The sequence below is a fragment of the Thalassospira sp. Z349TD_5 genome (genome assembly GCF_056173045.1).
The window spans coordinates 942,231-1,172,916 of the sequence record NZ_CM149654.1 but is presented as its reverse complement, the minus strand read 5'-3'; the positions used below and the strand labels follow the sequence as shown (position 1 = coordinate 1,172,916).

The following is a 230,686-nucleotide window of genomic DNA, read 5'->3' as shown; positions in this document are numbered from 1 at the left end:
CCTACCGCACAGTTGTCGCCAAGTTTGATAGCACGTCACGGGTATGCCCTGAACCGCCGCCCGATGTTGCGGTTGCCATCACATCAAGCCTTCTGGCGCAAATTGATGCTGGTCAGGGGGATATCAAGGCAAACGCAACGGTGGCACGCAGTGTTGCAGAAAAGGTTGCCCCCCTTCTTAAAAGAACGTCAGCCCTTCAATTCTATCGCGATGCCCGGTCTTATAATTGCTTTGCCTATATGAATAATGTCACAAGCCCGGGGGAATATGTCGCGGCCGATCAAGCCGCCATGGATTCAGCGACCATGCTCATGGCGCTTGAAATCATCAAGGGCACGGATCAGGAATTGCCAAGCGAGATTGAAGCCAAAATCAATGATGCGATCGAAAATAAGGTCGCTGAAATAACCAAAGCGACACTTGATAAGGTTTTCCCTACTCCCCCCACAAAACCGGCTGAGGCCCCCAAAAATTAAAGGCCCGTAAAAGCCGCGGTGCTCCGTTAACATACCACAAAAAACGGCCCGCCAATGGCGGGCCGTTTTGCTTTTTCGTGTCAAACCCGTGTTCGTCAGGCGCTCAGGTCTTCGCCCGCCAGCGCCCGGTCGATCAGCGCAACACTTTCCTCAAGACCATAAAGGGCAATGAAGGAGCCCATGCGCGGGCCCTGTTCCTGCCCCAGCAGGATTTCATACAGCGTCTTGAACCATTCGCGCAGGTTTTCATAATTGTGGTTTTTGCCCACGGTGAAAACTTCGGTCTGAATGTCGGATGGCTCCGTACCCTGTTCGATTTTTGACAGTGCGTCGCGCAGGTCTTTCAGTGCGGTCTGCTCGGCCTCGGTCGCAGCGCGGTATTTTTTCGACGGTTTAACGAAGTCGCGATAATAGTTGATCGCATAGCCAACCAGCTTATCCAAATACGGCGAGCTTTCCGGCGTTGCGCCCGTGGCATAACGCGAAATGAACTTCCACAGAAGATCACGATCTTCGGTGTTACAGACCGACACCAGGTTCAGCAGAATGCCAAAGGATAGCGGAATTTCGCGGTCCGGCGCGGTTCCGGCATGGATGTGCCAGGCCGGGTTTTGCAAAATCTTGGTCGGGTCGGTTTCGGATTTGAGCTTTTCGGCGAACGTCAGATATTCATCGACGGTTTTCGGGATGACGTCGAAATACAGGCGCTTTGCGGTTTTCGGTTTCTGGAACATGAACAGCGACAGGCTGTCTTCGGGCGCATATTTCAGCCAGTCTTCCATCGAAATGCCATTGCCCTTGGATTTCGAGATTTTCTGCGCGTTCTCGTCCAAAAACAGTTCGTAGTTAAAGCCTTCTGGCGGGGTGCCGCCCAGTGCCTTGACGATCTTGTTGCCAAGCTCAACCGACGGAATAAGGTCCTTGCCGGCCATTTCATAATCAACACCCAGTGCATACCAACGCATCGCCCAGTCGGGTTTCCACTGCAGTTTGCAATTGCCACCCGTGACGAGCGTTTCAACCAGATCACCGGTTTCAGGATGTTCGTAAACAATGCTGCCGGTTTCAGGTTTAAGCTCGGTCACCTTGGCCATCAGAACCTTGTTGGTGCCCGGTTCAACCGGCATGAACGGGCTGTAGGTCGCCTGACGTTCTTCGCCAAGCGTCGGCAGCATGATTTTCTGGATCGCGTCATAGCGTTCCAGAAGACGCAACAAAGCCGCATCAAACATGCCCGAACGATAACAGTCGGTCGATGATTTGAATTCATATTCAAAGCCAAATCCATCAAGGAAATCGCACAGACGCGCATTGTTATGATGGGCAAAGCTTTCATGGGTGCCAAACGGATCAGGCACGCTTGTCAATGCCTTACCAAGATGCTCGCCAACCATTTCCTTGTTGGGAATGTTGTCAGGCACCTTACGAAGCCCATCCATGTCATCGGAAAAGCAGAAAAGCTTGGTCGGGATATCGCACATGGTTTCGAACGCGCGGCGTACATAGGTCGTGCGCGCAACTTCACCAAACGTCCCGATATGGGGCAAACCCGACGGACCATAACCGGTTTCAAAAAGGACATAGCCCTTTTCAGGCGCCTTCTGTTTATACCGCTTGACCAGCTTGCTGGCTTCCTGAAAGGCCCAGACGTTGCTGTTAAGTGCGGCATCTCGAAGATCGGCTGTCATTTTTGAAACCTTGTTTGTCAGTTGGATCGTTGAATTCTTTGGAAATCTTGACGGCGCAGGGTCACCCGGATCCCGTGCGTGCGCGAAGCTATACCGCACCACACCGCAGATCAAGCATCTGTTGCGCATGGCTGCCACATGACCGGCTAATTCCTGTCAGAATATTTCATAAATCCGTCTTCCCCATCTCGCAAATTTTCAGTGCAAATAGCAGCCAACCACCAAAGAATAGGCTCACGCGCAAAACTGCTTGTGCGTTTCGGCCAAATTATTGAAACTTTGGGATGCATATCCATATTTCTAATATCACCCAAAAGCATAGGCCGAAAAGGATGTGGTTTGATGCGCTTTTCTAACCTGTCGCTGGGCGCGAAATTGACACTTGTCAGTGCGCTTGCCATTGCCGCCTGCCTGATTGTTGGTATTTTTCTTCAAACGCTTGAAACCAGCAACACCACCGAAGAACTCACCGTTGGTGAAGCCAGATCGGTTGCGCTTTACCACGCCGAACAGGCCGGTCACGTTCTGAATGGCGGGATGTCGGTGGCGCAAAACCTTGCCGGAACGTTTCGTGCCATTCGCGAACAGGGTGGCACCGACCGCGCGGCCTATAACGAAATACTCAACCGTACCCTGACCGATAATCCGTCCCTTGCCGGGGCATGGTCGGGGTTTGAGCCCAACGCGCTTGACGGCAAGGATGCCGATTACAAGGGCGAAGGCGAACCGTTTGGCGACGGGACGGGTCAATATGTGACCTATTACTATAACTTCGGGGAAGGCATTACGCCCTATCACCTGACCGGTCTTGATAACCCCGAAGTAAACGAATACTACACCGCCCCCAAGGCCACCAATCTGCCCTATGTCACCGATGCCATCACCTATGACATTCAGGGACGCGACGTGGTTCTGACCTCATTCGTCTATCCGGTGCAGGATCAGGCCGGAAAGTTCCTTGGTGTTCTCGGTGCCGATCTTGAACTCAACGCCCTGTCGGAACGGTTTGCCGAACTGACCCCGTTTGGTACCGGCACGGTCAACCTTGTTTCGGCGCAAGGCACATGGGTTGCACATGAAAATGCAGATATTCGCGGCACCAAACTTGATCCGGCTGACGCGGTTCAGACCGCCATTCTTGATGCCATGAAATCGGGCGAACCGCGCCGGATTGATGACGCCACAACCATGCACATGATTGTGCCCGTCGAAATTGACGGATACCCGAACAAATGGGGCGTGGTTGTCAATGTGCCGCTGGCCACCGTTTTCGCCCCGGCCGATGACCTGCGCAACGCGACCTTGATTGGCGGGATGGTCTTGTTGGTGATTGTGATTGGTGTCATTCTGTTCTTAACCAAAGGCCTTGTCGCCCGTCCGATGACCCGTGTGGCGGGTGTTATTGACCATCTGCAACAGGGTGATTTTTCCGTCCAGATCCCTTATCTGGATCGGTCCGATGAAATCGGTGCAATTGCCAAGGCACTTGAATCGTTCAAGGAAGCATCCGCAGGCATGCAAAAAGCCGAACGGGAAAAGCTTGCCGCCGAAAAACGCGCAAGTGATGAGCGCAACCGGACCCGCCATCAGATGGCTGACGAGTTTGAAAAATCTGTCGGCGGTATTGTTGTCAATGTGTCTGACAGTGCCGAAAACATGGAACAGGTCTCGCGCCGGATGCGCACGGCGGCCGATCAAAGTTCCGAACAGGCCGTTGTCGTTGCCGCTGCCGCCGATGAGGCCAGTGCAAACGTTCAAACCGTCGCATCGGCCACCGAAGAACTGTCTGCCTCCATTCAGGAAATCAGCTCCCAGGTGGCAAAATCATCAGACATCACCAGTACCGCCGTGACCGAGGCATCCAATGCCAACACCATGGTCACCGGCCTTGCCGAGGCGGCCGACCGCATTGGCGAAGTCGTCAGCCTGATCAGTGATATCGCCGCCCAAACCAACCTTTTGGCCCTGAACGCCACGATTGAGGCCGCCCGTGCCGGTGAAGCAGGCAAAGGCTTTGCCGTGGTCGCACAAGAAGTCAAAAACCTTGCCAATCAGACGGCCAAGGCCACCGATGAAATCGCCCAGCAAATCGGCTCGATCCAGTCAGAAACCCACAATACTGTCGGGGCAATTGGCCGGGTCACCGAAACGATTTCAAGCATCAATGAAATTGCCACCGCCATTGCATCGGCCGTTGAACAACAAGGGGCGGCCACGGCGGAAATTTCGGGTAACATTCAACAGGCAGCAGCCGGGACAAACGAAGTCTCCTCCTCCATCGGGATCGTGCGCAATACATCGCGCGAAACCGGGGATGCCGCATCAAATGTGCAGGCCGGGGCAACCCAACTGGCACAAGAAGCCCGCAACCTTGACGAACAGGTCAGAAACTTCCTTGATCGCCTGCGCAATATCTAGGATCAGGACCATGGATTTCATCAGGGCGGCACCATGTGACGGTGCCGCCTTTTTCATTTTGTTGATCCCTGAACCATTCGGTGGTTGAATTGCCGCAACCATTTAGGCCCATTCAAATAAGGACACCGCATCATGTTGCCGCTTCCCGTGACGATCTGCCTGACCGCACTTTTTGCACTGATGCTGACGGCGTTAAGCCTGAATGTTTCCCTGCGCCGCCGCGAACTTCGCGTTGCCCTTGGCGATGGCGATGATCTGGTGTTGCGCCGCCGTATCCGCGCACACGGCAATTTTATTGAAAATGCCCCGATGTGCATCCTGCTTGTTCTGGCGCTTGAGGCGGTGCTTGCAACCTCAACCACCATCTGGCTGGTGGCCGCCATTCTGTTTATCGCCCGCGCCCTTCATGCCATTGGCACCCTTGCGCGGTCCAACAAAAGCCTGATCGCACCGGCGGTTTTGATGCAGCATTTGACCTTTATTGTGGTCGGTGTCTGGTTGCTGGTGCAAACGCTGAGCAACCAGATGGGCAGCATGTAACGTCAGCACGGAAAGAATGGCTATGGTGATGCCCCCTGATTTCGCCACCACCGATGTGGCGGCGAAATTTGCCACATATCCCGACAAACCGCGTCAGATGCTTCTGACCATCCGGCGCTGGATCTTTGAAATCGCCGGGGACGAGGCAAGTGTCAACACGCTGGACGAAAGCCTGAAATGGGGTGAACCGGCATGGCGACCAAAATCTGGATCGGGCATCACCATCCGCGCCGACTGGAAGGAAAAGTCACCAAATCAGGTGATGGTGTTCTTTGATTGCAAAACCGATTTGATTGACCGCACGCGCAGTCTTTTATCGGCCGATCTGACTTGCGAGGGCAACCGGGCGATCATCCTGCCGATTGATACGCCCCTGCCCGAAGCAGCCCTTAAAACCGCCCTTGGCTGGGCACTGACCTATCACCACGACCGTAAGGCAAAGGTGCATTAGGTCCGTTACAGCTTCTTCGCACCACGTTCAAGCTGCGTGCGAAGCTCCTGCAAGTCACGGTTCAACCGTTTGGCGGTTTCAATGTCCAGTCCGGTCGCATCAAGAATGCAGGCTGGGATTTCCTCGGCCTTTTCTCGCAATGCCTTTCCTTCAACGCTTAGGCGTACGCGCACCGAACGTTCGTCTTCCGGATCACGCTTGCGCACGACAAGGCCATTTGCCTCAAGCCGTTTAAGCAAAGGGGTCAGCGTGCTGGACTCAAGAAACATCTTTTGCCCGATGCTGCGCACCGATTGATCGTCTTCCTGCCACAGGCTGACCATCACCAGATATTGCGGATAGGTCAGGCCAAGCTGATCAAGCAGCGGTTTATAGATGCGGTTAAAGGCATGGCTGGCCGCATATACCGAAAAGCACAAAAACTTTTCAAGATCCAGAAAGTCTTCTTTTGACGCGTCATCCATTGGCTTCATCCCGTTTTTGAAATATCCGGCCGATCTGATCTTGGGAATTCCGGACTGTACGGCCCTTTAAAAGCACCCTGACAGTCCCGCACCAGCAATCATCATGCGACTCAAAGCCGATTAATTTAAATCGCACACGATTAAATTACAAACGATTTATTCACATAGCTGACATTCCCATATTTATATCGTACGCGATTAAATCGTATGCGATAAACTAATCACCAAAACGAAACACCGGCCGGTTAAGACGGCCCCTTAAAAGGATCGAAATCATGAGCCCGCTGAAAACCAAAGTTGCTTCTGCTGCGATTGCCTTAACCACTGCACTGTCTGCCACCACCGCACTGGCCGACCCGGTTCTTGAACCCACCACCCAGAAATTCATTGATGCCCTGTCGGCATCTGGTGGCCCGGCGATCTATACCCTGACACCAAATCAAGCCCGTGGCGTTCTGTCGGGTGCCCAGTCTGGCGAGATTGCCAAACCGGCCGTTGACATCACCGACACCACCTTTGCCGTTGGCCCGACGGGTGCGACCAAGGTCCGGATCATCCGCCCACAGGGCAATACTGACCGACTGCCGGTGATTGTCTATTTCCACGGGGCTGGCTGGGTGATGGGCGATACTGGCACGCATGACCGACTGGTGCGTGAACTCTCTGTGCGCGCCAATGCCGCCCTTGTGTTTGTTGATTATGAACGCTCCCCCGAGGCGCGCTATCCGGTTGCCATCGAACAGGATTACGCGGTGACCAAATATGTCGCCGAACACAGTGAGCAGCTTAATGTTGACCCGACCCGTCTGGCGATTGCCGGCGACAGTGTTGGCGGCAATATGACCGCCGTGGTGTCCTTGCTGGCACAGGAACGCGGCGGGCCGGACATCACCGCACAGGTTCTGTTTTACCCGGTCACTGACGCCGATTTTGACAATGGGTCTTATACCAGCTTTGCCAATGGCCCGTGGTTGACCAAACCGGCGATGGACTGGTTCTGGAACCAGTATCTGCCCGAAGGCGCTGATCGCACGGATCCAAAAATCACCCCGATCCATGCTACCGCCGACCAACTGTCGGGTCAGGCACCAGCACTCGTGATCACGGCTGAAAATGATGTTCTGCGTGACGAAGGCGAAGCCTATGCCCGGAAACTGTCACAGGCTGGCGTTGATGTGACCGTGACCCGCTATAACGGTACGATCCACGACTTTGTCATGCTCAATGTTCTGGCTGATACACCTGCGGCCAAAGGCGCAATTGCGCAGGCCGGACAGTATCTGCACACCGCCCTTCACGGGAAGTGATCACGAAAGTTTCACATTATTTCAGGCGGGTGCAGTTGCGCCCGCCGCCGCCCGGCGACATATCATCTGGGAACGAACCTAGACAGCCGGGCGCTCACCACCACCGAACCACTGTTCAAACAAAGGATGAAAACCATGTCTGTTGAAGTCAAATATACCGCGCATGCTTCTGCCACCGGTGGCCGTGATGGCCGTGCGAAAACCGATGATGGCAGTCTCGATGTCAAACTGACCACGCCAAAGGAACTTGGCGGTGCTGGCGGTGAGGGCAACAACCCTGAACAGCTTTTCGCCATGGGCTATTCCGCCTGCTTTATCGGCGCGATGAAAGCAGCCTCCGGCCAGACCAAGATCAAGGTCCCGAATGACGTATCAGTCAATGCAGAAGTTGGCATTGGCCCACGTTCCGCTGGTGGATTTGGCCTTGCGGTAACGCTGAAGGTCTCGCTTCCGGGTCTTGATAAGGCCGATGCAGAAAAACTGGTCGAAACCGCCCACACCATTTGCCCTTACTCCAATGCAACCCGCGGCAATGTTGATGTAACAACCACCATCGCCTAACCTTAAAGTTCCCCCCTGCTGGTCGGCATCCCCCCCAAATCGCCGACCGGCAATTACAGGCCCGGTGTTCCCCTGCACCGGGCCTTTCTTTTGTCGGTTGGCAAATAACAGTTGCCCGATCGGCGATGTCCTTCGATGATCGGCCCCATCAAAAAATACTGTTCAGAATCAGGAAACCCGTATGTCAAACCAGCTTACCCTCGTCGTCTTTTCACGCGCAAAACCGGGCATGGAAGAAGAACTTGGCAAACGCCTTTTGGCCCTTGTCGAACCATCGCGCGCCGAAGAAGGCTGCATCAGTTATGACATGCACCAGTCCAAGGACGATCCTGCGGTCTGGATGGCCTATGAAAACTGGCGGTCCGAAGAAGATCTCGCCCTTCACTTCGAACAACCTTACCTGCGCGCCTTTGCCGACAGCAAAGATGAAATCCTTGCCGAACCGCTTGATGTGCGTAAATTTTCGCTGAAATCATAATTGGCGACATGCGCCGGGCCTTTGTTCGTCCGGCGTAGCGTTGTGACAGCCGCATTAGTGCAGAACAGTTTGCGCCACATCGACCACATTAAATCTATAGTTCTGAGGCGCGAAGTTTTGGGCGGTATGAATCATCGCGTTATTGTACTCATCCTGAGACAGACTGAATAACTTCACACGGTTATCATCTTCACCAAATCCCATGATAAGCCCGTTTCCACATACCGCGAGGTTCTCGGCAAATTGCAAGAACCTTGGATTATTATTATCGTAGATAAGGAAAGCATCTGACATCCGAACGAGCCGTTTGTCATTCTGGGCAATCTCATAGAAAAAGCTGAGATAGAAACATTGCGGATGGAAGATAACATTCCCACCAGCATAAGGGTTTGGCAGTAAATTACCGGCCCATGGCATTATGTGGCCTGGCTGAACGCCATATGCACTAACAACCAAATTCACCAACGAACTGCGTAAGAACTGCCTGTCAAAGCACAAGACAATACGATTTCGGTCATCTGCAGTTACCGCCCCGGCATCAACACCAACAAAGTCGGCAATGAGTTGATCACACATTTCGGGATGGTTTTGCAGTCCCCCCCGTACGGCTTGGGCAAATTGATCGTCGGCACGATATGCATCATAGGCTGCGGTCGCATTTGCGAAATTTCTTCCAAGAGTCTCCAACGCGATATGCGCCACCATCTGAGAAAGGAGCTCCGCATACGCCAGTATACGCCGATGAAAGATTTTGACGTGCCCGACACCTGCCAGACTGTTATTTGCGTTGTTACCAATCATTGGCCCGCTTGATGAAAACATCACGACGGAAAGATCACGCAACATCATTTCATTGATGTAGGTTTGGGTCCGCAGCACCCAATCCCCGGGATTTGGCTCACGCGCTATACAATAAATCCCACCGCGGCAAATCGCATAGCTTGAGAAAACCGTCAGTGGCGAACCGCCTTGCGACAAACCATAAACCGCACCAATGCCCCCGCCATCTTCGAAAAATCCATAGTTTTTCTCGAAATTGGTCGAACGATTGAGCCCGTAAAAGTATCCCTGCCCTAACGTGTAGGCGTTATTCGCAATATCAACATTGAGTTCGTTGATTTTCACAAACAAGCTGCGGTTGCCACCTTCATCCGGCACGATTGGTTGTTGGCGCTCCCCGCGGGTACGGAAGACGTTGACTTCCGGCGCGGGTGCAGCCCAAACAGTTGACGGCTGATAGCGGTGCGAATGTAAATAGTATTGTCCATTCGCATGAAAAATACGGGGATCCTCGAAACCGTCTGTGTCGTCCAGAATGACATCATGCAAAACGTTAATCGCATTCGCCGGATCGTTCTGATTATCCGTGATCCGGACATGGGCAATGCCAACACCGTCGAAATAGCGACCTGTACGGACAGCTGGCACCTGCCCCTCATGCACCGCATCACCAACTGGTGGCGCCCAACCAAAAGCCCATGGCGTTCCATCTTGTCCCGGCAACGTCGGGGCCGGGTTGGCGAATGGGTGATGAACCATCGCCCGATAGACCATGAGGTAATCATGATCATGGCCATTATCTGAAACATGCACCCAGCTGTTGTTAAACTTCACCACCAGATTACGGTTCACCCCATTAATGGTTGCCGGTAACCGGTCAGTAATATCGACATTCCACATCTTGGATCTCCTGATTGCGGTTACTGGTCACCCGATACGCTCAAGGCAGACGCACTGACAAGCTGTTGGTATGTCTGAACATCTTTGAATGTTGGCGTCCCCTTGAACACCTGCCCGCTCTTTGGTGGAGCCATCACGCTCTCTGCCGCGCCGGGTTTTGCTGTTTCAGATGGTTTGGTTGTATCTTTTTGTGGATCGGAAGACGTCTGCGCAGGCTTGTTTGCCGAACTCGGAGAACCCGATGACGTGGAGCTTGACGTACTTGTGGAGGTCGATGCACTTGATGTCTGAGGTGCGCCGATCAGCGCGATCATTGCCTCCAACGCGTTCAGATACTTCTGGAGTATCGCATTTTCAGATTGGAGAACCGATGGCTTAACAAGCCGTTTTGTGTTGAGTTGACCAAGGTTTGCCATTTCGATATTGGCGTCATTCAACTTGTGAATCTCTGGAATAATCTGCCCCGATGCCTGCTTTCTAAGCGCCTGATAACTCTCGGTGGTGCCCGAGGTTTCGTTGTTGAGAACGTCCTGCGAGAACGCCCTTAGCTGACTTGCCAAGGCCTTCAACGTTTGTGATCCGGAGTAATCCGGTCGTGCCTGTACGTCGGTGATCACCGACTTTGTAAGCTTGCCCACCTCGGCAATCGACCCGGTGATTTTTGCGCTGTCTGTCATGATATGCTGCCCGTTGTAACGTTGCATGGCATAGACGCGACCAGTCGGAACTTGTGACGGCAATTCCACTGGACCCACCATGAAATCCGGTCTATCGAACCTCATGATCACAACATTCACAGTGATGGTCGGGCTGTTTCTGTCGGCCTTCACCTCCGCCACCCTCCTGCCCGGCACATCCGAGGCGGCCTTGGCCGCATTGGTGGCATCGGGCGATCATGCTGTGTGGGGGTTGGTGGCGGTTGCAACAGCGGGGAATGTTTTGGGATCAACGGTGAATTGGGCACTCGGCCTTTATGTTGATCGTTTCAAAACCCGCCGCTGGTTTCCGATCACTCCCGATGCGCTGGATCGGGCATCACACTGGTTTGGCAAATACGGGCTTTGGTCATTGCTTTTGGCATGGTTGCCGGTCATTGGCGATCCGTTGACCCTGCTTGCCGGTGTCATGCGTGTGCGCTTTGTACCGTTTCTGATCCTTGTCACCATTGGCAAGGCGGCGCGCTATACTCTGATTGCCGGGGGCGCGACATGGATCGCATCCATTATTTCAAACTGATCAAAAAAATGAAAATAATCGAAAATAAAATTAAGTATTTTTTCTTTTAGTGTAAATAATTTAATGTCAACGACATTGATAATTTGAATATAAAAATATAATTCATTCGCTATTATTTTAAAATAATGTTTCCCTTATATTTCATATCGTGACGTAAAATACTTTATCATCGTTTGAAGTAAGGAATTTTTATTATGCCAGTTACAATCCCCGCATGGGTCAAACCCGGAATATGGGGCGGCATTATCGGTGCAGCCCTGATCACGATTGTCGGCTTTAGCACCGATACAGTCGTATCGGGCAGCACAGCACAAGAGATGGCAGACGACAGCGGCAAACAATCGGCAATCGCAGCCATGGCCCCGATTTGCGTTGCCCAGTTCAAAATGCTCACACCTAACAATCAAACCGAACAGCTTGCCGCCTTAAAAGAGGAAAGCTCATATAAGCGGGATGATTTCGTCATCGCCAAAGGCTGGGCCACCATGCCCGGCAGCGATGCACCAACAGATGAAATTGCCGCCTCGTGCGCAAGCCTGTTGATGGAACTGAGTTAGAACCAATATACGACCGACCTACCAACGAACCTGAACGGGTTCAGACCACTGACGGCCAAAAACTAACGCAACCGAACCCATCGTTCCGTTGCGTTTTTTTTTGACCTGGGGCCTGAATATCTGAATGAAAACAGCAAAAGAGCAATTTCGTTCAATAAACCCGGCACCCGATGCGCCATTCTGACGGCAAAGAATACCACCAAGCCGATCAGAGGAAACGCCCCATGTTTGCCGCCACCAGCACAATCCCCATAAGCCTGTATCTGTCCATGGCGGCCTTCGCCCTTGCCGCCTCCATCACCCCCGGCCCGGTCAATATCATTGCTCTAAGCTCCGGGGTGCAGTTTGGTTTCCGTGCGTCACTGCATCTGGTGTTTGGTGCCACGGCGGGGTTTTGCCTGTTGCTGCTTCTGATCGGGCTGGGCCTGCATGAATTGCTGACCACCTTTCCGCAAATGACCACGATCATTCAATGGGCCGGGGTGGCGTTTTTGCTGTTCATGGCGTGGAAGCTGTTTGTCAGCAGCGGCGAACTTGGTAAACGCGATGCCGGGTCCGGCCCCTCGGCCATCACCGGGGCGCTGATGCAATGGGTTAATCCCAAGGCTTGGCTGGCCTCCATTGCGGGGATGGGCGCTTATGCCGCGTCCGGTGCGCCGACCCTGATCTGGGAATTTACCGCGATTTATTTTGTCGTGTGCTTCGCCTCGGTCGCCTGCTGGGCCTATGCCGGGGCGTTTCTGGGCCGTTTTCTGGGCGAGCCATCGCGCATTCGCCTATTTAACCGGGTGATGGCGGGATTACTGGCGGCCAGTGCAGTGTATTTGATTTTGGGGTAAGCCGTACGGCTGGCAGCACGGGTTATGCCTCAAAAAGATTCCCGCCGTCGCGGGAATGACGGGAACTTGAAACGTCCCTCAAATTTGTCATGCCCGCGAAGGCGGGCATCCATGTACTTTATGTCGGGAAAATCAGGCGGCCATTTCCTGCGCACGTGCATATTGGCGCGGGGTCGCCGCCATCAGGCGTTTAAACATCCGTTGAAAATGGGCCTGATCGGCAAAGCCGGTTTCAAGGGCAACATCGGCGATCTTTTGCCCACGCCGTAACGCATGGCGGGCCCGTTGAACGCGGCAATTGATCAAATAGGCATAGGGCGTCATGCCAAATGTCTTTTTGAACACCCGCACCAAATAAGACCGTGAATAGCCAACCGCCCCACAAATATCATCCAGACTGACATTTTCATGGCATCGGCTGCGGATATAATCACAAACCTCGGCCATCTTGCGCCCGGTATGCAGGCTGACCTGCCGGTCCAGAACGCCCGTACCGTCAAGCTGCACATGCAAATCACCAAAGAACGACACCAGTGCCGTTTCCTTGCCCAGCACATCTGTATCGCGATCACTTAACGTATCGGCAAGCCCCAGCAACCCGGCATAAAGACGCGGATCGTGGCTGAGCGTATCGGAAAACATCGCAAACTTTCCCGCCGCATCGGCATCAATTTCAATCTGGAGATCCAAAAGCCAGTCCGGGTCGACAAACAACATGTCATAACACCAGTCCGCCCCCGGCACCGGGTTGCAGCCATGCACATCTTCGGGGTTCAGGATCACCACCGATCCGGCCTGCGTTTCATGGATTTTACCCCGGTTCCAATAGGTGCTGTAGCCACCCTTTACCGTACCAATCGAAAACGTATCGTGGCTGTGGCGCTCATAACATACCGCCCGCCCATCCGCGACACGGCGCAGTTCAACGAACGGCAAAGCGTTGTCGCGCCAGAAGTGTTGATTGCGGGTATTGGGCGGTGCCATATTCTAATTAACTTTGCTTGCTAACGAGAGCCCTAGCATTCCAAAAGCAAACCCAAGAATGCTTAACGCTATCTCCGCTAAGTCACCTTGCCCCCACAGTCCTAAAGCCGCAATCGCGAAAATTAAAGAAATCAGAACAGCAGCGGGGCCCTTAGCATGCAGATTAATTGCTATATTTTTGAACCAGTCCATATTCTCCCCCGTTCACGAAATATTCTTGCGGTATAAATTCAAACATAGGTCAATTTCCCCTGTGGCGCCACTGCGTCTGTCTGCTTATAGTGCCTCAAATGTTCGATGATCGTTCCGACGAAAACACACCCCGTTTCAATCCGCCCAACGCGCCGGTCATGGTCGTTGGATTGCGCCATGCTGTGTTTTTATCCCCCGATGGCGAGATTGAAGAACTCCCCCATGGCGCGGCGGCCAAACGGGCGCGGTCAACCCGCCCGATTTTGGTGCATACGCCTGCCTGCGCGCGGCGTTTGAAAACCGATCCGTTTCCGGCCCATGATTTGCTCGAACTGTTTGCCTTTGTCCGCCCGGCACAATTTTGTGTGCCGACCCCGCGTGGCATTGCGCTGGCCACCGGGCAAAAACCCTGTGACGATCTGATCGGACAGGCCGAAGCCCTGGCCGAGGCGATGAAACGCCTTTTGCAGGAACTTGCCACCCTTCATCGCAACAAACGCGCCCCCGCCCTTGCCATCGCATGGCCGATGGCGCGCGGACATTGGCCGTGGGGTGTGCCGGTTCTGGCCGCCTTGGGGGCCGATGGCGACGGGCCGCATCGCTATGCGGTCTATGAAGGATTGAAAGTCTGGAAGAAACTTGGTGAATGGGCCGAACATGCCCCGCCCCCGCCGCCGGCCAACAATCCGGTCGATCCCAAGGACGCGCGTAAACGCCTGAAAGAACTTCTGGGCGAGGGTGCCGAAGAACGCCCGCAACAGGCCGATTATGCGTCATCGGTTTGTTCGGCCTTTGGCCCGCGCCTTCATGATGGCGCGCCCAATATTGTTCTGGCCGAGGCCGGAACGGGGACGGGCAAAACGTTGGGGTACGTTGCGCCGGCATCGCTCTGGGCACAGAAAAACGACGGTGCAGTGTGGATTTCAACCTACACCCGAAACTTGCAGCGCCAGATTGATCAGGAACTAGACCGCCTTTATACCGATCCCAAGGACAAACGGCTTAAGGCCGTGGTCCGTAAAGGCCGGGAAAACTATTTCTGCCTTTTGAATTTCGAAGAAGCCCAAAGGCCACTTAATCAGCAACCCCATCAGGCAACGCCACTTGGCCTGATTGCGCGCTGGGCATTGCATACCCGTGATGGCGACATGGTCGGCGGGGATTTCCCGGCATGGCTGACCGAATTGATCGGCAACCGCTTTACCGGCGCGCTTGCCGATCAGCGCGGCGAATGTATTTACGCCGCCTGCCCGCATTATTCGCGCTGCTTTATCGAAAAAACCGTGCGCCGTGCGCGGTCCGCTGAAATCGTTGTCGCCAATCATGCGCTGGTGATGGTGCAGGCCGCCCTCGGTGGGCTGGATGATGCCTCCATGCCATCGCGCTATGTCTTTGACGAAGGCCATCATTTGTTTGATGCCGCTGATAAGGCCTTTTCCGCCCATCTGACCGGGCAGGAAGGCCAGGAACTGCGCCGCTGGCTTTTGGGGGCGGAGCAAAAAGGATCATCGCGCGCACGCGGTTTAAAACAACGGCTTGAAACCCTGATTGTTGATCGCGATGAGCTGCGCGATGCGGTCAATGCGGTGATTGTCGCCGCCCAATGTTTGCCCGAACAGGGGTGGCTGTCGCGCATTCATGATGGATCGGAACATGCCAAAGGCCCGGCTGAGGCCTTTTTGGCCCATGTCCGCGCACAGGTGCTGGCCCGTGCGGCGGATGGCGACCGTGGCTATTCAATTGAAACCGATTGCAAACCGGCCATTGACGGAGTTCTCGCCAGTGCCGCCGATCTGGACCGTGCACTTGCCGCCATGGAAAAACCGGCAAAATTGCTGATTAAAACCATCGCACATATGTTGGACGAAAAGGCCGATGAACTTGAATCGGCCGAACGTCAGCGCCTTGACGCCGCGATCCGGTCGCTCGAACGGCGCGCCATCATGCAGGTTGCTGCATGGCGCGAAATGCTGGCGTCCCTGGTCGAGGAAACGCCCAAAACCTTTGTCGAATGGTTTGCCATTGAACGCCAGTTTGGCCGCGATTTTGATGTTGGCATGCACCGCCATTATCTTGACCCAACCTTGCCCCTGACATCCGCCCTTGCCCCCACCGCACATGGCATGGTGGTGACATCGGCGACACTGCGCGATGGCACCGGCGATGAGGATTTCGACTGGCACGTGGCCGAGGACCGCACCGGGGCGTCACACATGCCCCTTCCGGCCATCCGGGCGGCAATGAAAAGCCCGTATAACTACCGCGAACAAACCCGCGTGTTCATTGTCAATGATCTGGGTCGTGATAACCCGGACCATATTGCCGCGGCGTATCGCGAACTGTTTTTGGCATCAGGCGGCGGCGCACTTGGCCTGTTTACCGCGATCACGCGCCTGCGCGCCATTTACGAACGCCTGACCGGGCCGATGGATGATGCCGGGTTGCAATTGCTGGCCCAGCATATTGACGGCATGGATGTATCCACCCTGATTGATATTTTCCGCGTCGAGCGCGATGCCTGCTTGCTCGGAACCGATGCGGTGCGCGACGGGGTCGATGTGCCCGGTGACAGCCTTCGCCTGATTGTCTTTGACCGCGTCCCATGGCCGCGCCCCGATATCTTGCACCGCGCACGCAAGGCGGCATTCCACGGGGCACGCTACGACGACATGCTGACCCGGCTTCGCATGAAACAGGCGTTTGGTCGTCTTGTGCGGCGCGCCGAAGATCGCGGCGTGTTTGTCCTGCTCGACAACCGCATGCCATCCCGTCTTTTGGGCGCATTCCCCGAGGATGTTGACGTTCAGCGGGTGGGTCTACGCGAGGCGATTGAGCAGACGCGGGCGTTTCTGACCAAAACACCCTCAGATGAAAAACCGTCTTAATCGCCCGACATTTCGCTAAATCCAACACACCATCCGGACCAAAAATCACGGTTTCTTTTGCCGGACCAAAAATCACGGTTTCTTTTGCCGGACCTTTTTGACCAACATCTCGACAAAGGCTGTCACCTTTGGCGGTCGAAACCGCATTGCCGGATAGACAACGTAAATGCCCCCCGAAGGCAAACGCCAATCGGGTAGAACATGCACAAGCTCACCAGACGCAAGTTCTTTCTCGACCAGAAAATCGGGTAAAACAGATACTCCACCCCCTTCACGCGCGACACACAGTGCCGCAGGAGTGGTATTCACACTTAATTTTGCCTTTACCTGCACAGATCGCGTGCCATTTTTATCGTGCGAAAAGTCCCATGCCAGCGGGTTTTTCAGGGCGGTATTGGCGATGTAGGGCAGGCTTTCAATATCTTCTGGCTGTGCGACATTGGGCAGTTCTGCCATGTCTGGTGCTGCGACCAAAAACTGTTCAAACGCGCCAACCCGCCGGGCAAGCAAACTCGAACTGTCAAGCCAGCCAACACGAATGGCCAGATCAATCTGATTGAGAACAGGGTCAACGCGACTGTCGGTCAAAACAAGGTCAATCTGGCATGATGGGTACTTGGCACAAAATGCCGCCGTCAAGGGCGCAATGACCGAGTGCCCGTAATCGTTCGGCGCCGTAATCCGCAACATACCGCGCGGTTCGGTATTGTTTTGCGCCAACTCACCATAAGCATCATCGACTTCACGCAAAATGCGCTGGCACCTTTCATGAAGCGATATCCCCGCCTCGGTCGGTTCGACCCGTCTTGTTGTGCGGACCAACAAACTTGCCCCGATTTCTTCTTCAAGCCGGGCCACCTGTTGGCTGACAACGGTTTTGGACACACCTAGACGATCTGACGCACGGGTGAATGAACCCGTATCAACAACGGCAGAAAAATACACCAGCCGATTAAGATTGAACTGCTTTCCCGCCTTTGTCACCAGACACCTTTGTAAGCTAAAACCATACAGTCTGTTTTATTAACCCATATTTTATCCCAATACAAAAGGGGATATTGTTCGCGAAACAGGAGTTTCACGATGCAGTTAACCTATCTTTATGATCCGCTATGTGGCTGGTGTTATGGTGCACAGCCCGCAATGACACGCCTGAATGAACTGTCTGATATCTCGGTTACGCTTATGCCAACCGGTCTTTTTGCCGGATCTGGCGCACGCAAGATGGATGAAAGTTTCGCATCCTTTGCGTGGCAAAATGATCAACGTATCGCCAAGTTAACCGGTCAGGTTTTCAGCACCGCATATCAAAATAACGTTCTGAAAACGCCGGGCGGATCGTTTGATTCAGGTCCTGCCGGACTTGCGCTCACTGCGGTCCAAATGACCGCGCCAAAACATACATTTACCGCACTCAAAGCGTTCCAGAACGCGCGGTATGTCGATGGGCTGGACAATACAAACAACGACATATTGATCAAAATTTTACGCGATTTTGATCTTGGCTCCGCGGCAGACCTGTTTGCGCATCCGACCAACGAACTACACGCGACCTATCAGGACACCATCCAACAGGCACAACGTCTTATGCAGCGTTTCGGATTAAACGGTGTGCCCTCGCTGCTGATCGAAACCGCAAGCGGACAAAAGCAGGTTGCCAGCAATTTATTGTATGGCGATGTCGATCACCTGTCTCAGGAACTCAAGGCACTTTGCGCCTAACGCCCTTCTCCTTCAAATGCGCCCTCTCAACGCACGACACCACAAGGACATCATCCATGCCAACCAGAAGAGAACTCCTCAAATCGACTTTCGCCGCCGCAACTTTTGCCGCCGTTGCACAGGTTCCGTTTGGGCGCGCAATCGCCGCAACCGGCAACGGCCTAAGCTGGCAACATTTTCCAGCCGGACCAAACGGCTTTTATCGCGCCCCGGTTCTGCTGACGGGTGCGACCGAAGCAGTGTTGATTGATGGCGGATTTTCCTATCCTGACGGGCTCGCCATTGTCGATGCCATCCGCAAAAGCGGCAAAAAACTGACCACCATCTATATCAGTCAGTCCGACCCCGATTACTACTTCAGCTTAAAACCGATCCACGAAGCCTTCCCTGATGCCAAAGTTATTGCCGCATCCGAAACGGTTGCGGCCATCAAAGGCAATGTTGCGAAAAAGCTCTCCGTTTGGGGGCCGAAACTTGGCGAAAATGGGCCTCAAACCATGGATGACATTGTGATGCCTGAGGTGTTTGATGGTGACACCCTTACGGTTGACGGTGAAACAATCGAAATTGTGTCTGTCAAAGGCATGGAAAACCGCCGTTATCTTTGGGTGCCATCGCTTGAGGCTGTATTTGGCGGTGTTTTGATTTTCTCGGGCGTTCACGTATGGACAGCCGACACGCCAACCACAGAAATCCGTCAAAAATGGATTGAAATCCTTGATCAACTTGCACGGCGCAACCCGAAAATTGTTGTCGCGGGCCATATGACCGCCGATAGCACAACCGACACCGCTGGTATTGCGCACACCAAGAACTACCTGGTCGCCTTCGACGAAGAACTGACGAAGGCATCAAATGCAGAAGAGCTCAAAGCGGCCATGGAAACACGCTTCCCCAACCTTGGGATGGGCGTTGCACTCGATATCGGATCAAAAGTAGCAACCGGCGAGATGACATGGGGATAAGACTCTAAGTCAGAACCTAATGCACCAAGGGAGACCATCACGGTCTCCCTTGTGTCATATCAGATATATGGTGTACGGCGCGAAACTGGAAATGCGTCATCCAACGTCACGTCAAACTTTGGAAACCTTACCCATCGCAAACGACACCATCAGGTAACTGAACCCCGATGACAGAAGGTTAATCCCCAAAAGCAACCCAATCGCCCAGGTGGCCGAACTTGGCAATTCGGCAAAGATCAAAACACCGGCCAAAATCGCCACCCCGCCCGAAAACAGCATCCATTTCCAACCGGGAAACTGGCTGAGCCGGGACGCCATCAGGACTTCAAGCAAGCCTTGCAAAATAAAGGCAATCGCCAGCAACACCGTTAACGTCACAATACCGCCAAGCGGGAAGAAGGCCAGCCACACACCGATCAAGCCGAAAATGATGCCCTGCACCACATCGACCCCGCGCCGGGTTGGGGTATCGGCATTCCATGCGCCGTAAAAATGGCCCATCGCGCCAATCAGGAACAACCAGCCAATCACGGTTTTAAAGGCAATTGTCGTGGCAAAAGGAAACGCCACCGCAAGAATGCCAAGAACCAGCAAAATGATCCCGACATTGCGCAACCGCTTGCGTCCTTTTTCCAGCAACCCCTTCATTTCTGGTGTGCCGTCATTTACCACCTGCGTCATGGCCCTGTCCTTTTGGTTGAATTTTACAAACATTTTCTGTGGGTATCAGACACCATAAACGCTGATACCACAATATGGTTCCACCGTGACCATTACGCGGGAGTTACCGGCGGCATGATGGGGGCGTTACTGTCGCTCCCCGACCAGATCCGCATGAATGTTGCGCACAAGCGCCAATCGCAAGGCATTGACGATTGCAATCACATCAATGCCTTCCTGAAGCACCGCCCCCATCACCGGGCTAATGTAGCCCATGGCGGCAAACCCCATGGCGACGATTGATAACACCATGCCACCAACCACACTTTGCAGTAAAATGCGGCGCATGGCGGTGCTGATGTGGAAAAGCTCATCCACGGTTTGAAGCGAGCTTTCCGGGATGACCGCCCCGGCGGCCTCCGCGGTAACCGCGCTATGCTTGCCAAAGGCAATGCCGACCGTTGCCACCGCCAGTGCCGGGGCATCATTGATCCCATCCCCCATAAAAAGGGTCGGTGCAGCAGCGGTTTCGCGGCGCACGATTTCGACCTTTTGTTCGGGCGTTTGCGATGCAAGGCTTTCATCAATGCCCAGCAGTTTGGAAAGATGACTGACCTCGCTTTCGCGATCCCCTGATAGCAGCATGATCTTTTTAAAATGGTGCACCGGCCCCAGATGCCCGACGAAATCACGGCCTTCAACACGCGGACTATCGCGAAACTGCAATGTCGCGCCATAGGCCCCATCAATCATGATCGCACATTCAAGCCCGCTGGCACTGGGCGGCAGGATATCGGCCAGTGCCGGATCGCTTTTGATCAGTTTTTTTCGGTGGGTTACGGCAATATCACGACCATCGACCACCCCGCTCAAACCCTGCCCGGGTTTTTCCGACACCATTCCGACATCGCCAAGTGCCAGATTGCGCGCCTTGGCTGCGGCCAAAACAGCCACCGCCAAGGGATGTTTTGAATATCGTTCAAGGCTGGCCGCCAGTCGCAACACGTCATTTTCCGAATGGCCGCTGGCGGGCAAAACCGCCACCAGCTCAGGACGGCCATAGGTCAATGTGCCGGTTTTATCAAAGATCGCTGTTGTGCAGGTTGGCAAACGTTCAAGTACCGTCGGATCACGGATGACAATGCCGCGCCGTGCCGCCATGGAAATAGCACTCATGATCGTGATCGGAATGGCAATCAGAAGCGGACAGGGCGTCGCCACCACCAGAACCGCCAGAAACCGCACAGAATCACCGCTCAGATACCAAGCCAAAGCCGCCACCAGCAGTGCGAAGGGCGCAAACCATATCCCGATCTGATCGCCGATCCGGCGTATTTTCGGGCGTTTTTGTTCCGCCTCGGCCATGACCTGCATGATTTGGGCGTAGCGGGAATCCTGTGCCCGGCGTTCGGCGCGAATGATCAGGACCGCATCCCCATTAATCGCACCGGAAAGAACGGATGCGCCGGGCGCCTTGGCCACGACATAGGGCTCACCTGTTAAATAGCTTTCATCCATGCTGCCATGACCATCGACCACCACCCCGTCAACCGGGGCGGTGTCATGCGGGAAAATCGCAATCAAGTCATCAATCGCAATATCATCAAGCCCGATATCGGTGATGTTTTCCCCGTCCTTGCGATGAGCCACCACCGGCATACGATCCGCCAGCGCATTAAGGGCAGAGGATGCCTTGCGCATGGCAAATGCCTCAAGCACCTGCCCGCCGCTCAGCATCAGGATAATCAGCGATGCGGTCAGATATTCACCAAGGGCAACGCCGGTGGCAAAGGCCAGGACAGCCAAAAAATCCGCCCCAAAATCACGCTGAAGCACCTTGCTGATAATTTCGACAACCAGTACCCCGCCGCCCAAAATCACAACAACAAACAAAGGTACATCAATCAGATCAAACCCCATCACGGGCTGCAAAGAAAATGCCATCAGAACAAAATGCAGCACCATGCCAACAACAGTCAGAACCAGCACAGCAATATTCAGACCTGCCGCAGACCATCTCGATTGACACTGTGGGGATTTCGCACCGGGCATATCGCATTCTCCGCTGATGACACCACAGAAAGCCTAGGGTCAAACACCTGTTTTCGCGAGATAAATCTAATCTGAACGGCATCAATTGCCGACATTTCCGGCACCATTGGCAACCCTGAAATCATCGCACAAAGATCAAGACCTTATGTTACATGCGGTTATGTCACTTTTAAGAATAATTATAAGAAAAGCACGCGGGTTGGCTTGGATGTCAGCCCGTCAAAGACTGATCAGATATCCGTATTTTACCGATGTCCCCCGCCCCTAGGTCACACGCACCTCGAGCTATGCACAAGAACCCGCCGCACGGATAAGCCATTGGGCAACCTCACGCACGGCCGGACGCTGTTCATAGGCGGGCTGCACTAAAAACGTCGCAAGCGGGCTTTGAACCGGGGCAAACGGCAAGGTCACAAGATCATGTTTGGCAATGGTGGCACGCGCAAACGGCAACCGGGTCAAGGCCACGCCAAGCCCGGCTTCTGCGGCTGACAGAACAACGCTGTAATCTTCAAACCGGCGGTCTGATGGTTTTTGCCGGAATTTAACCCCATGCGCGTCAAGCCAGTGCCGCCATCCGGTCGCGTCGCTGTCATGGAGCAAGGGCATGGTGGCGATCTGAGCCGCGTCCAGCCCCGATGGATCACGCCCATCGAGCATCGCCGGGGCGATCAACGGGATCAACTGATCAGAAAACAACACGGTTGATCGCGTGCCCTGCCACTGCCCCTTACCGCACCGGATGGCAAGATCGGTTTGACCGCCGGTGAAATCCGCCAGCCGTTCGGAAATTTCCAGTTCCAGCCGCACATCAAGGTGCCGTTCAATTTGCGGCACCAGTGCCAGCAACCAGATCCGGGCATAGGACGGCAGCAAACTGACCTTGATGACATCAGGCCCGCGCCGCTGACGCCATGGCTGCGCGCCTTGTGACAACAAATCAATCGCACATTGCGTATCGCGCAAAAACCTCTGCCCATCCGGGGTCGGGCGCACCCCGCGCCCATAGCGTTCAAACAGATCATAGCCCAGCCATTGTTCGACTTGCGACACATGCCGGCTGATCACGCTGTGTGTGACATTCATTTCGGTTGCTGCGGCCGAAAAGGATCCGCTGCGTGCCGCGGCAAGAACTGCCGGCAACAGGGCAAGGGGTGGAAGTGTCTGGTCATTGCTGTGCGCCATATGCACATCTGACCCCTTAGGCGTGCTCTATGTCAACATCATTCATCGCGTTATCACCATACTTAACAGCCCCACAACACGTTACATCAAAGGATATGCGATGTTTTCCCGATCCACGCTTGGCCTCACCGCCGCACTGGTTACGGTCCTGTCATGGGCCGCCTCCTTTCCCCTGATCGGAGTGGCACTTGGTCATTTTGATCCACTGCCACTCGCGGCTACGCGATTTGCCATTGCCGCCTGCCCGGCCGTCATCTGGCTTTTGATCATACGCCCGCCGCTTCCACGCGTGCGCGACTTGGCCCGCCTGTCACTTGGCGGTGCAATTGGCATCAGCATCTATAACTGGCTTCTCAATACCGGACAGCAAACCGTATCGCCCGGGGCCGCCAGCTTTATCATCAATACCCTGCCGATCTGGACCGCCCTTCTGGCAACCCTGTTCTTGCGGGAACGGTTTGGGTATCGCGCATGGATTGCCACGGCCATCAGCTTTTCGGGCGTCTTTTTGATCGCACAGGGTCAACCGGGCGAAATGCGCTTTGGCAATGGCAGTTCGCTGATCCTGTTGGCGTCGATACTGTCGGCAAGTTACTTTGTTCTCGTACGCGGTCTGATTTCGCGTTACGGGGCGGGCACCTGCACTTGCTGGACCCTGATTACTGGCGCCTTCTGGTTATCGCCGTGGTTACCAGACGGACTGGCACAGCTGGGTACCGCCCCCATACCGGTGATCTCTGCGATGGTGTTTCTTGGTTTGGTTTCGGCCTCCCTTGGTTACGCGACCTGGAGTTTCGCCATCGGCCATTTTGGTCCGGCACTTGCGGCCAACTTTCTCTATCTCGTGCCGCCACTTGCCATTGCGCTGGCATGGAGTTCTGAGTGCGATTACCCCCGATATTCTAACCATCGTCGGTGGTGGCGTTGCGATTGGCGGGGTGGTTATCTTCCGTTTCTGGACCAGCCAATCCCCCCGCAAGGCAACCGCGTAACACCAAAGCGCCGGGCATCGCCCGGCGTTTTCAAATCATTATAAAGAAATACTGATAACTGGTTCACACGACGAGGCTTTGACAGGGTGTCTTTCAGGGTTTATTGAAAGTTCGTATCTTTCCAATGTGGATAGAAGCCCGTGTCCGTTACCCGCAAACACATATCGGCTGCTCGACGCACGCTCTCCCTTTTCGTAGGGTGGCTGTTGCTGGTGAATGCCATGATGTTCGGGTTCATGCACGCGCCTGTCGCACTTGCGGCGGTTCCCACCGGCACGGAAAGTGCCCAGACATATGTTCCGCTGATCATCTGTACCGCAAACGGGATCAAAACAATCTCGGTCCCGGCAGACGTCGCTGACGACGGCAGCACATCCCCGCACAGCTCCAACAGCTATGAGGGGTTCCAATGTGCCAGTTGCGGCCTTGGCAATCATGCGGTTGGCTTGCCGGTTCACCCGGAACTGCCGCTGGTTCACCGCGTAAAACTGTCCAATCAGGTTACCGCCCTTCACATTACCGCACGGCTGCATGACTTCTGCCCGATTGCAGCATCGCCGCGCGCACCTCCCAAAGCCGTTTAATCCTGTTTTTGATCGTTGGTGGCCCTTAACGCCACCAGTCCATCGACACGAACGGTTTTTCGATCAGAAACAGCCATATCTGCCCGTCCATACGGGTACGGTCCCGGACATCGTGCCGGGTCCATAGACTGGTGTCGGTACGCGACCCCGCAATCGCCGCGTATCTCCATTTTGCCAATGGGGGGAAACCCATGAACAAAGCAGACGCCTTCATTCTTCTGGAAAAACTTGCCGAACCTTCTGCTCTTACCCTGCCCGCCGATGCCTGCATTGGCCATCACGCCGAAGACGGGACGTTCATTCACGTCATGGTCAGCGGCCTTGCCATGCGCTGCCAATACACCGAGGACGGCGAACGACAGGTGTGTCGCGTCTATCGACCCGGCGAGCTGATCGGGCTTGAAATGCTATCGGTGACCGATCCGTCGCTTGTGATCGAAACCATTGCCCCGTCCGTGATCAAACGCATTTCGATCACGCGGCTGCGCATGGCCCAGAAAAATGATCCACGTACGCAGGCCGCGATCATGTCGCTTCTGGCAAGCGAGGTCATGGACGGTCAGCAGCTTAAAATAAGCTTTGGCACCGGATCGGCCATGCGCCGGATTTGCCGGTTCCTGTTATGGGCGGCCAACAAGGATGAAGTCACCCTGCCCAACCGCGAAAAGCTGGGCAGCATCATCGCCACGACGACCGAAACCGCCAGCCGGATGATTGCCGACTTAAAACGTCAGGGGGCCATCGCCAAAAGTCCGGTTCTGGCATCGATGGTCAACATCAACCGGGAGAAACTCACGGCACGCGCGGGTGAAATTCACGAACAATCCGCCGCGTAAAACCAAAAAAAGGCCCGTCATACACCATGGCGGGCCTGTTTTTTTATCTTGGCATCTGATGCCGTTAAGTAGAACTCAGTGCGGCTTTCCCGAAACATTGACCGGTAATTTGGTCGCACCGCTGATGTTGGCCTTAAGCAAGATTTCCATCTCGCCCGACGGAACCGGCTTGCTGAAATAGAACCCTTGCACCTCGTCAACACCCTCGGATGCGATGTGATCAAGCTGGGTTTCGGTTTCGATCCCTTCAACATTGACCGCCATGCCAAACGACCGGGCAAGGAACACCACCGCACGGACAATCGCTGCATTACCGTCCGAACTGTCGATATCAATGATGAACGACCGGTCGATCTTGATTTTATCGACCGGGAACCGTTTAAGATACGCCAGCGACGAATAGCCGGTACCAAAATCGTCAATCGCAATGCGAATGCCCTGATTGCGCAAAATGCCAAGCGTAATGGCCGCTTCGCGCGGGTTGTCCATCACCGCACCTTCGGTAACCTCGAACTGCAACTGATGGGGATCAAGGCCCGAACGCGCCAACACATCGCCAACACTTTCAATCAGGTCCTCGTGCCGGGCAAGCTCAAGCGGGGATAAATTGACCGATATGGTCAATTCGCCATAACCGTCATCGCGCCATGCCCGGGTTTGCGCGCAGGCCCGGTTCAACACCCATTTGCCGATATCGGCAATAATGCCCATGCGTTCGGCAACCGGAATAAATTCGACCGGGCTGACCAGACCGCGTGACGGGCTAAACCAGCGCACCAATGCTTCCATCCCGATGATCCGATGCCCGCCCATATCAATGATCGGCTGATAAAACAGTTCAAGCTCGTCATTTTCAATCGCATGGCCAAGGTCACGTTCGATGGCCTTGCGTTCCTGTACCTCGACCTGAAGCCTTGGCTCAAAGAAATGATACCGGTTGCGGCCTTCGGCCTTGGAACAATAAAGGGCAAGGTCGGCATTGCGCAGCAGGTCTTTTTCATCGCGCCCATCCTGCGGATACATGCAAATCCCGACCGAGGTCGATGCCTGTACTTCATTGCCCTCAAGCATGAAACGTTCCGACACACGCTCGATCAGGCGCTGCGCGACAAAGGTCACTTCTTCAGCCGTGCCAGGTTCATGGATTAGAACCGCAAATTCATCCCCGCCAAGGCGCGCGACAACATCCTCATTGCGCAGACACACCCGCATGCGTTCCCCCACCCCCTGTAAGAGTAGGTCGCCAATCGGGTGGCCAAGCGTATCATTGATGTCCTTGAAGTTATCAAGATCAAACATCATCAGAACGAAACTGCGGCGTTCGCGTTTGCTGCGCTCGACAGCCGTTGCAAGGCGTTCCTGAAACAGGGTCCGGTTCGGAAGCCCGGTCAATCCGTCATGATGGGCAAGGAATTGAATGCGGGCTTCGCTGCGTTTACGGTCGGTAACATCCGTGATCGATCCTTCAATCACGGTTGGCCGCCCCCGCTCATCGCGCACCAGCCGGGCATTTTCCTCGACCCAGATGATCCGGCCATCCGCACGGCGCAATTCGGTTTCAAAACCCTGAACCATACCGTCGCGCAACAACCGCCCGGTCAGACGCAGGCGGCTTACCGGGTTCAAATAATGCTGCTGCAATTCGTTTTCCTGGGTCAACAATTCATCGACTGTTTCATAGCCCAGAATGGAAACAAACGCCGGGTTGGCCGATAAAACCGGGCCAAGCGGCATACTTTGATAAAGACCCTCGGCGGAGTTTTCGAAAATACCGCGGAATTTTTCTTCGGCGTGGCGTAGGGCCCGTTCAACCGACAGCTTTTCGGTCACGTCCTGCCCGATGCAAATCACCCCGGCCACATCGCCGTCTTCGGCGAAATGCGCGCGCGCATTCCACTGCAACAGGCGTTCTTCACCGTCGCGCCGTTTGAACGAGAAAACCTCGTCCTTGATGATTTCACCTGATAACAGTCGGCGCACCGCCATGCGCACGCGCGCACGGTCTTCCTCCACCAGCAGGAAATCAAAAAAGTTCTGACCCGCAGCTTCCATCCAGGAATACCCAAAGGTCCATTCGCATTCCCGGTTGTATTCCAGAATGCGCCCTTCGGAATCAAGGAACATGATCACGCTGCCTGCGGTCTGCACCAACGCCCGGTAGCGTTCCTGACGGCGGCGCAGGTCATATTCGGCCTGCCGGTTTTTGGTAATGTCAGTAATGGTCACGCTATAGCCCAGCAACCCGCCGCCTTCGCCGCGAATTTCCGTGGCATTGAACCGCACCCAGATTTGGCTGCCATCTGCGCGGCGCATTTCGATATCGCGCGCATGTACGCCAATGCCCGACGCCAGATCGCGGCGCAATTGCACCCGGTCGCTGTCGTGGGCATAAAATGTTTCGGGGCGGCGTAAGTAGGCCTGAACGACGTCGCGCACCGTATCGAAATTAAACAGTGCTGCGGTTTCTTCGTTTACGCTGGTGACCGTCCCGTCGGCATCCAGATCAATGATGCCGTGAACAGCATGTTCAAGCGCACGGCGATAACTTTCTTCGCGCGTGCGTTCCTGCCCGAATAAAACAACATGATCGGCCCCAAGCAACGGCATGCATTGCCATTGGAAGAACCGTTGCCCGTAATGAACCGTACGCGAATTATCGGTACCAAACTGCGGCCCATCGTCCGCAACCAGCGCCTTTTGGTCTTTGGGATGAGCCAGCGAAAGCGGGGTTATGAAACCAACATCAAGGGCAAGCCTCTCGGCCGCCTTATTTGCACAGCGCAGGGCGCCATTACGCTCAAAGATCAAAACCGGCAACGGCGAAATAAGCGATCCGATGCCTGAGGAAATATCGGAATCTATTCCCAGAAAACGCACATATTCACGGCCACTGATCTGCAGCTTCCAGCCAAACAGAACAACGTCCTTGCCATCTTTCGTTTCCGTACGGCTGTAATAGCCGTCAGACATCTGGATTTCAGTGCTGAGGTCAGGAAGGATTTTCGACAGGCCATCAACGTCATCAAGCGCATGCCAGCCCTCTTGCTCGACCGCAGGACCAGTCTCGAAAGACCAGTCTGACCATGCCGAATTGACAAGCAGACGCCTACCGACAGGGTCATAGACACCTGATGGCATGCTCAAATGGCTGATCAATGCCGCGAGCGTACCGGCGGAATTGATTGCGTTGATGTCTCCCATACCTGATTTGATCGTCATTGTGGTTATTGCTGCGCGACCATAACTTCTACCCCATACCGTGCAAAGGCAAATTTTCCCAGAAAGTACAAGCGGTCACTATGTTTACGCTATTCTTTTGTAACCGCTTCATTTTTTATTTTACCGATCTTTACCCTTCTCCACCGCGTGGCGAAAGCCCCCATATGATCTGCACGTGAAGAATGAGGCGATTTCACTACGTAATCATTAAAATCGAGAAAGTTTAATCGGTTAACTGTTGCCCGAACACAATTATCGGCTTACCATTTTTCTGCCCTGAGGTTGTCACAGACATGTGCGACACCCGTCAAATGTCTTGACGGTCCCTGTCAAAAATATGGCTCGCACTGTGTTTCAGACACCCGCTTTGGAAAGGAGCAACCAACGTGATTTCGCATCATGATGCCTTGATCTACACAATGGTTATGGTTTCCGCATCGGACAACGATATTACCGATGCTGAACTTTCTGCGATGGGCCGTCGAGTCCGTTATCTTCCGATTTTCGCCGGGTTTGACAATGACGCGGTGACAAGTGTCGCACGCGACTGCGCAACATTGATGGGCGAGGAAGACGGGCTTGATCGTGCGCTTGAGATGATCCGCGATGCCCTGCCGCGCAAACTGCGCGAAACGGCATATGTTTTTGCCTGCGAAATTGTCCTGTCGGATGGTGAAATCAGTCAGGAAGAATTGCGCATACTCGAACTGCTGCGTCACAAACTTGATATTGATCGCCTTGCTGGTGCGGCAATTGAGCGGGCCATGGCCGCGCGCTATGTCCGACCCGGCGACTTTTAAGCACCCAAAAACAGCACTCCGTTCTTCAGAAAAACGTCCAGGGTCAGGACCATTGACTTGGCACCCCCAAAAAAAGCGCCGCCGGGAATTCCCCGCCATCGCAGCTTTATTTGGGACGATATTCGGGCTGGTAGACAATTGAATACAGCCGCCGCTGCCACAATGTGTTATGGCCTTGCCCACATTACCGACACATCCTTGCGTCATAAGATGCCAAGGTATTTGTGCGCGCATGTAATGTCGCACCTTTTTAAACGCAGTTTGTGTTTAACCACCGCCAATGAGGGACTGCTATCATGACCGCTCTTTCCGGGGAAAATATCGCGTTTATCGGACTTGGCTTGATGGGGCGCCCGATGGCGTTGAACCTTGAAAAGGCCGGCGCGGTTCTGACAGTCAACACCCGCAATCCCGAAACACTCAATGCGTTTGAGGATCTGGGCATTGCCACGTCGGGCACCCCGGCGGATGCTGCCGTGGATGCCGATATCGTCATCATCTGCGTTGCCGATACCAATGCCCTTGAAAACGTCCTTCTGGGCGAAGACGGCATTGTTGATGGCATGGAAGAAGGCACGATTGTCATCGATATGGGCACAACCGCGATTGACGCCACACGTCGTTTTGCCGAGGCCGTCGAAGACGCCGGTGGCAGCTGGATTGATGCCCCGGTATCGGGTGGTACGCATGGGGCGGAAACCGGAACCCTGTCGATCATGGTCGGTGCCGACGCCGAAGATTTCGACCGTGTGCGCCGCGTGTTCGATGTTCTGGGCGCACGGGTGACCCATGTCGGCGATGTTGGCGCAGGGCAAATTGCCAAGGCCGCCAACCAGATGATTGTCGGCATCACCATTGGCGCGGTTGCAGAAGCCTTTTCGATGGCCGACGAAGCCGGGGTCGATATTGCCAAAATGCGCAGTGCGCTGACCGGTGGCTTTGCCGATTTCGCCATCTTGCAAAAGCACGGCGAACGCATGATCGAACGCAATTTCGAACCAGGCGGCAAAGTCGTCACCCAGCGCAAAGACCTCTATCAGGCGCTTGAGTTTTCCGAAGGCGAACTTGGCCTTGAACTGCCGTTCTCACGTCTGGCACTTGAGCTCTATGACGAACTGATTGGCATGGGCGATGGCGATCTTGACCATTCCGCCCTGATCAAGGTGTATGAAGAAGGCTGATCCCCAAACCGTTCAAACCATTTCCGTTCTGACCTGTCCACAGTGCGGGCATCAGGAATGCGAAACCATGCCAACAAATGCCTGTCAGTATTTCTATGATTGCAAGGGATGCGGCGCTGTGCTGCGTCCCTTGGCAGGCGATTGTTGTGTGTTTTGCTCGTTTGGCTCCGTACCCTGCCCGCCTATACAGATTGATGGCAAGAATGCCGGTTGCTGTGGCGGTTAGAAACCAGGGTCAGGCCCCGGCCTTATGTTTCCCAACACGGTAAAGATGCAGCATATCCGATGACGACTTCATCGGCACCTCGCCAAAGGCCTGCCAGCCGGGAATGGCAAAGGCGCGTGAAATCACAATGCCGCCAGCGCGCATTTTTTGATCCAGCACATCGCCAACATCCCCCATCACGCGCGGATCAAGAAAACACACCACCACATCGCCCGGATCACGATCCATTTTGCGAAAATCCGTCCGGATCAACGTCAGGTTCGGCTTGGCTGCCAACACCGCCCGCATCCGGCTGATGGCATAAGGCACGGGCGAAAGCTCAATACCCGTCACCGCAATGTCGGGCCGATGGCGCGCAATATCGATCGCCAGATCCCCCCACCCCGACCCAAAATCAGTGACGGTCTGTGTGTCGGTCGGGATATAGGAAATGATTTCCGCGCGTGCTGCGGCCAGACTTGGCATCGGAACGGCGCGCAACCTGATGGCGTAAACCGCGATCAGGGCCAGAATAACGCCAGCAAAAACAAGCATGGATAAATCGGTCATAAAGCATGTTGCCTTTAATCTCGCGAAATATGTTAGGGTCCGGAATGCATACTCCTGCCACAGGGCAGCAGGTGCGACAAGGTCCCATTGAGCCACATTTCCAGAAGACACCAGCATGAGCCAGCCAGCATGAGCCACAAAGACGCGGAAAGCCGCATTACCGATCTTGAAACCAAGATGGCGCACATGGACACCATGATAAATGACCTGTCCGACATGATAAAATCCCAATGGGACCGCATCGATATTCTGGAGCGCCGCAATAGATTAATGTCAGATGACGTTAAACGGATGGGCGATTTCATGCGTACATCATCAGAAGACGACGTACCACCGCCGCATTATTGATCGCGTGCCATATGTCTAAAGGCCGTCGAAACCGCCTTTACCATGCTCTCTTTCACGTGCCGATATTGCTTTTGACATCATCCAGCGTGGAAGAATGAAGTGACCAATCCCTATCTTGATATTCCGGTATTTGACGATTTCGCCAAGGGTCTTGATCGCTCGGTTTATCATTCCCTTCCCGATGACTGGTGGATTGGCACATCCGATATTGTCGGCTCCACCAAGGCCATCGCGGAGGGCCGGTTCAAGGATGTAAACACCGTTGGTGCGTCGGTGATTTGCGCTGTCAGCAACGCCTTGGGTCATTCCGATTATCCGTTTATTTTTGGGGGCGACGGGGCCAATTTTGCCTGCCCGCCCGATAACATTGATGCGGTGCGCGCAGCTCTTGCCGCCACGGCAACCTGGGCGGCCGAAACCCTTGATTTTGATTTGCGCGTTGCACTGATCTCAATCGCTGCGATCCGTGCGACGGGTCGCGATGTCAGCGTTGCCCGCTATGCGGTGTCTCAACCCGTCGCCTATGCCATGTTCAATGGTCGGGGTCTGAAATGGGCAGAAGACCGTATGAAAGATGGAAAAAACGCGGTTCAACCAGCCCCGCCTGGGACACGCCCGGATCTTACCGGCTTGTCATGCCGTTGGTCGCCCATTACGGCTGAGGGATCAGATAAGATCGTCTCAATTATTGTCCAGCCAAAGGATGATCTGGCCAAGTTCGAAGCTGTGACCACCGGGCTGTTTAAAATCCTTGATGGTGGCCCACGTAACAGCAGCCCGGTTCCAGAAGATGGCCCCGATTTTGCCTTTCCACCGCCCGGCTTGCGCCTCGAAGCACTTGCCACGGCCCATAAGGAAGGCGGATATATCAAGGCTTGGCTCAAAGCACTTTATATTTCGCTGATTGCCCTGATCCTGATGAAGACCGGCTGGAAACTTGGTGATTTTGATCCGAAACGCTACCGCGATTATACCGGCTACAACACCGATTTTCGCAAATTTGGCGACGGACTTTGGATGACGGTCAATTGCAGCAAAGCATTGGCCGATGAAATTGACGCCTATCTGCAAACTGCTGAACAGCGCGGCGACATTCATTTTGGCACCCACCGTCAACGCACCGCCATCATGACCTGTATCGTGCCCTCCATCACCAACGATGCGCACTTCCATTTTCTCGATGGTGGCGAAGGCGGCTATACAGCGGCATCCACGGTCTATAAAGACAAGATCAAACGCGCCCAAGCCAACTAGAAGTCTCATGCGCGAAACACATCAATCTACAATTTCGATAGATTTCTTGCATGACATCGGCTTTTGCCAGACACTCCCCTGATCACTGACGGATCAGGAATGCGCCATGGATACCCGCGAACTTGAAGCCCTGATTGCCGTTGCCAACGCGCAATCCTTTCATGGCGCGGCCAGTCGGCTTGGCCTGACACAGCCCGCCGTCACCCGGCGTATACAGCGCCTTGAACAGCGCATCGGCACATCGCTGTTTGACCGCACGACCAAGCCATTGCAGCCAACATCGGCCGGTCATCGCGCCCTGACAGAGGCCCGCGACCTTTTGCGCCGCCTTGACGGCTTCAATGACACCATCGCAGGGGCCAAAAACCCGCAAGGACCGTTTCGTCTGGGGCTTAGCCACGGGGTCGCCCCCCTTATGGCCGCGTCCGAACTGCGTGAACTGCATCAAACCTTTCCCGACATGTCGCTGACCATCAAAAGTGGCTGGTCAAGTGAACTCCTGCCGCTGTTGCGCCGGGGTGAAATTGACGCGATGCTCTCGCTTGATGGGCCGAACGGCATTGTCGGGGGCATTCAAAGCCGCGATCTGCCAACAAGCTTGCAGCCCCAGACATTGCTTGATGATCAGATCGTTGCGATTGGCCCAAAATCGGCCCGCCACCATCCCACCACCATTGCCGAACTGGCCAAACACCCCATGGTCCTGATGCCCGAAGGCTGCACCTTCCGCGCCCTTGGCAATGCGTGGGCGCACAAGAACGATGTTGAATTCACCTCCGTGCTTGAAGTTTCCGCCCTTGAACTGCAGATCGAAATGGTCGCCGCCGGGGCCGGATACGGCATCATGGCGCGGCGTTTTTGCATGCACAGTCCGGCGCGTGACCGGGTGCGCATTCTTGATATTCCCGGCATGAGCTGGAAGATGGCAATCACCCTGATCCGGCGCGCCTCCAATGGTGATCTTTGCGATATTATCGACAAGGTTGGCGATATCGTGATCAAGGCCGGTGCGATATCAAACCCCGACCATGCACAATTATTATCAGCATCATAAGTCGAATGAATTGGACGCATACTGCGCCCGCCCTCAAAATAAAAACCAAATACGATAACGCCGCCAATAAACGCCCCTCGGAGGAACATCGATGCGCCCCACGCAAAATACCGGCGGCACTGCCGGAACGCCGCCCCATCGCCCCGACAGCCCAGATAATAGCCCCGCCCGCCAGACCATCCTGCGCGCCACCAAATGGTTCCCATGGCTGGTGTTGCTGTGTGGCTGTCTGGTTCTGTCGCTGAACCTTGGGGTGCGCCAGTCGCTGGGCCTGTTCATTCCCGACATGCTGACCGATACCGGCTGGACGGCGACGACCTTTGGTCTGGCCTTTGCCATTCAGAACCTGATGTGGGGGATTTCCGCCCCCATCGCAGGCGCGCTTGCTGATCGGTTTGGCACCACACGCACCCTGATTGCCGGGGCGTTTATTTATGCGCTTGGTCTGTATTTGATGGGCACATCCTCGTCGCCCGGCGAATTGCACATGACGGCGGGTGTTTTGATCGGTACTGGCGTCGGTGCAACCAGTTTCCCGGTGGTGCTTGCCGCCATCAGCCGCGTGTTTAGCCCAGCCAAGCGCAGTTTCGCCCTTGGTCTGGCATCGGCTGGCGGATCGGTCGGACAGTTTATCATGGCCCCGACGTCACAGGCGCTCAACAGCTCGATGGGCTATGTCACGACCCTGACCATTCTCGCCGCCATTTCGATGCTGATCATCCCGGCTGCCTTTGCCATGAACGGCAAGGCCGAAGCAGGCAGCCCGAACGCCACGCCTGACATGGGCCCACAAGGACTGATCGCCGCCTTTCACGAGGCCCGCAAACATCGCGGTTTTGTGCTGCTCAATGCCGGGTTCTTTGTCTGTGGTTTTCACATCGCGGTGATTGCCACCCATCTTCCGACCTTTACCGAGCTTTGCGGTCTGCCGCGTTCCGTTGCCGCCGAAGGACTGGCACTGATTGGCCTGTTTAACATTATCGGCACCCTGACGGCGGGCTGGGCGGGTGGAAAATGGCCGAAAAAATATGCCCTGTCATTTGTCTACGGCATGCGCGCATTGGTCATCGTTATCTTTATCTTTTCGCCAAAAACATCTGAAACCATCTTGCTGTTTTCTGCCTCCATGGGTGCGCTTTGGTTGTTGACCGTGCCGTTGACCAGCGGCCTGATCGCACAGGTCTTCGGGCCGCGCTATATGGCGACCCTGTTTGGCATTGTGATGCTGTCTCATCAGATCGGCGCGTTCTTTGGCGCATGGATGGGCGGCCTTGTCTTTGACCTGACCGGCAGCTTTGATGGTGTGTGGTGGGCATCCGTCGCCCTTGGCGTTTTTGCCGCCCTTGTTCACTTGCCAATTGATGACAAGGAATTGCGCAAGGCGGCAACCGCCTGACCACCCGCTGTCAGACATAATAGGTACTTAAACAAAAAAGCAGTGATCAGCTCCGTGTAAGGTAGCCTGATCACTGCTTTTTTCTGCCGATTTGCAGACAAATCACATGGTCATCTATTTTCAAGCATCTCTTGATCGGGCACTCTCGTTTCTGCTTTTCCTGTTCAAGCCGAAAGAGTTGAATAATGCCTGCCACCGCACCGCGTTCGCCTGCTTTGTCGCACTATCCTGATGTCAGTACACGTGCCAAGGCCAAAGAACTTTCTGCCCTTGATGTCCATTGCAAGAAGTTCATTTCCCTGTCGCCGTTTTGCATTCTTTCAACCGCGACACAGGACAGCGCCCCGGACCTCAGCCCGCGCGGCGGACTTCCGGGTTTTGCCATTGTCCAAGATGATCACACCCTCATCATCCCCGACCGTCCGGGCAACAACCGGCTCGATAATCTTGGAAATCTGGCTGATAACCCAAAAATCGCCCTGCTTTTCATGATCCCGGGGATCAATGAAACGCTACGTGTGCGCGGCACCGCCGACATCATCACCACCGCAGATATCTGTGATCAATTCTCAGAACGTGGCACAGCCCCCCGTTCTGTTCTCAAGGTTTCTGTCAGCTGTGCGTTCCTGCATTGCGCCAAGGCCTTTATGCGGTCCAATCTTTGGTCCGCCGATGCTGTGATTGACCGGGCAGAACTGCCGTCGATGGGACAAATGCTCAAAGATCAGATGCAGTCCGAAGGCCCCCATGAGTCCCAATCAGAAATGGAAGCCCGTTATCGAGACAGCCTGTAATCCAAGCTAACCCAAAAGCTATGATGCGCTGTCCATGCGGCCCCCGATTACATCTTTCGAAAGACGCTCAGTTGGGTTAAAACCCGCCCATGGACAAACCGATTTACATCACACCCGAAGGCCTTGACGCCCTGCGCAAGGAGCTTGACCACCTTTGGAAAAAGGAACGCCCCGAAGTCGTGGCCGTTGTCCATTGGGCCGCAGGCAATGGCGATCGGTCGGAAAATGGCGATTATATCTATGGCAAAAAGCGCCTGCGTGAAATCGACCGCCGGGTACGGTATCTGATCAAGCGGATCGAGGACGCGGTTGTTGTCCGCGCCGATGAACAGCCCGATCATACGCACATTTTCTTTGGCGCAACCGTGACCTATGTGAATGCCCGTGACGAAGAAAAAACCATCCGCATTGTCGGCGAGGACGAAGCTGACAGCCTCAATGGCTGCATCAGTTGGGTCTCCCCCGTCGCCCGCGCCCTGATGAAATCGGGCGTTGGCGATGTGGTCACGGTGCGCACGCCTTCTGGTGAGGATGAGCTCGAAGTGCTCGCGGTGCGTTACCTGTCTTCATCGGACGCAACATCTGGCGCAACATCTGGCGAAATTTGATTAACTCATTGATTTTCGGTATGTTTGATCCTCACTCAAGCAGGAGATCAGATACCGATGGTTCGCGAAAACCCGCTTTTGACACGCGCTTATGCCCTTGCCGGGGATCAAGATGAAATCCGTGCCGTCTATGCTGACTGGGCGGAAACCTATGAAAAAGACACCCTGATCGGCATGGGGTATGTCGCCCCCGCGATTGCGGCCCAAACACTTGCACACCAAGTTGATGCCAACGGGATCGTACTCGATGCGGGCTGCGGTACCGGGCTGGTGGGTCAGGAACTGGGATCGAAGTGCGATGCCACCATCGACGGCATTGATTTGAGCCCGGATATGCTCGATCAGGCCCGTCAAAAAGGCGTCTATCGCAACCTTGATGCTGCGGACCTCACCACACGACTAGATATTGCTGATGACCGCTATGACGGGGTGATCAGTGTTGGCGTCTTTACCAGCGGCCATGTCGGGCCAAGCGCGATCAATGAAATGATCCGCGTGGTTAAACCCGGCGCACCGGCCATCCTCACAGTCCATGAAAATGTCTGGGAAAAGGACGGCTATCAGGCCCATCTTGATCAGATGGAAAAAACCGGGCTGGTCAACGTCCGGAAGATCGTGGATGCCCCCTACCAGCAAAAAGAAGGCAACCGCTGCAAACTGTGCATCCTTCAGGCGGCCTGACCGTGGTACTTTCTCGGCACTACATCTTGCTTTTCACCCGCCGGGTCGGTTCCGCCTGCTGCGGGTCATCGGGCCAGTAATGTTTGGGGTAACGTCCCTTCATCTCGGCTTTGACCTGCGCATAGGACCCGTTCCAGAACCCGATCAAATCGCTTGTCACCTGAATGGGCCGTTGGGCCGGGGACAGCAAATGCAATGTCACCGCCACCTTGCCCCCACCGACCATCGGCGTTTCGGTGGCGCCAAACATTTCCTGCATCCGCACCGGAAGGGCCGGTGTATCCCCACTATAATCAATGCGGATGTTTGATCCGGTGGGGACCTGCCAATGGGTGGGGGCCAGACGATCAAGTTCTTGACGCTGTTGCCAGTCAATCCCCGACAGCAAGGCTTCGCTGATGTTAATCTGCTTAAGCTGCGCGCGTTTGGTGATGCCGGTCAAATAAGGGGCCAGCCACGTTTCAAGTGACGCCAGCAATCCTTCATCACTGACATCGGGCCAGATTTCCCCATCAACACGGTGCAAAAATACCAGCCGTTCGCGCAGGCCATCCGCCGCCTTGTCCCATGGCAGGCAATGCAGGCCAAGCCGCCGGATGCCTTCGATCATTGCGGTTGTGATCGCCTCCGGGTCGGCTGCGTCATGGGTGGCTTTTTCATCCAAAACCAGCGCCCCGATCCGGCGTTGCCAGCGCGCCTGTACGGCACTTGACTGACTATCCCAGAACACCTCTGTGCCTTCGGTAATCTGATCGGCAAAGTGTGTCTCAAGGGTCGCGCGTGATAGCGGTGCGGCAAGGTAAATCTTGGCCTCACGCGCCTGCCCATCCAGTTCCGCCACCGCGATATAGGGTTCTGCGGCCAACCCATCGCCATTGGGCAAAACACCGCCGCGCCCGCCCGACAGACGGTACCGCGCATCCTGTCCCTTACGCCGTTCGCCAATCCGGTCGGGATAGGCAAACGCCAACAACAACCCGACCTGGTCGGCCCGATCCACCGGGCTTTTATCCCCGGTCACACCGGCCTTGCGGCGGGCTTCTTTCAAGCGCCGTGCCAGTTGCTTGGCAGCTTCACCAATCATTTTCGGGGCTTGGCGGTTTAAAATCGCCTCCACCCGCAGGCGCAAATCCGCCCCGCGCCCGCGCATAAAATCGCGATCCGACAACAACGCCGCCAACGCACACGCCTGATCGGCCAAGCCGAGCATATCGCCGCGCAACATCATATGGGCCAAGCGCGGATGTACCGGCAGTCCGGCCATCGCCGTTCCCATGGCGGTAATGCGGTTGGCTTCATCCAGCGCCTCAAGCCTGCGCAAAACATCGCGCGCCTGATCAAGCTTTGCGCCATCAGGCACATCAAGCCACGGCAGGCTGTTCGGATCAGCAACGCCCCAGCGCGCCAGCTCAAGTGTGAGCGGTGCCAGATCGGCCACTGAAATTTCAGCATGGGTAAAGGCCGGGCGCGCGCGATGTTCGGCCTCCGCCCACAGGCGATAACACATGCCCGGCCCCAGCCGCCCGGCCCGGCCCCGGCGTTGCTCGGCACTGGCTTGCGATGATTTCACCGTCACCAGCCGCGTCATGCCCGATGCCGGATCAAATTGCGGCAAACGTTGCAGCCCGCTATCGATCACCACCCGGATACCATCAATGGTCAGCGACGTTTCGGCAATCGCGGTCGCCAAAACCACCTTGCGCATGCCATCCGGGGCCGGTTCAATCGCAATGTCCTGTGCCTGCGCATTCATCGCCCCATAAAGCGGTGCGACAATCACGTCCTTGCCCACCGATGGTTTAAGCGCCGCCTCAACCCGGGTGATTTCCCCCTGTCCGGGTAGAAACGCCAAAATTGATCCGGTTTCTTCGCGCAATGCTGTTCGAATGGCGGAACTCATTTCCGCGTCAATGCGGACATTGCCCCAGTTATCGACACGCGGTGCGATGTATGTGGTTTCCACCGGAAAGGCGCGGCCTTCGCTGGTGATCACCGGGCAATCATTCATAAGACGCGCAATCGGTTCCCCATCAAGGGTTGCCGACATCACAATAATGCGTAAATCATCGCGCAGCGCACCCTGGGTTTCGAGTGCTAGCGCCAGTCCAAGATCAGCATCAAGGGATCGTTCGTGAAATTCATCAAAGATGACGGCGCCAACACCCGATAATTCCGGGTCATCCTGGATCATCCGCACAAGGATGCCTTCGGTGACGACCTCGATCCTGGTTTTAGCACTCACCTTGCTGTCAAACCGCACGCGGTAGCCGACACGCTCCCCAACATTTTCGCCCAGCAAATGCGCCATGCGCCGGGCGGCGGCCCGTGCGGCCAACCGGCGCGGCTCCAACATAATGATCTTTTGATCGCCGCGCCATTTGGCATCAAGCAACGCCAAGGGCACTTTTGTCGTTTTGCCCGCCCCCGGTGGCGCTTGCAGCACCGCATTGGTGCCACCTTCCAGCACAGAACACAGCTCTGGCAGAACACTATCAATCGGAAGGACGGGAAAGGCGTTAGTCATCGGCGGCTTTCGGTTTTAAGGGCCTGTCGCGGTTATTTCGCAAATCACTCAGAAGGGCAAGTCCGGCAAGTATCGCGGTCGCTACGTTGCCTTGGCGGGCGGATGCGGGGTAGGTCGCGTCTGTAAAACAATCCCGCGTTCTCCCGCAATCCGTTGCAGGGTTTTAAGCCCGCGCGTCAGCCCGTAAAGCGCTTCCATCTCGCCGCTCGCCCGTTTTTGCGATGCTGCCGCGCGCGTCAAAGCAAACAACGTCCGAAACCCCTCTTCGGACAGCGCGCGCAGGGCGGCTTCCTTCGCGGCCCGGTCAGGATCGGGATGTTCAAACGATAACGGCATTTGCGGATCAAACGGCTCTGTCATAGCCATATGATCTATCACAATCGACAGCGCCCATGCCATCCAGCTTTGCGTCCAACGCATATAAACCCGCCGATCCGGTCCAAACCGGCCAATCCCGGCATAAAACAGCCCGCGCTTTTCCTCATACAAATGTTTCACGGCCCAATCGGCAATGCGACTTGCCCCCGCACAATCGCCAAACCGGCACAGGCTGGCCATGGCTTGCGCAACGCTGTGGGCATCGATATCGCCATCGCGCCCGGCAAAGCTACGCGGAATGCCGTCCGCATCAAAGCAGGCATCGCGGTAAAACGCCCAGCCGCACGCAATCGCGCCGTCCACCCCCGCCATGCCGCCCCGGCGCAACCGATCCAGCAGATCAAGCACATAAGCGGTGTGAAACCCGTCAACAAACTGGTGATGGCGCAAGGTACCATAAGCCCAACTGCCATCATCGCGTTGGGCATCCAGCACACGCAGAACCGCACGCTTGGTCTTGGCGTTCCCCGGTCGCACCCGGGATAGCGCAAACGCCGCCCACAGACTGGCATTGTGAATTTCAGCAGATGTGTTGGCGACATAGGCGAAATAGCCACCCCGCCAAAGCTGATCTTCGACAAACCCCGCCGCACGCCCCATCACTGGATCATCGCCAGTCACCCCCGCCGCGAAAAGTCCATCCATCACAAAGCTTGTGACAATCGCGTTGCTTTGGTTCTGTGCGGCGTAAAAGGCTCGCGCCTGCCACGCAAACGGGTAGCCCCAGCCGCCATCGGCGTTTTGCATGGCCATCAACCGCGCCTTAAAATCACCAAGCATCACGCCATCAGCAGCCCCGCCGAGCAAGGCCAGTGTTTTCGGATTGACCCTTTTCGGAATGCGGGCGGCGTTACGCAGGATATCCGGCCCGTGTTTGATCGCCTGCACCCAGAACAGCCGGGCCAGCCGAAACCGGTCCAACTGCGCGGCCTGAAACACCGGGCTTTCAAGCCCGTCAAACGGATCGACCCCGGCAAAGTCATTTTCTGCCATCTGGCGCAAAACCCGGTCGCGGATGCTGATCAGATGCGTTTTATCCATGCGCCCTATCCCGGTTCGATGCCATGCCCGCCGCCATCCCGACACAGATCAGGTAATGCCCGTAATTCAAGGCATTATCGGTTATCATAGTGATCGCTACAGAAATCAAAAGACATACCGACAGCCGCGACTTGCGCACCAGCCACACCATCGCCACCCATCCCGACAGCCAAAGCCCAGCGCCGATAATTCCGGTTTCAAACAGGATACGGAAATGATCGTTATGCAGCGCGCCAAAAGACGCAAAGGCATCAAAACCCGATAAAATCTGCTCAACCGCGCCCGCGCCAAACCCCAGCCATTTTTGCCCATCGGATGCCGCCAGCCAGATATCGGCAAATTGGCGCCAAAAGAACAGCCGCCCGCTGTCATGGGTCATCAACAGGCGTGGTAACGCCTGCCACGCAATCATGGCAAATCCGGCAAAAGCAATCGCCCCCACCAGCCATGTTTTCGCCCGTGACAACCGCAGCAGCCCCACCGCATTGACCATCATCGCCAACACCACAATCCGGGTTTGGCTCATCAGTACGGCAATCGCCGCACAGCCGCCAATCCAACGGCCCGCACGCCCCTCAGCGACCGAACACAGGGCAAACAGCCCCAAAAACAGGAACGGATGGTTAAGCCGCAAACCTTCGTGGGTCAGGTAAAACGCACTCGACAGCGGCAGATAAATCACCAATGCGGGCACCATAATGCGCAAACAGTCGCGCCCGATCACCAAGCCTGCGACCAAACCAACCGGCAACATCAAAAGATTGCCGATCAGACGCAGCTTTTCGATCATCACCCCGTTGCCAGACGCCACCAGCATGATCATGCCAACCAGAAGGAAAATCGCACCCAACCCAGCGGGTGATACTAAAATCCGCCGCCCAAACCCGGCCAGAACAACCGTCCAGAATCCCAGCAACAGCAGTTTGGCCGACATCCCGCCAGCCCCCAGCAGCCACAGGGAGACCACCATCACCGCAGTGCCAAGCACAACACACCAGACCGGAAAACCCGGATGGGGCATGGCGGTACAACGCCGCCTGCCGGAGCGAAAACCAACCGTCATGATCGTGCCCACTGAACACCCCGGTGATCAGCAAAAGCGACAGGATGGATTTTTTCCGATACGCTTAGGTCCTTGTTCCCAAACCATATTGACGCAGCACGGTGTTTCCAGTGGTCTTTCGGGTGGCGCAATTTTGTCTTTTGGCCCAAATCATTCTGGCCCCGCTGTTGCTGGGCGGGGCACGGCCATGGGCCATGGGAATTTTGTCGGTTCTGACCGGGATTGGCATCTTGGTATTGTGTGCGAAAATGCCGATCCATATTCCACGTTATCTGCGCGTCATCTGGTTGATGGCGGGGTTGCTGGCGGGCTGGATGATCATGCAATCCCTGCCGATCTGGCCCGTGCAAGCCGCCCCGTTTAACGCCGATCACATCGCCCTTTTCCCCATCGCATGGCACAGCACAGCGGCCGATATCCTGTGGTTTATCGCAACCCTGACGCTGGCATCCTTGCTTGCGCGCAAAGACCCCCAGAGCTTTATCAAACAGGTCTGCATCACAGTGACATGTGCCGCCGCCCTTCAGGTCGGGCTTGCCGCACTGGACCAGATCGCGGGATGGCAAACGACATTCTGGTTTACCAAAACCGCCCATATCGGCGACTGGACCGGCAGCTTTGCCAACCGCAATGCCTTTGCCACAGTGATGATCCTTGGCCTTCTTGCCAGTCTTTATTGCTTTGCCCGAACGCCCGGGTTCTCGGCGGCCAAACGCGTCGATCAAAAAGGCGGCTGGCTTGCCATCGCGGTAATTTGCGGCGTGGCCCTTTTGCAAAGCCATTCGCGCAGCGGGGTCGCCATCGCGCTTGTCAGCATGATTGTCTTTGGCTGGATTTACGTTTTGGCGTCCAATGTTGCCTTGACGCGATGGCGCATTGTTTCTGGTGTTTTGATCACGTCGGGATGGGTCGGGGCATGTGCCCTGCTTGTGATCTTTGCCTTCCCGGAAATCGGACCGCGCTTTGCCGATCTCTCCCGGCTCGATTTGATCCAGCGCGATGATGCGTGGGCAAGCGGGGTTCATGCCATCATGGCCCGTCCGATCACGGGTTATGGTCAGGGCAGTATCGCGCTTGTTCTGGGTCATTTCGCAACACCGGGGCTTAACGCCAACGCCAACTGGTTTAGCAGCCATAACATCTGGCTCGACGGGGCGATCACGCTTGGTCTGCCGATGATGACATGTTTGATTTTGGCCACCCTTTTTGCCGGTTTTAAAATCTGGCGCGGGTTGGGCACCCCACCGCAAAAGGCGCTGTTTGGGGCCATCACAACCATCTTTGTTCTAAGTGCATCGGTTGACTGGATCATCACCTTGCCCGCCCTTATTTTGCCCATCGGGCTTGTCTGGGCGGGCTGTTCTCAAGTTGGTGCAAGGCGCCATCGCGAAAGGCACGGACCATCTGATTTTGCGGCGCAATCTGGTACGCGCGATCAAGCTGTGCGGCTATAGTCCGAAGGTCTTTCGCCCCGATCCGGGCATCAAGTGCCATCAAGACCGGATCAAACGGAGCGTCTTTCATCTGTGCAGATACCTGTTTCACGATCCGCACGCGATCCCCGGAAAGCATGGCCCCGCGCAATGACGTGATATCGGCTTGCGCGCCAAAGCCGTTGGCGTTGCGAAACCCGCTTTGCAGGTTTTCAACCGATGCACCTGCCCCGATTTCCTGATGAACCCGCACCGCCCCCACCCCGACAAGCAATACCGCCAGACACAGCAAACAGCCGCGCGCCACCGACCATACACCCCCGTTTATCGTCATGACATACGCTCCGCCGGGGCGATTGAGGATGGCACAGCCCCATAGGCCGCCCGTGGGCGCGCGCCATTCATCACCACCCCGTTTGGTCGCACGCCAACTGCGCGCAACTGATTGATGGCATCGGCAATGTCGCGCCGTTTGCTATATCCGCATCGCACGGCAAACAGCCCGACATCGGCCTGCCTGAAGGCAACGATCGCATCGGCAACCGCAAGGATCGGCGGCGTATCAATGATGATATGATCATAGGTCTGACGCAGATTTGCGATTACATCGGGGAACCGTGTTTCAATCAAACGGGTGGCCATATTTCCCGGCACGGCAAAGGCCGCACCAAGTTGATCATAACGCCCACCTTGTCCGCTGATAATTGCATCCTCAAGCATGCAATCCCCCGATAACACAGCCGTCAGATCCCGCCCGCCATCCCCACCGGTTTCAAGCGGCCCCGGATCATGAAGATCGGCATTGATCAGCAACACCCGCGCCCCAAACCCGGCCAAAACGCTGGCAAGCGATCTTGCAATATGGCTTTTGCCTTCGCCGGTGACGGCCGATCCCATCGCAATGAGTTGTGCTGTTTTCGCGTGTTCGGCGGGTGTTGCTTTTTCCTGATGCAGTATCCGCATTAAAACCGCCAGATGCCCGATGGCTTCATGCCCGCCATCCGGGCTTTCCATATCGGGTATGCGGGCAAAAAGATGGATGCCAAGCGTGGTTTCGGCGTCAAAACCGTCATCAATGGTCTGATCGAAATAATGACGCAGCAAGGCAGCAATGACAGACCCGAACATCGCAATGAGCACCACCATCAGCATAAGATCGCGCTTATTGGGAAACTCGGCGGTTGTCGCAGCCGTCGCCGGACGCAGGATCTCAACATCCCCGCGAAACGCCACCAAATCACGCTGCAGGCTTTGCGATTTTTGCCCCAACTCCAGAACATCTGCACGGGCCATTTCCACCGCACGCAGCAAGGCCGCCTGTCCCTGCATCCTGTCATGGCGCTCTGTCATGCGGTCATGCCATTGATCGCGCTGTTGTGTGACAAGTTTTAACTTTCCTGATGCCCCCGCCACCTTAAGATCAAGTTGCTGTACAACCCGGTCCGCCGCACTGCGCGCAGCGGTAAACAGCTCGGAATGAAGTGTATCGAGTTCGCGGCTTTTGCTTTGCATGACCGGATGTTTTGGGCCGTAGCGTTGATCCAGTGTGACATATTCGGAGCGCAACTCATCAAACCGTGTCGCCAACTGGCTGACAATCGGATTGCCTGCCACGTCTGGCATCGCCAGAAGGTGGGACAGTTTTTGCAAATCCGCACCGTGATCACGTGCAACACGGGCGGCGATTAATTCATGCCCGATTTCTTCGGCCTGCTCATCCAGTGCATAGATGCGCGCCAGCATCATTTTGCTTTCTTGCTCATCAAGAACCCCGGCATCGCGTTGCCAGCTGGTCAGAGTTTCTTCGCGTTTGGCAAGTTCGGCCTGTACTGTTTGATATTGTGCCTCGACCTCCTGTGCCCGGTGGCGCAGATATTGTTTTTGCCGTCCTTCACGCCACCAGACATGGCTTTCAATAATTGTCTGTAAAACAGTCTGGCCAAGATCGGGGGATATGCTGTGATAACTGACCTCAAGCACCGCCGCATTACCAATACGGTTGGCCTCAAGCCCGGCGCGAAGCGTATCAATCATTGTGGTTTCGAAGGTTATGGATGGCGATTGCCCCGCGTTCCAGACATCATCACCGCGCAAAACCGCAAGGGCGGCTGATAAAACGTCCTGACTTTTCATTTCCGCAATAAGGGTTTCGATTTCCTGTGCCGTTACCTGTCCTGTTTGCGACGGTTGTGCTTGGATCGCACTTGGTTGTGGCACCTCAACCGCGCGGGTGAGGCCAACTTCGGCCACCGCCCTGTATTCTGGCTGCCATTGCCCCACCGCAATCAGCCCGCTCAAAAGGATCACGACAAACGCCAACAGCGTCACACCACGACGCTGCCACATGATCGCAATAAGATCGCCCAGCGACGGGTCAAATCGTGGGGCATATTGATTTGGGTTGTTGGGGGTTCCTGTCATCGCGGACTGGCATCCTCCGAGACGAAATCAAAGATATTTTCTTCGCGCTCCGCCGTCCCCCAGGATGACGTTTCCCCGGCAAAGCCACGATTGACCGGACGAATGAAATAAAGCGATGGCTGCGCGAATTTGAATCTATCGGGCGCGATGGTTTGGCGTGAAACCGGCTCAGTGCCGGGCTGGATGGTCATTCTTGGTCGGGAAACCATTTCACTGTCAAACAGGATCGTATTCCGGTTGCCAAACATCCGGCCACTCAAACCCGGACTGGTCGCATCCACCATTCTGGCAAACCGTTCCGGTTCGGGGTGGATGTCGAACAAATGCCCGATCACCCCGCCTATGACCGCTTCGATCAAAAAGCTGTTTGCGCCCGACATTTTAAGAACGGTTTCAAACACCACCAAAAGCGCCTTGATCGCCTCATCAACGGCATCCCAGTCCGGCGTTGCCAATGTTTTCCCAGTCGCCCCTTGCGTATCTGTATCCTGCCCGATCAGCATGCCCAGAATGTCATTGATCATGGCATCAAGATCATCGGTGGTGGTGATTTCTGATAATCGCCGCTCAATCCATGCCCGGGTGCCTAGTTGATTAAGCGCGGCGGGAATTTGGCTGGTTGATCCCGGCAAAGAGGCTGCAGATGCGGTCGGGTTTTGAACAATTCCGCTCATTGCCATGCCCATAACAGCCAATGCCATAACCATCACACTCGCCCATTTACGCAACCTGTCGGCATGATATCCAAGGACGGCTGGGACGATTAATTTGCCAAATCCCGCCAGCCCCCGCACATAGCGCGGCATCATCAGGCGCGGCTGGCACAAAATGCGCCACAAAAATTCCAACCCGCATTTCTGCCAAGGCACCGGCGCCCGGTGCACCTCGCCCGCCAGCACATCAAATGCCCCGCCAACCCCCATGGCAAACCGACATCCGGTTTTGGGCGCGATGCTATCGACAAACAATTCCTTGCGCGGTGAGGGCAAGGCGACAAAAAGCGCATCCGCACCGCTTTGCCTGATCATCGCCACCAGCTTGTCATCCTCGGGTTCATATCCGTGATGAGCCCCGGCAATCACAAGCCCAGGATACCAAATGGGAAGTTTTCTCTGCAGTGTGTCAACAACATCAGGCTTGGCACCAAGCAGGAAAACACGCACACCAGACTTCGCAAATCGCGGCAGCAACGCCGTCATAAGGTCAATCCCCGTGACACGCTGACCAACAGGAATTCCGATCAAACGCGCCGCCCAGACGATCCCCATACCATCCGGCGACAGGCAATCTGCGCTCTGCAATGCGTGGTAAAGTTCAGCATGTTTTTGGGCCTGTGGCAATTTCACCGCGTTCAGGCATTGATGGCGAAAACATCCATCTTGAGGCCGATTTTTCAACCTGTCACAGATATCGTCACACAGTGTTTCCTGTGCGCGCAGGTCAAGCTTAAGGCCAAAGAACGCCGACGTCGCCAATACCATTCACCACCCCTGTGAAACCCGGATGTGTTTTTATCGTTCTATCCGGACCGCGAACCTGTCCCAAATTCTGCGTTTAAATCATTGATATGGATAATAACTTATGATTGAGTTGTCAGCAACATCAGCATCTTGGGGTAAAGAGTTCGGTGAAGGTGACGCTGCTGACCAACCTTGTTCCCCCTTACCGTCGGGCGGCTTTTGGCCTTGTTGCGGAACATGCCAAATCGGTTGGCGGAACATCCCATGTTATCTGTACGGACCTCGACGAAACCCAACACATTTGGGCGCAACAAAGCGCCCCCTTTAGCTGCTGTTCCCTGTCGGCACTTCGCATCCCGCTTGGTGAAAACCGCAGGCTTTCGTTTACCTTTGGCGTGACGCGCGAACTGACCCGCACCGCCCCGGATGTTCTGATCCTGTCGGGATTTGGCCCGGCCATGTGGCGCGCACAACGCTGGGCAAAAAAGCACGCCATACCAACCGTTGTGTTGTTTGATGGCTGGCTGGGATCCGATGCCGCCTATGACAACAGGGTTCGGCGGGCCTTGCGACAAAATATGATCAAACAAGCCAGCGGTTTTATCACCGCCAGTTCCCGTGGCAAAGACTGGTTCGAAACATTTGGCGTCCCCCCGGACCAGATCACGGTTAGCCCGATCCCAACATCCTTTGCCCCACCAAAAGCCACCCCTGATTTTACCCACCGCCCATTTGACATTCTGTGGTGCGGACGCACGACCGCCGCAAAAGGGTTTGACACATTCCTTCAAATAGCCCGGATACTCAAAGTCAGGAAGGCGATCACGAAGGTCGGGATTGTCGGCGCCCTTAATATCTCAAAGGTCAAACGAAAGGTCGCAGAATACGGATTGTCGGGCATCACCGACATTCACCCGCTTTTACCGCCCGAACACTTGCCGGATTTCCTGACACAGGCAAAAATCTGCCTGTTTCCCAGCCACAATGATGCTTACGGCGTTGGCGTGATCGAGGCGATTTCATGTGGTGCCCTCGTCCTTACCAGCGATGCGGTCGGCTGTGCATCGGATGTTTTGGCATCTGACCAAACCCTTCCACCCCACACCACCTCAGATTGGGCCACCGCCTGCGAGGACTTACTCACCAACCCGGTAAAAGGGGATCACATACGCGCCACACAATCGGCCAAGATTGCCACCAATACAGCCGACCATCACGCGCGCTCGATCTGGCAGGCTGCCCTTGCCGCACGAAGCCGGTCGCGAGATACGGTATGATAAACGCCCCAAAACCGGTTCAACGCCGCCGCCACACCGACCCCGATATCTGGATGATCGGGCGGGTCGATCAGTTTGCCGTTCTTGCCACCCATCTGGCCCAAAACAACCGACTGGCGCGATGGGACAGTTTCTGGCGTCATGACGGACAGGGCATCATACGTCCGCCCGCACGTGAGCTTGACCCGGTTTTATCCGATATTCCCGGACGGCATCTCATCCCCGATCTTTTGGGCACAGCGGCGCGAAAACTGCGTCTGCCGGCTCATAACCTGTATTCCGACATTCCCCTATCCCTGATGGCAGCCGCCCATTTGCCAAAGGCAAAAATTCTGCATGGTCAGGGCAATTACAGCCTGCCCGCCATGCGGCGTGCCAAAAAACACGGCCTGATCACGATTTCCGATGTCACCGGCCAACTGGCCCCGATCCGCCGTAACCAGCTTGCCGATGAATATAAAGCCCATGATCGCAGCTACCGCGAAATTTCCAATATTCTCGCCCGCCGCCGTATCGCAGAAACTCATTTCGCCGATGCGGTTTTTGCCCCGTCCGATGCGGTGATCGACGGGCTTTTGAAGTGTGGCATCCCCCCCGACAATATCTTTCACATCCCCTTTATGTCGCCCCTTTGTCAGACGCTTGTTAATCAGGAACGTCCTACGCCAACGGATGCGACTGTCCGGCTGCTGTATGTTGGCAATATTTCCATCGCCAAAGGCATCGCGGCGTTGCTGGACGCATGGCGGGCATTGCACGCAGAGTTTCGAGGTCGGATCAGTTTGACCCTTATTGGTCCAGTCCAGCCCTGCGCACAGGCGTTGGTCAAAGACCTTCCTGAAGGCTGTGACTGGCTTGGGCGGCGGTCCTCACACGAGGTTGCCCAACATTTGCTCGGTGCGGATATCTTTGTCTTTCCCAGCCTGTCAGAAGGCAGCAGCTTGGCAACCCTTGAAGCCATGGCCACAGGCTGCGCCGTCGTCACCACCTTTGATGCCGGAAGCCCGGTGATCAACCAGCAAAGCGGCCTGATCGTGCCGCCACGTGATCCCGGCGCAATCACCACCGCCGTCTCCACCCTGATCAGCCAGCCGATGGTGCGCCAAAACATGGCGCATGCGGCCCGCAGTCAAATCAAGAACATGCTTGAAACCGGCTATGGCAACCGGGTCGAGATGGCCTATGACACACTGCTGACCCGCCATGGATAGGATCGCGCACAGCCTTTATCCGCTTTTGTATCCGCTGTGGCTGATTGCCGCCAATCTGACCGCACGCGCGGGCGGTATGATCATTCTTTTGATCCTTGGTCATGGGTTTACCGCCCAGATGCTTGGTGATTATTTCGCGATGCTGGCCTTGGTCGGGCTCGGCGTGACCGCCGCACAGGCCGGAACCGGACCACTTTTGATCCGATTACGGCAAGCCGGAAAACTTAGGTGGGCCTTGGCCTGTGTTGTCTTGCGCGGGATAATTGCCCTGGGTGCCATCCTCTGGATCGCCGTTGAAACGGGTACCGATACCCTGACCCAATACTGGCCGCTGTTGATAATGCCCATCACGGCTGCCTTGTCACCAGACTGGATCATCTCCGCCCGAACCGAATTTTCCCGGATCAGTATGATTGCGTTGATGGCCCAGATGGTCGGGATTGCCACGGCGGCATGGGCGGCACATGCCAGTAACCCCGATTTGCTGTTTGCCGTTGCCCCGGCAATATCCATCACAAGCTTTATCGCTGCCACGCTCTTTGCGCTCAATCGCACAACGAATCAACAAACAGCACCACTGTGCATAACTACCCCATCCCGACCCACGGCCTTTGGCATGATCGGCTTTACCCTGCTTGCTGGCGTTTTACCCAATCTCGATTTTGTCTTGCTGGGTTCCGACACCACCCTGTTTCTCGCCCAGCGCATTTTCCTGATCTGTGCCGCATTTTTGGCCGCCATTTCCGGTGCACTCTTTGCCAAACAGCAACCCGGACATCTTCGGGATGTCTGGCTGATCGCACCAATGGTGGCGGCAAGTATGGTCCTGTGGATATGGCCTGACGTCATTGCAGCCATCATCTATGCTGCCCCAAGTCACGAGCTCATAACGCTCCTTCAAACCGGCGCATTCTGGCCAATCCTGCTGGCCTTGCTCAGTCGGCAAATATTGATCATGCAAGAGCAGCCCTCTGCCATGTGGGTCGGCTGGCTGTGCCTGTGCGGCATGATCGTAAGCGCGGCCCTCCTCCCGGCACCGGCAGAACCAAGCGATATCCTTATCTTGATGCAACTCCGTTTGGCTTTGGTCCTTTCACTACTTTATGTCAGTGGGCTGAAATACCTGCGGCGGGTGGCGCCATCATGACCCAACTTCAAACAGATATCCGCAATCACCGTCTGGTATCCGGCCAGTTCGGCGCCATCCGCTTTGCCAACTGGGGGATTGAATTTTCCGACCGGCATTCGTTTGTCACCCTGACCGATACCCCACGTAATGCCACGTTTACCGATGGCATTTGGCACCTATCGCAAGGACGCTGGCAGGCAACTTTGCTGACAGCCCAAACCGACCCCGCAACCATCACCACCCACGCCCAATTCACCGCCCTTGGCGATGCCCCCCTGCAAGACGCCGTTTTGCGCATGGTGTTTGACAAGCACGACATTGCCCACGGCGCAATCGCCGGACAAACCTTTGAGCACCGCGACAGTGACAAGTACCGTCTTTTCCCACCAAGTCAGGCGCCCGACGTCCGCCTCGTTGGCACCGATGGCAGTAAGATCATCATCACGCTCAATACGTTTGACGTTGCGGGACGCTTTGCCCCGTATCTCTATCTGCGTGATCGCGGCGATCACTGGATTGTCCATGCACGATTGTTGCCGATAAACCCCGTCGATCACGTCTGGCTGCGCTGGGCCAACCGGCTCTTTACCTTGTCGGCTCCCGATCCATTGGCCCGTGCGCTGTGGAACATGCCCGGCGGTCAAAAACTGCTCTGGCGGTTGCGCGAACGGTTGGGGCGGCATTGCCCCGAAATTCAGGCCGTCCCGCTCAACACTGTTTCGGCCGGTCAAACGCTGTCGCTGGGGGTGACATGTCGCTTCCTGTAACACGCATCAGCATGGCCGAACGCAGCCACCGCCTTGCAAGGCTGATTGCCGATCAGCTTGCCGAACGCCAACAACCCGATGGCACGTTCGAGCAACACAGCTTTTACGCCCCCGCCTTTGCCGCCGCCCTATGGGCGCAACTGGACCCAGCACTTTACGCCCATCAGATCGAAGCCGCGTTATCCGCGCTTGAGGCCGAACAGCAAACCCCGCACTACCACCGCGAATTTATCGAATATGGCCTCCGGCAAATACCGGGCCTTTGTGCCGAACGTCTTGCCGCCATCCTGCGCAAAGCCCCCACCCAATCGCCAGACGTTGCCAATTGGCAGGTCCTTGGCATGATCAACCGGCGTCTCTCGCTAAAAAAGGGTGCTGGCAAATACCGGAAAGTCATCAACTGGCTACATTGGGCCTTCATCCGCCTGCGCTATTGGCGCACCCCGCTTTTCTGGGATCGACCGACCTGTTTTTCCGGTCAATATCACGCCTTTTGCACCGCCCTTCTGACAGACAGCCCCGAAGCCACCCACCGTATCATTGCCGCCAAGGCAACCGCCCTGATTGCCGAGCTCTCTGGTGATCATGGCTATGCAAACCTTCTGGGACGCGGGGCCGGGCAAAGTTTTGGCGCGGTATGTGCGCTATACGCCCTTACCAAACACGGATTTCAGACCCAAGCCGACGCCATCTTGTTTCGACTTGAAACGGCTGCTTTAATGACAGGAACAATCCCGCTTAACCTGCTTTTCCCCGCTGACCTGCCATCTGATCCGGGTCCTGCCAACCCGGCGACACCGGGCTGGTACAGCTATAACCGCCATGACGATTATCTCGCTTTTGCGGGCTATTGGCTTTTGAAGATTGCGACCAGCCCAACAGAGCCAAGACCTCAGCCAAAACCACCAAACTTAAAAGCGACACCCATCGCAATCTTTTCAAACGCCACCTATCAGGCGCAGATGTGTCTTGGCGGCAAACGCAGTTTCGATCTTACCCCCTGCCCGGTTGTCCTGACTGGCTCAGGCACCACCACGACCTTGCTGTTCGCGCCAACCGGCGGCGAAGAAGATGCACCCAGCCTGTATGGCCCGGCGTCCATCCCGCTCCCGGCGACCTCGGACGGCAAGTATTTTGCGCAAATTCGCAAAGCATCCAGAACCAAAAACACCGTCCGAATTAATTTCAAACTGGCCGGAGTTTCGGGACAACGGACCATCACGTTTGAGGACACCCAAATCACCATCACCGACAAGATCGCCACCAAATGCGATCTGCTTCGACTGTTGGTGCATCACGACGTAAAGCTGGTGCATATCTCACAACAGCAGCTTCACGCCCCGGACCTAGGCATCTCATTCCATGCGGATCGTAACCTCGTCATAGATGAGACAAACCACTTCACCGCTGCAGGCTCGGCCCGCAGGGTTATCGAGCCCCACACCGATCACGCCACATTGCGCATATGCTGGGGGACCGACGATGTCTGATGCCATCACCGTCATCACCACCATCCGCGATGGCAATGCCTTCCTTGATCGGTTCTTTGAAAACCTTGCTGCAACCTTACGCGATCAGGATTTTGCCGTGATCGTTGATGACGGCTCCAAACATCCAGTGCGCTTGCCCGCAAACCTTGCGCAAGACCCACGTTTCACCCTGATCACGCCCGATAAGATCGGACGGGGTGCAGCGCTGAACATCGCCATAAAAGGCGCGCCAACCGATCCGATTGCCATTCAGGATGTTGATGATCTTTCCCAGCCCGGTCGGTTGGCCGCTCAAACAGCATTTCTCATGGCCCATCCCGACTGCTTATTGTTTGGTCGCGCCACATCTGATCGACCTTGGCTCTGGCCGATGCCCCATCGACATATTTCCGCCAAACGCCTTTATCGCGGCAACCCATTGCACCATTCAACACTGGCCTTTCACAAATCAATTTGGGAACAAGCGGGGGGATATGATCCTGATCTTGTCTGTTGCATTGATCTTGATTTTTATCTGCGGGCCGTGACCTCAGCCGGGGCAAAAATGATCCAGTTGCGCACCAAGATCGTTGACCGCAACCTTGCCCCGCAAAACCGCTTCTTTGCCCAAATCAAACCAGAGATCTATCACCAGACCCGTGATCGGGTGCTGGCACGCTATCGTGATAAAATCGACACCCTGCCATTTTCAGAACCGACCGCCAAACCACAATGCATTGCCATGGTGCAATTGCCCCCGCTGATGCATGGTGCCGCGGCGATGAACCTGCATGCGGTTGACGCACTTGCGCGTTGCACGGACTTAACCGTCCTTGAAATGCGATTTGGCACAAAGCTTGGCGACATTGCCAAATTCTCACTGCGCAAAGTCGCCATTGCCCTGTGGTTGCTGATGAAGCTAGGGGTCAGCCTGCCCCGCGCCAAGGCATTTTACATCTGCTTTGCGCCCAACGGGGCCGCCTTTTACCGCGATTGTCTGTATGTCCTGCTGGCCAAGCTGTTTGGCGTTCCGGCGATCTTGCATCTGCACGGACGGGGCTTGGCGACAATGCGTCAAAACCGAGGGGTTGCCCGACTGCAACGGTTGGTTTTCGCCAATCAAACCGCGATTGTGCTCGGCTCAAGATTGATGGATGAAGTTGACAGCCTGCCCTGCACCAAACTCATCATCCCAAACGCCCTACCCACTCGCGCCCTTGCGCCCCAAGGCACAGCAAAGTGGACGGCACACCAACCGGTCAGACTGCTGTATCTCTCTAACCTGTTCCGCGCCAAGGGCATAGAAACCCTGCTCAAAGCAACCGCACGACTGATCAAAGACGGTGTTGCGGTGACACTCGACATTGCCGGTGCGCCGGGCGATATCACCGCACAGAAACTCAAGCACCTTCTGTCCGAACATGGGATTGCGCACATCGCAACCTATCACGGGGCCGTCAATGCGGATCAGCGCATGGGATTGTTTGAAACCACCGACCTGTTTGTCTTTCCCAGCAATTATCCCAACGAAGCCCAGCCGCTTGCTGTGCTGGAGGCCATGGCCGCCGGTGTACCGGTGATCACCAGCAACATCGCCACCCTGCCCGAATTTGTCCGTGATGGTGAAACCGGGCGGTTATGTGTGCCCGATGACCCTGATAAATTAGCACACACCATCAAGCAGGCCATCAACAGCCCCGACCAAACACATGCCATGGCACAGGCCTCGCAGTTGATGTGCCAAACCGATTTCACCATGGATCGTTTTGCACGTGATATCTGCGGCGTTATGGGTAAAGTCTGTAAAATCGAACCTGCCCCGAAAGAAGGACCCGACAAAAATGACCCGTGACGAGTTCAACGATTTTTGCAAATCCCTGCCCCATACAACCCATGTGGTGCAATGGGGTGGTGCGGATGTCTGGAAAGTCGGCGGCAAGGTTTTTGCCATTGGCGGCTGGACCAAAACCGACACGCTGGGCATCACGTTTAAAACGTCCGAAATCGGCTATGAAGTCCTAAAAGATCAACCCGGTTTGCGCCCGGCACCGTATCTGGCGTCGCGGGGGATGAAATGGATTCAGCATTACGACATACCGGGCCTTGCCGATGACGACCTTAAAAGCCACATCGAAAGTTCGCACCGCATTGTTTTCAAAGGACTAACCAAGAAACTGCAGCGCGAGCTTACTCTTCACCAAAAATGAATAATCAGGCCGATTATATCGGTCTACAGACGCCAAAGGTCGATATCAGCGGGCACCGCATCACGCGGCAAAACAGCACGCACATCAGCAACAAATCCCTTGCCGTCTTTCAGCAAGCTTTGCACCAGCGGCCAGCCCTTGGCGACATATTCCTTGTGTGACACGGCCAGCACCAGCGCGTCAGCCGGTTTGAGATCATCGTCGCCATAAAGCTCCAAACCATCAAACTCATGCGCGACTTCCGCCTTGTCGGCATGCATGTCATGGACCTGAACCGTGATCCCGGCATCTTCCAACTCGCGAATGATATCGATCACGCGAGTGTTGCGGATGTCTGGTACATCTTCCTTAAAGGTCAGACCCAGCACAGTCACGGTCGGGTTTTTGGTTGCCCCTTCACGCAGCAACGCGCGGATGACTTTATTGGCAACAACCTCGCCCATGCCGTCATTCACCCGACGCCCGGCCAGAACCACCTGCGGGTAATAGCCAAGTTCTTCTGATTTATGGGTCAGATAATAGGGATCAACCCCAATGCAGTGCCCGCCGACAAGACCCGGCGTGAATTTAAGGAAGTTCCACTTGGTCCCTGCGGCGTCAAGAACGTCACGGGTATCAATGCCCGCCCGGTCAAAGATCAGCGACAATTCATTCATCAGCGCGATATTCAAATCACGCTGGGTATTTTCAATCACCTTGGCAGCCTCGGCGGCCTTGATGGTTGGTGCCTTGTGAATGCCTGCCACAACAACGCTGCCATAGACATCAGCCACGATATCAAGCGTCGCCGTGTCCTGACCCGAGACAACCTTGGTGATCGTGGTAAAGCGATGTTCACGGTCGCCCGGATTGATCCTTTCGGGCGAATAGCCGACCGTAAAATCAGTGCCCGATTTCAGCCCGGAAATCTTTTCAAGGATCGGCACGCATTCGTCTTCGGTCGCACCGGGGTACACCGTGCTTTCATACACAACGATGTCGCCCTTTTTAAGAATGGCACCAACGGTTTTTGAGGCCGAACGCAACGGTGATAAGTCCGGGCGGTTGGAACTGTCAATCGGGGTCGGCACGGTGACGATATGAAAATCGGCCTTCGCCAGATCCTGCGGATCGTCACTGAGCAACAGGTCGGCGGCGGCCAACTCATGCGCGTCAACTTCACCCGTGGCATCATGACCGGCTTTAAGCTGCGCAATACGGGATGTGTTGATGTCAAAGGCAACGGTGCGTCCGATGGCCGTGCCAAAAGCCACCGCAACGGGCAACCCGACATAGCCCAACCCGATAACAGAAATCTTGCGCCCGTGGCCCATTGCTCAACCCTTGAAATGAAGTCTGACTGACTTCTAGCCAGACTGGCCATACCCGTCAATAAAAGAGCAAAGCCCAAACTGCTTTAAGGAACCCCAAAAATATGTGATAGAATAAATCTTTGGAAAATCAATCCGTTGCTCATGCGAAAATTATCTTCCATCATTCTCATGGCTGTTTTTTGCCTTGGCGTCGGCATCCATGATGCCCGCGCAGACAGTACCCCGGTGCGCATTGTCCTGCCCTATATCCCCTTGATGGCCGAAAGCCGGACCCGTGGCGTTTTCATCGAGATGTATCATGAAATTGCCAAGCGCACCGGTCAGGACTTTGTGATTGATGTCTTGCCCGTACGACGTGCGGTTCAGGCCTTTGTTTCGGGGGAATATGATGCCTTTGGCGCATTCCCGTCATTAAGCAAGCTGCCGGTTTCGCTGGCGTCCGTGCCTTATTACCGGCGCGATAATATGATTTTCTATAAATCAGACCGACCTTCTGCCGCCCCCCTCACACATCCGGATGATCTGGCCGGACTGCACGTTGGCCTGTCGGCCTATCATTACCCTTCCGTCATCACCAACCGTCAGGATGTCAATTTTGAACGGGTGCCCAGTGATCAGTCCTTGCTCAACATGCTGGCCTATGACCGGCTTGACGCGGCGATCATTGAAAGATTTTCAGGCTTCCACCTGCGCGATCAGTTGGGCCTTTCCGATGTGATCGATGTCCTGGATGTCGCAGTGGCAACGGAAAATGTCTTCACCCTGTTTCAGGCCAACCGCACGGGCATCGACAATCGGGCGGTGTTTAATCTGGCCGTTTACGACATGCTGTGTGATGGGACTTTGGCGATCCTTTTTGGCCGTCAGGATGTCTTGCCCGAATTGTCGCTTCTGGCGCGCGACCTGCCCGCTGAAAGCAAACGCACCGACTGCACCGGGTCCGAGCCAAACTCCATTCGGTAATAAAACCGGGCCAACAAACAAAACAGGGCGCGTCATATCGACGCGCCCTGCTTGAAAACCGATCACGGCAAGGGGCTTACCCCTTGACCACGATATTAAGCAATTTCGGGGTCGGCTTGGCGATGTAGATCACCTTGACGATCTCCTTGCCCTCCAGATGGCGGGCGATGTTTTCGTCTGATTTGGCCAATGCCTCGACCGTTGCCTGATCGGCGTCTGCTGCGACCATCACAGACGCACGTTTTTTGCCATTGATCTGAACCGGGACTTCGAACGCGTCGTCCTTGGCTTTTTCCGCATCAAATTCCGGCCAGTCAAACTTGATCACCGATTTTTTGCTGCCAAACTCATCGGCGGCCAAGCGGCTCATAAGCTCCTCGCCCAGATGCGGGGCAAACGGGGCGACCATCAATGCCAATGCCTTGGCATGATCATCATGCACCGCGTCCTGTTTGGTCAGGGCATTGGTCAGCTCGATCAAGGCGGCAATGGCGGTATTATGGCGAAGCTCGGCCACGTCCTTGGTCACCTTGGCGATGGTTTTATGCAGGATCGTTTCGATCTTGCCATCAACGCTGTCGGTGCGGTCCATCTGGGTCGTGACTTTCCAGACGTTGGACAGGAACCGCATCATGCCAATGATCGCATCGGACTGCCACGGTTTGGAGCTGTCGAGCGGTCCCATATACATCTCATAGGTCCGGAAGGTATCAATCGTATATTGATCGCAGATTTCCTCGGGCGGAATACCGTTTTTATAGCGCTTGCCCATCTTGCCCGGAACCGTCGTCAGGGCCTCGTTGGTTTTGGCGTTAAACGGCTGCTTTTTGCCATCGACATCGCGCATTTCAACGTCGTGAATATCAACATACACGCCGCGCGCATCGGTATAGGCATCGGCGGTAATCATGCCCTGATTAAACAGTTTCTGGAACGGCTCGGGCGTTCCGACATGGCCAAGGTCAAACAGGACCTTATGCCAGAACCGCGAATACAGCAGATGCAGCACCGCGTGCTCCGCCCCGCCGACATAAAGGTCAACCGCACCCGGCTTGGCATGGCCCGCATCATCGGTGGTGTTGGCCCAATAGGCCGCAGCCGCATCGGATGCAAAGGCGTCCGTGTTGTTGGCATCGAAATAGCGCAGGTAATACCAGCACGACCCCGCCCAGTTGGGCATAGAGTTGGCATCGCGTTTAAACGCGCGGACCTCATAATCCTTGCCATCATGGGCATGGGTCGCACCCACAGCCGCATCAACCGGCAGGACCGAGCCATCGACAAGCACAATCCCGGTGACTTCCATCCAGTCCTTGGCCCGTGCAAGCGGCGGTTCAGGCTCAGAATTGGGGTCTTCGTTCGATTGCGGTTTAAAATCGGTCATTTCGGGCAGAACCACCGGCAGGGCCGCCTCGGCCACGCCATGCACCTGTCCGGTTTTTTCATCAAACAGCACCGGGAACGGTTCGCCCCAGTAACGTTGACGCGAAAACAGCCAGTCGCGCAGTTTGTATTGCACCCGGCCCCGGCCAATGTTTTTGGCTTCCATCCAGTCAATGATTGCGGCCTTGGCATCCGGGGTCGAAAGCCCGTTCAGCGAAACGCCGTCATTGGCGGAATTGATCGTATCGCCGGTATCGGTCTGGGCGACCTTGAACGTGCCCGGCGTGGTTTCATAAAGGGCGAGCAACGCCGCATTATCAAGGTCATCGGTGCCATCGGGCGCATTGGCGCGCAGCCAGGCATCGGACGGCCTGGTGGTGGCCTTGATCGGCAGATCGAATTTATGGGCAAATTCAAAATCGCGCTGATCACCGGCGGGTACGGCCATGATTGCGCCGGTGCCATAGCCCATCAGGACGTAATCGGCAATCCACACCGGGATGTCTTCGCCGGTGACCGGATTGGTCGCATGCGCGCCAATAAACACGCCGGTTTTTTCGCGGTTGGCTTCGTCCTTGGATGATACCGGCCCGGCCAGCTTGACCTGTTCGCGATATGCCGCGACCGCGTCCTTGGCATCGTCCGTGGTCAGTTTATCAACCAACGGATGTTCCGGGGCCAGCACCATATAGGTCGCGCCAAAGATGGTATCAGGGCGCGTGGTATAGACCGCGATTTTATCCTCGATGCCATCGGTGCGGGTGACCGGGAAGTTGACACGCGCGCCAACCGAACGGCCAATCCAGCCCTTTTGCATTTCAACAACGCCGTTGGGCCAATCAAGCCCTTCGAGATCGCCAACCAGACGGTCGGCATAATCGGTAATGCGCAACATCCACTGTTTTAACGGACGTTTATAAACCGGGTAATCACCGCGTTCGGACTTCCCGTCATTGGTGACTTCCTCGTTCGACAGCACCGTGCCCAGCATCGGGCACCAGTTGACCGGCACTTCATCGACATAGGCCAGACGCCCGCGATCAATGGCGCGGTCAATTTCCGATCCCTCGGCCTTCGTACCATCGCCAATCACGGCTTTGGGCTGCGGCACGCCATCTTCATCGAGCAACCAGACGCCAGATTCAAGAAGCGGGCGCAGCTCGGCAATCGGGCGGGCCCGGCCGGAAATGGTCTGGCCTTGCGGGCCTTTCCACTCAATCGTCGGGTCATAGAAGCTGTTGAAAAGTTGCAGGAAAATCCACTGCGTCCATTTGTAATAATCAACATCGGTCGAGGCAAAGCGGCGATGCGGATCATGGCCAAGCCCGATGACCTGCAACTGACGCAGCATGTTTTCGATGTTGGCTTCGGTGGTGATGCGCGGGTGCTGACCTGTTTGAATGGCGAATTGTTCCGCCGGCAGGCCAAAGGCATCAAAGCCCATGGAATGGAGCACATTATAGCCGCGCATGCGTTCGAACCGGGCCTTCACGTCGGTCGCGATATAGCCCAGCGGATGGCCGATATGCAGGCCCACCCCGCTTGGATAGGGGAACATATCAAGGATGACGCTTTTCTTTTTGGTCGCGTCAAAATCGGCATCGCCCGGATTGGGGGTGCGATAGGTATCGTTTTCGCGCCAATACGCCTGCCACCGCTTTTCAAATTCCCGCGCACTGTCCTGATAGTTCGCCACGCTTACTCAACTCCTGCCTATCGGGGCCCGTTTGTTGGCCTCGGGCGCGGATCATAAAAGCGCGCCTGCCATACCAAATTGGGTTACATATAAATCTGAACCTGTGTTCATAAGCGGGCTTTGGCCGCTGTGCAACATCAGATCACATGAAATCGGCGCAAATACTGTCAATTTCACGCCCCGTCCCCGCCGCAAACGCAGATCCACCCGGCACGATGATCAACCCGAAATTTCGCAACACCACTGGATTTTTACCCCCATCCATGCCATATTAGGGGTTGGTATTTACCAAGTCGTTGATTGTGCACGGATTTGGCGTGCGTATCGGTGCTTGGGTCCACGTGCAATTATGTGGCACAGCTTTCAACGCTCTCGTCCAGGGAGGACGAATATGGATATCACCATTGGCGGCCTGACGTCCCAGCAAACCGGCGCTTCTTCGCGCTCGGCGCAATCGTATTTGCCCGGTCAAAGTGACGCGGACAAAACCGGGAACAACGGCACATCGGCCTTTGCGGCCGCGACATCGGTTTCCCTGTCCTCTCAATCGGCCAATCTTTTATCGGCTGATAAGATCGTCGCGGCGATCAATGAAAGCCTGTCGTCAACCGGCATTTCCATTCAGGGTGCTGATCCCAGTGATTACACCCCCGAAGCCGTGGCTGACCGTATTCTGGCCCGTGTCGGTGATTTGATTGCCGCCAATTCCGATACCGAAGGCGAAGCCCGCGAGATTTTCGAAAAGGCCAGCGAAGGCATTAAACGCGGTCTTGATGATGCGCGTGAGTTCCTTGAGGGCCTCGGCGCGCTGAATGAGCAAATCAACGGCAACATCACCGAAACCGAAGATCGCCTGAACGAAGGCCTTAAATCCATCGAGCAGCGCCTGACCGAGCTGTATAACAGCAGCCCGTCAGAAGAAGCCGCCGACATCACCCCGGAACGTGACGAGCAGGTCCTGCAATCGCAGGTCACCCAGACCGCACAGGCCAGCCAAGCCTATGCTGAGTCCGCCACCAACGCCCAGCGCAATGCGCCACGGTATGGGACGAACGGCTGATCCTTCGAAAATTTTGGACTTACAAATGAAAACCCGGCTACCTTGGAGCCGGGTTTTCATTAACCGCATCCCGCGCACTTGTTATTTGCTAAACACTCACTCAGAGAAACCGACAACAGACTTATCAAGATATAGAGTCCTATTAATCAGCTTTGGAGCTCTCCTCATCATCGACTTCAGTGGGTTCCCAAATGACGAGGCCCGATAAACGTTTCATATCGTACGCCCAATCGCCATCTGCGTCGAAAATCCCTTGCATCTCTTCCATCAACCCTTCCTGAGTCTCAGAGGTCGTTGCAGCCAACGCAGACTGCAACCGAGTTTTTTGCCCAACAAGATAGCGCTCTCCGAAATCAGACCTTCTACCTACTATCTGGAAAAATAACTTATTGAAGAAAACGTCTGGATCATTCTCAATCGGCAAATCCATAAGCATATCCTCATATATACTACAGAATACACCAACACCTTCAGCAGTCGGAACAACTCGAGAAAGTTTTTGCAAAATATCTGCTAACAGTGCTTTCTTCGACACTGGTGGTAACGAGGAAGAGACTTTCTGCCATTCGTCTGAGTACTCTTGCGGAGAAACACTCCCTGTCAAAACGCCTTCAATGTGCCCCAACAATGCAGGACGGAAAGCTCCGGCTGGCAATTGGACATTCTCGTGGGAACGAATCGCAATCAGAAGACGCAGATAATCCCCCTCGGCATTTAACTCTTCAAGCCACTCTTCCGAAGTTACTTTCTTTAGTTTCCCTATAATCAGACCAATCAGGTCTCTCACTTTATAGCTAGGTTTGGTACTAAAGATGTCTTCAATAAGTGATGAGGGAACCCCTTTAATGCCCTGTTCTTCAATAACCGGCCCGTAAGAGCCATGCCAACTAGAGAACTTTTCAAGTGACTTACGGGCAACTTCCCCACCAACGATACCTTGAAGTCTTTCATATGATTTAATGTATGTACCAACATGCATTCTCGAATACTTTGCCCTAGCTAAGATTATATTAAGAACAACTGAGCTCAGAGACTTATTCTGATTCTCTGCCAGAGCAAGATTTAGCAAGCTACTAAAATCGTCACTACCTTCTATACATTCTGCTAGCCGATCACGTTCCCCTTCAGATAGCCGCTCTCCATCAGACATGACCCCACTTGCCCAGGTCTTTACTTCTGCGAGAGCCCCAAAAGTTGGATGATTATCAGGTATTTGAATTGAGGATTGCTCACTAACTTTTGCAGCTGAGATTAGGTGAAGCCAAAGGCAAATCCCTACGGCTTCTTGTGAAGCCTTGTTAAGGATCATTCCTTGTCTCAACCAAGATCCATCTTTTCGCGCCAAACTTAAGACAGAGAGCAATTCATCGTCCTGCGGCTGCAACTTTCTTTCGGACCTGAGCGTAGAATAAATCACGCCCGCCACACGCACGGCAGCATTCAGATCCTCAGCACCAGAAATTTTGTTCGTTTGAAGCCTCTCTACAACCACTTTTAAGCAACGAAGAAGCTGCTCTTTGTTAAACAACTTCCGTCCGCCTAACATCATTGCAGGTAATTTCTGTGGCCTCGTATCGAGTGCCAAAGTAAATGCCTGAACAAGCTGCCCTTTAGCAGTTCCCTTCTCCAGTAATTCTTGAACGAGATCTCCATCAACATTTTCAGATGCACCCAGCACCGCATGCGCGTCGGTCAAAACCTTCGCTTTAGCAAGAAACTCAATTCGACCTTTTTTCCCAGCTCTTTTTTCTGCAGCGTTAAGTATTTCTGAGAAAAAGTGCCACCAACTAGCACCAATCTCGAAATGACTTTCAAGATTCTCTTTCTTCGAGAACAGCCACAAACTCACCAGTTCGCCGAGCAAACGAACAACTACAAAATCTGGAATTCTGGACACCGAAGGAAGGAGTTTCAGCACAACCTCAGCGTCCGGCGCAGAAATCCTGTAGTCTGTATTGCTCACAGCCTTCAATATTTCACCCCAAATTGTCTTGCCTATCTGCCCTTCAACGTCCAGTAAGGCTATGTTTTCCAATGCTGTAACGAACTGCTGCCAACCAGATTGAAGCCAGCGATAAGCCTCAATCGGTACAATATCGACGATAATCTCTTGAAAGCCTTCGATACCTGAAAGTCGCAGTAACTCTTGGCCCTCGTCGTCCTTCACCAAGCATCGTGAAATCTCTGGGCCTAGAAGGACTTGATTAGCCATCTCCCGATCTACATTGAAGTAGAGTGCAGCCAACTCTCTCCTCCAATTATCGCACTCAAGAACTGAGAAGAATCTGTGATTAACCAAGTCTTGTGAAAGCAGAGCTGACCTATCATCCTCTATTTTTTCTCGATGCAGCACATAAAGTGCCACGCTGTCGAACGACAACTCTCCACACCACTCACCCCACAAAGTAGAGATATCATTTACATACTTAAGGATTTTTCGTGGCGTCGGATGGACATGCTCCAGTTGGAAATTCAAATCCAACAACTTGAAAAGGCGGAAAGCATCATCTTTACCACAATCCGCTAAATTCGCTCGCTCCACGCAGCTATCGAAGTAACCCTTCCAGTCAGACAACACGGGCGGAGAAACCCTGATTATCCTGACGAATGTCTTCTCGAACACGCCCCTCATTTGGGTAACGGCGGGAGCAGTATCAGCGCACATAGCAGATGTCACGCAACCACGATCATAAGGCACGATAGATATTACATATGAATTTAGATAATTACTTCGACCGTTCGATATAATTGACCTAATATCCGCCCATGCATCAACAATAGAATCCATAGGTAGTCTATCAATATTATCCAAAACGATAATTAATCTACGTTTTTTGGATTGAATCTCATTTAATATATCATCCAAAATATTATGAAACTCTACAGATGTAGGATCTGTCTCTCTAATATTTTGTGTTATGGTATCTTTATCGACCTCGTTTGAAAAAACGACAACCGATCTAGCTATCGCCCATTTTAAACCGGATGTAGCTGCACGAAGGAAAAAAATTACCTTCTTGAAACAACTGAATTCTTCTTTTTTGTCTTTTATAAAAAACTTATTTTTTATATCCGATGAAAAACAATAATAAAAATAAACAACTCTCAATAAGAACATAATATAAATGAAAGACATGAGACCTAAAACAAGCTCCCAAGGACTATACCCCATCACATTTACATTTATCGATTTTGAAAAAGCAAACGGGCTTAGCCAAATGTACGCAATCGGGAGAAGTGGTCCAAATATAACCAATATCAAACCCAGTAAACTGTAGTCCCTAATTCTGTTACTTTTTACTGTCCTCACACGGTCTCGTACTCGATCTAGAGAATCTTCTGAGAACTTTGAACTTACGACACCAGTATCTCCGAGCCATTCGATCAATGACTCAAGAAATGAACGCCTAAACTCTTCAGTTTTATGCCCCCACATATCAAAAGTAAAAAGATAGTATTTCTCATCTTTACTTATTTTTTCTAAGTATTTTTTCGCCAAGTTAATTACAGTTGACTTTCCTGCGCCCCATTCACCCTCGAGACCAATCGAACCATCAGCCTTTTGGTTAGCGATTTGCACAACTGATTGCGCCAATACTTTGGCAGATCTGGAATGCCCTCCCCCAGAGAATCTGTCGTCATCGGCAGGGACATCAAAGACAATTCGGTTTTCTTGATTGCCGCTCAGTTCAATACCTTCACCCCGGCGATCCATGCCTTTGACGCCCCCTCCTAATGCGTTAATATCATGAAGTTATTTAATACCTAAAATTGCGAACAAGCAACTCCCGATGTTGATTTAGCCCGCAGTTTTAGCTGTCTACTCCACTTAAGCAACAAGCTGGGTAAAGCTCTTTGAGAAAACAAAAATCGTCGCTGACATCTTTTCATCAACAGCGCTTTGATCCTACTGTGAGATCCAAGATCGCATGAAAAGAGCCCCACATGACCACACACCAACACCACCTGGCACAACCTTTCCTCTGACTGGATCAACTGGGCGGATCGCCTTGCGTCAGCATCAGCATCCCGACTTCTGAAACCACAAAGATCGCAATCGCGGCGGCGCTCCCCTTGCCGATCAGCGCCGTATCAAATCAGCCTCAAAGCCCCATACTAGACGCGTCGTCATTATCGCGGATTTTGAAAATCTTGTGCCCGGCATCCTGAATTTTGCTAAAGGCGTCCTTGGCCATGAAGCCTGAGACAAACGCCATAAAGGTCACCAGATACGGGCTGATATCGACCTGCCCGCTGCCATTCGGCCCGCCTTGGGTCAGCATCAACATGCCGGCTTCTGAGAACAGGAAGATTGCAATTGCGGCCGCGATCCCCTCCCCGGTCATCATCAGCAGACGGGCCGAGGCCATGAGGCCATATGCGGTGTCATCCGGTGCGGCGTCAGAGGACGTATGGGGCGTATGGGGCGTATAGGGCGTATGGGCTGCATGTGCTGCTGGGTCGGGCTGGACTGAGTTCGGTTGGTCTGAACTAGGTACATCTGAACGGGTTTGAGGGGGGCCGGGGTCTGTGTTTTGCGGCATCTCTTTTGACCTGTGCCCAAAATTCTGGCGGGTAAAGGCAACCACCGCCCCCAATCCCCCGGCAGCGACCGTGACCAGCAGGGTCAGCATGATGGTCGGCAACTGCACCAGAATGGACAGAAACCCGCCAATCGGGTTTTGAAACAGGGCGACAAGGGCGGAAAGATCGATCTCCTTTTTGCCCTTGCTCAGGGCAAGTTCTTCTTCGATCTCGTCAATCTGGGCCTGCATGTTGCGTAAAATCTTGTTGACCTGGCGTTGCTCCGCCCGGATGTTTTCCCACACGACCCGCGACTGGATGTTTTGATCCTCAAAGTGTCGAAACGTTTTGCCAAGCTGATCAACCGTGTCATAGACCCCTTGTTCAAACGGGCTGACAACCGTTAAGCCGATATCGCCGGTCGTGTCTGCAAAGGCCAGTTTGGCCAGCGCAGCGCGAAGGGCGGCGACGATCTGTGCCCCGTCATATGTGTGCAATCGCCCGGATGTCTCCGTGTCGTCCTTGATTTGATCAGAGGGCGGGTTTTGACCCGAAGACGGGTTTTGCTTTTGCGCCTGAAAGCTGGCGACAAAATCATGCGCCATCGTCATGGCGTCAAGGTAGGCGGCAACAAAATCATCCTCAAACGTTGCGCGGTTTTGCGTTACGGTTGTGCTGAGGGCAGCGGCGCCGTCATAGGCCTGCCAGAAGGCCGCCATCGCATCTTTGCGAAGCGTCAGCCCGATGCGGAATTTTTCAAGGGCTGCGGTGTTTGTTTTGCGAATATCGCTTTGTAATTGTTTGATTTCTTCGCGAAGCTCGGCCTCGTAAAAGCTTTGGCGGATCATGCGTTCCAGATCACCGGGCGCGGATGTGGCGATTTCACGGCTGAGCATGTCGCGCTGAATATCGGCGGTGAACCCGGCAAACAGGGTCCCGACAAATCCAAGGTACAGCACGCAGGCCAACACCATGAGAACCCCTGATTTGGCAAGGCGCGCTATTGCGGTTTCTGTGTCATTTTGCTGTGCCATCCATCACCTGTCGCCAAACGTCTGCTTATTGACGCAGACCGCGTTTGGATGTGAGGCAACAGATAATCCAAAACTGCCTTTATTTCGGGCCGTCTTTCCCCCTATTGTCGTCGCATCTTTAAACCGACAGCTCGGATGATCATGACCCATCAGGACCAAACGACGTGGCACAACCTTTCCGCTGACTGGATCAACTGGGCGGATCGCCTTGCCCCGGCGGCGGGAAAAATCAATCGTCATATGATTGAGGCGGTTGATCTTCCCGCCCTTGCCCATGCGCGAGGCGGGGCGGATTTGGCGATACTTGATCTGGCATCCGGGGTGGGTGAACCGGCCTTTACCTTTGCCCGTGCGCTTTCGGGGCAGCGCGATGTTAGCGCTAACACACCCGGTATTACCGGCCATGTCACCGCCACCGATATCGTGCCCGAGATGTGCGACGGATTAAGTGCACGCGCCCAAGAAGACGGCATTGCCAACATCACCGTCATGCCCGCCAATATGGAAAAACTGCCGTTTGACGACCAGTCGTTTGATGTGGTGTCGTGCCGGTTTGGCGTGATGTTTTGTGATGATCCCGATCTGGCGTTGCGCGAAAGTCATCGGGTGTTGCGGGCCGGGGGCCGGGCGGTATTTATGGTCTGGGCGCCGTTGGTCGATAATCCGCTTTTTGCCGCGATGGATGCGGTGCTGGGCAATATCCTTGGCATCGGGTTTGACAAGGCCGGGCTTGATCCGTTTAGCTTTGGCAATGTCGATCAATCGATGATGCGGCTTGAAAGTGCCGGATTTCGGGGCATTCATGCCACCACCCACAGCCCGGCGGGGCGCATTCCCGAAACGGTAGCATTTTGGAAACCGCAAATGGACATGCTGTTTGGCCATATCCTGCGCGAAGCATCGGATATGGAGATGGGCGCACTTAATGCGGCGATGTTTGAAACACTTTCGCCCTATATCGAAGACGGCCATTTTCAGGTTCCGATTTGTTTTCATGTGCTTAGCGGAACGCACGGGTAAGGCTGCGTTTGGCACCCCCGATATTTTGATCAAAAACCAAGCATCCCTGCCAATGTGACATGGTGGAGATACTTGGTTTTTTCTTGCCTTTTTACCGATGGCGTGGCACACCGCGCACCCTTGGAACGATGTAACGTTCCCCTGTCGTAGCACCAGGTTAAAAACACGAAAGACATATGACTATGAAGACGATTGTCGTCTGCTCTGGCGGGCTGGATTCCGTCACGCTGGCCTATAAGGTCGCGGCCGAGCATAAACTCCATTCCCTGATTTCGTTCGATTATGGCCAGCGCCATAAAAAGGAACTCGATTACGCCGCCCGTACCGCGCGTGATCTTGGGGTTAAACATCACATTGTGGATTTGACCTCGGTCGGTGCCCTTTTGGGTGGATCGTCGCTAACCAGTGATGAGATTGATGTGCCCGATGGCCATTACGCGCAAGAAACCATGCGCATTACTGTTGTGCCCAACCGCAATGCCATCATGCTGGCCGTGGCCTTTGGTGCTGCTGCCAGTGCCGGGGCGGACGCGGTGGCCACCGCCGTGCATGGCGGCGACCATTTCATCTATCCCGATTGCCGCCCCGATTTCATCACCGCCTTTGCCGCCATGCAAAACCACGCGCTTGACGGTGTTAAGGACGTTTCGCTCTATACGCCGTTTGTCCATGTATCAAAGGCCGACATCGCCCTTGAGGCCGGGCGCCTTGGCGTGCCGATTGACCTGACATGGTCGTGCTACAAGGGCCATGACACCCATTGCGGGCGGTGTGGTACCTGTGTCGAGCGGCGCGAAGCGCTTGAGCTGGCGTGCGTCAAAGATCCGACGGTTTATGAGGATCGCGATTACTGGAAACAGGCCCACGCCGACCATGTGGCGCGGAAATTTGCCCGCCAGAACGCACCGGGATAACACCACAAATTAATCCTCATACAATTTGATGTGCAGCGACATGGACCATGGATGCCCGCCTTCGCGGGCATGACGGGGCTTCCTTAAATTAAGGGAACACATCGTCATCCCCGCGAAGGCGGGGATCTCGCGCCGCAAGTTCGCCGCACCAAAGAAATACCGAAAGAAAACCGATGTTTACCATCACCAAACAATTCGCCTTTTCCGCCAGCCACCAACTGGCCGGACTTGATGCCGATCACCCCTGTTCACGCCTGCATGGCCATAACTATATTGTCGAGGTGGAGCTTAAGGGGGCGACCCTTGACGCGCGCGGGTTCGTGCGTGATTACCGCGAACTTGGGCCGCTTAAACGCCTGATTGATGATGAGTTTGATCATCGGCACCTCAATGAAGTTCTCGGCCATGATCATCCGACGGCCGAGCAACTGGCCCTGTTTTTCTATGACTGGGCGCATGATCGCTGGCCGGAAGTATCGGCCGTGCGCGTTTCGGAAACCCCGAAAACATGGGCGGAATATCGGCCATGACCGTTCAAGACCCGCACTTGGCGGATATGTCGCAGTCCCGCGATAAAATCCGCATATCGGAAATTTTCGGCCCGACCGTGCAGGGCGAAGGCACCCTGATCGGCATGCCGACGGTGTTTGTGCGCACGGGCGGTTGTGATTTTCGCTGTGCGTGGTGTGATACGCTCTATGCGGTTGATCCGGCCTTTCGTGCCGACTGGAAACCGATGCGTGCGGAGGCTGTGCTTGATGAAGTCAAAAAACTGACCGGTGGTGCGCCGATCCTGATCACGCTGTCGGGCGGCAATCCGGCGATCCAGCCATTGGGCCGGTTGATTGAGCTCGGTCAGAAAGAAGGCTTTAGCTTTGCGATTGAAACACAGGGCAGCATCGCCAAGGACTGGTTTGCCGATCTGAATTACCTGACCATCAGCCCCAAACCGCCCAGTGCCTCGACCAGCTTTGACGCCGATGCGCTTAACGCCTGCATTGATGCGGCCAATGCCAAGGGGATGCTGTGTGGTCCGGCGATCACGTTGAAATTCCCGGTGCGCGATGAGGCCGACCTTCTGTTTGCCGATCATGTCCGCCGTCTTCACACCGGCATTCCGGTCTGTGTGCAGCCGGTCAATGATACCCCCGCCGAACCGCATCCCGATGGCGTGGACGGTGTTGATTTTGACGGGCTGACGGCGCGCTATCGCTGGCTGGTTGATGAGGTGGCCAAACGCAAATGGTTTGATGTGCGCGTGTTGCCACAATGGCACGTGCATGTCTGGGGCAATCTGCGCGGGGTATAGGGATCGGCGGTTGGGCGCACTGGTTTTATTTCATCTGATGATATGAAAATATATTTTATCCCAAATTTCTGATCCTTATCATGGGGATGGCGGTTGCCGATGCCACTGGATCGATCATCGCGATTTGCTATTGCGCCGATCCTCTACATTTCCAACAAGGAAGCACATTTTGTGCTTCACCATGGAAAGTACAGATCATGTCATTTCGCGATTTTTCCAAAACCCATCCCGAGACGGTCAAAAACATCCCCATTCAGCCATTGGACGGCGTCACACGCGATGCGCCCGGATCGCTGCCCGATAAATCGGCCGCAGAACACGCCCCGATGCCCGCCCCGCATCAAGGTGCGAACGACTGATCTTTGATCTTTGCACGGACGGAGGGGCATGCCCCTCCGTCGTTGTTTTACCGTTCGCCAACGTTACAGGGCACCAGAATCATGACCATTTCGCGCACATCCAACCAGACAGTGACGTTCCGCCATCCGTTTCAGCTTAGCGGGTTTAAAGACCTTTTTCCGGCGGGGAAATACGTGGTCGACACCACCGAGGAGCTGATCGAAAGCGTCTCGATCACGGCCTATCGCCGGGTATCGACGGAACTGCACCTGCGGACAAAAATCAACGGCATGATGTCCGAACGGATTTTAAGCGTCACTCCGACGGATCTGGACGCCGCCCTTGCCAAGGATGCAGCCTTTTTGGGTGCCCATCCACCCCGACCGACATTCTAAACCACTAAAAACATGCGTAATTCCAAATACATGGCGGGTATGGAATTGCACATTCGCGGCAACCTTACCATATTATAGATATAAGCTATTTCGCGTCTAACTTGCAAAATAGCACGCATGTTGTTTCAGGGTCCCTGCCCGCAACAGGATGCCCCGAAAGATCGGGATCAAAATCGGGAACACGGGCCCTGTCAAACTGCCGGAACGCTTTGCGGGTCAATAGATCGCATCGCGAAGCGCCGGTTGCTCGAAGGAGCCATGATCATGAGCATTACCCGCACAACCCATCGCACGGTGACGTTCTTTCATCCAACCCACCTGCCCGGTCATGACGGATTGCTGCCCGCAGGTGAATATGAGATCGATACGCTTGAAAAGCTTGATCTTGACGCCCCCATGCGCCGCTACATAGCGCTGGAATGTCATGTCCATATCTGGTCGGACAAAGACAAAAGCGAAGCCACCAACATCCTGACCGTTGATCCGCAGAAGCTTGAGGCGGCACTTGCCCTTGATTCTGATCCGCTGCGCGCTTCTGATCGCAAGCAAATGATCATATCGCATGGTGGTCAGCCAGAGGATGATGCGGCCTGAGAAAGCCTTAGCCAAACCCGATAGAGGCTGCTCACCCCCAACCCCGGAACCTCGCCCCGCCCGTTTATGTTACGGCAACCTGATCTGTGGCATCAACCATCCGTGATCCTGCAAGAACTTCACACCTTCAAACACCGGGATTGCGATTAGAAACCACAAGGCATCGCGTGTGGTGGCAAGATATAATGATGGTTGGCAGATCAGTTTGTTTTCATCCTGCCAGCGGAACCAGGTCGGCCGAAAGCGTGCCACCGTGTTTTGATAGCGCGTGAAGACCACGCCGAACCGTTCAGCCAACATTGCCTCTTCACGCAAAACGACGCTTCGAAGCACCAGCCAGCATCCCAGAGAAAAGATAAAACCCATCGTCACACTGCCGGTCTGTGCCCCACACCCGAAAGCGCCAATAAAGCTGAAAACATAAAGCGGGTTACGACAGATTGAATATGGACCACGCGTCACCAGTTCGGTTCTTTTGCGTCCGCCAATATAAAGCGAACACCACCCGCGACCGAAAATACAGATTGCAATCGCAACAATCCCAATCGTCGTGATCATCTGGTGAAGATAGCCTTCGCGGGCAGCCATCGATTGACTTCCGGCCACCAAAACCAAGAGCATCACGACCCCAATCCGCAGAACCAATTTTCGACGACGCTGTATCTGTCGCAGATCATCGGCCGTCGGCGCGATGATTTTTGTCCCTTTATTGGGGGAATGGGTCTTAGACTGGCGATACATTTTCTTGGGCTCCTGCACTAAAAACTGCAGAAGCTCTATCGGCAAATTACTGTTATGGCGTCCTATGCTGCGTATCTGGTCGTTCGGGTGCTACTTCGGACGCTGCGGGTTGTTGGTTTTCCGCCTGCTTTGCTGCCTCACGCACCGCACTTGGGGTTTCACCGGTCATTTTCTTGAACGCCAGATTGAACGTCGATTTCGAATTGAACCCGACACTGAGCGCCACATCAAGAATGGTGCGATCAGGCTCCAGCAGCAAGACCGATCGGGCTTCCTCGATCCGGGCGCTATTGACGAAATCAAAGAAATTCTGCCCGATATGGTGATTAAGCACATACGACAGCTGATTGGGCGACACGCCAACTGCACGTGCAAGCTTTGGCATCGACACCAGCGGATCGTTCAGGATGTCACCACGCCGCTGAAAATCACCCAGTAAGGCGACCACCCGTTCAACCCCGTCTTCATCGAGCAACGGTCGCACGCCTGTCGGCTCGGTTGTTGCCGGACGTGCCTCTTTGTCTGACGCATCCGTGCTTCGTGCCGCCACACTGGTAATTGAGCCGGTACTCGCATCGGACATGTTTCGATTGGGTAGATTTGATACGTTTGATGGACGCGACAGGTCGCCGCCGCCCCTGATGTCGTCAGATTCGAAATCGGATGGCCAGTCGGGCATGACAAACAGAACCGGGCGGGTCGCGGTTTCATAACTCATGGCAAACAGCGCGAGGGTAAAGGCGATTTCGGTGCCAAACATGTCCGTACTATCAGGCATATAAAGTCCGACAATCCGCCCCACGGCCACGGAAATAAAAGCAAACGTCACGCCACCCAGGATGACCCCCATCCAGCGTTGCATCGCCTTTCGATCCGCGCCGAGCTGTACTTGTGTCTGGCGGAAGTAACGACACGCCACACGCCACAGAAGTGCTATATAGGCCGATATCTGAACGAAAATGGCGCCCCAGCAAATTGCATCGACGACCTCGGCCATAGAAAGCCCCCCGGCCTGCGCTTCCTGACGAAAAACCGTCCAGCCCATCAGATTAAAAACAATCAGGGCAGGAATGAAATGCGCCCATGGTCGGCGTGACGGGTTTCCCGATATTTCACGGAAGTACAGATAGACGGCCGGTGCGATCACGAAATTGATCGGCCCGAAGAACAGGTTCATCAACCTTTCACTGTCACCAATGACGAAGATATCGGCGACGTCTTCGACCAGATTAAAAGCGATGGTGATGATAAACAGGATCATCCAGCGGTTCGCGCCAAACGCACGTCCGCCTTCGGAGCGTAGCAGCAGACATAAGAATACCGCCTGCGCCAATCCGATCACCGCAACCACGACACTTACATAGTCCGTCCAACTTGCCATTTCGGCATGCTCCTGATCATTTATATTGCATCTGCGTTGGTCCGTTTTGCCCCATCAGTCCAACTATATCGTTTCAATAGGCATAGTCGGACGTGAAAAGCGTCCGACTATGCACAAACGGACGCAGGATGTCGCATTTTAAGACAATTTGGCGACCAACCGATCAACATCCCCTTGATGTGCGGCCATAGAATTTTGCGGGGCGTCTGTAACATCGCACCATCATGGATCGTCCTGATGGAAAGACCGTCACAGAATTTTCGCTCGTATTCTATTGACTATATCAGTTCGATATATAACAATCCGGCATATATCGAACTGATATAGTCGTTCTGGCATCTTCCCCCGCCAGCACGCCGTCAGTTCGGGGGAAGTCAAAAAGGACACTGAACAGAATATGGATGTACGTACACTTTGCCTGGGCGCCCTGATGGGCGGCGAAGCGACCGGATATGAAATCCGCAAGATGTTTGAAGATGGCCCGTTTAGCCATTTTCAAATCGCGTCGCTTGGCTCGATCTATCCGGCTTTGACCAAACTGACACAAGACGGACTTGTGACGTTTGTCGAACATGAACAGGAAAACCGCCCGGACAAGAAAATCTATCGGCTGACGTCTGATGGCCGACAGAAATTCATCCGCACCCTGTTGCAAAACCGTCCGGCGGAAGATCGGTACCGTTCCGATATTCTGTTCACGCTGACCTTTGCCGAGGAGCTTCCGATTGAGCTGACCGAGGCGCTGATAGATGAATTTTCCGTTCGCTATGAAACCATGAACAACCTGATTGATCCGAACAATCCGGACAAAGAGGACTGTGCATCGGGCCCCGGCCGAGATGATGACGGCAACATCAAGCCCGGTTGCAAGTTCGTCGCCGGACTGGGTCAGGCAATGTGCGATGCCACGGTGAAATTCATCAAAGACAACAAACAGGACCTGATCAAAGATTTGAAGACCTTCAAGTCCAATAAATCCTGATCGGGCGACACCCCCCGACTGCATCTGGCCACCATGCCAAAGAGGTGGCGCAGTTGCAGACAAGACGTGCCTACGATGTGCCGACTAAATGTCAAAGACGCATTCCGCCACCGGAATATTTGAGGGAACAAGAACATGAATGCATCACGGCTTATTGCCATTTTTCTGGTCGTTGGGACCGTCATATGGATTGGCTCGGCCTATCTGGTCGGAGACAATACTGCCGATGACGCCGCCATGGCACAGGGTGATGACGCCAGCACGACAGGTGCCTCCGGCACCGATGGGGCCGAGCAACCGCGCGCCAGTGTCCGCACCATCACCAGCAATGCGGTTGATCATGTTGATTTCCTCAGAGTATCGGGACGGACAGAAGCGGTCATTTCCGTTGAAATCCGGGCAGAAACCGAAGCAAGCGTTGTTGAGCTTGGCGTTGCCAAAGGCCAGCCCATCAACAAGGGCGATCTGATTGCCAAGCTGGCCGTTGATGGCCGCATGGCACAGGTTCAAAAGGCGCGTGCGCTTGTCGCCCAGCGTGAACTTGAAAGCAAGGCAGCCGAAAGTCTGGCCGAAAAGAACTACCGCTCGAAAACCGGTGTTGCCCAATCGCTGGCATTGCTCGAAGAGGCGCGAGCCGACCTTAAAATCGCGCAAACCGAGTTGAACCACACCGAAATCCGCGCCCCGTTTGACGGCATTGTTGAAAACCTGCCCGCAGACATCGGTGATCTGATGTCGATTGGTGACCCTGTTGCAACCCTGATCAAGGCAGACCCGATGTTGGTGGTCGCCCATGTGCCCGAACATTCAATCCGGGCAATTGATCTGGGACAGCTTGCCCATGTGCGGCTGTATGACGGGACTGAATATGACGGTATCGTGCGCTATGCCGCGCGTGTTGCTGACAACAGCACCCGCACCTTCCGGGTCGAAGTTGAAATCGACAACACAGATCTTTCCATTCCCGACGGCATGACCGCCGAGATGGAAATTCCGGTTGGCACCAAACGCGCCCATCAGGTTCTGCCATCGGTCTTGACCCTGAATGACGACGGAAAACTTGGCGTGCGCTCGGTGGTTGACGGCAACAAGGTCGATTTCCTGCCCGTCGAGCTTCAGGGCGGCAATCGTGAACGGGTGTGGATTGGCGGCCTGCCCCAACAGTTCGAACTGATCGTTGTCGGCCATGACTGGGTCAAGGAAGGGGCGACTGTCGGCGTCGTGCATCTGGAAACAGATGAAAACGGCCTGCCGATCCCGACCCAGGTGAAAGATGCCGAGACGGATGAAGATGACCAAAGTGCGACCACCCTGTCGGAACAAGTCGCGCGCTGATGCGTGGACATGAGGAGCAATGAAAATGTCCCTGATTGATCACGCATTACACAGATCACGCACGGTTATTCTGGTTCTGATCCTTCTTCTGGCAACGGGTTGGGTTGGCTATAACACCATCCCCAAAGAAGCCGATCCAGATGTTCAGATCCCGGTTTTATATGTCACCATGCATCATGACGGCGTGTCGCCCGAAGATGCCGAACGTCTTTTGCTGCGTCCGATGGAACAGGAACTGCGCAGCATCGAAGGTGTGAAGGAAATGAGTTCCCAGTCCTATCAGGACGGGGCCTCTGTCACGCTTGAATTTTATTCCGATGTTAATATCGACGAAGCGCTTGCCGATGTGCGCGAACGGGTTGATATCGCCAAATCCGAATTACCCGCAGAAACAGACGAGCCCAAAGTTCACGAGATCAATCTGTCGCTGTTCCCGGTTCTGGTTGTCACCCTGTCTGGCGATGTGCCTGAACGTGCATTGCTGCGCATGGCGCGCGACCTGAAAGATTCCATCGAAGGATTGCCTGCCGTTCTTGAGGCCAAACTTGCCGGGGATCGCGAAGAACTGGTTGAGTTCATCATTGATCCGATGAAGATCGAGGCCTACCGGCTGAATGGCATCGACATCGTATCGCTTGTGCGCAATTCGAACGCGCTGGTGGCTGCGGGTGCGGTTGACACCGGGACGGGGCGCTTTAACATCAAGGTTCCCGGCCTGTTTGAATCGGTCAATGACATCCTTGATATGCCGTTGATTGTCGATGGCGATTCCGTCATTCGTTTCCGCGATATCGGCGAAGTTCGCCGGACGTTCAAAGACGCCCAAAGCTTTGCCCGGCTCAATGGTCAACCTGCCATCGCAATTGAAGTTTCCAAACGCGTTGGTGAAAATATCATCGAGGTGATTGATGCCATCAAGGCCACCACGGACGAAGCACAACAAGCGTTTCCGCCCAACCTGACCATCAATTATTCGCAGGACAAATCATCTGACATCCGAATGATGCTTAATGACCTGCAAAACAGTGTCATCTTGGCGATCCTGCTGGTGATGGTTGTCGTCATCTGGTCCATTGGCTGGCGGTCAGGCTTGCTGGTGGGCCTTGCGATCCCTGGATCTTTCCTGACTGCTATTCTGGTCCTGTGGGCGCTCGGCATGACGGTTAATATGGTCGTGCTGTTCAGCCTGATTTTGGCGGTCGGGATGCTGGTCGACGGGGCAATTGTTGTCACCGAATATGCCGATCGTAAAATGATTGACGGTCTGCATCGTAGCAAAGCCTATCCACTGGCGGCCAAACGCATGGCAATGCCGATCATTGCATCGACGGCAACGACACTTGCGGCCTTCCTGCCGCTGGCATTTTGGCCCGATGTTGTTGGCGAATTCATGAAGTTCCTGCCGATTACGGTGCTGTTTACCCTGACCGCGTCCCTTGCCATGGCTTTGATCTTTGTACCGACCGTTGGCGCATGGTTTGGCAAACCCGGTGCAACTTCGAATGAAAGCCTCCAAGCCATTGCCGCCGACCATGCCGATGACATTGATAAGGTCAGAGGTGGCACCGGGTTCTATATCCGCATGCTGCGCGGGTCGCTTCGCTATTACTGGGTCGTGGTGCCCGCAGCGTTTGTGATCCTTGCTTCTGTCTGGGCATCATTTGGTATCCTCGGCAAGGGGGTTGAGTTTTTCCCCGAAGTTGAACCGGAAGTCGCCATTGTTCAGGTCCGTGCGCGCGGCAACATGTCCTATTACGAACAGGATGCGCTGCTACAAGAAGTCGAAGACCGCATTCTGGCCCTTGATACCCATCATGAAGGTGAGAACTGGTTTGATACGGTCTATGCCCGTTCAGGCAACGGTGCAGGCGGCAACGAGGCCCCGGAAGACGTCATTGGTGTGGTTCAACTTGAATATGCCGATTGGCAAACACGCCCCACAGCTAGCGAAATTGAAAAACGTATTTTGGCCGAAACCGCCGATCTGGCGGGCATTCAGATCGAAGTCCGTGCTGAAGAAGCAGGCCCGCCGCAAGGCAAGGATATCCAGATCCAGTTGCGGTCGTTCTATCCCGAGCTTCTTGACGAAACCGCCAGCAAACTGATTGCCGGATTGCAGGAAATCGGCGGCATGTACAATTATGAGGATGGTAAATCACCACCTGGTATTGATTGGGAATTTAGCGTTGATCGCGCACAGGCGCTTAAATTCGGCGCCGACATCAATCAGATTGGCAATGTGATTAAACTGGTGACCAACGGGATCGATTTTTCGACCTATCGCCCCGATGATTCCACCGAGGAGATCGACATTGTCGGGCGGTTCCCGGCCAAATATCGATCCCTTGATGAGCTTAACAACCTTCAGATTGCCACCGAAAAGGGGTTGGTGCCGCTGGCGAACTTTGTCAAACGCACGCCGAAGCTTAAAACCGGTACTCTGACCCGAGTTGACAGCCGCCGGGCGCTGACGGTTAAGGCCGACGTTGCCGATGGCGTTCTGGTCGATACCAAGCTTGGTGAAGTCAAAGCATGGATGAGCGGCCTTGAGATTGATCCGCGTGTATCGATTGAATTCAAAGGTCAGGACGAAGAACAGCAAAGATCGGCGGACTTCCTGATGAATGCCTTTACGGTCGCGCTGTTCATTATGTTCATTATTCTGGTGACGCAGTTTAACAGCATCTCAAGTTCGCTTCTGATCATGATTGCGATCGTCATGTTGACAGCCGGCGTGTTCCTTGGCCTGATGATCACCGGGCAGGCATTTTCCATCGTGATGAATGGCATCGGGGTGGTGGCACTGGCGGGGATTGTTGTGAACAACAACATCGTTCTGATTGATACGTTTGACCGGCTTAAACATACCGCTGGCAGTATCGAGGCGGCGATCCTGCAGACCGGTGCGCAACGTTTGCGTCCGGTGATGCTGACCACGGTGACGACCATTCTGGGTCTGGTGCCGATGGTGCTTCAGATCAATATCGATTTCGTCGCCCGTGACGTCAGCATTGGTGCGCCCTCCACGCAATGGTGGGTGCAGCTTTCAACCTCCATTGCGTTTGGTCTGGCGTTTGCCACGGTCTTGACCCTGATCTTCACCCCGTGTGCGTTGATGATGCGTCACAAGATGGGCGGTGGTTTCAGGCGGCTTAAACCATGGATTGGACAAAAGGCGTCCGGGGTGATGGGCAAGATCAGGCCCGCGACCTCACGTTAACCCAATAGCCGCGCGACACTTCCCCCCGACCCCGCCGCGCGGTTAGACCAGCCCCCAAACTTCCCCGTTTGGGGGCTGGTTATCTTTAGGATCACGGCCCAGGACACTGCCCGAAAGCTTGGTTGATGATGGGTTTTCGACACAACAGCGCGCCCCTTTAAGATGCGCATCGCCTTACATACATATTTTGATAAGGGTTTCTGGCTTATCCTTAGCGCTAAGAAGAAGACACATAAGAATAGTCCGTGTGGGAAGATCGAATGAAAACAGCTGTTAAAAAGTGGCTGAGGTACACCACGTTTGCCGGTGCGTTTTTGATGTGTGCCTTTGCAAAACCAACAGTCACGTCGGCAAAGGAAATGCTGACATGGGCGGTTCCCCCGTTTGCACCGGCTTTCATCACTGACCAGTCAAACCTGACAGGCTATGCCGCCGATACCCAGAACTGGTTCGTGCAGCGTTTGACCGACTACGACCACACTGTCCTGCACATTCCTTTGTCACGCCTGCTTGCGGAAATGCGCAATACGGCCGATGGCATCCGGTGCAGCACCACCCTGATCCCGACCCCGGATCGGCGCGAATTCATCGTCTTTGCGAAAACGGTTCTTTTGCATCTGCCGATTTCGATTGTTATCCGCCAAGAAGATTTTGATCGATACAAACCGTTCATGAATGATCAGGGCCACATTCTTTTGTGGCAGTTGCTGTCGAACGTTGATTTTCAAGGTGCGGTGCGCCTTGAGCGCGCTTATGGCGGGCTGGTTGACAGCCATCTGGCGCGTTATCGCACCTCCGATCAGGTGATGGAAGTTGTCGATGACACCAAGCTTTTAAAGATGCTGGCGTTAAAACGGATCGACTGGAGCCTGTATTTCCCGTCCGAAGCAGAATATTATCGCCGCCAGTCAACCCCCGATCAGGCAATCATGGCGTTGCCGATTGCAGGCAACACCAACCTGCTTGAAGCAACGATTGGCTGTGCCAACACGCCAGCGGGGCGGACAGTGATTAAGCGGATCAATGCGATCATTGATGCCAACCCGACCATGCCCTGGACCGACTTTTACGCCGCATGGCTTAATACCAAGGACCGCGAATGGTTTGAGCAGGCCCGCCAGCAATTTATCAGTGCCAGCGTTTTCTGATCTTGGTCCAACTTCCCCTCAAGCTGGACCGTTCATCTGAGCAAGCATCTGATTAAAATCAGAAAAAATTTGCAAATTCCATCTGCAGTACACTTATTACTAAGGGTAGAATAGATTTTAATGAACAACCGGCTTGGTGTTGATGCTGTTATTTCGTTCCTGCCTTAAGCGCGCCCGGTGGATGGCGCTGGGATTGTTTGCCCCGGTATTCATCATCCCGGCGCATGCTCAGCCGGTGAATGAGATTGTCTGGACCCTGACACCATTGCCCCCGGCGATGGTTGAAAAAGACGGCAAGATTGTCGGTTATGGGGTCGATACGCTTGACTGGTTTATTGATCGTCTGCCGGCCTATCGCCACAAAAAGGAAATCGTGCCGCTTCCGCGCTTGATGCAGTCGCTTACCGAAGGCGGGACGCTTTGCAACATCGGTATGAACAAGACCCCGGAACGCGAACAGATCCTGATTTTTTCCGATGCCGTTTTACCCCATCTCCCCGTCAGTCTGGTGACACAGACCAAGAATGATGATCGCCTTACGCCGTATCTTGATGATGACGACCATGTTGATCTGGTGCGCCTGATCAAAAGTGGGAAACTCAATGGTGCCATTCGCGCCCAACGCTCCTATGGCGCGGTCGTTGACCCGATCCTTAAATCATTTTCGGGCAATCCGACCATGACCGTCATCGGAACGGATGAGCAGTTTCTCCCGATGATCACATTGGATCGCATTGACTGGACGCTCTATTTCCCGGCCGAGCTTGAATATCACCGGCGTCAAAAAACACCCGACACCCGCTTTACCACCTGGCCGATTGCAGGGAATGATCATGTCATTCCAGCATCGATTGCCTGTACTAAAACCCAGACCGGGCACGCGGTCGTCAATGACATCAATGCACTGGTTGTTGAAAACCCCGAAATGCCGTGGGTGACATTCTATACCGCGTCACTGTCGCAATCAGACCGCAAACGATATGCCCGTGAAGTCCGTTTCTGGCAAACGCACAAAGACGACATCACAGAGTAACCGTTGTCTTGCCGTGTCACACGCGGACATGACTTCAAACACAAAAAAGCCGGCACGTGATGCCGGCTTTTGCGCAACAGATCACAGCATTTTAAAATCAGTTCTGATGAACGCGGTTAAGCCCCTCTTCGGGGTCTTCGTCAGATTCCCCGTCATCGTCTTCTTCGTCTGCCTTGTCCATCTCGTGCTGATTTTCAACGCCCATACGGCGGTAGGACCGATAAGACAGTGGCATGCTGATCAAATAAATCGCCGCAATCGCCGAGAGTGTCAGCCACGGCGAGGACACCAGAAACGCCACCGACGCCCCGAATGCCAACATCAAGGGCAAGACCCATGCACGCGGGATTTTGACCTTTTTAAATGAATAGGTAGGCAGACGCGACACCATCAGACAGGCAATCAAAACACCATAGGGTGCAACGATATAGGGGCTGTCAAAAATGCCTTCGCCAAACTGCAGGGTCAGGACAATCGGCCACATTGCAAGGGCGGCCGCCGCCGGGGCCGGAACACCGGTAAAGAAGCGATAGGCCCATGTCGGCATTTCAGGTTCGCCCAGCATCTGGGTGTTAAACCGTGCCAGACGCAACGACATGCAGACCGCAAACAAAAGCGACAAGGCCCAACCGATGGGCCCCAATTCATGCAGCGACCAGAAATACAGCATCATCGCAGGTGCGACGCCAAAGCAGACAAAGTCCGAAAGACTGTCCAGTTCGGCGCCAAAGCGGCTTGAGGCGTTCAGCATACGGGCCAGACGGCCATCAAGACCATCAATGATCCCGGCAATCAGAATGGCGGCAACCGCGGCTTCCCAGCGATCCTGCATGGCAAAGCGGATCGACGTCAGGCCCGTACACATCCCCATCAGGGTTGCGACATTGGGCACAAGGCGGGTCAAGGACAGGGCCTTGAACCTGCGCGGACGGTTAATTGGTCGGATGCCGCCAGCCATTAACGGATCTCCCCGATGGCGGCTTCCTTATCCTTGGCCGACACATCGGCAAGGATGGTTTCACCGGCAATCGTGGTCTGACCGACAATCACGTTCGGCGAAACACCTTCGGGCAGATACACATCAACGCGCGAACCAAACCGGATCAGGCCGAAACGTTCACCGGCCTTAAGCTGCGATCCGGTGCCAACGTCACACAGGATGCGACGCGCAACCAGACCGGCGATCTGAACAACACCAAACTCGCGGCCTTCCTTGTCACGGACAAGCAGGATCTGACGTTCGTTGTTGTCTGATGCCTTATCAAGTTCAGCATTCACAAACTTGCCGGGCACATAGGCCTCGCCCACCACTTCGCCATTGATCGGGCAGCGGTTGACGTGAACATTGAACACATTCATGAAGATCGAAACGCGCGTGCGCGGCGTTTTATCGTCAAGTTCAAGTTCCTTGGGCAAAGGCGCCTGCGAAATCATGCATACGCGGCCATCTGCCGGGGAAATGACAAGGTTTTCGTCGGTCGGGGTAATACGATCCGGGTCGCGGAAGAAATACGCGCACCACAGCGTCAGGATCACACCGGCCCACCCCAGTGGTTCGGCGATCAAAAACAGGATCACAGTGATCGCCGCGAAGATCGCAACGAATTTCCAGCCTTCTGGATTGATCGGCACAAGAACGGATTTCAAAGTCTTAATTCCCTGGTTGCCATGGGTTGGGCACATCAAATTGGTACGATTGGTACCGTTCGGGCGCGTTCTTAGCATCTAGTGATGATACAGGGCAACGCAACCCGGACAAAACTGTTCTTCTTTTCAAAAAGAAAAGGGCAAAACACACTTATCATGTGTTTTGCCCCTCGCAAAGAACAGCTGTTACTCCGCTGCATTTTCCGTGGTCGGCAGGGCAAAAATCTGCCCCGGGTAAATCAGGTCAGGATCGCGGATCTGTTTGCGATTCTGCGCATAGATAATCCAGTATTTCAGCCCTTCGCCATAGGTGCTGCGCGCAATCCGCCACAGGCTGTTGCCCGGCTGAACCACATAACGCGACCCCGGCTCAAGAATTTCTTCCGGGCGGGCCCGTTCAAACGGAATTTCAACACGTGCGGTCACCTTGCCCGCCGGATCAAGCTGATCGGCACGCATGGTATAATTGCCCGGTTCAATCGGCTCGCCAATGGTTAGCGCCCAATTGCCGTTTTCATCGGCCGGTGCGGTCCCGACAAGCTTGTTATCAAGATATACCTGAACGTCATGGTCCATGTCGGCATTGCCCGACATGGCAACGCGGCCTTCGGTGTCATAATCAACAACCCCAATCGACAGGCGCGGCATTTTTTCAGCCGCGTCTTTGCTGTCTTGTTTGGGTTCGGCGGCTTTTTCGGCTGCCGGTCCCTGCATCACGGTGACAGCACCGCCTTCATTCGGGACTTTCAGGGCAATGATCGGCTGATCTTTTTTATCTGCACTGGTATCGGCAGCGTCGCCGGTATCTTTAGTGTCGCTGCTATCCGCGGTCGTCATGTCAGCGTCGGGCGCCGGTGCATCCGTCGGTTCAGCAGCCTCAGTTTTCTTTGGCGCTTCATCCGGGATCAGGACAACGATCTTGTCGTCGGCCTTGCTAACGGTTCCGGTGTCGTCTTCGGCTTCAAGTGAAAGTTCACGGTCACCGCTTGTCAGCGGCTTACCCGGCAAAACAACCCATTCGCCGCGTTCATCGGCCGTTGCTTCGCCAATGACTTCTTCGCCTTCGCGGATGCGGACTTTGCTGTTGGGTTCCGCACGACCGGCAATCACCGCATTCCCATCCGGGCCAATGCGCACGACATCAAAACTTGGATTTTTGATTTTCGGCGCAACAGGGTCCGATCCGTCAGATGGCTCTGCCGGGGGCGTCGGTTCTTCGGTGCTTGAAACCGTTGGCGGTGCTTGCTCTGCGGTCGTCGCCAGATCTTCGTCAGCGGTTTGTGTCAACATGTAGTTGAGCACAATCGCGGCCAGGATCAGTACAACGCCGATAATGACGAGGATATAGGGTCGTTTCACCGGAAATATCCTTGAACGATGTTTATGTTATTTACGGACGCGACCAATGCTTTGAATTTGCTTGTCATATTCCCCCCAAACAACCGCCTTGGACGCGTGAAGTAGAAACTTGTACTACGTTCGTCTCTCGGTTTCCATACCGTAACGAACTTACGATATCTTACAACCGTTAGGTAAAGATGAATAGAATCAGTCTGTTTGCTGTTTTCCTAATACGCACTGACGCGCATCATCGCCCCAACATAGGCCACCAGTGCCGCCATCACCAAGGGCAACCCCAAAACCCCGATGCGGATCACCGCACCAAGCAGTGCTGTTTGTGCCGGGTTATCTTGTGGTAAAATGACCGAAATCCGGGCCGCCGCCGGACCGGCAGAGACCACCAGCAACAAGACAGCCACCGCAAAGCACGACGCGGGCATCAAGATCATAACGCCGGTCGCACTGGCCATCAGCGCACATACCACCGCCAGCCAAACTGCCGCGCGATATTGTGGTGCAGCCTTTTCGGATACCAACGCCACCAACAAGGCCACGGTCAATGCGGCCTGAAAGACAACAAAATCGTTTAAGCCAAACTGGTCGGCAATGATCCCCTGCCCCAGTGACAGGGTCATCAATACCGCAACCGGTCCCGGTGTTGCAAAACCAGCAACATCATCGTCACTGAAAGAAGACGCTGTTTTGCCAGCCTTGACCGTTTTGGTCGATTTGGTGGAACGGGTCTTGGTTTTCTTTCCTTTCGGGGCATCGGCGATTTCGTCTTGTGAAAAGTCGGGCCGCGTTACCCACAGGAAACATCCACCGACAGTCACATAGGCAAGCCACGCCAGAACCTTGATCGATGTCGGGTGATAGGCAAGCCCGCTTATTGGGGCGGCCAACACCATCCACGCGCCAAGCAGCAGTAAAACCGCCGCGACACCCAGACAAATACGTTCGGAAATCTTTGAAAAATCAAGGATCGCACCGCAAACCCCGCCCAGAACCAGCATCAGCAAGGCCGCACCAATCCCCCCGCGTGCGGTTTCAGGCAGCCCGATGGCCGCAGGGACCGCCACCGCAACAGCGGGAACAACCGCGCCCAGCACTATACGCCGCGCAATCGCACGGTCCAGACCAAGCCATAAGGCCAGCATCAATACAGCGGCAATGACGGCTGACACCAAAATGGCCAGCCAAAAAGGATTGTTGACAAACACGTTGGGCGATCCTGCCTTCTTTTCGTTTGATATTATGTGATGCGAGAAGGAGCTCGCACGGAACTACCCTTCCCACAATCAGGTTCAGAACTTGTTAACCATCGCGCGAAACTTTGCCGATTAATCTGACAGTACGGCCGAAATTCCGATGTGCGCGTTTCAGGTCTCCTATCGTGCAGGCAAAAGCAACCAAATTGCGGCAGTCGCGCGTCATTTAGGGTCAGAACCCAGATTTAATATACTGCAGCACGGAAAATCTTGGCCCTGCCTGCCTGTCATCGGCTATGGTCACCAATGTACGCACGAAGTTACGTCGCGTACAGCCCCCGTACGGGGCGGATACCCGGCACATCCCGGTGCCGTCCCGCTACCTGCGAAACAAGAAACAAAAGGCAGGTCGCCATGACAAATGTAAAATCAATCTGTGTCTTCTGCGGTGCTTCGGACGGCAAAGACCCCCGCCATATGGAAAACGCCATAGCGTTTGGCAAGATGATGGCCGAACGCGGCATCACGCTTGTGTATGGTGGTGGGCGCATTGGCCTAATGGGGGCCGTTGCCGACGCTGTTATGAAAAATGGCGGCAAGGTTGTCGGGATCATCCCGGCACATCTTGATGACATCGAAGTCGGGCATACCGGGCTTTCGGAATTGATTGTGTGCAAATCCATGCATGAACGCAAAGTCGAGATGTTCAAGCGCTCGGACGCGTTTGTCACCCTTGCCGGTGGGTTGGGCAGCCTTGACGAAGCGTTTGAAGCCATGACGCTGCGCCAGCTTGGCATTCATGACACCCCAATGGTGTTTTTCAACGCGCTTGGGTATTGGGACAAGTGCCTTGCGATGATTGACGGCATCATTGCCGATGGCTTTGCACGTGAAAGCCACAAAAACCTGTTTACGGTGGCCGATACGCTCGACGAAATCTTTGAGCAACTTGCCGCCGAACCGGCCCCGAAATTTGATCCGCGCGAAAAGCTGTTCTGATTTTCGACGTTCCGCACCGCTAAATCAAGCATGACATCCCAACGTTGCAAGGCCTTTTAAGGCCATAACGACGCCGACAAACCGCCCTGTCACAAGGGCGGTTTTCTTTTGTCTCCTCCTGTCTGGCCCATTTTCCCGCCTTTCTGTAACAATAAAAGTTACAAGATAATTGACATCAATCCATCATGATACTTATAAAGTTACATGAATAGTGCCATCGCATGTCATTCCAACAGGCAGGACCCCAACCATGACTGACCACATCGCCGCCACCACAGATGCTACCAATGCAAATGCCAACGCGTTACCCGATACCCCGCCCTTTGATGTTGCCATCATCGGCGGTAGTTTTGCCGGACTTTCAGCCGCACTGCAGCTTGCCCGTGCGCGGCGCAAGATTTGCGTGATTGATGCGGGCCAACCGCGCAATCGGTTTGCTGCGACCTCACACGGTTTCTTTGGTCTGGATGGTAAAAGCCCGATGGAGATTCGCGATATCGCCATGTCGCAACTTCGGGTCTATCCAACCGTGACCGTCCGCGACGGGTGGGTAAGTCATGCCAGCCCCAGTGCCAAATCCAGTGCCCGGTCCACCGCCGGAACGGATGACGGGGATATGCGGTTTGACATCACAATCAACGACCGCGACGTCATCACCGCACGGCGCATCCTTCTGGCAACCGGTGTCCGCGATATCCTGCCCGATATTCCCGGCATGACGGACCGTTGGGGCACCACGGTTTTACATTGTCCCTATTGCCATGGCTATGAAGTGCGCGATGAGCAGATCGGTGTTATCGCCACCATGTCCCATTCAAGCCATCAGGCGATGATGCTGCCCGACTGGGGGCCGACCACCTATTTCACCCAAGGCATCCATCTTCCTGATGCCGAGACACAGGCCGCAATGATCCAGCGCGGTATTGTGGTTGAAAACAGTCCGGTGATTGAACTTCTGGGCACCGCCCCGTCCCTTGATGCGGTGCGTTTGGTCGATGGCCGTATTTTGCCAATGACGGCGATCTTTACCGGGCCGAAAGTCACCATGCCGTCACCGGTTGCAGAAATGCTGGGCTGTGCCTTTGACGACGGGCCCCAAGGCCCGTTCATTGACGTTGACAGTACGCAGGAAACCAGCGTTCCGGGCATCTTCGCCGCCGGGGATGCTGCCACCGCGCGCCATAATGCGACACTGGCCTCAGCAGCAGGTGTCATGGCCGGGGTCGGAGTACATCAATCACTGATTTTTGGCTGATCCCCAACACCCGATAAATGACCACCGAAATACTGCCGCCCCACGCCTTGGGGCGGCATTTTTTGTCACGAAACAGCCCTTTTGGGCGGTGTTTGCAGCCGTATTCGGAGAAACACCCACCGCCAAACCGAGGTTTTCTGCGACTTTTACCGCCCGGACCAACATTCATCTGAATGTCATGCTTCTGAAATCTTAGTGACAACGAAGCCGCGTATGATCGTTTTCATGTTCAAAACAACAAATTGAACGATCAAATGAATATATCAACGCGACAGCGTGACATTATCGACATCCTGCGGCGCGATGGATTTGCCTCCATCGATGCGCTGGCCGATCATTTTGATGTAACGCCGCAAACCGTGCGACGCGACGTTAATATCCTTAATGATTCCAACCTTGTCCGGCGGCGTCACGGCGGGGTGGAATATGCCGGGGAACCGGGCATGAACCTGTCGTATGAAAGTCGTCAGGTCACCAATATTGCGCCAAAGCACGCCATATCCCTTCATGTTGCCAACCTGATCCCCGATGGGGCGTCGATCCTGATCGGGATTGGCAGCACGCTGGAACTTGTCGCGTTGAATTTGGTCAATCACCGCCATTTGACGGTGATCACCAACAACATGAATGCCGCCATGGCGCTGGGCAACAATACCGGTAACCGGATTGTTGTCCCCGGCGGGACGCTGCGTCTGCCAGACCGCGACATCATCAGCCCCGAAGCCGAAGCAATGTTTCACAACTACAAGGTTGATTACGGCCTGTTTGGCGTTGGCGGGATCGAACCCGATGGCACCCTGACCGATTTTGACCATCGCGAAGTGTCCTTGCGCCAAGCCATTGCGGAGAATTGCCGCAATTCCATTCTGGTTGCCGATCAATCGAAATTTGGCCGCCCGGCCCCGGCCAAGGGCGGGCATATCACCGACCCGGATGTTGTGGTTGTTGACCGCATTCCCGGCGGATCTTTTAATCCCTTGTTTGAACGCCAGGACGTCAGTGCGCGCCTTCAACTTGCAAAAAGCGAAGTTCTGAAATGACGGCCCAATCCCCCTTTATCGAGATCCATTCCGTATCGCGCGTTTTTAACGGCGGCAACGGGGTTCATGATCTTTCCATTGATATTCCACGCGGCAGTTTTGTCGTCCTGCTGGGCCCGTCGGGATGTGGCAAGTCAACCACCCTGCGTCTGATTGCCGGGCTTGAAACCGCCGATCAGGGTTTGATCCGGATTGATGGCAAGGATGTCACCAATACCCCGCCGTCCAAGCGCGGATTATCCATGGTGTTTCAATCCTATGCGCTGTTTCCGCACCTAAGCGTTGCCGAAAACATCATCTTTGGCCTGAAGGTACGTAAAACCGACAAGGGGGAAATCAAGACCCGCCTTGCCGAGGCCCTGAGTGTGACCGGCCTTGACGGATGTGAAGACCGTAAACCGTCGGAGCTGTCGGGTGGGCAGCGTCAGCGTGTTGCCCTTGCGCGCGCCATTGTCGCAGGCCATCCGCTGTGTCTGATGGATGAGCCACTTTCCAACCTTGATGCCAAATTGCGCCATGCCGTGCGCAAGGACATCCGCGATTTGCAACAGCGTCTTGGCATCACGGTGGTCTATGTCACCCATGATCAAACCGAAGCCATGAGCATGGCCGACATCGTTATCCTGATGAAGGATGGCCGTATTGAGCAGGCAGGCGACCCGGCAGAACTTTATTTGCAGCCCGCAACCGCCTTTGCCGCCGGATTTGTCGGCAGCCCGCCGATGGCACTTTTGCCTGCCACGGCGTTGCCAAATGACGTTTTGCCAAATGGCTTTCCCCCCAAGGACCTGACGTTTGGTATCCGCCCCGAGGACCTCAAACTTTCAACCGATCCGGCGAGTGAGGCATGGGGCATTGCCGCCACCGTCACGGGCAGTGAATTTTTGGGTGCGGAAACATTTGTTTATGTCGCGATCGCCGGAACGGATGGGGCGACAGCCCGCCTTCCGGGACGCGTTCACATTTCGCCCGGGACGGAAGTCTCGCTCAGTTGGGCTGGCGTTGCGGCCCACTGGTTTGATCGCGAAACCGGTCTTCGTCACGCACCGGCGACGACCGATATAGCAGCCAACGCACCATCACAGACGACAGAATTTCAAACTTCACCTTCGACAATTTCGACACTCTAACAGGGAAGATATCTTCATGCGTAACATCGTAACCCGTGCTGCTTTTGCCGCCGGATTGATGGCAACGGCGGCGACACCTGCCTTTGCTGCGACTGAGCTCACCATGTATTATCCCATCGCCGTTGGCGGCCCGTTGACCGATGTGATTGACGGCATGATTGACGGTTTTGAGGCCGAACACCCGGACGTCAAGGTCAATGCCATCTATGCTGGCAACTATGATGACACCCGCCTGCGTGCCGTGTCCGCGATCAAAAGTGGCGATCCGGCACAGCTTTCGGTCATGTTTTCCATCGACGTTTATGACCTGATCGAGCAGGACCTGATTGTTCCGTTTGACGATGTTGTCAAAACCGCCGAAGACAAAGAATGGCTGAACGGCTTTTACCCGGCCCTGATGGCCAATGGCAAAGTCGATGACAAAACCTGGGGCATCCCGTTCCAGCGTTCGACCATTGTCATGTACTACAACAAGGACATGTTCCGCGAAGCTGGCCTTGATCCGGAAAGCCCGCCGCAAACCTGGGAAGAGCTGGTTGCCGACGGCAAGGCGCTTGCCAAAGACGGCAAATGGGGCCTGATGGTGCCATCGACCGGCTATCCTTACTGGATGTTCCAGTGCTTTGCCGTTCAGAATGGCAAAGAGCTTATGAGCAACGATGGCACGGAAACCTATTTCAATGATCCGGCCGTGGTTGAGGCGCTTGAATTCTGGCGCGGACTTGCGACGGATGAAAAAATCATGCCCGAAGGCACGATTGAATGGGGCACGCTGCGTCAGGCCTTTGTTCAGGGTCAGACCGCAATGATGTGGCATTCGACCGGCAATCTTTCGGCGGTTAAGCGCGAAGCCAAATTTGATTTCGGTGTTGCGATGTTGCCAAAACACAAACAATCGGGTTCGCCGACCGGTGGCGGTAACTTCTATCTGTTCAAAAACTCAACCGACGCACAGAAAGAAGCATCGCTTGAACTGATCAAATATATGACCGCACCGGAACGGGCGGCTGAATGGTCGATTGCAACCGGCTATGTCGGTGTGACGCCAGAAGCATACGAAACCGATGCGCTTAAATCCTATGCGGCTGATTTCCCGCAGGCACTGGTGGCCCGTGATCAGCTTGAAGTCGCCATTCCGGAATTCTCCACCTATGACACTGCACGTGTCCGCGATGGTCTGAACAACGCCATTCAGGCGGCTTTGACCGGTGAAAAATCACCGAAAGAAGCCCTTGAAGGCGCACAGGCCGAAGCAAACCGTCTTCTTCGGGCATTCCACTAAGACTGCCCGTCTGCACGCCGAAGCGGGCCCCCAATGCCCGCTTCGGCACCTTTTTTCTTTAGGCTCAGGACGTGCCGACGATGAACGAAATGGCCCAACTTCAAAAACGCCGTCTGGCGCTTTATGGCTGGATGCTCGCCGCCCCGGCCTTGGCATTAATGAGCCTGTTTGCCTTTTACCCGGCCATTGCGACCCTGTGGCACAGCCTGTTTTCGCGCGGCACCACGCGCCGTCCGTCGGTGTTTGCCGGGCTTGATAATTATGGCGATCTGTTTGCCGATCCGACCTTTTGGACGGTGGCGTCTAACAATCTGATTTATGCGGGCATCACCATTCCGGTGTCGATTTTCTTTGCGCTGGCGATGGCGCTTTGGGCCAATGCACATATTCCCGCACGCAGTTTTGTGCGCAGTGCCTATTTCACGCCGACCATTTTACCGATGATTGCCGCGGCCAATTTGTGGCTGTTTTTCTATACGCCCGATCTGGGGGTGATTGACCAGATTACCGGCTTTTTCGGCGCGGAACCGACCAACTGGCTGGGTCAGCCTGAAACCGCACTGGCGTCGATCATTATCGTGACGATCTGGAAAGAATCCGGGTTTTTCATGATCTTTTATCTCGCCGCCCTTCAGACCATCCCGCCGGATTTGCGCGAAGCCGCCCGTATTGAAGGGGCTGGTCGGTGGACCTACACCCGGCGGATTTTACTGCCGCTTTTGATGCCAACCACGATCTTTGTTTTTGTCAATGCGATGATCAATTCGGTCAAGCTGATCGACCATTTGTTCATTCTGACCAAGGGCGGGCCGAACAATGCGTCGAAGCTGATCCTGTACTGGATTTGGGAAATGGCCTTTGCCTATTTCGACAGCCCGCACGCAGCAGCCATGACCATCCTTGTCCTTCTGACCCTTGGCATTGTTGCCGTCATTCAGTTCCGGCTGGTGGAAAAACGGACCCATTACCGATGAACACACTTGTTACATCAATATTATCCAAACGCCGCCTGCCCGACCTTGATAAGGCTTTTGATGCCGTTGGGGCGTGGGTTTTGGCCATTGTCTGGATTTCGCCGTTGCTGTTTGCCACATGGGCGGCACTGCAGCCATCGGGCACCGCCCTTGGCATGGATTTTTCAAACCCGCTGACGTTTGAGAATTTTGTCTATGTCTGGAACGCGGTGCCGTGGGTTGGCTATTTCACCAATACCGTTGTGCTGGTGACACTTATTCTGGCGGGTCAGCTTGTGCTCTGTACGCTGGCCGGGTTTGCCTTTGCCCGGTTTGAGTTCAAGGGCCGCGATACGGTTTTTATCCTTGTGTTGCTGCAACTGTTCATTCTGCCCGAAGTGCTGATTGTCGAAAACTACGCCATTGTTTCAAAACTTGGCCTGTTTGACACCGCCCTTGGTATTGGCCTTCCTTATATGGCAAGTGCGTTTGGTATTTTCCTGCTGCGCCAAGCATTCAAGTCCGTTCCGATTGAGCTTGAAGAAGCCGCGCGGATTGAGGGATGCAGCTGGATGGGGGTTTTGTGGAAGGTCTATGTTCCTGCTGCCAAGCCGGTCTATCTGGCCTATGCGCTGGTGTCGGTTGCCACCCACTGGAACAACTTCCTGTGGCCGTTGATTGTTACCAACTCGCCCGATACCCGCCCCCTGACGGTTGGTTTATCCTTATTCGGCGCGCCGGAAACCGGGGTGGATATTTCGGTGATCAGTGCGGCGACCCTCATGACCATCTTGCCATTGCTTGTCGCCTTCCTGATTTTCCAGCGCCAATTCATTCAGGCGTTTTTACGCGCAGGTATTCGGTAAGCCGCAATACATTCACCGAAAATCTGCATCCTTCAACACACCCCACCGCGAGAACACCCTTGCGGCGGGGTTTGGTTTTCATGAATTAATTTCAGATGTTTACCTTAAAAATCTGGTCGTCATTTTCACGTAACCGGTGCAGAATACCCGATCAATCATAACTTTTATGAATTTATCATATACCTGTATTGGTCCTGCTTTTTACCACCACCCTGTTTTGGGCGATGTTGCTGGTATGCAACCGAATTGCGCTGACCAGCTTTGACATTGATCCCTATGCCATGACCTGCTGGCAGTTGGTGTTTGGCGGGATTGCACTTGTGCTTATGGCGCCGGGCAGGCGCATTCCGTGGCGGCAATTTACCCTGCCGATCAATTGGGCCTATGGTATTTTGCGGGTGATGACCGGGGTGACATGGACCGCGGCACTTGTCTATATCAGCGCCCCCCAAAGCGGTATTTTATCACAAACCGGCATGCCACTGGCGGCCCTTGCCGCGACCTTTATTCTGGGCAGACCACCCGGTCGGTCTGAATGGCTGGGTCATGCCGCCTTGATTGCCGGGGCGGTCTGGCTGGCGTGGCATCTGCCCGGTGGCTTTGCCAATCCTGCCGTGCTGCTGATGCTGGCATCCGAGGTCATGGCCATTTCATCATCGGTTCTGGCGGAAAAACATCCCGATAATCAGATCAAGGACGCCTGGGCGCATCTGCGCTTTACCGGAGTGTTGTTGCTGATTACAGCATCGATCTTTTTGGCGGTCCCGCCGCTGGTTGACCTGATCAGTCCGGTGCCGATCCCCTATATCTCGACTGCGGGTCTTTTTGGCACCGAAACGCTGATAGCCGGGCTTTTGATTGGTGTTCTGTTTCGCGGGCCCGCCATGGTGTTATCGCTGCGATCGATCAAAACTGCCGGGATTGAAAAATACATCCTGTTGACATCGGTCCTGCCCTTTATCCTGCTGGGGCTTGAGATGATCGCAGCGCGTCTTGGCCTGACCCCGACGCCCGCACATGACAGTGTGTTCTGGATCTCTTCCCTTCTGGTGATGATCGGGATAGTCCAGATTACCGTTTCAAAACAACGTCATTCGGCAAAACTTCGAACCCTTGCCACAGAACCAATACGGATCGAAACCTGATCACCACACACATCGATCAACCGATGTCACCGATGCAAGCGATCCCAGACAAGGTGCGATTCCCTTTCCCCGGGGGAGAAGCATTTCAACCGTCCCCCAATCATGTGGTTGGAATGTCATCAATCCTTGTCATTTTCCGGCAACCTTCCTGCCGGAAACCAGAAACGCCCGGGATTTCCCCCGGGCGTTTCGTTTTTTCCATTTCACAATAAAAATGCCGGCCCCCGGGGGACGGGGACCGGCCAAGCCGCACTCAAGCTTGCGCTTGCGGGGTCGGGGGAACTGTGTGCGGCCTGTTTCGTCGCCCACGCCTGTCGGCTTGGGCTATTCTGGATGCGTTAGTGACCACCTCCGCCTGCCGGTGCCTGCCCTGCGGGACGTGCAAGCGGCAAAAGCAAGAACGCGATAAAGAATGTCGCGGCCATGGCCAGATAAACATCGTTAAACGAAATCATCGATGCTTCGCGCGTGACAAGATTGACGATGAATTTCATCGCCGCCGCATGCGGGTCGGCAATGCCCATGTCCGAATAACGCGCCATGATGGTGGCAAGATATTGCTTGAACGCGGTGCTGGTCGGGTTGATGTGCTCGGCCAGATGCGAAAAGTGATAATCAATCCGCTTATCGAGCAACGTATTGATCCCCGCCATGCCAATCGCCCCGCCAAGGTTGCGCATCAGGTTATAAAGCCCGCTGGCGTTTTTGATCTTTTCGGGCGGTAAAGTACCAAGTGCCAGATTGGTCACCGGCAACATGCAGAACATCAAGGCTGCCCCACGCACGATTTGCGGGAAGATCAATTCGTTAAACGACACTTCGCTGGTGTTAAAGCCATGCATCGCAAGACCAATCGCAAACATGATCAACCCAATGCCCAGCACGACACGCGGCGGGTATTTCGCCGTCATCTTCCCGGCAATTGGAGCACACAAAAATTGCGATATCCCCGTGACCGCCATGACAATGCCAATCTCAAGACTGTCATAGCCGCGAATACGGCCCAGCATCAGCGGCATGATGTAGACACTGCCATACAGCCCGATGCCAAGGGTGAAGCTGAACACGCAGCCCATGGTGAAATTGCGATCCGCAAAGGATTTCAGATCAACAATCGGCTTGTCATATCGAAACATCCGCCAGAAGAAATAGATCCCGGCAATCACACAGACAATGGTCCCGTAAACGATTGCAGTTTCATCAAACCAGTCGTCTTTCGGCCCCTCGTCTAGCACATATTCCAGACTGCCCAGAAACACCGCCATGGCGATCAGCCCCTTAAGGTCAAATCCCTTAAGCAGGGATCTGTCGCCCTTATCAATCCGAAGGGTCATGCCAACCACGGTGGCAATCAAAATCCCCGGAATAACGTTGATCAGAAACAGCCAGTGCCACGACAGCGACTGGGTCAGGAACCCGCCCAGCGTCGGACCAACCGTTGGGGCCATGGTGGCAATCAGGCCAATCATCACCGAGGCGGTGTTGCGTTTTTCCGGTGGGAAAATGATATAGGTCGTCGCAAAGACAGTCGGGATCATCGCCCCGCCGAGGAACCCCTGCAGCGCGCGACACCAGATCATGCTTTCAATTGACCACGCAAAGGCCGAGGCAATCGACATCACCGTAAAACCAATTGCGGAAATCACAAACAGCCAGCGGGTCGACATCAGACGCGACAGGAACCCCGAAAGCGGGATCATCACGACCTCGGCAATCAGATAACTTGTCTGTACCCAGCCAATTTCATCGGGGCTTGCCGATAGGCCTGCCTGAATGTTTTCAAGCGAGCTTGCGACGATCTGAATATCAAGGATCGCCAGAAACATACCGACAACCATCGCCACCCAGCCAATGAACTGGATACGATCAACCTGTCCGCTTTGCACGGGCATTTCCCCTTGCGCGGATGAGGCGGATGTATCAGGTGAACTGGCGGCGGTGTTGCTCATTAGTTAAGCTCCGAAACTTCCGTACTGGCAATCACACCGGGCACAAGTCCGGATCCAGCAATATGCTGCGTCCCGTCGGCATCGCGGGTATCGACATCGACCACCACCGAAAGACCGGGCCGCAGGGCCGTTGCCCATTTGCTGTTATCAAGTGCGATGCGGATCGGGACACGCTGGGTAATCTTGGTGAAGTTTCCGGTCGCGTTTTCAGGCGGCAACAGGCTGAATTGAGCCCCCGTGGCGGGTGCGAAACTTTCGACATGGCCGGTGATATCGGCATTGGGAAAGGCATCAACCTCCACCCGGACCTTTTGGCCACGTGCCATATGACCGATCTGGGTTTCCTTGAAGTTGGCCACGACGTAAACGCCCGGTAACGGGACAAGAACCAGCAATTGTTCACCGGGCTGAACCAGTGCGCCGGTCTGAACCGACCGGTTGCCAACCACACCGTCAAACGGTGCATAAATCTTGGTGTCGTCGAGTGCTTGCATGGCAAGGTCACGTGCAGATTCTGCCTGACCGACGGCACGTTCGGCTTCGATTTTTTGGGCCTGCAAAACGCCAAGGCGGCCTTTTTCAACCGCCATGGTCGCATTGGCAACAGCAACTTGCGCCTGTGCTTTCTGGCGGTCGGCTTTGGCATAGTCAAATTTCTGGCGGCTGGCAGCCCCCTTTTTGACCAGATCGTCATAGCGCTGGAAATCTTCGGTCGTACGATCAAGTTCGACCTTGGCGATGCGCACATTGGCGTCGGCCTGCGTGATCGCGGCTTCCTGAAGCACGATCTGCTGATCCATCGTGTTCACCGCTGCACGGCGTGCTTCGAGGGCCGCATCGGTCTGGGCCAGTTCAAGACGGTAATCTTCGTCCTTGATCGACAGCAACAGATCGCCCTTGCGTACCGACTGATTTTCATCAACCCGCAATTGACCAACATAGCCAGAGACTTTGGGCGAAATGGCAACCTCGTCGGCCTGCAAATAGGCATTGTCAGTATTTTCAAAATACTGACCCTCGGTCACCCAGTAGAACCCGTAATATCCGCCGCCACCGATAACCGCCGCTGCGATCAGGGGCAGGATGATTTTCTTCACACTCATGACTGTCTTAATTCCTTTTGGTATTGCTTAGTACCATTTCCACCTTTATGGTACCAATCAGTACCAAACGTCAAGTGCAGAATTGGAACAGATCATTTGCCCGACGCAAAAAAATCCGAAACTCGGAAAATAGACCCCAGAACGCTCAAACGCCGCGACGTCATGATCGACGCGGCAAGAGAACTGTTTTGTGAGCATGGTCTTACGGGCACGACACTTGAAATGATCACCGCAGAAGCAGGTGGATCGCGCCGGACAATTTATGAGTTGTTTGGCAATAAGGACGGGGTTTTTGAGGCCGTTATCCGTGATTGCACGGGGCGGGTAACGTCCGTCATGGCGGGGCTTGAGTTGACCGACCTGCCGTTGCGCGCGGCCCTTATTCACTACGGTGAAACCTTAATGACGCTTCTGACAATGCCCGATACCATCCGGTATATGCGGCTGTTTCTGGGCGAAGTTCCCCGTTTTCCGAAGCTTGGAAAAGTGTTCTATGAAAGCGGATTGATGACCGGGCGCAAGTTCATTGCATCCTATTTCGAACGCCAAATGGCCGAAGGAAACTTTCCCAAGGCCGACCCAAAACAGGCTGCGGTGTTTTTCTCAAGCCTGGTCAAAGCCGATTACGACATTCGCCAGATGTCCTATATCGACTGGGAACCCCAGGCCAAGGATTTGCACAGCCACGTGATTGCGGCAGTGGACATGTTCCTGCGCGGATACGGGATTGATCCGCAACAAACCAGCTAACACCAACCGCGCCAAAGTGCTGCAAACCCAAAGTACTGCAAACATAGCCCCCCGACCCCGTTTACAGATAACTGACCGCGTTACGCAAACAGGGTCAGCAAGCGCCATGCAATGGGGGCCAGCATCGTCACCAGACCGCCCCACATCATGGCAAGGCCCCAGCCCCGGTCACGGTTGTTAAACCCCACCGCCAAAAATCCAAAGCCGACTACACACAGGACGAGGATGATATTGTTTTCGGTTGCCATGTTTCTGACAGTCCCCATTTTAAAATGATTGCACACTCACCGGAGTCTTCATCCTTTTAGCGCAACAGCCCTAGGTCATGTTGACAAACTTCTGAGCCACAAGCGAACCGAACTTATGTGAATGAAGCCGAGATAGCTTTCTGCGGTTTTATCGTACCGGGTTGCCAAGCGTCGTGAGCATTTGAGCTTATTGAAGCAACGCTCAACGCGATTTCGCAAAGCATAGGTTATAGCATCGACCTCGATTGGCACTTTTCGATTGGTTTTACCTGGAATAACAGGGATGCCGCCCCGCAGATCGATCACGTTACGAATATGGTCGCTGTCATAGCCTCTATCAGCCAGAAAAACCTTGGCTTTCGGCAGGTCAGTATCCACTAGAATATCGAAGCCCTTGAAATCAGAAACTTCTCCGCCGGTTATTTCCGCCCTGACAGGCAGTCCGTGAGCGTTGGCAATGAGGTGGATCTTGGTCGTAAAGCCACCTTTTGAGCGGCCAAAACCTTCTTTTTGAGTCCCCCTTTTGCGCCTGCGGCCAAGTGATGAGCCCGGATCACAGTGCTATCGATCATTTGAACCTGATCTGGCATGGAGCCACTTTCATTAAGCGCTTCAAGCATCAACTCCCAAAGTCCCGCCAACGTCCACCTTCTGAATTGACGATAGACACTGGACCATTTGCCGAATTCTTCGGGCAGATCCCGCCACGGCGAACCAGTTCGCGCAATCCAGAAGATGGCGTCCAGAACGCGGCGATGATCTAAAGCTCGACGGCCACCACGCCCACGTATCGCCAAGAGAAAAGGCTCAAAAAACGCCCATTCCGCTTCTTCCATCAACAATCGCGCCAAGGAAACCTCCGTAAAAGTTACCTTGAATCACATTACAGATCTTTAGGGAATCCAGTTTGTCAACATTACCTAGTTTAGAACTGTTTGGAATGTGTTTTCTTTGATCCGTGTCAGACGGCTTTGATTTTTTGACACAGTGGCGTCCTGTTTTAAATTTCGCGCTGCTTTGCGCTAAACAACGGGGAAATTTGCCTTTTCCCGGTCGAAACCGGGGGCCGAGATGCGTTCAAACCGCACAGAATCCTCGGTTTTCGCCTGTGACGACGATGATGTTGCGTCGCCCTCTTTGATTTTCTGATGGCTTCCTGTATGTTCGGGCTCCCGACGCGGCCAGGGCGCTCCCTCGCGCGCCGGAAGACAAAGATTTAACCATCTTGAATGGCAGCCGCGCTGTATTCCGGCAGCGGCCAGCAAGGGAGTATTCTATGAGCAAGATTTAAGTTAAGAATCCAGTCGTCGAGCTTGACGGCGATGAAATGACCCGCATCATCTGGGACTTCATCAAAAACAAGCTGATCCTGCCGTATCTCGACATTGACCTGAAATATTACGATCTTTCGGTTCAGAAACGTGACGAGACCGACGATCAGATCACCATTGATGCGGCAAACGCCATCAAGGAACACCGCGTTGGTGTTAAATGCGCGACCATCACCCCGGACGAAGAACGTGTTACGGAATTCGGCCTGAAAAAGATGTGGAAGTCACCAAACGGCACCATCCGTAACATCATCGGTGGTACCGTTTTCCGTCAGCCGATCATTTGCTCGAACGTGCCGCGTCTGGTTCCGGGTTGGACCCAGCCAATCGTTATTGGCCGTCATGCATTTGGCGATCAGTACCGTGCGACCGACTTTAAAGTTCCGGGCGCAGGTAAACTGACGATTAAATTCCAGCCGGCAGACGGCGGTGAAGCCATCGAACACGAAGTGTTTGACTTCCCGTCTTCGGGCGTTGCGATGTCGATGTATAACCTTGATGACAGCATCAAGGGCTTTGCCCGTGCCAGCCTGAACTATGGTCTTAACCTTGGCTGGCCGGTTTACCTGTTCGACCAAGAACACCATCATGAAAGCCTATGATGGCCGTTTCAAAGACCTGTTCGAAGAAGTTTATCAGACTGAATTTGCCGATAAATTCAAAGCTGCTGGCATCACCTATGAACACCGTCTGATCGATGACATGGTTGCTTGCGCCATGAAATGGAATGGTGGTTTTGTCTGGGCTTGTAAGAACTATGACGGCGACGTTCAGTCTGACACCGTGGCACAGGGCTTTGGCTCGCTCGGTCTGATGACATCTGTTCTGATGACCCCGGATGGGCAGACCGTCGAAGCAGAAGCCGCCCACGGCACTGTGACCCGTCACTATCGTCAGCACCAGCAGGGCAAAGAAACCTCGACCAACCCGATTGCGTCGATCTTTGCTTGGTCGCAAGGCCTGAAATACCGTGGTGAATTCGACAGCACGCCAGAAGTCGTCAAATTTGCTGAAACCCTTGAAAAAGTTTGCGTTGACACCGTCGAAGCCGGCTTCATGACCAAGGATTTGGCACTTCTGATCGGCCCGAACCAGAAATGGCTGACCACCACCCAGTTCCTCGACAAACTGGACGAAGGTCTCAAAGCTGCAATGGGCTGATTGCCCTAAGCTTTGCGCCAATCAAGAAACCCCGCCGGTACATCCGGCGGGGTTTTGTTTTTTATGCAGCATGCTCCAAAGACAGGACCTTAATGACAGCTAATACCGTGCTTGAGACAGGATTTTTTCAAGCTCACCACTCTCACGCAACGTGGCAAGACCGGCGTTGAAATCCTTGATGATTCTTTGTGCCGATGGGTGATTGACGCCGACAACGAAATAAAGCGGCATGTTTGACAGGCTCTGCCCGATATGGTCGAACTCATCGGGCGAAAAGCCTGCTTCTGCCATGGCATTGAGGGCCTCCGGCACCGGAGACACGACACTGTTGACGCGGCCTGCGGCCAGCAGTTTAAAACAGGTTTTCATATCTGGCGGCGACACGCGTTTCGCCTGTCCCGATGCCAATAGTTTTCCGGTATGGCCAAGTTCCCCATGCCCCAATGGCAGGCAAAGCGACTTTCCCAGAAGATCTATATTGTCATCATAGTTTTCGTGTTGTGTGGCAAACCAGCCATAGGCCGACAGGTTGGTAATCGGTTCGGAAAACAGCACCAGTTTTTTGCGCGATGGCGTCTGGGCATAGGGGAACGTGCCATCCACCCGTCCCTCAACGGTCATCTCAAACCCTTTGAGCCATGACCGCCAGATCACCGAAACATTTTGATAGCCCATGACATCGAAACTTCGGCGGACAACTTCGGTAACAATACCGCCCCCATCATATGCCCGGTCGGCAAAAGGCGGGAAAGCATCCCCCGTAACCAAACGCATTTCCATACGCAGGTCATGTGCATATGCGGGCACATTTACAGGCATCACTGCCGTAAAGCTTGCCAATATCACGGCAGCATAAAAGATGCGTCGCACTGCAAATATCATCGCGCAGTATTCACCGTCTGTTTCGTACATCCTATAGGTTAGAAAAACTCACCCGCTTTTCAAGGTTACAATTGCACCAAAACGGGCTTTAAACCTTTGAGATACAAAAAGCCCCGGCCAGAACAGATGACTGAACAAACCGGGGCTTTTGCATTACAACATGACGCGGTAGTAACGTAAAACTTTACGATGCCGCCTTGCGGACAAAGTTTCCGTTCTGGAAATCGTCAAACGCCTGCATCAGGTCTTTCTTGCTGCTCATGACAAACGGGCCATAGCGCACGACCTCTTCACGCAACGGGCGCGCGGCAATCACCAGCATTCGGCCGCCATCTTCACCACCCGTAAGTGTCACACCCTCCCCATTGGCCAGAACAGCCAGATGATGGGTCGGGACATCTTTCTGCGCAACCACGGCATCGCCGATAAAAACATAGACCACGGCGGCATGCCCCTTGGGCAACGGGATGGTGACCTCGGCCCCCGCATCAAGTTTGACATCAACAAAAACAGGGGTCGTCGAAATGCCATTGATCGGGCCGGCTTTGTCAAACATTTCACCCGCCAGCAAACGCAGGTTCACCCCCTTGGCCGGTGAGAATTCCTGTACTTCGTTTGGCTCAAGGTTCTGATAGCGCGGATCAATCATTTTGTCCTTTGCAGGCAAATTGATCCAAAGCTGGAATCCCTGCAACAGGCCGCCTTCCTGTTCAGGTTTTTCCGAATGGACGATCCCGCTTCCAGCCGTCATCCACTGTGCACCGCCAGAACGCAAAACGCCTTCATTGCCCATGCTGTCCTGATGGCGCATCGCCCCTTCGACCATATAGGTCACGGTCTCAAAACCGCGATGGGGATGCTCGGGAAAGCCTGCGATATATTCGTCGGCATTATCGGTCGAAATCGAGTCCAGCATCAGAAACGGATCAAGCATATCAAGCTGAGGTGTGCCGATGGACCGTTTAAGCGACACACCCGCACCATCGGATGTATCCATCGCCCGTAAAACCTTGGCGACATTGCGCAGATTGGAAACAGCGTCGGACATGGGTGACCTCCTGTATTTTGATGCGCCCGCAAAACCGGGCAAATGTCAGACCCCACTTTCGCACAAAACTGTCGCCAAACAAGGTTCAATCAGGCATCTGATTGTTTCCCTGTGACCAACAAACACGTCTGAAGATCGCCTTTGGGCCCAAGCCCATATCAAAGGCAGCCCCGGTTTCCCAAGGCTGCCTTTGGTGGTTTACGTGATTGCGACTGATCGTGATCAGCCCGCCAGTTTTGCGGCCAGTTCGGCAACGTGGTTGCCCTGGAACTTGGCGATATCGAGTTCGTTTTGCGACGGTTGGCGTGAACCATCCGCACCCGCAAGCGTACCCGCACCATAAGGCGACCCACCGGTAATTTCATCCATATTGGTCAGGCCCGCACAGCTATAAGGCACACCAACAATCACCATTCCCTGATGCAGAAGCGTCGTGTGGGTCGAGGTGATGGTGGTTTCGTGACCACCGTGCTGGGTTCCTGTGGATGTAAACACAGAACCAATTTTACCAATCAGTTTGCCCTTGGCCCAAAGACCACCGGTCTGATCAAGGAAGGTGCGCATCTGCCCGGGCATATTGCCAAAGCGGGTCGGCACGCCAAAGATGATCGCATCATATTCAGGCAATTCGTCAACCGTGGCGACCGGGGCTGCCTGATCAAGTTTGGCACCCGCACCCTTTGCCACGTCTTCGGGCATGGTTTCAGGCACACGTTTAACATCGACATGGGTTCCAGCCACACCGCGCGCGCCGTCGGCCACGGCATTCGCCATGGTTTCGATATGTCCGTACATCGAATAATAAAGCACGAGAACTTTAGCCATTATCGCCTCCTTGGTTGAATTTTATCGCCTGCAATAGTGCCGTTGCAGGCACGCATTGGGAACGTGAAAGTTAGAAACAGTCTGGTGCGCAGAACGCAACAGACTGCACACTGTTTCAGTTTATCAGCACGTCAGGATGCGGGATGTTCGGCCAGATATTGCACGACCTGATCAGGGAAATCGGTGAAGATGCCATCAATCCCGGCATCATCAAAAATCGCGTCGAGCGCAATATCCATATCCCCCGCCCATTTGGGCAATTGATCGGCACGCAGGGTATAAGGATGGATCATCAGTTGCGCACGCTGGGCGGCAATCAGGGTTGGCGTCATGATGGCCTTACCATCCGCACTTAGTCCTTCAATAACCTGGGGCAACCATGGACCGATCCCATCGACCACACCTGCCATCTCGACGATACCATCGTCGGATTTCAAATAGTCGTAATCGGTACCTTTGGGCGCGCCCCACATGTTCTCGCCAATCAGCTGAACCAGTTTACCCTGATAGCGAAGCTCATTACGGATGCGCTTGGTTTCCGCCCAGTCAAAGGACTGCACAAAGGAATTTGACGAAGGATTGTTATATCCCCATTTTTCCAGCACCGTGATCACGGTCTTGGCGATGTCCTTGCCTTCGGCATGATGGAATGCCGGATCCTTGATTTCCGGGTAAATTCCGACTTCGCGTTTGTTGGATTTATTCAGCCCCTGGATCATCATGATTTCTTCATCAAGGGTCGGGATTTTAAACATCCCGAATTCCTTGGGGAAACGTCCGCCAAAAACCTGCTCGCCGGTATCGGCTTTGAACCGTTCAGTGACATTCAGGGTCTTAAGTTCAGCAAGCGTGAAATCAATCGCGTAATACCGCCCGTCTTCGCGTTTGCGATCGGGGAATTTGGCTGCGACATCGGTGGTGGTATCAATGTGAATATCATGCAGGATGACCGGCACACCGTCCTTTGACAGCACCACGTCTTGTTCGATGTAATCAGCCCCCATGCCATAGGCCAGTGCCACGGCGGGCAAGGTATGCTCAGGCAAATAACCCGATGCCCCGCGATGGGCAATCACCATTCTTTCCTGGGTAATATCCTGTGCCGCGGCAGGTGTGACACCCAGTCCCGGCGCCATCAGAAAGCCACCAACCGACAGGCCGACACTCAAGAGCGCCGTGCGGATCATTTTTTGTACCAGCATCCCAAATTCCTTAAATTCCATGTGCCACCGCCCTTTTTCAGGCTGTGTTTTCTGGACTATAGGCTCAGTGTCATGACAGACAAACGCGCCAATGCGCCGTTTTTATGTTCTTCATGAAACTGTTACACGTTAGGGACAACGCATGGTCATCGATTGAGTTCCACAATCACCTGTCGGGGGTATCTGCACTCCCAAGAAACTCCGACGCAATCTCCGCCAGAAAATCAGGCAGCACGCCATAAGCATAAGGCGCATAAAGCCGTTCATGGCGCTGATGATATTCGCGCCCCCATGGTCCGATATTGACCACCGGATAGCGTAGCGCATCCTCCACCGGAAGATCGACCAATTCTGCAATCGGGGTGTTCGCGGCGATGATTTCAGTATTGCCCACGTCCGGTGCATGCCCGAAAAAGCTCATATCGGAAATCCCCATGAAATAGCCACGGTGACAAATCTCCGTTTTATGCCGGGCCTCGATCGTGGATCGAGCCCGGTCAATGGCATCGAGGAAAACTCGGTCGGCTTCCTTGGCCGGATCGACATGGACCGGCGGGTAATGCAACCCGGCAACCCCAACCACCACGGCGGGACCGCGTAAATGGGCCTCGTCAAGCATCGCACGGACCAGCTTGCGGCTGCGGTTGAGTGGATTACCCTCCGCCGCACTTGCCGTTGAAACAGCATCAATCCGATCAAGCGCGCCCTGCCCACCAGCGGCAAATGCCATGTCACGCAATTGCGCCACCGTTACAACACGCAAAGGCGGCATCGGTGCGAGGGCGTCTTGCTGGTTGGCCTTGGCATAGGACTTGGCATTTTGTTCGAACCGCTCCAACGCCCGGTTTCCTGCCGTGGTCACGATGTCGGTGAAATCAGCCATCAGGTCCGCACAGCTTTTGCCCATCACCAGCCAGTTAAACGACATCCAGACATGTTCCGGCGTGGTGACCTCATAATTATCGCGCAGGTCGCGGGCTTCGAGACAGACCGGGGGTGGGGCCGTTTCATGCGCGCCGCTGTCACACAAATCGCTATTGGCTTCAATCGCCCCCATGATTTCAGATGCCATCGCGTGGGCAGAAATGCCGTCAAACGGATATCCGACATGGGTCGGCAACCCGGCCACCAGTGCAAAGGGCAACAATTTGCCGACCGACCCATGGAAAATGGCCCTGCCGATTTCACCATTTGCCGGATCGCTGCTGGCGTCCAGATTGACCCCGCCGACAATCTCGATATTCCAGCGCCGGGTCAGTTCGGGCAAGGCATTGCGCAAACTGCGCATCCCGCAGGAATTGCGTTCCTCATCGGGGGTCAGGAACAAAACCACATTGCCCTGTCGTTCAGACTGCTGGCTAAAATGTTCAAGAAAAGCTATGCCCGCGGCATCCCCGCTTTTCATATCCAGCAACCCGCGACCAGGAATGAAATCGCCGCTTTGAAAATCACGCAGTGCCAGTTTTTCCGCCTCGCTTGGCGTCGCCTTTCCTGAAAGATCGCGTATCAGGGCATCACACAATTGATCGGGGCTAAAAGCCAGATGTTTCAGATCGTGATAGTTTTCAATCGACACCACATCGAAATGCCCGGCCATTGCCAATGTCTGCCTCGGTGCCTGTCGCCCGGTGCCCCGCACCAGCGCCACGACGCTTTTGGCCATTTTTGCACCACCGGCAACCGGATGGCTGTCGATCACGGCGATATCGTCGGGATTGTCCCGGAAATAGGGAATTTCACTGAGAATTTCGACAATCAAACCGGTGATGTCGGCTTCGCCAGCCGTGCCAGTAACACTGCCAAACCGGGTCAGTCGGTCGGCAATTTCAGCAGTCCGGGCAAAAGGCGCCCACGGATTGTCAGACGTGGCCATGTGATTACTCCCTGATGACATGAGCAATAATATGCCTCGCCAAAATCATTTAAAACGTCAATTTAGTGGAATTTTACGCGATAAATTGACATTTTCATCAGAGTAATTACTGAAATCGTCAAAACCAAAGAGCCCGCCATGGATGATCTTGACCGTCGCCTGCTTGCCGAACTGCGTATCAATGCCCGGGCTTCGGTCCCGAAACTGGCCCAACTTCTGGGGGTGGCAGCCGGTACAGTCAAAACCCGGATGGACCGCCTGACCGAACAGGGCGTGATTGCCGGTTTCACGGTCCGGCTGCGTGATAATGCCGCGGATGGGACCATTCGTGGGATGATGATGATTGAGCTGTCGGGCAAGAACGTCAAATCCATGGTGGCAACCTTGCGCAAGAACCTTGGATTTTCTGCCCTGCATACCACCAATGGCCAATGGGACCTGATTGCAGAAATTCAGGTCCCCGCCCTTTCCGATTTCCATCAGACCGTGACCACGGTCCGCGCCATGGAAGGCATTGCCAAAACCGAAAGCTATCTGTTTCTTGGCCCGGCCTGATCGGGAGCCTGAATGTACGCATGCATGGACTGCGGGCGGGCTTTAACGATTAAGTTCCCCGGTCATGCGATCCAGCCCATCAAGCGTCAGCGGGAACATACGCCCCGCCATCAGTTGATGCATGATCTGGATTGACTGGTGGTACGGCCACCAGTTTTCTGCCTGCGGGTTAATCCACGCCGCATGGTCGAAATGATCAAGAAGGCGTTGTATCCACACCGCGCCAGCTTCTTCGTTCCAATGTTCAACTGCACCACCGGGATAGGTAATCTCATACGGGCTCATGGTGGCATCGCCGACAATCACCAGCTTGTAATCCGATCCATAAGTATTGATCACATCCCACGTTGACACCTGATCGGACCGACGGCGTGCGTTGTCCTTCCACAACCCTTCGTAAGGGCAATTGTGGAAGTAATAATATTCAAGATGTTTGAATTCGGTTTTGATCGCGGAAAACAGTTCTTCGCAAACCTTGATATGGTCATCCATAGATCCGCCAATATCAAACAGCATCAGGACCTTAACCGAATTATGCCGTTCGGGGCGCATTTGCACATCCAACCAGCCCTGCCGCGCGGTTGATGTGATCGTGCCGGGTAAATCAAGCTCATCAGCTGCCCCGGTCCGCGCCCATTTGCGCAATCGACGAAGTGCGACCTTGATGTTGCGCGTGCCGATTTCGACACTGTCATCAAGGTTCTTAAACTCGCGCTTGTCCCAGACTTTTACCGCGCGGCGATGGCGCGATTTATCCTGCCCGATCCGCACGCCTTCGGGGTTATAGCCATAGGCGCCAAACGGCGATGTGCCTGCCGTACCGATCCATTTATTCCCACCCTGATGGCGGCCTTTTTGCTCCTCAAGACGCTGTTTAAGCGTCTCCATCAGCTTTTCCCAGCCGCCAAGGGCTTCGATCTCGGCCTTTTCTTCCTCAGACAGAAATTTCTCGGCCAGTTTATGCAGCCATTCCTCGGGGATGTCGGTTTCAGCCACCTCATCCATCCCGTCGGCCAGATCAATCACCCCTTTGAAGTGCTCGGAAAAGACCCGATCAAACTTATCAAGGTTGCGTTCATCCTTCACCAGTGCCGCACGCGCCAGATAATAGAAATCCTCAACCGAATATCCCGCCAATCCCTTTTCCACCGCCTCAAGCAATGTCAGGTATTCACGCAACGATACCGGAACGCGATTTTCTTTGAGCTTATAGAAGAAGCCGGTGAACATCGCCGATTATCGACCTTCGCGCCGGGTCATAAAGGCCAGCCGTTCAAACAGATGCACATCCTGCTCGTTTTTCAAAAGCGCGCCATGCAGCGGCGGAACAGCCGTTTTGGCATCCTTGGCCCGAAGTGCCTCAGGCGGCAAATCCTCAGCCATCAGGAGTTTTAGCCAATCAAGCAATTCGGATGTCGATGGTTTCTTTTTCAGCCCCGACACATCGCGCATATCGTAAAACAGATTAAGCGCCTCGGCGACCAGTCGTTTCTGAATACCGGGGTAATGCACCTCGATAATCTGGTTCATGGTATCGGCATCGGGGAAACGGATGTAATGGAAAAAGCACCGGCGTAAAAACGCATCGGGCAGTTCTTTTTCATTATTGGACGTAATGATCACGATCGGGCGGTTAACCGCCTTAATCGTTTCCTGTGTTTCGTAAACAAAGAACTCCATCCGGTCGAGCTCTTGCAGCAAATCATTGGGGAATTCGATATCGGCCTTGTCAATCTCATCGATCAGCAACACCGGCGCGCTTTCATCCTCAAACGCTTCCCACAATTTTCCCTTAACGATGTAATTGGCAATGTTATGGACCCGCGCGTCACCCAACTGGCTATCACGCAGGCGCGACACCGCGTCATATTCATACAGCCCCTGCTGCGCACGCGTGGTGGATTTGATCGACCATGTGATCAGTTTTTTGCCCAATGACTTGGCAATTTCTTCGGCCAGAACGGTTTTGCCGGTACCCGGTTCGCCTTTGACCAAAAGCGGTCGTTGCAACGTGATCGCCGCATTGACCGCCACCATCAAATCGTCGGTCGCGACGTAATTTTCTGTGCCTTGAAACTTCATGTTGCCCTGCAATAGAGGTTGACGTTTACGTTAACCTAAGACGTTGTGCGCCTTTGAGCAAGGGATCAGAAAAACTTCGTGATGATCATGCCGATAAGCAGGCTTTACCGGTCTTTCCAGCGCAAGGCACTGGCCGGGCTTTCGCCAAACCAGTCGCGATAGGACCGGGAAAAATTACTGACATGGTTAAATCCGACTTTTTCGGCGACCTGCTTAACGGTCATGTCACCCGCCATCAACAGCTCTTGCGCAAGCGCCATACGTTCACTGCGGATAAATTCGCCGCATGATTTTCCCGTTTCGATCTTGAACAAGCTGTTTAAACGGCTTTCGGAAACACCAACATCAACGGCCAGCTGGGGAACCGATATCGCCGCCCCCGGATTGCGGGTGATCTGTGAAATCGCCGCGTCATGCGCAGACTTTTCAAAAGTCGTTAATTCTGGTGCAACATTGTCCACCTTGGACAGAGCGCGGTAACTGTCAATAAGTTCGGCCAGAAACAGGGTCGATAGGCCTTCAAGTTTGAATTTGTGGCCCAGCCCCGTCACATGCGGTGAAAACATCGCACTGACAATGCTGCGCATCCGGTTGGACGGCGGCACGGGCTTGATCAGGACCACATCTTGACGATCCGACAAAAACGGCGCCATCGCCTCTGGCAACATGTCACCAAACCTTTGACGCAAGGGACCAAGCGTGGTGACCACACCAACATGGCGGATCACTTGTCCCGCGGGTAGGAAATACCGCGTTCCAAGCGGATCAACCCGCATCACCATCGCTGCGTCTGGCGACATTGAATGCAGCTTGCCTTCCGGGCATTCGACCTCAAGGGCGCCCATCACATTAATCGCCCCGGACAGCCATCCCGGCGGCAAAGAATTTTTCACGTTAAAATATGAATCTTCGCGGACATGAAGTTCGGCGCGGTGCAGATACATGCCGTTGCCAAAATCAAGACGTTCCAATCGCCCCTGCGCACCGGGCAATTCAAACAGATCGCCATCGGCAAGGATCAGGTCGCCGACATCAGCATCGCGTTCGTACGCCGATACATCGTCAAACGTCCCCCGTGCCGGGTCATCCTTTCTCTGCGGCATTCGCTCCCCCAACGTCACGCCATGCATTTTGTCCACGGCTTTATTATCGCTTTATCACAGCTTATCTTATTGAAGTTGTTATCATTGATTGACGATTTCAACTGTGATGTGGCGCACGCTGGTTTAACGACCCTTGCTTACCAATGGATATGGGCAGTCAATCAAGAGGCGACGTTTGAAACAAGCAAGGCAATCGGCACGTTCTAACGTGCCTCTTCCGCCAGCCCCCCCATCAACACCCATGTCGATCATTACAATGAAATTGCAGAGAGATATCTCGGCTTGTCTGTGAAAAAATACAGCTAAACAACCTGCCTGATGTACGGTTACCAAGACAACAGCAGGACAATTCAAAGGCCTTTTTAGAACGAAAGAGTAATACTGACCTGCGCCACAGTTTCGCTAGAAGCGATGGCATTTGTGTGGGTCAGATTAACCTCGCTGCTAAACGCCCCCCCATCGCCGTCAAAAGTAAAGCCGGTGCCAAATGCCTGACCATCGTCCGGGCTGAAGTCGCTTTTCACGTAGGGAGATACGATGCCAAATGAACTGCCATTTGCGCTTTTAACACCAAAACCATAAGCGATCAGACCACCAATGGTATATTCGCTGTAATCACTGGTACCAAACTGCTGTTCGCCTTCAATAGACCCCGAAAGCCCGGTTGCAGCTGACATAACCCGAAGGCCTCCCCCCAGATTAAAGGCAGTCTTGTCGCCGTTTGTTTCGTCGGTGATGTCATAGATAAAGTCGGTTTTGGCAAACGGCTGAAGGGTCGTTCCCGCGGCATCAAACATATAAGCTGCCTCAAACCCAGGCTTTAGGCGACGGGTATTGGATATGGTTTCCCCCACCTGTGTACCATCACTCTCGGTATAGCCATCGACCGTTTTACGGGCCGCCAAAAAGCTGACATTGACGGTAATATCCAACGGCAATGTTTCTGACGGGCGCAGTAAATAAGCACCACTGACAGAACCGAACCACATACCAGAATCTGTGTTGCCGCTGACCGAACTATCCCGGCTGAGATCAACATCGCCAAAGCTGTACCCAACAATAGCCGAAAGCGTCACGCCATCCATCGGTTGATAGACGGCATAGGGCGACAGGGTCCAGTTGGTTTCATCGTAATAGCCGGAATTGTAGGTGGTGGTCAGGGCAGTTTGTGAATATCCCATCGAGATACCCCCAACCAATTTCGAAGCCAAACGCGCATCAACCCCCAGATTATATCCCCATACATCACCGTCATAGCGGCTATCGCCCGCGGCATTATTCTGATCATTATCAACCGACGTATAGGAACCATGCCCCCACACCGTATATCCACTGTCGGCCAGCACCCCCAAGCTTTGTTCAATTCCGCGCAGCGGGTCGTTCCCCTCTGTCGCGTCACCGGCTGCTGAAAGCTTGGTCTGCGACGTATCGAACGATGCCTTCATTGCCAGTTCACGGAGCGAGCTGCCGCTCGACGTCATCCGGGTCGCCGGTTCAGCCAGACGGACAGGAGTGGACGCGTTGGCAAAATTCCCTGTCGTCGGAAGATCATTCGGATTTTGATCGGGCAAATCACCAGCTGGAAGGCGCGTCGCGACCGAAAGAACGCGGGCCTCGATATTTTTACCGATAACAGTTGCTTGCGACCTAGAAACAGAAGCCTGCAACGCCTGAGACACAGCTTCGTTCGAGGATGATGAAGCGGCAGATGATTCAGACGCGGTTGAAACGCTGGCTGCGGTGATATCAACGGATGTGTCGGCAACGACGGTAAAGGTTACCGACATTGTCATCTTAACGCCTGCGGAAACATGTGTCGTAAGCGTGTTTGTGTATGTTCCGCTCGGTACATTCGTGTCGTCACACGCTCCCCCGGCCGGCACGGTCCCCGCATCGCCAACCGTGCATCCAAGGTGATCACTCGTCGAGGAGCCAGCATCCAAAGCATTATCTGCAAAGATTCGTATTCTAACGGGAGCAGCGATGTTCGCAAGAAACGCAATGTCTCCTGTGTCGGCACTAGGAGAACCGTTAGCAACAGCACAAGTGTTCGCAGACACATCGAATTTAACATGTGAAGTGGAGTTTATAGTTTCCCCGCCAACTCCTGTGCAAGTGACGGTCGCAGCTTTAACACTGCCGGGCATGATGCCAAAGGAAAAGGCAAAACAGAAAGCGGTGAGAACAATCGATAGCCGGACATCAGAGCCGAATCGTGCACCAAAGCGCACCAAGCTGAAGATGAACGTCCCTATTAGAGCCCTACCGTCCGCGCGTGGTAATATTCCGGACATCTTCAGCATTCCCCCAACTTCAAACCAAACAATTGGTCCGAACATCCCCCAACGATCATGCGATAATATCGAACAACCTCAACGATATTACAACAAAGTAATATGAAATTCATCTAAATTACAATTAGTTGCCACATAAATGCCACTGCTGCGAAACGCGCAAAAGGGTTATTAGGGGCTGAATCCGAGACACTTAATAAGAGAACTTCTTCATTAGGTGCCAATTAATCGCTTTGGTCAGAAATCAACACAGAAACCGGTACATTTTGCCGGGCAACCTCTGCTTTCAGGCCCGCAACATCCATTTCCTCGTTTTTGACAAACTCGATGAACATCATGTTCACATTGTTAAACACAAGTTCGCCCAACGCATCGCAGTCAACATCCTTGCGAACAATGCCGCGCGCTTGAAGGGATCGGAACAGATCGCAGACCTGTTTCGATAATCGATGATCAAGGGCAGTATAACGTTTTGAAAACGGTGTTTCCGGTTGCCCGATTGAAAGAGACATCGCTGTCCGCCACATTTCTTTCGACAGATACGTAAGCGAATGGGCGTAGTATGTGCCGATCAGTTCGGCCAATACCGCCCCGACGTCATCATGGTTCTGCGCAATGATCCCGTCCCCTGCCGCAAGGACTTCCTCGACCTCCATCGAGACCGTTGCCATCAGCATGTCGCCCTTGTTTTTATAGTAATTATAAAACGTTCCGACCGACACACCGGCCATCTCGGCAATGTCTTCGATGCGCGCAGCATCATAGCCGACTTTGCGAAACAGGGTTGTCGCGGCCTCAAGGATTCGGCGGTTTTTATCGGCTTTCTTTTGGGCACGCAAACCTAACATTCTTACTCCGACGAAAACTGAACAGGTTCAAAATTTACATTGACTCAAAAAATGAACACGTTCAATATTTTTTCAACGGCACCGCAACGAGTGCCGGGATATCCAAGAAAAGGGAGGCCTCAATATGAAATCAGGGAGAGCCAATGTTTCGTCACGTTTCCACGGGGAAAACCCGCAATAAGCTGCTTGGCGGCGCTGCGACCATGCTTTTGGGCGCACTTGCCATCATTCCATCTGCGCAGGCAACCGAAGAACTCAACGCGCTTGTCTGGTGCGACCATACCGACCCGGCCTTGATCGAGCCGTTTGAGAAAAAATACGACGTCAAAGTCAATCTGAAGGAATACGAAGGCACGGGTGCTGGCCTTTCGATCATTGAACAATCGCACGCCGGTGACTGGGATGTGATGGTGATTGACGGCGTTGATGTCCACCGCGCGGTTGACATGGGCATTCTGGCCGAAATTCCGGCTGATGCCCTGCCAACAGCCGATCTTTTCCCCGAAGTGGTTATGGCAGACAACAATATGGTCGATGGCAAAACCTATGCCGTCACCGAAAAGTTTGGCTACAACACCATCTCGTTCGACAAAACCAAAGTCGATCCCAAGGATATGGAAGACATGTCGGTGATCTGGTCGGACAAATATGCCGGGCGGATTGCAGTATATGACTATTACCTGCCGGTCATTGGGCTTGTCGGGCTGGGGCTTGGTATTGATACGGCTGATCTTGGTGCGGATGACATGCCCGCCATCAAGGAAAAGCTGTTCGCCATGAAAAAGGCGTCCAAACAGGTCGGTGAAGTTGTTTCATCCCAAACCGCCCTTGCCACCGGTGAAGTCGATATTCTTGTCGGCGGCGGTGAATGGATCACGGCGGTTTTGTCCGAAGACAAACCCAATCTTGACTGGATCATCCCCAAACAAGGTGCCCTTCGCTGGGCACAGTCGATTGCGGTGATGAAAGATTCCGAAAAGCCTGATCTGGCGCTGAAATTCGTTCAATACATCCTGAGCCCAGAAGGTCAGGCACGTCTTTCGACCTCGTCATGCTATTGGGGGATGCCCGCCAATGCCAAGGCAGGTGCAAACCTGAGTGATGCGCAAAAAGCGGCCCTTCGTTGGGACGATCAGGCGGAATACCTTCAAAACTCGCAGCTTTATCCGATCCCGGATGCTGATCTGGATGCCCAGATGCAGGATGCCTGGGTCGAGATGCTCCAGCAGTAAGCACTCCCTTGTTTATTGCGCACCCACCATTGCCCCGCTTTTTGCGGGGCAATGGTTTCAACTTGCGCTAAGCTTGCCGCAAAGACAGCATCCCGCATCCATGTCATCCCCGGTATCGTGATTTGTGATTTGTGATTTGCGATGTGCCATATGGCTTGGATGTTGCCGACAAAGGATATCGTGATGGCTTCTGCCACGCTTGAAACACGCGAAAATCGCCGCGCATGGGGTTTTGTGACACCGGCCCTCCTATGGACCGTCGCGTTTTTCGTGATCCCGTTTATCGTCATGGCCGCCATCAGCCTTGCCACCCGCAAGGGCCGCGAGCTGGTCATGGCGTGGAATCTGGACAACTACATCGCATTTTTTGAAAAGGCCCATTTGCTTAAAGGGCTTTTTGTCTCACTTGAGATCACCTTTACCGTCACCCTCATTTCCGTTGTGCTGGCCTATCCGCTGGCATGGATCATTGCCGAACGGATCCCGCAAAAGTGGCAACGTATGGCGCTGATCATGGCGATCCTGCCTTTTTGGACAAGCTATGTGGTGCGGTCCTATTCGTGGCTTTTGGTCTTGGCCCAAAACGGGGTGATCAACAATACCCTGATGCACATTGGCCTGATTGCCGAACCGCTTGAACTGGCCAGCACACGCTCGGCCACGGTAATTGGCTTTGTGCATTTCTTTGTCATGCTGCTGACCTTAACCATCTACGCCAATCTGGTGCAGATGCCACCAAACTACCGACGTGCGGCCGCCGACCTTGGGGCCAATGGGTTTCAGGTGTTTTGGCATGTGGTGTTACCCCTCACATTGCCGGGTATTATGGTCGGTGCGTTTCTGACCTTTGTTCTGTGCATTGGCGATTACATCACCCCGCAAATTCTGGGCGGTAATAACGAACTGGCTTTGCCGCAAATCATCATGCTGCAACTTGGTCAACGCGCCGATTTCCCGATGGCCGCGACCCTTTCGATCATTTTGATGGTGGTGGTGACACTGGCCTATATCGCCTGTGCGCGCTGGCTTAAAATGGAAAGGACGTGATCATGATTTCATCGCGCTTTTCCAAAGTTCTGTCGTGGGCGTATCTGATCGCGCTGTATGGTTTTATCTTTTTACCAGTCGTGGTGCTGGTGCTGTTTTCGTTTCAGGATGGCCGCCTGCCGGTCCCGCCGTTTAATGGTGCGACCTTGAAATGGTATGGCGAGGTTTTTGCCGACAGCCGCCTGATGTCCGCCCTTGGCAATTCATTGATGGTCGCCATCGGGTCATCGACCATTGCCTGCGTCCTTGGTTTCTGTGCTGCCTATGGTCTGGCCCGGTTCATGTTACCGGCATCGCGGCTTCAGCGCGGGCTCCTGATTGCGCCGATGACGGTCAGCTACCTGATCATTGCCCTTGGTTTGCTCTCCACCTTTAACTGGCTCGGCGTGTCACTGTCACTTTGGACAGTCGCGATCGGCCATGTGGTGATTAATTTGCCACTGTGCTTTGCCATCATTTATGCATCCATGGGCGACCATCAGAAAAACATCGAAAGGGCCGCCCGTGATTTGGGTGCTGCGGAATGGCAGGTCATGACCCAGATCAGCGCGCCGATGTTGATGCCATCGATTTTGGCGGCATTTTTCCTGTCGGTGACCTTTAGCTGGGATGAATTTATCATCTCATTCCTGCTGTCGCGCTTTGACGTCACCCTGCCAGTTGAAATCTGGAGCATGCTGCGGTCGGGCCTGAACCCGAAAACCAACGCGGTCGGAAGCATTGTCTTCCTTGTATCGGTTGCGCTGCTTCTTATTCTTGAATTGAGTATCTTTAGAAGGACGGCAAAGAAATGACCGCCCCAGTCTCCATCCGCAATGCCACTAAAATCTTTGGCGATTTCACCGCCCTTAACGATGTCAGCCTTGAGATTGAGGCCGGTGAATTTATCGTCCTGCTCGGCCCGTCGGGCTGCGGTAAAACGACCCTTCTGTCGCTTCTGGGGGGCTTCCTGTCGCCCAGTTCCGGCACGGTTGAAATTAACGGGCAGGACATGGGCCATGTGCCGCCATCCAAACGCCCGACCACCACGATGTTTCAGGACTACGCCCTGTTTCCGCATATGAGCCTGCGTGACAATGTCGCGTTTGGCCTGAAAATGCGCAAAATCGGTAAGGCCGAACGTCATGCCAAGGCCGAAGACCTTCTTGATATGGTCGGGCTGAAATCATCGGCCGATAAAAAACCGCACGAACTATCGGGTGGGCAACGTCAACGTGTTGCCCTTGCCCGTGCCTTGGCGGTTGAACCCGATGTGTTGTTGCTCGATGAGCCGCTGGGTGCGCTTGATTTAAAACTGCGTCGCCAAATGCAAGATGAACTGAAAGCCATCCAGAAACGGGTTGGCACCACATTCGTTCACGTCACCCACGATCAGGAAGAAGCCATGGCGATTGCTGATCGGATTGTCGTGATGAATGCTGGCAATATCGAGGACGTCGGACGCCCCGAAGACATTTACATGCGACCCAGAACCCTGTTTTCGGCAAGCTTCATGGGCGAGGTCAATTTCATCCCCGGCACCCTTGGCAAACGTCATGATGGTATGGTCGATGTTGATACGGTGCTGGGTCCGGTCAGTTTGGCTGAAACCGCACTGCGCGATGAGAACCTGACCAAGGGTGCAAAAGTCACCCTTGCCATTCGCCCCGAACATTTCCGCGCCAGCACCGGAACCGGCCCGCGTATCACATTTGGCAAGGCCAAGGTCACCGATGGTTCGTTCTTTGGCACCCATCATCGCGCCCATCTTGAACCCGTTGACGCGCCAGACATCGTCCTCACCGCTCATATGCCCCAATCCGCCGTGATTGAATCCGGGGCGTGGATTGACCTGACGATTGATCCGGCGTCCGTCGTTGTTCTGGCCGGGCACCCTGACACCACAAGAACCGAGGACGCGGCATGAGTATGGAACGCGCCAAAGCCGAAGACTGGTACAGCCTCAAACGTGTCGGTGATGACATCACCTATATCGGGGAGCCGTTTATCGAAGAGTTCTATCGTTGCAACATCTGGCACGTCCGCGGACGTGATGGCGATATGCTGATTGATAGCGGCATGGGGGTTGTGTCGCTCACCGAATGGGTGCCACTTGTGACCGAACGATCCGTTCAGGCCGTTGCCAGCCACACCCATTTTGACCATATCGGCTGTCATCACGAATTTGAAAAACGGATTTGCCATCGCTGCGAAGCCGACCTTTTGGCCCACCCGACGCGTCAAAACACCCTTGCCGATCCGTATGTCACCGACGAGATTTTCACCAAACTGCCGCCCGCCCCATATGCCTCAACCACTTATGCGGTCAAGGCCGCCCCGGCAACGCGGATTGTTGAGGACGGCGATGTGATTGATCTGGGGGATCGCACGTTTGAAGTCATTCACACACCGGGGCATTCACCGGGCGGCATTGCCCTTTGGGAAGCTAAAACCAGCATCCTGTTTTCGGGTGATATTGTGTATGATGGGCCGTTGATCGAAGACACCTATCATGCCAACGCAAAGGACTACGTGCGCTCCATGGAACGGCTTTATGACTTGCCTGTCCGTGTGGTTCACGGCGGACATTTCGCCAGTTACAGTGGTGAGCGCCACCGCGAAATTATCAAAAACTGGCTGCGGGAACGGACTTGAAAACAGGCCCGCCGCACTGAACGCAAACACCACGGCACGGCCAACCAACCCAATATGATCAGGAAGACTTCCGATGCAAAACGCAGGTAAATTCTATATCGATGGCAAATGGATTGATCCGGTTTCGTCCCAGAAAATGGACGTCATCAATCCCGCCACCGAACAGGTCATCACGCAGATTACGCTCGCCAGCGAAGAAGATGTCGATCTTGCCGTTGCCGCGGCCAAACGCAGCTTTGAAAGTTACAGCCAGACCACTGTTGACCAGCGTCTTGGTTGGCTTGAAAAGCTTCTGTCTATCTACAAGCGCCGGTATCACGACGTCGCCCAAACCATCACCGCCGAACTGGGCGCGCCGACCACCATGTCGCATGAGCAGCAAGCCGCTGCGGGCGTTGATCATCTTGAAGATTTCATCAAGGCCCTCCGCGACCTTAAAACCGAGGAAACCCTGTATAATGGTGAAACGCTTTTGCGTGAACCAATTGGGGTGTGCGGCCTGATCACGCCATGGAACTGGCCGATGAACCAGATTGTGCTCAAAGTCATTCCGGCCTTGGCAACCGGCTGCACCTGCGTGCTCAAACCATCCGAATTCACCCCACTGAACGCGATGCTTTATGCCGAAATGATCCATGAGGCAGGCTTCCCGGCGGGTGTCTTTAACCTTATTCAGGGGGCTGGCCCGGTTGCCGGTGCCACCATGTCGCGCCATCCTGATATCGCCATGATGTCCTTTACCGGATCGACCCATGCGGGCAAGGCGATTACCAAAGATGCCGCCGAAAATATCAAGCGCGTCACATTGGAATTGGGCGGCAAGTCGCCCAACATCGTGTTTGACGATGTCGATATCGAAGACCGCATTACCTTTAGCGTTCTCGATGTCTTTAACAACACCGGTCAAACCTGTGACGCGCCAACTCGGATGCTGGTGCAACGGTCGATCTATGACGAAGCCGTCAAGGTCGCCAAGCGCGTTGGCGACGCTGCATCCGTCGGTGATCCGACGGTTGAAGGCAATCATATCGGCCCACTGGTCAGCCACATTCAATATGACCGGGTTCAAACCCTTATTCAGGCAGGCATCGACGAAGGGGCGAGACTTCTGGTCGGGGGTGTGGGCAAACCTGATGGTATGAACGAAGGATACTTCACCAAACCAACCATCTTTGCCGATGTGAACAATAATATGCGCATCGCACGCGAAGAAATCTTTGGCCCCGTCGTCGTCATGGTCCCGTTTGACACCGAAGAAGACGCCATCAAGATCGCCAATGATACGCCCTATGGTCTGGCCGCCTATATCCAGACCCCCGATGCGGCCAAGGCGGACCGGGTTGCCCGTAAGTTGCGGGCTGGCATGGTCCGTATCAATGGTGCCTTTCCGCGCGCCGGAAGCCCGTTTGGCGGCTATAAGCAATCAGGCATTGGCCGTGAAGGCGGGATGTTCGGCCTTGAAGATTTCATGGAAATCAAAATGCTGCACAAGCCCTGATCACGGTGGAGCACCCCCTGCTTTAATAAGGCCCCGGCATGTTCCGGGGCCTTTTGGTTTTGTGACAAAATATACCGCGCAACCGGTTGCAATCCTCCCCACATGATATAGGGCTGGTAATGATTGAGCCGGGCACTATAATCCCATCGTTAATCGATAAAGTGAGGGGTCCGGGCAACGGATTTTCGAAGGATTGGGAGACCACAAATGAACGCGATGTCCTTTTCTGAAATGGGGCTTTCGGCCCTGAAAAGGCGACAGTTTGATGCGGCAATCAATATGCTGCGACAGGCACTTGGCGAAGATGAAGACAATTTGAATGCCCGGTTTGGTTTGGCCCGGGCCCTGCATGAAAAAGGTTCGATTACCGAAGCACTTGGCGAATATCGTACGGTGCTGCAATGTGATGAAGGCCACGAAGACTGCCTGCATCACATTGCACGCGCTCTGCTGCAAAACGGGGATGCCCGCAGCGCCCTTAACCACGTTGATATCCTTTTGCGCAGCAAGCCAACCGACGCGGAATTTCTGACATTGCGCGCGCAAGCCTTGATGGAACTTGACCACGCAGAAAGTGCACTGGCGAGTTTACAAACCGCAGCCCATCACAATCCGGGGTCGGAAAAAATCCATCGGCTTATGGCCGCATGTTACCGGATCAGCGAAGATGGTGAAGGCGAACGCCGTGCTGTCGAACAGCTGTTGCGGATCGACCCGACGTCGATGACCGCGGCCAACGACCTTGCGGTGATTGATCTACGCGAAGGCCATCCGATGACGGCGTTTGAAACCTATGAGAAAATCCTTGCCCAACAGCCAGAACATGCGCAAGCCACCCTTAACCGGGCGATTGCGCTGACGGTGATGGGCGGTATGGATCATGATGCGATCTGGGATCGGGTGATGGATGTCTGTTCCGACATCGATGATCTTGACGACATCCGCGCCCTCGCCGACACGCTGGCTAAACTGCCCGATGCCAAACGCAAAGGCAGTTCGGAGGCCGCCGCCCTGACAGCGCGTGCCGCCTTGGCCAAAGTTGCCTATTAAAGAATAAATGCCCGTGTAACAGCACGGGCATTTGCCAAATCATAACACAGTCATAAGGATGCACAGCATATAGCTGACGCATCCTTTTTTATTTGGATGGTTAAGACACCGCGACAGTTTCCGCCGTTGGCGTCACCGAACGGGTTTTCACCCAAGCCAGAATACCCGCCACACAGATGAAGGCTGCAATACATCCGACGATAAAGGGTGCATTGCTGTTCATTCCGGCAAGAACCCCACCCAGCAAGACGGCAACGGTTTCCGCCAGAACGTGGACGGACCGATAAATGCCGAGTGCCTGCCCCTGTTCATGCGCCCCGGTCCCGTTGGAAATAAACAGGCTGGTGGTGACCTCACACCACGCAATCCCGAATGCCGCAATACACATCGGCACGAATATCCAGACCAGCCCATCGGGCAGGATAAAGGTCAACAACCCAATGCCAAGGAACAAGTGCCCAAGGACCGCAACCCCGCGCAATCCAATCGGACGCTGGGCTCGTTCGACGGTTAAGCCGGCAATGATCAGCGGGATCGAAATGATCGCCGAACACATACCAAGGAAGCTGCTGGTCACATCGTGGTTTTGAACCAGATACACCCCAAAGAAACAGAAGAACAAAAAGATCGCGCAATAACTAAAGAACGATACGACAAAGGCCGGTAACAGCCCCGGATCGGTCAAGGTTTGCCAGATAGTCCGACTGGTTTGCGGACCATCGTCGGGCGTGCGTCCCCGGCGCCGCGCATATTCAGGGATCCGTAAAACAACTGCGACCACCAGCAGGTTAAAGCCATACATACCTGCAGCAAAAAAGAACGGCCACGACACGTTAAAGGATGGATGGATTGTCGGGTCTGAAAAGAACCCGCCCATCAACGGACCAATGATCCAGCCAACATTAATCGCCACCGTCAGAAGGCCGAAGTTGCGCACCTTGTTTTCGGGCGTGCTGATATCTGATGCAATCGATTGTGCGATGGCCATATTACCTTCGCACAGGCCCGAGACAAACCGACCGATCAACACCATTGGCAGGTTCGCGGTCGCAACCCCAACCGCCACCACGATATAGCCACTGGCCGCCCCCAAAAGAGACGCCAGCAAAACCGGCTTGCGCCCGATTTTGTCAGACATCCGTCCCAGCCACGGCGCACCGACAAACTGCCCAATTGGATAAAGCGCCATCGCGACCCCAAGCAGGATGGTGCGATATTGTTCCGGCACCGATGGATCAAGAAAGCCAAGCTCTGGCTTTAAAAACATCGGACCGAAAACAGGATAGGGCAAACTAAAACCGGCAAAGCCAAAAAGAACAGTCAAAAAGACTGCCGACATTGCCTTGTTTTCCTGCGACATGGGAACTCCGTGGGGCTTTGGTATTGTGGTGTAATTAACGTGATCAAGGTGGTGGAGGCAGGCGAGCGTAATCAGGATTGAGGCATTTCGGTCGCCGGGGCGGCATACCGCCGGGCAAGGGATCGCACCTTTTGATGTGCATCATCGACCTGCCATCCGGCACCAATCAGCAAATCGGCCAACGCATCACACAGGATACTGACCGCATTTTTGCGCAATTCCTGCCCGTAATGCCGGTCGGTAATTTCGGATAAAACCAGTACATTGATGCCATATCCCAACCCCCAGCTGCCAAGATTAAGGTTCCGCGCGCGGTCCGTCCGCTCGGGAAGGTCACCGGAAATACCCAGTGCATCCGCCCCGGCGTTCAAAAAGGTCTGAAACATCTCGGTCACAGCACCAATCTGGTCAAGCTGCGCCTGATGACGGGCCGGTGTTGCCCGTTTCCAGACCGATGGTGCCAAGGCCAGATATTCGGCCTCGAACAATTGCGGATGATCGATGGAAAAGCGCAGATCAAGCAAACTGGCGATGATGTATTTTTCAATCGCACTGCCATCATGATTGCGTGCAATGTCAAATTTTTCCGCCCGCTTGGCACCCGCCATGACGGCCAAGCCAATCAGAAGGTCTTCCTTGCTGGCAAAATGTCCGTACAGGGTCCCAACCGAAATCCCACACATCTTTGCCAAATCTGATATTTTCAGTTCAAAGAAACCGACTTCTGAAATCAGTTTCCCTGCGTTATCAAGGATTAACTCTTCGCGGTTTTGGCGTTTTTCCATACGGTTCTGGGCTACCATGTCAGGCTAGTCTTCCATTCATTGGATCATAAATGACGTAAAATCGAATTTGGTTCATTTTTTAATCTGAAACAATCGCTGTTTTTGCATAGGTGGGTTTCCAACTGTTCTTCAGCCCCGTTTTCAGTGATGAGCACACCTTCACCTTACCTGCACGCACGCCAATATCTGATTGCGCAAGAACGGACAGGCCAAACACGCAACCCTTTGTCAGAATGCAGTCGCCAGCTTATCCATAACCCATCGGATTTTTATCGTGACACCACTGCCCGACGCCACAATTCCAGACCGCTTTATCCGGGTGATCGATCATATCGACAGCCATCTTGAAAGCGTTCCGGGTGTTGAGGTTCTTGCGGGCATTGCCGCCTATTCGCCCTATCACTTTCACCGGCAATTCGCGGCCCTGTTTGATATCCCCGTCGCGCAATATGTTCGGCTGATGCGACTGCGCCGTGCGGCCCATGCATTGGCATTTCGCACCGATCAGCAAATCATCGAAATCGCGTTTCAGGCCGGGTACGAAACACCCGAGGCCTTTGCCCGCGCCTTTCGCAAAATCCATGATCAAAGCCCGACGGACTTTCGCGCCGCCCCCGATTGGGAAAACTGGCAAGCCCAATATGACAAACTACGCACCGTCAGAGCCAGGAGCAACAGGATGACCACCCCCTCTATCGGCAACATCGCCGTCATCGATTTTCCGCGAACCCGCACGATCTGCCTTGATCATCACGGACCACAAGCACACCTTGGCCACACCATTCGGCGTTTCATTGACTGGCGCCGTGCGCACCGCCTGCCCCCATCAAAGGCTGCGACATTTAACATCATCTGGTGTCATCCCGATGATACGCCGCCCGCCGATTTCCGGTTCGGACTTGGGGTTGCCACACCCAACCGCCTTACCGCGGATGATGCAAATATGGGACTGTATGAATTGATGTTACCGGCAATGCGCTGTGCGAAGCTGCGCCATATTGGCAGTGACCAAATGATCGGCGATAGCGCCCTACGCCTGTATCGGGACTGGTTGCCCCAAAGTGGCGAAACACCGGGCGACTTCCCACTGTTTTTTCAGCGCGTTTCGTTTTACCCCGACGTTCCCGACCACGAGGCCATCACCGATATCTTCCTGCCGCTGGCGTCATAGCCATTTCACAAGGAACAACCAGCCATCGCTCGGCCCATTAGAATTACAAGACCGCACGAAGGGGTGTCGGGTATATAATACACCGACAAGGGAACTGATTTTCTCATCGAACGTTTAAAGTAAGGTACTCATTCCTCTCACCCGCAGTTCTTTGGGCTGCAGCAAAAAGAACGGGGCTGTTTCGAAATGTTCCAACGCTTCATCCGAATATGGGAATTTCTAAGTCACAGCCTTTGGTTCACTCCACTGCTCTATGCGTTTGGCGGCGTTATTCTGGCCCTGCTCTCTGTGCGTGTTACCGCTGCGGACATTGCGGCAAGCCTGCCCGACTTCTGGCCGCAGTTTAGCACCACCGAAACCGCACGCGATTTGATATCGACCTTGCTGGCGACCCTTGTCACCATGACGACGTTTGCACTTTCAATCACGATGGTTGTCCTGACCTTGGCCGCCGGGTCCCTTGGCCCCCGAACCATTCGCAATTTCATGGGTGATCCTAAAACCCAAAACGCGATTGGTTGCTTTGTCGGATCAATCCTGTTTTTCATCGGCGTGCTTGTCATCATGGGGGGTGCAACCCAACCCGATCAGGTTCCGCAAATCGCAACCATGTCGGCCATCGGGCTTTTTGTGGTCTGCCTGTTTGTGCTGATTCTGTTTGTCCATAATCTCGGACGATCGATTGTCGCCGATCAGGTCATTCACCGGGTTGGCAGCAACCTTGAAGACACAATTTCTTCTGCCCTCGATACCCTTAAAGACCCGATTGAGGCCGCCCAAAAAGATCACTGCACCCTGCCCGAAAGCACCGATATCAACGATGTTAGCGCTATCATCGCCGCAAAATCGGGCTATGTGCAGGGACTGGATTACGATCATCTACGTGATGTCGCGATCAAACACGACATCGCCATCGCGCTGATTGTCCACGCCGGACAGCACGTCATTAAAGGCGAAACCATAGGTAAAATCAAATCCCCTGACGATGAGGGCGCATCACACATCGATATGTCGGCTTGTCAGGAAGACACCGCCAAACACATCATGATCGGCAATCAACGCACCGAGATGCTTGATATCGAGTTTGCCCTGCGCCAACTTGTTGAAATCGCCTTGCGCGCCCTGTCCCCGGGGATCAATGATCCCTTTACCGCCATTGCCGTGATTTACCGTCTGGGTCGCGCCCTGCCAAAGGCAATGTCTTTTCATTACCCTGTCGGGTTGTGGAAGGATGACGATGATCAGAACCGCCTTTACGGCTACCTTCCCGATTTTGGCGGCATGCTCGGCGCGGCCTTTAACCAAATCCGGCAAGCCGCCACGGCAAAGCCCGATGTTTTGCTGCCGATGGCCGAAGTGCTTGAAAGCCTGATTGGCTTGACCGAAAACACCGAGCAACGTGATATTCTATGTCGCCATGCAAAATTGATCGACCATGCTGCCGCACGTGACATCCCCGAAGCATCAGACCGTCAGGCTGTGGAACGCGCTGTTAAATGCATCTTGCGCAAGAGAACGGCCTAACCCGATCATTTGGTCCGTTTGTGTGACCGCCCACATCAATCATTGACCCAGATAAGCGGCGGCATGCCGCATTTTTTGGGCGACGACCGCCATCATCACTCAAAGCTCAAACAGCACCCCACCTCGTCTGATCGCGCTTATTCAGGTTTGTGTTGGTACCTTGATGCTGATCTCGGTTCTCACCGTCATTGTCAATGTGATCGCCTTTAGGCTATCGCCTAGATGTCGGTCAAATCATCGACGCTATTGCGATCTTCATCGCGGCAGCGGGAATGAATATAGGGTGGCAGTTAGTTAAAATCAGAACGAAGTTTGGGTTATTAGAGGATTGCATTAAGGAAGCTCGATATAGCCTTCCTCCTGCCTGATTTCTTCCAAACGTTGAGAGAAAGCGGAAGCAAAATCTCGGAATGCAAAAACTTCATCTAATGTTGGTGCGTCCCCACCATACGGATGCAAACTATGGTTTCTGAGCTGTCTCATACCGTCAAAGACTTCCAGCTCTTGTTCTGAAATTTTCTTTTTGCTTCTCAGAACATGAACGAACTTCAGCGGCGTTGTGAATCGTATTAATCCATTATGTTGAATCAATTGGATTATCTTTTCTTCCAAAGAAACCCATATATGAGACACCGCTGCTCTAGTATCGATCTTGGCTAACTGAATTACCTTGTCATCGTCTATGAACTGGTAACTCGGGTCATTCACAAGACCAGCCCGATCCATCTTTTCTTGTAGTTCCCTGAATTCAACCTCAAGCCCCTGATATTTAATCTGCCTAACATAGGGAAGCCACTTTGATGAGCGATTAATGAGGAAGACAACTATCAAGCCTAAGGAAACTGGCCAAACGATGCTCGCAACTATATCTGCAATAAAAGTAAGCCAGTCCATTGATTCCCCCACAAAAGCAGCACTCTTGCCCTGAAAAGACTATGGTACACAACCCTAAGTACGTCCAGCATGAAAAAACCCCTCGCCTTACTGACGAGGGGTTTCTAACTATCGTCCTGTAAAATCAGCCTGCGATATGGGCTTCAATCGCGGCCAGTGCGGCGTCCGCCTGCGATGGGTCTGAACCACCGCCCTGCGCCATGTCCGGGCGGCCACCGCCACCTTTGCCACCGAGTTTTTCAACACCGATGCGCACCAGATCAACAGCACTGTATGTGCCTTTGAGGTCTTCGGTCAGGCCGACCACGATAGATGCCTTGCCACCATCGTTGGAAATCAGGGCAACGATGCCCGATCCCATCTGATCGCGCAGCTCATCAACCATGCCTTTGAGTTCCTTGGCCGGAATACCGTCAAGCGCACGCAGGGCCATTTTAACGCCGTTAACGTCCTTAAAGGCATCGCCACCCGATGCCTCAGCCGATCCTGCGGTTGCCAGCTTTTTACGAAGGTCGGAAACTTCGCGTTCCAGACGGCGCCGTTCATCGACAAGCGCCTTCACACGGGCCGGGACATCTTCGGGGGCTGCTTTAAGGTCGGCGGCCACCGTGCTCAGCACGTTTTCGCGTGCGGCCATATAATTGGCCGCGTCCGATCCGGTCAGGGCTTCGATACGGCGTACACCGCTTGAAACCGCGCCTTCGGAAACGATTTTGAACATGCCGATATCGCCGGTGCGTTTGACATGCGTACCACCGCAAAGTTCCAGCGAATAGGCATGTTCGTTGGCCTCAGGCAGGCCCATCGAAACCACACGGACTTCATCGCCGTATTTTTCACCAAACAGCGCCATAGCCCCCAGTTCAATCGCCTCATCGGGCGTCATCAAACGGGTTGATACTTCACTGTTTTCGCGGATCAGGCGGTTGACATCGGTTTCAATCACCGCGGCCTGCTCGGCCGTGACCGGTTTGGGATGCGACACGTCAAAGCGCAGGCGATCATTTGCCACCAGCGACCCTTTCTGGGTCACATGATCGCCAAGATGTTTGCGCATCACCGCATGCAGCAAATGGGTTGCCGAGTGGTTGGCGCGCAGCGAGGATCGGCGCGCATGATCAACGCGGAATTCCGCCGCATCGCCAACTTTGACGTAGCCCTCAATCACTTCGCCAAGATGGACATGCAAGGTGCCGAGCTTTTTCTGCGTCGCGCTGATTTCAATCACCGCACCGGCTTCGGTTTTGATGATGCCAGAATCGCCCTGCTGGCCACCGGACTCACCAAAGAAGGTCGTCTGATTGGCAACAAGGGCAATTTCGTCGCCCTTGGCAGCAGATTTAACTTCGGCACCATCCTTGATCAGGGCCGTGACCACACCTTCGGCGGTTTCTGTTTCATAGCCGAGGAATTCTGTCGCACCATCGCGGTCCTGAATATCAAACCAGACTTCTTCGGTTGCCGCTTCGCCCGAACCAGACCATGCGGCACGCGCCTTGGCCTTTTGTTCTTCCATGGCGGTGCTAAAGCCGTCTTCGTCAATGCCGATTTTGCGTTCTTTGAGCGCATCAGCCGTCAGATCAAGCGGGAAGCCATAGGTGTCATAAAGCTTGAACGCAACATCGCCCGAAAGGATTGCGCCTTCGTCCATGCCATCGGTCGCATCGTCAAGCATCTTAAGCCCGCGATCGAGCATGGTTTTAAAGCCCTGCTCTTCAAGCTTGAGCGTTTCTTCGATCAAGGCCTGTGCACGTACCAGTTCCGGGAAGGCACCGCCCATTTTGCGCACCAGTGCTGGCACCAGTTCATACATTACCGGGTCTTGCGTTCCGACCATATGAAGATGGCGCATGGCACGGCGCATGATCCGGCGCAGAACGTTCCCGCGACCGGCATTGGACGGCAAAACACCATCGGCAATCAGGAAGCTGGTGGAACGCAGATGGTCGGCAACCACGCGGTGCGACACATTATGCAGCCCATCAGGATCGGTATTGGTGAAATCAGCCGATGCTTCGACCAAGGCGCGCATCAGATCAATGTCATAGTTGTCGTGCTTGCCCTGCAAAACTGCGGCAATACGCTCAAGACCCATGCCGGTATCAATCGATGGTTTTGGCAGATCGACCCGATCACCATTTGCCATCTGTTCATACTGCATAAAGACAAGATTCCAGATTTCAATAAACCGGTCGCCGTCTTCATCCGCACTGCCCGGAGGACCACCCCAGATATGCTCGCCATGGTCAAAGAAGATTTCCGAACACGGGCCACACGGACCGGTATCCCCCATCGACCAGAAGTTATCGGATGTCGGAATGCGAATGATGCGGTCATCAGGAAGACCAGCGATCTTTTTCCAAAGCGAATAGGCCTCGTCATCGGTGTGATAGACAGTCACCAGCAGCTTGTCTGCCGGGAGGCCATATTCCTTGGTGATCAGGTTCCAGGCAAATTCAATTGCGTTTTCCTTGAAATAATCGCCAAACGAAAAGTTGCCGAGCATTTCAAAAAAGGTGTGGTGGCGCGCGGTCCGTCCGACATTTTCAAGGTCGTTATGCTTGCCCCCGGCGCGTACGCATTTCTGCGACGTGGTCGCGCGCGAATAGTCGCGCTGTTCCTGACCGGTGAAAACGTTCTTGAATTGAACCATCCCGGCGTTGGTGAACATCAGGGTGGGGTCATTGCGCGGCACCAGCGGGCTGGATGAAACAACTTCATGGCCGTTCTTGCGGAAGAACTCCAGAAACGTGGTGCGGATATCATTAACGGTCTGCATATCTCTCCAACCCGGAAAACGCGGAACAAACACACCCGCAACACCGCGGGCAGGACTGCCCTATTTAGCGGCTCGGCCCTGCGCTGTCCAGTCGGGGGGCGAGGTAACCGTCGAAAAGACGCGTTTAAAGCGATATCGGTTCATCTTTGCGATAAAATCAGTTCTCTCAAACCCGAATTTTTCCAGTAATCCTTGCGACGCCAGATTTTCTGGATGGGCAAATGCAGTCAGCTTAGACAAGCCATGTTCATGCCGGGCCAGACGAAGCGATGCATCCATAAGCTCCGTTGCAAATCCATGCCCCCAGACATCGGGATGGAAGTAATAACCGACTTCCGGCCCCCATCCCGTATCAAATGGATCAATGTAAAGACCGCCCCAGCCAATGATGGCCTGATCTGTCTTTTCGCGGATCACCCAAGGCGCAAAGCCATCACGACGTCGAAACCATTCATGGACCAGAACACGTTTCCGACAGGCCGGAAACGTTACGTCAACATGGGTAAACTGCATCGCAACCGGGTCACCAAGGAACGCATATAGCTGTTTTATATCCGCCAAACGTGCAGGTGAGAGGACCAGACGCGCAGTCTCAACTATCTTGTGACTGTTAGAGGTCATCTGAACCAAAAAAACCGTCAAAACTCATTCAAGAACCGGGCGCATAAAACTGCGTTCATAGCTGATGATGCTGCGGTTTCGTTTTTCAAGATCAAGCGTTGCAACGCATTCCCCGTCATCGGCCATGCGGTTGCGATAATCCTCATAGGCCGCAAGGCTTGGGAAGCTAAACAGCGCATAGGCGATGTTGCTTGCCCCTTCGTGGGGCAGGAAATAGCCGTGATGGGTGCCGCCCATGCGATTGACGATGGGAATCCAGCGACGGGCATAATCCTCAAACTCGGGGATCTTATGCCCGTCAATGATGTATTTCAGATAGCAGGTGATCACGGCCAAACCCTTTGGAAACCGTATGTATCAACGAATGCCTAGTTGGTGCCTTCCTGAATCTGCTCACCCAGTTTTTCAACATCACGGCCAAAACCGGCTGCGGTTTCACACGCGGCAAGTGACATACCAAAACCGGCAATCAGCGCCAGCGCCAAAATACGTTTTACAAGGACCGACATCGTCTCTTTGCTCCTGCCTTTAACGACATGTTGATTTTGAAGCCACGAAGCTTCGTGCTCAACCAAGTTTATACACGATTGATGATGCTTAAAAGCGGCAAAAATCAGGTTGTTATATTGTCCCCGGAGCATGCAACTGGCAACTGTTTACTTGGTATTTGCCCAATGGGCAGACAGCAAAACGGGCGCGCCGTAGCACGCCCGTTCTGGTTTGCTCGTGTTATTTTTGCACCTGATCAGACAGGTGGGCCGCGCCCACGCAACGCATTGACCAGAAGTGAAACGAGGAACAGCACGATAAAGACAAAGAACAGTATCTTTGCAATTCCAACGAATGTCCCGGCCAGACCACCAAAACCAAGAACGGCGGCGATCAGGGCAAGAACCAGACAAAAGATTGCCCAACCCAACATAACTTTCTCCTTACTGTGTGCGTTTTATTCCCCGCCCCAACGGAACGGGATCACACCGGCATGGTGCGATCAAACTCAACGCACGGAAGAATGAATGACTTACTCAGCTTCTTCCTGAATGGCTTCGCCAGCATCTTCAACGTCCTGACCAAAGCCATCTGCAGTTTCACAGGCGGCAAGGCCGAGCCCCATACCTGAAATCATTGCAATGGCGAAAATCTTTTTCATAATATCAGACATCTTGTTTGCTCCTGTTTGCTTGCAGATGTTTGTATTGATTAAACTGTTCACACTAAACAAACGGGGCAGTTGCAAACTTGTTCCACTCCCCACTGCCAAGTTGTTGATTTGGCAAGATTAAGGCAGGTAAAATCATAGGTTTTCTATTGCCTTACACCAATCGTGATCATTTTGGGGCACGTGAATCTCTGGGTGTTTAATCCGTATCTTTGACACATAAAAAGAACGGGCGTGCGCAAGGCACACCCGCTTCAGTTCTCTTAATCGCATGGGTTGGGCTACAGCCCCCACAGGATGTTTACTGCAAACCAAGGAATGTCGCGATTTCATCGGCAACCTGCCGGTGGACCAAACTGCGATCAGTTCCCACCGGGTCCGTGCAAATCGGATCATCGTCCATTTCTTCAAGAAGCTTGGCGGCACCGGGTTCACATTCCGCCAGAAATGTCAGGTGATAGGCTGGGGCAAACACCGCCAAGGATGCATCTTTTACCTTTGCGACAAGGTTGCTTCCCGACGCACTGACATCCCCCGCCAGCCAGCCGTGCTCTTTGCCCAGCTTGATAAACAGCACGGGATTTGACACATTGGCCAGACTGTCGGGTTTGACGGCAAAGGACATTCCCGGTTCGATTGCGACGGTTTTGCTAATCCGCGTGTCGCGATAACCGTTTGTGAAATCGTCGGGCAAATGCGCGAAATCCACCCCGCCCTTTTTATAGAAAATGCAATCTTGCGCGCTGTCTTGATATTTAACGCAATAGTCGCGGTAAGCAGCGCGATCAAACTGCATCCCGGCAAGATTAAGAACTGTTGTCCCGCCAAGTGAGAACCCGACGGCAGATATGTTGTTGGTGTCGATATAGGGCGCAAACTCAGGATTGGCGAGAACCTGATCAAGGGCGGCTGTGACATCCGCCGAACGTTGCCCCAGATACATCGTTCGGCGTGGGGATGAGTCGCCTGTGGTGGTACCGGGGTGATTAACCGCCAAAACAATCGCACCACGCAATGCCAGTTGCGATGACAGCCAGCCGATCCCATCCATATTGCCCCCCGATCCATGCGACAGCAAAATGAGCGGATGTTTCCCCGGTTCGATTGCTGCCCCGATACCGGCATTCGTACTTTGCCAGATCGCACTTTTGCCGACCGGGGCCACATATATGTGACTGCCCGCAGGATACCAGATTGATGCTGCAAGCGGTCTGGCCCGGTGGGCAGCCTGCACGTCGAACCGATCATACCCGGCAATGTCTTGTCCGGCCGTGGCAGGCATGGATGTCGCGGCGGCAAAAAGACCCAGCCCCAAGGCCAGAAGCATCGCAGAAGTTACATGTTTCATGATTTCAATCCGTGTTTTAATGTTCAACGGTTTGAAATTGCGCCGGTTTAGCCGGTGTGGCGTCCTCGAACCGGTTTTAGGACACGCAAAACCGGTTTTGGGACATGGTTGATAAGTTGATTAAACGTCGATGATCGTTTTACCCGTTCCGATGATTGTGGCCCTGCTGCTGGGGTTTTTATTCTTGCGTGCAACCCTGTTCACCGAGACGCCCCGGCTTTTGGCGGCGTTGCTTTTGGCCTGTGCATGCCAAAGTGTGACGGTATCGGTTGTGCAATATTACGGGGTCAGCGAGTTACGCTTGCTCCAACCGATCACCGCATCACTGATCCCAGCATTGGCGTGGGTCGCCTTCCTTGATGGCGCGATAAGATCGCAACGCAAATCCCGTGATCTTCTTCATTTTCTGATCCCGGTTGTGATGGCATGTGCCGTATTGGCCTTTCCGGATACCATCGACGCTTTGCTTGTCGTGATATTTGTCGGCTATGGGGTGGCAATCCTTGTGATGCTGCATCGTCACAGCGATGACCTTGCCAATACGCGGCTGGCATCTGGGCATTTTCCGGCTGTGATCTGGCGGATCATTGCCATTGCGCTGATCGCATCCGCGGTCAGCGACATTTGCATCACACTTGCGCTCAGCTATGGCTACCGCGGGGCGCCAGGCCTGATTTTGAGCGTTTTTTCATCTGCGGCGCTCTTGATGATCGGTTTTTTATGCTTGTCGCCCGACATCGTCACCGAACCTGTTGAGGGGGACGGTGATGAATATGATGCCCCATCAAACACGACCGGAATGCACCGACAGGAAAACGCGCCTCATAAAGCCAATGAGGATGTGCCCGTTCACGCCATCATGGAACAGCTTGAAGCACTGGTCATTGGCAAGAAGCTTTATCTTGATCCTGATCTGACGCTGGCACGGTTGGCGCGGCGTTTGGGCTTTCCGCTTAAGCAGGTTTCAACCGCGATTAATCTTGTCACTGGCGAAAACGTGTCGCGCTATATCAACAAGCTGCGCATTGAACATGCCTGCCGGGAATTGGAAACGGGGCAGAACGTCACCACCGCCATGCTGGCAAGTGGCTTTAATACCAAGTCAAATTTCAATCGCGAATTCCTGCGTATCACCGGCAGCACGCCAACCAAATGGCAAAGCCATTCAACCGTGACACAGCAAACCAGCATCTCACAGTAATCAGCCCCCAGACACCTCGACACAAAAAAACGGGCGCACCCAAAGCACGCCCGTTTTTGTGTCGTAGATCAAAGAAGATCAATCGTCGTTTGACGGATCATCTTCTTTCATATTGGTCATCGCCTCGGAAATCAGACCGGCACTCTCGCGAATGCTGGCTTCGATTTCGTTGGTCATTTCCGGATTCTCACGCAGGAAAGTCTTGGCGTTTTCACGGCCCTGCCCGATACGGGTCGAGTTATAGGAGAACCACGAACCTGACTTCTCGACAATGCCGGCCTTAACACCAAGATCAAGGATTTCACCCATCTTGGAGATACCTTCGCCGTACATGATATCGAATTCGACCTGTTTGAACGGCGGTGCCATTTTGTTTTTAACAACTTTGACACGGGTCTGGTTGCCCACGACCTCGTCACGGTCCTTGATCTGACCGATGCGGCGAATATCAAGTCGGACAGACGCATAAAACTTAAGCGCGTTACCACCCGATGTGGTTTCCGGGCTACCAAACATCACACCGATCTTCATACGGATCTGGTTGATGAAGATCACCATGCAGTTCGACCGCGAAACCGAACTGGTCAGTTTACGCAGCGCCTGGCTCATCAAACGGGCCTGCAGGCCAACGTGGGTGTCGCCCATTTCGCCTTCAAGTTCGGCGCGCGGCACAAGGGCAGCAACCGAATCGACAACCAGAACATCAATCGCCCCGGAACGCACCAGCGTATCGGCGATTTCAAGAGCTTGCTCACCGGCATCTGGCTGCGAAATTAGCAATTCGTCGGTATTCACACCCAATTTACGGGCATATCCCGGATCAAGCGCGTGTTCCGCATCGACAAACGCACAGGTGCCGCCAAGTTTCTGGGCTTCGGCGATGGTGTGCAGGGCCAATGTGGTCTTACCCGAACTTTCCGGACCGTAAATTTCAACAATACGGCCGCGCGGCAAGCCACCAATGCCCAACCCGATATCCAGCCCAAGCGAACCGCTTGAAATTGCGGAAATATCAATGCCGCTATCACGCTGGCCGAGCTTCATAATCGAGCCCTTGCCAAATGCGCGTTCAATCTGCCCGAGGGCGGCTTCGAGTGCCTTCTGCTTATCCATAGTATCCTTATCCACCAAATGCAGCGCGGTCTGAATCATTGCTCGAACTCTCTTATTCCACAGGGCCGGGTAGGATGCAACGCAGGCGGTTCCCCGGACCTAAATGCGGAACGCCACCGCTTAAGAAGCCTGCTGCCTTAACAGATTGAATTGCCTGTGCACGCCAGCAGAGCGCTTGAGAACATAATGCGAACATTTACATAGAATTTTCGATGTTGCAAGTTTGTTCTCATTTGCGGGTCCGAATATTTGGATCAAACACCCCCGTATTGACCGCCCTCTCATGCCCCACCATACCGTGATGCTGCGGAAAATAAGGAAATTACGTCGTGATTTTCAGATGTTCGTGCTTATGCGCATGCCCATGATGATCCCCGCCGTGGTGATGGGATTCCACATGCATCTCGCCGGGCACGGAGTAAAGTTCACCATGGCGCACACCGGGCTGGGCCAGAACCTTATCGGCAAAGGCACGAATTTCGGCAAGGCTGCCGCGCAGTGTCACGCTTTCAAGGCAGGTATCATGATCAATGTGAAAATGAACTGTCGAGACCGTTAAATTATGATGTTCGTGCTGGGTGCTCATCAGGCGAGATGCCAGCATGCGTTCTTCGTGATCATACACATAATTTAAGACCGCAATCCCCACCCCGTTTGCATCTTCAGCAAGCTTGGTGTTTTGCAGTTTTTCACGGATCAGGTCGCGAAACCCTTCGGATCGGTTGGTATAGCCGCGCTGATTAAGAAAGGCATCAAAGGCCTCCATCAAATCATCTTCAATCGATACGGTGACGCGGGTCATCACAATTCCCTTTTCAAAATCATCGGCTTGACTCGTATGAACAAATTTGAAAAGTTCATACTTCCTTTTCTATAGACCTAATTTCCCAAAGGATAGCAGATGTTTCAATCAAAGTTCGCACCCGGTGTGATTATTGCCGCCCTTGGCTGTATTTTGAGCGGTGTGGCAACCGCCCACGAATTCACCACAACCAGCAGCCCAATCGATGTCAAACCGGGCGATAGGGCGACTTTCACGCTGGATTCGAGCCATATTTTCAGCACCCCAGAAGAAGCCGAAGCCGCCAAGCATCTTAGTGCGACTTTGATCACGCGCGATCAGAAAACGGCCCTTGATTTCAAAATCAACCCCGACGCCCCTAATCTGATCGGGACGTTTGATGTTCCTGACACCGCAGCATGGCTATCGGCACATCGTCTGCCCGTTGTCTGGTCACAGACTCCCGATGGTTGGCAGGAAGGCGGTCTTGATCAACATGCCGATGCGATTGCCGCGGTTCGCTATGAAAAATTTGCCAAACATCTGGTTGGCGCGACTTCCGACGATTCCGCCGATGATTTCGTCAGAACCCCGGTTGGCGATAAACTTGAAATTGTCCCGCTTTCTGATCCACGCAATACCGCGATCGGTCAGGATGCGACGTTCCAGATCCTGCTTGATGGGCAGCCCCTGACAACCACGGTATTGGCGACCTATGGCGGCTTTACCGACACGCCGTCGTCATGGGCCTATGCCAGTGAAACACTGACCGATGAACGCGGCAGCGGCATTGCCAAGGTCCGCATCAGTGCGCCGGGCATGTGGGTGGTGCGGGTTGCGACCGATGTTTCGGATCAGGAACAAGGTATTCGCGGTCATAACCTGCGGGCGACCCTGACCTTTAATGTCGCCGATTAAATCGATGTTCTCAAAGGTCAGACGAGTGGCAAGACAAATAGTCATACAAATGATCAAACCGCTGCCCGCTGTGGTAATGGCGTTGACGGCCCTGCTTTTTGCAGGGTCGTCAACCGCACATGCCCACGGGGCCGGATGGCAGGTTACAGACAATCGTCATACAATTAATTATCGCTTTGGCTATACCGACGGGACGCCAATGGCCTTTGCCGAGGTCGTGGTAACCGGCCCGAATGGCAAAACATGGCAGAAAGCCCGCACCGACCGGACTGGGCATTTTGCCTTTGGGATTGATCGCGAAACGATCGGCGAAGATATATCCGGCGCACTTTCAAACGGCTGGCAGATCAAGGTTGCCGATGGCATGGGACATATCGTCAACCTAACCCATCATGCACCCGAACTCGGCCCCAACGACGCAACGGCGACCAAAGCCAGCCACACGAAACCGCATACATCGTTACGTGGAACATCCGCCCTGTTTGATTTGCCCGTTTGGGCAGGTGCTCTGTTTGGTATGAGTTTTTTGGTCAATCTTTTTGGCGGTGTGTTCCTGTGGTCCCGGCGGGTCAAACCAACGTAAGGTCAGCCCATCACACATCAGTGCATAAACAAAAGCGCAACACCGCAAAAGGCAAGGCAGGTACCCATGACCGCCTGCCAGCCGACCGGTTTGCGCAAGATCGCCCCTTCAAAGACAATCAGGATCACTGGCGGCAGCGCCATTAAGGTCGAGGCGATCCCGACATTGGCATTTTGCACCGCCAGCATCGATAACCACACCCCCACCGCCGGTCCGATCAACGCCCCCAGAAACAGCCATTTGCCGACATCAGGCGCAATACAGGCGGTCACAGTCCGGCGCCCCCGGCCAAGCAAAAGCGCAAAGCCCCACATGGCAATCACCGCCACCATGGTCCTGATCCATGTTGCCGACAGGGCAGAATAGCCGCCGATCAGGGCATATTTGGCCGTGATCAGATTGCTGACCTGACCAATCGCCCCGCCAAGACCAAACAGAATACCAACCACATAATTGCGCCCGGCCAATCCCACCGGACGGCCTTTTTTACCGACAATCACCAGCAAAACGCCACCGACCCCGCAGGCAATACCGGCAATTTCAATTGGTATGAGGATTTCATCAAACAACACCCAGGCCAACACCGCCCCCATGATCGGCACGGTTGACATCAACAACATCGAAAGCCTTGCGCCCAGCATGACAAACGCCTGAAACAGCATGGCATCGCCAATCACAAGGCCGAGGATGGATGACAGCGATAGCCAGCCAAACTGTTCCCATGTCACCGCATTGGGCCACGGCTGGCCTTCCATCACCCAGTGCAGGATCGTCAGGCAGAAAATCGAACAGGCCAACCGCCCACGGTTAACCGTTTGCGCCCCGACTTTCCCGCCGACATTGGAAAAAATCATGCTTGATGTCGCCCAGCACAGGGCGGCACTAAAAGCGGCGGCTTCGCCGAGGAAGGGAACCATGGGGCGCGTTTCCAAAGAGTGTTTTTGTGACCGGCAGTGGTGGCAGCCGAACGCCATGATAAGCGCGATTTTTCACGGTGTTGCAACTTCAAATTACACGCTTGGTGCGTGAAACAAAACGCACCTCAAACAAATCGCTCAATGGCTTGCGATTTTTCCAACCCACCGTATGCTCATCTCAACACATCGCAATCTGGATATCGCAACACCAATGGCATCCCCCCGTAACACCCCCCAGACCAAAACGACTGGAAAACCGTTCAAAGGCATTCGCCGCCATCTTCAGGATGGCGAAGTCGTGATCATGGACTTGCCGATTTCTGGCGTGTCGGTTCTGGTACCGGGGGTTATAAAGATCATCTGGATTGCAGCTTTGATTTATGCGTCCTACCACTGGCGCGCAATTTACGATTTCCTGATGCCGCAGTTTAGGAACCTTCTAACCGGGCCCGAAGCATTCGCCGCCCTTGATCAGGTTTGGGAAGACTATGAATTTGTCTTTTCCATCGCCCTGTTTGGCGTGATCATTGCCGCGATTTCAATTGTCTGGAAAATCCTGCGCCGCGCACTTGGCATATCAACACAGGCCGCAAAGGACAGCATCCTTTTGCCGCTTACGGCCATGCGTGATCTGTTTTTCTTTGAACGTGTGATCACCAACAACCGCATTGTCACGCGTAGCGGTGTGCTGCGCAAAGATCAGGATGATCGCGGATTTGAGTCGATCAAATCGACCCGGATCAGCAAAAGTGTCGTCGGCAATATTTTTGATTACGGCAACTTGCACATCACCGACCGGTTGGGCCACAGCTTTACCCTGCGTCAGGTCAGCAAACCCGAAGATGTTGCCAAGAAACTTTCAGATTATTTTGGTCGCGTGCGCCCCAGCCATAATACCGGGGATCCGATTGACATCACCCATCGCGGCACGGAACAAGCGATTGAGACCAATCGACAAGACAGCATCGAACATCTTGACCGTTAAAGCATGTTGCTTAAGGGTCAGGGCTCGCGCGATAGAGCAAGCAGCTTTTGTTGATATGCGCGTGTGCCTTCATCGAGCTTGGGCAGGAATTCGGAAAATTCGGCGCGCAGCCAACTATGGACGACGATATCTGTAATCGGAATGCCCTTGTACCCTTCGGGAACCCCGCCAGAAATCTTAAGCGAATAGGCATCCATGAGCATCGCATCAAGTTGACCTTCGCGCAGCATTTGCTGCATCATCTGCGGGCCACGCGGAACTCCGATGACGTTTGGGTAACTGGCAATCAGGTCTTTTGACCAAGTTTCACCAAGCCAGATACCAAGAAGCTCGTCTTTTAGATCCCCAACCCCGGAAACATCGCCACTGCGGACAATCAATAAGCCCTTGACGTTCCCCAGTGTAACCTTACCCGGCACAACCGCGACACCGGCGAGATCAGGCAAATCGTTCACAGCAGCAAACAACCCATCAATATCGCCCCGGCGTATCGCAAGAACCGATCTTGCATTGGGCATCGGAACAGGTTGGACACAAAGCCCCGCCTCGGCCATGACAGTGCGATAGGGCTCAATGCCGCGTTGGTCGGTGTAAACTTCAGGCATGCCTATGCGCAGGCATTTTTCCGCAGCATGCGCGGAGGCAATAGACTGAAAGAAAGGAAAAGAGCGACTACAAAAATTACGGCAACGAAACAGGATCGAACGAACCTGTTCTTTGGATTACGCGCCATCTAAAACCCCACGGCATTTCGTTTTTTATTCTTATCCCTTGCGGGACATATGCCGTTCCAACCAGTCCGACCGCAGAAAATTGTGACCTGCGGCCTGTCCGAACCTTATTTTCCGATCCGGTATGGCACCACGATAATCGGTAAGATTACATTTGGCTACATCGGAAGGATAAGTTCACAGGACTTTATTACGACGCGGAAAATCAGGGGTTTAAGTTTCCGCGCCCCCCTCCCCGTTTAGGGCGACCAGACAAATCCGGCGCCCGGTAATTTTTAGTGTTAAGCCCGTTACCATGCATAAAACAAAGCATTGCAGATCAGTGCAGTATTATTCGCATTTCAAATACATCTTTTTCGACTAGAATGACGGTATGCAGCTTACACGTTTTACCGATTACGCCCTAAGGGTCATCATGCATCTGGCAGCCTCAAATGGTGCCTTGATGTCGACCCGCGAAATTGCCGCCATTCACAATGCCAAATACAATCATCTGGCCAAGGTCACCCAGTGGTTGGCGGCAGAAGGATATCTTGAAACGGTGCGCGGGCGTGCAGGGGGCATTGCACTGTCACGCAAACCCGAGAACATCTGTATCGGGACCTTGGTCCGCCAACTTGAAAGCCAATCCGTGCTGGTTGAATGCATGCGCGAAGACGGCGGTGAATGCCGTCTGGCACCGGCCTGTGGGCTGGCAGTGATCCTTAAGGAAGCCGAAGAGTTGTTTTTCCAAACACTCGATAAGATGACATTGGCCGATGTGCTGTCGCGGCAGCGCGGCTTGTTCGATCTTTTGATCGATATGAATTCCGAAAAATAAATACATATCAATGACCTACATTGATCATGACGCGATGATTTCTTGAGTTATATTAATTTGCATTTACAATACCTATTTAACCGTATATATGCATTTTAAATACTTATTAAACAAGGCCAATGTCATGACATCTCCTACCCTTGATCCCGACAAGCTCCCCGAAGTTCTGGCCGTATTTTATCAGCGTGTCCGGCAAGACCCGGAACTTGGCCCGGTCTTTTCCCGCGTTATCGAGGACTGGGATGAACATCTTGCCCGGCTTGAAGATTTCTGGTCGTCACTGATGCTGACTACGGGCCGGTATAAGGGAAATCCACTAGCCCTGCATGCCCTGCACGCCCATGAAATCACCCCGGCAATGTTCGACCGTTGGCTGCATTTATGGACACAAACCACCACCGAACTGTTGCCGCCTGAGGTTGCCCAACTGATGCAGATAAAAGCCGCGCGCATCGCCGACCGGCTGAAATATGTGATGTATGAGCCAACCCACGGCGGGCTGCATCCACCGGGAATATCAGGGTAACGTCGTCTTCGGGTCTTCCGTCCCCGGTTCCCGTCCACCGTCCCTAACGCCTTTTTATTCTTTCGCCCTGTCCCGCACAGCTTTGCAAAAGCTGAACAGTCTTGCTTTGTCTGAACGTCACCTTTGAGGAGATCTGGTTATGCAAAAACCCCTTTCGCCGCACACCATCGCACTGGTCAAATCCACCGTCCCCGCCCTTTCAACCTATGGCACGGACATCACCAAAATCATGTATGGCAAACTGTTTGAGGATGCCCACATCCGGGCATTGTTCAATCACTCCAACCAAGGAGACAGCGGATCACAGGTCCATGCCCTTGCCGGGGCCCTTCTGGCCTATGCGCGCAACATCGATAATCTGGAAACGCTGGTTCCAGTCGTCGAACGCATTGCGCATAAACATATCGGCTATCACATCCTTCCAGAACATTACGCCTATGTCGCGCGCGCCCTTTTGGGGGCGATTGCCGAAGTCCTTGGCGATAAGGTCAATGATGAAATCCTCGCGGCGTGGGGGGATGCCTACTGGTTCTTGGCCAATATCCTGATTGGCCGCGAAGCTGACATCCGCACCGACCTTGAAAGCCGGACCGGTGGATGGACAGGCTGGCGCCCGTTTCGGGTTACGGCTAAATACCCGGAAAGCGAGGTTATTACCTCTTTCATCCTTTCCCCGGTTGACAATTTTCCGGTTCTGGCACATCGTCCGGGGCAGTATCTTACACTGCGCCTTGGTGTTGCCGATGGTATTGAAATCAAGCGGAATTATTCGATTTCATGCGCGCCTAACAATCAGGACTACCGAATTTCGGTAAAGTTTGAACCCAATGGTCAAGGCGGGTCGCGGTTCTTGCATGAAGCAACCGAAATCGGTGACATCATTGAAATCACCCCGCCTGCCGGTGATTTCTATTTGCCCGACGAGCCCGAACGCCCGGTGGTCTTGCTGTCAGCGGGGGTTGGATTAACCCCGATGGTCAGCATAGTTGAAACCATCGGCGCGCATTATCCTGATGTGGAAACCCACTATGTGCATGGTGCACTAAACAGTCGAACCCATGCGATGGGGGCCCATATTCACAAAATCGCCCATCAGCATGGCAACATGTCTGTCGCCACGTTTTACAGTGCCCCCGAACCCCAGGATAAACCCGGTGTCACCCATGATCTGATCGGCTATATCTCGACCGACTGGCTTAAGGACAACACACCGTTTTCCAAGGCTGATTTCTTCCTGTGCGGGCCCAAGCCGTTTTTGCGTAAAATGGTCAATGACCTGCACACACAGGGTGTTTCACACGACCAGATCCATTACGAAATCTTTGGTCCGACCGACGACGAAATTGCCGCATAAAGCCCGCAAAAGAAAAGGACGCCCCATAATATCGGGCGTCCTTTGCCAATTTGAATGAATGCAGACCAGAAGGTTTTCAGAACAGAAACTGCAGGTTATTTCCGCGCCGGATTTCTTGTAGGGCGACAAACACTTCGCGGAACAAGAAGCTTCGTCAGAAGTTAAAGGCATGGGAACCCGACATTTTCGAAAGACGCCGCATGCCCTTTGACATCGCCGAGCTACCCTTGCCCGGAATCATTACGATATTTGCCATTTGCACAATCATCATTGGTTTTGCTGGCGTACGATTGGCAAGTGTTGCCGTCAAACTGGCCGAACGTACTGGCATGGGGCAGATCATCGCTGGTGCCCTGTTTGTCGGTATGTCAACCAGCCTTCCGGGCAGTGTGCTGTCGGTCACCACCGCGTGGCAGGGGTTTACCGATCTTGCGATTGGGAATGCGCTGGGCGGGATTGCCGCACAGACAACCTTTCTGGCCGCGGCCGATATTGTCTATCGCAAAAGCAACCTTGAACATGCTGCGGCCAGTGCAACCGGTCTGGCGCAGGCGACCTTACTGGTGAGCATGCTTGCCGTGCCGATTCTGGCCTATGCCGGGCCAGAATGGATGATCTTTCACATTCATCCGGCGTCGATCTTGCTGTTTGTCATCTATGGGTTCGGACTGTCCTTACTGGCCGAAATCCGCAACGAACCGATGTGGCATCCCAAGAAAACCGATGTGACAGACGAAGACGCCAAGGAAGACGACGAAGACATATACCCCGAAAGCAGCCTACGCCTTTGGGGTGAATTTCTCATCCTTGCCGGGGTCACGGCGGTTGCCGGGCACACCATCGGCCAAATCGGCCTTGCCGTTGTTGAGAAAACCGGCATGAGCGAAACTGCTGTGGGCACCTTCCTGACCGCGATTGCAACGTCACTGCCCGAACTTGTTTCGGCCATTGCTGCGGTTCGCATCGGGGCGGTCAACCTTGCCCTTGGCAATATCATTGGCGGAAATGCATTTGACGTGCTGTTCCTCGCCGCATCCGACATTGCCTATCGCGATGGATCGATTTATGCCGCCTTTACCGACCAGCACCTGTTTACCATCGGGCTGGTGATCTTGATGACCGGGGTGTTGTTGCTCGGCATGCTTAACCGCGAGAAACGCGGGATCGGTAATATCGGCTGGGAAAGTGTTGCGATGCTGGGACTTTATCTGAGCTCGATCTTTTACCTGTCAGCTTAACAGGACATCGACGTCCGACGGCCTCAAAGCACTTCCTTGACCTTGGTCGCCAAATCCTTGAGCGAGAATGGCTTGGGCAGGAAATGCACGCCGTTTTCTTCGTCAAGTTCATCGCGATAGGTATCTTCGGCATAACCGGAGATAAAGATGACTTTGAGTTCCGGTTTCTGTTCACGCAACATGCGGACCAGAGTCGGGCCATCGATCCCGGGCATCACCACATCGGAAATCACCAGATCAATCGTCTTGTCGGTCTTGTTTAAGACCTCAAGCGCGTTTTCGCCGTTATTGGCCTCAAGCACCTCATAACCCTTGCTACGAAGTGCGCGTGCGCCAAAGGTCCGCACCGCGTCTTCGTCCTCGACCAGAAGGATCGCACCGGTTCCGGTCAAATCGCGGGACGGGGCTTCTTCGGCGACGGCCTGCGTTTCAGCCAGCTCTTCCTCGGTCGCCTCATAGCGCGGCAGATAGATGGTAAAGGTCGTGCCTTTGCCTTCTTCGCTGTCGACGGCGATAAAGCCACCGGTTTGTTTGACAATGCCATAGACCGTTGAAAGCCCAAGCCCCGTGCCTTCGCCGCGTTGCTTGGTCGAGAAGAAGGGCTCGAAAATGCGGGTCAGATTGTCTTTGGGGATGCCAATACCGTTATCAGACACCTTGATGCCGATATAATCGCCCGGCGGGATAACTTCGGTGCCTGTTGCCTTGGGCTCGTCAATGATTTCGGTGCTGGTCTGAACCGTCAGGACTCCGCCCTCGCCTGCCATCGCATCACGGGCATTGACCACAAGGTTAATGATCACCTGATCAAGCTGTCCCGGATCAACCTTAACCAACCCGATATCACGGCCATGATTGACCTTAAGATCGATTTTCTCACCAATCAGGCGACGCAGCAGGTTCGACATTTCTGCCAGCGCGTCGGTGATGTTGATGATTTTGGGTTGCAGGGTTTGACGGCGTGAAAACGCCAGCAACTGCCGGACAAGATTGGCTGCACGGTTGGCATTCTGTTTGATCTGCATAATGTCGGCAAAGCTCGGATCACCCGGCCCATGGCGCGACAACAACAGATCACAGAAGCCGATCATCGCGGTCAGAAGATTATTGAAATCATGGGCCACCCCACCCGCAAGCTGACCAACCGCCTGCATTTTTTGGGACTGGGCAAATTGTTCCTCAAGGTTCTTCTGCTCGGTCGTATCAAGGAAGTTCAGAAGCAACGCACCGGCTTCGCCCGAACGTCCGGCAACCCGTTGCAGATAAATCTGGGCGGCAACCCCACGCGCGCCCGAAAGGCGGGCTTCGATCTGACCGCCCTTGCCCATGCCCATAACGGCCTTGGACAGATAACGCGCAACCTCGTCGCGGTCTTCGGGCAGGATCAACTCAAGGATCGACCGACCCACCACATTTTCATGGCGCTGCCCGGCGGTGACGATAAAGGCCCGATTGGCGTCGGTCACCGTGCCCGACATATCAGCCAGCACAATCGACAGCGGGCTTTCATCAAAGAACCAGCGTACCCGGCGCTCGGTTTCCGCCAGTGCATGTTCCCATTCGTGGGCCGGCATCGGATCGGGGAAGATCACGGCCTGACTGCGGACCGGGCCCGTGCCCGGGGCATTGATCGAATGGGTGACAAAGCATCGGATCGGCTCGCCGCCTTTGACCTTAAGCTTGACCTCGCCGTTGATCCCGTCACCGACAATCAAATCCGCCAGTTCAAGAGACCCGCTGTTGAAATCTTCGGGATCGCCGCCAAGCCAGCTTGCCAAGCGGCGGTTAAGATACAGAATACGGCCTTCTTCATCCAGCCCACACACACCGACCGGCAGACGTTCAATCATCTGATCAGCATGTTCAAGCCCGCCGGCAATCGCACCGGCAACAGTGGGCAACATTGCGGGCATATCGTCGGCCTGCTGGGCGGCAATCTGGAATGGGGTATCCTCGCCATGCGACGGCATCAATACCGACGCACCGGCATCGGTCATGACAGACGGATCAACACCATCGACTGTCCATAACATTTGGCCCGAACGGGCATTACCCGCCGTAACCGCGATGCGCAGGCACGCGCCATTTGCCATTGCAGCCGGCACAGTGTCGTCACTTGCGTCGGTTATGTCTTCGCGGTCTCCTTGGGCATCATCGGGTGTCGCAAGATGATCAGCCGCAACAAACTTTTCAGATCGCGACAGGTCGATATACATCTCCCCGCCTTCGCCGCGCATAGCACGGGTGCGAAGCTCGGCCAGATCGGCACTGCCGATATCAAGATAGGAAAGACGTGCTTCAAGGGCAGACAGCATATCCGCCCCGGGTTCGATCGCCAGTTTGCGCGAGAACGCCGGGTTGGCATAGATTGTCCGGCCATAAGCATCAATCAGCGCAACGCCGATATCGGATTTCGAAAGACCATTGATCACAGGGCCGAGTTCATCATGTCCGCCATTGCGCCAACGCGCAGACAGCGACAATGCCCCGACCGCAACAATTGCGACCCCGGTCACCATCGACCCGATGATCCACATCAGACGCGCATCAAGACCTGCCTTTGCCATGACCTCAAGCAGGACATAGACAAACGCAACAAATGCGACACTTACAGCAAGGATGAGCCCCCGAAACAGCACGCGACCGCCTTTAAAGCCAATAACTTATCACAATAGTCTATACTTTTAGCTGGTTATGAGACGACTGGCTACCGGCAAGTTTTACCGGGCACCACCTTGTAATCGTCGGGCGGCTTTCTGTCCCCTTGCATCAAGGATAAATAATATGGCGGGGCAATCAGCAGGTGCCGATAGCCCCACACAGGGTTCTATTTATACCAGCAAGTTATATACCGGCGAGCCGTCATAATGGCTCCTCGTTGATCTTTACCGCGACAGCAGTGGCAATGGCATTCCCAATTTCGGCAATCGCGGCATTACGGGCATCAAACGACGCGTCGGTTTGGGTAATATAAACTGCCACAACCAGCGGCTTTCGCCCGGTCGGCCAAATAATGCCAATATTACCCCGCGATCCGTAGCCACCAGCACCGGTGCGATCACCTATCACCCAGTCATCGGGCATGCCCGCCCGGATCAATGGCCCGCCAACCTTATTGCCGACCAGCCAGCTTTTTAAGTGCTGGCGCAATGGATCGGACAGCACATCGCCCAAAACCAGATCGTGCAGGGTTCGGGCGATTGCATCGGGCGTGGTTGTATCGCGCATATCCCCCGGAACGGCTTCGTTCAGTTCCGGTTCACGTCGATCAAGACGGGTCGTATTATCGCCGATATCACGCAAAAAGGCCGTTACCCCATCGGGACCACCCAGTGCATCCATGATCAAATTGCCCGCGGTATTGTCACTTAGCGACATGGTTGCATCACATAATGCCCCAATCGTCATACCCGGCGCTCCGACATGTTTTTCCGTGACCGGTGAATAGGTCACAAGATCACTTTTTGCAAAGACAACCTTACGCTCAAGGTTTTCCTTCCCCTGATCAACCCGCGACAGGATCGCGGCACAGGCAAGGGCCTTGAACGTGCTGGTCATCGGGAAACGTTCGTCCCCACGATAATGCCAGTTCTGATTGCTTTGAGTGTCCATAATGGCAATACCGATCCGAGCATCAAGACGGCCTTCAAGATCACGTACGGTTTGCACGATGTTATCCGTGGTGTCCTCTGCCCTGACAAAAAAGGGCGCGATACATATCAGGACCGCAAGACTGCCCGCGACAAGACGGCCAGCATGATTCTTCACAATCGACAATATTTTCCACTTTCAGTTGGTTGGCGCAACGCATCCCCCGTATGGCATTCATGCCAAAGGAGCACGCTGTTTAGAAGCTGCGCGTTTTCAATCAGGATCATGCCGAAATTGAGGTGGAAAAATGTCGAAACGCCGCAACCGGACTGAATTCACAATTTGGCAATAAGTCCGCTATCCCAGCTTCTTGCCTTTTTGACGGAACACGAACGAGATGATCTTGGCGACGGCTTTGTAATGTTCGGGGGGAACTTCCTGATCGATTTCAACCGTGGCAAATAGCGCACGGGCAACCGGCGGGTTTTCCATCACCGTGACACCGTTTTCTTCGGCCACTTCACGGATTTTAAGCGCGATGTTGTCCTGCCCCTTGGCAACACACATCGGGGCACCCATCGTATCGATGTCGTATTTCAGTGCGACGGCAAAATGGGTCGGGTTCGTAATCACCACGTCGGCAGAGGGAACGTTTGACATCATGCGTTGCTGAGCACGTTGCATACGGATTTGACGGACTTTGGCCTTGATTTCCGGGCTGCCTTCGGTCTGCTTATATTCGTCCTTGATTTCCTGCTTGGACATTTTCATCTGCTTGTTGAACTCATACCGTTGGTAGGCAAAGTCCAACCCGGCAATCACGGCCGTCAATGAAATGGTCGCAATCAACAAGATCACGATCATGTCGTAGAGGCGCTCAAGCGTTAAAGCCAGTGGCATTTGCGGGTACAGTTCGACATCAACCAGTTCTGGCATTATGACAAGTGTCAGAACCACCCCAACCAGCAAAAGCTTTGAGACATTCTTGACGAACTCAACCATCGTTTTCATCGAAAACTGATTTTTAAGCCCTTTGAGCGGATTGAGCTTTTCTGGTTTTGGTTCGATCCGGTCAAGGGCCACCACAAGGCCGTTCTGTAACAGATGACCGGCCGCCGCAAAGAAAACCAAAAGTACAAACGGGATGCCCAGAACCCACAGCATGCCCAGCATCACATCCTTAAACAGGATCGGCATGCCTGCCCGGCTGACATCAATCATGTGCGGATGTTCAATAAAGCCAAGCGAAAGGTCGCGAACAGCTTCGGCCATGCTTGGCCCCAGCATCATCAGGACAAGACCACCGCCAAACAACAGCATGAAGTTGCCGACTTCCTTGGAAACCGGCACCTGACCCTTTTTGCGCGCGTCTTCAAGCTTTTTACTTGTGGGGTCTTCTGTCTTTTGGCTGTCGTCTTCTTCTGCCATTGGCTACCCATTCATGGCCAGAGCATCACCCCGACAATCGGAGCACTCTGCCCTACGGATTGATAAATGCCTCAAGTCCGTTTTCGTAGTATTCAAGAAACACCATCATCATGGATGGCAATGCCAGCGTCAATAAAAGCAGCGCCAACCCAATTTGAACAGGCATGGCAACGAAGAAAACCGGTAATTGCGGCATCAGTTTATTTAACAATCCGAGTGCTATTTGCAATACCAGCGCAACAATCAGGAACGGTGCCGATATTTGGGCGGCAATCATGAAGCTGTCACTGATCGCATGGGCGAAAAACTCACTCATATCGCCAACCGGCAAGGCCCCGCCGGGCGGAAACAGCGAATAGCTTTCAAACAAGGCCTGGATCATCAAATGGTCCATCCCGGTGGCAAACAACAAGACAATCCCGACCTGAATCAACAGGTTGCCAGTCACCGCGCTTTGCGCGCCTGATAACGGGTCCGATGAAAAAGCATTCGCCATCGATGACAGGTAGGCAATAATGCCCCCCGCTGTTTGCAAACCGGCCAGCATGACCTGTGCGAACAAGGCAAAGAAAAGCCCGACCGTAATTTCATACCCAATAGCCAACAGCAAAGACGCCGCATCCGCAGGCTGAGGCGGGAACAAAGGCCCCGCAAGCGGGGAAATTACGACCGCGACCCAAAAGGCAAATAAAAGACGGGCGCGTGCGGGGACACTTCTCGCCCCGATACCGGGCATATACATAAAAGCGGCCCCGACCCTGGCGAAACTCATCAGGACGACATAGACGTTAAGAGTAAGAAACTCCTGAAGATCCATCTTGCCTTGGCTGCCTTGGGTTACGAAACGGGGCGAATGGTGGTGCCGGGACGACGGGGACGTGTCGCGGTTAAAAGATGAAACAGTTCGTGCGAGCCGTCGCTAATTTGGCAGTCCGATGAAATGATCAACCATCCGGCCCATAAACTCGACCATTTCCGTCATCATCCACGGCAACAACACCAGAAGAGCCACAAAAATCACCAGAATTTTTGGCACAAACGTCAGTGTCATTTCCTGAATTTGTGTCAGGGCCTGAAACAGCGCGATGACCAGACCGACCCCAAGTGCGATCAACATCAGCGGCGTGGTCACCTTGAGCAGCGTCCAAACTGCGTCATAGGCCACATCCATGATTTCCGCTTGATCCATCTGGTCTTCCCGCCTCGTCGTACTCTTGCTGGCGATCATGCCGCCGGTTCATTCTTCATACAGGATATGGCCGCCCGATTGCCATGATTTCCTGTTGTATCAAATGGTTCTTCAAAAACAAAAAACCGCACGGTCTATCGTGCGGTTTCGTCTTTACGTCATAACGCCTGCATTCAGACCGGCATGTTCAGGATGCTTTGATACGCCTCAACAGCTTTGTCACGCACCCCAACCACAGTTCTCAGGGTTACTTCAGCCGCCGAAACCGCCGTCACAACTTCATGGAGTTCAGCATCGCCGGTAATGGCCTTTTGGGTCATCTGTTCGCTGTTGACCATGGTATCGCGGGCATCATATGCCGCCCCACGCACCATGTCGGCAAAACTTTCCCCCGGATCAACGGTATTGCCCGTACCGGTGACACGTTCGGCAACGGTATCGGTCTTGCCCGCAGCCGCATTGCGGTAGGCAGAAATGGCATCGTTGAAACTGGAGACCATCGGTTTAGATCCTTAAACTTGTCTTGGTCCTTTAGATATGACTGCTTACTGCAGGATATCAAGGGTCTTGAGCAACATGCTGCGCGATGACTGGATCACATTGAGGTTGGCCTCATAGGAACGCTGTGCTTCGCGCATATCCATCATTTCAACCAGTGTTTCGACATTCGGGGTCTGAACGTACCCCTGATCGTTGGCTGCTGGATGGCTTGGTTCGTACTTCATACCAAAATCGGAGCGGTCAGGCACGACCTTATTGACCTTAACCATCTCAACACCGACTTCGCGGTCCATGACATTTTTAAATGTCAGAAGTTTACGGCGATATGGGTCCTGTCCCGGCTGGGTCGGAAGGCTATCGGCGTTGGCAACGTTTTCCGCGGCAATACGAAGACGGGTCCCCTGGGCGCGCATACCAGCAGCAGAGATTTGAAAAGCTTTGTAAAGTTCCATGATTTTAACTCTCTACGATCGGGTTAGATGCGGCCGAGGGCGGAAATGAACATCGATTTCTGCTTGGAATAAAGACGGGTCATGGTTTGATAATCGACTTGGTTTTCGTTCATCTTGACCATCTGTTCTTCAAGGATCACTGCGTTTTTACCCGGTGCGACTTCGTAGTTCTTGCGCACTTCCTCGTCCTTGAAGTTTTGCGGTTTATGCAGGCCCTGGCTGTGGCCCGGCGTGGTCGCGTTCATGGCCAGAATGAACTGGCGATCGCGGCCGATATTCTTCGGATCGAATTTTTTCAGATCGTCGGGGCGGTAATTTGGCGTATCGGAGTTGGCGATGTTCTGCGCAATGACTTCCTGACGCTGTGTCAGCCAGTCCATCTTTTCTTTAAGGTTGGCGAACATGCCAAGTTTGCCGATATCCATTTTCTGCTCCTTGTCTGCGCTTTGCTCAGTATTGGGTGCGCGGGTAAAGCCGACGTTAACGCTATTGCCCTTGCGGGGCCGGTTTGATCAAAGAGGCGATTTTTGCCGCGCCGAACAATCCTGCCAACCTAAATGCATGAAGCGTGCCAGAGCCGAAAACATCCTTGAATTCGCATAGATTTCCCGCAAATGAAGGCTGGTACTAGACCGCGCGTTTGAAAGCGGGCATATTGTGCACGATCTGGTAAATTATGTTTGCCATCTAGCGAAACCGGGACACCGTATGCTCTATCTCACACGAAAAGTCGGCGACTCCGTTGTCATTGACGACAATATCGAGGTCACTGTCGTTGAGGTCCGTGGCAAGACCGTTAAGCTCGGCTTCACATTCCCTGAAGACGTTCAGGTCCTGCGACGCGAACTCTATGACCGCATTCAGGAAGAAAACCGTTCTGCTGCCGTCAGCGAAGACCTTATCCGTCATCTCGGACAATCTTCATCGCCATCCGCCAAAACGGTCGAAAAAGAAGCTGACATCGGCAAGGACGCCGATGATAGCTGACGTTTGATCCGTTCCCCCGTGCCGGGCGGCACCATTTGCAGTGCCCGTTTAACCGATACCTGCCGTTAACGTCGCGGATATCCTAAATCCGGCCCGGACATCTGCCCTCTTATATTGCAACTTTCTGTGGTGAACTGGGTCGACAACGATTTGTTGACCATCTCGGGTCTATGGTCGAACCTGAGATTTGAAATTCAGGCAAAAGCGTCCCGGGTTGAAGGGCAGTATGAGCGGGAAAAAACCCACATATGACATAACGGACGCACCGGCATCCAAAACGGAAAAATTTGCCGCGCCCGGAACGTCTGAGCAAAAGGCTGTTGCCCTTCGCTATGCGCATGGTCGTGACAACGCCCCGGTCCTTAGTGCAAAGGGCGAAGGCGGCGTTGCGGAACAGATATTGCAGGTGGCCTTTGCCAACGGGATCAAGGTTCGCAAGGACACCGATCTGACGGAAATACTGATGGCTGTTGAAGTCGAAAGCGAAATTCCGCTTGAAGCGTTTGCTGCCGTCGCCGAGATTTTGAACTATATATACCGGATCAACCGTATTTACGGCGATCCATCGCGCAGCCAGACCGAGCCGACCGACAGGGTCTCGGCTGCACCATCAGGTGATCGAAACGGGGAAGGCCAATCATGAGCCCTGAACATTTCAAACCCGATCAGTTCAAGAAGGATCTAAAGCGCGTATTGTCGCTGATCCGAACCAGTCAGCGGTATCTTGAAGACGGCAAGGTTGTCGAGCTTTCAGCCCTTGAAACCAAAGTTGCCGATCTGTGTGCGCAGGCCCGCTCCATGAACCCGGAACAACGCACCGATGTGACACCGCTGCTTGCGGCCCTTACCGATGAATTGGCCCTGTTTGAAACCAATATGGAACAGGAATACGCCGACCTTCAACGTCAATTGCGGGGCATCAGTAACACTGCACAGGCCACAAACGCCTATGCCCATGCGGCCAAAACCCGATAAGGGATTTTGATTTCCATGGTGGCAAAAGGCTGATTTCAAACGCCTTACCGGTGCGAACATCGGTTTGACATCTTGTGTGACCGGTGTGGTCGCGGTAAACAGAAATATGGTCGTTGCGGGTAAGACGTCACTTTTGGACAGTCTCGGGTCGATCACGGGGATGACTACCTGATGGAACTAAGCACTTATTTCCGGTTTGTTGCTGCCCTGATTTTTGTTCTGGGCATTATCGGGGTGTTTGCCCTGATTGCACGGCGTTTTGTGCCTGGTGCACGCAACATCAACCGGCGCGGTATTAAACGCCGCCTGTCCATTGTCGAAGTGGTTCCTGTTGATACCAAACGCCGTCTTGTTCTTCTGAAACGTGATGATACCGAACATCTGGTCTTGTTGGGGCCAAATGGCGATATGATCGTCGAGCGCAACATCGGCACCCATTTTACCGACCTTCTCGACAGTGACGTTACAGATCCCCCGGAAGAAGGGGAAAAAGATGCCGATATCCTGTCTACCCCCCGCAAGACCATCGACACGACCGACAGGAAAGCCCCCGTATGAGCCGTTCTTTCGATCATAACGATACGTCGCACAACACGACCGCGTCGTCGCCCGCACGGTGGCGCGCACCGCGCTGGTTGACGCTATGTGCGATTTGGTCACTGCTGCCCTTGATTGCCATTCTGATCGGTGGCGATACAGTTCATGCTCAGACGTTTAATTTTGATCTGGGCGAAGGCCCGGGGGTGACATCATCAGGGCGCATGATTCAGTTGATCGGTCTGATCACGATCCTGAGCATCGCACCGGCCATCCTGATGATGGTGACATCCTTTACCCGTATCATCGTAGTCCTCAGCCTGCTTCGAACAGCCCTTGGCATTCAGCAGTCCCCACCCAATCAGGTTCTTGTCAGCTTGGCGATGTTCCTGACCCTGTTCATCATGATGCCAACCCTTGAAAGGGTCTGGGATGAGGGCATTCAGCCGATGATCAATGGCGACATTGATGAGTTCGAAGGGTTTGAGCGTTCTGTAAGCCCGGTGCATGATTTCATGATGACGCAGGTACGCGACCGCGACCTCGAATTGTTTGTTAATTTGGCAAAGGTCGAAGTCACCACCCCCGAAAGCATTCCGCTGCGCGCCCTCATCCCGGCCTTTATGATCAGCGAGCTCCGCCGGGCGTTTGAAATCGGCTTCTTGTTGTTCATTCCGTTTTTGATCATCGACATGGTGGTTGCAAGTATCCTGATGTCGATGGGGATGATGATGTTGCCACCTGTCATCATTTCGCTACCATTCAAGCTGATTTTCTTTGTGATGGTCGATGGCTGGTACTTGATTGCCGGATCTTTGGTGGAAAGTTTCGGGGGGTAGCCCCCGAAAGCGCCGAACCCCAAAAATCACCCACCCAAAAATCACCCACCCAAAACAAAAGCCGCCCTGCATGTGCAGGCGGCTTTTTTAGTGCGTTGGACGTTTCGTCTCGACCGTCATCTCCGCAACGAAAACACTACGCTTTGTAGTTACCCGACTTGGTACCCGATTTGAAAACACCATTTTCAAGCGGTTTCAGACCAAAGCTTCCGCGGCGTGGGCCGGGATTTTCGGCAACGTATTTTTCAGCCACGCGACGTTCTTTTTCACTCATGCGGGCCAAAACGGCTTCCATTTCGCGGTATGCCTGACTGCCTTCGGCAGGGGACGACATACGTAGCCAGTAATAAGCCAGCACATTGTCCTGTTCCACGCCACTGCCGATGGCATACAAGCGACCAAGGCCAGCCTGACCGTTGGCAGACCCTTTGCGGGCAGCGCGTTCAAACCATGTCGCCGAACGCACCATGTCAACAGGCACGCCAAGGCCATGCTCATACATCACCCCAATCAGGTGATAACCGCCGGGATGGCCAAGCTCAGCCAAATCCATCGCAATATCAAGTGCTGCAGCGTAATCGGGTTCGCGATGCGGCACGCCAAAAATCAGGATTTGCGTCATTTGATATTTGGCGGACACATCTCCCTGATCACAGGCATGCGTCAACATCGTCCAGCCGCGGTTAAACAGCTTGAGATCCGAGGAGTGACAGAAATACATCGCAAGATTGGCCTGCGCATATGCGTCACCCTCACTGGCGGCCATTTCAAACCAACTGATGCTTTCGGCCACATTGCGTTCCGCACCAAGACCAACGCCAAGCGCATAGCCAAGGGCCGATGCGGCTTCGACGCTGCCCGCACGTGCCGCGCGCATGTTGTATTCAAAAGATTTGGACGGGTCGCGGCTGACACCACGGCCTTCAAGATAAAGATAGGCAAGAACACTGGCTGCTGACGGATCGTTCAGTGCGCTCGCGCGCTGCAGATACTCGATTGCCGTTTCATCATCCTGAGAAACACCCCAGCCGTTCAGATAGCACACACCAAGATTGTAAAGCGCTGCCACAGAGCCAAATTCAACAGCTTCTTCAAACCAGTGCGCGGCGGTTTCCGCATTTTCCTGAACGCCAAGCCCCTTGGCATAAAGATAGCCAAGATTGTTGGCCGAAATAGACTCACCCGATGATGCTTCTTCGTTAAACCAGTACGCCGCTTCGCGGTACCATTGCTGGCCTTCGCCAAGGTCCTCGGCAACGCCGATTCCCTTACTGCGCATGTAGCCATAGCAGATCGCAGCAAACGCACGGCTTTGACGGTGAATCTGGTCAAGGATACGTCGAGTCGCACTTTCATCACGCGGCATTCCTGCGCCCTGAAAGTGCTTTTCGGCAAGCGAAAGCTGCGCAAAGATGTCTTTTTCCACCTTTACGTCATCATAATAGACCATCTTTAAAGCGCGATCCATCACAGCAACTCTTTCGCCATAACCAAAACATCAACGGAAAAAGGGCGCAAATCGGTGCTTTTTAGCTCCGCATGCGGCTCACACCATTGTTCGAGCTTTAATTTATAGCACTAAGCTGAGATTTTTCCAACTGATCGCGATAATTTGCGAGGAAACCCTGGAAGTTCTCTACCTCGTCAACCTTGTCTGCCAAGGTCCGATAATCGATCAAACCCTGTGTCGGTGACGAGGTAATCAGATTAAATGCCTGTGCAAACGGGCTTGCGGCCATGACCTCGCCATAGCGACGTTTGAGCATATTAAGCGTCCGCTCCTGCCCGCCCATCGCAAGGTTCACAGCCCAGTTCAAGACATAACGCGCACGCTCGTCAGAGAACCCGTCAATCACATCGCCTTGATCCCCACCGACCAGACGCTGGAAGGTTTCTGCCGCCGATAAGAAATCACGTGTCCCACGATAGTAGTTGACCCGCAGCAGTTCGGCATTTTTGGAAAAATCACCTTCAAGCGATGAAATGGCTTCGGCCCCGCGATCAACATCCAAAAGAGCACGCGCCTTAAGGTGACGTCGTTGGGTATCGAGCTCTTCGGAAATGCCCGGTTCTTCGGTCTTTTCAATGACACTGATGGTTTGTTCAGGTTTGCTGTCGAGCAAATAGACCAAACCAAGGCGTGCCCCGACACGCGCCTTTTCCACCCCATCAAGGCGGAAATCAACCTGATGTTCGAGTAACTCTTCGGCGCGCTCAAACAGTTCGACACTGACCATCCGATCGGCAAGACGGCGGATCAGCTCATCACCCTTTTCACCGGCCGGGGTCAGTTCGCGGAACTCGTCATACAGGGCCACCGCCTTGATCGCCGAGATATTGTTGATGTCGTCACCCAAATAGAGGTTATCAAACGTCTTGTGCATCAAGTCGGTTGCTTCTATGGCAACCGGCATATTCGGGAAGAAGATCGCAACCTGACGCAGGGTATTTAATCCATCGCGGAAATCTTTGTTTTCGATCTGCAGTTCACCAATACGTTTGAGCAACGCCATCTCAAACGCATCGCCACGCCATGCAAACCGCAACTTTTGAAGCTGTTCGATCGCATCATCGGCTGTCAGCCGCTCCAAACGCATCAAAAGTTCTGTTCTGTCAAAGATAGCATGGGCACGGGCTTTGCGGTTTTCGCCCTCGGCCACCTGATCCCAGGTCGCAACCGCTTGTTCCAGTTCGCCAGCTTCCTCTTCGAAGATGCCTTTGAGATACTGGACGTCCATGATCTTGCTTTCGGACAACCCGCTGGTCAGCAACATTTTTTCAATCAGGTCCATGCCTGCTTCGGGATTGCCAACCAAAAGCGCCTGCTCGGTCGCAATCGGTCCGATCCGTCCCAGAAGTTCTGGCGGATAGAAATCAAGGATATGGACGCTTTCAAGCAAGTCACGTGCGCCTTCGTTCGGTCGCCCGCGTGCAGCAAGGGTCACGGCCCGCCACAACTGCATTTCCGGGATCGCCTTCAGGCGGTCGTCGTCAAGCAGACGTTCGGCTTCGGCGTAATCACGATTCAGGAATTTGACCGCCGCCTTCAAGGCACGGAACTGAACTTTCTGCGCAATCAGCGGATCGTCTTCTTCCATAACGGAAACGATGGCATTTGCTTCTGGACCAAGACCGTTGGCCAAATAATATTCCGCCAGTTCCAGCCGGGCCTTATTGCGATGTTCGTCACCGCTTTGCGCAATCGCCCCGCGCAACTTGTGAATGGCGTTGTTATAATTATCGAGCCCCCCGCGTCGCCAGTCATCAAGCTCGAAGATCAACCCTTCGCGACCATCACCCGTTGCGGCCCGCACCCCGGTTGCGGACGCCAGCAACCGCGCACCTTCCGGTGAGATATTAAGACCATCTTCGGCGGTAACAACCACGGCTTGACCGTCGCCACGACTGGTGACCTGTACAGTTTCGTTCATGGGCGCGACCACAACCCCCTGCACGGATGGCAACACTTCAAATTCCGGATAGCGCAGGGCAACCTCGATGCCATAACCCCGTTGAGATGTGGTTACAACACGCAACATATCGCCCACTTCCGGGTCATCAATTGGAATGGTTGGCCCGATATCATCAAGTGGCACAATCAGGCGCGCGCGGGTCTGTTCATCAAGCTCAATCGAGGGGCCAAGTTTTTCTACCGGCTGCAGAATACCTTGTTGCAGCGTGACCCGCCAATCACCGGCGTCATTGACAGTGGTATAAAGTCCCACACCTTCGGGAATGGTCAGGCGCACAACGGTCGCATAGGGACTGTCGATCTGCTCAATCACCCCGACAATCTGGGCTGCTTCCTGTCGGACGGCTTCAAGGTCAAGACTGGCCCGAACATCAAATACCGCCCACAAGAATCCGGCACGTGACCAGATTGCCGCCCCACCGGGCTGACCGAACGGGAAGTTAAGCGACATCTCTGTTGCCGTTTGCTCAACCGTAACCGACAGATCGCCAATGCTTTCGCGTTCCTGTGCCCCACCCACCGTCGCACCACTTTGCTGAGCATCCGCTAACGCCTGTGCTGCCAAGGCTTCTGGTGACGTCGGATCAATCCCGTCATTTGCCGCAGGACTGGACCCATCTGGCGTTTGCGCTGGATCAGTACTTGCAGTTTCCGGCGGAGCAGCCGGTGCACTGCTTTGAGATGCAGGTGCTGCGGGTGCAGGCGGCGTTACAGCTGCGCTCGGGGTCGTTGTCGTTGCCGGGCGACTGTCTTCGGCTGTGCTGACCGGGGCGCGCTGTGCGCCCATAATATCAACGACAACCTTGTTACCAGACCGGAAATGGCGCAACGAGCGCGGCGGATCTGTATCAATAGCCACATCAAGCGGGTTTGTCGCCGATTGGCGAATGCGCACCCCTTCGGGCAGACGACGTGAAATTGCCGCCCCGTCAATCCGCGCAGGGGATGCGAATGCAACTGTTTGTGATCCTTGCGCGCCGCTTAACTCATATTCGGTGCGATTGGGCCAATCAAAAACCAGTCGGTAGAATGTTGGGTGACGCCCAACCCGCACATCAAGGGTGCGCAAATCGGGATCACCGTTTTCAATATCTGTGGTTTCAACCGGCACGGTCGGTGCAGGTGTCACTTGCGGTGACGTTTGTTCTTGCTGTGCAGGTTTGCTGGTCGGCAGCGGCGGTGTTGGCGCAGGTGCAGTGGCTTGTGGTTTGTCTAGGATATCAAGAACCACGTTGCTGCCGACATTAAAGGCCCGCACTTCGAAATCATCACGCAGCACAAAGGCGACTGTGCGGCCATCCGGATCAAAGAAACCGTCTGCAACATATTCAGAAACCGGGGTAAGCACCCCGCGCAGGGATGCGACGAGCGGCGCGTCAAATCGCACAACGAGCTGATCACCGATGATTTCAGCGGTGTAATTGACCGGCTTGCTCCATTGCAGAACAATTCGTCCATAGCCGCTATGCATCCCGGAACGGATGATCACTGGATCAACCGCCTGGGCCATTGCAGGGCGCATTCCGCTAATGGGCAATAAAATTGCCGTGGCAGCCGTGATCGCAGCCGCCAGCAGGATGCGCACAGCAAGATTTGCCATACTTACGTGCCTCCGATCCCGCTTCCGCCATGGGGTTCGATGACGATATCGACCCGACGCGCCATTTCAAAGCGCGTATCTTCATCGACCGTTTCAGGAAGCTGGTCGTATCTTGATGCCGCAAATCCGTAAATATTTATGTAATCTGTGTAACCTGATTTTTTTAGTTCGTTCGCAACAGCCGCAGCACGGGCCAGCGAAAGTTCCCAGTTAGACGCATAAACGCCTCGCCCGCTGAGCGGTCTGGGATCCGTGTGCCCTTGCACACCGACACGGTTGCCGATATTTCGCAAAACACCGCCCAGCACAAAAAGTGCCTGCCGTGCCTTTTGGGTCATTTCCGAACTGCCACTGACAAACAACAGATCACCGGGAAGCGAAATCACAAGTTTGTCGGCATCACGCGACATGCGTGCATCGCCAAGTACCGGGTTATCATCAATCGCATCATCAATAACGGCACTGAGATAATCAAGGTTCATTGCCGGTTTGCGATAAACGCGCGGAATATTGAGACTGGCCATCGGTTCGTCATTTTCTTCGCGCGGCGATGGTTTAATCGATTGCGACAAAGAATCGACAACCTCGTCCCAGCGGTCAATTTTGACTTTCGACATTGCAAACAACATGACAAAGAACGTCAGCAGCAACGAGATCAAATCTGCCAGGCTAAGCATCCAGACCGGAGGACCACTTCGAGTTTCGTGCTTTTTGAATTCTTCTTCAGCCATCAGCTCCCTCCCCCTGCCTGCGGTCCAAGCGGGATTGGTTGATTGACAGCAGGCTGGCTCCCCCCTGGAAGCGGGATGGTCATTCTTTGCGGTGCAAAGATACCGGTGTTCCCGTTTCCAGTTGGCGCGACGCCAGCAGGCGTTACGCCGTCATTTGCGCCATTTGGTGTATCGCTTTCACGCTCAATCGGCTGGGGTGGTTCTTTCGGCCCCAGGTTCCAGAAGAACCGGAAGGTCACGATAAATGGATCAGCGCCGGGATCAATCCCGACAAAAAGATGATCCTGTGGTGCGCCAACGTCGATCAATTCACGGGCGAATGATCCGGCACGGGCGATTTGAAGGTTGTTTTCAATTTCGACCGTCCCCTTGGAGCCGACTTCACTGCCCATCACCATTTCCATTTCATAAGACGCATAGCCCTGATCATCGGCCAAAACCCTTGCCAGCTGATCCATGAACTCGGACTGACGTTCGCGAATGAGAATGGAATTGGGATCAAACAGCTGATCCACATGCATGATGACTTCCATCAATTTGCCGGGCTGGATGACCTGAACCCGAACAACTTTGATCGCCGTCTGGAAAAGATGTCCCAGTTTTTCCTGCATGTCCTCGGCCGCAACAACCGGACCTTCGATTGAGGTCACGGTCTGCAAGCTGGTCGTGGGGGGTAAAATAGACGCGAACGCAGAAGAAAGACTTTCCTGCACTTCGCGTGTTTTGACCTCTTCAAAGGTCGAAATGGTATTAAGCAGAATAAAGAACGCCAAAAGCAACAGATAGAGAGCGAGAAACAGCGCCACCGCACCATTCGCAGGAGGTGTTGGTGGTGTAGGTCCGTCGTCCTCTATCTCCGCCATATCAACGCCACTTAGTTAAACATCGCGTCAATGTCAGCCTGCGAAACGCCTTTGCCCTCAAGCTGCGGGCCATTCAAAAGTAATTCATCACCTTCTGGCTCTTTTTTCGTTTTCGGATTGGCTGCTGCGTATTTGGCAATTTCATCACCAAATGCCGCGACCAGTCCTTCAACACGTTCTTCAATGGATTTAAGAGCCTTAATGACCTTGGTCGTGCGCTGCCCTGTAATATCCTGGAAGTTACAAGCCTCGTAAACACGCATTGTTGCGCTGGTTACGAGCTCAGCCTGTTCGGCGGGCAACGTGCGAGCGAACTCTTCAAGTGCATCCATGGCATCAAGAATTTCATGGGTCGCCCCCGCTGTCGCATCCACAATCGCATCAAGTTCGTCTGTTGCGTTGGGAATGTATTCAGCCTTGATATCGTCCGGACGCAGCGACGCGATTTCAGACTTCATCTTGCGAATGATGCCTGAAAGCTCGTCAAGTTCACCAAACAGACGCTTCTGATCCCCGGTCGGCTTGTCACCCACAAAGCGTGACAGCTGATCCATCAGCTCAGACAGTTGTTCAATCTTCAGATCATCGCCTTCGAGACGCGCATGAAGATCATTCAACAATTGGCGTATTTCGTCCTTGGACGCTTTGGACATAACGGTATCGCGGGACTAATGTCCCGCGCCCCTGATCAGAAATCACCAATAACAGTCTTCATTTTACCCTTCAACGTCTCAGCGTTGAATGGTTTAACGATGTAATTGGATACACCTGCCTTTTTCGCCATGACCACGTTTTCGGTCTTGGCTTCTGCCGTAATCATGATGAAGGGCAGGTCCTTCAACTTGGCATCTGCACGGACTTCTTTAAGAAGCTGAAGGCCGGTCATCGGCTCCATATTCCAGTCAGAAATCACGAGGCTGCACGGAGCTTCACGCAACTTACGAAGCGCCATGCTACCATCGGTCGCTTCTTCGATATTCGTAAAGTTGAGCTGCCGCAAAAGGTTACGGATGATACGCAACATGGTTTTGTAGTCATCCACAATCAGGATCGGCATATTCGGATCGACGGCCATTCACAACTCCATCAGCTATCTGATCTCTTACCCTTACCGCACGAAACGCGCATATTGGTAAGGCCCCTAATAATCGTGATGTACATATTTAATAATGGTTAATCAAGGTTTTTGACCATTACCAGTTTGCGCCATCACATTGACTATACTCGAATAATTGCACGTTCCAACCCTTCAATAAAAAGGCGCAACGCGCGTTAGTGCAAATTAAGCTGCCGTTTTATTGCAACGGTAGCATATTGATGTCCTGCTTATAGGCCAGCTCCGAGGTCAAGGCCCGCGCGCGGTCTGGTGTCATTTCTGACAACACGGCTGCGGTGTTTGCCTCGCGCATGCCCAGAGCGACCTGCAGCAAGATATTCATATCAAGATCATTCCAGATGCGGGCTGCATCCTTTGGTTTCATTTTTTCATAGACGCTGATCAACTTTTTGATCCGGTCGTCTTCCTGTACTTCCTTGGTTTCGACAAGCCCCTCGATTGCCGTTTTCAACGATTTCATTTCGTCAATCTTGGCATCGATACGGGCCTCTGCCGCAGCAATCAGGCTTTCTCGTTCATCAAGGCGCTGTTCCTTGCGATCAAGTTCGCCGCGACGTACTGAAAGGTTCTGCAGCAGATCGATTTCTTCCTGCGTGAAAAGGGTCGGATCACCACCAAGTGTTGGCGGAACGTCGCCTTCTTCCATGGGTTCACCTTCCATGGTCAGGCCAGCCGGATTATCCAAGCCGGGGCCCCCGGCATCCGGTGTTTCAGGCGGTGCCGCGGCCTCTTCGGTGGCAGGCGCCTGAGCCTGCGCCATCTGCACCATGCTCACACCTGTGTTTTCGGCGATTTCGGCTTTATCCGAACTTTCCGAGAACAGGTTAACCACCCGCATTGATAACACCATCAGGCCGACAAGAACGACCAAAGGCAGGATACGCACACCAGACATTTATTCACCTAAGCAATTTGGCATCTTGTGCCCATGCTCCTTCACGCTTGTTTTGTCTTTAATCTAACAGAATGACATCACACTCTTTAGATAAAAACGAATGTCATAATAACAAGTCCGGCAGCCCCGAACAGTGTTCGGGCACCCCCCTATCGAACCGATCGCAATGCCGCAAGCAATTCGCGCTCTGCCTCGGAACGACCGGCGTCTTCATCCTGATCATAGACATCCGATGACATGCCGCCGTTACCGGTTACTGAACCGCCATTGCCATAACCGCCTCTGGACCGGCCACCGTCATCATCATATCCACCGGCTGGTTTGCCCATCCGTGGTTCAGGGTCCCGGTCTTGGGCATCACTGCGGCCACCGCGTTCCATATCGCGCACCATCCGGGCGGCTAATTCTTCGGCCCGTGTTTCCACGCCATATCCGTCGCGATCATCAATCACATCGTTGCGATCTTTGCCCGATGACACCAAATCAGACGCCCCGGCACTGTGTTTGCCCGACGCGGCGTTGCCCGATTTTGATGATGGGTTCGAACCGCTCGCAGAATTTCCACCCCGGCGCCCCGCGTTGACGTCGCTTGCCGCTTTTTCAAGACGGTTGGCGATGCTTTCACCGCGATCCACCATAAAGGTCAGGTCTTCGTTAAGCGCCTCAGCCTTTTCGATATCTTCGCGCAATTTTTCACCGGAATCCTCGGCCATTTCCTTAAGCGCCCTGATCGAGGTTTCCGCGCGTTCGTTCGCGGCATTAAATGCCGTCAGGAAGTTCTGCATGTCTTCGCGGCTGCGCCGAAAAGCCGCCAATTTTCGGTTCAGGATCACGGCATAGATGATCGTTGCGATTAGCAAAACAATCATCACAAGATCCAGATAGAACGCGAAGTCCATTGGCTAATCTTCCTCGTTTATGCGCGCACGATCACGCACCTGGATCGCAATGCGGTCGCCTTTGCGCCCCATCATCCCTTTAAACAGCGGGACATCACCACAACGAACCTCAACTGGCGACGTCGGACTGGTATTAAGGATCAAACGGTTGCCAACCTCAAGGTTGATAACATCGCCCAGTGACATCACCTGCTCGTCGAGCACTGCCAACAGGTTGATATGGGTCTGCCAAAGCTCGTTTGCGAGGTGATTTTCCCAGATGGAATCGCGACCGAACTTCTCGCCCATGAACATCTGAAGCAGCAGTTCACGAACCGGCTCAAGTGTCGCATAGGGTATCAGAAGCTCAAGCCGACCACCGCGATCTTCCATATCGATGCGCAACTTGGCCACAATGGCCGCATTGGCATGACGGGCAATCGTTGCAAAACGCGGGTTCGTCTCCAGACGTTCAAACCGGAAGGTCACAGGGCTCAGCGGATCAAACGCGGCGGAAAGGTCGCCCAAGACCACATGGATCATGCGTTCGACAAGGTTGCGTTCAATTGTTGTATAAGGACGCCCTTCAATACGCATGGCAGCCGTACCACGGCGCCCGCCCAGTAGCACGTCAACGATGGAATAAATCAGGGGCCGAGTCAACGGTCAAAAGACCATAGTTGTCCCATTCTTCCGCCTTGAACACACCCAGCATTGCAGGCAACGGGATCGAGTTCAGGTAATCCCCAAAACGCAGCGACAAGATGTTATCAAGCGACACTTCAACGTTGTCAGATGTGAAGTTACGAAGCGACGTTGACATCATACGTACGAGGCGGTCAAACACCACCTCAAGCATCGGCAGACGTTCATAGGCGACCATCGATGAATTGATGATGGCCTGAATGCCCGACTGATCACCCGCACCAGACCCATCATCAAAACCAAGCAGACTGTCAATTTCGTCCTGGTTTAGGACACGCGCAGATGGCCCGCTGCTGACCGCGGCTTCATCGCCAGCATCATCCTCATCATCGTCGCCGAGCATGGATTCCCATTCGGCGGCCATATCCTCGCCGCCGTCGTCTCCACCCTCGTCATCACCACCGGCCATGGCTTCCCATTCGGCGGCGAGTGCATCATCATCTTCGTCTTCATCAGCCATCAGCAATTGGTTCCTGATTTTGGCATTCGGGCTGTTACAAGGTTACTGTACCAGCATTTCCTTGAACAGAACGTCGTTAATTTTCGCTGGTTTCGCAGCCGCACTGACACGGATCAGCAATTCTTCACGCAGCCGGAACATGCCCTCGGACCCGGACAGGTCTTCGGGGCGTAATTCGCGAAGGTAAACCTGAAAGTTGTCGACAATACGCGGCATCATTTCTTCGACTTGCGGCAGCATTGCCTGATCGGCAACTTCAAGACTGACCCGGATTTTAAGGTAACTCTGCTTGCCGCCCCCGGCATTCAGGTTGACCAGAATCTCGGGCAGATCAACAAAGCCGACGTTTTCGGGAACGCCCGGTGCTTCTTCGATCGAACTTTCTGAAATCACTTCTTCGGTCGGCGCGCTATCGCCGCCCGACAACATATCAATGACTGGCTGAAGCAACCCGGTAAAATAGGCTGCCGCAGCACCGCCAAGCAAAAGCAGCACGATCAGAATGACAACGACCAGCATCTTCTTGCTGCGCCCACCGCCACCTTCGTCCATTTCGATTTCGTCGGCTTCTTCGCCCATTGGTTCGCAAATTCCTGCGTTCTGGATTTCTGACTTTCCATCCAGCAAACACTGTGCCGGATTAAAAGCCATAACGCTATCACGTTAAAAATCCGTTTCTCTTCTGATCATTAGCTCGTAACACTTGCCATTCACGACCGACAGTCAGAACTTGCCGGGTCAGGGCATCATACGCGCTCAATCTCTTACCAGCACACCTTGCCTTACAGGATATGGCTTAAGAACTGCCATTTTTCGGTGGTTTTCTTTGTATTCTCAGTCTTCATAAAATTTTGCACAAGCTACTAAACCACGATTTAGCATCATTGTGATTTGACCGCGTATCTTTGATTTGGTGCGGGTTTACGACCATACCATCACCCAGACCGGAAAACTTTTTCCGCCTTGCCACCGACACGCGGCACTTTCTGCAATTACCGCGATGATTGCGCCCGGCAACAAATGCCCGATCTAATTTTTATCATTTTAAAACAACACATTAACCATACTGGCATGCCGTTCGCATTTGTCTTGGGGAAATTCACGGCCTTAACCGGCCTATCTGCCCCAACTGGGAAGTTGACCATGGAAAACGTTTCATATATCGCTCTGTCGCGGCAAAAGACGCTCCGCAGCATGATGAACAACATTTCGCAGAACCTGGCGAACATGAACACGACCGGGTACAAAGAACAGCGGATGATGTTCACAGACTGGGTGGCCAAGAACAAGGATGCCCCATTTCGCGGCGAACGCGAAATTTCGCTGGTTCAGGACATCTCGCAGTATCGCGACACCACGGTCGGCAATATTGAACATACCAATAGCCCGCTCGACGTGGCATTGAGCCAACCAGACATGTTTTTTGCCGTCGAAACCCCGTCGGGCACACAGTATACCCGTTCGGGCAATTTCAACCTGGATCCGGGCGGGCAGCTTATCACCAATGATGGCTATCCTGTGTTGAGTGACGCTGGTCAACCTCTGTTCTTTAACGAAGCAGACGGGCAGATCGAAATCAAAGGCGACGGCACGATTTCCACGGACATTGGTCAGGTTGGCAAACTTCAGGTCGTCACCATCGACAACGTTCAGGAAATGAAAGTAACGGGCAACACCCTTTACCGCGCACCGGATAATGCAGATGGCAACCCGGATAATGCCGCAATGGAACTTGTCGAGAACCCCGGTATCGTTCAGGGCGCACTTGAAAAATCAAACGTCAATTCGATCGGGGCCATGACCCAGATGATTGACGTGCTTCGCACCTATCAGTCCGTCACCCGTTCGCTCGAAAGCGAGAACGAACGGATGCGTAATATGATTAACAAGCTTGGCGATATTCGCGCCTAAGGGCTTGCGAACACGGCCTTGATTAAAATTTGGCGCACAGTCTGCGCAGACGAAGGAGACAAGAAATGCGGTCACTTGATATTGGCGCCCTAGGGATGCAGGCCCAATCCACCAACGTGGATGTAACCTCACACAACATCGCCAACATGACGACCACTGGCTATAAGCGCCAGCGTGCCGAATTTCAGGATTTGCTGTATCAGGACATGCGCCGCGCAGGGTCACCCTCGTCAGACACCGGCACAATTGTACCGGTCGGCGTTCAGGTTGGCCTTGGTGTGAAAACGGCCGCAATTGGCCGTTACATGGGACAAGGGTCCTTGAGCCTGACGGAAAACGAACTTGATATCGCCATTCAGGGCCGCGGCTATTTCCAGATCGACCTGCCCAGTGGTGAAACTGCGTATTCGCGCGATGGTACGTTAAAGCTCGATGCCAATGGTGCGCTGGTGACCAAGGATGGCTATGCCGTTCAACCGGGCATTACCGTTCCCGACAATGCAACTTCCGTCACGATCAACAGCAATGGCGAAGTATTTGCCGAGATTGATGGTCAGGTCGCACTTCAGAACCTTGGCCAAATTCAGTTGGCCACCTTTATCAACCCACCGGGTCTTGATGCGTTGGGCGACAACCTGTTCCTTGAAACCGAAGCATCTGGTCAGGCAAATGCCGGCGCGCCGGGTGATGTTGGCTATGGTACGGTTTTGCAAGGTTACCTCGAAGCTTCGAACGTCAACGTGGTTCAGGAAATCACCAACTTGATCAAGGCACAGCGTGCCTATGAGATGAATTCCAAATCCATCTCCACCACAGATGAAATGATGAGCGCAGTCAGCAACCTACGTTAATTTGGCGTCCTGACTGATCGTACCAAATTTACGCAGACCACGTTCTGACCGCACGTGTGTCTGCGTAAACTGTGTTTACGCCCTATATACAGTTCCGTGGTATAGTAGGCTCATGAAGACAAAGAAAATAATCCTCACGCTTGCGATTGCGTTTCTAGCACTCGGTTCTGGACTGGGGCCTGAGATTGCCTTTGCGCAGAGTTCGCAGAACGGACAAAGTGGCCTGTCTCGCAACAGTCAGCAGCTTGATGAAAACATCTTGCTCAAACCTGACGCGCTGGTTGACGGGCAATATGTCACGCTTGGGGATCTATTTTCCGGGATCGACCCGCAACAGGCCGACATCTCCGTGGCCCATGCCCCGCAACCAGGTAAACAGGTTGTGCTTGATTATCGCTGGCTTTATGGCATCGCGCAGCGCCACAACATAAACTGGCGCCCACGCACGACGGCCGATCAAGTCATGATCACGCGCGCAAGCCAAGTTATCACCATGGAAGAAATTCAGGACGCTGTCGAAGATGCCCTGACGCAACACGGTGTTGAACGGCCTTTTACAGTCGATCTTTCGAGCGAGAATTTCCAGATCCACCTGCCCGTTGACGCCCAAACCACAGTTGACGTCACGGGTCTTGATATCAATAGCCGCACGAACCGCTTTGTCGCCAGCATTACGACTGGTGCACAAACAGCACAAAGACGCACATATCGCATCAGCGGCAAATATTACCCCCTTTCGAGCGTACCGGTACTGGTTGAACCGATCTCACGCGGCAGTATCATTCGACCCGATCAGGTCGAATATCGTGATTTTCGCACAGAACGCGTTCCGTCCGGCGCGATCCGCGATATAAACGATTTGATCGGCAAGGAAGTGATCCGCCCTGCCAATCCGAATGAACCGCTTATGTTCCGTGATTTTACCAATCCCATCCTTGTTCGACGCGGCGCACTGGTCATCATTCGCCTCGTGACGGCAAACATGTCACTCACAGCACGCGGCAAAGCATTGGAAAATGGATCAAAGGGTGACGTCATCCGGGTAGTAAACCAAACAAGCAACAAGACCGTTCAGGTGGAAGTCGTCGGCGAAAATGACGTCCGCGCATTACCAGCCATGTCCCAATAAACCAGAAACAACCTGAGCCGGATACGTTTGGGACCTAATATACCGAACAAGACCAAAGACATGGCGGAAATCAGTCTCTCTTCATCCCCATGCACGGCATCAATTTCCCAAAGGCGAACCTTCAAACTGGCACGCTGCTTGCGTAATGTTTGGCAGGAACCCAGGAGGACGACATGCCCGGAAAAAATACACACATCTCATGGCGGCGTATCGCGCTTGTCTCAGGAATGATCGGCGCGACAGCCTTACTTTCTGGCTGCAACGCGATGAAACGCCTTTCTGAAGTTGGCGAACCGCCAAAACTGTCATCTATCGACAACCCGACCCAGTCAGAAGCCTATCGACCGGTCAGCCTGCCGATGCCTGCCCCGCAGGTCGCGGAAAGCAACCCGAACTCTCTGTGGCGGTCAGGTGCACGGTCCTTCTTCAAGGACCAGCGCGCCAGTCAGGTCGGTGACATCCTTACCGTGGTTGTCGATATGGCCGACAGTGCAGCCTTTGCCAACACCACAAGCCGTTCGCGCACCAACAGCGAAGATCTTGCAGTGCCCAACCTGTTTGGCCTTGAAGCCGAAATGACCAAGGTCTTGCCCGAAGCGATTGACCCCTCGTCCATGTTTGACATGGATAGCGCCACGTCAAACCGTGGTGCAGGCTCATTGGATCGAAACGAAGATATCAACCTTCGTGTCGCCGCCCTTGTCATTCAGGTTCTGCCGAACGGGAACTATGTCATTCACGGCCGTCAGGAAATCCGCGTCAACAGCGAAGTCCGCGAAGTCCAGATTGCCGGCGTGATCCGGGCGGCTGATATCAGTTCGGCCAATGAAGTCGGCTACGACAAGATTGCCGAAGCTCGTATTTCCTATGGCGGACGCGGGACGATTTCCGATGTTCAGCAGCCGCGTTACGGCAGCGAAGTACTTGACATCATTCTGCCATTCTAACCGACAGACATTGATCGGCGGCCTGCTCCGTTCTGGGTTCCCGCAGACCGCACAAGCCCTCCTCAAAAGACCGCCTTCGGGTGGTCTTTTTTTGCCCGAAGACCACTATCGCAACTTGGTTTTGTAAGTTGAAAACTTGGCTGATTGAGTAAACGAGAAAAGCCCGGCCATAAAGACCGGGCTTTTTGATTTTGGTTATCCCTAACCAGTAATCTCCCACAAGGCCATGACGTTGCATGGCATAGACCGGCATTCGCACGGTCCTTTATCTTTTTTATCACCCAGCGCGATCAATCGTCGCGACGTGTGCGCTCCATCCGTTCGTGACGTTCCTGGGCTTCGATGCTCAGGGTCGCAATTGGACGAGCTTCAAGTCTTTTCAAACTGATCGGTTCTTCGGTTTCTTCACAGTAACCATAAGATCCATCTTCAATTCGACGCAAAGCAGCATCAATTTTTGAAATCAGTTTGCGCGCCCTGTCACGAGTACGAAGCTCAAGTGACCGATCCGTTTCCGCAGATGCGCGGTCACTCAGATCAGCTTCTTGAAGCCCGCCATCTTGCAGGTTCGCTAATGTTTCAGATGATTCATGCAGAAGTTCTGCCCGCCAGGTCAGAAGTTTCTGACGGAAATATTCGCGCTGACGCGGGTTCATGAATTCTTCGTCCTCAGCAGGACGATAGTCTGGTGGCAGAGTGATAGTCATGTATGCCCTCTATACAGGACTGTTCGATCGCGCGGCAATATAGATGCAGCACGCCAACGGTGCAAGATGATTGAACAAATAAATATGAATGAATACGAACAGCCCCAGAACTCTGGGGTTCTCAGGTGCGACAGATAGGAAATTTCAGTCTTAAATCAGCCCGGAAACTTCCAGTTTGGCCAGTTCGACCCGCGCACGCAGATCAATCTCGTCGAGTACGGCGGAAAGTTCAGGATCGTCGATATTTTCACGTTGCTGATCAAGCAACCCAATCAACTGCTGCAAACGCGCACCAGACAAGGCCCCACTTAGAAGCCCGTCACGCACGGCTTCAAGCTGTTCAAGCACGCTTTTGGCGCGCAATACGCCTGCTTTTTTGGGCGAATCAAGTGCATCACCACTTTGCTGAAGTGCGAGGAGCGCATCCAGTGCACTAACACCACTAGCACCACGAACGCTTCCCGCACCGCTGGCTTCTCCACCAGAATCGAGCGAACGCATGGCATCTGCAAACCCGCCACCACCACCAGACGCACCAGACGCCTTTTTACGCGTCGCCCCGCTTGTACCGGCAGCCTTGGAACCGCTAACCTTCATGACCCGTGCCTGTCCTGTCTGTGGTAATATCTTGCATTTAACGCCGTATGATGGTCGGGGCCCAAACTGCTATATTCTTTCAGAATAAAACCCACGCCTCGATACGTTATATACGTATGAGATAGAGTCTCCCTCAATCTGGGAAACCGCGCAACGGGAAAAAAATGCCGAGTGGCTGAAACGGCTCCGCACTTTTGGTCCCCATATCTAAAAACAGTCGTGATTTTCGCCCGATAAACTCGGCAAAGACGACAGCTTGTAGGTCAAGCCCGCACGAAGCGGTAGTTGGCACGATTTTCGCAAAACAGCTTACAAACGCGATTAACATGATCGATCGCACCATTTGTTGGATGCCAAAGCATCCCAAGTCGAAGCGGAACAAACAGTATGATCACAGGTCTTGGCAACATAGCACGCAAAGCGACGATCGCCGTCGCGCTGGGTATGCTCGCCCTGACGCAGATGGCTCCAGCCCATGCTCAGTCGCGCATCAAGGATATCGCCGATTTCGAAGGCGTCCGTGACAACATGCTGGTTGGTTATGGCCTTGTGGTTGGCTTGAACGGTACCGGCGATGATCTGGGCGATGCAGAATTTACCCGCCAAAGTATGGTCGCGATGCTCGAGCGTCTTGGGATCAACGTCCGCGATCAGATCGAAGATATTGACTCTGATAATATTGCCGCCGTCATGGTAACCGCAACACTGCCCCCCTTTTCCCGTCAGGGCTCGCGCATTGATGTCAGCATCAGTGCCATCGGCACCTCTGAAAGCCTTCAAGGCGGTACATTACTGGTAACCCCGATGGTTGGTGCAGACGGTGAAGTTTATGCCGTCGCCCAGGGCAACCTTGCTGTTGGTGGTTTCTCGGCCGGTGGTAACGCCGAAACAGTTATTAAAGGCGTTCCAACGTCCGCACGGATCGCCAGCGGCGGCATTGTCGAACGTGAAATCGATTTCAATCTCAATTCCATGCAGGACATGTCTGTTGTTCTGCGCAATCCAGATTTCACCACCGCGCGCCGCGTTTCAGATGCCATCAATGCTTATTTGGGCCAGGTTGCAGCACGCGCCAGCGATCCGGGCACTGTTCGTCTGGTCATCCCAGACAGCTACAATCAGGATGTCGTTGCGCTCCTGACCGATATCGAACAGCTGCGTGTTGAGCCAGATCAGATCGCCCGCGTGGTGATTGACGAAAACACCGGCACGATTGTGATGGGCGAGAATGTCCGCATTAACCGGGTCGCAATTGCGCAAGGCAATCTGACCATTCGTGTTACTGAAACTCCTCAGGTTTCACAGCCTTCTCCATTTTCTCAAGGCGGGAATACCGAGGTTGTGGACCGCACCAATATTGAGGTCGATGAAGGCGAAGACAACCAGCTTGGCGTCCTCAATAGCGGCGTTAGCCTGCAGGAACTGGTTAATGGCCTTAATAGCCTTGGTGTCGGACCACGCGATATGATCACCATTCTTCAGGCAATCAAAACGTCTGGTGCCCTTCAGGCTGAAATCGAGGTGATGTGATGATGGCTGATAGCTCCACTGCCCTTATGGCTCAAGCACAGGCAAGTGCGCAGAACGGCGCTCAGAACAATATCTCGGCACGCGTAAACTCGCTGACCGATGGCCATATTAAATCCAAAGAAGAAGCCATCAAGTCCGGCGAAGAATTTGAATCCATGTTTCTTGGCCAGATGCTCAATCATATGTTCTCGGGCATCGAAACCAACGAAATGTTTGGTGGTGGCCATGGTGAAACGATGATGCGTTCCATGCTGGTCGAACAATATGCCCAAGAGATGACCCGTGCAGGTGGCATCGGAATTGCAGATGCTGTCACACGTGAAATCCTTAAGATCCAGGAGGGGTGAAAAAATGACCACTCAAGAGTTGATTGCAGAACTTAAAAGCGTGACATACGACCTGATGTCCCTACTGGAACGTGAAACCACGGGCCTTCGGACCATCGCACGCGATGAATACGAGCAGTTCCTGTCGGAAAAATCTGCCCTGTCGATGCAATACGAACAGATCGTCGTTAAATTGCGCGCCCGCGGCGAAGAACTCCGGGAACTGCCCGAAGAAGACCGCGCGGAACTGCGTGATCTCCAGGCCGATTTTCAGGAGACTGCCCGACGCAACATGACCGTGCTTCAGGCAGCCAAGGCAACCAACGAACGTGTGGTGCAGGCCATTGTCCGTGCGGTAAACGATAAATCCAAAGACGATTGCACGACCTATAACCGCTCAGCGCAGGCCAGCAAGGCATCAATTGGCGGATATGGTCGGACCATCAACAAGACTGGTGGTTCATTCAGCGTCAATGAAACGCTTTAAGGTTAAAGGCAAATATCATGTCACTAACCCAGGCTCTTAACACAGCGATCTCAGGCCTTAACACGGCCCAATCTCGTATTGCGATTACGTCTTCGAACATCTCGAACGTAAACACCCCGGGCTATTCAAAAAAGATCGCCGGTCAGGAAACCCTTACCCTTGATGGTCAAGGCGCTGGCTCACAGGTTGCTGATATCTATCGCAACGTGAACGAAGGCCTGCAGCGTGAGATGCGTGGAGAACTGGGCAAAGCCGGTCGTGAAGAAGTCCGCTATGAATTCTTCCAGCGGATCCAGACCCTGTTTGGCACCCCGCAGTCAGATGCCGCGATCAGCCAACGTATTAATGACCTGGCAGATGCCTTTGAACAACTTGGCGTTACCCCCGATCAGAACTCGCCGCGCGTCGAGGCCATCGAGAGCGCCCTTCAAGTCATGGAATCGTTCGAGAAGCTGTCAAACCAGCTTCAGGACATGCGTGATGATATTGACGACCAAATCACGGATGAGGTTGACAACGCCAATACGCTTCTAAGTGAAATCTCCGAGCTCAATACCGGCATTGTACGCCTCAACAACCTTGACCAGCCGACCACTGAACTTGAAGATCAACGTGATCAGAAGCTCAACAAGTTGTCCAAAATCATTGACGTCACGACATTCAGTCGGAGTGACGGGTCGATCGTCGTCTATTCGGCCAACGGAGCAAACACGCTGCTGGACCGCACGCCGAATACGCTTTCCTTTACCCAGACTGCTGGCTTCGAGCCCGGCACAGGTGGGTCTGGCGTATCACTCAACGGCGAAGACATTACTGATACCCTGCGCACAGGCACACTGAAGGGCCTGTTTGATATGCGTGATTCGGAAATTCCCGCGCTGAATGACCAGATCAATGAACTGGCAGGCGAATTGCGCGACGCGATTAATGAAGAACATAACAAAGGCACGGCATTCCCACCGCCAACCAACCTTTCAGGTAACCGTATGGTCGCTACCAGTGACCCTTTGACAGCAACCGGAGCATTCCGGGTCGCAGCACTTGATGATGACGGTCAACTTGTCGCCGCTGACAGCTGGGCCGACATTACGCTGCCGACAACCCCGGCAACAGTGCAAGGCATCATTGACGCTATTAACGGTTCGGACGCAGGTGGTTACCTCACGGCGTCTCTGATTGACAATCAACTCGTGATCGAAGGCTCCGACGGCAACCGTGTCGCAATCAATGAACTTGATGGCCAAATCACGACTAGTGATGGTCGCGAGCAAGGTTTTTCACATTACTTTGGCCTGAATGACTTTGTCGCCACAGTCAAACGTTCCGATACGATGACGTCCTCGGCACAAAGCAATTCCACCACAGCTCTGAATGCAACTGCGAGCTCCTTCACTATCTCCGCTGGATCAGGTGTTTTGGCTGGTGGGATCACGGTGAACTATGCCGCAACAGATTCACTTGAAGATGTGCGTGACAATATCCGTACTGCTCTTCAGGGGGCTGGCATGACTGTCGCTGCCTCAGAAGAAGCTGCATTCATCGTGGAAGATGGCAATAGGTACCGCCTTGTGCTTGATTACACATCCAACATGACGATCACGGACGCAGGCACACTTACAGGTAAAATCGGCATGACCGAAGATCAGCCGACACTGGCTGGCAACATGGACGTATCCGCCGCCATCCAAAACGACCCGTCGCGTATTGTACGTGGTCAGATGAACGCTGATACCTATGAAATCTCAAACGCTGTCGTAGATAGTGCCGCCGCTATCCCAAACCTTGGTCCGCTGGTGCCACCGCCACTTAACTACACTTTGACTGTCAGCGGTGACTTCACCGACGTTAACATTGATTATGACAGCACGACATCGCTTGACGATATCGCCAATGCTATTAATAACAGCGCCACACTGACCGACAACAACATTACCGCCAGCGTCGTCTTTGACAGTCAACTTGGCGGTTATAAGCTAAGCGTTAAAGATGCCGAAGGTGATCCGTTCTATTTCAGCGATGATGGGCTGCCCAATGCAGACAGCTTAACCACCGTATTAGGGCTGGGAATCGGCTTTGGCGTACATGAAGGCGACAACTCAGCTGCACAGGCTATAAGTGGTGCTTTTGAACGCTCAGATATCCAGTTCGAAGCAGCTGGCGGCCTTTCGGGTGAGCGAACATCCCTCACAGATTTTGCTGCCGGTATTGTCGCAACGGCAGCAACCAAAGCATCAGTGTCGCAAGGCGGTTATGAATTCCAGTCAAACCTGGTGACTGACTTGAGCACACGCATACAGAACGAAGCGGGCGTTAACCTTGATGAAGAGATGTCAGACCTTATCATCTTCCAGCGCGCCTACACCGCATCAGCCCAAGTCATAACGACGGTTGATGAAATGTTTGATGCATTGCTCAGAGCAGTTTAAACTGCGAGTTAGAAAAGTGAGGCTCTCATGGTAACCCGCGTCGCAACATATACGAACCATACATTGCTTTCGGACCTCGCACTCCGAAACGCATCGCGCGTGACAGACCTGCAGAATCAGGCATCGAGCGGTTATAAGTCGCGCGACTACTCCGGTATTGCTGACAGCACCCAGCGCCTCCTTAATCTTGAGGGTGAATATACCCGTACCGAACAGTATTTGCGCAACACGACACAATCCAAACTGCGTCTGCAAAGCATGGAAACTTCTGTCGATAGCATGATAACCATTGCTACGCAGATGAAGTCGCTTCTTATTCAGGCAAGTTCAATAGGCCAAGGTGCCGATGTAAATATCCAAGGTCAGGCACGTCAGGCCATGGAACAGGTTGCCGGACTGCTCAATGTCACTTTAGATGGACGCTATCTGTTTGCCGGTGGCCGCTCCGAAGAACCCGCTGTTGATCTCGATAAGATTTATGCGCCGGACAATTATATCAGCGACGCAGATGTTACTCTGACGGACGCAACTACACTTACCTCGCTTGGCATTACATCGGGGCAAATTCAGATTGTCAGTACAGATGTCGATGGTAACAGTGTTACCAGCACTGTGAACTATAATGCCGCAACCGATGATATTGGTGACTTGCGTGACGCAATCAACAGCGTGACGACCAATGGTGCAATTGCATCTATGCGGGGCTTGGGCGGTGAAGGTGATCCACGCCTAAATATCGAAAATGTTGGCAATGGCTCGATCACCATCTCCGAAACCGGTGTTGGCAATCTTCTTACCGTTCTGGGAATGGAAAAAATCCCTAACCCTCGGGAGGATGCCGATTATTATGATGGCGATCAACAGATCCTCAAGGCGCGCGTTGACGACCAGTACGATGTTTCCTACGGTATTCTCGCTGATAACCCAGCATTTCAGAAGCTAATTCAGGGACTTGGCATAGCTTCGGGCACCGACGACGAGGATTCCCTTGTTGTCGCACTTCGCTTTATGTCCGACGCCATTGATGAGTTGCCTAATGTTCAGGGGCAGATTGGCCTTGATATTGCGAATATCGAACGTTTCGAATCTCGACATGAAGATTTCAAAGTCTTTGCTGCACAGGCGATTTCCGACATCGAAACCGTTGACGTTCCACTGACTCTTGCCGAACTGTCTCAGCACGAAACGGCGCTTCAGGCTAGCTTCATCTCGATTTCGCGGGCATCCGAATTGTCGTTAGCTAACTATTTACGTTAATTATCTTATATTCAATCATACCTTTAACAGTCTTGTCTGTTTGATCGATTGCCGTTTGCACAGTCAAAACGTACGACCGTCGGAGTAACGCGGGCATGGATACCGAAAACATCGCCGAAAACAAAACCCCTGAATTCGTCACGGTAGAAACACGTTTCGGCGATATCGAGTTCAGCTGGGACAAGGGCATTTATATGCCTGTCGGCCTTCTTGGCTTCCCGGAACATCATGTTTTTGGGCTTGCCAATATTCCCAACAGTTCGCTTGATCAGTTCAAACTGTATCAAAGTCTCACAGATGCCAATCTGTCCTTCATCGTCGCACCATATAATGTCGAAAGCGAAGTGTATGACGATAAGGATTTGATGATAGCGCATAAAAGCTTGGCTATTAATTCCGACGACATGGCCATTTTAATGGTCGTCACCATTCGTAGTGCACCGGATGGCAAAGGCATCAGGCTGTCCACCAACGTGCGTGCGCCAATTCTCGTTGATACAGGTCGTCAAGTAGCATGGCAACACGTCATGGGCAATGACCGCTACCCTGTACAAATGGACCTTTAAAAAGACTAGGCACCAAATGAACAGAAGTGAACGTCGTCGCAACGCCAAAAATTCCAATTTAAGTGCTTCGAAACTATCGGCACGTCCCCTTCGTGCGAGTATGCCAGCACCATCTGTTGAGATACAGCAGCTTATTGCCGCAGGAAAACAGCACCATTCTAGCGGCAACCTTTCGAAGGCGCTGGAAGTCTATTCGCATATTCTGGCAATTGACCCAAAACAGCCGACGGCGCTGTACTTGGCAGGTATCGCACTTCATCAAGCAGGGCAACATGCCAAAGCAATCGAATGCTTGCAGGGTTCACTTTCGATTTTTCCCGACAACCCTGAAGCATATAACAACTTAGGTGTGGTTTTTAACACAACTGGTAATACTGCTGCGGCTGAAGAATGCTATCGTCGCGCCATAACTTTGAAACCCGAATATGCTGCTGCTTATAAAAACCTTGGTGCACTCCTTGCGTCCGCCGACAAACTTGACGCGGGACTTGAATGCTACCTCAAAATGGTAAGCCTTGCCCCAAACCACGCCGAAGGGCTCACAGCCATTGGCGAAATCCTTACCAAACAGCAGAAATACGAACAAGCACTTGAGAGCTTTCTAAAAGCCCGGGCAATAAACCCGATGGACGCGAACGTCCTGACATCGTCAGGAATCGCCCTGCAGTATCTGTCACGCCATAAGGAAGCCCTCAAACTACACAGTCAAGCCGTTAATTTTCAACCAGATAATCATCGCCACTGGGACGCTTTTCGCGACTGCGTCGCGGGCATGTCGTTTTCCGGTACGAGTGACGACTTGGAGCAGTCATTACTGGCACTTCTCGACAAACGAGACATGTCGCCCGCCAGCCTGATGTTTCCAATTATCAGCGCGTTAAGACATCGTAATGAATTTGCACGCCTTCTCGACAACGCTGATACAGTAACTGCAGAAGACTTTTCAATTCGCAACAACATAAAGATCCTTAGCCAAACAACACTTTTCATGCGTTTGATGGCAAAGGTTCCGGTAGCTGACTTACGTATTGAAAGGCTGCTAACTAATCTACGGCGCGCCCTACTTGCTCGTGCATGTTGCGGCGAACACAACGATCAAGAAATAAACTTCATATCTGTATTGGCGCAGCAATGTTTTATCAATGAATACGCCTACGCTGTCGATGCGAAAGAACAAGAACATCTGAAGAATTTGAAACAGAAGGTCGAAGGTCTTTTTGCCCAAGGAAAAACTGTTCCCAAAGACCTGTGGCTGCTAATTGCGTGCTATGAACCTTTAAACACCATGCCATGGAAATCGCAAATCCCACGGCTTGAAGATAACAATGAATGCGCGGCTGTATATCGCCTTCAGATTACAGAACCTGAGACCGAAAAGACGTTGCGAAAGTCAATTCCTCAGGTGGCAGATATTGAGGACGCAACCTCTCAAAACGTTCGCGCTCAGTATGAGGAAAACCCTTATCCACGCTGGATTCACACTTCGCATCTAATTCCCAAACCGGTAAAGGACGTGCTTTGCGCGCCACCGCTTGCATTCAAGCTCGATGATTACAGGGCACCTGAAAATCCAGAGACACTCGTTGCAGGATGTGGGACAGGCCAACATGCAATTCAGGCCGCCTCACGATTTGTAAACACAAAGGTAACTGCCGTTGATTTAAGTCTTGGCAGTCTTTCCTATGCGCTGCGTAAAACACGTGAAGCCGGGATCAAAAATCTTGAATATATACAGGGTGACATTCTCAAACTTGACAAGATTGGCAAACAATTCGACATGATCGAATGTGGTGGTGTTCTGCACCATATGGCGGATCCGCTGGCAGGATGGAAAGTTCTGGTCAACCTCCTGCGTGATGGCGGATTGATGAAAATCGGACTTTACAGTGAAAAAGGCCGGCCTGACATCATCGCCGCCCGTAAGTTTATTGAGCAAGGTGGCTATGGATCTTCTGCCGCAGAAATGCGTCGATGTCGGCAGGATATCGTTGCCGCTGCGGAAAAAGGCGACCCGCAACTCATACAGCTTTGTATGCGCGGTGACTTTTACAGCCTGAGTCCTTGCAGAGACTTGATCTTTCATGTTCAAGAACATCGTTTTACAATTCCTGAAATTGCAAGCGCCCTAGACAAACTAGGCTTGGAGTTCCTAGGATTTGAAACACCAACCCCACAAACATTGATCCAGTTTCGTAAAGAAAACCCGAATTGCCCGGAAAGCCTTCAACTTGATCGATGGTGCCGCTTTGAGGAACGTTTCCCCGACACATTCAGGGGTATGTACCAGTTTTGGTGTCGCAAACCTACTAGGTAAGATTTGCCGGCGTACGAGATAAAAGCTGGTTGCAAATCCCGGCAGGCTGTGACCACAAAACATTAAACAAACCTAACATGCCAACAAATACAACCTCTACAACACATATGATGCAAACTGGCACACCTATTGAATGATTAATTGGCAAATAGTATACTTCGTTCAGGATGGTTTCCTGAGCAACGGGCTTGCGCAACATTCCTAAGTAATTGCAAAGCCCGGTGAAACACTGGTGAAAGTGTAAACTCACCGCACGCAACCAACGTAGGAATAGAAAGATGGCTCTTAATATTATTTCCAACTATGCTGCCAACGTTGCTCACCGTAACCTGAGCAATTCAGATGAAATGGCGACACGTTCACTCGCAAAGCTTTCGTCGGGTACGCGCGTGGTTTCCGCACGTGATGATGCCGCTTCGATGGCCATTGGTGCCCGTCTGAACTCACAGGTTGAAGCACTTAAGACTGCCACGGTTAACGTTGGTCAAGCAAACTCCATGCTTCAGATCGCTGATGGCGGTATGGCCACCATCAACGATATTTTGACTCGCATGAAGACTTTGGCTGTACAAGCATCGTCCGGGAACTTGACCGACGTCGAGCGCGGCTTTCTTGATGACGAATTCCAGTCACTCGACGAAGAAATCAACCGTGTCGCAGCTTCTACCACTTTCAACGGCAAACAGCTGCTTTCCGGTCAGATTACCTTTGGTGTTGACCCGACCGCAGTTGGCACGAACATCGAAGCCGCTGACGGTATCGCAGGTTTCAGAATCAACGACGATGCTGGCCTTGCCGATGCTGACACTATTTCGCTGACGTTTGACAACGTTTCCAACACCATGACGTTGACCAACACGACTCAGGCGAACTTCTCCCAGTCGATTGACCTGGACGACATTGGTTTGACAGCACTGACCGGCTCGGAAACTGCAAATGTTGAATTTGGGTCTCTCGGCATCACCCTTACCCTGAACTCGGCATTTGCCTTTGGCACCGATATCACCGCCAACAATACCTTTGATGTTGCGACACAGACCGGAGATACCGAGCTTGACTTCCAGATTGGCGCAGGCAACGACATCAACACGGACCGCCTTACCTTTGATCTTACATCAGTCAACTCCGCCGCCCTTGGCGTTGATGGCCTGCAACTTAACACCACGGCAAATGCCCAGGCTGCAATTGACGGTGTTGACACTGCAATTGATGCATTGCAAACCGCTCGCTCGAACGTGGGTGTCGGCCAGAACCGCCTGGACTTCGCAGCTCAGAACCTCGCGTCTTCGCAAGAAAACAACGAAGCCGCCCGTTCAACACTGCTTGACCTTGACGTTGCTGCCGAAATGACACAGTTCACTTCCAAGCAGATTCTGGTGCAGTCAGGTGTTGCAATGCTAGCACAGGCAAACCAGATGCCGCAGAACCTGCTACGTCTTCTGCAGGGTTAAGACAAAACCCAAACAGAAAAGATTCCATACTGGACAACTAAAGAAGGGCTCGAACGAGCCCTTCTTTAACTTTTTGAAGTTCTACTTTCCAACCAGACATTAGCCAGACCGAGACCTGTGGCAATTCGCGAATCCAGACAAAACAAACCATTTAGCTGCACTTTAATAGAAACATATTTAACCCTGCCGTGCAGATTAATCATCGAAACCACATCAACCATTTGTTTTTATTGATTAATTTTCCATTCACTTTTTGCTAGACAACAACCCCATACATACGTATATTCTAAGCACAAGCAAATCAGCTCCCTTTTTGATCAGGATGATCTTATTGGGCGCAGTTCTGGCGATGTTGCCAGTCCTCGAATGGCAATAAGCCGTTCCGAGCTATCCATGTAGGAGAAATACAATGGCTCTTAATATTATTTCCAACTATGCTGCTAACGTTGCTCACCGTAACCTGAGCAACTCTGATGAAATGGCAACCCGTTCGCTTGCCAAACTTTCATCGGGTACCCGTGTTGTTTCTGCACGTGATGATGCTGCCTCCATGGCCATTGGTGCACGTCTGAACTCACAGGTTGAAGCACTTAAGACTGCCACGGTTAACGTTGGTCAGGCAAACTCCATGCTTCAGATCGCTGATGGCGGTATGGCCACCATCAACGACGTCCTGACCCGTATGAAGACGCTGGCTGTTCAGGCTGCTTCTGGCAACTTGACCGATGTAGAACGTGGCTTCCTTGATGATGAGTTCCAGTCACTCGACGAAGAAATCAACCGTGTCGCAGCTTCTACCACTTTCAACGGCAAACAGCTGCTTTCCGGTCAGATTACCTTTGGTGTTGACCCGACCGCAGTTGGCACGAACATCGAAGCCGCTGACGGTATCGCAGGTTTCAAAATTAACGACGATGCTGGCCTTGCCGATGCTGACGCTATTTCGCTGACGTTTGACAACGTTTCCAACACCATGACGTTGACCAACACAACTCAGGCGAACTTCTCCCAGTCGATTGACCTGGACGACATTGGCTTGACAGCACTGACCGGCTCGGAAACTGCAAACGTTGAATTTGGGTCACTGGGTATCACTCTTACCCTGAACTCGGCATTTGCCTTTGGCACCGATATCACCGCCAACAACACCTTTGATGTTGCAACGCAGACTGGTGACACCGAGCTTGACTTCCAGATTGGCGCAGGCAACGACATCAACACGGATCGCCTTAACTTCCAACTGACGGCAACCAACTCCGCCGCCCTTGGTGTTGACGGCCTGCAACTTAACACAACGGCTAATGCTCAGGCAGCGATTGATGGTATTGATACTGCAATTGACTCACTGCAGACAGCCCGCTCGAACGTAGGTGTCGGTCAGAACCGTCTGGACTTTGCGGCTCAGAACCTTGCATCTTCGCAGGAAAACAACGAAGCTGCCCGTTCGACACTGATGGACCTTGACGTTGCTGCGGAAATGACCAAGTTCACTTCCAAGCAGATTCTGGTTCAGTCCGGCGTGGCTATGCTGGCACAAGCCAACCAGATGCCGCAGAACCTTCTGCGTCTCTTGCAGTAATCCGGATAGCCGAATTGGGATGAGGGTTTACCCTCATCCCATATCCGGGTTATCCTTTGCCTTAGAATGGCTTAGGAGGGTCAAATGGAACTTGTTAACACATATACGTCTGGCAGTTCGCCAGCTCAGAGTGCCAAGCTTTCTTCTCCGGCCCCTTCTGCGCCCGCGAACAATAGTGCTGCTCGGGTCGAGTTCTCACCAGCACAATCCAAGAAGATTGACAACGGCCAAGCTTCAAAACTTCAGCAAGCCCTTGCCAATCTCGACATTCCAGAAATTGCAAATAATGACGCCCGCGTTGAACTGAACTTCAACCAAGACACAGGGCGCGTCGTTGCCAAAATTACAGATCGTGCTAGTGGTGAAATCCTGCGCGAACTTCCGTCCAAAGAACTGCAGCAGCTGTTTTCCCAGATGCGTGAATACCTCGGCAGTGTCGTGGACGAAGAAATTTAATAAGGCGATTGGGCCTTAGTCGGCACGCTTCTTGCTCCAACCAATAGGTTGACGGAAATGCAAGCTTATAGCGAAAGCCTACTGATAGTGCCCAGGGAGCGAAACCAATGAGTAGCTTAAACCTAAACAACATTTATGTCGGCGAAAACGGTCGCGTACAGCTATCTGGTGGGTCTTCGAATATCGACTTTGTCGATACCGTTGACCAAATGATTGCGGCACGCCGTATTCCTGCGGACAATCTGGAAACCCGCATCGACAAAAACGATGAGAAACTTGTCGCGCTCAAAGAGCTGCAGACATTGATGGGAACGCTTAAAGACTCAATGGCCACGCTATATGGTGCCACGAGCTTCGATAAATCGAAAAATATCTTCGAATCCAAACAAATTTTTGCCACGTCAGATGGCACAAATGCAGCTTCGCTTATCGGTGTGACCGCATCAAACGCGGCCGCCAGTGGAAGCTATACATTCGAGATCGACCAAATTGCATCCAATCACAAGCTTTCCAGCAATACTCAAGCTGTTGCAGCCAGTGATGACGTAACCGGGATTACAGGCACAGGTGAGTTTACAATTACTGGCGGTGCGGGAAGCTCGAGTATTACAGTCAATGCGGGGGATACGCTTCAGGATATCCGTGATAAAATTAATAACGTTAAGGATAGCACTGGCGTTCAAGCATCTGTGGTTAAGGTTTCTGCCACCCAGAGCACGATTATCTTCACCTCCACGGAAGAAGGTGAAGCTAACCGTATGTCCTTCAGTGACGACACCGGCTCTGTTTTACAAGGGCTTGGCGTTCTGTCTGATGCAACCACGATCAACGCACCCAACGTTATTGACGACGGTAACGATGCATTGATTCAGCTGGACGGCATTGCGGTTACGCGCGGATCGAACGAGTTTTCCGATCTAATTGATGGCTTGACGGTTAGCCTTTATGACGCGGAACCGGGTACAAAGATCACGATTGGGGTGGAGCAGGACCTTAATCAGGCAAAAACGGCGATCCTTGATTTCGTCAACGCTTATAACGCTGTCCAGACCTTTATAAACGATAAAACCTTTGTCGATAAGACGACGGGAAAACCATCTGATGATGCAATCCTTCTGGGCGACTCATCAGTCAAAACCATTGAATCAACGCTGCAACGCATCGCTGGATCGTTTGCCCAAGGCGTCACCGACCAGGTAGACAAGGACGACTATTCTGTTCTCGCCGAAATCGGAATTGATTTTGTCGCCTACGGCACAAATGCAGACCAATCCCTTGATAAAACGCTTGAGATTGATGAAACAGCACTGAACGCTGCACTATTAAACAATCCAAACGAAGTCATGGAACTTTTCCTGTTCCGGACGAAGTCGGGTAATTCCGACCTCACGATGACGAGTTTTAACGGCAAGACAAACGCCGCAACTTATGAGTTCAATATCGACGCATCTGGCGGTGCGATCAACAGCGTCACCTATGACATCACGATTGATGGGGTTACCACAACCGGTAATACCGCAACAGTTAATGGATCCTCTATTACCACGGCTGATGGACTCCGCTTGTTTTATGGTGGTGACATGACGGCGGCTGATACTGCTACCGTTACGACCAGCAAAGGTTTAGGAGCGCAGCTCTATTTTGAACTTGATGCGATTCTTGACGCAGAAGAAGGTAGCCTAACACAGGCGATTTCTGACGTTGAAACGCAGAACACATCCTTTGAAGACAGCATAACTCGTCTTGATGAACGCCTTGCCCGACAGCGAGAAGTTCTTATGGATAAGTTCATTGCGATGGAATCTTCCCTTGCACGAATGAAGAACATTCAGAGCTCTCTCGATGAGTTGATGGCTGCAGGCAAAGAAAACAGTTAACTTTTGTCCGCCATACATGCACACTAGCATGTCGAGCCGTAGACTAAGGAGTGTCTCATGAACGAACACGCCGCCCATACTTACAAGCAGCAGCAAGTTAATACAGCCTCACCGGCCAAGATGGTGTTCATGTTGTATGAGAAAATTTTGTCGCGCCTGCAAGAAGCCCAAAACGCAATTGAGCGTAAAGATATTCAGGCCCGTTGTAATGCGAACTCCAACGCGCAGGAACTAATCGCCCATTTGTCAAAGACCCTCGATATGGATCAAGGGGGTGAAATTGCGTTCAATCTTGAACAGCTTTATTCCCATTGTCTTATTCGGTTGATGGATGTTGATCGCCACAACGACCCTCAAGCCGCAGAAGAAGTCATCGGGCTTCTCAGACCGATCAGAGATTCTTGGTATGTTTTGTCTGAAAAAAGTGAAGGCGAACTTCGTCAAGCGATCATGGCTGTACAGCAAGGTCGCCCGGCACAGCCGACTGACGAAAGAAAATCGGCAGGTGATGAAACTCCGGCTCCTGCCAAGTCAACGTTGTCGATCTCGGCCTAATTGGCCTGTGTAGACCTTAGACATATTAAATAAGATTTTGAAAGCCTCCGTCATGCCGGGGGCTTTTTCTTATTGTGTCCTCTGCCCTGCTCTATCTTCCATCTCACCTATCAGACGTATCTCTTACACTCACAAGGGCGTTTTTGCCCTGTTGGGCGAATAGCATCCGCTCGGCAAAATTTACCCAAAAGACTTAATGTGCGCTAACTCACTGAAAATCTAAGGATTCTATTAACACTTAAAACTGGCCCGCCAATTGCAGATGTTCTGACACTGTTTCGATGAGGACCGAAATTATGAACAGCTCTGCGATTACAAACAGCATTATGCCAACCGTCTCTATTCCCGGCGCCAGCGCGCAGGAAAGTGCCGGTTCTGGCTTTGGCGACGTGATGAATTCAGTCAAAGATAATTGGTCTGAACGTAACGCGCAGATCAAAAATGACGCGGCAAAATCTGCCCAGAGCAACTGGGAGAAAAGCCGCTCAGACGCAAAAGCGCATCTTCATAACAACGATGCCGCTGACGAGTACGACGCACGCAACGCGCGCCGCGACGACGAACCGCGCCATATCGACAAAGACGATCATGCCGAGGTCCGCGAACAGAAACCCGATGAACATCAAGATGTCAGCGCTGATCGCAGCGACGATACGCCGCGCGATCCGGACGCACAGGCAAGCAACGAACCCGATGCATCGGGCGATGACGCCAGCACCGCCAAGGGAACATCTTCTGATACTGCAACTAATGAAGATAGTCAGGGTACAGGCGAAGCGACAAAAACAGACGCCGTCACCGATAACACAGTCGTTGACCCGAATCAGCCGGTTCAGGCCATGCCACTTCCGGGATCGCCAGAAGCACTTGCTCTTGCAAACGCCAAGGCCCAGACAGTCGCAGCAGCATCAGGTACAGCACAAAACTCAGTTGCAGCGAATAATGGTCAACCTGCCGCTGGCATGACGGCCAATGGTGCTGCTTCTGACGGCACCACCGACGGATTGATGAGCTCAACCGCACTATCGCAGCCCGCCGCTGGCGCATCGGCCAAAATGGCGCTGAATGCCGCGGGTGAAGGGGATGCCACGGGAGACGAACTGTCATCTGACAAATTCCTCTCACACGTTGTTGACTCCATGAGTGGAGACGGCAAGGGCAAAACGGAAACCGCGTCAAACGCCTCCACGACCAACACGGCCTCAGCTGGCGCCAATGCCAGCGCCACACAACAGTCTGCAGGCAATCCGGCACAGGCCACACAGCAAGCCATGGCCGCAGCGGCAGGTGCACAAGCGCCCACCAACACATCGTCCCAGCCTCAGGCAGCGACGGCTAATGGAAATACCGCCGTTACGGCAACAACAGCTACAGATGGATCGGCACAAGCGGTTAACGGGCAGGTCAACAGTACTAACAGTCTAAATCAGGCTGGCACGAACAACCTAACAGGTCAGACAGCACGTCAAGCCCCGGCTCAGCCGGTTCAGCAGCAGGTCGCGGTTTCAATCCGCAATGCTGCGAGTGAAGGTGTCGATAAAATTTCGGTCCAGCTTCGCCCGGAACATCTTGGCCGCGTCGATGTCAAACTTGAAATCGGTCACGATGGCCGTGTTCAAGGTGTCATCCAGGCAGATACCCGTGAAACGCTGGATATGCTGCGTCAGGATTCTCGTGCGTTACAGCAGGCTCTTAAAGATGCCGGCCTTAATGCTGACAGTCAAAGCTTCACCTTCGAGCACAGGAATGAAGGTGGCCAAGGTCAGGATGGCAATGGTCGATCTCAGATGACAGCCAATCAGGGCAGCAGCCCCGATGATGGCGATGTCCTGAGCGGAGCCGAACTCGCCGAACATGTTGGCATTGGCTATGGGATCAATCCCAACGGCCTTGTCGATATTCGGATATAGGAAAGGTAGAGGGACAAGCCCATGGCCATTTCATCCTTAACAAACGTTGGTCTTTCAACGAATGATACCAACGCCGCATCAAACAGCTCTGCCAATCAACTTTCGGCGAACTTTGATACGTTCCTGACCCTGCTAACCACGCAGCTTAAGAATCAGGATCCGACATCGCCAATGGAAAGTGACAAGTTCACTGACCAGTTGAGCCAGTTCGCCCAAGTTGAGCAAGGCATTCAGAGCAACAAGAACCTCGAAAACCTGTTGGCCATGCAAAGTCAGCAGCGACAGCTTTCCGCTCTGTCCTATGTCGGTGCCGAAATTGAAGCTGTTGGGGATACTAACTGGCTTGAGGAGGGCGGCGAGCTTAATTACAAATACAACATCGCGCCCGAGGTTCCGCGCCTGCAGCTGCAGGTTCAGGATCAGTCCGGAGCGACTGTCTACTCCGAAGAACTCACCGATGTTTCCGGCCTTCAGAACTTCCACTGGGATGGCAAGAACAACAGTGGTGTTGCGCAGGATGAAGGTGCCTACACGCTCGTTCTCAAACCGATGGCCGCAAACGGCGATACCTTCAAAGATGAAAAAGGTAAGCCTGCCTCTACGGCGATTGGCATCATCGGCTCTGTCGATAGTGTCGATATTAATGACGACGACATTTATCTGCGTATCGGCGATGTCGCGGTACCGTTCTCGACCCTTACGAACGTTAAGCTGGGCGCGAACAGTACGGATACCGGAACGGATCCGGGAACTGATGATGGTTCCGGTACCGATGAACAAGACGAAGCAGCCTAAGGCCGCATCCAACTGGATTTGATGAACACCTTGTAGGTGTAGGAGAAGAAAAATGAGCCTTTTTGGTGCAATGATTTCTGGTGTTTCCGGCCTGAATGCGCAGTCTCAGAACCTGGGCGTCATCTCGGACAACATTTCGAACCTCAATACGGTCGGTTATAAAGGCACGGTTGGGCGTTTTTCAACGCTGGTAACAGAACCCGCAAGTAATACGCGCTATACGCCAGGCGGGGTTCGCTTCCACCCGACAGCATTGATCAGTAAACAGGGTTTGCTTCAGGCAACCTCGTCAACCACGGCTGCGGCAATTTCCGGCGATGGTTTTTTCATCGTGCGTGACAATGCATCACCGGGCGCTACTGACGAGCTGTTCTTTACCCGTGCGGGTGATTTCAAACCCGATGATGATGGGTATCTGCGCAATACCGCTGGCTACTATGTTCAGGGGTGGGCGACAGATCGCGAAGGTCAGCTGCTTGATACTGCAGGCAACCTCACCACATCGAACAGTTCAGCGGTAACCGACCTTCAGGTTCTTGATATCAATTCGATCCTGACTGCGGCTGCATCGACAACATCACTTGAGTTTGGCGCAAACCTGAACTCAGATGAGACGGCTGTTACCGGCGGCACGGCGACTTCAACTACTGTCGGTATAGATTATGATACCACTGACTTAACGGCAGTAGCCGGCATCGCCAACGGCGACCAATTCACAATTACGCATAACGGCACGACCTCTACAATCACGATCAATACCGGTGACACGCTCGAAGATCTTGCATCTGCAATCAGTGCGATAACCGGGATTTCAGCTACCACCACTACGACAGGTACAAATGATACACTGACCCTTACTGGTGCATTTGCCGATCAAGATGTGGTCTTTGCCAACGCAGCCGGCACACCGCTCACCGCTCTTGGCATCCCCGGCGTACCTGGCACATTGGCGTCCACCTACACTGCGGGTGATTTGGCAACCGGAACAATTGCCGAAGACAACACCATGCCAGTCACGATTTATGACTCGCTGGGTTCCGCCCATACCGTCAACCTGCAGGTTGTCAAACTTGGTCAGAACCGTTGGGGATTTGAGCTGACCGGCACCACCACAGCCGGCCAGCTTGATGCGACCGACCATCCAAATGGCTTGATCCAGGCCGGGACCATAACCTTTGACGGTTCAGGGAACTTGCAATCCTTTGATGGTGTCGCAGCCACCATTGGTGCTGTCACCGTTGGTACGACCGGTGATTTGACCGATGTCGATATCACAGCAGAATGGACCAATGGTTCTGATGCCAGTGCCATCAATCTTGACTTCGGCACAATCGGCCTTGGCAACGGCATCACACAGTTTGCTGCTGGCGCAGATGCCAATGGCAACAACGTTGACTATACCACGCACTTCATCAACCAAAACGGTGCACAAGCTGGCACCATGGTAAACTACGCCCTGACCGAAGAAGGCTTCCTGCAGATCGAATTTGCCAATGGCGTCAAACGCCCGGTCTATAAACTGGCAATTGCGACCTTTGAGGCCGCTGATGAAATGGAAAACCATACCGGTAACGTTTATCGCCAAACCCGTGAGTCGGGCGACTACCTGTTACGTGAGCCCGGCCTGAACGGTGCAGGCAACGTTGTTGCCTCTGCCCTTGAAGGGTCAAACGTTGATCTGGCTGAAGAATTCACCAATATGATCGTCACCCAACGTGCCTATTCGGCAAATACCAAAACGATCACCACCACCGATGAAATGCTTGATGAGCTGATTCGTATCAAACGGTAACTAGACTGAGTTTGCGGAACGGGGGATGAAAATCAACCGTTCCGGTTTTTCAAAAATCGCAATTCTGTGCTGGGAGAACACACATGAGCCTTTTTGGTGCAATGATTTCCGGTGTTTCCGGCCTGAATGCGCAGTCTCAGAACCTGGGCGTCATCTCGGACAACATTTCGAACCTCAATACGGTCGGTTATAAAGGCACGGTTGGGCGTTTTTCAACGCTGGTAACAGAACCCGCAAGTAATACGCGCTATACGCCAGGCGGGGTTCGCTTCCACCCGACAGCATTGATCAGTAAACAGGGTTTGCTTCAGGCAACCTCGTCAACCACGGCTGCGGCAATTTCCGGCGATGGTTTTTTCATCGTGCGTGACAATGCATCACCGGGTGCTACTGACGAGCTGTTCTTTACCCGTGCGGGTGATTTCAAGCCCGATGATGATGGGTATCTGCGCAATACCGCTGGCTACTATGTTCAAGGGTGGGCAACTGATCGCGAAGGTCAGCTGCTTGATACAAGCGGCAACCTCACCACATCGAACAGTTCGGCGGTAACCGACCTTCAGGTTCTTGATATCAATTCGATCCTAACTGCGGCGGCATCTACAACATCACTTGAGTTTGGCGCAAACCTGAACTCAGATGAAGTTGCCGTTGCTGGCGCAAGCAATGTCTCAACGACCGCTGGTATTGATGGCACAGCAGCCCTTGCCGGACAAGCTGGCATCACCGCAGGCGACACCTTCGATATCACCTATAACGGCACCACAACAACGGTAACGATCAACGCCGGCGAGACGCTTGCCGACATCGCCAGCGAGATTTCCGCAATTACCGGCGTCACCGCGACGGCAACGACGACAGGCACGAATGATACTTTGACCATTACCAGCACGGTTGCAGATCGCGACGTGGTCATCACCAACAATAACAACACCCCCTTAACCGCACTTGGTTTCACGGGACCGTTTCCCAACACATTGGCCGCCACCTACACGGCAGGTGACTTAGCGTCTGGAACAATTGCCGAAGACAACACCATGCCAGTCACGATCTATGACTCGCTGGGTTCCGCCCATACCGTCAACCTGCAAGTTGTCAAACTGGGTCAGAACCGTTGGGGCTTTGAGCTGACCGGCAACACCACAGCTGGCCAACTTGATGCAACCGACCATCCTAATGGCTTGATCCAGGCCGGGACCATCACCTTCGACGGTTCGGGGAACTTGCAATCCTTTGATGGTGTCGCAGCCACCATTGGTGCTGTCACGGTCGGTACGACCGGTGACTTGACCGATGTCGATATCACAGCAGAATGGACCAATGGCTCTGATGCCAGTGCCATCAATCTTGACTTCGGCACCATCGGCCTTGGCAACGGCATCACACAGTTTGCTGCTGGCGCAGATGCCAACGGCAACAACGTTGACTATACCACGCACTTCATCAACCAAAACGGTGCACAAGCTGGCACCATGGTAAACTATGCCCTGACCGAAGAAGGCTTCCTGCAGATCGAATTTGCCAACGGCGTCAAACGCCCGGTCTATAAACTGGCAATTGCGACCTTTGAGGCCGCCGATGAGATGGAAAACCATACCGGTAACGTTTATCGCCAAACCCGTGAGTCGGGCGACTACCTGTTGCGTGAACCGGGCTTGAATGGTGCAGGCAACGTTGTTGCCTCTGCCCTTGAAGGGTCAAACGTCGATCTGGCTGAAGAATTCACCAATATGATCGTCACCCAACGTGCTTATTCGGCAAATACCAAAACGATCACCACAACCGACGAAATGCTTGATGAACTGATCAGCATCAAACGATAATTGATGCTCTGCGCCGCGCGATCATGCGTCTTGCAGGGCGCCAAATGCAAAGAGACTCGCCCGGCAAAACTGCCGGGCTTCTTTTTTGGCAAAAAATCACTACATAAAGGGCAGTCGAGCCCGGTCAGAAAACATCCAAACGATTCAAATCACTGACGAATTTGAATCACCCAACCCGGCAAAAATTGCCGATTGTTAACCTGTTCTTCAGCATGGAGAACTATTCGTTGTTGATACTGGTCCCTTTCTGTGTGAAGCGATCAGTACCGGGGACAGTATAAATCTAGGTGCGGGGCAGTCGAAAGTGAGCGGCTTGTTACAAACGCTAAAAACTTTGGGACCAACACGTCTGATGGCCATGAGCGGCGTCGGGGTGTTGCTGCTTGTCTTCTTTGCTTTCCTGATCCTGCGTGTTTCAGCACCCAACATGGAACTGCTGTACCGCGACCTTGATCCAGCTGATGCCAGCCAAATCGTCAACCGGCTCGAAGACCAGCAAGTCAGCTACCAGCTACTCAATAACGGCACAGAAATTCTTGTCCCGTCCGATCAGGTTAACCGCATGCGTCTGACCATGGCCGAGAGCGGCCTGCCCGCAGGTGGTTCCGTCGGCTATGAAGTTTTCGACAATGCCGACGGCTTTGGCGCGACAAGCTTTGAACAAAACATCAATCATGTCCGCGCACTTGAAGGTGAACTGGCCCGTACCATCGCCTCAGTCCAGTCGGTCCAGCATGCCCGGGTTCATCTTGTTCTGCCCAAACGTCAGATGTTTTCGCGCGAAACCCAGCAAGCCAGTGCGTCTATTGCGGTGAAAATGTCGGGTGGAGAACTGAAACCCGAACAGGTCGTCGCCATTCAACATCTGGTCGCCGCTGCCGTTCCCCAACTTGATCCCGGTAAAGTGTCGATCATTGATGAGCGTGGTCGTCTTCTCGCACGTGGTGATGGCGAACAGCAGTCTTCAACGTTCCTGACACAGTCAGCCGATGAGATGCGCATTCGCAATGAGAGCCGCCTGCGCAACACCATCGAAGACCTTTTGTCGCGATCCCTGGGGTATGGCGAAGTCCGTGCCGAAGTGTCGGTTGAAATGGATTTCAACAAGATCACCACGGCCAATGAACGCTTCAATCCTGATGAACGGGTTGTACGGTCCAGCCAGACCATTGACGAAAATTCCACCAATTCAGAGACCGAGGGTGCCGATCCGGTAACCTTGCAAAATAACCTGCCCGATCCAAACCTTAATGGTGGTGCGGGTGCAGGTACGCAAAGTCAGGAAACCCGGTCTGAAGAAACGGTGAATTACGAGATTTCCAAAACCACCACGACACAGGTTAAGGAAATCGGCGAGATTTCACGGGTAACTGTCGCGGTTTTGGTTGATGGCACCTATACCACTGATGAAAATGGCGAGCGCCTCTATCAGGAACGCACCCCCGAGGATCTGGAAAAAATAGCTGCACTCGTGCGAAGTGCAATCGGCTATGACCCGCAGCGTAGCGATCAGGTTGAAGTCATCAACATGCAGTTTGTTGATACCGCCGATCTGTTCCCGGATGAAGACATCGAAACCTTCCTCGGTCTCGACAAGGCTGAAATCTTCCGCATCGCAGAAATGCTGGTACTGGCCATTGTCGCGATCCTCGTCATCCTGCTGGTGGTCCGCCCGCTGCTCACACGCGCGTTTGAAACCCTGCCAAGTGCTGCTGATATGGCACAGCGCCAGTTGCTTTCTGATGACATGACAGCAGACGGCACACCAGCACTCGAAGGCCCGGCACCCGTACCAATGGCACCGGGCATGGATGACGGCGAAGAATTGATCAACCTTTCCATGGTCGAAGGTCGCGTAAAAGCATCCTCGGTCAAGAAAATTGGCGAGATTGTCGAAAAACATCCTGAGGAAGCTCTCGCGATTATTCGCAACTGGCTGTATCAGGAAAGCTAATGATCCAGCCAGCTGTACGTCTCACGGGCAGCCAGTGGCTGCCCCCTTATGTTGCTCAAGGCGGTTTAGCGGTTCGATATGACGGCCATTGAAAAGTTCACATTTGCTCTAAGTTTCGATGATGCAGACAATGTCATTCGCTCATCAGGCGGTGATGACGAGCATTACGAAATGGGCAAAAAGAAGAAAAAGAAAAAAGAGGAGGAAGCACCACCTCCCCCACCGGCGATCTATACCGAAGAACAATCTGCACAAATGATCGCCGAGGCTGAAAATGCCGCCCGCGAGCAGGCATTGGCCGAAGGCCACGCACAGGGCCTGGAACAAGGTCGTCAGGAAATCCTGTCGTCACTTGAAAAAGCGTCGGCAGACTGTCAGGCCGTTATTGGCGAAAAACTTGCCCAAATCGACGAACAGCAAAAACGTGCCAACGCAGGGATCAACGAAGACGCCATCCATGTTGCCTTGGGCGTGATGCGCAAACTGGCCCCGGCGTGGTCAAAACAATATGAACTGACTGAAATCGAAGACATCGTCCGGCAATGTCTGGCCAATCTGTTCGAAGCACCCAAAGTCATGATCAAGGTCCATCCCGATCTTGAACAGACAATTTCAGACAGCGCCCAGCAGATCGCCCTGTCACGCGGTTTTTCCGGCAATGTTGTGGTGGTCGGAGAGCCGGATGTAGCACCGGGTGACTGTATGGTGTCATGGGGTGATGGCACCGCTGTCCGTGACAGCAGCCGTGTATGGGCGGAAATCAACAACATCATTGATACCGCACTCGGCCTTCACAGCGAGGAACACGACCTTGCCGAAAGTGATATGGGCGATCCCGACATTCAGGAAACCCGCCTGCCCGATGAGGCACCGGCTGCCGACCCTGAGCATCAACAAGCGTCTCAGGTTCCCGCAGAGGAAGAAGACAACGAGCCGAATCCGGTACCAAACGCCTCGAACCAAGTATCCTCGTCGGCGGATGATGCGTCTGTGACAACGGATTTATCGGCAGATGACGCAGGCGAGGTCCCCTTGGATGTTGCCCATGAGGTTCCGCAAAATGTTACCTCGGACACATCCCAGGACAGCGCACCTTCCGACCCATCAGAACATCAAGTAAAAGAAGGCGATGGCACCAATCTGCGGAATGTGCAAACATCGCCAGATGATGCAATGCCCACACTTGATAATGCGCCAAAAACACCGGTCGATCCTGTCGTAGAAACCACATCGGCAGAGCACACAGAACCAAACCATGATCCGGCAGCGGTAACTGCGCCGACACAACAAGATGCCGCCGACTTGGCGCAAAACACGAACGAGGATGTAACGCCACCGACCAATCAGGGCGACGGTGCCACCCATCAGGCGCATAGCGCTGAGACCGGCGAACCGACCAAACCGCAATCGGCCAACCCGACCCCGGGCGCGTCTGCTGGGCAGGACGGAAATCCTGAAAATGGACAGGCGCAACATTCGCCCCAAGCAGATGATCGGGCTGCTGTAAAGCAATCGACCAAAGACGCAGGAGACGAAAATGGCTGAAGACGACGATATTGAACTCTCGGATCTCGAAGACAGCGACAACGATTTTGAAGGCGAAGGCACGGAACTTCTGGCAGCTGCAGATATCGGCAGCGAACAGATGAAGACGTCCAAAGACCTTGAAGCCGTCTATGATATTCCCGTTCAGGTTTCAGCGGTACTTGGAAAAGCAACCATGCAGGTAAGCCAACTGCTGAAACTTGGTCGTGGTGCTGTCGTAGAGCTTGACCGTAAAGTTGGTGAAGCTATTGATATATATGTGAACAACCGTTTGGTCGCTCGTGGCGAAGTGGTGGTTGTGGAAGATCGTCTTGGTGTCACCATGACGGAAATCATCAAGTCTGAAAAAAGCTAACGCAAGAAGGGATACGGGACTATGGCGGAAGGGGGGACGAAGACGTCATTTGACATTGCGACAGTCGGGGGACTGGTCGTTGGCTTTGCACTTGTGATTGCCGCAATTGTATTCGGTGGTTCACCTGGCGCCTTTATTGATATCCCGTCTGTTCTGATTGTTATTGGCGGCACTGCGGCGATTACGGCCGTCAGTTTTGCGCTTGGTGAGTTTCTTGGTTCCGGCAAGATCCTCATGCGTACGATTTTCCATAAGTCACGCAACCCGGGAGACGCCGCGTTACAGATTTTGCAATTGGCTGAAATCGCCCGTAAAGGTGGGGTTCTGTCTCTGCAAGGACATCTCGACAGCCTGCAAAGCGAAGAATACCTGTGGAAGGGCCTTTCGCTTGTTGTCGATGGTACCCCGTCCGAAGAAGTCGAAGCGATCATGCGCAAAGACATGAACGCCACCATCGGTCGTCACCAAAAAGGTGCCAATATTCTGCGTAAGGCTGGTGACGTTGCCCCGGCAATGGGCCTGATCGGCACACTGATCGGTCTGGTGCAGATGCTTGGTAACCTTGATGATCCGTCTTCCATCGGCCCGTCGATGGCCGTTGCACTTTTGACAACCTTTTATGGTGCAGTTTTGGCCAACATGGTCTTCATGCCGCTGGCGGGTAAACTTGAACGTAACTCGAACGACGAAGAACTTCTAAATTCAGTTTACATGGTGGGGGCCGTATCCATCGGTCGTCAGGAAAACCCCCGTCGTCTGGAAATGCTGATCAACTCGATCCTGCCGCCATCGAAACGCGTGAGCTATTTTGATTGATCAACACCTTGGAACTTTCGGCCCCGAACTTCTCTTTGTCAAAGCGGCTTTCGCGGCCAATTGAAAATGATCGGAAAGAGATGAGACTATGCAGGTACTGATCGTTGGTGGACTGGGCGGACAGATCGGCGCAGCCAGCAAGATCGCTATGGCGCGCGGCGCTTCGGTACAATTGGCCGAAAGCGTAACAACTGCGCTTAATATCCTGCGGGCAGGCAACCGTATCGACGTTGTAATGGCCGACATCACCCTCGATGTCGCAGCGCTTATTGATGCGATTTCTCAGGAACGCATCAATGTGCCAGTTGTTGCCTGTGGTGTCGGAAATGATGTCAATGGTGCCGTAAACGCTATTAAGGCCGGTGCTCAGGAATTCATCCCCCTTCCCCCCGAAGCCGACCTGATTGCCGCCATTTTCGAAGCCGTTACCGAAGAAAGCCATGCGCTGATCCATCGCGATCCCAAGATGGCCGAAACCCTGCGTCTGGCGACACAGGTTGCCAAAAGTTCGGCATCCATCCTGATCACGGGCGAAAGTGGTACCGGTAAGGAAATCATCTCACGCTTTGTCCACCGCAAATCAAACCGCGCGGACAAACCGTTTGTCGCGGTAAACTGTGCAGCCATCCCCGATAATCTTCTGGAATCCGAACTGTTCGGCCATGAAAAAGGCGCCTTTACCGGCGCGCAGGCGCGGCGGATCGGTAAATTCGAAGAAGCCAACAACGGAACCCTTTTGCTTGATGAAATCAGCGAAATGGATGTCCGCCTGCAAGCAAAATTGCTGCGTGCAATTCAAGAAAAGGAAATTGATCGGCTTGGCGGCAAAAGCCCGGTTAAAATCGATGTGCGTATTCTGGCAACCTCGAACCGTAATCTTGAGGCCGAAGTCAACGCAGGCAACTTCCGGGAAGACCTTTATTTCCGTTTGAATGTCGTTAACCTCGATATTCCGTCTTTGCGCGAACGCCCTGACGATATTCCGGTTCTGGCCGAATTCTTTGTCAAAAAGTATTCCGAAGCCAACGACATGCCGCTGCGCCCAATCAGCCAGTTGGCGATCCAGCGTTTGCTGTCCCATCACTGGCGCGGCAACGTGCGTGAACTTGAAAATACTCTGCATCGCGCTGTTCTGGTTGCTGGCCCGGATGAAATCGGTCCCGAAGCGATCTTACTGACGGGCAGCACTGCAAGCGCACCATCCCCATCCCCTGCGCCGGCGGCAACTGAACCTGCGTCGCCAGCCCCTTCTACCACCTCGCCGTCCAGCCGGGCGAGTTCGGCCTATGCCAATGCCAACGCGGCCTATGGTGCGGCATCATCGGCCTATAAGCCAAGCGCGCCATCAGTACCCGCGCCACACTCGGTTGAGTCTGATGACACATCCTCTAACGATGCCAATACAGACAACGTCGATGCCCAAAACACAGCAGAAAACGGATCGGGCACATCCTCCCTCGTTGGGCGGACTGTGGCTGCGGTTGAACGTGATCTGATCATTGATACGCTGAAGCACTGCTTTGGCAACCGGACGCATGCGGCAAACATTCTTGGCATTTCCATTCGGACATTGCGTAACAAGTTGCGACAATATACCGACGACGGACTTGCTGTGCCAGCCCCAGGTGATGGTCACGACTGACCATGAAATCATGATCATCACTCCCCATATGCAGGGGTAAAAGAACCGTCACCAAACACGCGCAACCAACAGGATAACCAGCAAACACAATGGCCGAAGGTCAAGACATCACACCGACTGGATCAGGCGGGTCTGACGGCTCCGGCGGTGGCGGGCTGAATATGGCTGGTATTCAGGCGCGTGTTTCCTCGGCGTTGAAACGCGGCGATATCGCAATGGCGCTTGGTTTCATCATGATCCTTGTGGTGATGATGTTCCCGATGCCGCCTTGGTTGCTTGATTTCATGCTCGCCCTGTCGATCAGCTTTTCCGTGCTGATTTTGATGACGTCGCTGTTCATTCAAAAGCCACTTGAATTCAACTCGTTCCCGATGATCCTTCTGGTGGCAACCTCGTTGCGACTGGCATTGAATATTGCGACCACGCGTTTGATTCTGGGGCACGGCCACGAAGGCACCCATGCCGCCGGTGCGGTGATCGAGGCCTTCGGCAGTTTCCTGATCTCCGGCAACTTCGTGATCGGGATTATTGTCTTTGCCATTCTGGTCATCATCAACTTTGTCGTGATCACCAAGGGTTCAGGGCGTATCGCCGAGGTCGCCGCCCGCTTTACCCTTGATGCCATGCCCGGCAAGCAGATGGCCATTGATGCGGATCTGTCATCAGGCCTGATCAACGAAGAACAGGCCAAGGCGCGGCGTAAAGAACTCGAAGATGAAAGTTCATTCTTCGGGTCTATGGATGGTGCATCCAAGTTCGTCCGTGGTGATGCGGTTGCCGGTATCCTGATTACCTTCATCAACGTGGTTGGCGGCATCATTATCGGCACCGCTCAGATGGGCTTGTCCCTTGCCGAAGCCACCGAAACATACACGATCCTGACAGTTGGTGATGGTCTGGTATCGCAGATCCCCGCCCTTATTGTATCGACCGCTGCTGGCCTTCTGGTCACCAAGGGCGGTCTTGACGGGGCGACGGAAAAGGCTGTTTTCGGCCAGATGAGCAACTATCCTGCGGCTCTTGGCGTTGCTGCAGCTCTGATGGGTGGGATGTCGCTTTTGCCCGGCATCCCGATGGTCTGGTTCCTCGGCCTTGCCATTGGCTTGGGCTATCTTGCCTATCGCATGGGTAAGAAACAAAAAGACAGTGCCGATCAGGTCGTCGCACAGGAATCCAAAGCCGCCGCAGACGCCGCGGCACCACCACCCGAAGAACCCATCGCCAATTCCCTTCGCATGGACTATGTGCGCCTTGAACTGGGCTATGGCTTACTGTCGCTGATCAGTACCGAACGCGGTCAGAAACTCACCGACCAGATCAAGGCACTTCGCCGTCAGCTTGCCGGTGACATGGGCTTTGTCATGCCGTCGGTCCGAATTCAGGATAACATGCAACTGCCAGCCAACACCTATGTGCTGCGGGTCAAGGAAATCGAAGCCGGTCGGGGTGATTTGCGCCCCAACATGTTGCTGGTCATGGACCCGCGCGGTGAGGAAATCACGCTTTCGGGTGAGAAGACGATGGAGCCGACCTTTAACCTGCCTGCCATGTGGATTGAACAGGGCATGAAGGAAGAAGCCATGTTCCGCGGTTATACGGTGGTTGATCCGCAAACAGTGATCACGACGCATATTACCGAAGTCATTAAGGACCACATGCCAGAACTTCTGTCCTATGCCGAAACCCAGAAGCTAATGGATGAACTTGATGACGATCAGAAGAAACTGGTAGAAGACATCGTACCGGGTCAGGTATCGGTCGGCGGTGTTCAGCGCGTTCTGCAAAACCTTTTGACCGAACGCGTGTCCATTCGTGATCTGCCGACGATCCTTGAAGGTGTGGCCGAGGCAACCGCCTTTACGCGCAACCCAACCTTTATGACCGAACATGTGCGTTCACGGCTTGCGCGTCAGTTGTCGGATGTGAATACCAATATGGATGGTGTCATCCCGCTGGTAACCATGTCCCCGCAATGGGAACAGATTTTTGCCGAAAGTCTGGTGGGATCGGGTGAGGAAAAGCAACTTTCCATCCCACCAAGCCAGCTTCAGGAATTCATCAACAAGGTACGCACCACGTTTGAACGATTGGGCATGATGGGAGAATCACCTGTCCTTCTGACCAGTCCGGGTATTCGCCCCTATGTCCGTTCAATTGTTGAGCGTTTCCGCCCGACCACGGTGGTCATGTCGCAGAACGAGATTCACCCCAAGGCGCAACTTAAAACCCTGGGGCAAATCTGATGGTCCGCACCAAATCCATACGCCCGATGCCGGGCACAACCAGTAAGGAGGGTATGAATGCGTCTTAAGACCTTTACTGCCCCCACCATGACAGAAGCCATGGCGCTGGTTAAAGAACACATGGGATCTGATGCAATCATTGTATCAACGCAGGATATCCCGGGAAGTGGCGTGCGCCTGACGGCTGCCCTTGACCATGATCCTGATTTCGATATCAATGATGATGGAACACATGCCCCTGCCCTGCAGGAACAACTTGATGCCGCAGAAGAAGCTTTGACCCGGCATAATTTTCCCGAACGGCTGCGCATTCGTTTATGTGATCTGATGGCGCGTGAAACTGCGGCGGCCTCTGCCCAGCAATTGCTGGCCGGGGCACTTGATGAAATTTTCGATTTCTCGCCACTTCCGGAAAAAAATACGCCCCGCGCATTGGCCTTCGTCGGCCCGCCGGGATCGGGGAAAACATTGGCAGTTGCCAAAACCGCCGCCCGTGCTGTGATGAAAAAACGTAAAGTTGCGGTGATTACAACCGATTACAAACGCGCCGGTGGCATGGCGCAGCTTTCTGCGTTCACCCGCATTCTAAGCATTGATCTGGTTCAGGCCAAATCAGCCGACGAGCTCAAGGCCCGATTTGGCGAAATTCGCGAAGCCGATATGATCCTGATTGATACAGCCAGCTGCAATCCGTATCTCGAAAGTGAAATTGGCACGCTTTGTGAATTCCTTTCGGCAATACCAAACGAGACAATACTGGTTAATCCTGCGGGAATTGATGCAGATGAGTTTGCTGATATCGCCAATGCCTTTGCCGATGGCGGCGCAACGCGTTTGATGATATCACGCCTCGATGTCGCCGCCCGCCTTGGCGGTGCGTTATACGGGGCAGATTCAGGAAATCTTTCCCTTTGTAATGTAAGTATGACGGCACAGGTTGCGGATGGTCTGACAGCGCTTAGCCCCCTTGCCTTAGCCAAACTTCTCATACCGTCCCATCGCGCCAAAACCGCGAAACCGAGCTTCTCCGAGGTCATGAAATGACGACCAAGTCCGATGCCACACCAAAATCTGCCCCGCGCACCAGAGGCCGCAACGTTCTTGCCGTCGCATCTGGCAAAGGCGGCGTGGGCAAGACCTGGTTTTCCATTACCCTGACCCATGCCATGGTTCTCGAAGGGCACAAGGCATTGCTGTTTGATGGTGATCTTGGCCTTGCCAATATTGACATCCAGCTTGGCCTGATGCCCAAACATGATCTGGGCGGGGTTATCGCCGGGCGCATCAGCCTTAAGGACGCCATCACCAAGTTCCCGGATGGCGGCTTTGACATCATTGCCGGGCGCAGCGGTTCGGGCAGTCTTGCCAATCTTCCGGCCACCCGACTTCAGGCTCTGTCTGATGACCTTATCCAGACAGGGAAATCCTATGACAAAGTTCTAATTGACCTTGGTGCCGGGGTGGATCAGGGCGTGCGTCAGATGACCGGTCTTGCCAATACCGTCATTGTCATCACCAACGGTGACCCGACGTCTTTGACGGATGCCTATGCCTTTATCAAGATCACCCATATGGCCCGACCAAAAACCGATATCCGGGTTGTGGTCAATATGGCCAAGGACAAAAAAGAAGGTCAGGCGATCTATAACAAGTTGCTGAAAGCCTGCGAGGGATTCCTGAAAATTTCCCCGCCTTTGCTGGGTGTTATTCGCTCAGATACGCGTGTGTCGGAATGCATTCGCAATCAGACACCGCTTTTGATGCGTCATCCAAATTGCGATGCAGCCCACGATATAGAGGCCATCGCGCAGACCTTGCTCGAGGAATAATTCTGTCATGACCCTGCCACCGCAAGCCATATCGCCAGGCCCTTCTGTCGGTGGACAGGCTTCGGCTGGCACCAGCGGCCAAGGCGGCCAGGCAGGCACACCGGCACAGGTCACAGCAACCGTCACCAACGACACGCCACAAAAAGTCGCGGCGGCAATTGCGAAATTACCAGTGGAAACCCTGCTTCAGGCAAGGGTCCAATCACAATCGGGAAACCAGTTAATCCTTGCGACTGCACTGGGGCAGGTCACGGTTAAAGTGCCAACTCAACTTCCATCCAATCTGGGTGATTTAATTTGGGCACGCATTCCAACCGCAAACCAGACAACAACGCAAATGCCCGGCGGCGGAACAACAACCCCTGCCGATGGCATGCGTCTGCAATTACTTCCCCAAACTTTGACACCCGGTGCAACCGCCACCGGAAGTGCCATAACAGCCGGTAACATCACCGGCAGTACCCTTACCCCCGGCCAAACGTTTTCGGCGGTGACCACATCGGTCCTTACCATGCCCAACGGAACCCAGCTTCCTGTCGGCAGCCAGACACAGGTGATTTTTCTTGGGCAGGGAACTGTCACCGCACAACAGGCCGCACAGGTCCTAAACCCTGCCGCCAGCGGTGCCGCCACCGCTGCAATGATGACAGCACCAAACCAGACGGTTTTGCTTCAGGCTGGCGGGCAATCGTCACCCGCCCTGCTTTTGACCGGCACGGTTTTACCATCCAACAGTGCCGAAGCCCGCATGTTGCCAAACGGCTTTACCGCCTTGCGCACATCAGCAGGTATTGTCGGCATCAAACTGCCGATACCTGCGCCAACGGGTGCGACACTGTCCTTTAGTGTCGATGCGTCGGGCAGTGGCCGCGTTGCCACATCCATGCCCATGACCGAGGCCGATTTGATGATGCGGGGTCAAACTGCGGCCTTGTCACGCGACTGGGGCAGCCTGCAACAGGCCATCAGTGCATTACAGCAACATGATCCGGGTGCGGCGTCATCGTTGATGAACAACCTGCCACAAGCAGGCCCGAAACTAACCGCCACCATGATGTTCTTCTTTGCCGCAATGACTGGACCGGGTGGCAATTTGCGCGGCTGGCTGGGCGATCGTGCAGCAAACAGCCTTGCTGCACTTGGCGATACAGATGGTGCTGGCGGATTTAAAAGGCTTGAAGGTGATTTTGGTCATCTGCGCGGCATGGCCGCAGAAGAACGCCCCGATGGCTGGCGTGTTATGGCAATGCCGTTCAACATGGGCGATAAAATTGAACAGCTGCAACTCGGCTGGCGCCATGGGGATCGGGAAAACGAAAAAGGCGAAAAGGAAGAGCCGGGTACGCGCTTCCTGCTTGATCTATCCTTTAGCGAGGTCGGCCACACCCAGCTTGATGGCTTGGTCAAAGGCGAAGAAAGCACATTTGACCTGATCATCCGCACCGAAAATCCGCTTAAACCCCATAACCGCGACGACATACGTGGCATCTTTCGCGATGCGTTACAAATATCTGGCTATAAGGGCCATATGGTGTTTCAGGATGGTTCACGCTTTGTCGAAATTGGCCCGCTTGCGGACGATGATGGCCCAAATTCTCATCACGGGATTGAGGCGTGATACTTTAACGCTTTCGCTACCCCTTTGAAATGAAGCCTTTTATGGATGCGCGCAGGCGCTTATTCTTTCAGCTTACAGCGGCACAACCACGGTAATTAAGACATGCTTGAAATCTTCCAGCGCCGAAACCTTATCCTGACCGAACCCAATCCCGGTCCACAGATTGATTATGTAGTGACGCTGCAAAGCAATTTGACCGGTGCAGACAATGTCTTTCCCGCGCGCATGACGCTGCGGTATGTGCCGGACCGGTTAATCCTTAAAACCAATACGCTGGCCGAATATTACGCCGAGATTGCCAATATTCCGTTTGAGAATTTTGAAAGCTCGGCCGTTCTGTTGATGGATGATTTCAACAACGAACTGGTGCCACGCTGGATCAGCCTGCGTCTGGACAAACAAACCGCCGATAACGATCAGATTTTCCATCACGAAACCGCCCTCGAAGACCGCCAGCCCAAATGGGGCAACCCGCGTCTTCTGGATCGGTTGGAACGCTATTAAACCTGATCACGGGGCTAATCGTTTCGGCCTAGCGAAACGGATTGCCATGCACCCATTGGGTCAATGAATAGCGCAGGCCCGCCATGGTCGGGGCGACCCGATGCAAAACAAAACTCGGAAAGAAAATAGCGGTTCCGCGTGTCATCGGCGCATCAAAAACATGGCCCGCCGGATTAAGCTGCAATGCACCGCCTTCATACTCATCGGGGTCTGACAGCTGGATCACCAGGGTCATTTTGCGCCGCCGTGCGACGTCGGATGCGCCAACATCACTGTGCCAGTCATAATGACCGCGTTGATCGCCGGAATAGCAGGCGATTTGGGCATCTTCAGCAAAATCGGTCAGTATGAAGTCAAACACGTTGCGGTTTACATCTGCGACCAAATCAATGATCCGACGCGAAACAACCGGTTCCTGTTCTTCGTTAAACCATGTGATTTTTGACCGACGGATATGCGTGGCTGATTGCCCCTGAACAAGGCCGCCGTCGTCCATCTCATGGGCGAAACCTGTAATCAGACGGTCACAGGTGGCTGCGTCCAGTGCATCGGGAACAATTGCATACATTTCTTCGGGAAACATGCACGACATTCTCCATGCCGCGTGGGCCATTTTATGGTAAAGACCCAAGAAAATTCTTTGCGGTAGGATGCTATAGGGCCAAACGGCCCGATTGACCAGAACATTTGCCACATGGCAAAGACGCGTTAATCAAGCGCAATCACCCTGCCGTTTGCCGCCTGCCCATCTTCGGGATCATGGGTTACCATCAAGGTCGGCAAACCATTTTTGCGGGCAAGATCAAACACAAACGATCTTATTTGATCGCGCAATCCACGATCAAGTTTTGAAAACGGTTCATCGAGCAACAAGACACCGGGTTCAGAGAGCAACACCCGCATCAAGGCAACACGCGCGCGCTGTCCGCCTGATAAGGTTGCCGGATCACGCTCGGCAAACCCGGCCAATCCTGCACTTTCAAGTGCCCCGGCAACCCGTGCACGCCGTTCTGTTTTTCCCCTGATGGAGGATGGCAGCGCAAACGCCAGATTGCCACCAACCGATAAATGCGGAAACAGCAAATCATCCTGAAACAAAATGCCGACATGCCGATCCTGCGGCGCCAGGCCATCCAGCACAGTATCGTTCAGGCGAACAACGCCCCGCACATCAAAAACCGGGGGCAATGTTCCGCAAATATGCCCCAGAAGGCTGGACTTTCCCGACCCGCTTGGCCCCATAAGGGTGACGATTTCGCCCGGTGCGATCACAAGATCAACATCCACTAGCACCCGATCCTCCAACCGGATCGATAGATCACGCAGCTCAAGACCGCTTTTCATCTGCGTATTGCTCATGCCGCCTTCATATCCTGTTGTTTCCACCCATGCCACGGCGCCGTGCAAATAGAATTGCGGGGATCAGCAATGCCAAGGCAAAACCGGCAAAGGGCAACATCATCTGCAACAACCCGTATATGCCAATCATTCGGCGATCGCCGCCTGTCGCCAGTGCGACCGCCTCGGTCGTCACGGTTGCGAACCGTCCCGCACCGATCAGAAGTGTTGGCAAATATTGCCCCACGGTCACCGCAAGCCCAACCGCCATCGCCGTTAGGACAGCACGGGTCAATAGCGGCAACCGGACCCGCCAGAACACCCGGTTTGGTGACGCCCCAAGACACAACGCGGTTTGCCCATAGCGCGGATCAAGTGCGCGAAACGGATCAGACAGCGACAAAAACACGTAGGGCAGAACAAAAACAAGATGTGCCAGCACCACTGAAAACAATGTGCGGTCCAAGCCGACAAGGGTGAAAAACACCTGAAGGCCAAACATGAAACTGATCTGCGGCACTAAAAGCGGCAAGTATATCAGCCACATGACGCGCTTGCGCGGTCGAGACCCAGTGCGCACTTCATTTTCCAGACATCCCAAAACCAGTGCAATGGCGACAAGAACGCTGGGCACACCGATCATTAATGTCACGGCAAGACTATCGCCAAGCGCGTCAAACTCACGCGCCCAAAGTCGCAGACTGAAGTTGCGCGGCAAAACATCCGGAAAAGCCCAGAACCCGGCAATGCTCCAGACAAAAAGCACCACCAGCCCAAGGATCACGGCACCAGCAGCAACAATCGCCAATATGGCCGCCCCATGCCGCAGCCATCCGTCATGGGCCAACCGCCTGCCATCGACAGCCCAGTTTCGCCCCAGAGCACCAACGATCTTTTCCCCGCCAATCCAGACACCCATAGCAACCAAAACGATCCCTAACTGCAAAACCGCGCCGCTTGATGCCATGAAACGATACGACAAATCCGGATCAGACAGCCAACCAAGGATACGTACGGCCAGTGGGGCGGGCGTTGTCGGGGCTAAAATGATCGCAACATCAACCACAGACGTCGAATAGGCCAGAACCGCCAGAACCGGCAGGCGAATTTGTGGATAAATGCGTGGTAAGGTGACCTTGAACCATCCGGTGATACGACCGTAACCAAGGCTGGCAGTAACCTGCGTAGTACGATCCGTATCGGCCTGAGGCAAGGCAGCCAAAGTCATCAAGAATAAAAACGGGATTTCCTTGATCACCAAACCGACAATCATCGCAAGACCAAGCGGATCATGGATAATCGCCAGATCAGGCGGGCGGTCCCACCCGGCGGCCTGCGCAACCAATCGGGCAATCCATCCCGATGGCGCGATTAAAAATGCCAACCCAAAGGCCGCCGTTGCGTGCGGCACGGACAAGATCGGTGACAGTAACCGCTGGAGCATCCGAAACACACGTGTGCCTTGCCATGCGGCACAAAACAGCATGACAATCACAACCGAGATCAAGGTCGCGGCAAGGCCATTGATCAGTGACAACCCAATGGAGTGATCCAAACCCGGCTGGGCCAGCAATGCCCGCCATGGATCAAGACCGGCCCCATCGCCCCCCAAGGCCGGCAGAATGCCAAAGGACGGTAAAATGGTCCCGATCAGCCCGGCGGAAACCGGGCCGACCATAAAGATAAGGGTGATGATCGGTACAAACCGCAGCATGTGCGATTACTGCACCACGCCATAGCGTTTCTGCCATTCGGTCTCGACCAAGCTCATCCAACTTGGATGGGGTTCAGGCAGAACCGTACCGCGTTCAGCCGGTGACAGGGATGCGATCCCAAGATCAAGATTGGCAAAGGCATTTTGCATATCGGCAGGCAGCTTATCCATCGCAAGGATGGTATCCGCCCCCCAATATTGCGGGTCCTGTTTGCGCAGCTGTGCCTCGGGCGACATCAAGAAATCTGCCAGAACCACCGCACCAGCCTTGGCCGACGCGTTATAGGGAACGGCGACAAAGTTGGTATTGCCCAACGTGCCGGTATCAAAAACATAGGACCGAACAGTATCGGGAAGTTCAAACGCCTCAATCGCCGACGATACCTCACCGGAACTAAATGAAAACGCGATATCGACTTCGTTATCGGCCAGAAGGGTGCGCATAGCCGCCCCGTTCTGCGGATAGGCCTGCCCATTGCGCCACAACAGCGGCTGTAAATCTTCAAGGTATCCCCAAAGTGGTGCCAGAACCTTTTGCGCGTCCACTTCGTCGGCGGGCTGCTGCAACACTTTCGGGTCGTCAACAACCTCGGTCAAAACCTGTTTGAGGAAGGACGAACCCATATAGTTTGGTGGTTGTGGGTAGGTAAACCGTCCGGGATGTTTTGCGAGCCATTCAAGCAATGCCTGTGCTGATTTTGGCACGATATCAAGCTTTGCCGTATCGTAATAAAAACTGACCTGTGCCATCCCCCATGGGGCTTCAAGCCCATTGGTAGGGACGGTAAAATCATTGATCACGGTTGGCTTTCCCGCTACATCGACATAGTCAAAGTTTGGCGTTTCCTCGACCCATGGACCAAACAGCAAATCATTGCGCTTCATCGCGGCAAAGTTTTCACCATTAATCCAGATCAGATCAACCGCACCGCCATCATCAACACCTGCGGTCTTTTCCGACAAAACCTTGGTCACCGCATCGGCGGTATCGGTCAACTTAACCTGAACAACCTCAACGCCATAGCGTTCAAGAACCTGATCGCCAGCCCATACGATATAATCATTGATGCGTGGTTCCCCGCCCCACGCGTGCCAATAAACGATTTGGCCCCGCGCCTGTTCAAGAACCGATTGCCAATTTCCAACATCAGGTGCCGGGTCGGCAACAGCAGACATTGGCATCGACGCCACGGCAATACCGGTTGCCACCGCAAAACCTGAAACGAAACTGCGCATCTTTGACCGCATCCTAAATGATCCCTTTGTCTGATAACCGACCAAACCGCAACACTCGCGACAGGCACGCGCATTTGGTTAGCCGATTGTTTTTGTTATGGTCATTTTTTCAACACTCGAACGCCAAAAGCAATTCACGCTTGCGTTAGATGCTGTGCCCTCACATTTTATCTGCAATCGACCATGTGCCAATAATGCCTGTTTGGGAAAAAATCATGTTTGAATGGATCAGTGATCCTCATATGTGGATGGGTCTTGCGACCCTGACTGCGCTTGAAATTGTTCTGGGGATCGACAATATCGTTTTCCTGTCGGTCATTGTTTCCAAACTCCCGCAAAAACAGCAGGCTTCTGCGCGGCGGATTGGTCTTATTGGTGCCATGGGCATGCGGCTTGCACTTCTGGCCTGCATTGCGTGGGTCATGGAACTCACCACGCCGTTGTTCTCCGCCTTTGGCAAAGACATCAGTGGGCGTGATTTGATCCTGATTATCGGGGGACTGTTCCTGATTGCCAAGGCGTCCAAGGAAATCCATCACAGCATCGACGAACCAGAAGAACACGGTCCGGGGAGAATAATGTCGGGCTTTGCCATGACCATCGCACAGATCATGTTGCTCGATATCATTTTCTCGCTCGACAGCGTGATCACAGCCGTTGGGCTTGTCGATCACATCTCAATCATGATGATTGCGGTGATTTTGTCTGTTCTGGTGATGCTGGTCGCAGCTAAGACCATTGGCGAATTTGTCGAAAAGCATCCTTCGGTCAAAATGCTTGCGTTGTCTTTTCTCATTCTGGTTGGTTTCGTGCTGTTGCTTGACGGGCTCGCAATCCACATCCCGAAAGGCTACATCTATTTCGCAATGGCGTTTAGCCTATCGGTCGAGACGCTGAACCTTCTGAACAGGAAGCGAAAACTCAAACGCCGCGCGCAAGAGAGTACATAATGCAAAAAGTTGCTCCCCCTCAGTGTTTGCAGAATGCCTTTGACGAACATGGTCTTGGCGATATCGACGTGTTCTCTTTTCCCGATGGCACCCATTCCGCAGCAGATGCTGCCGCCGCAATCGGATGTGACATCAGCGAGATCGGCAAATCACTGGTCTTCGTCACCGAGCCAGGGCGACCGGTGCTGATCATCATGAATGGTGCCGATCAGGTCGATGAACACCGCGCAGCAGGCTTGATCGGCCTTCCAATGCGCAAGGCAACCGCCCAGGAAGTCCGCGAACTGACTGGATATGCCATCGGCGGCGTGCCGCCATTTGGTCATGCCAAACCCGTTGAAACGCTGCTTGATCAAAAGCTTTTGACAAAAAAGACCATCTGGCTGGCCGCAGGCACGCCCAAAACCGTGTTTGCCCTCGCACCAGATGAATTGCGACGTGTAACCGGGATCGAAACCGGGGTGGATATTGCCACTTAAAACACCATCCCCAAAAACAGAAAATATCTACTTTAGCGTGTATTAATTTTATCGTCTTCTTGTTTAGTGTTGCCAGATATCAACGGCAGCATCCAAACCAAAACTTGGATATGAGGAAGACAATAAGATGAACTCTGCGATCAAGAAACTTGCCGCCGTCATTGGCTTGGCAATGTTAAGTGCCTGCGCGTCCCCTGCTGAATTTCAAAATATGACCGTCACAGAAGGCGTTGACACTGCGCAAGCAGAGACATCTTCATATCACCGAAACATTACCGTATCGCGCGTTAACGGCGGTGAAGAAACCAACCCGATGTGGACATCGGAAATCAGCAGTCAGGCTTTTGAAAAGGCATTGATTGCTTCTCTTGAGAACACCGGTCTTCTATCGAAGCTCGAAGGCGATGCACCTTATGAGCTGCGCGTAACCTTGCTGGAAGTCGATCAACCGATCTTTGGTCTTGATTTGACCGTGAAGACGCTCATTCGGTATGAAGTTATCGACAAACAAAGTGGCAAAACCATTTTTGATCAGAATATCCCAGCTGATCACACCGCAACCTTTGGTGATTCACCCTTTGCAATTCAGCGGTTACGCCTTGCCAATGAAGGTGCTGCGAAAAACAATATAGCTGCTTTCATTGACATGCTGATTGGCGAGGAACCCGAACTTTCCGGGGAAAAGGTCGCGTCTACATAAGTCCGTCATCGCGCGTCGCCGAACGCATACCAATTTCGTCGAGTTCTTCCTGTTCTTTGCGATCTTCTTCCGCGCGTTCGGCTTCTACCCGATTGCGTTCTGCAATCTCGACCGTTTTCATGTCCTTAAAGGCATCTGCCACTTCCTCGCGAAAGGCGTCAATCTTGCGTTCCTGTGCGGCAATGTGCCCGTCCAATGCTTCGCGTTCGGCAATGACCGCATTGGCAAAACTGGCATACGCAAACCCGACCAGTTCAGGATTCTCGGATGCTATTTTCTGTTCAGCAATCAGCGCCTGCGCAAGGGCTTCTTTTTCCGAAATCAGGTTTTCAAGCACCCCCATCATCTCGCCCAGCTCACGGCGCTTGTCATCAAGCGTCCATTTACGCATGCGCAATAGGGTTTTAAAATCCTTGGCCATAGGGGCTTACCTATGTCTGTCAAAATACACGATGTGCTGAATACTCATGCACCACCCCGGCCATTGGCGTTATTTTGCTCGCGGCGTAGGGCCCGTTTTGCTTCGTTCAGGTCCTGCTCGTTCCCGCGATTGGAACTGCTGGTGACCTTGGAACGTGGTTCGCGGGGTTTAAGAATGGGTCCTGTTGACGGCGGCGGCGCCGGTGCGGCACCGGGCAACTCATTGGGCGCCATTTGCCCCGTTGCTGCGGGTCCACGGCCACCTGCCACACCATTTTGCGGCATCTGGGGCGCGTCATCCTGTGGTGCGACCAGATCAAGGCGGCGCGCAAGATCAAGATACCCATCATTTAACCGCATGCATTCTGTTTTGCGCTGTTTGAGGAATTCTTCGATCAGCGGGAAATAATGGATTGCTTCATCAACCTTTGGGTCCGTGCCCTTTCGATAGGCACCCAACCGGATCAACTCGGCCATATCGTCATAGGTCGCCAGCAACTGACGGGCACGCGAAACGATCTGGTTTTCGCCCTCGGTGTTACAGCCGGGCATCGTACGCGAGACACTGCGCAGGATGTTAATCGCCGGGTAACGGCCCTGCTCGGCGATGGAGCGGTCCAGAACCACGTGACCATCAAGGATACCACGCACCGCATCTGAAATCGGCTCGTTATGATCATCACCATCCACCAGAACCGTAAACAACCCGGTGATGGATCCCTGCCCCGGCCCACCGGGTCCGGCACGTTCCAACAAACGGGGTAATTCGGCAAATACGGTTGGGGTATAGCCCTTTGACGCGGGCGGTTCGCCGACCGACAGGCTGATTTCACGCTGGGCCATGGCAAAGCGGGTGACGGAATCCATCATGCACAGCACATCACGCCCGACATCGCGGAAATATTCCGAAATCGCCATGGTCATATAGGCGGCCTGACGGCGCATTAATGGCGGTTCGTCAGACGTCGCCACGACAACCACGGATCGGCGCAATCCTTCTTCGCCCAGATCATCTTCGATAAATTCGCGGGCTTCGCGGCCACGTTCCCCAATCAACCCGACCACGGAAACATCCGATGTTGTATGGCGCGTCATCATCGACAGCAGGCTTGATTTACCAACGCCTGACCCAGCAAAAATACCCATACGTTGCCCCCGGCAACAGGTCAGGAACGTATTCATCGCTCGCACGCCCAGATCAATCTTGCCCGCCACGCGTTGGCGTGAATGGGCCGAGGGCGGCATGTTACGGATCGGATAGGCCTGTTGCCCCTCGCTTAGCGGTCCTTTGCCGTCAACCGGCTGACCAAATGCATTGACCACACGGCCAAGCCAGCTTTCATCGGGATAGACCTGCGGTTGGGTATCGGCCAGTTCAACTTCGCAGCCAATGCCGATCCCGTCCAGAATACCAAACGGCATCAACAGTGCGCGTTCATTGCGAAACCCGACGACTTCGCAGACCACGGCTTCGCCATCGCGACGCTTGACCTTACACCGGTCACCGACAGACAGCGCACCTTCAACACCACCGATTTCAACCAATAGACCCAAAACAGCGGTCACCCGCCCGACAATACGGTAATCGGGGATGCGGCGAAGATCTGCGATAATGTTGCGACCGATCTGGAACACGTTTAGGGGCTTTTCCGGTTGCTGTTGCTTTTACTGGGCGTCATATCGACAGTGACCCGATATTAATCAGAATGACAATTGCCGGTTGGGGTGGCAAATCGAGCCGCGTCGTACCAAATATATAGGCATAATTGGCGTTAAAAAGCTGTGTATACGGAAAATTCGCAAAAAAAAATCATTTGCGCCCCTTGTTGGTTAACGCCGCAAACCGTTGGGAAGTCTCGCATTCCGCCTCCGAGTCGTATTCGGAGATGAAAAAAAGTTAACAAGATGCGACTCGCCTGCTTGCCACGAGTCGCAAAGCAACGTATCGTTAACGGAATGGGATAAAATTTCCCAACCGACAATCGTTGGGGCGCTTGTCGAATAACCGGATAAACACGGACTTATTGCGGAACACGGTAACGGAGCAGAAACATGCGGGTGCTGCTGGTTGAGGATGACAACACCTATGCTGACAGCATTGAGCTGATGCTCAAGTCTGAAGGCATGGTAATCGATACAACCGACCTTGGCGAAGATGGCCTTGAGATCGGTAAACTTTATGACTACGACATTATTCTGTTGGACCTGATGCTGCCAGATATTGATGGCTACGAGGTCCTCAAACGTTTACGCGATGCACGCGTTGACACCCCGGTTCTTATCCTTTCGGGGCTGACGGAAACCGAAGACAAGGTCAAAGGCCTTGGGTTTGGCGCTGATGACTATCTTACCAAGCCGTTCGAAAAAACCGAACTTCTGGCACGCGTACAGGCAATTGTTCGCCGTTCACGTGGCCATGCCCAGTCGATGATTGCGACCGGAAAACTCAATGTGAACCTGGATGCTCGTACTGTCGATGTTGACGGATCACCGCTGCATCTGACCGGTAAGGAATATGGCATTCTTGAATTGCTGTCGCTGCGTAAAGGCACGACACTGACCAAGGAAATGTTCCTCAACCACCTGTATGGTGGCATGGATGAGCCGGAACTCAAGATTATTGACGTTTTTGTCTGCAAACTGCGTAAGAAAATTCAGTCTGCAACCAAAGGCGACAACTACATCCATACGGTTTGGGGCCGGGGCTATGTCCTGCGCGATCCTGACACCAACAGCGCTGCGGCCTGATCTTGCCCTTTCCCAAAGCACGATGGTGCTGGGAAACGTTGCACGAGTACCCGTAATCAAAAAACGCCCCGGATCTGCACCGGGGCGTTTTTGTATCTGGACCATATTGCATTAGGCCCAAGATGGCCCCGAACTCCGACCGACTTTAGGGCAGATGAACAATCGGGTGAACGATCCCGCTTACCTGCAGCCAGTCGATCAATTGAAACAGTGGCACCACCATCAAAAACACCAAGCCATCACAAAGTGTCCGCCACAAAAGTTTGGGTCGAATATTAAGTGTTTCCATATCTTGCCATGCTGAAAACCGTGGACCGAAACGCGGCACGTCAGCCTGATACGCAACAAACGCATTGCCAAAAATTTCAGCCAAGGCGCGTTCTTCACGCAGGATCACGGGTAAAAACACAGCAATAGCCACCAGAACAAACAACAGTGTCATCAAAAGACTGCCGGTCTGCGCACCAATCCCCGCCGCACCAATAAAACTGAAAACATAAAGCGGATTGCGACTTAGTGAATAGGGTCCGCTATCGGTAAGTTCCTGAGCCTTTCGGCCTCCAATATAAAGCGTGCACCATGCCCGCCCCAGAATGGCAATCGCAATCAAAAGCACCCCGGCGGTTTCAACAGCTTCATGGGCAAACATCCCCACAGCAGCATTTGACTGTATCAGGGGCAATGCACCTATCATGAGGACAGAAAGACAGCTGATCGCCAACTTACGACGACGTTGCAGATCGGTTAACGCCTTGCGCGGTGCTGCGGTAGTGGAAGAAGAAATCATATTCGTTTCCGACTTTCAGTTCATCACCGAACAGTCGGCAATGAACCGGCTGTCGGTTATTTTTTGTCGTCCGGTTTCCCGAAACGGGACCGATCATAGGTCGATGACGGGCGGGTCGTCCCGCCGGCACCACCTGTATTCCCCGTCCCGCTTGAGGGCCGCGGCGGCGTACTGCCACCAGCACCAGTACCGGTTGTACCGGTTCCTGCGGTGCCAAGCGGCCGACGATAGGTAGAACCCGTCGACCCCGTCCCGGTCGTTCCTGTTGATCCCGGCCGTGCTGTAGAACCCGTACCAGTCGAACCTGACGGCTTACTGAACGAACTACCTGTACCGGTTGTCCCGATCCCAGATGGACGGGTGGTCGTGCCCGACGTTCCCGGACGCGCCGCTGTTCCGGTTGTCCCTGTTGTACTAGGACGTGCAGTTGTTCCGGTTGTCCCTGTCGTCCCCGGACGTGCTCCTGTGCCAGTCGTACCGGCGGTGCCAAACGGACGTGCGGTCGTGGAACTTGTTGTGGGGCGGGTGGTCGTCGCGCCTGCCGCACCCGGTGCCGCCGGACGGGCAGCCGTCCCGGTCGCCGCACCTGCCGCAGTTTGCATATGCTTGGGCTTTTGGAAGGTCAGGCCACCGGTTGCAGCACCACTTGATGCCGCAGCAGTCCCACCGGCCTGTGCTTTTTCAAGTGCTGTCAGATCAACTTCCGGTGCGCCCGGACGGTTGAGCTGATAAATGCCGCGCTGACGTGCGAGCGGTTTGAACTTATCTGAAATACCCAGAACCGTTTCCGCACCACCAAGGAACAGGAAACCGTCATCTGGCATCAATGCCGAAACGCGGGCAAGAACATCGCTTTTGGTCGGTTGGTCAAAATAGATCAACACGTTACGGCAATAGACAATATCGAACTGCCCCAGCGGACGGAAATCTTCCAGAAGGTTGAATTCCTTGTACTGAACCTTGGACCGGATATCGGCTGAAATCTGCCACTGGTCTTCTTTTTTCTGGAAATATTTAACCAGAAGATTGATCGGAAGGCCCCTTTGGACTTCGAACTGGGAATACATCCCTGCCCGTGCCTTGGTCAAAATCTCGCGCGAGATATCGGTTCCGATAATTTCAACACGCCATCCCGAAAGCTGGCTTTTGAATTCATCCAAAATCATCGCCAGCGAATAGGGTTCCTGCCCCGAAGACGCCGCAGCACACCAGATACGCAAATGACGTTTCGACGCACGCGCCTTGATCATATGTGGCAGAACAACATGCCGGAACTGATCGAATGGTTTGGTATCGCGGAAAAAGAAGCTTTCATTGGTTGTCATCGCATCGACGACATCTTCAACCAGTTGGCGGTCGCCGCCGCGCATGGCACCGATCAACTCGCCCAAATCTTTCATGCCGCGCTTACGCGCAATCGGCATCAGCCGGCTTTCGAGCAGATAAGTCTTGTCCTCACTCAGAACGAGCCCGGACTTTGACTTTATCAGTCTGCTTACGAAATCGAAGTCTTCCGGCTTCATCATTGTGGGTTAACGACCCCCCGCGAATTTTTTAATATAGGCCGCAATCCCGCCGACCGGCAGAACAGCAGAACAGATACCAGCATGCGCTGCTGCACCTGGCATCCCCCATACAACACTGCTTTGTTCGTCTTGCGCCACAACCATTCCCCCGGCACCGACAACAGCACGTCCACCAAGCATACCATCCTGTCCCATTCCGGTCAGTATCGCGGTCAGAATATTTCCACCATAACTTTCAACGATACTGCGCAACATCGGATCGACCGACGGGCGGCAGAAGTTTTCTGGTGGATTTTGGTTCAGCTTGATATGGCGCGACGCACCGCGCCCTTCCACTGTCATGTGGTAATCACCCGGCGCAAGATAAACCTGTCCGCCAACAATAGGCATCCCATTTTGACCTTCCTGACACTTAAGTCCAGTCAGGCGGGTGATATGTTCGGCTAAAATCGTCGTAAAGGTCGCAGGCATATGCTGGGTAATGAAGATTGGCTGACGCACACCGGCAAGCCCGCGCAACACTTCAAACAATGCTTGCGGCCCCCCGGTCGAACTGCCGATGGCAATCACTTCAACGTTCAGACGTTTTTCCGGCAACAACGATACGGCCTTGCCGCCACCAACACGCGTCCTTGTCGGCGCAGGGGCAGAAGACCCGCGCGCTGTGTTTGGCCGTTGTTGTTTGGGTGCGGACCCACTTGGCGCTTTTGCGGCCGGGGTTGCCGATGGCTTGGCCGTGGCTGGAACACTCGGTTTTCCGGGCATGGCCGGTTTGGCAACGGCAGCCCTGCCCGCCGTATTTCCGACAGCAATGGCGGCATCGCGAATAAGCCCCCCGGGATCACGCGGCGCACCTTGCACGCGCGGATTTCCCGGCACTGTCGCCGCACGCTGGCCCGGATCGACTGCGCGAGCAGACTGCGGTGATTGCGACGAAGGTGCAGGCTGGGCTGGTGTTTGCGGCGTTGGGCGCATTTGCACCTGTTGCGGACGCGGATGCTGCTGCATCGGACGCGGCCGCAATTCGGCGGTAAAACGTTTGCGCTGAATACGTCCGACTTTTTGCATCTGCTGATGCTCGACCGACATTTGAGCACGGAACGGTGCCTGATCCTTATCGTGCTTGTCATCCGAAGTAGGAGTACCGGCGGCGGCATCCTCCCCGGCTTCAGGATCTTGGGGTGCCTGTGGATCAGCCTCAACGGGGTGCTCCGCAGCCGCCTCTAATGCCGCGTCTTCCTCGGCGCGGGCGAGAGCATGTGCTTCCTCGACTTCGAGCATCTTGCGACGCTGCTCGGCCCATGCCTTCACCTTGTCGAGAAGTTCAGCCCGGAAGCCTTCGCCGACATTGAGGTCTTTTGCTGAACTGGGTTTGGGAATGTAGTCAACCGCGCCAAGGGTCATTGCCTGAAAACTGATGTCGGCATTCCGCTTGGTCAGGGTGGAAGCCATGATCACCCGCACTGTCGGGTCAATTTCCAACAGTTTTGGCAAGGCCGTCAGTCCGTCCATCACCGGCATCTCGATGTCGAGAACCACGACCTCAATGCCACCGCCTTCCATGACCGCAAGGGCTTCTTCACCATTATTGACCGAGCCTACGACGTTGATTTCGTCGTCCTCGGCCATCATGCGTGTCACAAGCCCCCGCACAATCGCGGAGTCATCGACAATCAGGACTTTGTAAGGCGAATGGACAGGCACTTCTTCCACGTAGCAGCATCCCCGCTAGAACTTCTCAGGAGATCAAGGACAGGTTGCCAAGACGGCAACACCAAAACAGGCGATCTAAATCAGACCAACCTGTTCAAATTTTGCCTGAATGATCTCGCTGTCGAACGGTTTCATGATGTACTCATTCGCGCCGGCTGTAATGGCTTCCTGAATATGCTCCAGATCGTTTTCTGTCGTGCAGAAGACAACCACCGGCTCATCCCCACCCGGGGATGCCCGAAGTTCCCGCAGGAAATCAATCCCGCTTTTGATCGGCATGTTCCAATCAAGCAGCACCGCGTCGGGCATATCTTCAAGGCACTTTTCAAGTGCCTCCTGACCATCGACTGCTTCAACAACCTCGAAGCTCATTTCTTCGAGGATGCGGCGCGCGACCATTCGGATGACTTTTGAATCATCGACGACGAGACAACTCTTCATCGACTTCCTTCTCGTGTTTCTAGGTCGTTAAGCCAAGAACGGCATCGCACCGGACGCATTAAGGCGTCCGGCACAGTATCCAAGATCAGACAGCCTGCTTTACTGCAGCATTAAAATCAAGCAGTCGCGTCACATCAAGAATAACCAAAAGCTTTTTATCAAGCCGGAAAATTCCATCGGAAAATTCCCGCCAGCGCGCATCAAGGGTTGCCGGGTTCTGTTCAAACGCCTTTCTCGGCACGCTTAGAACTTCTCCCACCTGATCAACCATCAAACTGTAAAGTTCGCCGCCTTGATCAACAACGATGCTCATGCCCGGATCTTCGTCGTCTTTGTCACGAAGCCCCAAACGTTTGCGCACGTCAATCGCGGTAACGATACGCCCGCGCAGGTTCAGCGACCCCGCAACTTCGGGCGGTGCAAGTGGAATGCGCGTAATACGCTGCGGCCCCAAAACATCCTGAACCGTCAGAACCGGAATACCGAAAAGCTGTTTGCCGATATACGCGGTGACAAAATCCTTGGTGTCACCGCGAAGATCAAGAGCTGCCCCACGTTCATGGCTCGGGACAAGTGCCTTATTGTCACTCATTTGGAAAATCTCCCGATTAAATGGTGCTCAATGTCTGGATCAAGGTCGAGACAAGCGCATCACGGTCAAATTTGGCCACATAATCGCTGAAGCCAACCTGGCGACCGCGCTCGAAATCTTCGTCTTTCGTATGCGACGACAGGGCAATGATCGGAGTCTCGCCCCAAAGCTCGTCATTCTGCAATGCTTCAGCAAACTCAAAGCCGTTCATACCGGGCATTTCGATATCACTGATGATCGCATCAAAGACTTCGCCACGGTTTTTAAGTTCCATGGCCTGCTCGGCATTTTCAAGGGCCGTCACACGGAACCCGGCAACCGAAAGCATCGGCGTCAGAAGGTTACGGAAGAACGGGCTGTCGTCGATCAGAAGAACACGCTTCTTCTCGCCGCCAGTTTCCTCTGTCCCGAACCAGTCACTAAAGGCCAGTTCAAGATAATACCCCGCATCGATCAGATCGGTTGCCTTGCCGTCAATCACGGCCGAGCCAACCAGACCATCCTGATCCGCTGTCAATTCAACATTCAGCACGTCATCGACGATATCAACAATCTCGTTCGACCACAAGCCCCATGGTCCGTTCGCGATCCTGGAAGACAAGGGTCGGCTGGCGACCTTCGGTCTTCATCTGATAGCCACCGTCAATAAAGACCAGCGGCATCAGCTTGCCACGATACTGAACCAGCGGACGGCCATTGGAATGTTCGATGTTCTCGACATCGATTTCCTCAAGACGCGCCACCAGTGCAAGCGGTACGGCGCGGACTTCATTGCCCCCGGCCCGGAACACCAGCATCGAGGTGGTTTCACCATCGGACGCGTCGGCTTTGGCCTTGCCTTCGACACCTTGCGAATCCCCAACGGTGATTTCGCCGGTGCGGTTGGCAATGCCATTCGGGTCAAGGATCATGATCACGCTACCATCCCCAAGGATGGTATTGCCCGAGAACAGCGACAGATCACGCAGGATCGGTGCAACCGGTTTGACCACGATTTCCTCGGTGTCAAACACGCGATCGACAATAATACCGAATGAATATGTCCCGACCTGAGCAACAACGATGAAGGCTTCTTCATCAACACCGTCATCGGCCTCCTCGGTGGTATCAAGCCCAAGAATTTTCTTGAGCGTGACCAGAGGAAGAAGACGATTGCGCAGACGCAACACCGGGGTGTCGTGAATGCGTTCGATGGAATGTTCGGAATTGTTCGATGCACGAACAAGCTCCAGAACGCTGATCTGCGGGATGGCGAAACGTTCGCCGCCGCTTTCAACGATCAGGGCCGAGACAATCGCCAGCGTCAGCGGGATTTTAATGATAAAGGTCAACCCACGGCCTTCGACCGATTTCAGTTCAACCGTACCACCGATTTTTTCGATGTTGGTACGAACAACGTCCATACCCACACCACGTCCCGAAACCGATGTGACTTTTTCCGCGGTCGAGAAACCGGCTTTGAAAATGAACTGCTGGATCTGCTGGTCGCCCATGCTTTCCAGCTCACTCTCGGTCGCCAGACCGTTGGTGATGGCTTTGGCCTTGATCCGTTCAAGGTTCAGACCACGACCATCATCGGAAATCTCGATGATGATATGGCCACCCTCGTGATAGGCGTTCAGCGTGACCGTACCGGTTTCAGGCTTGCCAACTTCACGACGGCCCGGAATATCTTCCAGCCCGTGGTCGGCAGAGTTCCGTACCATGTGGGTCAAAGGATCCTTGATAAGCTCAAGCACCTGACGGTCAAGTTCCGTATCGGCACCGATCATCTGCAGATCAATTTTCTTGTTCATCTCAAGCGCCAGATCGCGAACAATACGCGGCAGTTTGGCCCAGGCATTGCCGATTGGCTGCATACGGGTCTTCATCACGCCTTCCTGAAGGTCGGTCGTGATGTGTGACAGGCGCTGCAACGGCACGGTAAATTCGCTGTCGTCCTTGCCGCGCACCATCTGCAAAAGCTGGTTACGGGTCAGGACAAGCTCGGAAACCAGCGTCATCAGGTTCTCAAGCAATTCAACGTTCACGCGGATCGTCTGGGCCGCAACCGAACTTTCCTTGGCTTCGGCACGCGGTGCTTCGGCTTTCGGACCGGCTGCCTTGGCGGGGGCGGCTACTGCCTGTGATTTGGCCGCAGCCGGCGGAGCCGCCGCTGGTGCAGGTGCTTCTGGTTCGGCAACTTCCGGGTCAACTTCTGTCGCGTCAAAGATGGCCTGCAAACGTTCGTCATCGGTCATCTCAGGCGCGTCATCGGCAGGCGCTTCTTCAACCGCCGCCGCCGGTGCAGCGTCCCCGCCCATGATCGTGCCGGTATCGGCAAAATGGTTCAGGCGCGCAATCAGATCGGCGTCATTGCCGTCCGGCTCTGCTTCGTTCTGTTCAAGCTCGCCGAGCAAATATTTAATGGTATCGATGGATTCCAGCACCAGCGTCACCGCAGGCGGTGTCACAATCAGCTCACCATCACGAATTTTCCCCAGCACGTTCTCGCCAGCATGCGCGACAGCTTCCAGTCGCGGCAGGCCAAGAAATCCGCACGTCCCTTTGATGGTATGCACCAAACGGAAAATGTTGGACAAAATATCAGGATCATTCGGGTTCTGTTCAAGCTTCACCAGCTCGACGTCAAGCGTCGAAAGGCTTTCCGAAGTCTCGGTCAGAAATTCACTTAAAAGATCGTCCATATACCCCCTCCAAAACTCCAACAATCAACCGTTTGCCGGAACCGGAACTCCCATTAATGCCCAAACAGCAAGAAACACACATTACGTCGGTTACTTACGTAGAAGCTACCACAACGGATTACCAGACCCGCAGGTCAATTTTTTATACATAGATCAATGCAATATTTGCTTCCTGTTGCAAGACCGAAAGCGCCCCGCCGGAACGTTTCGCCAGGTTTCTGACGAAAAACCCATGCACAGTGCGCGGATCAAGCTCATCTGCAGATACTTCGTTTTCAAGCACATTCATCACTTCGGCACGTAATGCCGCGCGCTTGCCTTCTGCACGGACCGTTGTGCGACCACCGGAGTCGTGCGTAACAGAGATTGCCCCACCGAACGGCAATGCCTCACGGGCCAGCATGACCATATTCAAAACAACACGTCCATGCGATGGATCAAATGCAAGGTCCTGCCAGTCAAGCGTCACCTTGCCTTCCGCCTCATAAGCATTGCGCGCAGCATCGCGCATAGAGGCGGTATCAACACTGTTGCCTGCCCGACCAAATGCCAGACGGAACAATTGCAGGCGCCGTGCAGCTTCAAGCCCGCTTTTGCGCATCAACGCCAGTGCTTCGTCATCGGAAACACCTTCTTCGCCCATCAGTTCGGCCCCGGCATTTACCGCACCAACCGGCCCGACAAGGTCATGACAAATGCGCGAACTGATCAACTCGATCAGCGTCATCTCAAGGGCGATGTCATCATCCATTGCGGCGGTACTCCAAGGTGTTTTTTTCTGTTCACCGCATTGCGTCCCCAAACACAATGCCCGTTTCCATAACCGGTCAAGACGGACACACGACCTGCTACGAAGCGCCAAGATTGCCCCTGATATGTTAAGAGCTTATTTAGCCAATACGAAATTTACAGCTTGATAGGTTGAACGCATCCTGCATTCATCAAGATCATTGCAGTTGAGAACCGGCCCGTCTGCGACGCCGCACCACCCGGCAAATTTTGCCGCCCATGTATTAAATGCCCCAAACAGCGCAAGTCGTGCTTGCCTGTTTGGGCAATCTGCATTTTCATCATACCCTGATTTATGTGTTGATTTGTGTCCCCGGCATGATGAGCCTATATAGAAACCATAGACACGGCAGACAGAGTACCCCATGGATTTTTTGCTAACACCCGGCACCATCGTTCGCCACCCCAATCAACCCGATTGGGGGCTGGGCCGCATTCAGGCCGTTGATGGGGATCGCATCGCGGTTAATTTCGAAGAAGCCGGGCGTCAGATTATTCGCCCGCGCCATGTCGTTCTGGAAATTGTCGAGGCGGCAATCGATTACGAATAGTGTAGCCCCGATCCGGATCGCCACATTTGGGCACATCATAAAGCCCTGATTACGCTGCCCCTTGGCATGTGAATTGCTGACACTAAATTATTAATGAATTCCGCGTATTAAATGGGCTTATTCTGACAAGATAAATGCACCATTCATCTGCGCAACCGTCTTAACCGAGGTCTGGACAGCTTTATGATTGCAGTCAACAAACCACCACGTGACAGCTTTAAGCAGCGCCACCACGTCGCCGCCTTTTCTGTGCTGGAACATTTTGCCCAGGGGCTGGTGCATCATGCCCGAGACCATGGCGGTGTGCTTACCGAAGAACAAATTCTAAAAGCCGTTGACAGCCTGCGCGATCAGGAAAACCTGTTTGACGGGGCATGGTCCGTGCTTGAAAGCGACATGGAATCGATCAAGGCCCGCGAAAAGGCTGCGGTGCGCCACGATCCATTCGGCCGCCTTTTGGTCAGCCGCTTTGAATACCTTCTCGAAGGTGGCGAGGCCGGTGACCTTGAACATGGTGCATTGTCGCGCAGCATCCTGCAGCCCTTCTTCAAGGTCATCCGCATGATGGTCGGCATGGATATGCTTCAGGAAATTGACGGCGAAATCCACGCCATCATCGAAGCCCACGCCGATGAAGACGATGAACTGCGTGATCCGACTGAATATTGGGACCATCTGGCCAAGGAACCTGCTGTTGCGTTGCGCATCAATCTGGTCTTTGCCCGCATGGCCCTGCATTTCAAGAATTACGAGCATCGTAAAAAATGGCTGTTGCAGTTGGTCAATGACAACCTTCCGTCAGGTAGCGGCAATTGGACCTTCACCGAAACTCATTGCATTCTGATGCTCCATGCCCTGTTCCGCGATGTGCGCGAAACCCTTTCTGTGCCGGAACATTCGGCTGAACTGGTGGCAAAGCTTGGCAGTGAAAATGTCGCGACCCTGCGTACCGTGGTTAAGGCGATTGAGAACGACTATGCCGTGCTCAAAAAGGAAGGCTAACGCCATTTGACGCGCGCCAAGGCAGAAATGCCGTTACCCCACGGTTACCCGCAAACAGCATACAAAAGCCGCGTCCGATATGTTGGGCGCGGTTTTTTCGTCCCCGTGTCGTGTGGTATATGATGATATCCCACCTGACGGAAAGGTGATCGGACGCGATTGAAACAGACTGGTCAAAACCGGGTCTGCTATGCAACAGTCAGCGTCCCGAAGATTGTATTTTAAACAAACGAACAGTGCTGAGCCCCAAGCCATGACAACACCGCTGATCGATAAATATGGCCGCCATGTTTCCTACCTGCGCGTTTCGGTAACCGATCGCTGCGATTTCCGCTGCACCTATTGCATGGCGGAAAACATGACGTTTCTGCCAAAATCAGAAGTTCTTTCACTCGAAGAACTCGATCAGCTCTGCACGGCTTTTATCAATCGCGGTGTGCGCAAACTGCGCCTGACAGGCGGCGAACCACTGGTGCGTCGTGGCATCATGGATTTGATTGCTGATCTGTCGCGCCATCTTAAAACCGGCGCGCTCGATGAATTGACCATGACCACCAATGGCAGTCAGCTTGCGACCTATGCCGATGATCTGGCCCGGCTTGGCGTCAAACGGCTTAACATCTCGCTCGATAGCCTCGATTCACAGAAATTCACCGAAATCACCCGCCGTGGCCGCCTTGAACAGGTGCTGGCCGGGCTGGAAGCCGCCAAACAGGCCGGCATTCACATCAAGATCAATACCGTCGCCCTTCGCAATTTCAACGAAGACGAAATGTCACGCCTTGTTGCGTGGTGTGGCAAAGAAGGATTTGATCTGTGTTTGATCGAAACCATGCCGCTTGGCGACATTGACGGCGACCGCACAGAACAATATTTGCCGCTGACCGTGGTGCGTGAACGGTTGGAACAGGAATACACTCTGATCCCGTCCGAATATGTCACCCCCGGCCCGGCCCGTTATACCACCGTGGCCGAAACCGGCGGACGTCTGGGCTTCATCACCCCGCTGACGCATAACTTCTGCGAAGGCTGCAACCGCGTGCGCGTGACCTGTACCGGCACGCTTTACATGTGTCTGGGTCAGGAAGACCATGTTGACCTGCGCGCAGCTCTTCGCACCGGCGATCCGCGCGCGCTTAACCAAATGCTCGACGCCGCCATGGTTCTTAAACCCAAAGGCCACGATTTCGTCATCGACCGCAAAGGCCAGAAACCTGCTGTTGGACGTCATATGAGCATGACCGGCGGTTAGGCCAAGTTACGATGTTAACATTCTTTGGTAAGATTGGAGGAGCTGCGAACAATCCATATCATTTCGAATGATAGGATCTTGAGAAGTGTGAGGCATCTGAGCTTTTCTGAGTAAACCCTTAATTTCATTCGTGATGACTTTGGTATTTGGCTCCGAAACCATATATGCTGTGCCTAGAACTTTCATCCTATGACCAATAGGGCCGAACTCTAATAACTTTAAATTTTGCCTATGATAACCGAAACCGACAAAAATAAGTTGCTCGGTCACAGACAATTGGTTGCTAATCTGAAGTGTTTCTTCTGAGGTAATTTGCTCTGTGAAAGTTCTAATTCTTTGGTAAATCCTATGAGTTTCCGTGCGCTCAATATCAGCACCAAACTCTAATTTTTCTCCTGAATCGTTTACCAAAGGTCCTAGTGAACCATAAGGGTGTAAAATTGGTATGCCGCCAACGATCTCGGCGGCTTCTTCTCGCTCAAGGCCGTAATAAATGCGCAGCGCAGTCTCAAAAAAGTGCGCTATGCACCTGTCATAGTTAAATGAGATAAATGATAGATTTTCAAATGACTTCTTCAATTCTTCCCTTGCGACACCTTCAGTCGCCATTCTGAACAGCGAAACAATCCATGAGTTTTTTAATGGCGAAACATCAATATTCCGCACATCAAAAACATCTTCAAAAAAGAGCTTAGAACTCTCTTTCTGCTTGAAGTATTGAGTGAAAAATTGCGATTTTCCCACACCGCTCAACGTCAACATTCCCCCTATGGGCGTCAATAAAGTTATCGATACTTATCGCGAGAGGTAATCCCCGACTGATTTCGTTTGCAGCCGCAAAATAGCGTCCCCGACCACCATCCTCGACAGTTTCTAATGTTCTTAATTGTCTAGTGATTTGTGAGTCAGAAACAGTTTCTCCCCACAAAGTATGACCGCCAGAACGCAACCTCTGGGAAATAATATCCTTAAGTTTGTCGCCCAGTGGCAACCCAAACTCAAAGCTAGCGCCAGCACCAACCACGAACAAAGTCTTCTTGTTAAACATGGAGATCATCCACAGTTTCGGAAGAAAAGCGTTTCATAACCATTCACATTAGCGACTTTAAGTTGAATTTGGTGAAACTGGAACCACCCTAAACCACTATACCCCCTGCCCAGTTTGAGCTTAGGTAATGTTGACAAACTGGATTCCCTAAAGATCTGTAATGTGATTCAAGGTAACTTTTACGGAGGTTTCCTTGGCGCGATTGTTGATGGAAGAAGCGGAATGGGCGTTTTTTGAGCCTTTTCTCTTGGCGATACGTGGGCGTGGTGGCCGTCGAGCTTTAGATCATCGCCGCGTTCTGGACGCCATCTTCTGGATTGCGCGAACTGGTTCGCCGTGGCGGGATCTGCCCGAAGAATTCGGCAAATGGTCCAGTGTCTATCGTCAATTCAGAAGGTGGACGTTGGCGGGACTTTGGGAGTTGATGCTTGAAGCGCTTAATGAAAGTGGCTCCATGCCAGATCAGGTTCAAATGATCGATAGCACTGTGATCCGGGCTCATCACTTGGCCGCAGGCGCAAAAGGGGGACTCAAAAAGAAGGTTTTGGCCGCTCAAAAGGTGGCTTTACGACCAAGATCCACCTCATTGCCAACGCTCACGGACTGCCTGTCAGGGCGGAAATAACCGGCGGAGAAGTTTCTGATTTCAAGGGCTTCGATATTCTAGTGGATACTGACCTGCCGAAAGCCAAGGTTTTTCTGGCTGATAGAGGCTATGACAGCGACCATATTCGTAACGTGATCGATCTGCGGGGCGGCATCCCTGTTATTCCAGGTAAAACCAATCGAAAAGTGCCAATCGAGGTCGATGCTATAACCTATGCTTTGCGAAATCGCGTTGAGCGTTGCTTCAATAAGCTCAAATGCTCACGACGCTTGGCAACCCGGTACGATAAAACCGCAGAAAGCTATCTCGGCTTCATTCACATAAGTTCGGTTCGCTTGTGGCTCAGAAGTTTGTCAACATGACCTAGTTCACCCAAATGCCAGTGGAGTCTCGTGCCCGTTTTTTAGTAACCTTTGACGCGGACGGCAAAGCATTTGTTGTCCAGCGTTAGATCAGGGCAAGATCAATCACCAAAACGTAGACTCCGGCAACTTGGGAAGCTGCCGGAGAGTTCTGTCACCTAAATATCAGAAAAAACGTATTTACGCTTCAGGTTGATCACGCAGCAACAAATCAATCGAAAGCCCCGGACCGGACCTGCCATTGGTCAGGACCGGCTCACAATGTTCGTTGATCCGTGATGCAATGCGTTGGCGATAACCGCTAAAGCGTTTTGATTCGACCACATCAACCGGTTCATCAAGATGTACCTCGACGCGAAACACACCGCCAACGGATGTTGCGGTCACACTGCGGATTAATCCGGTGACCGCGTGGCCAAGGTATGATCCGGCAAAGCGTTTACCGATGCCAAGATCGGCAACATTGGTCGGGATGTTGCGCCGTGCCATGGCAATCGCGGTGTTCCAGTCACGATACCCATGACTTTGCGCCAACAGTTCAAGCGAGCTGGCATGCGAGATTGAGACATCGCGTGCGGCCAGAGCTTTGCGCAGGCGTTTTGCCTGTGTCTTGAACTGTTCGGTGGCATCCGTGTCGATATCGGCACGGTTGATATTCAAGGTATTTGAAGTCATTCATCGTCTCCATACAGGAGGCCGGGCGTCCGCGTTGCCGGGCCGTTACCTGATCTGGAAACGGGTCCGATACATTTCATCTGCGTCACTTTACCAAAGGCATAAACCTTGCGGACGGCGGGTGTGCGCAACCCTGTTTGGCTGTTTAGCCAATTATCGCGGGCAACACAAGCAATAGCGCATCTTCAACCAATGATGCTTAATCGATGCTGCGCAGAAATTGACAGCGCCGGGGACAACAACATATACCAAACAAAACAAGTCCCTTCGAATTGGCTTATTTGCCATTCGATCTATCATAAGGAATAAACGCCATGGCCATGGAAGCCTATGAAATTGAAAGCATGATCAAGGAAGCGCTGCCCGATGCACAGGTTCGCATCGAGGATTTGCGCGGCGATGGCGATCATTATGCGGCAATTGTTGTGTCTGAGCAGTTCCGCGGCAAAACCCGCGTGATCCAGCATCAGATGGTCTATTCCGCGCTTAAGGGCAAAATGGGCGGCGATCTGCATGCGCTGGCGCTGCAGACATCGGCCCCCGACTAATCGTCTAAACCGCCCCCCCCACCACCATCGTCAACATGACGAAGATTTGCGACATCTGCCCACGCCACCATGACCGGGCCTATGTCAGACGCTTACGGGCGCCGGATACAGTTCGGCGCCCTTCGTCTTAAAGCCCGACCAAACCTGCGTCCCCATCCCGGCCGACCGTTATTGCCAGCCGGACACAGCCCCATTAACGGATCACGGCCCAACACCCATGTCATCAACCGAGAAACCAGCATTAGTCGGCGCAGGCCCCCTCGCCGGGCTTGGCGCTTTTATCATTTGGGGCACCTTTGGCCTGTATTTCAAACTGGTCGGTTTTGCCGGGCCGCTTGAAATCCTGTCCCATCGCATCATCTGGTCTGCCGCCCTGACACTGGTTCTGGTGTTTGCACTGGGAAAGCGTAAACAGCTCTGGGCGTTGATTTCATCATCCAGAACACTCGGTTTACTGTTTCTCAGCAGCCTTCTGGTGGCAGGAAACTGGGTGA

General features: G+C 53.7%; 208 protein-coding genes and 4 pseudogenes (2 of these 212 only partly in view). 121 read left to right on the top strand and 91 right to left on the bottom strand.

Annotated features, from left to right (window positions below; translation table 11 throughout):
- A protein-coding gene (locus tag AC0VXT_RS05205) for a hypothetical protein (RefSeq protein ID WP_276653749.1) crosses the window boundary here: on the top strand, positions 1-476 show its 3' portion. The gene continues 151 nt to the left of window position 1, outside the view; the window shows 476 of its 627 coding nt (coding positions 152-627); the start codon falls outside the window, past its left edge; its stop codon occupies positions 474-476.
- A 95-nt stretch (positions 477-571) separates the two neighbouring features.
- Here the strand turns inward: AC0VXT_RS05205 and AC0VXT_RS05200 are convergent, their stop codons facing one another.
- Complete coding sequence (locus AC0VXT_RS05200; protein ID WP_475547776.1) at positions 572-2,164, bottom strand: lysine--tRNA ligase; 1,593 nt, start codon at positions 2,162-2,164, stop codon at positions 572-574.
- 342 nt (positions 2,165-2,506) lie between these two features.
- On the opposite strand from AC0VXT_RS05200, the gene AC0VXT_RS05195 reads away from it, so the two are divergent.
- The 3 genes from AC0VXT_RS05195 to AC0VXT_RS05185 all read left to right on the top strand — a co-directional run bounded on the left by AC0VXT_RS05195 (position 2,507) and on the right by AC0VXT_RS05185 (position 5,573).
- Positions 2,507-4,582, top strand: coding sequence for a methyl-accepting chemotaxis protein (locus AC0VXT_RS05195; RefSeq protein ID WP_475547775.1), 2,076 nt, complete (start codon positions 2,507-2,509; stop codon positions 4,580-4,582).
- A 132-nt stretch (positions 4,583-4,714) separates the two neighbouring features.
- Positions 4,715-5,122 (top strand): MAPEG family protein, encoded by a 408-nt coding sequence (locus AC0VXT_RS05190; protein WP_475547774.1) that lies wholly within the window; start codon positions 4,715-4,717, stop codon positions 5,120-5,122.
- Between the two features lie 22 nt (positions 5,123-5,144).
- A complete protein-coding gene (locus AC0VXT_RS05185) occupies positions 5,145-5,573 on the top strand; it encodes a DUF1801 domain-containing protein (protein ID WP_475547773.1) in 429 nt (142 codons plus the stop codon).
- Between the two features lie 5 nt (positions 5,574-5,578).
- Here AC0VXT_RS05185 and AC0VXT_RS05180 read toward each other — a convergent pair whose 3' ends face one another.
- Positions 5,579-6,037 carry a MarR family winged helix-turn-helix transcriptional regulator gene (locus AC0VXT_RS05180; RefSeq protein WP_475547772.1) on the bottom strand — a complete coding sequence of 153 codons (459 nt, stop codon included), beginning with the start codon at positions 6,035-6,037 and terminating at the stop codon, positions 5,579-5,581.
- Between the two features lie 275 nt (positions 6,038-6,312).
- On the opposite strand from AC0VXT_RS05180, the gene AC0VXT_RS05175 reads away from it, so the two are divergent.
- The 3 genes from AC0VXT_RS05175 (at position 6,313) to AC0VXT_RS05165 (ending at position 8,383) form a co-directional block, all read left to right on the top strand.
- Positions 6,313-7,344: an alpha/beta hydrolase gene (locus tag AC0VXT_RS05175; RefSeq protein WP_475547771.1), complete on the top strand. Its 1,032-nt coding sequence runs from the start codon at positions 6,313-6,315 to the stop codon at positions 7,342-7,344.
- Between the two features lie 135 nt (positions 7,345-7,479).
- Complete coding sequence (locus AC0VXT_RS05170) at positions 7,480-7,905, top strand: organic hydroperoxide resistance protein (protein ID WP_475547770.1); 426 nt, start codon at positions 7,480-7,482, stop codon at positions 7,903-7,905.
- Positions 7,906-8,086: 181 nt separating this feature from the next.
- Positions 8,087-8,383 carry a putative quinol monooxygenase gene (locus AC0VXT_RS05165; protein WP_102784079.1) on the top strand — a complete coding sequence of 99 codons (297 nt, stop codon included), beginning with the start codon at positions 8,087-8,089 and terminating at the stop codon, positions 8,381-8,383.
- A 54-nt stretch (positions 8,384-8,437) separates the two neighbouring features.
- On the opposite strand, the gene AC0VXT_RS05160 is transcribed toward AC0VXT_RS05165, so the two are convergent.
- On the bottom strand, positions 8,438-10,063 hold the full coding sequence (locus AC0VXT_RS05160) for a hypothetical protein (RefSeq protein WP_475547769.1): 1,626 nt from the start codon (positions 10,061-10,063) through the stop codon (positions 8,438-8,440).
- Positions 10,064-10,083: 20 nt separating this feature from the next.
- On the bottom strand, positions 10,084-10,809 hold the full coding sequence (locus AC0VXT_RS05155; RefSeq protein ID WP_475547768.1) for a hypothetical protein: 726 nt from the start codon (positions 10,807-10,809) through the stop codon (positions 10,084-10,086).
- A gap of 10 nt (positions 10,810-10,819) precedes the next feature.
- On the opposite strand from AC0VXT_RS05155, the gene AC0VXT_RS05150 reads away from it, so the two are divergent.
- The 3 genes from AC0VXT_RS05150 (at position 10,820) to AC0VXT_RS05140 (ending at position 12,695) form a co-directional block, all read left to right on the top strand.
- A complete protein-coding gene (locus tag AC0VXT_RS05150; protein ID WP_475547767.1) occupies positions 10,820-11,299 on the top strand; it encodes a YqaA family protein in 480 nt (159 codons plus the stop codon).
- Positions 11,300-11,493: 194 nt separating this feature from the next.
- Positions 11,494-11,856: a hypothetical protein gene (locus AC0VXT_RS05145; protein WP_028791500.1), complete on the top strand. Its 363-nt coding sequence runs from the start codon at positions 11,494-11,496 to the stop codon at positions 11,854-11,856.
- A 224-nt stretch (positions 11,857-12,080) separates the two neighbouring features.
- Positions 12,081-12,695: a LysE family translocator gene (locus AC0VXT_RS05140; protein ID WP_475547766.1), complete on the top strand. Its 615-nt coding sequence runs from the start codon at positions 12,081-12,083 to the stop codon at positions 12,693-12,695.
- A 132-nt stretch (positions 12,696-12,827) separates the two neighbouring features.
- Here the strand turns inward: AC0VXT_RS05140 and AC0VXT_RS05135 are convergent, their stop codons facing one another.
- Positions 12,828-13,679 carry an AraC family transcriptional regulator gene (locus AC0VXT_RS05135; protein WP_475547765.1) on the bottom strand — a complete coding sequence of 284 codons (852 nt, stop codon included), beginning with the start codon at positions 13,677-13,679 and terminating at the stop codon, positions 12,828-12,830.
- Between the two features lie 290 nt (positions 13,680-13,969).
- On the opposite strand from AC0VXT_RS05135, the gene AC0VXT_RS05130 reads away from it, so the two are divergent.
- Positions 13,970-16,756 (top strand): ATP-dependent DNA helicase, encoded by a 2,787-nt coding sequence (locus tag AC0VXT_RS05130; RefSeq protein WP_475547764.1) that lies wholly within the window; start codon positions 13,970-13,972, stop codon positions 16,754-16,756.
- A 72-nt stretch (positions 16,757-16,828) separates the two neighbouring features.
- Here AC0VXT_RS05130 and AC0VXT_RS05125 read toward each other — a convergent pair whose 3' ends face one another.
- Positions 16,829-17,701 carry a LysR family transcriptional regulator gene (locus AC0VXT_RS05125; protein ID WP_475548564.1) on the bottom strand — a complete coding sequence of 291 codons (873 nt, stop codon included), beginning with the start codon at positions 17,699-17,701 and terminating at the stop codon, positions 16,829-16,831.
- Positions 17,702-17,839: 138 nt separating this feature from the next.
- Between AC0VXT_RS05125 and AC0VXT_RS05120 the strand changes: the two genes are divergently transcribed.
- Both AC0VXT_RS05120 and AC0VXT_RS05115 read left to right on the top strand, forming a co-directional pair.
- Complete coding sequence (locus tag AC0VXT_RS05120; RefSeq protein WP_475547763.1) at positions 17,840-18,478, top strand: DsbA family protein; 639 nt, start codon at positions 17,840-17,842, stop codon at positions 18,476-18,478.
- A gap of 56 nt (positions 18,479-18,534) precedes the next feature.
- A complete protein-coding gene (locus AC0VXT_RS05115; RefSeq protein ID WP_475547762.1) occupies positions 18,535-19,443 on the top strand; it encodes an MBL fold metallo-hydrolase in 909 nt (302 codons plus the stop codon).
- Positions 19,444-19,554: 111 nt separating this feature from the next.
- Here AC0VXT_RS05115 and AC0VXT_RS05110 read toward each other — a convergent pair whose 3' ends face one another.
- The 3 genes from AC0VXT_RS05110 to AC0VXT_RS05100 form a co-directional block, all read right to left on the bottom strand.
- The gene (locus tag AC0VXT_RS05110; RefSeq protein WP_475547761.1) at positions 19,555-20,124 is read right to left on the bottom strand and encodes an HdeD family acid-resistance protein; all 570 of its coding nucleotides are present in this window, start codon (positions 20,122-20,124) and stop codon (positions 19,555-19,557) included.
- Positions 20,125-20,250: 126 nt separating this feature from the next.
- The gene (locus AC0VXT_RS05105; RefSeq protein WP_475547760.1) at positions 20,251-22,155 is read right to left on the bottom strand and encodes a heavy metal translocating P-type ATPase; all 1,905 of its coding nucleotides are present in this window, start codon (positions 22,153-22,155) and stop codon (positions 20,251-20,253) included.
- A 285-nt stretch (positions 22,156-22,440) separates the two neighbouring features.
- Positions 22,441-23,340, bottom strand: a complete 900-nt coding sequence (locus AC0VXT_RS05100) for a LysR substrate-binding domain-containing protein (RefSeq protein WP_475547759.1) — start codon at positions 23,338-23,340, stop codon at positions 22,441-22,443.
- A gap of 100 nt (positions 23,341-23,440) precedes the next feature.
- Here AC0VXT_RS05100 and AC0VXT_RS05095 point away from each other — a divergent pair, with 100 nt between their 5' ends.
- The 3 genes from AC0VXT_RS05095 to AC0VXT_RS05085 all read left to right on the top strand — a co-directional run bounded on the left by AC0VXT_RS05095 (position 23,441) and on the right by AC0VXT_RS05085 (position 25,752).
- A complete protein-coding gene (locus AC0VXT_RS05095; protein WP_475547758.1) occupies positions 23,441-24,376 on the top strand; it encodes a DMT family transporter in 936 nt (311 codons plus the stop codon).
- Between the two features lie 96 nt (positions 24,377-24,472).
- Positions 24,473-24,916 carry a DUF2946 family protein gene (locus tag AC0VXT_RS05090; protein ID WP_475547757.1) on the top strand — a complete coding sequence of 148 codons (444 nt, stop codon included), beginning with the start codon at positions 24,473-24,475 and terminating at the stop codon, positions 24,914-24,916.
- 191 nt (positions 24,917-25,107) lie between these two features.
- Positions 25,108-25,752, top strand: a complete 645-nt coding sequence (locus AC0VXT_RS05085) for a Crp/Fnr family transcriptional regulator (protein WP_276653729.1) — start codon at positions 25,108-25,110, stop codon at positions 25,750-25,752.
- Between the two features lie 75 nt (positions 25,753-25,827).
- On the opposite strand, the gene AC0VXT_RS05080 is transcribed toward AC0VXT_RS05085, so the two are convergent.
- The gene (locus AC0VXT_RS05080) at positions 25,828-28,971 is read right to left on the bottom strand and encodes a sensor domain-containing protein (protein ID WP_475547756.1); all 3,144 of its coding nucleotides are present in this window, start codon (positions 28,969-28,971) and stop codon (positions 25,828-25,830) included.
- A 386-nt stretch (positions 28,972-29,357) separates the two neighbouring features.
- Here AC0VXT_RS05080 and AC0VXT_RS05075 point away from each other — a divergent pair, with 386 nt between their 5' ends.
- The 3 genes from AC0VXT_RS05075 (at position 29,358) to AC0VXT_RS05065 (ending at position 31,178) form a co-directional block, all read left to right on the top strand.
- On the top strand, positions 29,358-29,771 hold the full coding sequence (locus AC0VXT_RS05075) for a tellurite resistance TerB family protein (protein ID WP_101302223.1): 414 nt from the start codon (positions 29,358-29,360) through the stop codon (positions 29,769-29,771).
- A 296-nt stretch (positions 29,772-30,067) separates the two neighbouring features.
- Positions 30,068-30,952 carry an NAD(P)-dependent oxidoreductase gene (locus AC0VXT_RS05070; RefSeq protein ID WP_475547755.1) on the top strand — a complete coding sequence of 295 codons (885 nt, stop codon included), beginning with the start codon at positions 30,068-30,070 and terminating at the stop codon, positions 30,950-30,952.
- The gene (locus AC0VXT_RS05065; protein ID WP_475547754.1) at positions 30,939-31,178 is read left to right on the top strand and encodes a GDCCVxC domain-containing (seleno)protein; all 240 of its coding nucleotides are present in this window, start codon (positions 30,939-30,941) and stop codon (positions 31,176-31,178) included. The genes AC0VXT_RS05070 and AC0VXT_RS05065 overlap by 14 nt, the downstream gene beginning before the upstream one ends.
- Positions 31,179-31,187: 9 nt before the next feature.
- Here AC0VXT_RS05065 and AC0VXT_RS05060 read toward each other — a convergent pair whose 3' ends face one another.
- On the bottom strand, positions 31,188-31,727 hold the full coding sequence (locus AC0VXT_RS05060; protein ID WP_475547753.1) for an SAM-dependent methyltransferase: 540 nt from the start codon (positions 31,725-31,727) through the stop codon (positions 31,188-31,190).
- A 129-nt stretch (positions 31,728-31,856) separates the two neighbouring features.
- Between AC0VXT_RS05060 and AC0VXT_RS05055 the strand changes: the two genes are divergently transcribed.
- From AC0VXT_RS05055 to AC0VXT_RS05025, 7 genes are all read left to right on the top strand, one after another.
- The gene (locus AC0VXT_RS05055) at positions 31,857-32,075 is read left to right on the top strand and encodes a SlyX family protein (RefSeq protein ID WP_101302215.1); all 219 of its coding nucleotides are present in this window, start codon (positions 31,857-31,859) and stop codon (positions 32,073-32,075) included.
- 99 nt (positions 32,076-32,174) lie between these two features.
- Positions 32,175-33,329: a DUF3095 domain-containing protein gene (locus tag AC0VXT_RS05050; RefSeq protein ID WP_475547752.1), complete on the top strand. Its 1,155-nt coding sequence runs from the start codon at positions 32,175-32,177 to the stop codon at positions 33,327-33,329.
- Positions 33,330-33,435: 106 nt separating this feature from the next.
- Positions 33,436-34,383, top strand: coding sequence for a LysR family transcriptional regulator (locus tag AC0VXT_RS05045; protein WP_475547751.1), 948 nt, complete (start codon positions 33,436-33,438; stop codon positions 34,381-34,383).
- Between the two features lie 91 nt (positions 34,384-34,474).
- Positions 34,475-35,779 carry an MFS transporter gene (locus AC0VXT_RS05040; RefSeq protein WP_475547750.1) on the top strand — a complete coding sequence of 435 codons (1,305 nt, stop codon included), beginning with the start codon at positions 34,475-34,477 and terminating at the stop codon, positions 35,777-35,779.
- A 185-nt stretch (positions 35,780-35,964) separates the two neighbouring features.
- The gene (locus tag AC0VXT_RS05035; protein ID WP_475547749.1) at positions 35,965-36,573 is read left to right on the top strand and encodes an MSMEG_1061 family FMN-dependent PPOX-type flavoprotein; all 609 of its coding nucleotides are present in this window, start codon (positions 35,965-35,967) and stop codon (positions 36,571-36,573) included.
- 89 nt (positions 36,574-36,662) lie between these two features.
- On the top strand, positions 36,663-37,181 hold the full coding sequence (gene greB / locus AC0VXT_RS05030) for a transcription elongation factor GreB (RefSeq protein ID WP_475547748.1): 519 nt from the start codon (positions 36,663-36,665) through the stop codon (positions 37,179-37,181).
- A gap of 57 nt (positions 37,182-37,238) precedes the next feature.
- Complete coding sequence (locus tag AC0VXT_RS05025; RefSeq protein ID WP_475547747.1) at positions 37,239-37,862, top strand: class I SAM-dependent DNA methyltransferase; 624 nt, start codon at positions 37,239-37,241, stop codon at positions 37,860-37,862.
- A 19-nt stretch (positions 37,863-37,881) separates the two neighbouring features.
- Here AC0VXT_RS05025 and hrpB read toward each other — a convergent pair whose 3' ends face one another.
- The 3 genes from hrpB to AC0VXT_RS05010 form a co-directional block, all read right to left on the bottom strand.
- A complete protein-coding gene (gene hrpB, locus AC0VXT_RS05020) occupies positions 37,882-40,386 on the bottom strand; it encodes an ATP-dependent helicase HrpB (protein ID WP_475547746.1) in 2,505 nt (834 codons plus the stop codon).
- A gap of 81 nt (positions 40,387-40,467) precedes the next feature.
- A complete protein-coding gene (locus tag AC0VXT_RS05015) occupies positions 40,468-41,805 on the bottom strand; it encodes a prenyltransferase/squalene oxidase repeat-containing protein (protein ID WP_475547745.1) in 1,338 nt (445 codons plus the stop codon).
- Positions 41,798-42,868 carry an O-antigen ligase family protein gene (locus AC0VXT_RS05010; RefSeq protein WP_475547744.1) on the bottom strand — a complete coding sequence of 357 codons (1,071 nt, stop codon included), beginning with the start codon at positions 42,866-42,868 and terminating at the stop codon, positions 41,798-41,800. The genes AC0VXT_RS05015 and AC0VXT_RS05010 overlap by 8 nt, the downstream gene beginning before the upstream one ends.
- A gap of 122 nt (positions 42,869-42,990) precedes the next feature.
- Between AC0VXT_RS05010 and AC0VXT_RS05005 the strand changes: the two genes are divergently transcribed.
- A complete protein-coding gene (locus AC0VXT_RS05005; RefSeq protein WP_475547743.1) occupies positions 42,991-44,322 on the top strand; it encodes an O-antigen ligase family protein in 1,332 nt (443 codons plus the stop codon).
- Between the two features lie 309 nt (positions 44,323-44,631).
- Here AC0VXT_RS05005 and AC0VXT_RS05000 read toward each other — a convergent pair whose 3' ends face one another.
- Together AC0VXT_RS05000 and AC0VXT_RS04995 are read right to left on the bottom strand one after the other, a co-directional pair.
- Positions 44,632-46,722: a GumC family protein gene (locus AC0VXT_RS05000; protein WP_475547742.1), complete on the bottom strand. Its 2,091-nt coding sequence runs from the start codon at positions 46,720-46,722 to the stop codon at positions 44,632-44,634.
- Positions 46,719-48,203 (bottom strand): WecB/TagA/CpsF family glycosyltransferase, encoded by a 1,485-nt coding sequence (locus AC0VXT_RS04995; protein WP_475547741.1) that lies wholly within the window; start codon positions 48,201-48,203, stop codon positions 46,719-46,721. Before AC0VXT_RS04995 ends, AC0VXT_RS05000 begins: the two co-directional genes overlap by 4 nt.
- A gap of 152 nt (positions 48,204-48,355) precedes the next feature.
- Between AC0VXT_RS04995 and AC0VXT_RS04990 the strand changes: the two genes are divergently transcribed.
- Genes AC0VXT_RS04990 through AC0VXT_RS04960 form a run of 7 tightly spaced genes read left to right on the top strand, consistent with a single transcriptional unit; the run spans position 48,356 to position 56,242 of the window.
- The gene (locus AC0VXT_RS04990; protein WP_475547740.1) at positions 48,356-49,459 is read left to right on the top strand and encodes a glycosyltransferase family 4 protein; all 1,104 of its coding nucleotides are present in this window, start codon (positions 48,356-48,358) and stop codon (positions 49,457-49,459) included.
- Positions 49,456-50,670, top strand: a complete 1,215-nt coding sequence (locus tag AC0VXT_RS04985; protein ID WP_475547739.1) for a glycosyltransferase family 4 protein — start codon at positions 49,456-49,458, stop codon at positions 50,668-50,670. The genes AC0VXT_RS04990 and AC0VXT_RS04985 overlap by 4 nt, the downstream gene beginning before the upstream one ends.
- Positions 50,663-51,817, top strand: a complete 1,155-nt coding sequence (locus AC0VXT_RS04980; protein WP_475547738.1) for a hypothetical protein — start codon at positions 50,663-50,665, stop codon at positions 51,815-51,817. Before AC0VXT_RS04985 ends, AC0VXT_RS04980 begins: the two co-directional genes overlap by 8 nt.
- Entirely contained in the window at positions 51,814-52,566 is a 753-nt protein-coding gene (locus tag AC0VXT_RS04975; protein WP_475547737.1) for a hypothetical protein, read from the top strand. Before AC0VXT_RS04980 ends, AC0VXT_RS04975 begins: the two co-directional genes overlap by 4 nt.
- A complete protein-coding gene (locus AC0VXT_RS04970) occupies positions 52,551-54,056 on the top strand; it encodes a hypothetical protein (protein ID WP_475547736.1) in 1,506 nt (501 codons plus the stop codon). The genes AC0VXT_RS04975 and AC0VXT_RS04970 overlap by 16 nt, the downstream gene beginning before the upstream one ends.
- Positions 54,049-55,887, top strand: a complete 1,839-nt coding sequence (locus AC0VXT_RS04965; protein WP_475547735.1) for a glycosyltransferase — start codon at positions 54,049-54,051, stop codon at positions 55,885-55,887. Before AC0VXT_RS04970 ends, AC0VXT_RS04965 begins: the two co-directional genes overlap by 8 nt.
- Positions 55,877-56,242 (top strand): MmcQ/YjbR family DNA-binding protein, encoded by a 366-nt coding sequence (locus tag AC0VXT_RS04960; protein ID WP_475547734.1) that lies wholly within the window; start codon positions 55,877-55,879, stop codon positions 56,240-56,242. The genes AC0VXT_RS04965 and AC0VXT_RS04960 overlap by 11 nt, the downstream gene beginning before the upstream one ends.
- Before the next feature lie 23 nt (positions 56,243-56,265).
- Here AC0VXT_RS04960 and AC0VXT_RS04955 read toward each other — a convergent pair whose 3' ends face one another.
- Entirely contained in the window at positions 56,266-57,555 is a 1,290-nt protein-coding gene (locus tag AC0VXT_RS04955) for a nucleotide sugar dehydrogenase (protein WP_475547733.1), read from the bottom strand.
- Between the two features lie 168 nt (positions 57,556-57,723).
- On the opposite strand from AC0VXT_RS04955, the gene AC0VXT_RS04950 reads away from it, so the two are divergent.
- Positions 57,724-58,518: a substrate-binding periplasmic protein gene (locus AC0VXT_RS04950; RefSeq protein ID WP_475547732.1), complete on the top strand. Its 795-nt coding sequence runs from the start codon at positions 57,724-57,726 to the stop codon at positions 58,516-58,518.
- A gap of 76 nt (positions 58,519-58,594) precedes the next feature.
- Here the strand turns inward: AC0VXT_RS04950 and AC0VXT_RS04945 are convergent, their stop codons facing one another.
- Entirely contained in the window at positions 58,595-61,597 is a 3,003-nt protein-coding gene (locus AC0VXT_RS04945) for a leucine--tRNA ligase (RefSeq protein ID WP_475547731.1), read from the bottom strand.
- 391 nt (positions 61,598-61,988) lie between these two features.
- Here AC0VXT_RS04945 and AC0VXT_RS04940 point away from each other — a divergent pair, with 391 nt between their 5' ends.
- Positions 61,989-62,657, top strand: a complete 669-nt coding sequence (locus AC0VXT_RS04940) for a DUF5610 domain-containing protein (protein WP_339717240.1) — start codon at positions 61,989-61,991, stop codon at positions 62,655-62,657.
- 142 nt (positions 62,658-62,799) lie between these two features.
- On the opposite strand, the gene AC0VXT_RS04935 is transcribed toward AC0VXT_RS04940, so the two are convergent.
- Positions 62,800-66,372: a P-loop NTPase fold protein gene (locus tag AC0VXT_RS04935; RefSeq protein ID WP_475547730.1), complete on the bottom strand. Its 3,573-nt coding sequence runs from the start codon at positions 66,370-66,372 to the stop codon at positions 62,800-62,802.
- Positions 66,373-66,760: 388 nt separating this feature from the next.
- A complete protein-coding gene (locus AC0VXT_RS04930; RefSeq protein ID WP_475547729.1) occupies positions 66,761-68,215 on the bottom strand; it encodes a hypothetical protein in 1,455 nt (484 codons plus the stop codon).
- A gap of 141 nt (positions 68,216-68,356) precedes the next feature.
- Here AC0VXT_RS04930 and AC0VXT_RS04925 point away from each other — a divergent pair, with 141 nt between their 5' ends.
- The 7 genes from AC0VXT_RS04925 to AC0VXT_RS04895 all read left to right on the top strand — a co-directional run bounded on the left by AC0VXT_RS04925 (position 68,357) and on the right by AC0VXT_RS04895 (position 72,786).
- A complete protein-coding gene (locus tag AC0VXT_RS04925) occupies positions 68,357-69,235 on the top strand; it encodes a class I SAM-dependent methyltransferase (protein ID WP_475547728.1) in 879 nt (292 codons plus the stop codon).
- Positions 69,236-69,411: 176 nt separating this feature from the next.
- The gene (gene queC, locus AC0VXT_RS04920; RefSeq protein WP_475547727.1) at positions 69,412-70,149 is read left to right on the top strand and encodes a 7-cyano-7-deazaguanine synthase QueC; all 738 of its coding nucleotides are present in this window, start codon (positions 69,412-69,414) and stop codon (positions 70,147-70,149) included.
- A gap of 173 nt (positions 70,150-70,322) precedes the next feature.
- Positions 70,323-70,679, top strand: a complete 357-nt coding sequence (gene queD, locus AC0VXT_RS04915; RefSeq protein WP_412776932.1) for a 6-carboxytetrahydropterin synthase QueD — start codon at positions 70,323-70,325, stop codon at positions 70,677-70,679.
- Complete coding sequence (gene queE / locus AC0VXT_RS04910; protein ID WP_475547726.1) at positions 70,676-71,458, top strand: 7-carboxy-7-deazaguanine synthase QueE; 783 nt, start codon at positions 70,676-70,678, stop codon at positions 71,456-71,458. Before queD ends, queE begins: the two co-directional genes overlap by 4 nt.
- Positions 71,459-71,655: 197 nt before the next feature.
- The gene (locus AC0VXT_RS04905; RefSeq protein ID WP_165792330.1) at positions 71,656-71,817 is read left to right on the top strand and encodes a hypothetical protein; all 162 of its coding nucleotides are present in this window, start codon (positions 71,656-71,658) and stop codon (positions 71,815-71,817) included.
- Positions 71,818-71,898: 81 nt separating this feature from the next.
- Positions 71,899-72,192 carry a hypothetical protein gene (locus AC0VXT_RS04900; protein ID WP_475547725.1) on the top strand — a complete coding sequence of 98 codons (294 nt, stop codon included), beginning with the start codon at positions 71,899-71,901 and terminating at the stop codon, positions 72,190-72,192.
- Between the two features lie 264 nt (positions 72,193-72,456).
- On the top strand, positions 72,457-72,786 hold the full coding sequence (locus AC0VXT_RS04895; protein ID WP_101302587.1) for a hypothetical protein: 330 nt from the start codon (positions 72,457-72,459) through the stop codon (positions 72,784-72,786).
- A gap of 69 nt (positions 72,787-72,855) precedes the next feature.
- On the opposite strand, the gene AC0VXT_RS04890 is transcribed toward AC0VXT_RS04895, so the two are convergent.
- A complete protein-coding gene (locus tag AC0VXT_RS04890) occupies positions 72,856-73,527 on the bottom strand; it encodes a methyltransferase family protein (protein ID WP_475547724.1) in 672 nt (223 codons plus the stop codon).
- Positions 73,528-73,579: 52 nt separating this feature from the next.
- A complete protein-coding gene (locus tag AC0VXT_RS04885; protein ID WP_475547723.1) occupies positions 73,580-74,908 on the bottom strand; it encodes a helix-turn-helix domain-containing protein in 1,329 nt (442 codons plus the stop codon).
- Between the two features lie 397 nt (positions 74,909-75,305).
- On the opposite strand from AC0VXT_RS04885, the gene AC0VXT_RS04880 reads away from it, so the two are divergent.
- The 5 genes from AC0VXT_RS04880 (at position 75,306) to AC0VXT_RS04860 (ending at position 82,626) form a co-directional block, all read left to right on the top strand.
- Positions 75,306-75,890: a PadR family transcriptional regulator gene (locus AC0VXT_RS04880; protein WP_475547722.1), complete on the top strand. Its 585-nt coding sequence runs from the start codon at positions 75,306-75,308 to the stop codon at positions 75,888-75,890.
- Positions 75,891-76,025: 135 nt separating this feature from the next.
- Positions 76,026-77,225 carry an efflux RND transporter periplasmic adaptor subunit gene (locus tag AC0VXT_RS04875; protein WP_475547721.1) on the top strand — a complete coding sequence of 400 codons (1,200 nt, stop codon included), beginning with the start codon at positions 76,026-76,028 and terminating at the stop codon, positions 77,223-77,225.
- Between the two features lie 25 nt (positions 77,226-77,250).
- The gene (locus AC0VXT_RS04870) at positions 77,251-80,445 is read left to right on the top strand and encodes an efflux RND transporter permease subunit (RefSeq protein WP_475547720.1); all 3,195 of its coding nucleotides are present in this window, start codon (positions 77,251-77,253) and stop codon (positions 80,443-80,445) included.
- 260 nt (positions 80,446-80,705) lie between these two features.
- The gene (locus AC0VXT_RS04865; RefSeq protein ID WP_475547719.1) at positions 80,706-81,593 is read left to right on the top strand and encodes a hypothetical protein; all 888 of its coding nucleotides are present in this window, start codon (positions 80,706-80,708) and stop codon (positions 81,591-81,593) included.
- Between the two features lie 142 nt (positions 81,594-81,735).
- Positions 81,736-82,626 (top strand): TIGR02285 family protein, encoded by an 891-nt coding sequence (locus tag AC0VXT_RS04860; protein ID WP_475547718.1) that lies wholly within the window; start codon positions 81,736-81,738, stop codon positions 82,624-82,626.
- A gap of 97 nt (positions 82,627-82,723) precedes the next feature.
- On the opposite strand, the gene pssA is transcribed toward AC0VXT_RS04860, so the two are convergent.
- The 4 genes from pssA to AC0VXT_RS04840 all read right to left on the bottom strand — a co-directional run bounded on the left by pssA (position 82,724) and on the right by AC0VXT_RS04840 (position 86,834).
- Entirely contained in the window at positions 82,724-83,584 is an 861-nt protein-coding gene (gene pssA / locus AC0VXT_RS04855) for a CDP-diacylglycerol--serine O-phosphatidyltransferase (protein ID WP_022731968.1), read from the bottom strand.
- Positions 83,584-84,309 (bottom strand): phosphatidylserine decarboxylase, encoded by a 726-nt coding sequence (locus AC0VXT_RS04850; RefSeq protein ID WP_475548563.1) that lies wholly within the window; start codon positions 84,307-84,309, stop codon positions 83,584-83,586. The genes pssA and AC0VXT_RS04850 overlap by 1 nt, the downstream gene beginning before the upstream one ends.
- Positions 84,310-84,459: 150 nt before the next feature.
- Positions 84,460-85,632, bottom strand: coding sequence for an Ig-like domain-containing protein (locus tag AC0VXT_RS04845; protein ID WP_475547717.1), 1,173 nt, complete (start codon positions 85,630-85,632; stop codon positions 84,460-84,462).
- 209 nt (positions 85,633-85,841) lie between these two features.
- Complete coding sequence (locus AC0VXT_RS04840; RefSeq protein WP_475547716.1) at positions 85,842-86,834, bottom strand: hypothetical protein; 993 nt, start codon at positions 86,832-86,834, stop codon at positions 85,842-85,844.
- Between the two features lie 402 nt (positions 86,835-87,236).
- Here AC0VXT_RS04840 and AC0VXT_RS04835 point away from each other — a divergent pair, with 402 nt between their 5' ends.
- The 8 genes from AC0VXT_RS04835 (at position 87,237) to AC0VXT_RS04800 (ending at position 95,492) form a co-directional block, all read left to right on the top strand.
- A complete protein-coding gene (locus AC0VXT_RS04835; RefSeq protein WP_276650719.1) occupies positions 87,237-87,821 on the top strand; it encodes an LOG family protein in 585 nt (194 codons plus the stop codon).
- 250 nt (positions 87,822-88,071) lie between these two features.
- The gene (locus AC0VXT_RS04830) at positions 88,072-89,076 is read left to right on the top strand and encodes an NAD(P)/FAD-dependent oxidoreductase (RefSeq protein ID WP_475547715.1); all 1,005 of its coding nucleotides are present in this window, start codon (positions 88,072-88,074) and stop codon (positions 89,074-89,076) included.
- A 254-nt stretch (positions 89,077-89,330) separates the two neighbouring features.
- The gene (locus AC0VXT_RS04825) at positions 89,331-90,116 is read left to right on the top strand and encodes a DeoR/GlpR family DNA-binding transcription regulator (protein ID WP_475547714.1); all 786 of its coding nucleotides are present in this window, start codon (positions 89,331-89,333) and stop codon (positions 90,114-90,116) included.
- Entirely contained in the window at positions 90,113-91,246 is a 1,134-nt protein-coding gene (locus AC0VXT_RS04820) for an ABC transporter ATP-binding protein (protein WP_475547713.1), read from the top strand. The genes AC0VXT_RS04825 and AC0VXT_RS04820 overlap by 4 nt, the downstream gene beginning before the upstream one ends.
- Before the next feature lie 16 nt (positions 91,247-91,262).
- Positions 91,263-92,528: an ABC transporter substrate-binding protein gene (locus tag AC0VXT_RS04815; protein ID WP_475547712.1), complete on the top strand. Its 1,266-nt coding sequence runs from the start codon at positions 91,263-91,265 to the stop codon at positions 92,526-92,528.
- Between the two features lie 80 nt (positions 92,529-92,608).
- Complete coding sequence (locus tag AC0VXT_RS04810; RefSeq protein ID WP_412776949.1) at positions 92,609-93,502, top strand: carbohydrate ABC transporter permease; 894 nt, start codon at positions 92,609-92,611, stop codon at positions 93,500-93,502.
- Positions 93,499-94,347, top strand: a complete 849-nt coding sequence (locus tag AC0VXT_RS04805) for a carbohydrate ABC transporter permease (RefSeq protein ID WP_475547711.1) — start codon at positions 93,499-93,501, stop codon at positions 94,345-94,347. The genes AC0VXT_RS04810 and AC0VXT_RS04805 overlap by 4 nt, the downstream gene beginning before the upstream one ends.
- Before the next feature lie 188 nt (positions 94,348-94,535).
- Entirely contained in the window at positions 94,536-95,492 is a 957-nt protein-coding gene (locus AC0VXT_RS04800) for an EamA family transporter (protein WP_475547710.1), read from the top strand.
- Between the two features lie 338 nt (positions 95,493-95,830).
- Here AC0VXT_RS04800 and AC0VXT_RS04795 read toward each other — a convergent pair whose 3' ends face one another.
- Together AC0VXT_RS04795 and AC0VXT_RS04790 are read right to left on the bottom strand one after the other, a co-directional pair.
- The gene (locus AC0VXT_RS04795; protein WP_475547709.1) at positions 95,831-97,441 is read right to left on the bottom strand and encodes a DHA2 family efflux MFS transporter permease subunit; all 1,611 of its coding nucleotides are present in this window, start codon (positions 97,439-97,441) and stop codon (positions 95,831-95,833) included.
- Complete coding sequence (locus tag AC0VXT_RS04790) at positions 97,441-98,544, bottom strand: HlyD family secretion protein (protein ID WP_475547708.1); 1,104 nt, start codon at positions 98,542-98,544, stop codon at positions 97,441-97,443. Before AC0VXT_RS04790 ends, AC0VXT_RS04795 begins: the two co-directional genes overlap by 1 nt.
- Positions 98,545-98,640: 96 nt before the next feature.
- Here AC0VXT_RS04790 and AC0VXT_RS04785 point away from each other — a divergent pair, with 96 nt between their 5' ends.
- Entirely contained in the window at positions 98,641-99,294 is a 654-nt protein-coding gene (locus AC0VXT_RS04785; RefSeq protein WP_475547707.1) for a TetR/AcrR family transcriptional regulator, read from the top strand.
- An 80-nt stretch (positions 99,295-99,374) separates the two neighbouring features.
- Here AC0VXT_RS04785 and AC0VXT_RS04780 read toward each other — a convergent pair whose 3' ends face one another.
- Positions 99,375-99,542 carry a hypothetical protein gene (locus AC0VXT_RS04780; RefSeq protein WP_022731950.1) on the bottom strand — a complete coding sequence of 56 codons (168 nt, stop codon included), beginning with the start codon at positions 99,540-99,542 and terminating at the stop codon, positions 99,375-99,377.
- Positions 99,543-99,617: 75 nt separating this feature from the next.
- Positions 99,618-100,378 (bottom strand): IS5 family transposase gene (locus AC0VXT_RS04775; RefSeq protein ID WP_475548551.1). Its coding sequence is split into 2 segments (ribosomal slippage): positions 99,618-100,069 and positions 100,069-100,378, totalling 762 coding nucleotides; the frame shifts between segments, so codons are not numbered across the junction.
- 491 nt (positions 100,379-100,869) lie between these two features.
- Here AC0VXT_RS04775 and AC0VXT_RS04770 point away from each other — a divergent pair.
- Positions 100,870-102,034, top strand: a pseudogene (locus AC0VXT_RS04770) (NADP-dependent isocitrate dehydrogenase).
- Between the two features lie 99 nt (positions 102,035-102,133).
- On the opposite strand, the gene AC0VXT_RS04765 reads toward AC0VXT_RS04770, so the two are convergent.
- The 5 genes from AC0VXT_RS04765 to AC0VXT_RS04745 all read right to left on the bottom strand — a co-directional run bounded on the left by AC0VXT_RS04765 (position 102,134) and on the right by AC0VXT_RS04745 (position 107,864).
- The gene (locus AC0VXT_RS04765; protein WP_475547706.1) at positions 102,134-102,814 is read right to left on the bottom strand and encodes a substrate-binding periplasmic protein; all 681 of its coding nucleotides are present in this window, start codon (positions 102,812-102,814) and stop codon (positions 102,134-102,136) included.
- A gap of 286 nt (positions 102,815-103,100) precedes the next feature.
- Entirely contained in the window at positions 103,101-103,964 is an 864-nt protein-coding gene (locus AC0VXT_RS04760; RefSeq protein ID WP_475547705.1) for a pirin family protein, read from the bottom strand.
- A gap of 222 nt (positions 103,965-104,186) precedes the next feature.
- Complete coding sequence (gene wrbA, locus AC0VXT_RS04755; protein ID WP_022731941.1) at positions 104,187-104,789, bottom strand: NAD(P)H:quinone oxidoreductase; 603 nt, start codon at positions 104,787-104,789, stop codon at positions 104,187-104,189.
- 131 nt (positions 104,790-104,920) lie between these two features.
- Positions 104,921-105,991, bottom strand: coding sequence for a glycerophosphodiester phosphodiesterase (glpQ, locus tag AC0VXT_RS04750; protein WP_475547704.1), 1,071 nt, complete (start codon positions 105,989-105,991; stop codon positions 104,921-104,923).
- A gap of 166 nt (positions 105,992-106,157) precedes the next feature.
- Positions 106,158-107,864 carry a M20/M25/M40 family metallo-hydrolase gene (locus AC0VXT_RS04745; protein ID WP_475547703.1) on the bottom strand — a complete coding sequence of 569 codons (1,707 nt, stop codon included), beginning with the start codon at positions 107,862-107,864 and terminating at the stop codon, positions 106,158-106,160.
- 138 nt (positions 107,865-108,002) lie between these two features.
- Between AC0VXT_RS04745 and AC0VXT_RS04740 the strand changes: the two genes are divergently transcribed.
- The gene (locus AC0VXT_RS04740; protein WP_022731938.1) at positions 108,003-108,419 is read left to right on the top strand and encodes an Lrp/AsnC family transcriptional regulator; all 417 of its coding nucleotides are present in this window, start codon (positions 108,003-108,005) and stop codon (positions 108,417-108,419) included.
- A gap of 42 nt (positions 108,420-108,461) precedes the next feature.
- On the opposite strand, the gene AC0VXT_RS04735 is transcribed toward AC0VXT_RS04740, so the two are convergent.
- The 5 genes from AC0VXT_RS04735 to AC0VXT_RS04715 form a co-directional block, all read right to left on the bottom strand.
- Positions 108,462-109,649, bottom strand: coding sequence for a vWA domain-containing protein (locus AC0VXT_RS04735; protein WP_475547702.1), 1,188 nt, complete (start codon positions 109,647-109,649; stop codon positions 108,462-108,464).
- Between the two features lie 6 nt (positions 109,650-109,655).
- Positions 109,656-110,501 carry an AAA family ATPase gene (locus AC0VXT_RS04730; protein WP_475547701.1) on the bottom strand — a complete coding sequence of 282 codons (846 nt, stop codon included), beginning with the start codon at positions 110,499-110,501 and terminating at the stop codon, positions 109,656-109,658.
- Between the two features lie 104 nt (positions 110,502-110,605).
- Positions 110,606-111,604 (bottom strand): helix-turn-helix transcriptional regulator, encoded by a 999-nt coding sequence (locus AC0VXT_RS04725; protein WP_475547700.1) that lies wholly within the window; start codon positions 111,602-111,604, stop codon positions 110,606-110,608.
- 362 nt (positions 111,605-111,966) lie between these two features.
- Positions 111,967-113,397, bottom strand: a complete 1,431-nt coding sequence (locus tag AC0VXT_RS04720) for an autotransporter outer membrane beta-barrel domain-containing protein (RefSeq protein ID WP_475547699.1) — start codon at positions 113,395-113,397, stop codon at positions 111,967-111,969.
- Between the two features lie 725 nt (positions 113,398-114,122).
- Positions 114,123-114,746, bottom strand: a complete 624-nt coding sequence (locus AC0VXT_RS04715) for a TetR/AcrR family transcriptional regulator (protein WP_475547698.1) — start codon at positions 114,744-114,746, stop codon at positions 114,123-114,125.
- A gap of 143 nt (positions 114,747-114,889) precedes the next feature.
- Between AC0VXT_RS04715 and AC0VXT_RS04710 the strand changes: the two genes are divergently transcribed.
- The 7 genes from AC0VXT_RS04710 (at position 114,890) to AC0VXT_RS04680 (ending at position 122,207) form a co-directional block, all read left to right on the top strand.
- The gene (locus AC0VXT_RS04710; protein WP_475547697.1) at positions 114,890-115,978 is read left to right on the top strand and encodes an ABC transporter substrate-binding protein; all 1,089 of its coding nucleotides are present in this window, start codon (positions 114,890-114,892) and stop codon (positions 115,976-115,978) included.
- Positions 115,979-116,161: 183 nt separating this feature from the next.
- Entirely contained in the window at positions 116,162-117,025 is an 864-nt protein-coding gene (locus tag AC0VXT_RS04705; RefSeq protein WP_475547696.1) for an ABC transporter permease, read from the top strand.
- A 2-nt stretch (positions 117,026-117,027) separates the two neighbouring features.
- Positions 117,028-117,819, top strand: a complete 792-nt coding sequence (locus AC0VXT_RS04700; protein WP_475547695.1) for an ABC transporter permease — start codon at positions 117,028-117,030, stop codon at positions 117,817-117,819.
- The gene (locus AC0VXT_RS04695; protein WP_475547694.1) at positions 117,816-118,931 is read left to right on the top strand and encodes an ABC transporter ATP-binding protein; all 1,116 of its coding nucleotides are present in this window, start codon (positions 117,816-117,818) and stop codon (positions 118,929-118,931) included. The genes AC0VXT_RS04700 and AC0VXT_RS04695 overlap by 4 nt, the downstream gene beginning before the upstream one ends.
- Entirely contained in the window at positions 118,928-119,659 is a 732-nt protein-coding gene (locus AC0VXT_RS04690; RefSeq protein ID WP_475547693.1) for an MBL fold metallo-hydrolase, read from the top strand. Before AC0VXT_RS04695 ends, AC0VXT_RS04690 begins: the two co-directional genes overlap by 4 nt.
- Positions 119,660-119,732: 73 nt before the next feature.
- Positions 119,733-121,157 (top strand): aldehyde dehydrogenase family protein, encoded by a 1,425-nt coding sequence (locus AC0VXT_RS04685; protein ID WP_475547692.1) that lies wholly within the window; start codon positions 119,733-119,735, stop codon positions 121,155-121,157.
- Between the two features lie 207 nt (positions 121,158-121,364).
- A complete protein-coding gene (locus AC0VXT_RS04680; RefSeq protein ID WP_475547691.1) occupies positions 121,365-122,207 on the top strand; it encodes a tetratricopeptide repeat protein in 843 nt (280 codons plus the stop codon).
- A 100-nt stretch (positions 122,208-122,307) separates the two neighbouring features.
- Here the strand turns inward: AC0VXT_RS04680 and AC0VXT_RS04675 are convergent, their stop codons facing one another.
- Positions 122,308-123,567: an MFS transporter gene (locus AC0VXT_RS04675; RefSeq protein WP_101302102.1), complete on the bottom strand. Its 1,260-nt coding sequence runs from the start codon at positions 123,565-123,567 to the stop codon at positions 122,308-122,310.
- A gap of 71 nt (positions 123,568-123,638) precedes the next feature.
- Entirely contained in the window at positions 123,639-124,370 is a 732-nt protein-coding gene (locus tag AC0VXT_RS04670; RefSeq protein ID WP_475547690.1) for a TetR/AcrR family transcriptional regulator, read from the bottom strand.
- A gap of 256 nt (positions 124,371-124,626) precedes the next feature.
- Between AC0VXT_RS04670 and AC0VXT_RS04665 the strand changes: the two genes are divergently transcribed.
- Positions 124,627-125,523, top strand: a complete 897-nt coding sequence (locus tag AC0VXT_RS04665) for an AraC family transcriptional regulator (protein ID WP_475547689.1) — start codon at positions 124,627-124,629, stop codon at positions 125,521-125,523.
- A gap of 186 nt (positions 125,524-125,709) precedes the next feature.
- On the top strand, positions 125,710-127,047 hold the full coding sequence (locus AC0VXT_RS04660) for a DUF2254 domain-containing protein (RefSeq protein WP_475547688.1): 1,338 nt from the start codon (positions 125,710-125,712) through the stop codon (positions 127,045-127,047).
- Between the two features lie 333 nt (positions 127,048-127,380).
- Here the strand turns inward: AC0VXT_RS04660 and AC0VXT_RS04655 are convergent, their stop codons facing one another.
- The 8 genes from AC0VXT_RS04655 to AC0VXT_RS04620 all read right to left on the bottom strand — a co-directional run bounded on the left by AC0VXT_RS04655 (position 127,381) and on the right by AC0VXT_RS04620 (position 133,848).
- A complete protein-coding gene (locus AC0VXT_RS04655) occupies positions 127,381-127,941 on the bottom strand; it encodes a hypothetical protein (RefSeq protein WP_475547687.1) in 561 nt (186 codons plus the stop codon).
- Positions 127,942-128,065: 124 nt separating this feature from the next.
- Positions 128,066-130,720 carry an alanine--tRNA ligase gene (gene alaS / locus AC0VXT_RS04650; RefSeq protein ID WP_475547686.1) on the bottom strand — a complete coding sequence of 885 codons (2,655 nt, stop codon included), beginning with the start codon at positions 130,718-130,720 and terminating at the stop codon, positions 128,066-128,068.
- A 60-nt stretch (positions 130,721-130,780) separates the two neighbouring features.
- A complete protein-coding gene (locus AC0VXT_RS04645; RefSeq protein WP_475547685.1) occupies positions 130,781-131,341 on the bottom strand; it encodes a GNAT family N-acetyltransferase in 561 nt (186 codons plus the stop codon).
- Between the two features lie 24 nt (positions 131,342-131,365).
- Positions 131,366-131,671, bottom strand: coding sequence for an NIPSNAP family protein (locus tag AC0VXT_RS04640; protein WP_412776980.1), 306 nt, complete (start codon positions 131,669-131,671; stop codon positions 131,366-131,368).
- A gap of 38 nt (positions 131,672-131,709) precedes the next feature.
- Positions 131,710-131,850, bottom strand: a complete 141-nt coding sequence (locus AC0VXT_RS04635) for an entericidin A/B family lipoprotein (RefSeq protein WP_028791480.1) — start codon at positions 131,848-131,850, stop codon at positions 131,710-131,712.
- Between the two features lie 236 nt (positions 131,851-132,086).
- Positions 132,087-132,263 carry a DUF1328 domain-containing protein gene (locus AC0VXT_RS04630; RefSeq protein ID WP_022731919.1) on the bottom strand — a complete coding sequence of 59 codons (177 nt, stop codon included), beginning with the start codon at positions 132,261-132,263 and terminating at the stop codon, positions 132,087-132,089.
- Positions 132,264-132,362: 99 nt separating this feature from the next.
- Positions 132,363-132,503: an entericidin A/B family lipoprotein gene (locus AC0VXT_RS04625; RefSeq protein ID WP_022731918.1), complete on the bottom strand. Its 141-nt coding sequence runs from the start codon at positions 132,501-132,503 to the stop codon at positions 132,363-132,365.
- 298 nt (positions 132,504-132,801) lie between these two features.
- The gene (locus tag AC0VXT_RS04620; RefSeq protein WP_475547684.1) at positions 132,802-133,848 is read right to left on the bottom strand and encodes an alpha/beta hydrolase family protein; all 1,047 of its coding nucleotides are present in this window, start codon (positions 133,846-133,848) and stop codon (positions 132,802-132,804) included.
- 130 nt (positions 133,849-133,978) lie between these two features.
- On the opposite strand from AC0VXT_RS04620, the gene AC0VXT_RS04615 reads away from it, so the two are divergent.
- Positions 133,979-135,049 (top strand): helix-turn-helix domain-containing protein, encoded by a 1,071-nt coding sequence (locus AC0VXT_RS04615; protein WP_475547683.1) that lies wholly within the window; start codon positions 133,979-133,981, stop codon positions 135,047-135,049.
- Between the two features lie 78 nt (positions 135,050-135,127).
- Here the strand turns inward: AC0VXT_RS04615 and recA are convergent, their stop codons facing one another.
- Positions 135,128-136,201: a recombinase RecA gene (recA, locus tag AC0VXT_RS04610; protein WP_022731915.1), complete on the bottom strand. Its 1,074-nt coding sequence runs from the start codon at positions 136,199-136,201 to the stop codon at positions 135,128-135,130.
- Positions 136,202-136,484: 283 nt separating this feature from the next.
- On the bottom strand, positions 136,485-136,964 hold the full coding sequence (gene nikR, locus AC0VXT_RS04605) for a nickel-responsive transcriptional regulator NikR (RefSeq protein WP_022731914.1): 480 nt from the start codon (positions 136,962-136,964) through the stop codon (positions 136,485-136,487).
- A gap of 99 nt (positions 136,965-137,063) precedes the next feature.
- Here nikR and AC0VXT_RS04600 point away from each other — a divergent pair, with 99 nt between their 5' ends.
- Both AC0VXT_RS04600 and AC0VXT_RS04595 read left to right on the top strand, forming a co-directional pair.
- Positions 137,064-137,861, top strand: coding sequence for a DUF4198 domain-containing protein (locus AC0VXT_RS04600; RefSeq protein ID WP_475547682.1), 798 nt, complete (start codon positions 137,064-137,066; stop codon positions 137,859-137,861).
- A 49-nt stretch (positions 137,862-137,910) separates the two neighbouring features.
- Complete coding sequence (locus AC0VXT_RS04595) at positions 137,911-138,444, top strand: hypothetical protein (RefSeq protein WP_475547681.1); 534 nt, start codon at positions 137,911-137,913, stop codon at positions 138,442-138,444.
- A 17-nt stretch (positions 138,445-138,461) separates the two neighbouring features.
- Here the strand turns inward: AC0VXT_RS04595 and AC0VXT_RS04590 are convergent, their stop codons facing one another.
- Positions 138,462-139,361, bottom strand: a complete 900-nt coding sequence (locus AC0VXT_RS04590; RefSeq protein WP_475547680.1) for a DMT family transporter — start codon at positions 139,359-139,361, stop codon at positions 138,462-138,464.
- A 211-nt stretch (positions 139,362-139,572) separates the two neighbouring features.
- Between AC0VXT_RS04590 and AC0VXT_RS04585 the strand changes: the two genes are divergently transcribed.
- Complete coding sequence (locus AC0VXT_RS04585; protein WP_475547679.1) at positions 139,573-140,346, top strand: PH domain-containing protein; 774 nt, start codon at positions 139,573-139,575, stop codon at positions 140,344-140,346.
- A 17-nt stretch (positions 140,347-140,363) separates the two neighbouring features.
- On the opposite strand, the gene AC0VXT_RS04580 is transcribed toward AC0VXT_RS04585, so the two are convergent.
- The gene (locus AC0VXT_RS04580) at positions 140,364-140,951 is read right to left on the bottom strand and encodes a hypothetical protein (protein WP_475547678.1); all 588 of its coding nucleotides are present in this window, start codon (positions 140,949-140,951) and stop codon (positions 140,364-140,366) included.
- 499 nt (positions 140,952-141,450) lie between these two features.
- On the opposite strand from AC0VXT_RS04580, the gene AC0VXT_RS04575 reads away from it, so the two are divergent.
- The 4 genes from AC0VXT_RS04575 to AC0VXT_RS04560 all read left to right on the top strand — a co-directional run bounded on the left by AC0VXT_RS04575 (position 141,451) and on the right by AC0VXT_RS04560 (position 145,015).
- Positions 141,451-141,897: an RrF2 family transcriptional regulator gene (locus tag AC0VXT_RS04575; protein ID WP_475547677.1), complete on the top strand. Its 447-nt coding sequence runs from the start codon at positions 141,451-141,453 to the stop codon at positions 141,895-141,897.
- Positions 141,898-142,021: 124 nt separating this feature from the next.
- Positions 142,022-142,423 (top strand): group III truncated hemoglobin, encoded by a 402-nt coding sequence (locus AC0VXT_RS04570; protein ID WP_475547676.1) that lies wholly within the window; start codon positions 142,022-142,024, stop codon positions 142,421-142,423.
- Positions 142,424-142,562: 139 nt separating this feature from the next.
- Positions 142,563-143,777, top strand: coding sequence for an NO-inducible flavohemoprotein (hmpA, locus tag AC0VXT_RS04565; protein WP_475547675.1), 1,215 nt, complete (start codon positions 142,563-142,565; stop codon positions 143,775-143,777).
- Between the two features lie 200 nt (positions 143,778-143,977).
- Complete coding sequence (locus tag AC0VXT_RS04560) at positions 143,978-145,015, top strand: sodium:calcium antiporter (protein ID WP_475547674.1); 1,038 nt, start codon at positions 143,978-143,980, stop codon at positions 145,013-145,015.
- 23 nt (positions 145,016-145,038) lie between these two features.
- Here AC0VXT_RS04560 and AC0VXT_RS04555 read toward each other — a convergent pair whose 3' ends face one another.
- The 8 genes from AC0VXT_RS04555 to flgB form a co-directional block, all read right to left on the bottom strand.
- Complete coding sequence (locus AC0VXT_RS04555; protein ID WP_475547673.1) at positions 145,039-147,654, bottom strand: hybrid sensor histidine kinase/response regulator; 2,616 nt, start codon at positions 147,652-147,654, stop codon at positions 145,039-145,041.
- Positions 147,655-147,877: 223 nt separating this feature from the next.
- Positions 147,878-148,783 (bottom strand): class A beta-lactamase, encoded by a 906-nt coding sequence (gene bla / locus AC0VXT_RS04550; RefSeq protein WP_475547672.1) that lies wholly within the window; start codon positions 148,781-148,783, stop codon positions 147,878-147,880.
- Between the two features lie 180 nt (positions 148,784-148,963).
- Positions 148,964-150,034, bottom strand: a complete 1,071-nt coding sequence (gene flhB / locus AC0VXT_RS04545) for a flagellar biosynthesis protein FlhB (RefSeq protein WP_475547671.1) — start codon at positions 150,032-150,034, stop codon at positions 148,964-148,966.
- Between the two features lie 52 nt (positions 150,035-150,086).
- Positions 150,087-150,851: a flagellar biosynthetic protein FliR gene (gene fliR, locus AC0VXT_RS04540; protein ID WP_022731899.1), complete on the bottom strand. Its 765-nt coding sequence runs from the start codon at positions 150,849-150,851 to the stop codon at positions 150,087-150,089.
- A gap of 102 nt (positions 150,852-150,953) precedes the next feature.
- Positions 150,954-151,223, bottom strand: coding sequence for a flagellar biosynthesis protein FliQ (gene fliQ, locus AC0VXT_RS04535; protein ID WP_022731898.1), 270 nt, complete (start codon positions 151,221-151,223; stop codon positions 150,954-150,956).
- 173 nt (positions 151,224-151,396) lie between these two features.
- Positions 151,397-151,723, bottom strand: a complete 327-nt coding sequence (gene fliE, locus AC0VXT_RS04530; RefSeq protein WP_022731897.1) for a flagellar hook-basal body complex protein FliE — start codon at positions 151,721-151,723, stop codon at positions 151,397-151,399.
- A gap of 45 nt (positions 151,724-151,768) precedes the next feature.
- Complete coding sequence (gene flgC / locus AC0VXT_RS04525; protein ID WP_022731896.1) at positions 151,769-152,176, bottom strand: flagellar basal body rod protein FlgC; 408 nt, start codon at positions 152,174-152,176, stop codon at positions 151,769-151,771.
- A 23-nt stretch (positions 152,177-152,199) separates the two neighbouring features.
- The gene (gene flgB, locus AC0VXT_RS04520; RefSeq protein ID WP_022731895.1) at positions 152,200-152,601 is read right to left on the bottom strand and encodes a flagellar basal body rod protein FlgB; all 402 of its coding nucleotides are present in this window, start codon (positions 152,599-152,601) and stop codon (positions 152,200-152,202) included.
- Positions 152,602-152,884: 283 nt separating this feature from the next.
- On the opposite strand from flgB, the gene csrA reads away from it, so the two are divergent.
- From csrA to fliP, 5 genes are all read left to right on the top strand, one after another.
- Entirely contained in the window at positions 152,885-153,163 is a 279-nt protein-coding gene (gene csrA, locus AC0VXT_RS04515) for a carbon storage regulator CsrA (protein ID WP_028791477.1), read from the top strand.
- A gap of 226 nt (positions 153,164-153,389) precedes the next feature.
- Entirely contained in the window at positions 153,390-153,806 is a 417-nt protein-coding gene (locus AC0VXT_RS04510) for an EscU/YscU/HrcU family type III secretion system export apparatus switch protein (protein WP_101302072.1), read from the top strand.
- Complete coding sequence (locus AC0VXT_RS04505) at positions 153,803-154,138, top strand: hypothetical protein (RefSeq protein ID WP_022731892.1); 336 nt, start codon at positions 153,803-153,805, stop codon at positions 154,136-154,138. The genes AC0VXT_RS04510 and AC0VXT_RS04505 overlap by 4 nt, the downstream gene beginning before the upstream one ends.
- A gap of 171 nt (positions 154,139-154,309) precedes the next feature.
- Positions 154,310-154,696 carry a FliO/MopB family protein gene (locus AC0VXT_RS04500; protein WP_475547670.1) on the top strand — a complete coding sequence of 129 codons (387 nt, stop codon included), beginning with the start codon at positions 154,310-154,312 and terminating at the stop codon, positions 154,694-154,696.
- Entirely contained in the window at positions 154,693-155,514 is an 822-nt protein-coding gene (gene fliP, locus AC0VXT_RS04495; protein WP_102785757.1) for a flagellar type III secretion system pore protein FliP, read from the top strand. Before AC0VXT_RS04500 ends, fliP begins: the two co-directional genes overlap by 4 nt.
- A 136-nt stretch (positions 155,515-155,650) precedes the next feature.
- Here the strand turns inward: fliP and AC0VXT_RS04490 are convergent, their stop codons facing one another.
- The 10 genes and pseudogenes from AC0VXT_RS04490 to AC0VXT_RS04445 all read right to left on the bottom strand — a co-directional run bounded on the left by AC0VXT_RS04490 (position 155,651) and on the right by AC0VXT_RS04445 (position 166,814).
- Positions 155,651-156,982: an SEL1-like repeat protein gene (locus AC0VXT_RS04490; protein ID WP_475547669.1), complete on the bottom strand. Its 1,332-nt coding sequence runs from the start codon at positions 156,980-156,982 to the stop codon at positions 155,651-155,653.
- A 97-nt stretch (positions 156,983-157,079) separates the two neighbouring features.
- Positions 157,080-160,586, bottom strand: coding sequence for a tetratricopeptide repeat protein (locus AC0VXT_RS04485; RefSeq protein WP_475547668.1), 3,507 nt, complete (start codon positions 160,584-160,586; stop codon positions 157,080-157,082).
- Positions 160,587-160,588: 2 nt separating this feature from the next.
- Entirely contained in the window at positions 160,589-161,317 is a 729-nt protein-coding gene (locus AC0VXT_RS04480; protein WP_022731887.1) for an OmpA/MotB family protein, read from the bottom strand.
- On the bottom strand, positions 161,317-162,180 hold the full coding sequence (locus AC0VXT_RS04475) for a hypothetical protein (protein ID WP_475547667.1): 864 nt from the start codon (positions 162,178-162,180) through the stop codon (positions 161,317-161,319). The genes AC0VXT_RS04480 and AC0VXT_RS04475 overlap by 1 nt, the downstream gene beginning before the upstream one ends.
- 11 nt (positions 162,181-162,191) lie before the next feature.
- On the bottom strand, positions 162,192-162,833 hold the full coding sequence (locus AC0VXT_RS04470; RefSeq protein WP_475547666.1) for a protein phosphatase CheZ: 642 nt from the start codon (positions 162,831-162,833) through the stop codon (positions 162,192-162,194).
- 35 nt (positions 162,834-162,868) lie between these two features.
- On the bottom strand, positions 162,869-163,255 hold the full coding sequence (locus AC0VXT_RS04465; RefSeq protein ID WP_022731884.1) for a response regulator: 387 nt from the start codon (positions 163,253-163,255) through the stop codon (positions 162,869-162,871).
- 220 nt (positions 163,256-163,475) lie between these two features.
- A complete protein-coding gene (locus AC0VXT_RS04460; protein ID WP_475547665.1) occupies positions 163,476-164,192 on the bottom strand; it encodes a MotE family protein in 717 nt (238 codons plus the stop codon).
- Positions 164,193-164,341: 149 nt separating this feature from the next.
- On the bottom strand, positions 164,342-165,091 hold the full coding sequence (locus AC0VXT_RS04455; RefSeq protein WP_475547664.1) for a DUF6468 domain-containing protein: 750 nt from the start codon (positions 165,089-165,091) through the stop codon (positions 164,342-164,344).
- 3 nt (positions 165,092-165,094) lie between these two features.
- Positions 165,095-166,235 (bottom strand): annotated as a pseudogene (gene fliM, locus AC0VXT_RS04450) (flagellar motor switch protein FliM).
- Between the two features lie 42 nt (positions 166,236-166,277).
- On the bottom strand, positions 166,278-166,814 hold the full coding sequence (locus AC0VXT_RS04445) for a flagellar basal body-associated FliL family protein (protein ID WP_412778387.1): 537 nt from the start codon (positions 166,812-166,814) through the stop codon (positions 166,278-166,280).
- 564 nt (positions 166,815-167,378) lie between these two features.
- Between AC0VXT_RS04445 and AC0VXT_RS04440 the strand changes: the two genes are divergently transcribed.
- From AC0VXT_RS04440 to flgH, 4 genes are all read left to right on the top strand, one after another.
- Complete coding sequence (locus AC0VXT_RS04440) at positions 167,379-168,146, top strand: flagellar hook-basal body complex protein (RefSeq protein ID WP_102785782.1); 768 nt, start codon at positions 167,379-167,381, stop codon at positions 168,144-168,146.
- A gap of 65 nt (positions 168,147-168,211) precedes the next feature.
- A complete protein-coding gene (gene flgG, locus AC0VXT_RS04435) occupies positions 168,212-168,997 on the top strand; it encodes a flagellar basal-body rod protein FlgG (protein WP_101302055.1) in 786 nt (261 codons plus the stop codon).
- A 112-nt stretch (positions 168,998-169,109) separates the two neighbouring features.
- On the top strand, positions 169,110-170,126 hold the full coding sequence (gene flgA, locus AC0VXT_RS04430; RefSeq protein ID WP_101302054.1) for a flagellar basal body P-ring formation chaperone FlgA: 1,017 nt from the start codon (positions 169,110-169,112) through the stop codon (positions 170,124-170,126).
- A gap of 173 nt (positions 170,127-170,299) precedes the next feature.
- Positions 170,300-171,073 carry a flagellar basal body L-ring protein FlgH gene (flgH, locus tag AC0VXT_RS04425; protein ID WP_101302052.1) on the top strand — a complete coding sequence of 258 codons (774 nt, stop codon included), beginning with the start codon at positions 170,300-170,302 and terminating at the stop codon, positions 171,071-171,073.
- On the opposite strand, the gene AC0VXT_RS04420 is transcribed toward flgH, so the two are convergent.
- The 3 genes from AC0VXT_RS04420 to AC0VXT_RS04410 all read right to left on the bottom strand — a co-directional run bounded on the left by AC0VXT_RS04420 (position 171,057) and on the right by AC0VXT_RS04410 (position 172,377).
- Positions 171,057-171,326, bottom strand: a complete 270-nt coding sequence (locus tag AC0VXT_RS04420) for a hypothetical protein (RefSeq protein ID WP_475547663.1) — start codon at positions 171,324-171,326, stop codon at positions 171,057-171,059. The genes flgH and AC0VXT_RS04420 overlap by 17 nt on opposite strands.
- A 37-nt stretch (positions 171,327-171,363) precedes the next feature.
- On the bottom strand, positions 171,364-171,780 hold the full coding sequence (dksA, locus tag AC0VXT_RS04415; RefSeq protein ID WP_022731875.1) for an RNA polymerase-binding protein DksA: 417 nt from the start codon (positions 171,778-171,780) through the stop codon (positions 171,364-171,366).
- Positions 171,781-171,930: 150 nt separating this feature from the next.
- Entirely contained in the window at positions 171,931-172,377 is a 447-nt protein-coding gene (locus AC0VXT_RS04410; protein WP_475547662.1) for a flagellar assembly protein FliX, read from the bottom strand.
- 387 nt (positions 172,378-172,764) lie between these two features.
- On the opposite strand from AC0VXT_RS04410, the gene AC0VXT_RS04405 reads away from it, so the two are divergent.
- The 26 genes from AC0VXT_RS04405 to AC0VXT_RS04280 all read left to right on the top strand — a co-directional run bounded on the left by AC0VXT_RS04405 (position 172,765) and on the right by AC0VXT_RS04280 (position 206,027).
- Entirely contained in the window at positions 172,765-173,907 is a 1,143-nt protein-coding gene (locus AC0VXT_RS04405) for a flagellar basal body P-ring protein FlgI (RefSeq protein ID WP_475547661.1), read from the top strand.
- A gap of 2 nt (positions 173,908-173,909) precedes the next feature.
- Entirely contained in the window at positions 173,910-174,254 is a 345-nt protein-coding gene (locus AC0VXT_RS04400) for a rod-binding protein (protein WP_244271342.1), read from the top strand.
- Between the two features lie 4 nt (positions 174,255-174,258).
- Positions 174,259-174,720, top strand: coding sequence for a hypothetical protein (locus tag AC0VXT_RS04395; RefSeq protein ID WP_475547660.1), 462 nt, complete (start codon positions 174,259-174,261; stop codon positions 174,718-174,720).
- 17 nt (positions 174,721-174,737) lie between these two features.
- Positions 174,738-177,146, top strand: coding sequence for a flagellar hook-associated protein FlgK (gene flgK / locus AC0VXT_RS04390; protein ID WP_475547659.1), 2,409 nt, complete (start codon positions 174,738-174,740; stop codon positions 177,144-177,146).
- 99 nt (positions 177,147-177,245) lie between these two features.
- Positions 177,246-178,403: a flagellin N-terminal helical domain-containing protein gene (locus tag AC0VXT_RS04385; protein WP_475547658.1), complete on the top strand. Its 1,158-nt coding sequence runs from the start codon at positions 177,246-177,248 to the stop codon at positions 178,401-178,403.
- A 95-nt stretch (positions 178,404-178,498) separates the two neighbouring features.
- Positions 178,499-178,969, top strand: a complete 471-nt coding sequence (fliW, locus tag AC0VXT_RS04380) for a flagellar assembly protein FliW (RefSeq protein ID WP_475547657.1) — start codon at positions 178,499-178,501, stop codon at positions 178,967-178,969.
- 16 nt (positions 178,970-178,985) lie between these two features.
- Positions 178,986-181,283 (top strand): tetratricopeptide repeat protein, encoded by a 2,298-nt coding sequence (locus AC0VXT_RS04375; protein WP_475547656.1) that lies wholly within the window; start codon positions 178,986-178,988, stop codon positions 181,281-181,283.
- A gap of 278 nt (positions 181,284-181,561) precedes the next feature.
- Positions 181,562-182,734, top strand: coding sequence for a flagellin N-terminal helical domain-containing protein (locus tag AC0VXT_RS04370; RefSeq protein ID WP_475547655.1), 1,173 nt, complete (start codon positions 181,562-181,564; stop codon positions 182,732-182,734).
- Between the two features lie 409 nt (positions 182,735-183,143).
- The gene (locus AC0VXT_RS04365; protein ID WP_475547654.1) at positions 183,144-184,313 is read left to right on the top strand and encodes a flagellin N-terminal helical domain-containing protein; all 1,170 of its coding nucleotides are present in this window, start codon (positions 183,144-183,146) and stop codon (positions 184,311-184,313) included.
- 84 nt (positions 184,314-184,397) lie between these two features.
- Complete coding sequence (locus AC0VXT_RS04360; RefSeq protein ID WP_475547653.1) at positions 184,398-184,769, top strand: flagellar protein FlaG; 372 nt, start codon at positions 184,398-184,400, stop codon at positions 184,767-184,769.
- Between the two features lie 107 nt (positions 184,770-184,876).
- The gene (gene fliD / locus AC0VXT_RS04355) at positions 184,877-186,646 is read left to right on the top strand and encodes a flagellar filament capping protein FliD (RefSeq protein ID WP_475547652.1); all 1,770 of its coding nucleotides are present in this window, start codon (positions 184,877-184,879) and stop codon (positions 186,644-186,646) included.
- Between the two features lie 57 nt (positions 186,647-186,703).
- Positions 186,704-187,201: a flagellar export chaperone FliS gene (gene fliS / locus AC0VXT_RS04350; RefSeq protein ID WP_475547651.1), complete on the top strand. Its 498-nt coding sequence runs from the start codon at positions 186,704-186,706 to the stop codon at positions 187,199-187,201.
- A gap of 296 nt (positions 187,202-187,497) precedes the next feature.
- Positions 187,498-189,111, top strand: coding sequence for a flagellar hook-length control protein FliK (locus AC0VXT_RS04345; RefSeq protein ID WP_475547650.1), 1,614 nt, complete (start codon positions 187,498-187,500; stop codon positions 189,109-189,111).
- 21 nt (positions 189,112-189,132) lie between these two features.
- Positions 189,133-189,906 (top strand): flagellar hook assembly protein FlgD, encoded by a 774-nt coding sequence (locus AC0VXT_RS04340; RefSeq protein ID WP_475547649.1) that lies wholly within the window; start codon positions 189,133-189,135, stop codon positions 189,904-189,906.
- Between the two features lie 52 nt (positions 189,907-189,958).
- A complete protein-coding gene (locus tag AC0VXT_RS04335; RefSeq protein ID WP_475547648.1) occupies positions 189,959-191,698 on the top strand; it encodes a flagellar hook protein FlgE in 1,740 nt (579 codons plus the stop codon).
- An 83-nt stretch (positions 191,699-191,781) separates the two neighbouring features.
- On the top strand, positions 191,782-193,521 hold the full coding sequence (locus tag AC0VXT_RS04330; protein ID WP_475547647.1) for a flagellar hook protein FlgE: 1,740 nt from the start codon (positions 191,782-191,784) through the stop codon (positions 193,519-193,521).
- 352 nt (positions 193,522-193,873) lie between these two features.
- The gene (fliF, locus tag AC0VXT_RS04325) at positions 193,874-195,475 is read left to right on the top strand and encodes a flagellar basal-body MS-ring/collar protein FliF (RefSeq protein ID WP_475547646.1); all 1,602 of its coding nucleotides are present in this window, start codon (positions 193,874-193,876) and stop codon (positions 195,473-195,475) included.
- 78 nt (positions 195,476-195,553) lie between these two features.
- Positions 195,554-197,020 carry a FliH/SctL family protein gene (locus AC0VXT_RS04320; RefSeq protein ID WP_475547645.1) on the top strand — a complete coding sequence of 489 codons (1,467 nt, stop codon included), beginning with the start codon at positions 195,554-195,556 and terminating at the stop codon, positions 197,018-197,020.
- Positions 197,013-197,375 carry a flagellar motor switch protein FliN gene (fliN, locus tag AC0VXT_RS04315; RefSeq protein WP_022731856.1) on the top strand — a complete coding sequence of 121 codons (363 nt, stop codon included), beginning with the start codon at positions 197,013-197,015 and terminating at the stop codon, positions 197,373-197,375. Before AC0VXT_RS04320 ends, fliN begins: the two co-directional genes overlap by 8 nt.
- Before the next feature lie 21 nt (positions 197,376-197,396).
- Positions 197,397-198,191 carry a motility protein A gene (locus tag AC0VXT_RS04310; protein WP_101302023.1) on the top strand — a complete coding sequence of 265 codons (795 nt, stop codon included), beginning with the start codon at positions 197,397-197,399 and terminating at the stop codon, positions 198,189-198,191.
- A gap of 88 nt (positions 198,192-198,279) precedes the next feature.
- Positions 198,280-199,833 (top strand): sigma-54-dependent transcriptional regulator, encoded by a 1,554-nt coding sequence (locus tag AC0VXT_RS04305; RefSeq protein ID WP_475547644.1) that lies wholly within the window; start codon positions 198,280-198,282, stop codon positions 199,831-199,833.
- An 89-nt stretch (positions 199,834-199,922) separates the two neighbouring features.
- A complete protein-coding gene (flhA, locus tag AC0VXT_RS04300; protein ID WP_181951594.1) occupies positions 199,923-202,076 on the top strand; it encodes a flagellar biosynthesis protein FlhA in 2,154 nt (717 codons plus the stop codon).
- Positions 202,077-202,133: 57 nt separating this feature from the next.
- A complete protein-coding gene (locus AC0VXT_RS04295; protein WP_475547643.1) occupies positions 202,134-203,120 on the top strand; it encodes a flagellar biosynthesis protein FlhF in 987 nt (328 codons plus the stop codon).
- Positions 203,117-203,905, top strand: coding sequence for a MinD/ParA family protein (locus tag AC0VXT_RS04290; RefSeq protein ID WP_101302017.1), 789 nt, complete (start codon positions 203,117-203,119; stop codon positions 203,903-203,905). The genes AC0VXT_RS04295 and AC0VXT_RS04290 overlap by 4 nt, the downstream gene beginning before the upstream one ends.
- Positions 203,906-203,912: 7 nt before the next feature.
- A complete protein-coding gene (locus AC0VXT_RS04285) occupies positions 203,913-205,523 on the top strand; it encodes a hypothetical protein (protein WP_475547642.1) in 1,611 nt (536 codons plus the stop codon).
- A 102-nt stretch (positions 205,524-205,625) separates the two neighbouring features.
- Entirely contained in the window at positions 205,626-206,027 is a 402-nt protein-coding gene (locus AC0VXT_RS04280; RefSeq protein WP_102785428.1) for a hypothetical protein, read from the top strand.
- 28 nt (positions 206,028-206,055) lie between these two features.
- Here AC0VXT_RS04280 and AC0VXT_RS04275 read toward each other — a convergent pair whose 3' ends face one another.
- The 4 genes from AC0VXT_RS04275 to AC0VXT_RS04260 form a co-directional block, all read right to left on the bottom strand.
- Positions 206,056-206,610: a prolyl hydroxylase family protein gene (locus tag AC0VXT_RS04275; protein ID WP_475547641.1), complete on the bottom strand. Its 555-nt coding sequence runs from the start codon at positions 206,608-206,610 to the stop codon at positions 206,056-206,058.
- Positions 206,611-206,735: 125 nt separating this feature from the next.
- Positions 206,736-207,386 (bottom strand): ATP-binding cassette domain-containing protein, encoded by a 651-nt coding sequence (locus AC0VXT_RS04270; protein WP_475547640.1) that lies wholly within the window; start codon positions 207,384-207,386, stop codon positions 206,736-206,738.
- Between the two features lie 7 nt (positions 207,387-207,393).
- Positions 207,394-209,079, bottom strand: a complete 1,686-nt coding sequence (locus AC0VXT_RS04265; RefSeq protein ID WP_475547639.1) for an ABC transporter permease — start codon at positions 209,077-209,079, stop codon at positions 207,394-207,396.
- Positions 209,080-209,085: 6 nt separating this feature from the next.
- Positions 209,086-210,315 carry an ABC transporter substrate-binding protein gene (locus AC0VXT_RS04260; RefSeq protein WP_475547638.1) on the bottom strand — a complete coding sequence of 410 codons (1,230 nt, stop codon included), beginning with the start codon at positions 210,313-210,315 and terminating at the stop codon, positions 209,086-209,088.
- A gap of 215 nt (positions 210,316-210,530) precedes the next feature.
- Here AC0VXT_RS04260 and AC0VXT_RS04255 point away from each other — a divergent pair, with 215 nt between their 5' ends.
- The 3 genes from AC0VXT_RS04255 to AC0VXT_RS04245 all read left to right on the top strand — a co-directional run bounded on the left by AC0VXT_RS04255 (position 210,531) and on the right by AC0VXT_RS04245 (position 212,444).
- Entirely contained in the window at positions 210,531-211,265 is a 735-nt protein-coding gene (locus AC0VXT_RS04255) for a TerC family protein (protein ID WP_475547637.1), read from the top strand.
- Positions 211,265-211,744 carry a YbaK/EbsC family protein gene (locus tag AC0VXT_RS04250; RefSeq protein ID WP_475547636.1) on the top strand — a complete coding sequence of 160 codons (480 nt, stop codon included), beginning with the start codon at positions 211,265-211,267 and terminating at the stop codon, positions 211,742-211,744. Before AC0VXT_RS04255 ends, AC0VXT_RS04250 begins: the two co-directional genes overlap by 1 nt.
- Before the next feature lie 127 nt (positions 211,745-211,871).
- Positions 211,872-212,444, top strand: coding sequence for a hypothetical protein (locus AC0VXT_RS04245; RefSeq protein WP_475547635.1), 573 nt, complete (start codon positions 211,872-211,874; stop codon positions 212,442-212,444).
- Here AC0VXT_RS04245 and AC0VXT_RS04240 read toward each other — a convergent pair.
- The gene (locus AC0VXT_RS04240) at positions 212,437-212,865 is read right to left on the bottom strand and encodes a flagellar export protein FliJ (protein WP_475547634.1); all 429 of its coding nucleotides are present in this window, start codon (positions 212,863-212,865) and stop codon (positions 212,437-212,439) included. The two genes, AC0VXT_RS04245 and AC0VXT_RS04240, sit on opposite strands and share 8 nt — an antisense overlap.
- Positions 212,866-212,909: 44 nt before the next feature.
- On the bottom strand, positions 212,910-214,499 hold the full coding sequence (gene fliI, locus AC0VXT_RS04235) for a flagellar protein export ATPase FliI (protein WP_475547633.1): 1,590 nt from the start codon (positions 214,497-214,499) through the stop codon (positions 212,910-212,912).
- Positions 214,500-214,916: 417 nt separating this feature from the next.
- Here fliI and ctrA point away from each other — a divergent pair, with 417 nt between their 5' ends.
- Positions 214,917-215,612: a response regulator transcription factor CtrA gene (gene ctrA / locus AC0VXT_RS04230; RefSeq protein ID WP_475547632.1), complete on the top strand. Its 696-nt coding sequence runs from the start codon at positions 214,917-214,919 to the stop codon at positions 215,610-215,612.
- Positions 215,613-215,757: 145 nt separating this feature from the next.
- Here the strand turns inward: ctrA and AC0VXT_RS04225 are convergent, their stop codons facing one another.
- The 7 genes and pseudogenes from AC0VXT_RS04225 to AC0VXT_RS04195 form a co-directional block, all read right to left on the bottom strand.
- Positions 215,758-216,399: a methyltransferase family protein gene (locus AC0VXT_RS04225; RefSeq protein WP_475547631.1), complete on the bottom strand. Its 642-nt coding sequence runs from the start codon at positions 216,397-216,399 to the stop codon at positions 215,758-215,760.
- A gap of 56 nt (positions 216,400-216,455) precedes the next feature.
- Positions 216,456-217,922 carry a CheR family methyltransferase gene (locus AC0VXT_RS04220; RefSeq protein ID WP_475548562.1) on the bottom strand — a complete coding sequence of 489 codons (1,467 nt, stop codon included), beginning with the start codon at positions 217,920-217,922 and terminating at the stop codon, positions 216,456-216,458.
- Between the two features lie 9 nt (positions 217,923-217,931).
- Complete coding sequence (locus AC0VXT_RS04215; protein WP_475547630.1) at positions 217,932-219,638, bottom strand: chemotaxis protein CheB; 1,707 nt, start codon at positions 219,636-219,638, stop codon at positions 217,932-217,934.
- Positions 219,639-219,713: 75 nt separating this feature from the next.
- Entirely contained in the window at positions 219,714-220,079 is a 366-nt protein-coding gene (locus AC0VXT_RS04210; protein ID WP_101301992.1) for a response regulator, read from the bottom strand.
- A gap of 85 nt (positions 220,080-220,164) precedes the next feature.
- Entirely contained in the window at positions 220,165-220,671 is a 507-nt protein-coding gene (locus tag AC0VXT_RS04205; RefSeq protein ID WP_475547629.1) for a chemotaxis protein CheW, read from the bottom strand.
- Between the two features lie 16 nt (positions 220,672-220,687).
- Positions 220,688-223,358: pseudogene (locus AC0VXT_RS04200) on the bottom strand (hybrid sensor histidine kinase/response regulator).
- Positions 223,359-223,500: 142 nt separating this feature from the next.
- Positions 223,501-224,109, bottom strand: a complete 609-nt coding sequence (locus tag AC0VXT_RS04195; RefSeq protein ID WP_475547628.1) for a histidine phosphotransferase family protein — start codon at positions 224,107-224,109, stop codon at positions 223,501-223,503.
- Between the two features lie 403 nt (positions 224,110-224,512).
- Here AC0VXT_RS04195 and AC0VXT_RS04190 point away from each other — a divergent pair, with 403 nt between their 5' ends.
- From AC0VXT_RS04190 to moaA, 3 genes are all read left to right on the top strand, one after another.
- The gene (locus tag AC0VXT_RS04190) at positions 224,513-224,698 is read left to right on the top strand and encodes a DUF3553 domain-containing protein (RefSeq protein WP_022731831.1); all 186 of its coding nucleotides are present in this window, start codon (positions 224,513-224,515) and stop codon (positions 224,696-224,698) included.
- Positions 224,699-224,881: 183 nt separating this feature from the next.
- Positions 224,882-225,700 carry a hypothetical protein gene (locus tag AC0VXT_RS04185; protein ID WP_475547627.1) on the top strand — a complete coding sequence of 273 codons (819 nt, stop codon included), beginning with the start codon at positions 224,882-224,884 and terminating at the stop codon, positions 225,698-225,700.
- A 253-nt stretch (positions 225,701-225,953) separates the two neighbouring features.
- A complete protein-coding gene (gene moaA, locus AC0VXT_RS04180) occupies positions 225,954-226,952 on the top strand; it encodes a GTP 3',8-cyclase MoaA (protein WP_475547626.1) in 999 nt (332 codons plus the stop codon).
- A 6-nt stretch (positions 226,953-226,958) separates the two neighbouring features.
- Here moaA and AC0VXT_RS04175 read toward each other — a convergent pair whose 3' ends face one another.
- Together AC0VXT_RS04175 and AC0VXT_RS04170 are read right to left on the bottom strand one after the other, a co-directional pair.
- Positions 226,959-227,705: a hypothetical protein gene (locus AC0VXT_RS04175; protein WP_475547625.1), complete on the bottom strand. Its 747-nt coding sequence runs from the start codon at positions 227,703-227,705 to the stop codon at positions 226,959-226,961.
- The gene (locus AC0VXT_RS04170; protein ID WP_475547624.1) at positions 227,644-228,000 is read right to left on the bottom strand and encodes a hypothetical protein; all 357 of its coding nucleotides are present in this window, start codon (positions 227,998-228,000) and stop codon (positions 227,644-227,646) included. Before AC0VXT_RS04170 ends, AC0VXT_RS04175 begins: the two co-directional genes overlap by 62 nt.
- A 208-nt stretch (positions 228,001-228,208) precedes the next feature.
- Here AC0VXT_RS04170 and AC0VXT_RS04165 point away from each other — a divergent pair.
- Positions 228,209-228,969: pseudogene (locus tag AC0VXT_RS04165) on the top strand (IS5 family transposase).
- A 180-nt stretch (positions 228,970-229,149) separates the two neighbouring features.
- On the opposite strand, the gene AC0VXT_RS04160 reads toward AC0VXT_RS04165, so the two are convergent.
- Positions 229,150-229,644 carry a glyoxalase superfamily protein gene (locus AC0VXT_RS04160; RefSeq protein ID WP_475547623.1) on the bottom strand — a complete coding sequence of 165 codons (495 nt, stop codon included), beginning with the start codon at positions 229,642-229,644 and terminating at the stop codon, positions 229,150-229,152.
- A 314-nt stretch (positions 229,645-229,958) separates the two neighbouring features.
- Between AC0VXT_RS04160 and AC0VXT_RS04155 the strand changes: the two genes are divergently transcribed.
- Complete coding sequence (locus tag AC0VXT_RS04155) at positions 229,959-230,192, top strand: BolA family protein (protein ID WP_101301983.1); 234 nt, start codon at positions 229,959-229,961, stop codon at positions 230,190-230,192.
- Positions 230,193-230,409: 217 nt separating this feature from the next.
- Positions 230,410-230,686, top strand: the start of a protein-coding gene (gene rarD / locus AC0VXT_RS04150) for an EamA family transporter RarD (RefSeq protein ID WP_475547622.1). The gene runs 632 nt beyond the window's last position; the window shows 277 of its 909 coding nt (coding positions 1-277); it begins with the start codon at positions 230,410-230,412; its stop codon lies off the right edge, out of view.

What these genes read in the sequence shown, in the direction of transcription:
- AC0VXT_RS05200 (WP_475547776.1), bottom strand. Translation starts at nt 2,164, where the DNA reads ATGACAGCCGATCTTCGAGATGCCGCACTTAACAGCAACGTCTGGGCC.
- AC0VXT_RS05195 (WP_475547775.1), top strand. Translation starts at nt 2,507, where the DNA reads ATGCGCTTTTCTAACCTGTCGCTGGGCGCGAAATTGACACTTGTCAGT.
- AC0VXT_RS05190 (WP_475547774.1), top strand. Translation starts at nt 4,715, where the DNA reads ATGTTGCCGCTTCCCGTGACGATCTGCCTGACCGCACTTTTTGCACTG.
- AC0VXT_RS05185 (WP_475547773.1), top strand. Translation starts at nt 5,145, where the DNA reads ATGGTGATGCCCCCTGATTTCGCCACCACCGATGTGGCGGCGAAATTT.
- AC0VXT_RS05180 (WP_475547772.1), bottom strand. Translation starts at nt 6,037, where the DNA reads ATGGATGACGCGTCAAAAGAAGACTTTCTGGATCTTGAAAAGTTTTTG.
- AC0VXT_RS05175 (WP_475547771.1), top strand. Translation starts at nt 6,313, where the DNA reads ATGAGCCCGCTGAAAACCAAAGTTGCTTCTGCTGCGATTGCCTTAACC.
- AC0VXT_RS05170 (WP_475547770.1), top strand. Translation starts at nt 7,480, where the DNA reads ATGTCTGTTGAAGTCAAATATACCGCGCATGCTTCTGCCACCGGTGGC.
- AC0VXT_RS05165 (WP_102784079.1), top strand. Translation starts at nt 8,087, where the DNA reads ATGTCAAACCAGCTTACCCTCGTCGTCTTTTCACGCGCAAAACCGGGC.
- AC0VXT_RS05160 (WP_475547769.1), bottom strand. Translation starts at nt 10,063, where the DNA reads ATGTGGAATGTCGATATTACTGACCGGTTACCGGCAACCATTAATGGG.
- AC0VXT_RS05150 (WP_475547767.1), top strand. Translation starts at nt 10,820, where the DNA reads ATGAAATCCGGTCTATCGAACCTCATGATCACAACATTCACAGTGATG.
- AC0VXT_RS05145 (WP_028791500.1), top strand. Translation starts at nt 11,494, where the DNA reads ATGCCAGTTACAATCCCCGCATGGGTCAAACCCGGAATATGGGGCGGC.
- AC0VXT_RS05140 (WP_475547766.1), top strand. Translation starts at nt 12,081, where the DNA reads ATGTTTGCCGCCACCAGCACAATCCCCATAAGCCTGTATCTGTCCATG.
- AC0VXT_RS05135 (WP_475547765.1), bottom strand. Translation starts at nt 13,679, where the DNA reads ATGGCACCGCCCAATACCCGCAATCAACACTTCTGGCGCGACAACGCT.
- AC0VXT_RS05130 (WP_475547764.1), top strand. Translation starts at nt 13,970, where the DNA reads ATGTTCGATGATCGTTCCGACGAAAACACACCCCGTTTCAATCCGCCC.
- AC0VXT_RS05120 (WP_475547763.1), top strand. Translation starts at nt 17,840, where the DNA reads ATGCAGTTAACCTATCTTTATGATCCGCTATGTGGCTGGTGTTATGGT.
- AC0VXT_RS05115 (WP_475547762.1), top strand. Translation starts at nt 18,535, where the DNA reads ATGCCAACCAGAAGAGAACTCCTCAAATCGACTTTCGCCGCCGCAACT.
- AC0VXT_RS05110 (WP_475547761.1), bottom strand. Translation starts at nt 20,124, where the DNA reads ATGACGCAGGTGGTAAATGACGGCACACCAGAAATGAAGGGGTTGCTG.
- AC0VXT_RS05105 (WP_475547760.1), bottom strand. Translation starts at nt 22,155, where the DNA reads ATGCCCGGTGCGAAATCCCCACAGTGTCAATCGAGATGGTCTGCGGCA.
- AC0VXT_RS05100 (WP_475547759.1), bottom strand. Translation starts at nt 23,340, where the DNA reads ATGGCGCACAGCAATGACCAGACACTTCCACCCCTTGCCCTGTTGCCG.
- AC0VXT_RS05095 (WP_475547758.1), top strand. Translation starts at nt 23,441, where the DNA reads ATGTTTTCCCGATCCACGCTTGGCCTCACCGCCGCACTGGTTACGGTC.
- AC0VXT_RS05085 (WP_276653729.1), top strand. Translation starts at nt 25,108, where the DNA reads ATGAACAAAGCAGACGCCTTCATTCTTCTGGAAAAACTTGCCGAACCT.
- AC0VXT_RS05080 (WP_475547756.1), bottom strand. Translation starts at nt 28,971, where the DNA reads ATGACGATCAAATCAGGTATGGGAGACATCAACGCAATCAATTCCGCC.
- AC0VXT_RS05070 (WP_475547755.1), top strand. Translation starts at nt 30,068, where the DNA reads ATGACCGCTCTTTCCGGGGAAAATATCGCGTTTATCGGACTTGGCTTG.
- AC0VXT_RS05065 (WP_475547754.1), top strand. Translation starts at nt 30,939, where the DNA reads ATGAAGAAGGCTGATCCCCAAACCGTTCAAACCATTTCCGTTCTGACC.
- AC0VXT_RS05060 (WP_475547753.1), bottom strand. Translation starts at nt 31,727, where the DNA reads ATGACCGATTTATCCATGCTTGTTTTTGCTGGCGTTATTCTGGCCCTG.
- AC0VXT_RS05055 (WP_101302215.1), top strand. Translation starts at nt 31,857, where the DNA reads ATGAGCCACAAAGACGCGGAAAGCCGCATTACCGATCTTGAAACCAAG.
- AC0VXT_RS05045 (WP_475547751.1), top strand. Translation starts at nt 33,436, where the DNA reads ATGGATACCCGCGAACTTGAAGCCCTGATTGCCGTTGCCAACGCGCAA.
- AC0VXT_RS05040 (WP_475547750.1), top strand. Translation starts at nt 34,475, where the DNA reads ATGCGCCCCACGCAAAATACCGGCGGCACTGCCGGAACGCCGCCCCAT.
- AC0VXT_RS05035 (WP_475547749.1), top strand. Translation starts at nt 35,965, where the DNA reads ATGCCTGCCACCGCACCGCGTTCGCCTGCTTTGTCGCACTATCCTGAT.
- greB (WP_475547748.1), top strand. Translation starts at nt 36,663, where the DNA reads ATGGACAAACCGATTTACATCACACCCGAAGGCCTTGACGCCCTGCGC.
- AC0VXT_RS05025 (WP_475547747.1), top strand. Translation starts at nt 37,239, where the DNA reads ATGGTTCGCGAAAACCCGCTTTTGACACGCGCTTATGCCCTTGCCGGG.
- hrpB (WP_475547746.1), bottom strand. Translation starts at nt 40,386, where the DNA reads ATGACTAACGCCTTTCCCGTCCTTCCGATTGATAGTGTTCTGCCAGAG.
- AC0VXT_RS05015 (WP_475547745.1), bottom strand. Translation starts at nt 41,805, where the DNA reads ATGGATAAAACGCATCTGATCAGCATCCGCGACCGGGTTTTGCGCCAG.
- AC0VXT_RS05010 (WP_475547744.1), bottom strand. Translation starts at nt 42,868, where the DNA reads ATGACGGTTGGTTTTCGCTCCGGCAGGCGGCGTTGTACCGCCATGCCC.
- AC0VXT_RS05000 (WP_475547742.1), bottom strand. Translation starts at nt 46,722, where the DNA reads ATGACAGGAACCCCCAACAACCCAAATCAATATGCCCCACGATTTGAC.
- AC0VXT_RS04995 (WP_475547741.1), bottom strand. Translation starts at nt 48,203, where the DNA reads ATGGTATTGGCGACGTCGGCGTTCTTTGGCCTTAAGCTTGACCTGCGC.
- AC0VXT_RS04985 (WP_475547739.1), top strand. Translation starts at nt 49,456, where the DNA reads ATGATAAACGCCCCAAAACCGGTTCAACGCCGCCGCCACACCGACCCC.
- AC0VXT_RS04980 (WP_475547738.1), top strand. Translation starts at nt 50,663, where the DNA reads ATGGATAGGATCGCGCACAGCCTTTATCCGCTTTTGTATCCGCTGTGG.
- AC0VXT_RS04975 (WP_475547737.1), top strand. Translation starts at nt 51,814, where the DNA reads ATGACCCAACTTCAAACAGATATCCGCAATCACCGTCTGGTATCCGGC.
- AC0VXT_RS04970 (WP_475547736.1), top strand. Translation starts at nt 52,551, where the DNA reads ATGTCGCTTCCTGTAACACGCATCAGCATGGCCGAACGCAGCCACCGC.
- AC0VXT_RS04965 (WP_475547735.1), top strand. Translation starts at nt 54,049, where the DNA reads ATGTCTGATGCCATCACCGTCATCACCACCATCCGCGATGGCAATGCC.
- AC0VXT_RS04960 (WP_475547734.1), top strand. Translation starts at nt 55,877, where the DNA reads ATGACCCGTGACGAGTTCAACGATTTTTGCAAATCCCTGCCCCATACA.
- AC0VXT_RS04955 (WP_475547733.1), bottom strand. Translation starts at nt 57,555, where the DNA reads ATGGGCCACGGGCGCAAGATTTCTGTTATCGGGTTGGGCTATGTCGGG.
- AC0VXT_RS04950 (WP_475547732.1), top strand. Translation starts at nt 57,724, where the DNA reads ATGGCTGTTTTTTGCCTTGGCGTCGGCATCCATGATGCCCGCGCAGAC.
- AC0VXT_RS04940 (WP_339717240.1), top strand. Translation starts at nt 61,989, where the DNA reads ATGGATATCACCATTGGCGGCCTGACGTCCCAGCAAACCGGCGCTTCT.
- AC0VXT_RS04935 (WP_475547730.1), bottom strand. Translation starts at nt 66,372, where the DNA reads ATGGATCGCCGGGGTGAAGGTATTGAACTGAGCGGCAATCAAGAAAAC.
- AC0VXT_RS04930 (WP_475547729.1), bottom strand. Translation starts at nt 68,215, where the DNA reads ATGGCACAGCAAAATGACACAGAAACCGCAATAGCGCGCCTTGCCAAA.
- AC0VXT_RS04925 (WP_475547728.1), top strand. Translation starts at nt 68,357, where the DNA reads ATGACCCATCAGGACCAAACGACGTGGCACAACCTTTCCGCTGACTGG.
- queC (WP_475547727.1), top strand. Translation starts at nt 69,412, where the DNA reads ATGACTATGAAGACGATTGTCGTCTGCTCTGGCGGGCTGGATTCCGTC.
- queD (WP_412776932.1), top strand. Translation starts at nt 70,323, where the DNA reads ATGTTTACCATCACCAAACAATTCGCCTTTTCCGCCAGCCACCAACTG.
- queE (WP_475547726.1), top strand. Translation starts at nt 70,676, where the DNA reads ATGACCGTTCAAGACCCGCACTTGGCGGATATGTCGCAGTCCCGCGAT.
- AC0VXT_RS04905 (WP_165792330.1), top strand. Translation starts at nt 71,656, where the DNA reads ATGTCATTTCGCGATTTTTCCAAAACCCATCCCGAGACGGTCAAAAAC.
- AC0VXT_RS04900 (WP_475547725.1), top strand. Translation starts at nt 71,899, where the DNA reads ATGACCATTTCGCGCACATCCAACCAGACAGTGACGTTCCGCCATCCG.
- AC0VXT_RS04895 (WP_101302587.1), top strand. Translation starts at nt 72,457, where the DNA reads ATGAGCATTACCCGCACAACCCATCGCACGGTGACGTTCTTTCATCCA.
- AC0VXT_RS04890 (WP_475547724.1), bottom strand. Translation starts at nt 73,527, where the DNA reads ATGTATCGCCAGTCTAAGACCCATTCCCCCAATAAAGGGACAAAAATC.
- AC0VXT_RS04885 (WP_475547723.1), bottom strand. Translation starts at nt 74,908, where the DNA reads ATGGCAAGTTGGACGGACTATGTAAGTGTCGTGGTTGCGGTGATCGGA.
- AC0VXT_RS04880 (WP_475547722.1), top strand. Translation starts at nt 75,306, where the DNA reads ATGGATGTACGTACACTTTGCCTGGGCGCCCTGATGGGCGGCGAAGCG.
- AC0VXT_RS04875 (WP_475547721.1), top strand. Translation starts at nt 76,026, where the DNA reads ATGAATGCATCACGGCTTATTGCCATTTTTCTGGTCGTTGGGACCGTC.
- AC0VXT_RS04870 (WP_475547720.1), top strand. Translation starts at nt 77,251, where the DNA reads ATGTCCCTGATTGATCACGCATTACACAGATCACGCACGGTTATTCTG.
- AC0VXT_RS04865 (WP_475547719.1), top strand. Translation starts at nt 80,706, where the DNA reads ATGAAAACAGCTGTTAAAAAGTGGCTGAGGTACACCACGTTTGCCGGT.
- AC0VXT_RS04860 (WP_475547718.1), top strand. Translation starts at nt 81,736, where the DNA reads ATGCTGTTATTTCGTTCCTGCCTTAAGCGCGCCCGGTGGATGGCGCTG.
- pssA (WP_022731968.1), bottom strand. Translation starts at nt 83,584, where the DNA reads ATGGCTGGCGGCATCCGACCAATTAACCGTCCGCGCAGGTTCAAGGCC.
- AC0VXT_RS04850 (WP_475548563.1), bottom strand. Translation starts at nt 84,309, where the DNA reads ATGTGCCCAACCCATGGCAACCAGGGAATTAAGACTTTGAAATCCGTT.
- AC0VXT_RS04835 (WP_276650719.1), top strand. Translation starts at nt 87,237, where the DNA reads ATGACAAATGTAAAATCAATCTGTGTCTTCTGCGGTGCTTCGGACGGC.
- AC0VXT_RS04830 (WP_475547715.1), top strand. Translation starts at nt 88,072, where the DNA reads ATGACTGACCACATCGCCGCCACCACAGATGCTACCAATGCAAATGCC.
- AC0VXT_RS04825 (WP_475547714.1), top strand. Translation starts at nt 89,331, where the DNA reads ATGAATATATCAACGCGACAGCGTGACATTATCGACATCCTGCGGCGC.
- AC0VXT_RS04820 (WP_475547713.1), top strand. Translation starts at nt 90,113, where the DNA reads ATGACGGCCCAATCCCCCTTTATCGAGATCCATTCCGTATCGCGCGTT.
- AC0VXT_RS04815 (WP_475547712.1), top strand. Translation starts at nt 91,263, where the DNA reads ATGCGTAACATCGTAACCCGTGCTGCTTTTGCCGCCGGATTGATGGCA.
- AC0VXT_RS04810 (WP_412776949.1), top strand. Translation starts at nt 92,609, where the DNA reads ATGAACGAAATGGCCCAACTTCAAAAACGCCGTCTGGCGCTTTATGGC.
- AC0VXT_RS04805 (WP_475547711.1), top strand. Translation starts at nt 93,499, where the DNA reads ATGAACACACTTGTTACATCAATATTATCCAAACGCCGCCTGCCCGAC.
- AC0VXT_RS04795 (WP_475547709.1), bottom strand. Translation starts at nt 97,441, where the DNA reads ATGAGCAACACCGCCGCCAGTTCACCTGATACATCCGCCTCATCCGCG.
- AC0VXT_RS04790 (WP_475547708.1), bottom strand. Translation starts at nt 98,544, where the DNA reads ATGAGTGTGAAGAAAATCATCCTGCCCCTGATCGCAGCGGCGGTTATC.
- AC0VXT_RS04780 (WP_022731950.1), bottom strand. Translation starts at nt 99,542, where the DNA reads ATGGCAACCGAAAACAATATCATCCTCGTCCTGTGTGTAGTCGGCTTT.
- AC0VXT_RS04765 (WP_475547706.1), bottom strand. Translation starts at nt 102,814, where the DNA reads ATGGAAATGCGTTTGGTTACGGGGGATGCTTTCCCGCCTTTTGCCGAC.
- AC0VXT_RS04760 (WP_475547705.1), bottom strand. Translation starts at nt 103,964, where the DNA reads ATGTCCGACGCTGTTTCCAATCTGCGCAATGTCGCCAAGGTTTTACGG.
- wrbA (WP_022731941.1), bottom strand. Translation starts at nt 104,789, where the DNA reads ATGGCTAAAGTTCTCGTGCTTTATTATTCGATGTACGGACATATCGAA.
- glpQ (WP_475547704.1), bottom strand. Translation starts at nt 105,991, where the DNA reads ATGCTGGTACAAAAAATGATCCGCACGGCGCTCTTGAGTGTCGGCCTG.
- AC0VXT_RS04745 (WP_475547703.1), bottom strand. Translation starts at nt 107,864, where the DNA reads ATGGCCACGTCTGACAATCCGTGGGCGCCTTTTGCCCGGACTGCTGAA.
- AC0VXT_RS04740 (WP_022731938.1), top strand. Translation starts at nt 108,003, where the DNA reads ATGGATGATCTTGACCGTCGCCTGCTTGCCGAACTGCGTATCAATGCC.
- AC0VXT_RS04735 (WP_475547702.1), bottom strand. Translation starts at nt 109,649, where the DNA reads ATGTTCACCGGCTTCTTCTATAAGCTCAAAGAAAATCGCGTTCCGGTA.
- AC0VXT_RS04730 (WP_475547701.1), bottom strand. Translation starts at nt 110,501, where the DNA reads ATGAAGTTTCAAGGCACAGAAAATTACGTCGCGACCGACGATTTGATG.
- AC0VXT_RS04725 (WP_475547700.1), bottom strand. Translation starts at nt 111,604, where the DNA reads ATGCCGCAGAGAAAGGATGACCCGGCACGGGGGACGTTTGACGATGTA.
- AC0VXT_RS04720 (WP_475547699.1), bottom strand. Translation starts at nt 113,397, where the DNA reads ATGACAATGTCGGTAACCTTTACCGTCGTTGCCGACACATCCGTTGAT.
- AC0VXT_RS04715 (WP_475547698.1), bottom strand. Translation starts at nt 114,746, where the DNA reads ATGTTAGGTTTGCGTGCCCAAAAGAAAGCCGATAAAAACCGCCGAATC.
- AC0VXT_RS04710 (WP_475547697.1), top strand. Translation starts at nt 114,890, where the DNA reads ATGTTTCGTCACGTTTCCACGGGGAAAACCCGCAATAAGCTGCTTGGC.
- AC0VXT_RS04705 (WP_475547696.1), top strand. Translation starts at nt 116,162, where the DNA reads ATGGCTTCTGCCACGCTTGAAACACGCGAAAATCGCCGCGCATGGGGT.
- AC0VXT_RS04700 (WP_475547695.1), top strand. Translation starts at nt 117,028, where the DNA reads ATGATTTCATCGCGCTTTTCCAAAGTTCTGTCGTGGGCGTATCTGATC.
- AC0VXT_RS04695 (WP_475547694.1), top strand. Translation starts at nt 117,816, where the DNA reads ATGACCGCCCCAGTCTCCATCCGCAATGCCACTAAAATCTTTGGCGAT.
- AC0VXT_RS04690 (WP_475547693.1), top strand. Translation starts at nt 118,928, where the DNA reads ATGAGTATGGAACGCGCCAAAGCCGAAGACTGGTACAGCCTCAAACGT.
- AC0VXT_RS04685 (WP_475547692.1), top strand. Translation starts at nt 119,733, where the DNA reads ATGCAAAACGCAGGTAAATTCTATATCGATGGCAAATGGATTGATCCG.
- AC0VXT_RS04680 (WP_475547691.1), top strand. Translation starts at nt 121,365, where the DNA reads ATGAACGCGATGTCCTTTTCTGAAATGGGGCTTTCGGCCCTGAAAAGG.
- AC0VXT_RS04675 (WP_101302102.1), bottom strand. Translation starts at nt 123,567, where the DNA reads ATGTCGCAGGAAAACAAGGCAATGTCGGCAGTCTTTTTGACTGTTCTT.
- AC0VXT_RS04670 (WP_475547690.1), bottom strand. Translation starts at nt 124,370, where the DNA reads ATGGTAGCCCAGAACCGTATGGAAAAACGCCAAAACCGCGAAGAGTTA.
- AC0VXT_RS04660 (WP_475547688.1), top strand. Translation starts at nt 125,710, where the DNA reads ATGTTCCAACGCTTCATCCGAATATGGGAATTTCTAAGTCACAGCCTT.
- AC0VXT_RS04655 (WP_475547687.1), bottom strand. Translation starts at nt 127,941, where the DNA reads ATGGACTGGCTTACTTTTATTGCAGATATAGTTGCGAGCATCGTTTGG.
- alaS (WP_475547686.1), bottom strand. Translation starts at nt 130,720, where the DNA reads ATGCAGACCGTTAATGATATCCGCACCACGTTTCTGGAGTTCTTCCGC.
- AC0VXT_RS04645 (WP_475547685.1), bottom strand. Translation starts at nt 131,341, where the DNA reads ATGACCTCTAACAGTCACAAGATAGTTGAGACTGCGCGTCTGGTCCTC.
- AC0VXT_RS04635 (WP_028791480.1), bottom strand. Translation starts at nt 131,850, where the DNA reads ATGTCGGTCCTTGTAAAACGTATTTTGGCGCTGGCGCTGATTGCCGGT.
- AC0VXT_RS04630 (WP_022731919.1), bottom strand. Translation starts at nt 132,263, where the DNA reads ATGTTGGGTTGGGCAATCTTTTGTCTGGTTCTTGCCCTGATCGCCGCC.
- AC0VXT_RS04625 (WP_022731918.1), bottom strand. Translation starts at nt 132,503, where the DNA reads ATGTCTGATATTATGAAAAAGATTTTCGCCATTGCAATGATTTCAGGT.
- AC0VXT_RS04620 (WP_475547684.1), bottom strand. Translation starts at nt 133,848, where the DNA reads ATGAAACATGTAACTTCTGCGATGCTTCTGGCCTTGGGGCTGGGTCTT.
- AC0VXT_RS04615 (WP_475547683.1), top strand. Translation starts at nt 133,979, where the DNA reads ATGATCGTTTTACCCGTTCCGATGATTGTGGCCCTGCTGCTGGGGTTT.
- recA (WP_022731915.1), bottom strand. Translation starts at nt 136,201, where the DNA reads ATGATTCAGACCGCGCTGCATTTGGTGGATAAGGATACTATGGATAAG.
- nikR (WP_022731914.1), bottom strand. Translation starts at nt 136,964, where the DNA reads ATGACCCGCGTCACCGTATCGATTGAAGATGATTTGATGGAGGCCTTT.
- AC0VXT_RS04600 (WP_475547682.1), top strand. Translation starts at nt 137,064, where the DNA reads ATGTTTCAATCAAAGTTCGCACCCGGTGTGATTATTGCCGCCCTTGGC.
- AC0VXT_RS04595 (WP_475547681.1), top strand. Translation starts at nt 137,911, where the DNA reads ATGATCAAACCGCTGCCCGCTGTGGTAATGGCGTTGACGGCCCTGCTT.
- AC0VXT_RS04590 (WP_475547680.1), bottom strand. Translation starts at nt 139,361, where the DNA reads ATGGTTCCCTTCCTCGGCGAAGCCGCCGCTTTTAGTGCCGCCCTGTGC.
- AC0VXT_RS04585 (WP_475547679.1), top strand. Translation starts at nt 139,573, where the DNA reads ATGGCATCCCCCCGTAACACCCCCCAGACCAAAACGACTGGAAAACCG.
- AC0VXT_RS04580 (WP_475547678.1), bottom strand. Translation starts at nt 140,951, where the DNA reads ATGCCTGAAGTTTACACCGACCAACGCGGCATTGAGCCCTATCGCACT.
- AC0VXT_RS04575 (WP_475547677.1), top strand. Translation starts at nt 141,451, where the DNA reads ATGCAGCTTACACGTTTTACCGATTACGCCCTAAGGGTCATCATGCAT.
- AC0VXT_RS04570 (WP_475547676.1), top strand. Translation starts at nt 142,022, where the DNA reads ATGACATCTCCTACCCTTGATCCCGACAAGCTCCCCGAAGTTCTGGCC.
- hmpA (WP_475547675.1), top strand. Translation starts at nt 142,563, where the DNA reads ATGCAAAAACCCCTTTCGCCGCACACCATCGCACTGGTCAAATCCACC.
- AC0VXT_RS04560 (WP_475547674.1), top strand. Translation starts at nt 143,978, where the DNA reads ATGCCCTTTGACATCGCCGAGCTACCCTTGCCCGGAATCATTACGATA.
- flhB (WP_475547671.1), bottom strand. Translation starts at nt 150,034, where the DNA reads ATGGCAGAAGAAGACGACAGCCAAAAGACAGAAGACCCCACAAGTAAA.
- fliR (WP_022731899.1), bottom strand. Translation starts at nt 150,851, where the DNA reads ATGGATCTTCAGGAGTTTCTTACTCTTAACGTCTATGTCGTCCTGATG.
- fliQ (WP_022731898.1), bottom strand. Translation starts at nt 151,223, where the DNA reads ATGGATCAAGCGGAAATCATGGATGTGGCCTATGACGCAGTTTGGACG.
- fliE (WP_022731897.1), bottom strand. Translation starts at nt 151,723, where the DNA reads ATGGTCTCCAGTTTCAACGATGCCATTTCTGCCTACCGCAATGCGGCT.
- flgC (WP_022731896.1), bottom strand. Translation starts at nt 152,176, where the DNA reads ATGGAACTTTACAAAGCTTTTCAAATCTCTGCTGCTGGTATGCGCGCC.
- flgB (WP_022731895.1), bottom strand. Translation starts at nt 152,601, where the DNA reads ATGGATATCGGCAAACTTGGCATGTTCGCCAACCTTAAAGAAAAGATG.
- csrA (WP_028791477.1), top strand. Translation starts at nt 152,885, where the DNA reads ATGCTCTATCTCACACGAAAAGTCGGCGACTCCGTTGTCATTGACGAC.
- AC0VXT_RS04510 (WP_101302072.1), top strand. Translation starts at nt 153,390, where the DNA reads ATGAGCGGGAAAAAACCCACATATGACATAACGGACGCACCGGCATCC.
- AC0VXT_RS04505 (WP_022731892.1), top strand. Translation starts at nt 153,803, where the DNA reads ATGAGCCCTGAACATTTCAAACCCGATCAGTTCAAGAAGGATCTAAAG.
- AC0VXT_RS04500 (WP_475547670.1), top strand. Translation starts at nt 154,310, where the DNA reads ATGGAACTAAGCACTTATTTCCGGTTTGTTGCTGCCCTGATTTTTGTT.
- fliP (WP_102785757.1), top strand. Translation starts at nt 154,693, where the DNA reads ATGAGCCGTTCTTTCGATCATAACGATACGTCGCACAACACGACCGCG.
- AC0VXT_RS04490 (WP_475547669.1), bottom strand. Translation starts at nt 156,982, where the DNA reads ATGGATCGCGCTTTAAAGATGGTCTATTATGATGACGTAAAGGTGGAA.
- AC0VXT_RS04485 (WP_475547668.1), bottom strand. Translation starts at nt 160,586, where the DNA reads ATGGCAAATCTTGCTGTGCGCATCCTGCTGGCGGCTGCGATCACGGCT.
- AC0VXT_RS04480 (WP_022731887.1), bottom strand. Translation starts at nt 161,317, where the DNA reads ATGGCTGAAGAAGAATTCAAAAAGCACGAAACTCGAAGTGGTCCTCCG.
- AC0VXT_RS04475 (WP_475547667.1), bottom strand. Translation starts at nt 162,180, where the DNA reads ATGGCGGAGATAGAGGACGACGGACCTACACCACCAACACCTCCTGCG.
- AC0VXT_RS04470 (WP_475547666.1), bottom strand. Translation starts at nt 162,833, where the DNA reads ATGTCCAAAGCGTCCAAGGACGAAATACGCCAATTGTTGAATGATCTT.
- AC0VXT_RS04465 (WP_022731884.1), bottom strand. Translation starts at nt 163,255, where the DNA reads ATGGCCGTCGATCCGAATATGCCGATCCTGATTGTGGATGACTACAAA.
- AC0VXT_RS04460 (WP_475547665.1), bottom strand. Translation starts at nt 164,192, where the DNA reads ATGTCTGGTGTGCGTATCCTGCCTTTGGTCGTTCTTGTCGGCCTGATG.
- AC0VXT_RS04455 (WP_475547664.1), bottom strand. Translation starts at nt 165,091, where the DNA reads ATGGACTTCGCGTTCTATCTGGATCTTGTGATGATTGTTTTGCTAATC.
- AC0VXT_RS04445 (WP_412778387.1), bottom strand. Translation starts at nt 166,814, where the DNA reads ATGGGCGAAGAAGCCGACGAAATCGAAATGGACGAAGGTGGCGGTGGG.
- AC0VXT_RS04440 (WP_102785782.1), top strand. Translation starts at nt 167,379, where the DNA reads ATGGAAAACGTTTCATATATCGCTCTGTCGCGGCAAAAGACGCTCCGC.
- flgG (WP_101302055.1), top strand. Translation starts at nt 168,212, where the DNA reads ATGCGGTCACTTGATATTGGCGCCCTAGGGATGCAGGCCCAATCCACC.
- flgA (WP_101302054.1), top strand. Translation starts at nt 169,110, where the DNA reads ATGAAGACAAAGAAAATAATCCTCACGCTTGCGATTGCGTTTCTAGCA.
- flgH (WP_101302052.1), top strand. Translation starts at nt 170,300, where the DNA reads ATGCCCGGAAAAAATACACACATCTCATGGCGGCGTATCGCGCTTGTC.
- AC0VXT_RS04420 (WP_475547663.1), bottom strand. Translation starts at nt 171,326, where the DNA reads ATGCCGGTCTATGCCATGCAACGTCATGGCCTTGTGGGAGATTACTGG.
- dksA (WP_022731875.1), bottom strand. Translation starts at nt 171,780, where the DNA reads ATGACTATCACTCTGCCACCAGACTATCGTCCTGCTGAGGACGAAGAA.
- AC0VXT_RS04410 (WP_475547662.1), bottom strand. Translation starts at nt 172,377, where the DNA reads ATGAAGGTTAGCGGTTCCAAGGCTGCCGGTACAAGCGGGGCGACGCGT.
- AC0VXT_RS04405 (WP_475547661.1), top strand. Translation starts at nt 172,765, where the DNA reads ATGATCACAGGTCTTGGCAACATAGCACGCAAAGCGACGATCGCCGTC.
- AC0VXT_RS04400 (WP_244271342.1), top strand. Translation starts at nt 173,910, where the DNA reads ATGGCTGATAGCTCCACTGCCCTTATGGCTCAAGCACAGGCAAGTGCG.
- AC0VXT_RS04395 (WP_475547660.1), top strand. Translation starts at nt 174,259, where the DNA reads ATGACCACTCAAGAGTTGATTGCAGAACTTAAAAGCGTGACATACGAC.
- flgK (WP_475547659.1), top strand. Translation starts at nt 174,738, where the DNA reads ATGTCACTAACCCAGGCTCTTAACACAGCGATCTCAGGCCTTAACACG.
- fliW (WP_475547657.1), top strand. Translation starts at nt 178,499, where the DNA reads ATGGATACCGAAAACATCGCCGAAAACAAAACCCCTGAATTCGTCACG.
- AC0VXT_RS04375 (WP_475547656.1), top strand. Translation starts at nt 178,986, where the DNA reads ATGAACAGAAGTGAACGTCGTCGCAACGCCAAAAATTCCAATTTAAGT.
- AC0VXT_RS04370 (WP_475547655.1), top strand. Translation starts at nt 181,562, where the DNA reads ATGGCTCTTAATATTATTTCCAACTATGCTGCCAACGTTGCTCACCGT.
- AC0VXT_RS04365 (WP_475547654.1), top strand. Translation starts at nt 183,144, where the DNA reads ATGGCTCTTAATATTATTTCCAACTATGCTGCTAACGTTGCTCACCGT.
- AC0VXT_RS04360 (WP_475547653.1), top strand. Translation starts at nt 184,398, where the DNA reads ATGGAACTTGTTAACACATATACGTCTGGCAGTTCGCCAGCTCAGAGT.
- fliD (WP_475547652.1), top strand. Translation starts at nt 184,877, where the DNA reads ATGAGTAGCTTAAACCTAAACAACATTTATGTCGGCGAAAACGGTCGC.
- fliS (WP_475547651.1), top strand. Translation starts at nt 186,704, where the DNA reads ATGAACGAACACGCCGCCCATACTTACAAGCAGCAGCAAGTTAATACA.
- AC0VXT_RS04345 (WP_475547650.1), top strand. Translation starts at nt 187,498, where the DNA reads ATGAACAGCTCTGCGATTACAAACAGCATTATGCCAACCGTCTCTATT.
- AC0VXT_RS04340 (WP_475547649.1), top strand. Translation starts at nt 189,133, where the DNA reads ATGGCCATTTCATCCTTAACAAACGTTGGTCTTTCAACGAATGATACC.
- AC0VXT_RS04335 (WP_475547648.1), top strand. Translation starts at nt 189,959, where the DNA reads ATGAGCCTTTTTGGTGCAATGATTTCTGGTGTTTCCGGCCTGAATGCG.
- AC0VXT_RS04330 (WP_475547647.1), top strand. Translation starts at nt 191,782, where the DNA reads ATGAGCCTTTTTGGTGCAATGATTTCCGGTGTTTCCGGCCTGAATGCG.
- fliF (WP_475547646.1), top strand. Translation starts at nt 193,874, where the DNA reads ATGGCCATGAGCGGCGTCGGGGTGTTGCTGCTTGTCTTCTTTGCTTTC.
- AC0VXT_RS04320 (WP_475547645.1), top strand. Translation starts at nt 195,554, where the DNA reads ATGACGGCCATTGAAAAGTTCACATTTGCTCTAAGTTTCGATGATGCA.
- fliN (WP_022731856.1), top strand. Translation starts at nt 197,013, where the DNA reads ATGGCTGAAGACGACGATATTGAACTCTCGGATCTCGAAGACAGCGAC.
- AC0VXT_RS04310 (WP_101302023.1), top strand. Translation starts at nt 197,397, where the DNA reads ATGGCGGAAGGGGGGACGAAGACGTCATTTGACATTGCGACAGTCGGG.
- AC0VXT_RS04305 (WP_475547644.1), top strand. Translation starts at nt 198,280, where the DNA reads ATGCAGGTACTGATCGTTGGTGGACTGGGCGGACAGATCGGCGCAGCC.
- flhA (WP_181951594.1), top strand. Translation starts at nt 199,923, where the DNA reads ATGGCCGAAGGTCAAGACATCACACCGACTGGATCAGGCGGGTCTGAC.
- AC0VXT_RS04295 (WP_475547643.1), top strand. Translation starts at nt 202,134, where the DNA reads ATGCGTCTTAAGACCTTTACTGCCCCCACCATGACAGAAGCCATGGCG.
- AC0VXT_RS04290 (WP_101302017.1), top strand. Translation starts at nt 203,117, where the DNA reads ATGACGACCAAGTCCGATGCCACACCAAAATCTGCCCCGCGCACCAGA.
- AC0VXT_RS04285 (WP_475547642.1), top strand. Translation starts at nt 203,913, where the DNA reads ATGACCCTGCCACCGCAAGCCATATCGCCAGGCCCTTCTGTCGGTGGA.
- AC0VXT_RS04280 (WP_102785428.1), top strand. Translation starts at nt 205,626, where the DNA reads ATGCTTGAAATCTTCCAGCGCCGAAACCTTATCCTGACCGAACCCAAT.
- AC0VXT_RS04275 (WP_475547641.1), bottom strand. Translation starts at nt 206,610, where the DNA reads ATGTTTCCCGAAGAAATGTATGCAATTGTTCCCGATGCACTGGACGCA.
- AC0VXT_RS04270 (WP_475547640.1), bottom strand. Translation starts at nt 207,386, where the DNA reads ATGAGCAATACGCAGATGAAAAGCGGTCTTGAGCTGCGTGATCTATCG.
- AC0VXT_RS04265 (WP_475547639.1), bottom strand. Translation starts at nt 209,079, where the DNA reads ATGCTGCGGTTTGTACCGATCATCACCCTTATCTTTATGGTCGGCCCG.
- AC0VXT_RS04260 (WP_475547638.1), bottom strand. Translation starts at nt 210,315, where the DNA reads ATGCGCAGTTTCGTTTCAGGTTTTGCGGTGGCAACCGGTATTGCCGTG.
- AC0VXT_RS04255 (WP_475547637.1), top strand. Translation starts at nt 210,531, where the DNA reads ATGTTTGAATGGATCAGTGATCCTCATATGTGGATGGGTCTTGCGACC.
- AC0VXT_RS04250 (WP_475547636.1), top strand. Translation starts at nt 211,265, where the DNA reads ATGCAAAAAGTTGCTCCCCCTCAGTGTTTGCAGAATGCCTTTGACGAA.
- AC0VXT_RS04245 (WP_475547635.1), top strand. Translation starts at nt 211,872, where the DNA reads ATGAACTCTGCGATCAAGAAACTTGCCGCCGTCATTGGCTTGGCAATG.
- AC0VXT_RS04240 (WP_475547634.1), bottom strand. Translation starts at nt 212,865, where the DNA reads ATGGCCAAGGATTTTAAAACCCTATTGCGCATGCGTAAATGGACGCTT.
- ctrA (WP_475547632.1), top strand. Translation starts at nt 214,917, where the DNA reads ATGCGGGTGCTGCTGGTTGAGGATGACAACACCTATGCTGACAGCATT.
- AC0VXT_RS04225 (WP_475547631.1), bottom strand. Translation starts at nt 216,399, where the DNA reads ATGATTTCTTCTTCCACTACCGCAGCACCGCGCAAGGCGTTAACCGAT.
- AC0VXT_RS04220 (WP_475548562.1), bottom strand. Translation starts at nt 217,922, where the DNA reads ATGAAGCCGGAAGACTTCGATTTCGTAAGCAGACTGATAAAGTCAAAG.
- AC0VXT_RS04210 (WP_101301992.1), bottom strand. Translation starts at nt 220,079, where the DNA reads ATGAAGAGTTGTCTCGTCGTCGATGATTCAAAAGTCATCCGAATGGTC.
- AC0VXT_RS04205 (WP_475547629.1), bottom strand. Translation starts at nt 220,671, where the DNA reads ATGAGTGACAATAAGGCACTTGTCCCGAGCCATGAACGTGGGGCAGCT.
- AC0VXT_RS04195 (WP_475547628.1), bottom strand. Translation starts at nt 224,109, where the DNA reads ATGGATGATGACATCGCCCTTGAGATGACGCTGATCGAGTTGATCAGT.
- AC0VXT_RS04190 (WP_022731831.1), top strand. Translation starts at nt 224,513, where the DNA reads ATGGATTTTTTGCTAACACCCGGCACCATCGTTCGCCACCCCAATCAA.
- AC0VXT_RS04185 (WP_475547627.1), top strand. Translation starts at nt 224,882, where the DNA reads ATGATTGCAGTCAACAAACCACCACGTGACAGCTTTAAGCAGCGCCAC.
- moaA (WP_475547626.1), top strand. Translation starts at nt 225,954, where the DNA reads ATGACAACACCGCTGATCGATAAATATGGCCGCCATGTTTCCTACCTG.
- AC0VXT_RS04170 (WP_475547624.1), bottom strand. Translation starts at nt 228,000, where the DNA reads ATGTTTAACAAGAAGACTTTGTTCGTGGTTGGTGCTGGCGCTAGCTTT.
- AC0VXT_RS04160 (WP_475547623.1), bottom strand. Translation starts at nt 229,644, where the DNA reads ATGACTTCAAATACCTTGAATATCAACCGTGCCGATATCGACACGGAT.
- AC0VXT_RS04155 (WP_101301983.1), top strand. Translation starts at nt 229,959, where the DNA reads ATGGCCATGGAAGCCTATGAAATTGAAAGCATGATCAAGGAAGCGCTG.